Annotated in this window: 219 protein-coding genes, 2 tRNA genes, 6 pseudogenes and 1 other annotated feature (2 of these 228 cut by a window edge); of the genes and pseudogenes, 93 read left to right on the forward strand and 134 right to left on the reverse strand. The window is 62.1% G+C overall.

Going from position 1 to position 224,030, the window contains the following annotated elements; translation table 11 throughout:
* Together QFZ88_RS02080 and QFZ88_RS02085 are read right to left on the reverse strand one after the other, a co-directional pair.
* On the reverse strand, window positions 1-353 hold the beginning of the coding sequence (locus tag QFZ88_RS02080; protein WP_024925119.1) for a L,D-transpeptidase family protein. Its footprint begins 1,570 nt before the window's first position; the window shows 353 of its 1,923 coding nt (coding positions 1-353); it begins with the start codon at window positions 351-353; its stop codon lies beyond the left edge, outside the window.
* Window positions 354-576: 223 nt separating this feature from the next.
* Window positions 577-1,323 (reverse strand): SDR family NAD(P)-dependent oxidoreductase, encoded by a 747-nt coding sequence (locus QFZ88_RS02085; RefSeq protein WP_024925118.1) that lies wholly within the window; start codon window positions 1,321-1,323, stop codon window positions 577-579.
* Between the two features lie 100 nt (window positions 1,324-1,423).
* On the opposite strand from QFZ88_RS02085, the gene QFZ88_RS02090 reads away from it, so the two are divergent.
* Both QFZ88_RS02090 and QFZ88_RS02095 read left to right on the forward strand, forming a co-directional pair.
* The gene (locus QFZ88_RS02090) at window positions 1,424-2,056 is read left to right on the forward strand and encodes a TetR/AcrR family transcriptional regulator (RefSeq protein ID WP_024925117.1); all 633 of its coding nucleotides are present in this window, start codon (window positions 1,424-1,426) and stop codon (window positions 2,054-2,056) included.
* 74 nt (window positions 2,057-2,130) lie between these two features.
* A complete protein-coding gene (locus QFZ88_RS02095) occupies window positions 2,131-2,526 on the forward strand; it encodes a rhodanese-like domain-containing protein (RefSeq protein WP_024925116.1) in 396 nt (131 codons plus the stop codon).
* 17 nt (window positions 2,527-2,543) lie between these two features.
* Here QFZ88_RS02095 and QFZ88_RS02100 read toward each other — a convergent pair whose 3' ends face one another.
* Window positions 2,544-3,455, reverse strand: coding sequence for an alpha/beta hydrolase (locus QFZ88_RS02100; protein WP_024925115.1), 912 nt, complete (start codon window positions 3,453-3,455; stop codon window positions 2,544-2,546).
* A gap of 48 nt (window positions 3,456-3,503) precedes the next feature.
* Here QFZ88_RS02100 and QFZ88_RS02105 point away from each other — a divergent pair, with 48 nt between their 5' ends.
* The gene (locus tag QFZ88_RS02105; protein WP_024925114.1) at window positions 3,504-3,956 is read left to right on the forward strand and encodes a MarR family winged helix-turn-helix transcriptional regulator; all 453 of its coding nucleotides are present in this window, start codon (window positions 3,504-3,506) and stop codon (window positions 3,954-3,956) included.
* Window positions 3,957-3,991: 35 nt separating this feature from the next.
* On the opposite strand, the gene QFZ88_RS02110 is transcribed toward QFZ88_RS02105, so the two are convergent.
* Window positions 3,992-4,603: a pyridoxamine 5'-phosphate oxidase family protein gene (locus QFZ88_RS02110; RefSeq protein ID WP_024925113.1), complete on the reverse strand. Its 612-nt coding sequence runs from the start codon at window positions 4,601-4,603 to the stop codon at window positions 3,992-3,994.
* Window positions 4,604-4,769: 166 nt separating this feature from the next.
* Window positions 4,770-5,123, reverse strand: coding sequence for a gamma-butyrobetaine hydroxylase-like domain-containing protein (locus QFZ88_RS02115; RefSeq protein ID WP_024925112.1), 354 nt, complete (start codon window positions 5,121-5,123; stop codon window positions 4,770-4,772).
* Window positions 5,124-5,322: 199 nt separating this feature from the next.
* Between QFZ88_RS02115 and moaA the strand changes: the two genes are divergently transcribed.
* The 10 genes from moaA (at window position 5,323) to QFZ88_RS02165 (ending at window position 13,438) form a co-directional block, all read left to right on the forward strand.
* The gene (moaA, locus tag QFZ88_RS02120) at window positions 5,323-6,318 is read left to right on the forward strand and encodes a GTP 3',8-cyclase MoaA (protein WP_024925111.1); all 996 of its coding nucleotides are present in this window, start codon (window positions 5,323-5,325) and stop codon (window positions 6,316-6,318) included.
* Window positions 6,319-6,472: 154 nt separating this feature from the next.
* Window positions 6,473-7,393, forward strand: coding sequence for a DMT family transporter (locus tag QFZ88_RS02125; RefSeq protein WP_024925110.1), 921 nt, complete (start codon window positions 6,473-6,475; stop codon window positions 7,391-7,393).
* Between the two features lie 56 nt (window positions 7,394-7,449).
* Window positions 7,450-8,079: a molybdenum cofactor guanylyltransferase MobA gene (gene mobA, locus QFZ88_RS02130; protein WP_024925109.1), complete on the forward strand. Its 630-nt coding sequence runs from the start codon at window positions 7,450-7,452 to the stop codon at window positions 8,077-8,079.
* On the forward strand, window positions 8,076-8,585 hold the full coding sequence (gene mobB, locus QFZ88_RS02135) for a molybdopterin-guanine dinucleotide biosynthesis protein B (RefSeq protein ID WP_024925108.1): 510 nt from the start codon (window positions 8,076-8,078) through the stop codon (window positions 8,583-8,585). The genes mobA and mobB overlap by 4 nt, the downstream gene beginning before the upstream one ends.
* A 198-nt stretch (window positions 8,586-8,783) precedes the next feature.
* On the forward strand, window positions 8,784-9,569 hold the full coding sequence (locus QFZ88_RS02140) for an ABC transporter substrate-binding protein (protein WP_024925107.1): 786 nt from the start codon (window positions 8,784-8,786) through the stop codon (window positions 9,567-9,569).
* Between the two features lie 112 nt (window positions 9,570-9,681).
* Window positions 9,682-10,395, forward strand: a complete 714-nt coding sequence (locus QFZ88_RS02145; protein WP_024925106.1) for an ABC transporter permease — start codon at window positions 9,682-9,684, stop codon at window positions 10,393-10,395.
* Window positions 10,392-11,213 carry an ABC transporter permease gene (locus QFZ88_RS02150; protein ID WP_024925105.1) on the forward strand — a complete coding sequence of 274 codons (822 nt, stop codon included), beginning with the start codon at window positions 10,392-10,394 and terminating at the stop codon, window positions 11,211-11,213. The genes QFZ88_RS02145 and QFZ88_RS02150 overlap by 4 nt, the downstream gene beginning before the upstream one ends.
* Window positions 11,214-11,413: 200 nt before the next feature.
* Window positions 11,414-12,283 carry an NAD(P)-dependent oxidoreductase gene (locus QFZ88_RS02155; RefSeq protein ID WP_024925104.1) on the forward strand — a complete coding sequence of 290 codons (870 nt, stop codon included), beginning with the start codon at window positions 11,414-11,416 and terminating at the stop codon, window positions 12,281-12,283.
* A 1-nt stretch (window position 12,284) separates the two neighbouring features.
* The gene (locus QFZ88_RS02160) at window positions 12,285-12,713 is read left to right on the forward strand and encodes a cell envelope integrity protein TolA (protein ID WP_024925103.1); all 429 of its coding nucleotides are present in this window, start codon (window positions 12,285-12,287) and stop codon (window positions 12,711-12,713) included.
* Window positions 12,714-12,733: 20 nt separating this feature from the next.
* Window positions 12,734-13,438, forward strand: a complete 705-nt coding sequence (locus tag QFZ88_RS02165) for a DNA alkylation repair protein (RefSeq protein ID WP_024925102.1) — start codon at window positions 12,734-12,736, stop codon at window positions 13,436-13,438.
* Window positions 13,439-13,497: 59 nt separating this feature from the next.
* On the opposite strand, the gene QFZ88_RS02170 is transcribed toward QFZ88_RS02165, so the two are convergent.
* From QFZ88_RS02170 to QFZ88_RS02185, 4 genes are all read right to left on the reverse strand, one after another.
* Complete coding sequence (locus QFZ88_RS02170; RefSeq protein ID WP_024925101.1) at window positions 13,498-13,989, reverse strand: Lrp/AsnC family transcriptional regulator; 492 nt, start codon at window positions 13,987-13,989, stop codon at window positions 13,498-13,500.
* Window positions 13,990-14,091: 102 nt separating this feature from the next.
* Entirely contained in the window at window positions 14,092-14,718 is a 627-nt protein-coding gene (locus QFZ88_RS02175) for a uracil-DNA glycosylase family protein (RefSeq protein WP_024925100.1), read from the reverse strand.
* Between the two features lie 10 nt (window positions 14,719-14,728).
* Complete coding sequence (locus QFZ88_RS02180) at window positions 14,729-15,340, reverse strand: glutathione S-transferase (protein ID WP_024925099.1); 612 nt, start codon at window positions 15,338-15,340, stop codon at window positions 14,729-14,731.
* Window positions 15,341-15,390: 50 nt separating this feature from the next.
* Window positions 15,391-16,011 carry a thermonuclease family protein gene (locus tag QFZ88_RS02185; RefSeq protein WP_024925098.1) on the reverse strand — a complete coding sequence of 207 codons (621 nt, stop codon included), beginning with the start codon at window positions 16,009-16,011 and terminating at the stop codon, window positions 15,391-15,393.
* Window positions 16,012-16,084: 73 nt separating this feature from the next.
* On the opposite strand from QFZ88_RS02185, the gene QFZ88_RS02190 reads away from it, so the two are divergent.
* Together QFZ88_RS02190 and QFZ88_RS02195 are read left to right on the forward strand one after the other, a co-directional pair.
* Complete coding sequence (locus tag QFZ88_RS02190; protein ID WP_024925097.1) at window positions 16,085-17,608, forward strand: sensor histidine kinase; 1,524 nt, start codon at window positions 16,085-16,087, stop codon at window positions 17,606-17,608.
* Between the two features lie 156 nt (window positions 17,609-17,764).
* A complete protein-coding gene (locus tag QFZ88_RS02195; protein WP_024925096.1) occupies window positions 17,765-18,658 on the forward strand; it encodes a penicillin-binding transpeptidase domain-containing protein in 894 nt (297 codons plus the stop codon).
* Window positions 18,659-18,714: 56 nt separating this feature from the next.
* Here the strand turns inward: QFZ88_RS02195 and QFZ88_RS02200 are convergent, their stop codons facing one another.
* Window positions 18,715-19,713 carry a nicotinate-nucleotide--dimethylbenzimidazole phosphoribosyltransferase gene (locus QFZ88_RS02200; RefSeq protein ID WP_024925095.1) on the reverse strand — a complete coding sequence of 333 codons (999 nt, stop codon included), beginning with the start codon at window positions 19,711-19,713 and terminating at the stop codon, window positions 18,715-18,717.
* Window positions 19,714-19,865: 152 nt separating this feature from the next.
* Between QFZ88_RS02200 and QFZ88_RS02205 the strand changes: the two genes are divergently transcribed.
* Window positions 19,866-20,099, forward strand: a complete 234-nt coding sequence (locus tag QFZ88_RS02205; RefSeq protein WP_024925094.1) for a DUF1289 domain-containing protein — start codon at window positions 19,866-19,868, stop codon at window positions 20,097-20,099.
* 4 nt (window positions 20,100-20,103) lie between these two features.
* Window positions 20,104-20,808: a TIGR02281 family clan AA aspartic protease gene (locus tag QFZ88_RS02210; protein ID WP_024925093.1), complete on the forward strand. Its 705-nt coding sequence runs from the start codon at window positions 20,104-20,106 to the stop codon at window positions 20,806-20,808.
* 371 nt (window positions 20,809-21,179) lie between these two features.
* Here the strand turns inward: QFZ88_RS02210 and QFZ88_RS02215 are convergent, their stop codons facing one another.
* Together QFZ88_RS02215 and dusA are read right to left on the reverse strand one after the other, a co-directional pair.
* Window positions 21,180-22,742, reverse strand: a complete 1,563-nt coding sequence (locus tag QFZ88_RS02215) for a hypothetical protein (protein ID WP_024925092.1) — start codon at window positions 22,740-22,742, stop codon at window positions 21,180-21,182.
* A gap of 430 nt (window positions 22,743-23,172) precedes the next feature.
* Window positions 23,173-24,168, reverse strand: a complete 996-nt coding sequence (dusA, locus tag QFZ88_RS02220) for a tRNA dihydrouridine(20/20a) synthase DusA (protein ID WP_024925091.1) — start codon at window positions 24,166-24,168, stop codon at window positions 23,173-23,175.
* Window positions 24,169-24,283: 115 nt separating this feature from the next.
* Between dusA and QFZ88_RS02225 the strand changes: the two genes are divergently transcribed.
* Window positions 24,284-25,345, forward strand: a complete 1,062-nt coding sequence (locus tag QFZ88_RS02225) for a tyrosine-type recombinase/integrase (protein ID WP_024925090.1) — start codon at window positions 24,284-24,286, stop codon at window positions 25,343-25,345.
* Between the two features lie 161 nt (window positions 25,346-25,506).
* Window positions 25,507-25,821, forward strand: a pseudogene (locus QFZ88_RS02230) (IS5/IS1182 family transposase); the annotation flags it as partial.
* A gap of 50 nt (window positions 25,822-25,871) precedes the next feature.
* On the opposite strand, the gene QFZ88_RS02235 reads toward QFZ88_RS02230, so the two are convergent.
* Window positions 25,872-26,093: a hypothetical protein gene (locus tag QFZ88_RS02235; RefSeq protein WP_024927182.1), complete on the reverse strand. Its 222-nt coding sequence runs from the start codon at window positions 26,091-26,093 to the stop codon at window positions 25,872-25,874.
* A gap of 364 nt (window positions 26,094-26,457) precedes the next feature.
* Here QFZ88_RS02235 and QFZ88_RS02240 point away from each other — a divergent pair.
* The 4 genes and pseudogenes from QFZ88_RS02240 to QFZ88_RS02255 form a co-directional block, all read left to right on the forward strand.
* Window positions 26,458-26,751, forward strand: a pseudogene (locus tag QFZ88_RS02240) (transposase); the annotation flags it as partial.
* 276 nt (window positions 26,752-27,027) lie between these two features.
* A complete protein-coding gene (locus QFZ88_RS02245) occupies window positions 27,028-27,624 on the forward strand; it encodes a hypothetical protein (RefSeq protein WP_139116395.1) in 597 nt (198 codons plus the stop codon).
* Complete coding sequence (locus QFZ88_RS02250; protein ID WP_036255450.1) at window positions 27,621-27,821, forward strand: hypothetical protein; 201 nt, start codon at window positions 27,621-27,623, stop codon at window positions 27,819-27,821. Before QFZ88_RS02245 ends, QFZ88_RS02250 begins: the two co-directional genes overlap by 4 nt.
* 371 nt (window positions 27,822-28,192) lie before the next feature.
* Complete coding sequence (locus QFZ88_RS02255; protein ID WP_139116396.1) at window positions 28,193-28,531, forward strand: hypothetical protein; 339 nt, start codon at window positions 28,193-28,195, stop codon at window positions 28,529-28,531.
* 260 nt (window positions 28,532-28,791) lie between these two features.
* On the opposite strand, the gene QFZ88_RS02260 is transcribed toward QFZ88_RS02255, so the two are convergent.
* Window positions 28,792-29,088: a hypothetical protein gene (locus tag QFZ88_RS02260; RefSeq protein WP_024925859.1), complete on the reverse strand. Its 297-nt coding sequence runs from the start codon at window positions 29,086-29,088 to the stop codon at window positions 28,792-28,794.
* A gap of 436 nt (window positions 29,089-29,524) precedes the next feature.
* Between QFZ88_RS02260 and QFZ88_RS02265 the strand changes: the two genes are divergently transcribed.
* From QFZ88_RS02265 to QFZ88_RS02285, 5 genes and pseudogenes are all read left to right on the forward strand, one after another.
* On the forward strand, window positions 29,525-29,770 hold the full coding sequence (locus QFZ88_RS02265) for a hypothetical protein (RefSeq protein WP_024925860.1): 246 nt from the start codon (window positions 29,525-29,527) through the stop codon (window positions 29,768-29,770).
* Window positions 29,771-30,589: 819 nt separating this feature from the next.
* Window positions 30,590-30,916 carry a hypothetical protein gene (locus QFZ88_RS02270; protein ID WP_139116397.1) on the forward strand — a complete coding sequence of 109 codons (327 nt, stop codon included), beginning with the start codon at window positions 30,590-30,592 and terminating at the stop codon, window positions 30,914-30,916.
* Complete coding sequence (locus QFZ88_RS02275; RefSeq protein WP_139116398.1) at window positions 30,861-31,376, forward strand: DUF2335 domain-containing protein; 516 nt, start codon at window positions 30,861-30,863, stop codon at window positions 31,374-31,376. The genes QFZ88_RS02270 and QFZ88_RS02275 overlap by 56 nt, the downstream gene beginning before the upstream one ends.
* An 87-nt stretch (window positions 31,377-31,463) precedes the next feature.
* A complete protein-coding gene (locus QFZ88_RS02280) occupies window positions 31,464-31,712 on the forward strand; it encodes a hypothetical protein (RefSeq protein WP_024925864.1) in 249 nt (82 codons plus the stop codon).
* A 454-nt stretch (window positions 31,713-32,166) separates the two neighbouring features.
* A pseudogene (locus QFZ88_RS02285) lies at window positions 32,167-33,315 on the forward strand (IS3 family transposase).
* Window positions 32,449-32,565 (forward strand) — a sequence feature (AL1L pseudoknot). Its footprint overlaps the pseudogene before it by 117 nt.
* Before the next feature lie 926 nt (window positions 33,316-34,241).
* On the opposite strand, the gene QFZ88_RS02290 reads toward QFZ88_RS02285, so the two are convergent.
* The 7 genes from QFZ88_RS02290 to QFZ88_RS02320 all read right to left on the reverse strand — a co-directional run bounded on the left by QFZ88_RS02290 (window position 34,242) and on the right by QFZ88_RS02320 (window position 40,533).
* Window positions 34,242-35,042, reverse strand: coding sequence for a phosphodiesterase (locus tag QFZ88_RS02290; protein ID WP_024925867.1), 801 nt, complete (start codon window positions 35,040-35,042; stop codon window positions 34,242-34,244).
* 63 nt (window positions 35,043-35,105) lie between these two features.
* Window positions 35,106-36,401 (reverse strand): ABC transporter substrate-binding protein, encoded by a 1,296-nt coding sequence (locus tag QFZ88_RS02295; RefSeq protein WP_024925868.1) that lies wholly within the window; start codon window positions 36,399-36,401, stop codon window positions 35,106-35,108.
* 39 nt (window positions 36,402-36,440) lie between these two features.
* Window positions 36,441-37,262, reverse strand: a complete 822-nt coding sequence (locus QFZ88_RS02300) for a carbohydrate ABC transporter permease (protein ID WP_024925869.1) — start codon at window positions 37,260-37,262, stop codon at window positions 36,441-36,443.
* Window positions 37,262-38,185: a carbohydrate ABC transporter permease gene (locus QFZ88_RS02305; protein WP_024925870.1), complete on the reverse strand. Its 924-nt coding sequence runs from the start codon at window positions 38,183-38,185 to the stop codon at window positions 37,262-37,264. Before QFZ88_RS02305 ends, QFZ88_RS02300 begins: the two co-directional genes overlap by 1 nt.
* On the reverse strand, window positions 38,182-39,321 hold the full coding sequence (locus QFZ88_RS02310; RefSeq protein ID WP_024925871.1) for an ABC transporter ATP-binding protein: 1,140 nt from the start codon (window positions 39,319-39,321) through the stop codon (window positions 38,182-38,184). The genes QFZ88_RS02305 and QFZ88_RS02310 overlap by 4 nt, the downstream gene beginning before the upstream one ends.
* Before the next feature lie 220 nt (window positions 39,322-39,541).
* The gene (locus QFZ88_RS02315) at window positions 39,542-39,943 is read right to left on the reverse strand and encodes a methyltransferase (protein ID WP_275040875.1); all 402 of its coding nucleotides are present in this window, start codon (window positions 39,941-39,943) and stop codon (window positions 39,542-39,544) included.
* Window positions 39,829-40,533 carry a methyltransferase family protein gene (locus QFZ88_RS02320; protein ID WP_275040874.1) on the reverse strand — a complete coding sequence of 235 codons (705 nt, stop codon included), beginning with the start codon at window positions 40,531-40,533 and terminating at the stop codon, window positions 39,829-39,831. The genes QFZ88_RS02315 and QFZ88_RS02320 overlap by 115 nt, the downstream gene beginning before the upstream one ends.
* 979 nt (window positions 40,534-41,512) lie before the next feature.
* On the opposite strand from QFZ88_RS02320, the gene QFZ88_RS02325 reads away from it, so the two are divergent.
* Window positions 41,513-41,716 (forward strand): hypothetical protein, encoded by a 204-nt coding sequence (locus QFZ88_RS02325; RefSeq protein ID WP_024925872.1) that lies wholly within the window; start codon window positions 41,513-41,515, stop codon window positions 41,714-41,716.
* Window positions 41,717-41,853: 137 nt separating this feature from the next.
* On the opposite strand, the gene QFZ88_RS02330 is transcribed toward QFZ88_RS02325, so the two are convergent.
* The 8 genes from QFZ88_RS02330 to QFZ88_RS02365 form a co-directional block, all read right to left on the reverse strand.
* Window positions 41,854-42,240: a hypothetical protein gene (locus tag QFZ88_RS02330; RefSeq protein ID WP_137900813.1), complete on the reverse strand. Its 387-nt coding sequence runs from the start codon at window positions 42,238-42,240 to the stop codon at window positions 41,854-41,856.
* Window positions 42,237-43,886 carry an ABC transporter permease gene (locus QFZ88_RS02335; RefSeq protein WP_024925873.1) on the reverse strand — a complete coding sequence of 550 codons (1,650 nt, stop codon included), beginning with the start codon at window positions 43,884-43,886 and terminating at the stop codon, window positions 42,237-42,239. Before QFZ88_RS02335 ends, QFZ88_RS02330 begins: the two co-directional genes overlap by 4 nt.
* Before the next feature lie 132 nt (window positions 43,887-44,018).
* Window positions 44,019-44,972: an extracellular solute-binding protein gene (locus QFZ88_RS02340; RefSeq protein WP_024925874.1), complete on the reverse strand. Its 954-nt coding sequence runs from the start codon at window positions 44,970-44,972 to the stop codon at window positions 44,019-44,021.
* A 20-nt stretch (window positions 44,973-44,992) separates the two neighbouring features.
* Complete coding sequence (locus tag QFZ88_RS02345) at window positions 44,993-46,090, reverse strand: ABC transporter ATP-binding protein (protein ID WP_036255447.1); 1,098 nt, start codon at window positions 46,088-46,090, stop codon at window positions 44,993-44,995.
* 138 nt (window positions 46,091-46,228) lie between these two features.
* Complete coding sequence (locus tag QFZ88_RS02350; protein ID WP_024925876.1) at window positions 46,229-47,662, reverse strand: 4Fe-4S binding protein; 1,434 nt, start codon at window positions 47,660-47,662, stop codon at window positions 46,229-46,231.
* Window positions 47,623-48,459 (reverse strand): FTR1 family iron permease, encoded by an 837-nt coding sequence (locus QFZ88_RS02355; protein WP_024925877.1) that lies wholly within the window; start codon window positions 48,457-48,459, stop codon window positions 47,623-47,625. The genes QFZ88_RS02350 and QFZ88_RS02355 overlap by 40 nt, the downstream gene beginning before the upstream one ends.
* A 7-nt stretch (window positions 48,460-48,466) precedes the next feature.
* Window positions 48,467-48,808 (reverse strand): cupredoxin domain-containing protein, encoded by a 342-nt coding sequence (locus tag QFZ88_RS02360; RefSeq protein ID WP_024925878.1) that lies wholly within the window; start codon window positions 48,806-48,808, stop codon window positions 48,467-48,469.
* 4 nt (window positions 48,809-48,812) lie between these two features.
* Window positions 48,813-49,355: an iron transporter gene (locus QFZ88_RS02365; RefSeq protein WP_024925879.1), complete on the reverse strand. Its 543-nt coding sequence runs from the start codon at window positions 49,353-49,355 to the stop codon at window positions 48,813-48,815.
* Window positions 49,356-49,948: 593 nt separating this feature from the next.
* On the opposite strand from QFZ88_RS02365, the gene QFZ88_RS02370 reads away from it, so the two are divergent.
* On the forward strand, window positions 49,949-50,926 hold the full coding sequence (locus QFZ88_RS02370) for a DUF1402 family protein (protein ID WP_024925880.1): 978 nt from the start codon (window positions 49,949-49,951) through the stop codon (window positions 50,924-50,926).
* A 197-nt stretch (window positions 50,927-51,123) separates the two neighbouring features.
* Here the strand turns inward: QFZ88_RS02370 and QFZ88_RS02375 are convergent, their stop codons facing one another.
* From QFZ88_RS02375 to QFZ88_RS02390, 4 genes and pseudogenes are all read right to left on the reverse strand, one after another.
* Entirely contained in the window at window positions 51,124-51,348 is a 225-nt protein-coding gene (locus QFZ88_RS02375; protein ID WP_024925881.1) for a hypothetical protein, read from the reverse strand.
* 31 nt (window positions 51,349-51,379) lie between these two features.
* Window positions 51,380-51,589, reverse strand: a pseudogene (locus tag QFZ88_RS02380) (type II toxin-antitoxin system RelE/ParE family toxin); the annotation flags it as partial.
* Window positions 51,590-51,869: 280 nt separating this feature from the next.
* Window positions 51,870-52,055, reverse strand: coding sequence for a DUF3363 domain-containing protein (locus QFZ88_RS02385; RefSeq protein WP_024925882.1), 186 nt, complete (start codon window positions 52,053-52,055; stop codon window positions 51,870-51,872).
* Between the two features lie 37 nt (window positions 52,056-52,092).
* Window positions 52,093-52,506, reverse strand: a complete 414-nt coding sequence (locus QFZ88_RS02390; RefSeq protein ID WP_051512229.1) for a DUF3363 domain-containing protein — start codon at window positions 52,504-52,506, stop codon at window positions 52,093-52,095.
* A gap of 347 nt (window positions 52,507-52,853) precedes the next feature.
* Here QFZ88_RS02390 and QFZ88_RS02395 point away from each other — a divergent pair, with 347 nt between their 5' ends.
* Window positions 52,854-53,570 carry a DUF2076 domain-containing protein gene (locus QFZ88_RS02395; protein ID WP_036255442.1) on the forward strand — a complete coding sequence of 239 codons (717 nt, stop codon included), beginning with the start codon at window positions 52,854-52,856 and terminating at the stop codon, window positions 53,568-53,570.
* On the opposite strand, the gene QFZ88_RS02400 is transcribed toward QFZ88_RS02395, so the two are convergent.
* Both QFZ88_RS02400 and QFZ88_RS02405 read right to left on the reverse strand, forming a co-directional pair.
* Window positions 53,532-53,732, reverse strand: coding sequence for a hypothetical protein (locus QFZ88_RS02400; protein ID WP_244431380.1), 201 nt, complete (start codon window positions 53,730-53,732; stop codon window positions 53,532-53,534). The two genes, QFZ88_RS02395 and QFZ88_RS02400, sit on opposite strands and share 39 nt — an antisense overlap.
* Window positions 53,713-54,042, reverse strand: a complete 330-nt coding sequence (locus QFZ88_RS02405) for a recombinase family protein (protein ID WP_024925886.1) — start codon at window positions 54,040-54,042, stop codon at window positions 53,713-53,715. The genes QFZ88_RS02400 and QFZ88_RS02405 overlap by 20 nt, the downstream gene beginning before the upstream one ends.
* Window positions 54,043-54,147: 105 nt before the next feature.
* On the opposite strand from QFZ88_RS02405, the gene QFZ88_RS02410 reads away from it, so the two are divergent.
* Together QFZ88_RS02410 and QFZ88_RS02415 are read left to right on the forward strand one after the other, a co-directional pair.
* Entirely contained in the window at window positions 54,148-55,149 is a 1,002-nt protein-coding gene (locus QFZ88_RS02410) for an amidohydrolase family protein (protein ID WP_024925887.1), read from the forward strand.
* A gap of 1,061 nt (window positions 55,150-56,210) precedes the next feature.
* A complete protein-coding gene (locus tag QFZ88_RS02415) occupies window positions 56,211-56,432 on the forward strand; it encodes a hypothetical protein (RefSeq protein ID WP_024927182.1) in 222 nt (73 codons plus the stop codon).
* A 50-nt stretch (window positions 56,433-56,482) separates the two neighbouring features.
* On the opposite strand, the pseudogene QFZ88_RS02420 reads toward QFZ88_RS02415, so the two are convergent.
* The 5 genes and pseudogenes from QFZ88_RS02420 to QFZ88_RS02440 form a co-directional block, all read right to left on the reverse strand.
* A pseudogene (locus tag QFZ88_RS02420) lies at window positions 56,483-56,809 on the reverse strand (IS5/IS1182 family transposase); the annotation flags it as partial.
* Between the two features lie 589 nt (window positions 56,810-57,398).
* Window positions 57,399-58,997 (reverse strand): hypothetical protein, encoded by a 1,599-nt coding sequence (locus tag QFZ88_RS02425; RefSeq protein WP_139116488.1) that lies wholly within the window; start codon window positions 58,995-58,997, stop codon window positions 57,399-57,401.
* 262 nt (window positions 58,998-59,259) lie between these two features.
* Entirely contained in the window at window positions 59,260-62,079 is a 2,820-nt protein-coding gene (locus QFZ88_RS02430; RefSeq protein WP_024925262.1) for a hypothetical protein, read from the reverse strand.
* The gene (locus QFZ88_RS02435; RefSeq protein WP_024927286.1) at window positions 62,076-62,444 is read right to left on the reverse strand and encodes a hypothetical protein; all 369 of its coding nucleotides are present in this window, start codon (window positions 62,442-62,444) and stop codon (window positions 62,076-62,078) included. Before QFZ88_RS02435 ends, QFZ88_RS02430 begins: the two co-directional genes overlap by 4 nt.
* Window positions 62,445-62,708: 264 nt before the next feature.
* A complete protein-coding gene (locus QFZ88_RS02440; RefSeq protein WP_024925264.1) occupies window positions 62,709-63,107 on the reverse strand; it encodes a DUF2958 domain-containing protein in 399 nt (132 codons plus the stop codon).
* 348 nt (window positions 63,108-63,455) lie between these two features.
* On the opposite strand from QFZ88_RS02440, the gene QFZ88_RS02445 reads away from it, so the two are divergent.
* Together QFZ88_RS02445 and QFZ88_RS02450 are read left to right on the forward strand one after the other, a co-directional pair.
* Window positions 63,456-63,812: an ArsR/SmtB family transcription factor gene (locus QFZ88_RS02445; protein WP_024925265.1), complete on the forward strand. Its 357-nt coding sequence runs from the start codon at window positions 63,456-63,458 to the stop codon at window positions 63,810-63,812.
* On the forward strand, window positions 63,796-64,299 hold the full coding sequence (locus QFZ88_RS02450) for an SRPBCC family protein (RefSeq protein ID WP_024925266.1): 504 nt from the start codon (window positions 63,796-63,798) through the stop codon (window positions 64,297-64,299). Before QFZ88_RS02445 ends, QFZ88_RS02450 begins: the two co-directional genes overlap by 17 nt.
* A 199-nt stretch (window positions 64,300-64,498) precedes the next feature.
* On the opposite strand, the gene QFZ88_RS02455 is transcribed toward QFZ88_RS02450, so the two are convergent.
* Together QFZ88_RS02455 and QFZ88_RS02460 are read right to left on the reverse strand one after the other, a co-directional pair.
* Window positions 64,499-65,884, reverse strand: a complete 1,386-nt coding sequence (locus QFZ88_RS02455) for a hypothetical protein (RefSeq protein ID WP_024925267.1) — start codon at window positions 65,882-65,884, stop codon at window positions 64,499-64,501.
* On the reverse strand, window positions 65,859-66,884 hold the full coding sequence (locus QFZ88_RS02460) for a nucleoid-associated protein (protein ID WP_179654191.1): 1,026 nt from the start codon (window positions 66,882-66,884) through the stop codon (window positions 65,859-65,861). The genes QFZ88_RS02455 and QFZ88_RS02460 overlap by 26 nt, the downstream gene beginning before the upstream one ends.
* A 467-nt stretch (window positions 66,885-67,351) precedes the next feature.
* Here QFZ88_RS02460 and QFZ88_RS02465 point away from each other — a divergent pair, with 467 nt between their 5' ends.
* Window positions 67,352-67,789: a MucR family transcriptional regulator gene (locus QFZ88_RS02465; RefSeq protein WP_024925269.1), complete on the forward strand. Its 438-nt coding sequence runs from the start codon at window positions 67,352-67,354 to the stop codon at window positions 67,787-67,789.
* Window positions 67,790-67,898: 109 nt separating this feature from the next.
* Here QFZ88_RS02465 and QFZ88_RS02470 read toward each other — a convergent pair whose 3' ends face one another.
* From QFZ88_RS02470 to QFZ88_RS02480, 3 genes are all read right to left on the reverse strand, one after another.
* Window positions 67,899-68,351 carry a GNAT family N-acetyltransferase gene (locus tag QFZ88_RS02470; RefSeq protein WP_081766935.1) on the reverse strand — a complete coding sequence of 151 codons (453 nt, stop codon included), beginning with the start codon at window positions 68,349-68,351 and terminating at the stop codon, window positions 67,899-67,901.
* A gap of 963 nt (window positions 68,352-69,314) precedes the next feature.
* Window positions 69,315-71,423, reverse strand: coding sequence for a peptidase domain-containing ABC transporter (locus QFZ88_RS02475; protein ID WP_024925270.1), 2,109 nt, complete (start codon window positions 71,421-71,423; stop codon window positions 69,315-69,317).
* Window positions 71,420-72,715 (reverse strand): HlyD family secretion protein, encoded by a 1,296-nt coding sequence (locus QFZ88_RS02480; RefSeq protein ID WP_137900814.1) that lies wholly within the window; start codon window positions 72,713-72,715, stop codon window positions 71,420-71,422. The genes QFZ88_RS02475 and QFZ88_RS02480 overlap by 4 nt, the downstream gene beginning before the upstream one ends.
* A gap of 612 nt (window positions 72,716-73,327) precedes the next feature.
* Between QFZ88_RS02480 and QFZ88_RS02485 the strand changes: the two genes are divergently transcribed.
* Both QFZ88_RS02485 and QFZ88_RS02490 read left to right on the forward strand, forming a co-directional pair.
* On the forward strand, window positions 73,328-73,693 hold the full coding sequence (locus QFZ88_RS02485; protein ID WP_137900815.1) for a hypothetical protein: 366 nt from the start codon (window positions 73,328-73,330) through the stop codon (window positions 73,691-73,693).
* Between the two features lie 47 nt (window positions 73,694-73,740).
* Window positions 73,741-74,055: a hypothetical protein gene (locus tag QFZ88_RS02490; protein ID WP_024925272.1), complete on the forward strand. Its 315-nt coding sequence runs from the start codon at window positions 73,741-73,743 to the stop codon at window positions 74,053-74,055.
* A gap of 512 nt (window positions 74,056-74,567) precedes the next feature.
* Here the strand turns inward: QFZ88_RS02490 and hxsA are convergent.
* The 7 genes from hxsA to QFZ88_RS02525 form a co-directional block, all read right to left on the reverse strand.
* Window positions 74,568-75,140: a His-Xaa-Ser repeat protein HxsA gene (gene hxsA / locus QFZ88_RS02495; RefSeq protein ID WP_036255203.1), complete on the reverse strand. Its 573-nt coding sequence runs from the start codon at window positions 75,138-75,140 to the stop codon at window positions 74,568-74,570.
* Window positions 75,140-76,246 (reverse strand): His-Xaa-Ser system radical SAM maturase HxsC, encoded by a 1,107-nt coding sequence (gene hxsC / locus QFZ88_RS02500; protein ID WP_024925273.1) that lies wholly within the window; start codon window positions 76,244-76,246, stop codon window positions 75,140-75,142. Before hxsC ends, hxsA begins: the two co-directional genes overlap by 1 nt.
* On the reverse strand, window positions 76,243-77,652 hold the full coding sequence (gene hxsB, locus QFZ88_RS02505) for a His-Xaa-Ser system radical SAM maturase HxsB (RefSeq protein WP_024925274.1): 1,410 nt from the start codon (window positions 77,650-77,652) through the stop codon (window positions 76,243-76,245). The genes hxsC and hxsB overlap by 4 nt, the downstream gene beginning before the upstream one ends.
* Complete coding sequence (locus tag QFZ88_RS02510; RefSeq protein WP_024925275.1) at window positions 77,649-77,924, reverse strand: hypothetical protein; 276 nt, start codon at window positions 77,922-77,924, stop codon at window positions 77,649-77,651. The genes hxsB and QFZ88_RS02510 overlap by 4 nt, the downstream gene beginning before the upstream one ends.
* A 327-nt stretch (window positions 77,925-78,251) precedes the next feature.
* Window positions 78,252-78,563, reverse strand: a complete 312-nt coding sequence (locus tag QFZ88_RS02515) for a tetratricopeptide repeat protein (RefSeq protein WP_081766936.1) — start codon at window positions 78,561-78,563, stop codon at window positions 78,252-78,254.
* A 9-nt stretch (window positions 78,564-78,572) separates the two neighbouring features.
* Entirely contained in the window at window positions 78,573-83,075 is a 4,503-nt protein-coding gene (locus QFZ88_RS02520; protein WP_137901404.1) for an RHS repeat-associated core domain-containing protein, read from the reverse strand.
* Between the two features lie 270 nt (window positions 83,076-83,345).
* Complete coding sequence (locus QFZ88_RS02525) at window positions 83,346-83,675, reverse strand: hypothetical protein (protein ID WP_137901405.1); 330 nt, start codon at window positions 83,673-83,675, stop codon at window positions 83,346-83,348.
* Between the two features lie 354 nt (window positions 83,676-84,029).
* Here QFZ88_RS02525 and QFZ88_RS02530 point away from each other — a divergent pair, with 354 nt between their 5' ends.
* Together QFZ88_RS02530 and QFZ88_RS02535 are read left to right on the forward strand one after the other, a co-directional pair.
* Complete coding sequence (locus QFZ88_RS02530; RefSeq protein ID WP_244431260.1) at window positions 84,030-85,046, forward strand: hypothetical protein; 1,017 nt, start codon at window positions 84,030-84,032, stop codon at window positions 85,044-85,046.
* A gap of 26 nt (window positions 85,047-85,072) precedes the next feature.
* Window positions 85,073-86,071 carry a hypothetical protein gene (locus QFZ88_RS02535; protein ID WP_081766938.1) on the forward strand — a complete coding sequence of 333 codons (999 nt, stop codon included), beginning with the start codon at window positions 85,073-85,075 and terminating at the stop codon, window positions 86,069-86,071.
* Between the two features lie 924 nt (window positions 86,072-86,995).
* On the opposite strand, the gene QFZ88_RS02540 is transcribed toward QFZ88_RS02535, so the two are convergent.
* Complete coding sequence (locus QFZ88_RS02540; RefSeq protein ID WP_024925278.1) at window positions 86,996-89,299, reverse strand: Tex family protein; 2,304 nt, start codon at window positions 89,297-89,299, stop codon at window positions 86,996-86,998.
* A gap of 271 nt (window positions 89,300-89,570) precedes the next feature.
* On the opposite strand from QFZ88_RS02540, the gene QFZ88_RS02545 reads away from it, so the two are divergent.
* Window positions 89,571-90,338: a copper homeostasis protein CutC gene (locus QFZ88_RS02545; RefSeq protein WP_036255218.1), complete on the forward strand. Its 768-nt coding sequence runs from the start codon at window positions 89,571-89,573 to the stop codon at window positions 90,336-90,338.
* Complete coding sequence (locus QFZ88_RS02550) at window positions 90,335-90,829, forward strand: GNAT family N-acetyltransferase (protein WP_024925280.1); 495 nt, start codon at window positions 90,335-90,337, stop codon at window positions 90,827-90,829. Before QFZ88_RS02545 ends, QFZ88_RS02550 begins: the two co-directional genes overlap by 4 nt.
* 72 nt (window positions 90,830-90,901) lie before the next feature.
* On the opposite strand, the gene QFZ88_RS02555 is transcribed toward QFZ88_RS02550, so the two are convergent.
* Window positions 90,902-92,611 carry an amidohydrolase gene (locus tag QFZ88_RS02555; RefSeq protein WP_024925281.1) on the reverse strand — a complete coding sequence of 570 codons (1,710 nt, stop codon included), beginning with the start codon at window positions 92,609-92,611 and terminating at the stop codon, window positions 90,902-90,904.
* Between the two features lie 268 nt (window positions 92,612-92,879).
* On the opposite strand from QFZ88_RS02555, the gene QFZ88_RS02560 reads away from it, so the two are divergent.
* Window positions 92,880-94,778: a potassium transporter Kup gene (locus QFZ88_RS02560; RefSeq protein WP_051504876.1), complete on the forward strand. Its 1,899-nt coding sequence runs from the start codon at window positions 92,880-92,882 to the stop codon at window positions 94,776-94,778.
* On the opposite strand, the gene QFZ88_RS02565 is transcribed toward QFZ88_RS02560, so the two are convergent.
* Window positions 94,775-95,503 (reverse strand): winged helix-turn-helix transcriptional regulator, encoded by a 729-nt coding sequence (locus QFZ88_RS02565; protein ID WP_024925283.1) that lies wholly within the window; start codon window positions 95,501-95,503, stop codon window positions 94,775-94,777. The genes QFZ88_RS02560 and QFZ88_RS02565 overlap by 4 nt on opposite strands.
* 72 nt (window positions 95,504-95,575) lie before the next feature.
* Here QFZ88_RS02565 and QFZ88_RS02570 point away from each other — a divergent pair, with 72 nt between their 5' ends.
* On the forward strand, window positions 95,576-95,797 hold the full coding sequence (locus QFZ88_RS02570; RefSeq protein WP_024925284.1) for a tautomerase family protein: 222 nt from the start codon (window positions 95,576-95,578) through the stop codon (window positions 95,795-95,797).
* Window positions 95,798-95,877: 80 nt separating this feature from the next.
* On the opposite strand, the gene QFZ88_RS02575 is transcribed toward QFZ88_RS02570, so the two are convergent.
* Window positions 95,878-96,096 carry a hypothetical protein gene (locus tag QFZ88_RS02575; protein WP_024925285.1) on the reverse strand — a complete coding sequence of 73 codons (219 nt, stop codon included), beginning with the start codon at window positions 96,094-96,096 and terminating at the stop codon, window positions 95,878-95,880.
* A 240-nt stretch (window positions 96,097-96,336) separates the two neighbouring features.
* Here QFZ88_RS02575 and QFZ88_RS02580 point away from each other — a divergent pair, with 240 nt between their 5' ends.
* Window positions 96,337-96,975: a class I SAM-dependent methyltransferase gene (locus QFZ88_RS02580; protein ID WP_024925286.1), complete on the forward strand. Its 639-nt coding sequence runs from the start codon at window positions 96,337-96,339 to the stop codon at window positions 96,973-96,975.
* A 188-nt stretch (window positions 96,976-97,163) separates the two neighbouring features.
* A complete protein-coding gene (locus tag QFZ88_RS02585) occupies window positions 97,164-98,339 on the forward strand; it encodes a GGDEF domain-containing protein (RefSeq protein WP_024925287.1) in 1,176 nt (391 codons plus the stop codon).
* 121 nt (window positions 98,340-98,460) lie between these two features.
* Here the strand turns inward: QFZ88_RS02585 and QFZ88_RS02590 are convergent, their stop codons facing one another.
* The 3 genes from QFZ88_RS02590 to QFZ88_RS02600 all read right to left on the reverse strand — a co-directional run bounded on the left by QFZ88_RS02590 (window position 98,461) and on the right by QFZ88_RS02600 (window position 102,353).
* Window positions 98,461-99,270 carry an FAD binding domain-containing protein gene (locus tag QFZ88_RS02590; protein WP_024925288.1) on the reverse strand — a complete coding sequence of 270 codons (810 nt, stop codon included), beginning with the start codon at window positions 99,268-99,270 and terminating at the stop codon, window positions 98,461-98,463.
* 104 nt (window positions 99,271-99,374) lie between these two features.
* Window positions 99,375-101,717, reverse strand: a complete 2,343-nt coding sequence (locus tag QFZ88_RS02595; protein ID WP_024925289.1) for a xanthine dehydrogenase family protein molybdopterin-binding subunit — start codon at window positions 101,715-101,717, stop codon at window positions 99,375-99,377.
* 138 nt (window positions 101,718-101,855) lie between these two features.
* Window positions 101,856-102,353: a (2Fe-2S)-binding protein gene (locus tag QFZ88_RS02600; protein WP_024925290.1), complete on the reverse strand. Its 498-nt coding sequence runs from the start codon at window positions 102,351-102,353 to the stop codon at window positions 101,856-101,858.
* Window positions 102,354-102,610: 257 nt separating this feature from the next.
* Here QFZ88_RS02600 and QFZ88_RS02605 point away from each other — a divergent pair, with 257 nt between their 5' ends.
* Together QFZ88_RS02605 and QFZ88_RS02610 are read left to right on the forward strand one after the other, a co-directional pair.
* Window positions 102,611-103,780 (forward strand): FIST signal transduction protein, encoded by a 1,170-nt coding sequence (locus tag QFZ88_RS02605; protein ID WP_244431267.1) that lies wholly within the window; start codon window positions 102,611-102,613, stop codon window positions 103,778-103,780.
* Between the two features lie 7 nt (window positions 103,781-103,787).
* Window positions 103,788-105,122 (forward strand): hybrid sensor histidine kinase/response regulator, encoded by a 1,335-nt coding sequence (locus tag QFZ88_RS02610; RefSeq protein WP_024925292.1) that lies wholly within the window; start codon window positions 103,788-103,790, stop codon window positions 105,120-105,122.
* Between the two features lie 104 nt (window positions 105,123-105,226).
* Here the strand turns inward: QFZ88_RS02610 and QFZ88_RS02615 are convergent, their stop codons facing one another.
* Window positions 105,227-105,910, reverse strand: coding sequence for a response regulator (locus QFZ88_RS02615; RefSeq protein ID WP_024925293.1), 684 nt, complete (start codon window positions 105,908-105,910; stop codon window positions 105,227-105,229).
* A 232-nt stretch (window positions 105,911-106,142) separates the two neighbouring features.
* Between QFZ88_RS02615 and QFZ88_RS02620 the strand changes: the two genes are divergently transcribed.
* Genes QFZ88_RS02620 through QFZ88_RS02630 form a run of 3 tightly spaced genes read left to right on the forward strand, consistent with a single transcriptional unit; the run spans window position 106,143 to window position 108,557 of the window.
* Complete coding sequence (locus QFZ88_RS02620; protein WP_024925294.1) at window positions 106,143-106,838, forward strand: fumarylacetoacetate hydrolase family protein; 696 nt, start codon at window positions 106,143-106,145, stop codon at window positions 106,836-106,838.
* Window positions 106,835-107,485, forward strand: a complete 651-nt coding sequence (maiA, locus tag QFZ88_RS02625; protein WP_024925295.1) for a maleylacetoacetate isomerase — start codon at window positions 106,835-106,837, stop codon at window positions 107,483-107,485. Before QFZ88_RS02620 ends, maiA begins: the two co-directional genes overlap by 4 nt.
* 31 nt (window positions 107,486-107,516) lie before the next feature.
* Window positions 107,517-108,557: a zinc-dependent alcohol dehydrogenase family protein gene (locus tag QFZ88_RS02630; RefSeq protein WP_024925296.1), complete on the forward strand. Its 1,041-nt coding sequence runs from the start codon at window positions 107,517-107,519 to the stop codon at window positions 108,555-108,557.
* A gap of 45 nt (window positions 108,558-108,602) precedes the next feature.
* On the opposite strand, the gene phaZ is transcribed toward QFZ88_RS02630, so the two are convergent.
* The 4 genes from phaZ to QFZ88_RS02650 all read right to left on the reverse strand — a co-directional run bounded on the left by phaZ (window position 108,603) and on the right by QFZ88_RS02650 (window position 113,509).
* Window positions 108,603-109,433: a poly(3-hydroxyalkanoate) depolymerase gene (gene phaZ, locus QFZ88_RS02635; protein ID WP_244431262.1), complete on the reverse strand. Its 831-nt coding sequence runs from the start codon at window positions 109,431-109,433 to the stop codon at window positions 108,603-108,605.
* A 50-nt stretch (window positions 109,434-109,483) separates the two neighbouring features.
* On the reverse strand, window positions 109,484-111,238 hold the full coding sequence (locus QFZ88_RS02640; RefSeq protein WP_024925298.1) for an alpha/beta fold hydrolase: 1,755 nt from the start codon (window positions 111,236-111,238) through the stop codon (window positions 109,484-109,486).
* Window positions 111,239-111,241: 3 nt separating this feature from the next.
* Window positions 111,242-111,727 carry a MaoC family dehydratase gene (locus QFZ88_RS02645; protein ID WP_024925299.1) on the reverse strand — a complete coding sequence of 162 codons (486 nt, stop codon included), beginning with the start codon at window positions 111,725-111,727 and terminating at the stop codon, window positions 111,242-111,244.
* Between the two features lie 84 nt (window positions 111,728-111,811).
* Window positions 111,812-113,509, reverse strand: a complete 1,698-nt coding sequence (locus tag QFZ88_RS02650) for a long-chain-fatty-acid--CoA ligase (protein WP_024925300.1) — start codon at window positions 113,507-113,509, stop codon at window positions 111,812-111,814.
* A gap of 291 nt (window positions 113,510-113,800) precedes the next feature.
* Here QFZ88_RS02650 and QFZ88_RS02655 point away from each other — a divergent pair, with 291 nt between their 5' ends.
* Entirely contained in the window at window positions 113,801-115,249 is a 1,449-nt protein-coding gene (locus tag QFZ88_RS02655) for a WS/DGAT/MGAT family O-acyltransferase (protein WP_024925301.1), read from the forward strand.
* A gap of 102 nt (window positions 115,250-115,351) precedes the next feature.
* On the forward strand, window positions 115,352-116,125 hold the full coding sequence (locus QFZ88_RS02660; protein WP_024925302.1) for an esterase/lipase family protein: 774 nt from the start codon (window positions 115,352-115,354) through the stop codon (window positions 116,123-116,125).
* 30 nt (window positions 116,126-116,155) lie between these two features.
* On the opposite strand, the gene QFZ88_RS02665 is transcribed toward QFZ88_RS02660, so the two are convergent.
* The 5 genes from QFZ88_RS02665 to QFZ88_RS02685 form a co-directional block, all read right to left on the reverse strand.
* Window positions 116,156-117,661, reverse strand: a complete 1,506-nt coding sequence (locus QFZ88_RS02665) for an ATP-binding protein (RefSeq protein ID WP_024925303.1) — start codon at window positions 117,659-117,661, stop codon at window positions 116,156-116,158.
* Between the two features lie 105 nt (window positions 117,662-117,766).
* Entirely contained in the window at window positions 117,767-119,029 is a 1,263-nt protein-coding gene (locus QFZ88_RS02670; protein ID WP_024925304.1) for an alpha-hydroxy-acid oxidizing protein, read from the reverse strand.
* 56 nt (window positions 119,030-119,085) lie between these two features.
* Complete coding sequence (locus QFZ88_RS02675) at window positions 119,086-119,457, reverse strand: VOC family protein (protein ID WP_024925305.1); 372 nt, start codon at window positions 119,455-119,457, stop codon at window positions 119,086-119,088.
* Window positions 119,458-119,886 (reverse strand): phasin family protein, encoded by a 429-nt coding sequence (locus tag QFZ88_RS02680; RefSeq protein WP_024925306.1) that lies wholly within the window; start codon window positions 119,884-119,886, stop codon window positions 119,458-119,460. It lies immediately after the preceding gene.
* Between the two features lie 70 nt (window positions 119,887-119,956).
* Complete coding sequence (locus tag QFZ88_RS02685; RefSeq protein WP_024925307.1) at window positions 119,957-121,258, reverse strand: DUF445 domain-containing protein; 1,302 nt, start codon at window positions 121,256-121,258, stop codon at window positions 119,957-119,959.
* A gap of 326 nt (window positions 121,259-121,584) precedes the next feature.
* Between QFZ88_RS02685 and QFZ88_RS02690 the strand changes: the two genes are divergently transcribed.
* Window positions 121,585-122,070 (forward strand): phasin family protein, encoded by a 486-nt coding sequence (locus QFZ88_RS02690; protein ID WP_024925308.1) that lies wholly within the window; start codon window positions 121,585-121,587, stop codon window positions 122,068-122,070.
* Window positions 122,071-122,307: 237 nt separating this feature from the next.
* Here the strand turns inward: QFZ88_RS02690 and QFZ88_RS02695 are convergent, their stop codons facing one another.
* Window positions 122,308-122,565 carry a DUF1344 domain-containing protein gene (locus QFZ88_RS02695; RefSeq protein ID WP_024925309.1) on the reverse strand — a complete coding sequence of 86 codons (258 nt, stop codon included), beginning with the start codon at window positions 122,563-122,565 and terminating at the stop codon, window positions 122,308-122,310.
* A 95-nt stretch (window positions 122,566-122,660) separates the two neighbouring features.
* Window positions 122,661-123,110, reverse strand: coding sequence for a universal stress protein (locus QFZ88_RS02700; protein ID WP_024925310.1), 450 nt, complete (start codon window positions 123,108-123,110; stop codon window positions 122,661-122,663).
* A 330-nt stretch (window positions 123,111-123,440) separates the two neighbouring features.
* On the opposite strand from QFZ88_RS02700, the gene speB reads away from it, so the two are divergent.
* The 3 genes from speB (at window position 123,441) to QFZ88_RS02715 (ending at window position 126,307) form a co-directional block, all read left to right on the forward strand.
* Window positions 123,441-124,430 (forward strand): agmatinase, encoded by a 990-nt coding sequence (gene speB / locus QFZ88_RS02705; RefSeq protein ID WP_024925311.1) that lies wholly within the window; start codon window positions 123,441-123,443, stop codon window positions 124,428-124,430.
* Between the two features lie 34 nt (window positions 124,431-124,464).
* On the forward strand, window positions 124,465-125,397 hold the full coding sequence (argC, locus tag QFZ88_RS02710) for an N-acetyl-gamma-glutamyl-phosphate reductase (RefSeq protein ID WP_024925312.1): 933 nt from the start codon (window positions 124,465-124,467) through the stop codon (window positions 125,395-125,397).
* Between the two features lie 67 nt (window positions 125,398-125,464).
* Window positions 125,465-126,307 carry an aminoglycoside phosphotransferase family protein gene (locus QFZ88_RS02715; RefSeq protein WP_024925313.1) on the forward strand — a complete coding sequence of 281 codons (843 nt, stop codon included), beginning with the start codon at window positions 125,465-125,467 and terminating at the stop codon, window positions 126,305-126,307.
* 57 nt (window positions 126,308-126,364) lie between these two features.
* Here the strand turns inward: QFZ88_RS02715 and QFZ88_RS02720 are convergent, their stop codons facing one another.
* Entirely contained in the window at window positions 126,365-127,459 is a 1,095-nt protein-coding gene (locus QFZ88_RS02720; RefSeq protein ID WP_024925314.1) for a COX15/CtaA family protein, read from the reverse strand.
* A 252-nt stretch (window positions 127,460-127,711) separates the two neighbouring features.
* Between QFZ88_RS02720 and QFZ88_RS02725 the strand changes: the two genes are divergently transcribed.
* Window positions 127,712-127,927, forward strand: a complete 216-nt coding sequence (locus QFZ88_RS02725) for a DUF2842 domain-containing protein (protein ID WP_024925315.1) — start codon at window positions 127,712-127,714, stop codon at window positions 127,925-127,927.
* Window positions 127,928-128,032: 105 nt separating this feature from the next.
* Complete coding sequence (locus QFZ88_RS02730) at window positions 128,033-129,250, forward strand: GNAT family N-acetyltransferase (protein ID WP_024925316.1); 1,218 nt, start codon at window positions 128,033-128,035, stop codon at window positions 129,248-129,250.
* An 18-nt stretch (window positions 129,251-129,268) separates the two neighbouring features.
* On the opposite strand, the pseudogene QFZ88_RS02735 reads toward QFZ88_RS02730, so the two are convergent.
* Window positions 129,269-131,507: pseudogene (locus tag QFZ88_RS02735) on the reverse strand (GumC family protein).
* 275 nt (window positions 131,508-131,782) lie between these two features.
* Here QFZ88_RS02735 and QFZ88_RS02740 point away from each other — a divergent pair.
* Entirely contained in the window at window positions 131,783-132,346 is a 564-nt protein-coding gene (locus tag QFZ88_RS02740; RefSeq protein ID WP_024925318.1) for a polysaccharide biosynthesis/export family protein, read from the forward strand.
* Window positions 132,324-133,484: a glycosyltransferase family 4 protein gene (locus tag QFZ88_RS02745; RefSeq protein WP_051504878.1), complete on the forward strand. Its 1,161-nt coding sequence runs from the start codon at window positions 132,324-132,326 to the stop codon at window positions 133,482-133,484. The genes QFZ88_RS02740 and QFZ88_RS02745 overlap by 23 nt, the downstream gene beginning before the upstream one ends.
* A gap of 20 nt (window positions 133,485-133,504) precedes the next feature.
* Here QFZ88_RS02745 and QFZ88_RS02750 read toward each other — a convergent pair whose 3' ends face one another.
* Window positions 133,505-133,951, reverse strand: coding sequence for an iron-sulfur cluster assembly scaffold protein (locus tag QFZ88_RS02750; protein WP_024925320.1), 447 nt, complete (start codon window positions 133,949-133,951; stop codon window positions 133,505-133,507).
* A 243-nt stretch (window positions 133,952-134,194) separates the two neighbouring features.
* Between QFZ88_RS02750 and folE the strand changes: the two genes are divergently transcribed.
* From folE to QFZ88_RS02765, 3 genes are all read left to right on the forward strand, one after another.
* On the forward strand, window positions 134,195-134,833 hold the full coding sequence (gene folE, locus QFZ88_RS02755) for a GTP cyclohydrolase I FolE (protein WP_024925321.1): 639 nt from the start codon (window positions 134,195-134,197) through the stop codon (window positions 134,831-134,833).
* 49 nt (window positions 134,834-134,882) lie between these two features.
* Window positions 134,883-135,341, forward strand: coding sequence for a phosphoribosyl-AMP cyclohydrolase (gene hisI / locus QFZ88_RS02760; protein WP_024925322.1), 459 nt, complete (start codon window positions 134,883-134,885; stop codon window positions 135,339-135,341).
* A gap of 84 nt (window positions 135,342-135,425) precedes the next feature.
* Complete coding sequence (locus QFZ88_RS02765; protein WP_024925323.1) at window positions 135,426-136,397, forward strand: patatin family protein; 972 nt, start codon at window positions 135,426-135,428, stop codon at window positions 136,395-136,397.
* Between the two features lie 49 nt (window positions 136,398-136,446).
* Here the strand turns inward: QFZ88_RS02765 and recJ are convergent, their stop codons facing one another.
* Together recJ and glpX are read right to left on the reverse strand one after the other, a co-directional pair.
* Window positions 136,447-138,231 carry a single-stranded-DNA-specific exonuclease RecJ gene (recJ, locus tag QFZ88_RS02770; RefSeq protein ID WP_024925324.1) on the reverse strand — a complete coding sequence of 595 codons (1,785 nt, stop codon included), beginning with the start codon at window positions 138,229-138,231 and terminating at the stop codon, window positions 136,447-136,449.
* Between the two features lie 65 nt (window positions 138,232-138,296).
* Window positions 138,297-139,280 (reverse strand): class II fructose-bisphosphatase, encoded by a 984-nt coding sequence (glpX, locus tag QFZ88_RS02775; protein WP_024925325.1) that lies wholly within the window; start codon window positions 139,278-139,280, stop codon window positions 138,297-138,299.
* On the opposite strand from glpX, the gene QFZ88_RS02780 reads away from it, so the two are divergent.
* Window positions 139,279-139,434: a hypothetical protein gene (locus tag QFZ88_RS02780; protein ID WP_161773089.1), complete on the forward strand. Its 156-nt coding sequence runs from the start codon at window positions 139,279-139,281 to the stop codon at window positions 139,432-139,434. The two genes, glpX and QFZ88_RS02780, sit on opposite strands and share 2 nt — an antisense overlap.
* 54 nt (window positions 139,435-139,488) lie before the next feature.
* On the opposite strand, the gene QFZ88_RS02785 is transcribed toward QFZ88_RS02780, so the two are convergent.
* Window positions 139,489-139,785: a DUF982 domain-containing protein gene (locus tag QFZ88_RS02785; protein WP_024925326.1), complete on the reverse strand. Its 297-nt coding sequence runs from the start codon at window positions 139,783-139,785 to the stop codon at window positions 139,489-139,491.
* A 186-nt stretch (window positions 139,786-139,971) separates the two neighbouring features.
* The gene (locus QFZ88_RS02790) at window positions 139,972-141,486 is read right to left on the reverse strand and encodes an ArnT family glycosyltransferase (protein ID WP_024925327.1); all 1,515 of its coding nucleotides are present in this window, start codon (window positions 141,484-141,486) and stop codon (window positions 139,972-139,974) included.
* Between the two features lie 168 nt (window positions 141,487-141,654).
* Between QFZ88_RS02790 and map the strand changes: the two genes are divergently transcribed.
* Together map and radC are read left to right on the forward strand one after the other, a co-directional pair.
* On the forward strand, window positions 141,655-142,485 hold the full coding sequence (map, locus tag QFZ88_RS02795; RefSeq protein ID WP_024925328.1) for a type I methionyl aminopeptidase: 831 nt from the start codon (window positions 141,655-141,657) through the stop codon (window positions 142,483-142,485).
* 75 nt (window positions 142,486-142,560) lie between these two features.
* The gene (radC, locus tag QFZ88_RS02800) at window positions 142,561-143,313 is read left to right on the forward strand and encodes a RadC family protein (protein WP_024925329.1); all 753 of its coding nucleotides are present in this window, start codon (window positions 142,561-142,563) and stop codon (window positions 143,311-143,313) included.
* Window positions 143,314-143,321: 8 nt separating this feature from the next.
* On the opposite strand, the gene QFZ88_RS02805 is transcribed toward radC, so the two are convergent.
* Both QFZ88_RS02805 and tig read right to left on the reverse strand, forming a co-directional pair.
* Window positions 143,322-143,846 (reverse strand): hypothetical protein, encoded by a 525-nt coding sequence (locus QFZ88_RS02805; RefSeq protein WP_244431263.1) that lies wholly within the window; start codon window positions 143,844-143,846, stop codon window positions 143,322-143,324.
* Window positions 143,847-144,113: 267 nt separating this feature from the next.
* Window positions 144,114-145,580 carry a trigger factor gene (tig, locus tag QFZ88_RS02810; RefSeq protein WP_024925331.1) on the reverse strand — a complete coding sequence of 489 codons (1,467 nt, stop codon included), beginning with the start codon at window positions 145,578-145,580 and terminating at the stop codon, window positions 144,114-144,116.
* 336 nt (window positions 145,581-145,916) lie between these two features.
* Between tig and QFZ88_RS02815 the strand changes: the two genes are divergently transcribed.
* Window positions 145,917-146,001: transfer RNA gene (locus tag QFZ88_RS02815), tRNA-Leu, on the forward strand.
* Window positions 146,002-146,058: 57 nt separating this feature from the next.
* Here the strand turns inward: QFZ88_RS02815 and QFZ88_RS02820 are convergent.
* Both QFZ88_RS02820 and QFZ88_RS02825 read right to left on the reverse strand, forming a co-directional pair.
* Window positions 146,059-146,637 (reverse strand): GDYXXLXY domain-containing protein, encoded by a 579-nt coding sequence (locus QFZ88_RS02820; protein ID WP_024925332.1) that lies wholly within the window; start codon window positions 146,635-146,637, stop codon window positions 146,059-146,061.
* Window positions 146,634-147,749 (reverse strand): DUF2157 domain-containing protein, encoded by a 1,116-nt coding sequence (locus tag QFZ88_RS02825; RefSeq protein WP_024925333.1) that lies wholly within the window; start codon window positions 147,747-147,749, stop codon window positions 146,634-146,636. Before QFZ88_RS02825 ends, QFZ88_RS02820 begins: the two co-directional genes overlap by 4 nt.
* Before the next feature lie 240 nt (window positions 147,750-147,989).
* On the opposite strand from QFZ88_RS02825, the gene QFZ88_RS02830 reads away from it, so the two are divergent.
* A complete protein-coding gene (locus QFZ88_RS02830; protein WP_065998056.1) occupies window positions 147,990-148,130 on the forward strand; it encodes a DUF1127 domain-containing protein in 141 nt (46 codons plus the stop codon).
* Between the two features lie 50 nt (window positions 148,131-148,180).
* Window positions 148,181-148,321 (forward strand): DUF1127 domain-containing protein, encoded by a 141-nt coding sequence (locus QFZ88_RS02835; protein ID WP_065998060.1) that lies wholly within the window; start codon window positions 148,181-148,183, stop codon window positions 148,319-148,321.
* 169 nt (window positions 148,322-148,490) lie between these two features.
* On the opposite strand, the gene QFZ88_RS02840 is transcribed toward QFZ88_RS02835, so the two are convergent.
* Window positions 148,491-148,652: a hypothetical protein gene (locus QFZ88_RS02840; RefSeq protein ID WP_161777456.1), complete on the reverse strand. Its 162-nt coding sequence runs from the start codon at window positions 148,650-148,652 to the stop codon at window positions 148,491-148,493.
* A 186-nt stretch (window positions 148,653-148,838) separates the two neighbouring features.
* On the opposite strand from QFZ88_RS02840, the gene trmFO reads away from it, so the two are divergent.
* Complete coding sequence (gene trmFO, locus QFZ88_RS02845; protein ID WP_024925334.1) at window positions 148,839-150,263, forward strand: methylenetetrahydrofolate--tRNA-(uracil(54)-C(5))-methyltransferase (FADH(2)-oxidizing) TrmFO; 1,425 nt, start codon at window positions 148,839-148,841, stop codon at window positions 150,261-150,263.
* Between the two features lie 164 nt (window positions 150,264-150,427).
* Window positions 150,428-150,976: a hypothetical protein gene (locus tag QFZ88_RS02850; RefSeq protein ID WP_051512215.1), complete on the forward strand. Its 549-nt coding sequence runs from the start codon at window positions 150,428-150,430 to the stop codon at window positions 150,974-150,976.
* Window positions 150,977-150,991: 15 nt separating this feature from the next.
* Here QFZ88_RS02850 and QFZ88_RS02855 read toward each other — a convergent pair whose 3' ends face one another.
* The 6 genes from QFZ88_RS02855 to yajC form a co-directional block, all read right to left on the reverse strand.
* Entirely contained in the window at window positions 150,992-151,942 is a 951-nt protein-coding gene (locus tag QFZ88_RS02855) for a sterol desaturase family protein (protein WP_024925336.1), read from the reverse strand.
* Window positions 151,942-152,379: a hypothetical protein gene (locus tag QFZ88_RS02860; protein WP_307417048.1), complete on the reverse strand. Its 438-nt coding sequence runs from the start codon at window positions 152,377-152,379 to the stop codon at window positions 151,942-151,944. Before QFZ88_RS02860 ends, QFZ88_RS02855 begins: the two co-directional genes overlap by 1 nt.
* Window positions 152,380-152,548: 169 nt before the next feature.
* Window positions 152,549-153,391, reverse strand: coding sequence for a phytoene/squalene synthase family protein (locus QFZ88_RS02865; protein ID WP_024925338.1), 843 nt, complete (start codon window positions 153,389-153,391; stop codon window positions 152,549-152,551).
* Between the two features lies 1 nt (window position 153,392).
* Complete coding sequence (locus tag QFZ88_RS02870) at window positions 153,393-153,785, reverse strand: Mth938-like domain-containing protein (RefSeq protein ID WP_024925339.1); 393 nt, start codon at window positions 153,783-153,785, stop codon at window positions 153,393-153,395.
* A gap of 23 nt (window positions 153,786-153,808) precedes the next feature.
* The gene (secDF, locus tag QFZ88_RS02875) at window positions 153,809-156,355 is read right to left on the reverse strand and encodes a protein translocase subunit SecDF (RefSeq protein ID WP_024925340.1); all 2,547 of its coding nucleotides are present in this window, start codon (window positions 156,353-156,355) and stop codon (window positions 153,809-153,811) included.
* 48 nt (window positions 156,356-156,403) lie between these two features.
* Window positions 156,404-156,742 (reverse strand): preprotein translocase subunit YajC, encoded by a 339-nt coding sequence (gene yajC, locus QFZ88_RS02880; protein WP_024925341.1) that lies wholly within the window; start codon window positions 156,740-156,742, stop codon window positions 156,404-156,406.
* A 231-nt stretch (window positions 156,743-156,973) separates the two neighbouring features.
* Between yajC and QFZ88_RS02885 the strand changes: the two genes are divergently transcribed.
* Window positions 156,974-157,849, forward strand: coding sequence for an ATP-binding protein (locus tag QFZ88_RS02885; protein WP_024925342.1), 876 nt, complete (start codon window positions 156,974-156,976; stop codon window positions 157,847-157,849).
* A gap of 143 nt (window positions 157,850-157,992) precedes the next feature.
* On the opposite strand, the gene QFZ88_RS02890 is transcribed toward QFZ88_RS02885, so the two are convergent.
* The 10 genes from QFZ88_RS02890 to nagZ form a co-directional block, all read right to left on the reverse strand.
* On the reverse strand, window positions 157,993-159,588 hold the full coding sequence (locus QFZ88_RS02890; RefSeq protein WP_024925343.1) for a peptidoglycan DD-metalloendopeptidase family protein: 1,596 nt from the start codon (window positions 159,586-159,588) through the stop codon (window positions 157,993-157,995).
* A 139-nt stretch (window positions 159,589-159,727) separates the two neighbouring features.
* Window positions 159,728-160,381 carry a protein-L-isoaspartate(D-aspartate) O-methyltransferase gene (locus tag QFZ88_RS02895; protein ID WP_024925344.1) on the reverse strand — a complete coding sequence of 218 codons (654 nt, stop codon included), beginning with the start codon at window positions 160,379-160,381 and terminating at the stop codon, window positions 159,728-159,730.
* Window positions 160,378-161,136 (reverse strand): 5'/3'-nucleotidase SurE, encoded by a 759-nt coding sequence (gene surE / locus QFZ88_RS02900; RefSeq protein ID WP_024925345.1) that lies wholly within the window; start codon window positions 161,134-161,136, stop codon window positions 160,378-160,380. Before surE ends, QFZ88_RS02895 begins: the two co-directional genes overlap by 4 nt.
* Complete coding sequence (gene serS / locus QFZ88_RS02905) at window positions 161,136-162,440, reverse strand: serine--tRNA ligase (RefSeq protein ID WP_024925346.1); 1,305 nt, start codon at window positions 162,438-162,440, stop codon at window positions 161,136-161,138. The genes surE and serS overlap by 1 nt, the downstream gene beginning before the upstream one ends.
* A 921-nt stretch (window positions 162,441-163,361) precedes the next feature.
* The gene (gene tatC, locus QFZ88_RS02910) at window positions 163,362-164,213 is read right to left on the reverse strand and encodes a twin-arginine translocase subunit TatC (RefSeq protein ID WP_024926356.1); all 852 of its coding nucleotides are present in this window, start codon (window positions 164,211-164,213) and stop codon (window positions 163,362-163,364) included.
* A complete protein-coding gene (gene tatB / locus QFZ88_RS02915) occupies window positions 164,210-164,962 on the reverse strand; it encodes a Sec-independent protein translocase protein TatB (protein ID WP_024926355.1) in 753 nt (250 codons plus the stop codon). Before tatB ends, tatC begins: the two co-directional genes overlap by 4 nt.
* 50 nt (window positions 164,963-165,012) lie before the next feature.
* Window positions 165,013-165,231 carry a twin-arginine translocase TatA/TatE family subunit gene (locus tag QFZ88_RS02920; protein WP_024926354.1) on the reverse strand — a complete coding sequence of 73 codons (219 nt, stop codon included), beginning with the start codon at window positions 165,229-165,231 and terminating at the stop codon, window positions 165,013-165,015.
* A 168-nt stretch (window positions 165,232-165,399) separates the two neighbouring features.
* Complete coding sequence (gene scpB, locus QFZ88_RS02925) at window positions 165,400-166,152, reverse strand: SMC-Scp complex subunit ScpB (protein ID WP_024926353.1); 753 nt, start codon at window positions 166,150-166,152, stop codon at window positions 165,400-165,402.
* Entirely contained in the window at window positions 166,149-166,946 is a 798-nt protein-coding gene (locus tag QFZ88_RS02930) for a segregation and condensation protein A (RefSeq protein ID WP_024926352.1), read from the reverse strand. Before QFZ88_RS02930 ends, scpB begins: the two co-directional genes overlap by 4 nt.
* A gap of 68 nt (window positions 166,947-167,014) precedes the next feature.
* Window positions 167,015-168,034: a beta-N-acetylhexosaminidase gene (nagZ, locus tag QFZ88_RS02935; protein ID WP_024926351.1), complete on the reverse strand. Its 1,020-nt coding sequence runs from the start codon at window positions 168,032-168,034 to the stop codon at window positions 167,015-167,017.
* 213 nt (window positions 168,035-168,247) lie between these two features.
* Between nagZ and QFZ88_RS02940 the strand changes: the two genes are divergently transcribed.
* Together QFZ88_RS02940 and QFZ88_RS02945 are read left to right on the forward strand one after the other, a co-directional pair.
* Complete coding sequence (locus tag QFZ88_RS02940; protein WP_024926350.1) at window positions 168,248-168,625, forward strand: hypothetical protein; 378 nt, start codon at window positions 168,248-168,250, stop codon at window positions 168,623-168,625.
* Window positions 168,626-168,665: 40 nt separating this feature from the next.
* Entirely contained in the window at window positions 168,666-168,965 is a 300-nt protein-coding gene (locus QFZ88_RS02945; protein ID WP_024926349.1) for a putative quinol monooxygenase, read from the forward strand.
* Between the two features lie 91 nt (window positions 168,966-169,056).
* On the opposite strand, the gene QFZ88_RS02950 is transcribed toward QFZ88_RS02945, so the two are convergent.
* Entirely contained in the window at window positions 169,057-170,265 is a 1,209-nt protein-coding gene (locus QFZ88_RS02950; protein ID WP_024926348.1) for an MFS transporter, read from the reverse strand.
* A gap of 383 nt (window positions 170,266-170,648) precedes the next feature.
* Window positions 170,649-170,969, reverse strand: coding sequence for a DMT family transporter (locus QFZ88_RS02955; protein WP_024926347.1), 321 nt, complete (start codon window positions 170,967-170,969; stop codon window positions 170,649-170,651).
* A 359-nt stretch (window positions 170,970-171,328) separates the two neighbouring features.
* Here QFZ88_RS02955 and cml point away from each other — a divergent pair, with 359 nt between their 5' ends.
* Window positions 171,329-172,531, forward strand: coding sequence for a CmlA/FloR family chloramphenicol efflux MFS transporter (gene cml / locus QFZ88_RS02960; RefSeq protein WP_024926346.1), 1,203 nt, complete (start codon window positions 171,329-171,331; stop codon window positions 172,529-172,531).
* A gap of 55 nt (window positions 172,532-172,586) precedes the next feature.
* Here the strand turns inward: cml and QFZ88_RS02965 are convergent, their stop codons facing one another.
* The 4 genes from QFZ88_RS02965 to QFZ88_RS02980 all read right to left on the reverse strand — a co-directional run bounded on the left by QFZ88_RS02965 (window position 172,587) and on the right by QFZ88_RS02980 (window position 179,634).
* On the reverse strand, window positions 172,587-173,186 hold the full coding sequence (locus tag QFZ88_RS02965; protein ID WP_024926345.1) for a YdeI/OmpD-associated family protein: 600 nt from the start codon (window positions 173,184-173,186) through the stop codon (window positions 172,587-172,589).
* 237 nt (window positions 173,187-173,423) lie between these two features.
* Window positions 173,424-176,498 (reverse strand): SPOR domain-containing protein, encoded by a 3,075-nt coding sequence (locus tag QFZ88_RS02970; RefSeq protein WP_024926344.1) that lies wholly within the window; start codon window positions 176,496-176,498, stop codon window positions 173,424-173,426.
* 102 nt (window positions 176,499-176,600) lie between these two features.
* Window positions 176,601-178,358, reverse strand: coding sequence for an arginine--tRNA ligase (gene argS / locus QFZ88_RS02975; RefSeq protein ID WP_024926343.1), 1,758 nt, complete (start codon window positions 178,356-178,358; stop codon window positions 176,601-176,603).
* Window positions 178,359-178,419: 61 nt separating this feature from the next.
* Window positions 178,420-179,634, reverse strand: coding sequence for a deoxyguanosinetriphosphate triphosphohydrolase (locus QFZ88_RS02980; RefSeq protein ID WP_024926342.1), 1,215 nt, complete (start codon window positions 179,632-179,634; stop codon window positions 178,420-178,422).
* A 73-nt stretch (window positions 179,635-179,707) separates the two neighbouring features.
* On the opposite strand from QFZ88_RS02980, the gene erpA reads away from it, so the two are divergent.
* Both erpA and QFZ88_RS02990 read left to right on the forward strand, forming a co-directional pair.
* Window positions 179,708-180,055 (forward strand): iron-sulfur cluster insertion protein ErpA, encoded by a 348-nt coding sequence (erpA, locus tag QFZ88_RS02985; RefSeq protein WP_024926341.1) that lies wholly within the window; start codon window positions 179,708-179,710, stop codon window positions 180,053-180,055.
* A gap of 1 nt (window position 180,056) precedes the next feature.
* A complete protein-coding gene (locus QFZ88_RS02990; RefSeq protein WP_024926340.1) occupies window positions 180,057-180,440 on the forward strand; it encodes a VOC family protein in 384 nt (127 codons plus the stop codon).
* On the opposite strand, the gene QFZ88_RS02995 is transcribed toward QFZ88_RS02990, so the two are convergent.
* Entirely contained in the window at window positions 180,437-180,739 is a 303-nt protein-coding gene (locus QFZ88_RS02995; protein WP_024926339.1) for a type II toxin-antitoxin system RelE/ParE family toxin, read from the reverse strand. The genes QFZ88_RS02990 and QFZ88_RS02995 overlap by 4 nt on opposite strands.
* Window positions 180,739-181,017, reverse strand: coding sequence for a type II toxin-antitoxin system ParD family antitoxin (locus QFZ88_RS03000; protein WP_024926338.1), 279 nt, complete (start codon window positions 181,015-181,017; stop codon window positions 180,739-180,741). Before QFZ88_RS03000 ends, QFZ88_RS02995 begins: the two co-directional genes overlap by 1 nt.
* A gap of 146 nt (window positions 181,018-181,163) precedes the next feature.
* On the opposite strand from QFZ88_RS03000, the gene QFZ88_RS03005 reads away from it, so the two are divergent.
* Both QFZ88_RS03005 and QFZ88_RS03010 read left to right on the forward strand, forming a co-directional pair.
* Entirely contained in the window at window positions 181,164-182,147 is a 984-nt protein-coding gene (locus QFZ88_RS03005) for a DMT family transporter (protein WP_024926337.1), read from the forward strand.
* 103 nt (window positions 182,148-182,250) lie between these two features.
* On the forward strand, window positions 182,251-183,207 hold the full coding sequence (locus QFZ88_RS03010) for a hypothetical protein (RefSeq protein WP_024926336.1): 957 nt from the start codon (window positions 182,251-182,253) through the stop codon (window positions 183,205-183,207).
* 119 nt (window positions 183,208-183,326) lie between these two features.
* On the opposite strand, the gene QFZ88_RS03015 is transcribed toward QFZ88_RS03010, so the two are convergent.
* The gene (locus QFZ88_RS03015) at window positions 183,327-184,811 is read right to left on the reverse strand and encodes a nucleobase:cation symporter-2 family protein (protein WP_065998062.1); all 1,485 of its coding nucleotides are present in this window, start codon (window positions 184,809-184,811) and stop codon (window positions 183,327-183,329) included.
* A 128-nt stretch (window positions 184,812-184,939) separates the two neighbouring features.
* On the opposite strand from QFZ88_RS03015, the gene xth reads away from it, so the two are divergent.
* A complete protein-coding gene (gene xth, locus QFZ88_RS03020) occupies window positions 184,940-185,734 on the forward strand; it encodes an exodeoxyribonuclease III (RefSeq protein ID WP_024926334.1) in 795 nt (264 codons plus the stop codon).
* 70 nt (window positions 185,735-185,804) lie between these two features.
* On the opposite strand, the gene QFZ88_RS03025 is transcribed toward xth, so the two are convergent.
* From QFZ88_RS03025 to QFZ88_RS03040, 4 genes are all read right to left on the reverse strand, one after another.
* On the reverse strand, window positions 185,805-186,638 hold the full coding sequence (locus tag QFZ88_RS03025) for a tetratricopeptide repeat protein (RefSeq protein ID WP_024926333.1): 834 nt from the start codon (window positions 186,636-186,638) through the stop codon (window positions 185,805-185,807).
* The gene (locus tag QFZ88_RS03030) at window positions 186,625-186,804 is read right to left on the reverse strand and encodes a hypothetical protein (RefSeq protein WP_024926332.1); all 180 of its coding nucleotides are present in this window, start codon (window positions 186,802-186,804) and stop codon (window positions 186,625-186,627) included. Before QFZ88_RS03030 ends, QFZ88_RS03025 begins: the two co-directional genes overlap by 14 nt.
* Before the next feature lie 306 nt (window positions 186,805-187,110).
* Window positions 187,111-188,322 (reverse strand): outer membrane protein transport protein, encoded by a 1,212-nt coding sequence (locus QFZ88_RS03035; RefSeq protein ID WP_024926331.1) that lies wholly within the window; start codon window positions 188,320-188,322, stop codon window positions 187,111-187,113.
* Between the two features lie 419 nt (window positions 188,323-188,741).
* Window positions 188,742-191,525 (reverse strand): valine--tRNA ligase, encoded by a 2,784-nt coding sequence (locus tag QFZ88_RS03040; RefSeq protein WP_024926330.1) that lies wholly within the window; start codon window positions 191,523-191,525, stop codon window positions 188,742-188,744.
* A gap of 238 nt (window positions 191,526-191,763) precedes the next feature.
* Here QFZ88_RS03040 and QFZ88_RS03045 point away from each other — a divergent pair, with 238 nt between their 5' ends.
* Entirely contained in the window at window positions 191,764-192,399 is a 636-nt protein-coding gene (locus tag QFZ88_RS03045; protein ID WP_024926329.1) for a bleomycin resistance protein, read from the forward strand.
* Here the strand turns inward: QFZ88_RS03045 and QFZ88_RS03050 are convergent.
* Window positions 192,353-193,900 carry a bifunctional ADP-dependent NAD(P)H-hydrate dehydratase/NAD(P)H-hydrate epimerase gene (locus QFZ88_RS03050; RefSeq protein ID WP_024926328.1) on the reverse strand — a complete coding sequence of 516 codons (1,548 nt, stop codon included), beginning with the start codon at window positions 193,898-193,900 and terminating at the stop codon, window positions 192,353-192,355. The two genes, QFZ88_RS03045 and QFZ88_RS03050, sit on opposite strands and share 47 nt — an antisense overlap.
* A gap of 356 nt (window positions 193,901-194,256) precedes the next feature.
* On the opposite strand from QFZ88_RS03050, the gene QFZ88_RS03055 reads away from it, so the two are divergent.
* Together QFZ88_RS03055 and glnA are read left to right on the forward strand one after the other, a co-directional pair.
* Window positions 194,257-194,595 carry a P-II family nitrogen regulator gene (locus tag QFZ88_RS03055; protein ID WP_024926327.1) on the forward strand — a complete coding sequence of 113 codons (339 nt, stop codon included), beginning with the start codon at window positions 194,257-194,259 and terminating at the stop codon, window positions 194,593-194,595.
* Window positions 194,596-194,646: 51 nt separating this feature from the next.
* Window positions 194,647-196,056 (forward strand): type I glutamate--ammonia ligase, encoded by a 1,410-nt coding sequence (gene glnA, locus QFZ88_RS03060; RefSeq protein WP_024926326.1) that lies wholly within the window; start codon window positions 194,647-194,649, stop codon window positions 196,054-196,056.
* Window positions 196,057-196,276: 220 nt separating this feature from the next.
* Here the strand turns inward: glnA and QFZ88_RS03065 are convergent, their stop codons facing one another.
* A complete protein-coding gene (locus QFZ88_RS03065; RefSeq protein ID WP_024926325.1) occupies window positions 196,277-197,671 on the reverse strand; it encodes an APC family permease in 1,395 nt (464 codons plus the stop codon).
* 147 nt (window positions 197,672-197,818) lie between these two features.
* On the opposite strand from QFZ88_RS03065, the gene QFZ88_RS03070 reads away from it, so the two are divergent.
* The 4 genes from QFZ88_RS03070 to QFZ88_RS03085 all read left to right on the forward strand — a co-directional run bounded on the left by QFZ88_RS03070 (window position 197,819) and on the right by QFZ88_RS03085 (window position 202,712).
* Entirely contained in the window at window positions 197,819-198,421 is a 603-nt protein-coding gene (locus QFZ88_RS03070; protein WP_024926324.1) for a TetR/AcrR family transcriptional regulator, read from the forward strand.
* A 38-nt stretch (window positions 198,422-198,459) separates the two neighbouring features.
* Entirely contained in the window at window positions 198,460-199,623 is a 1,164-nt protein-coding gene (locus QFZ88_RS03075) for a P1 family peptidase (RefSeq protein WP_024926323.1), read from the forward strand.
* 207 nt (window positions 199,624-199,830) lie between these two features.
* Window positions 199,831-201,369, forward strand: a complete 1,539-nt coding sequence (locus QFZ88_RS03080; RefSeq protein WP_024926322.1) for an undecaprenyl-phosphate glucose phosphotransferase — start codon at window positions 199,831-199,833, stop codon at window positions 201,367-201,369.
* On the forward strand, window positions 201,366-202,712 hold the full coding sequence (locus QFZ88_RS03085; RefSeq protein ID WP_024926321.1) for an O-antigen ligase family protein: 1,347 nt from the start codon (window positions 201,366-201,368) through the stop codon (window positions 202,710-202,712). The genes QFZ88_RS03080 and QFZ88_RS03085 overlap by 4 nt, the downstream gene beginning before the upstream one ends.
* 115 nt (window positions 202,713-202,827) lie before the next feature.
* Here QFZ88_RS03085 and QFZ88_RS03090 read toward each other — a convergent pair.
* Both QFZ88_RS03090 and QFZ88_RS03095 read right to left on the reverse strand, forming a co-directional pair.
* Window positions 202,828-202,904, reverse strand: a tRNA-Pro gene (locus QFZ88_RS03090).
* A gap of 609 nt (window positions 202,905-203,513) precedes the next feature.
* Window positions 203,514-203,999 carry a hypothetical protein gene (locus QFZ88_RS03095; protein ID WP_244431371.1) on the reverse strand — a complete coding sequence of 162 codons (486 nt, stop codon included), beginning with the start codon at window positions 203,997-203,999 and terminating at the stop codon, window positions 203,514-203,516.
* Window positions 204,000-204,167: 168 nt separating this feature from the next.
* Between QFZ88_RS03095 and QFZ88_RS03100 the strand changes: the two genes are divergently transcribed.
* From QFZ88_RS03100 to QFZ88_RS03110, 3 genes are all read left to right on the forward strand, one after another.
* Window positions 204,168-205,184 carry an ABC transporter substrate-binding protein gene (locus tag QFZ88_RS03100; protein WP_024926318.1) on the forward strand — a complete coding sequence of 339 codons (1,017 nt, stop codon included), beginning with the start codon at window positions 204,168-204,170 and terminating at the stop codon, window positions 205,182-205,184.
* A 118-nt stretch (window positions 205,185-205,302) separates the two neighbouring features.
* Window positions 205,303-206,118 carry an ABC transporter ATP-binding protein gene (locus tag QFZ88_RS03105; protein ID WP_024926317.1) on the forward strand — a complete coding sequence of 272 codons (816 nt, stop codon included), beginning with the start codon at window positions 205,303-205,305 and terminating at the stop codon, window positions 206,116-206,118.
* An 11-nt stretch (window positions 206,119-206,129) separates the two neighbouring features.
* On the forward strand, window positions 206,130-207,008 hold the full coding sequence (locus QFZ88_RS03110; protein ID WP_024926316.1) for an ABC transporter permease: 879 nt from the start codon (window positions 206,130-206,132) through the stop codon (window positions 207,006-207,008).
* Window positions 207,009-207,017: 9 nt separating this feature from the next.
* On the opposite strand, the gene QFZ88_RS03115 is transcribed toward QFZ88_RS03110, so the two are convergent.
* From QFZ88_RS03115 to QFZ88_RS03150, 8 genes are all read right to left on the reverse strand, one after another.
* On the reverse strand, window positions 207,018-208,415 hold the full coding sequence (locus tag QFZ88_RS03115) for a sensor histidine kinase (protein ID WP_024926315.1): 1,398 nt from the start codon (window positions 208,413-208,415) through the stop codon (window positions 207,018-207,020).
* Window positions 208,405-209,082, reverse strand: coding sequence for a response regulator (locus QFZ88_RS03120; RefSeq protein ID WP_024926314.1), 678 nt, complete (start codon window positions 209,080-209,082; stop codon window positions 208,405-208,407). Before QFZ88_RS03120 ends, QFZ88_RS03115 begins: the two co-directional genes overlap by 11 nt.
* Before the next feature lie 134 nt (window positions 209,083-209,216).
* Window positions 209,217-209,756, reverse strand: coding sequence for a MerR family transcriptional regulator (locus QFZ88_RS03125; protein WP_024926313.1), 540 nt, complete (start codon window positions 209,754-209,756; stop codon window positions 209,217-209,219).
* A gap of 195 nt (window positions 209,757-209,951) precedes the next feature.
* Window positions 209,952-210,275 (reverse strand): integration host factor subunit alpha, encoded by a 324-nt coding sequence (locus QFZ88_RS03130; RefSeq protein ID WP_024926312.1) that lies wholly within the window; start codon window positions 210,273-210,275, stop codon window positions 209,952-209,954.
* A 99-nt stretch (window positions 210,276-210,374) separates the two neighbouring features.
* Window positions 210,375-211,346: a beta-ketoacyl-ACP synthase III gene (locus QFZ88_RS03135; RefSeq protein WP_024926311.1), complete on the reverse strand. Its 972-nt coding sequence runs from the start codon at window positions 211,344-211,346 to the stop codon at window positions 210,375-210,377.
* A 6-nt stretch (window positions 211,347-211,352) separates the two neighbouring features.
* Window positions 211,353-212,423 (reverse strand): phosphate acyltransferase PlsX, encoded by a 1,071-nt coding sequence (gene plsX / locus QFZ88_RS03140; protein WP_024926310.1) that lies wholly within the window; start codon window positions 212,421-212,423, stop codon window positions 211,353-211,355.
* Between the two features lie 103 nt (window positions 212,424-212,526).
* A complete protein-coding gene (locus tag QFZ88_RS03145; RefSeq protein WP_036253999.1) occupies window positions 212,527-213,078 on the reverse strand; it encodes a YceD family protein in 552 nt (183 codons plus the stop codon).
* A gap of 12 nt (window positions 213,079-213,090) precedes the next feature.
* The gene (locus tag QFZ88_RS03150; protein WP_024926308.1) at window positions 213,091-213,630 is read right to left on the reverse strand and encodes a ubiquinol-cytochrome C chaperone family protein; all 540 of its coding nucleotides are present in this window, start codon (window positions 213,628-213,630) and stop codon (window positions 213,091-213,093) included.
* A gap of 110 nt (window positions 213,631-213,740) precedes the next feature.
* Here QFZ88_RS03150 and QFZ88_RS03155 point away from each other — a divergent pair, with 110 nt between their 5' ends.
* A complete protein-coding gene (locus QFZ88_RS03155; protein ID WP_036253991.1) occupies window positions 213,741-214,262 on the forward strand; it encodes an outer membrane protein assembly factor BamE in 522 nt (173 codons plus the stop codon).
* 120 nt (window positions 214,263-214,382) lie between these two features.
* Here QFZ88_RS03155 and QFZ88_RS03160 read toward each other — a convergent pair whose 3' ends face one another.
* Complete coding sequence (locus QFZ88_RS03160; RefSeq protein ID WP_024926306.1) at window positions 214,383-216,527, reverse strand: sodium-translocating pyrophosphatase; 2,145 nt, start codon at window positions 216,525-216,527, stop codon at window positions 214,383-214,385.
* 273 nt (window positions 216,528-216,800) lie between these two features.
* Window positions 216,801-217,298, reverse strand: coding sequence for a DUF2165 family protein (locus tag QFZ88_RS03165; RefSeq protein WP_024926305.1), 498 nt, complete (start codon window positions 217,296-217,298; stop codon window positions 216,801-216,803).
* A 49-nt stretch (window positions 217,299-217,347) separates the two neighbouring features.
* Between QFZ88_RS03165 and QFZ88_RS03170 the strand changes: the two genes are divergently transcribed.
* The gene (locus QFZ88_RS03170; RefSeq protein WP_245317509.1) at window positions 217,348-217,614 is read left to right on the forward strand and encodes a hypothetical protein; all 267 of its coding nucleotides are present in this window, start codon (window positions 217,348-217,350) and stop codon (window positions 217,612-217,614) included.
* A 33-nt stretch (window positions 217,615-217,647) separates the two neighbouring features.
* Here the strand turns inward: QFZ88_RS03170 and QFZ88_RS03175 are convergent, their stop codons facing one another.
* From QFZ88_RS03175 to QFZ88_RS03210, 8 genes are all read right to left on the reverse strand, one after another.
* Complete coding sequence (locus tag QFZ88_RS03175) at window positions 217,648-218,397, reverse strand: ABC transporter permease (RefSeq protein WP_024926303.1); 750 nt, start codon at window positions 218,395-218,397, stop codon at window positions 217,648-217,650.
* Complete coding sequence (locus tag QFZ88_RS03180) at window positions 218,394-219,332, reverse strand: ABC transporter ATP-binding protein (protein ID WP_024926302.1); 939 nt, start codon at window positions 219,330-219,332, stop codon at window positions 218,394-218,396. The genes QFZ88_RS03175 and QFZ88_RS03180 overlap by 4 nt, the downstream gene beginning before the upstream one ends.
* Window positions 219,329-220,495, reverse strand: coding sequence for an ABC transporter permease (locus QFZ88_RS03185; RefSeq protein ID WP_024926301.1), 1,167 nt, complete (start codon window positions 220,493-220,495; stop codon window positions 219,329-219,331). The genes QFZ88_RS03180 and QFZ88_RS03185 overlap by 4 nt, the downstream gene beginning before the upstream one ends.
* Window positions 220,496-220,554: 59 nt before the next feature.
* Window positions 220,555-221,469, reverse strand: coding sequence for a glycine betaine ABC transporter substrate-binding protein OsmF (locus tag QFZ88_RS03190; RefSeq protein ID WP_024926300.1), 915 nt, complete (start codon window positions 221,467-221,469; stop codon window positions 220,555-220,557).
* A gap of 155 nt (window positions 221,470-221,624) precedes the next feature.
* On the reverse strand, window positions 221,625-222,827 hold the full coding sequence (locus tag QFZ88_RS03195) for an MFS transporter (protein ID WP_024926299.1): 1,203 nt from the start codon (window positions 222,825-222,827) through the stop codon (window positions 221,625-221,627).
* Window positions 222,824-223,321: a transcription antitermination factor NusB gene (nusB, locus tag QFZ88_RS03200; RefSeq protein WP_024926298.1), complete on the reverse strand. Its 498-nt coding sequence runs from the start codon at window positions 223,319-223,321 to the stop codon at window positions 222,824-222,826. Before nusB ends, QFZ88_RS03195 begins: the two co-directional genes overlap by 4 nt.
* Window positions 223,318-223,812, reverse strand: a complete 495-nt coding sequence (ribH, locus tag QFZ88_RS03205; RefSeq protein ID WP_024926297.1) for a 6,7-dimethyl-8-ribityllumazine synthase — start codon at window positions 223,810-223,812, stop codon at window positions 223,318-223,320. The genes nusB and ribH overlap by 4 nt, the downstream gene beginning before the upstream one ends.
* A gap of 94 nt (window positions 223,813-223,906) precedes the next feature.
* Window positions 223,907-224,030 carry the 3' portion of a riboflavin synthase gene (locus tag QFZ88_RS03210; protein WP_024926296.1) on the reverse strand. Its footprint extends 494 nt past the window's final position, so only the last 124 of its 618 coding nucleotides appear in the window; its start codon lies off the right edge, out of view; it ends in the stop codon at window positions 223,907-223,909.

The following is a 224,030-nucleotide window of genomic DNA, read 5'->3' on the forward strand; positions in this document are numbered from 1 at the left end:
ACCTTCTGCGGCGCTGCCGACAGCGACGAAAAATCGACCCGGACCAGCGGATCGGCCTTGTAGGTATTGTAGGTCGGCCCGGTGATCTTGGCGATCGCCGCCTGCTTGCGTGTGCCGGGCGGTGGTGGAAACTCGCCGCGCCGAACCTGTTTGCGCGGCTCGCCACGCCCATAGGTGTCGCCGAAATAATCGTCGCCGCCGCGCATGGAGGGCGACTGGCCCGGCCTGCCGCCACTGCCGCCGAACAACATGTCGAACAGCCCGTCGGCACTGGCCTGTGGGGCCCCGAGCGCCAGCGTCGCGGTCAAAGCCGCGATCGAAAGCAGCACGGTTTTCTTACCCAGCGATTTCATGAACCACCCTCTCCAGCCCGTTCCTGGGCCCCGAATTCCGCCGCGGATGCTCTGGTCACAGGCGTGGCGGTTCTATGGCAGGATGATAACGTTTCACACCCTTTTGGTTAAGCCTCCATGAAACCACTCACACTGTTGCAGAATGGTCCTGTGGGAACTGGCCAGCGGGGCGGGAATCCATCCCTACCCCGCTATCAACGAAATCAGGCCCGGAACGGTTGCCTCAGATGTTGGCGCCGCCGTCTATGGTGAAGGCCGAGCCGGTGACGAAACGGCTTTCCGGACCGGCAAGCCAGGCGACCAGGCTGGCGATTTCCGAGGCATCGCCGAAGCGCGGCGTTGCCATCTTCTGGCGCTGGTGTTCGGCATGTGGCCCGTTGGCAGGGTTCATATCGGTGTTGGTCGATCCGGGATTGACGATGTTGGCGGTGATGCCACGGGACCCGAGATCGCGCGCCAGCGCCTTGGTGAGCCCGACCAGCCCCGCCTTGCTCGCCGAATAGGCGGCAAGCCCCGGGTCCGACACGCGGTCGGCCAGGTTGGATGAAATCGAAATGATCGAGCCACCCTCGCCCATCAGCGCCGCAGCAGCCTTGGAGGCAACGAACGGCGCCCGCAGATTGACCTCGATCGTTTCGTCGAAATCGGCAAGCGAAAGCTCGCCCACCGGAGCCGCGCGCCAGATGCCGGCGCTGTTGACCAGGATATCCAGCCGGCCGAGCGCGCCGGCCGCTTCCTTGACCGAACGTTCGACCGCCTCGGCGTCGCGATTGTCGGCCTTGATCGCGACGGCGCGACGCCCACTCGCCTTGATCTCCTTGACCACGGCTTCGGCCTTGTCGGCGCCGTTGACATAAGTAATCGCCACGTCCGCGCCTTCGGCCGCAAGCCTGCGGGCGATCGCCGCGCCGATGCCCCTGCTGCCGCCGGTCACTAGCGCTGCCTTGCCCTGCAAATTGGTGGAAGTCATCGATATTCCTTTCTGTATCAATCGATACATAAACATCTGGCGATGTTGCGCAGCGCCGTCAAGACATTTATGTATTGATCAACACAGAAAGGAAGACCCCATGGCCGACCGCGGACGTCCACGCAGTTTCGATCGCACCGCCGCCCTCGGGCGGGCGATGGAGGTGTTCTGGACGAAAGGTTACGAAGGCGCGTCGCTGAGCGACCTGACCACGGCGATGGGCATCAATTCGCCCAGCCTCTACGCCGCCTTCGGCAGCAAGGAAGCGCTCTTTCTCGAGGCCACCGACCACTACAACAAGGTGGTCGGCACCGAGATATGGCAAGCGATCGAGAGCGCCCCGACGGCGCGGGCCGCCATGGCCGGCTTCCTTGGCGCGACGGTCGACGCCTATTCGCGCACGGATTGCCCGCAGGGCTGCCTCATCGCGCTGAGCGCGCTGCACCGAGATTCCACCTCCGGCGCGATCTGCACCGACCTGCGCCGCCGGCGCGCCGCCAATGTCGATGCCTTGCGCGGACGCTTCCTGCGCAGCGTCGCCGTAGGCGATCTGCCGGCGGGATTTGACTGCGAAGCGGCGGCGCTGTTCTACGCCACCGCCCAGCACGGCATGTCGATTATCGCGCGCGACGGCGCCTCGCGTGAGGAACTGGCGGCGGTTGCGGATTGCGCCATGGCGGCCTTCCAGCCCCTGGTCGAGAAAGCACGGGCCAAGGGCGATCGCCACGCGTGACAAACGCGCTGCCGTATGCTGGAAATCCCCGCAACGATGTTTCGAAATTGACAGAAGACCTGCGGAGGAATGCCGTGAAGAAGGGCTTTCGCCAGATGCTGGACGAGGCCAATGCCGAGATCGAGGCGGTGTCGCCCGATCAGGCGGCGGCGTTGCTCGAGGACGACGGCACCATCTTCGTCGATCTGCGCGACCCGCGCGAGGTCGAGCAGAACGGCCGCATCCCTGGCGCCAAGCATTGCCCGCGTGGCATGCTGGAATTCTGGATCGATCCGGAAAGCCCCTATCACAAGCCCTATTTCGCCTCGGGCAAGAGCTTCGTCTTCTTCTGTGCCGGCGGCTGGCGCTCGGCGCTCGCCACCAAGACCGCGCAGGATATGGGCCTGGCGCCGGTCAAGCACATATTGGGCGGCTTCACCGCATGGAAAGACGCCGGCCTGCCGGTCGAACTGGCCGAAGCCAAGAAATAGAGCCGGCCTGTTCGAGCTTAGTGCACCAATTCGGGTTTGACGCGCTCAGCCGCGAAAGCGATCGACCTCTGCACCACGCCGGGATCGGCGAGGATGCGGCGGTGGCCGAGCCCTTCCGCCCGGTGCAGCCGGACATGGTCGCCAGCGCTGGCGTAAAGTTCGGCGTGGCGCATCGAAACCTCGCGATCGTCCGGCGCGTGGATAACCAGCGTCGGCAGCGGCGTCGTGGCCAGTTGCCGGTCGCCCTGGAATTCCGAGAGCGGTCGCCCGGAAAGCCTCTCCACCTCGCCGGCCATGACCCGCTGCGAGCGCGGACCGACATTGAGCATGCGGCTGAACTCGGCGAACAGGTCCGGGATCGAGCAAGGAGCCGCGATCAGCACCAGCCTGTCGGTGCCGACCGGCAGGAACCCCTTGACCGAGCCGACGGCCGCGTTGGTCGCCACGGCGCCGCCGAAGGAATGGCCGACGGTGGCGACGAAAGGGCCAAACCAGTCGCCGGCCAACCGTGTCGCCTCGACGGCATTGATCATGTTGAGCCTGCGGCCGCTGGAAGCGCCGTGCCCCGGCAGATCGAGCGAGACCACCCTGTAGCCGTCGCGCAAAAATCCTTCGATGAGCGCGCGCATATATTCGGTGCGCGAGCGCCAGCCATGGATGACGAGAACCGTCCCACGCGCCGCCTTGCCTGGCTCCGGGCGAAATTCGTGCACGGCGACGCAGCCTGCCTTGGTCTTCAGCCGATGATGGCGTGCCTCGGCCATGAAATCGGCCGCGCGTTCGACAGCGCGGCGCTCATTGTCAGTCGGCTTATTGACGTTTGGCGTGCGGCAGAACAATTGGAAGGCGATACGGCCCGCGAAACCGGGCGCGATACGCTCACCAACGCCGAACATGCCCCGGATGACCTTCAAACCAAATGATGCCATAGTGGCGATCCACCATATTAGTTCAATGATGAACATGTTAGTTCAAGAATGAACAAAAAACAAGACTTGCCTTGGGACAATCCGCGATTCCGCAACTGGATCGCTCTGGTGCGCGCCGAAAAGGCCGTGGTGGCGGCGCTGACCAAGGCGCTGCAGCCGCTGGATCTGAAGCTGGCGCAGCTCGACATGCTGATGAACCTCTACCGGCATCCCGGCATGTCGCAGCACGATCTCGCTCGCAAATTGCTGGTGGGACGCTCCAACATCACCATGCTGTTGCCGCAACTGGAAACGCGCGGCCTGGTCCAACGCGAGAACGATGCCAAGGACAAGCGGGTGATGCGGCTCACCCTCACCGACAGCGGCGAGGCGCTGCTGATGGAGGCCCTGGCGATCTACAACGGACTGATCGAACAGGTGATGTCGCAGTCGTCGCCGGCCGAATGCGACCGCATGGGCGCCATGATGCAGCGCATCACCGAAGCCATGAAGGTGGAATAGCAGCGCCTGCTATCGCAGCGCGGCCCGGCAAAGCCTCACCACATCGACTTCTTAGCCCGCTCCGGCCATTCCTTGTCGTAGGTCTCGCCGTCGATGCCCTTGCGGCTGGTCACTTCGAGGATCTGGCCGGGGGTCGGCAGGCTTTTCGGGTCGACGTGTTTTTCCGGGTTCCACAATTCCGAGCGGTGAATGGCGCGGGCGCACTGGAAATAGACCTTTTCGACCGCGACCACCGTCACCGACCGTGCAGGTTTTCCTTCGACCGTGAACGACGCGCACAGTTCGGGATCGATGGATATTTCAGCGCGGCCGTTGACGCGCAGCGTGGTGCCCGAGCCCGGCACCAGGAACAGCAGGGCGACGCGCGGGTCGCGGATGATGTTCTTCAGCGAATCGGCGCGATTGTTGCCGCGCCGGTCAGGCATCATCAGCGTTCTTGCATCATGGATGCGCACGAAGCCGGCGAGGTCACCGCGCGGCGAACAATCCAACCCCTCCGGCCCGACAGTGGCCAGCGCCACGAAGGGCGAGGCTTCGATGAAGGCGGCGTATTCGGGAATGATATGGTCGAGTTCCTTCACCAGCGAAGCCTCGCCGGGAAGCCCGTAAAGCGCTTCGAGTTGTTCGACGGTCTCTATTTTCGACATCGCCCTCATCCTTGCTGCCCGCCGGCTAACGCAACCATGTAACAGTTTGACGACGAAGCCCGGCTAACGCATCGGCCCGAAAATCGGAATCGATTTTCGGTAAGCACGATGCGCAAATTCAAAGTGTTAGAGCGTCCTTTGCGCGTCCGAATGGACGCGCGGCGCTCTAACGATCCCGGCTCAGTCCCTTTTCCGACAATTCGTCCAGATACCCCTGCCACCGGCTGTCCATTTCGTGGCCCAGCGTATGCAGGTAGTTCCAGGTGAAGATGCCGGTGTCGTGGAAATCGTCGAAAGTGATGCGCACCGCATAATTGCCAACCGGCTCGATCTTGAGGATGGCCACGTCGCGCTTGCCGGGCACCGTCACCCGTTGCTCTGGCGAATGGCCCTGCACCTCGGCCGACGGCGACAGCACCCGCAGCAGTTCGGCCGGCAGTTCAAACGGCCGGTGGTCCGGAAAAGTCACCGTCAGCAGCCTGCGGTCCTTCGAGACCCTCAATTCCTTTGGTGCCGACATCGTGACTTCCTTTGCGATAATTCGCCTTCCTACGCCGCATGACCGCTCTTGGGAAAGCTGTTTCGCGCATTCGACACATTGTGTCGTTCCCCGCATCGGACGAAAAGCCAAGATCGGCGATCTTGAACGACAAGCAACTTCGTATCACATAGATGGTTATAGCGGGCCGCGCTTCGGCTCCGAGTAACGGAACTGCCGCATGAACATGATCGACCCGTTCGGTCGCACCATCAGCTATCTGCGCGTGTCGGTCACCGACCGCTGCGATTTCCGTTGCGTCTACTGCATGGCCGAGGACATGGCCTTCCTGCCGAAGAAAGACCTTCTGACGCTGGAAGAACTCGACCGGCTCTGCACCGTCTTCATCGAGAAGGGCGTGCGCAAGCTGCGCCTGACCGGCGGCGAGCCGCTGGTGCGCAAGAACATCATGCACCTGGTGCGCGAACTGTCGCGCCATCTGAAGAGCGGCGCCCTCGAAGAACTGACCCTGACCACCAACGGCTCGCAGCTTGCCCGTTTCGCCGGCGAATTGGCCGATTGCGGCGTGCGGCGCATCAACGTGTCGCTGGACACGCTCGATGCCGACAAGTTCCATTCCATCACGCGCTGGGGTCATCTCGACAAGGTGATGGCCGGCATCGATGCCGCCCAGGCCGCCGGCCTCGAAGTCAAGCTGAACGCGGTCGCGCTGAAGGGCTTCAACGACGTAGAGATACCGCAGATGCTGCGTTGGGCGCATGGCCGCGGCATGGACCTGACGCTGATCGAGACCATGCCGATGGGCGAGATCGAGGCTGACCGCACCGACCAGTATCTGCCATTGTCGCTGGTGCGCGCAGAACTGGAGCGCAGCTTCACGCTCAACGACATTGCCTACAAGACCGGCGGCCCGGCACGTTATGTCGAGGTCGCCGAAACCGGCGGCCGGCTCGGCTTCATCACGCCGATGACGCATAATTTCTGCGAAAGCTGCAACCGCGTCCGGCTGACCTGCACCGGCACGCTTTATATGTGCCTAGGCCAGGAGGATGCCGCCGACCTGCGCGCGCCGCTGCGCGCTTCCGAGGGCAACGAGCTGGTTTCGAATGCCATCGACGAGGCGATCGGCCGCAAGCCGAAGGGCCACGATTTCATCATCGACCGCCGCAGCAGCCGGCCGGCCGTGGCCCGCCACATGAGCGTCACCGGGGGCTGATCGGCCGATCGTGGCCGAACCGCTCCAAGACGACCAATTCCGACACGGAAGCGGAGTTTTCCGAACAACTTCCTGGTGCTGGCCCAGCGCTTGACCGTTGCAGTTTCGCGCGTCGGTGGTACGGCTTTGCTCGAACGCCTGACAGGAAACGCCCTTGCCTCTCTCGCCCAACCTCCGTGGCGCGCTCTACATGGTTGTGGCGATGGTCGGCTTTGCCTTCAACGACGCCATCACCAAACACGCCTCGGCCTCGATGAACATGGCGCAGGTCATGCTGGTGCGCGGCGTCTTCGCTTCCGCACTGATCGCGGTGCTGGCCTGGCGGCGCGGCGCGCTCGCCGCTCCGCATCTGGTGCTGCACCCGCTGGTTGCCCTGCGCGCGCTGGCCGAGGCCGGCGGCACGGTGAGTTTTCTCCTCGCACTCGTCCACCTGCCGCTCGCCAATGTCTCGGCGGTGATGCAGGCGCTGCCGCTCGCCGTCACCATGGGCGCTGCCCTGGTCTTCGGCGAGGGCGTCGGCTGGCGCCGCTGGCTCGCCATCCTGATCGGCTTTCTCGGCGTGCTGGTTGTCGTGCGCCCGGGTTTCGAGGGTTTCAGCGTCTATTCGCTACTGGCGCTGGCCAGCGTCGCCTGCTGCGCCGTGCGCGACCTCGTCACCCGCAAGATCCCGGTCGAGATCCCGACCATGCTGGTCTCCACCTCCACGGCGGTCGTCATCACCCTGCTCGGCGGCGTCCTGCTTGCCCCCATGGGTGGCTGGACGCCGATGACGACGGCAGATCTTGTGTTGCTCGTGCTTGCCGCCGGCCTGTTGCTGATCGGCTATCAGTTCGTCATCCTGTCGATGCGCGCCGGCGACATCTCCTTCATCGCCCCCTATCGCTACACGGCGCTGCTGTGGTCGCTGCTGCTCGGTCTCCTCGTCTTCGGCGATGTTCCCGATGCGACCATGCTGGCCGGTTCGGCCATCGTCGTCGCCTCCGGCCTCTACACGCTCTATCGCGAGCGTGTCGCCGGCAAGCACCGCATTGCCGCCGAAAGCACTGGACCGGCCATGGAGCCGGACGGCATATAGGCTGAAGGCGGGTGGCGGCTGGAATGCAGTCCGCCGCGGCAGGGGAGATCGATACGATGAATGCGGAGATTGCGGGCGTTATCCTGGCCGGAGGCCTGTCGAGCCGCATGGGCGGCGGCGACAAGGGCCTGTTGCCGCTCGCCCGCCACTCCGTGCTCGAGCGCGTCACGGCGCGGCTCAAGCCCCAGGTCGGCCGCTTCGCCCTCAACGCCAATGGCGACCCGGCCCGCTTCGCGGATTTCGACGCTCCCATCCTGCCCGACAGCGTCGCCGGTTTTCCGGGCCCCCTCGCCGGCGTGCTGACCGGCCTGGAATGGGCGGCGGCCGAGACCAACTGCCGCGCGATCGTCACCGTCGCCGCTGACACGCCGTTCTTCCCCGAAACCTTGGTCGTCGGCCTGAGCGAAGCCGCCGCGGAGGCCGGAACCATTGCCATGGCGCGCTCGTCCGGCCGGCCGCACCCGACCTTTGCACTGTGGCCGCTGGCGCTGCGCGAGCCGCTGCGGCATTTCCTGGTCGAGGAAGGCAACCGGCGAGTGCTGTCCTTCATCGAACGCCACCGCTTCGTCGAGGTCGAATTCCCGCTGGCGCCGTTGCGCCACGGCACGCTCGACCCGTTCTTCAACATCAACACACCCGCCGACCTCGTGGAGGCGGAGCGTATCCTGCAAGAGCTTCCGGCATGAACAACCGCGTCTTCGGCATCACCGGCTGGAAGAATTCCGGCAAGACGACCCTGACCGAGAAGCTTGTAGCCGAACTGGTGCGGCGCGGCCGGCGCGTCTCCACCGTCAAGCACGCCCACCACGAATTCGACATCGACAAGGAAGGCGCCGATTCGTTCCGCCATCGCCAGGCCGGCGCCACCGAAGTCGCCATCGTTTCGGGGCGGCGCTGGGCGTTGATGCACGAATTGCGCGGCGAGGACGAGCCGAAGCTTTCCGATATACTGGCGAGGCTGGCGCCGGCCGACATCGTCATCGTCGAAGGCTACAAGCGCGAAAGCCATCTGAAGATCGAGGCGCGCCGGCTGGAGGCCAAGGACTGCGCACCGCTGGCGCCGTCGGACCCCAGCATCGTCGCCGTCGCCGCCGACCATCCGCAAGCCGGCGAGACGCTGCCTGTCTTCGATTTGAACGACGTCGCCGCGATAGCCGACTTCGTCGAACGGCAGACGGGTCTGGCCGCCTGAAAGACGTCCGCCGGCCGGCAAGCTTCCCCTGCGATATGCCTAAAACTCACGTAATTTTGCCGAGGCTGAAAAGCTTTGTCGGCGGTTTTGCAGTTGCTTTCACTTGCGAAAAAGTTCCACTATCCGGCCAGCGGGCGATAAGAAACTCGCCCCAACGAGCCGTTGTCAGAACGGCCGAGACCAACAGAGAGGATCATCATGCGTATTGCAATGCGTATCGCGCTCGCCACGTCGGCCATGGTGCTGGCCCTTGGCGCAGCCCAGGCCCAGGAGAAGGTCGTCAAGATCGGCACCGAAGGCGCCTACCCCCCCTTCAACAACCTCACCTCCGACGGCAAGCTCGTCGGTTTCGACATCGACATCGCCCAGGCGCTCTGCGACGAGATGAAGGTGAAGTGCGAATTCATCGCCCAGGACTGGGATGGCATCATCCCGGCGCTGCAGGCCGGCAAGTTCGACGCCATCGTCGCCTCCATGTCGATCACCCCGGAACGCAAGGAAAAGGTCGACTTCTCCAACAAGTACTACAACACGCCCTCGGCCCTCGCGGTGCCGAAGGACAGCACGGTCAAGGGCGTGGCTAAGGCAGATCTCGCCGGCAAGTCGGTCGGCGTGCAGTCCTCGACCACCCATTTCAACTACGCCTCGAAGACCTATACCGATTCGACGGTGAAGCCTTACCCGACCGCGCAGGAGTATCAGCTCGACCTCGCCAATGGCCGCCTCGACGCGGTCGAGGACGACATTGTGGTGCTCAGCCAGTGGCTGGCGACGCCGGATGGCGCCTGCTGCAAGCTGCTCGGCCAGCCCTCGCCACAGCCCCCCGAAATCTTCGGCGAAGGCGCCGGCATCGCCGTGCGCAAGGGCGACACCGAACTCAAGGACAAGCTGAACGCCGCCATCAAGGCCATCCGCGCCAATGGCAAATACAAGGAAATCAACGCCAAGTACTTCAAGTTCGACGTCTACGGTTCGGAATCCTAAGACTTATTGTTGAAACGGCGAAAGGCGGGAATTTCCCGCCTTTCTTGCCAGATCAAGCCGTGTCATGGGGACGAACACGGCATGTCTAACGAGGATGGGGACAGGCGGGCGCATGGAAAGCGTATGGACGCTTCTTAGCTGGGGACCAGATGGCTGGTCCAAACAAATCGCCTATGGCGTTCTGATCACGATCTCGCTTGCGGCGGCTACCTTGCCCGTCGGTCTCGTCATCGGCTTCCTCATTGCCCTGGCCAAACAATCCAAGGACCCGTCGCTGCGGCTGGCCGGCAATGTCTACACCACCATCTTCCGCGGCCTGCCGGAACTGTTGACCCTGTTCCTGGTCTTCTTCGGCGCCCAGATCGCGCTGCAGAAGCTGGTCCAGTTGTTCGACCCCACCGGCACCGTCGAGGTGAACGCCTTCGTCTCCGGCATGATCGCGCTCGGCGTCGTCTTCTCGTCTTACGCCAGCGAAGTTTTCCTCTCCGCCTTCCGCGCCATTCCCAAGGGGCAGTATGAAGGCGGTTTCGCGGTAGGCCTCACCAGCGGCCAGACCATGCGTCTCGTGGTGCTGCCACAATTGATCCGTATCGCCCTGCCCGGCCTCGCCAATCTGTGGCTGATCCTGCTCAAGGACACCGCGCTGGTGTCCGCCGTCGGCCTCCCCGACATTCTGCGCCAGGCAGGCGTCGCCGCGCGTGTCACCAAGCACGCCTTCCTGTTCTTCGGTTATGCGGCGCTGATCTATCTCGTGCTCGCCATCATCTCCTCCTTCGGCATCAACGCCATTGAGCGCGCCGTCGGTCGCCGGGAGGCAAATCGATGAGCACCGCAACAGCCATCGTCGAAAAACCGGCGGAGCCGGCGCCCGGCTGGACCAAGGCCCGCATCACCGGCCATGTGCTCCTGGCGCTATGGGCGCTGCTTGGCCTCGGTCTCGTCTGGTTCCTTGTCGCGTCATGGAACCCGGAGCTGATCAAGAAATACGGGCCGAGCTATCTGTCGGGCATCGAAGTCACGCTGACCCTGGTCGCGATATCGATCGTCCTTGGCGCGCTGCTGTCCATTCCGATCACCTATGCGCGCATGTCGAAGAACCCGATCCTCTCTGGCTTCGCCTACGCCTATGTCTATTTCTTCCGCGGCACGCCGCTGCTCGCCCAGACCTTCCTTATCTATTACGGTCTCGGCTCCTTCCGTCCGCAGCTTGAGATGGTCGGACTGTGGAGTTTCTTCCGCGATGCTTTCAACTGCGCGATCTTCGCCTTTTCGCTGAACACCGCCGCCTATCAGGCCGAAATCCTGCGCGGCGCCATCGAAAGCGTGCCAAAGGGCCAGTGGGAAGGCGCGTCTTCGCTGGGGCTGCACAAGCTGCAGACGCTGCGCAAGATCATCCTGCCGCAGGCTCTGATCGTGGCGCTGCGCCCCTATGGCAACGAAGTCATCCTGATGATCAAGGGTTCGGCCATCGTCGCCATCATCACCGTCTACGACCTGATGGGCATCACCCGCCTGACCTATTCGCGCACCTTCGACTTCCAGGCCTATATCTGGGCGGCCATCTTCTATCTCATCATGGTCGAGGCGCTGCGGCATTGCATCGAATGGATCGAGCGGCGCATCACCCGCCATCTGCATCGCTGACCCGGCCGCGTTTGCCGGCTGGACCAAGCCATGAATTGCCCAAGCGCGCCGCAATCGGCTAGAGCGCCGCGCGTCCATTCGGACGCGCAAAGGACGCTCCAGCACTTTGAAGCTGCGCATCGTGCTTACCGAAAATCGATTCCGATTTTCGGGCCGATGCGCTAAGACTGCCGCCGCAGCGATTTGAAGGGATTTTCGGCATGGCAGCGGTGGCATATCTGGGTCTCGGCGTGATGGGCTATCCGATGGCCGGGCACCTGAAGAACAAGGGCGGCCACGACGTCACCGTCTATAACCGCACCACCGCCAAGGCCGAGAAGTGGGCCGCCCAGCATGGCGGCAATGTCGCCCTCACCCCGAGACAGGCCGCCGAAGGCAAGGACTTCGTCTTTTCCTGCGTCGGCAACGACGACGACCTGCGTTCCATCACCATCGGGCCCGACGGCGCCTTCCATGCCATGAAGAAGGGCTCCGTCTTCATCGACAATACGACGGCGTCCGCCGAAGTCGCGCGTGAGCTCGCCGCCGAAGCCGAGAAGCGCGGCTTTTCCTTCCTCGACGCGCCGGTTTCGGGCGGCCAGGCCGGTGCCGAAAACGGCGTGCTCACCGTCATGGTCGGCGGCGCCGAGGATGTTTTCGAGCGGGCCAGCCCGGTCATTTCCGCCTTCGCGCGCATGGTCGGGCTGATGGGTCCGGCCGGTGCCGGCCAGCTCACCAAGATGATCAACCAGATCTGTATCGCCGGCCTGGTCCAGGGCCTCGCCGAAGGCATCCACTTCGGCAAGAAGGCCGGGCTCGACATCGAAAAGGTCGTCGAGGTCATCTCCAAGGGGGCGGCCGGTTCCTGGCAGATGGAAAACCGCCACAAGACGATGAATGCCGGCAAATATGATTTCGGCTTCGCCGTGGACTGGATGCGCAAGGATCTGGGCATCTGCCTGGCCGAAGCGGACAACAATGGCGCGCGCCTGCCGGTCACCGCACTGGTCGACCAGTTCTACAAGGATGTGCAGGCGATGGGCGGCAGCCGCTGGGACACCTCCTCGCTGCTTGCCCGCCTGGAGAAATAGCATGCGCCGGGCGCCGTTCCTGCTGTCGGCGCTCCTCATCGCATCCGGTCCCGCCGGCGCTGACCCGCAGAAGACCGCGGCCGACTATGTCCGCGGTCAAATAGTGCGCTGCTGGATTGTTCCCGCCGATGCTTCCGGCATCGGTGCCGTCATCATTCGGCTGAAACTCGACCGCAAGGGACTGGTCCGGGAAACGCCGGAACTGGCCGGCCACGAGGCAACCGTCCGCATCCAACTCGACGACAACGGCACGGTTGTCGGCCCCCCTCGGATCGTCGCGACGCCACAGGACAAGAAACGCGCGGCCCTTGTTCAAAGCGCGATACGGGCCATCCGGAAATGCTCGCCTTTTCCGAAACTGGTTGAATTGGCGCCATACGACAGCTGGAAAGAGATGACGATTACCTTCGACCCATCGAAGCCCCTTTGAAAAGCTTATCCGGGAAAGCCATGACAGATCCTCTTTCTCCCGCCTCGACCGCAGCCGAAATCCTCGCTCATCTGCATACGCTCGCCTCGGAGGAAAAACGCCAGGGCATGCAGCGTTTCGGCATCAGGATCGAGCGGTCGCTCGGTATTCCGCACGGTCCCCAGCGCGACATTGCCAGGAAGATCAAACGCAATCACGAGCGGGCTTTCGAGCTATGGGAAAGCGGTATCGTCGAAGCGCAGTTCATTGCCTGCTCAACTGTCGACCCGAAGCGCTTTTCCATAGATGACGCAAGGGCTTGGGCCGAGACTTTCGATTCCTGGGATGTTGTCGACGGCGTTACCAGCCTGTTCGTCGACACCGACCACTGGCAGCCGCTGATCGCCGAATTCGCGGCCGACGAGCGCGAATTCGTTCGCCGCGCCGCTTTCGCGATGATTGCCTGGGCGTCGGTGCACCGCAAGAAGGAGCCGGACGCCACCTTCGAGGCTTTTCTGCCGTTGATCGAGGCGCATGCGGGAGATCCCCGCAACTTCGTCAAGAAGGCCGTCAACTGGGCCCTGCGCGAGATCGGCAAGCGCCGGATGGCGCTGCATGGCCCGGCACTTGCCACGGCCGAGAAGCTGGCCGCTTCTCCCGACAAGACCGCACGCTGGATCGGCAAGGACGCCGTGCGCGAATTGACCAATCCGAAGACGCTGGAGAGGCTGGCCAGGCGCAGCTAGACCGGCTTGCTCAACGTCGCGCTTTCGCGCGACGCCGAGTCACAGAACGGTTAGACGCCTCAGGCCGCGTTGGATCCGGACTCGCGATCCAGGATCATGTAGTCGAGCGGCATTTCGGTGGTGAACTTGATCTGCTCCATCGCAAACACCGAAGACACGTCGCGGATCTCGATCTTGGCGATCAGCCGCTTGTAGAAGGCGTCGTAGGCGGCGATATCGGGCACCACCACACGCAGAAGATAGTCGACGTCGCCGCTCATGCGGTAGAACTCGACCACCTCCGCAAACTCCTGGATCACTTCCGAAAAACGCCGCAGCCATTCATGGCTGTGCGAATTGGTACGGATCGAGACGAACACCGTCACCCGGGCGTTGATCTTTTCAGGGTCCAGCACCGCGACACGGCGCTGGATGACGCCCTCTTCCTCGAGCTTCTGGATACGGCGCCAGCAGGGCGTCGTCGAGAGCCCGACCTTCTTGGCAACGTCCGCGACCGCCAGCGTTGCGTCCTCCTGCAACAGGCGGAGGATTTTTCTATCGAGACGATCCATTTTCGGCTCCCAGGGAAAATATTTCCCCATATTCCCTCTTATTTCCGTCACAAACAAGAAAGGAATTCTGCCGCATCGCAACAAAACGAGTGATAATTTGCGTCATCCGGGGTTAATTCGAGAGCGTATTTCCGATCTCAGGAAAGGCAGCAACTCTATTTCGAACCAGGGATTCTGCTTCAGCCAGCCAGTGTTGCGCCAGGAAGGATGTGGCAGTGGCAGCACTTTCGGGCCAGAACGACTGTCCCAGACGGCGCGCCAATCCCGTACCGTCTCGGTCAGCGATCCCCGGCGGGCCGTGCCCATGTGCCAGCCCTGCGCATAGATGCCGATGGTCAGCACGATCTCGATCTGCGGCATCAGCGCCATCAGCGGCGCCCGCCAGGCCGGCGCGCATTCCTTGCGCGGCGGCAGGTCGGCGCCCTTGGCATCCTGGCCGGGGAAGCAAAAACCCATCGGCACGATGGCGAATTTGTCGGCGTCGTAGAATTCTTCCGACGTGACGCCCAGCCAGGTACGCAGTCGGTCGCCGGAAGCGTCGGTGAACGGCAATCCGGAAAGATGCACCTTGGTGCCCGGCGCCTGGCCGGCGAGCATGATGCGCGCCGACGACGACGGTATCAACACCGGGCGCGGCTCGTGCGGCAACGGCTTTCCAAGCGGCGCGTCCACGCAGATGCGGCAGGCGCGCACCGCCTCGGTCAGGCGCTCCAGTTCGGTGCTGAGCATAGACCCTGCCTCAGGCGGCGGCGCTTGGCCGGCTGGAAACGGCCTGATGCCAGCGCCGCACATGCGTGCAGTCTTCCGGCATCTGGATACGGGCCGGTTTCATGAAATCCACCGCCACCAGCCCGGTGATGTCGGCGATGGTGTAACTGTCGCCGGCGATGAATTCGCGGCTCGCCAGTTCCTTGTCCAGAATGTGCAGGAACTCGACCGCTTTCGGCTTGTTGGCCTCGCCCCATTCGGGGATTTGCGGCACCTCCCATTCCTTCATGGCCGGGTGGATATGGCGAAAGGCCTGCGCAACCGGCAGGAACAGATTGAACTCCATGCGCCGCTGCCACATCTCGACCAGCGCCTTGCCGAGCGCGCCTGTACCGAACAGTGCCGGCTCCGGATGCAATTCCTCGAAATAGCGGCAGATGGCGACCGTCTCAGTAAGCACGGTGCCGTCGTCCAGTTCCAGCACCGGCAGCCGCCGCAGCGGGTTGCGCGATGTCACCGCCTCGTTCCTATGTTCCATCGCGCCCATGTCGACCGGCGTCAGCGGCACGCTCAGGCCCTTCTCGGCCAGGAAGATGCGCACCCGGCGCGGGTTGGGCGCGCGTCCGCCATCGAACAGTTTCATCGCCGGCTCCCGGGATTGTTTGAATTGCCCGGCCAACCATAGAGGCGGGTTCACCAGAAGCGAAGCATTTCTCTCAGCCAATCGCCAACGCTGGCGAGCGCCCCGTGCTGCGGCTCGCTGGCGCCGTCATGGGCACGGCGCCAGTCACGCGGCTCCTGGAAACTGCCGGCCCACACGCCGGCGCGGGCGCCACGCGCGGCGGCCTCTTCCTGCTCGAAATCGCCAAAGGCGATCGCCCAGCCCGCCTTCACCAGCGCCGCGTTCAGGTCGACGCCGCCGGCCGTGCAATCGCCCAGCATCCGGCCATAGCGATCGCGCTGCCAGCCCTGGCAGGACACCGGTTGCCCGCCAATCAGCTTCACCAGCGCCTGCCGCGCCAGCTTGCCGCAGGCATAGTCGGCGCCGTCCTTGTTGCAGGTCTGCATGTATTCGGGCGCGTCGATGCCACGCAGGCGGATGCGCTCGGCGCCCAGCGTGATCGTGTCGCCGTCATTGACGATGGCAGCGCCGCTTTCCTGCTTGGTCGCCACCCGGTCGAGCCGCGCCGCCACCAATGCCAGCAGACCAAGCAAAATCACGGCCAGCGCGTAATCGAGCAGCTTGCGCCACGGGCCGCGCGGACGCGGCTGAAAATGCCGCCGTCCAGGCCTTTGCGACCATGTTCGACTCATATGGCAAACAGTCTCTTAATGATTTCGCCTTAGCGTCCAGTCTGGAGCCGCTGCCTGCGACGATTGAAGTTTCATGCCATTGTTAAGCTCGACCACGGCGGACAAGAACATTGTGGACCGCAGCAAGCCGCATCGCAACAGCGATGTCGCGCGCGCTGTGCGGCGTACGCGCGACCGCCTTTCCCAGCAGGCCGGCAATCCCGATTTCGACCGCGAACTTTTGAAATTGCACGCGCGCGCGATGGTCAACGGCGCGGCGGTCGTGCCGCTTCTGGTGCTGACCATTGCCATCGCCGGCGTCCTTTCCGGCATGAATTCCGAGGCGCTGGTGTGGGCGCTCGCCACCATGGGCTGCTATGCCGGCCTCGGCATCATCGCGCGCCGCGTCAACCGCACCGAAGCCGCCGACATCCGGCAAACATCGACCCGTAACGCATTCCTGGCCGCGCATTTCCTCAGCGGCCTCGGCTGGGCCTATTTCGCCACGCTGGGCTGCGGCGGCTGCGTGCTCGACCAGTTCCAGGTTATCAAGGCCGTCATCCTTTTGATGGCGATGGCCGCCACCGCCATCATGGCTTCGTCGCTGCGCGGCGCGCTTCTCGCCACCTTTGCAATTCCCGTCGCCGTCTATGCCTATGTCGGCTCGCATGGCTGGATGCCGGCCGAGCCGATCATGGTGACGCTCTTGGTCGCCGCCCTGCCCTTCTTCGCTTATGTGGCGCACCATCTGCACCGGTCCTCGGTGATGCTGCTGTCGTTCCGCACGGAGAAGGATGCGCTGATCGCCGAACTGGAGACCGCCAAGTCGATGTCCGACGAGGCACGCCGCCGCGCCGAGGAGGCCAACCTCGCCAAGTCGCGTTTTCTCGCCTCGATGAGCCACGAATTGCGCACGCCGCTCAACGCCATCCTTGGTTTCTCCGAGGTGATGGCCAATGAGGTGCTGGGTCCGATGGGCAACGACACCTACAAGACCTATGCAGGCGACGTTCACGATTCCGGCCGCCACCTGCTCGATCTCATCAACGAGATCCTCGACCTGTCGCGCATTGAAGCCGGCCGCTATCAGCTCAACGAGGAGCCGGTGACGCTTCTGGCGGTCGTCGAGGACTGCTGCCACATGATGGAGCTGAGGGCCCGCAACAAGGATATCCGCATCATCGAGGAATTCGAGCGCCAGCTGCCGCGGCTGTTCGCCGACGAGCGCGCCGTGCGCCAGATCACGCTCAACCTGCTCTCCAATGCCGTCAAATTCACGCCAACCGGCGGCGAGGTGCGCGTGCGCGTCGGCTGGACGGCGGGCGGCGGCCAATATGTCTCGATCAGGGACAACGGCCCCGGCATCCCGGCCGACGAGATTCCCGTCGTGCTCTCCGCCTTCGGCCAGGGCTCCATTGCCATCAAGAGCGCCGAGCAGGGCACCGGCCTCGGCCTGCCCATCGTGCAGGGCCTGATGGCCATGCATGGCGGCGAGTTTGAGCTACACTCCAAGCTGCGCGAAGGCACCGAGGCGATCGCCATCTTCCCGCCCACCCGGGTGATGGAAAAGCTGCCGGCGCTGCCGACCAAGATCGCCGCCGCCGGACGGCGCCGCTGAGCCAATAATTTTTCTAGGGTCAAAGCTCAGAATTGATCGTTTGTGCGTGCGCGGTCACGCGCCCATAATTCCTTTCAAGAGACGCAGACAGGTCCCCTCCGGCGCGCATGGGCGCGCCGTTCGTCTCTTCACGACCAACCCGCAAGGAAACCACGAATGACCCGATTTTTGTCGCGCCGGCGGCTACTCGCCGCCGGTTTGCTCGCGGCTCCCATCTACGCTGCCGTCAAGATGAACAACTTCTCCCGAGATGCCCGCGCCGCCCACGGCAAGGAGGGTCGACTGCCGGTGGAAAAGCAGCCGCTGGCCGCGGTGGAGATCCGCCCAGACCTCAATGAAATTTTTGGCAAGGCCGGAACCGTCGGCGCTTTCGTTGCCCTGCAGGGCGACCGGCTGGTGGGCAGCGACCTGCATCTGATCCGCGAACCCCGCCTGCCGGCCTCCAGCTTCAAGGTCGCCCATTCGATCATCGCATTCGAGACCGGCGTCGTATCCGACCCCGACAAGGACATCCTCGCATGGGACGGCGTCGAGCGCAGCTTTCCCGACTGGAACAAGGACCAGACCCTGCGTTCGGCCATCGCCGCCTCCGCAGTGCCCGCCTACCAGCAGATCGCGCGGCGCATCGGCACTGAGCGCATGCAGGCCTATATGGACCTTCTCGACTACGGCAATCGCGACATCGGCGGCGGCATCGACCGGTTCTGGTTGAGCGGACAACTGCGCGTCAGCCCGGTAGAGCAAATTGCCTTCCTGGAGCGCCTGCAACGCCGCGCCCTACCGGTTTCCAGGCGCAGCCAGGATCTGGCGGTCGATGTGATGACCGTCACCAAGGCAGGCGAAGGCGCGATCCGGGTCAAGAGCGGCCTGGTCGGCGTCGATGACAGGAACGGTCTCGACAAGGCAACCGCCGGCTGGCTGATCGGCTTTGCCGGGAAAGGCGGTGTCGAGGTGCCATTCGCGCTTTACCTCGAGGTCCGCGAGGCACGCCACATCGGCGACCGCACGAAACTCGCCATCGAATGCCTGTCGAGGATCGAGGCGGTCTGAAATCCGTCGTAGCGAGTTCTGGCCAGCCGCGTCCCAAGTGGCGCGCCGGCCTTTGCTCAGTTGCGGATCGCCGCCGCCATGCCGGAACTGGTCAACGCCGCCGCCTTGACCAGGCCGGCTGCCAGCGCCGCGCCGTAACCTTCGCCGTGACCGACACCGAGGTCGAGAAGCGGCTTCAGCCCCAGCCGTTCTGCCGCCTTCTTGTGCGCTGGTTCCGGCGAAAGACCGGCAAGCAGGCAATGGTCGAGCGCTGCCGGATTGGCCGCGTGCAGAACCGCCGCCGCAGCGATGGCGGCTAAGCCGTCGAGCAGCACGGGCACCTTTTGGACGCGCGCCGCCAGGATGGCGCCGGCCAGCGCCGCGAACTCGCGCCCGCCGACACGCCGCAAAGCCTCCAACGGGTCCTTGAGGTTCGAGCCGTGAAAAGCCAAAGCCGCATCCACGGCGGCCACTTTTCGCGCCTGCATGGCGGCATCCGCGCCGGATCCCGGTCCGACCCAGTCCGCACCATTGCCACCCAGCACTGCGGCCAGAAGGGCGGCGGCCACGGTCGAATTGCCGACGCCGATGTCGCCGAGACAAAGCAGATCGGTGCCGCCGGCCGTCGCTTCCATGCCGAAGGCCATGGTGGCGGCGCAGCCGCGCTCGTCCAGCGCCGCTTCTTCGGTGATGTCGCCGGTCGGAATATGCAGCGCGAGGTCGAACACCTTGAGGCCGAGATCATAGGCGATGCAGGCCTGGTTCACCGCCGCACCGCCGGCGGCGCACAGTTCCACGGCATTCGCCGTTGCCGCCACCGGGCGTGGCGACACACCCCGGCGCATGATGCCGTGATTGCCGGCGAAGACCGCGACCAGCGGCCGGTTGACCGCCGGCGGCGCCTTGCCGCTCCAGGCGGCCAGCCAGGCCGCGACATCCTCGATGCGGCCGAGCGAACCCGCCGGCTTGTCCGCCTTGGCGAACAGGGCGCGCACACGCTCGCCAGCCGCCGCGTCGGCCGGCGGCAGGTTGGCGATCAGCTCGCGGAAATCGTCGAAGGGCAATGCGCTGGTCATGGCAAGTTCCTGCTTGGGCCGGCCGGCAATAGCCGCCCCGCCCGCCCGGCACAACCGCGCGGCCATGAAAACGACCCGGTTTGGCGTAAAGCGAGAGACTTGCATTGCCACATTCGTTGCACCATGTGGGAGCGTGCCCCTAGGATAATCCCATGACGGCCATCGAATCGCCCTGCATCCTTGTCTGCTCGATCGACATGAAGACCGGCTATTGCTTCGGCTGCGGGCGCACGCGCGACGAAATCTCGGCCTGGCTCGATATGACGCCGGACAAGCGCCGCGCCGTCATGGCGGAACTGCCGGCCCGTCTGGAGACGGTCGAGCGGCGGCCGCGGCGCGAAACCCGGCGCACCCGCATGGCGCGCGAGCGTGGTGAGGCGCTTTGACGGCATGAACCGCGGGCTCATCCTGATCCTCGTCGTCATCGCGGCCGCGGCCGGCCTGCTGATCTACAACGACACCGCCGGCACCACCTTCGGCGTCGGCAACTATGATTTCGGCCGGCTGGTTTGGCTGGGCATCCTCGTCGCCGTCATCGGTGCCGGCCTGCTGCAATCAGGCGGGTCGCTCGGCACCACGGGGCGCAATCTCGGCGCCTGGGCGATCATCGCGCTGGTGCTCGTTGCCGGCTACCAGTACCGCTACGAATTGCAGGATATCGCCAGCCGCGTCACCGCCGGCCTGATCCCCGGCAGCCCGCTGGCGCTGGGCGTGGAAGACGGCCGCGCCACGGTGACGCTGGACAAGGGCGACGGCGGCCATTTCCAGGCGCGCATCCTGGTCAACGGCAAACCGGTGAACACCATCGTCGACACCGGCGCCACCACCACGGTGCTGACCGCCGAGGACGCGCGCGCCGCCGGCATCAACCCGGAAGGATTGAATTACACGGTGCGTGTTTCGACCGCCAACGGCACCGCCAGTGCCGCGGCCGTGCGCACCAACGAACTGGCTTTGGGCAGCATCGTGCGACGCGACATGCCGGTTCTGGTCGCGTCCCCCGGCGCGCTGGAACAGAGCCTGCTCGGCATGAACTTCATCGGCTCGCTGTCGGGCTTCGACATGCGCGGCAACCGCATGATCCTGCGCGACTAAGCACCCTGGGACGTAGACCCGTTACGTCGTAGCCAGATGTGGATTGCGACGCGTTTGAGAGCCGCAAGGTAATTTTCTGCCAGCTTGTCGTATCGGGTTGCGATGCGACGGCTGCCGACCGCCGTTCGGACTTTGACAATGAGGCTGCAAGCCCCAAAAGCTGCTGTTACCCGAGCGAAAAGTAAGGGCGGACAGTGGAGCACCTAAAGCCAGGTCTGGCGGAAATGTTGATCGGGGATTTGCGCCGAGTGGGAGGCAGGCACCCACAGGGTTCGCATCGGCGAAATAAAGGAATGCGGCGCGAGGATCGAGGCCGGATGGACGAGCCGGAATCCGGCGGAACGACAATATCCTAGTGTTTGACGCGTCCGCTAGGCGCCGACCATCCATCCCTGAGGCTGGACGTGAACGACAACACCTTGTTGCTCGACGGGTGGATATTTCATGAAGTGCTTGCGGAACGAGGTCACGAGACCATCGTTCCCGGTGTCTTTACAGAGCTGGTGTATTTGCTTTCCGAGGCGCAGTTCGATCGTGTAACGCGACGCTTTGATCGTCTTCTTTGCAGTGTCGAACATCGCGGACGCGTCATCTGACAGCGACGCAGTGGACCAGAATTCAAATTGGACCTTGAGGTTCTTCCACTCGGGGTGCGCCTTTACAGCAGCGTAGATGACCGGGACATTGTGTTGGAGCCAGTGCGTGAATTCCTTGTTCGGCACGTCTGCGTAGGGATTGTAGCCCTTGCATTCGATGAATGTGACGGACTTATCATCCACGAGGGCAACCACATCGGCTTCTGCTTTTTTCCCTTCTGGCGATTTGAATATCTGGTTCATTTTGACCTGGTGCGAGATCGTCTTCCTGGCGATTTCAGCAGCTAGATATTCGAACAGGGTTCCCCGGAGTTGGACGGACGCACCTTCTATTTTGCCCAGCCTTTTGAAAAGCAGGTCTAGCCCCTCAGGGTTCAGGGCCGTGAACGCCGCCTTGGTCAACACCGAGGAAAGTTGGGCAAGCCCTTCGGCAATCTCATCCCCAAACATATTTCCGGGCGTGGCGGGAACGATGCCGTTCTGCTTAAGCAGGGCAAACGCCTCTTCGGAGTATTTATGTGCAACGAATATCTGCATGCATGGCCCGACGTTCCGAAGGCGCCGAAGCGTCAGGCATTTGTTGATGAACGGGCGAATGCCCTGAACGTCAACCTCCCCGCCAAGATAGACGTCGCAGGCTATAAATCCGGGCTTCATCTTCCCATCCTTGCCCGGTTTCACCATGAAGCTCAAATAAGATGGCGCAGTGAGGTCCCATGCGAATGTACCAACCGTTGGCGCACTGTCCGGCCCGCGCATGGCAACCTTGTCGTAGCTGACGAAGCCTAGTTTCCGCGCCCAATCGCGAACAGCATATAGCAGGAACTCTTCGGTTATCAGGCGGGCGCGCATTTCAGCGGCCATAAAGTCGAAATGGTGTTCGGACTGCACCAGGGATATGCAGGCCCCGAGGCCGGGAACATCCCGTCGTTCCAATAGTCCTGCCTGAATGAGGCGTTGGAGCACCGTTTCCGGCGACAGGTGCTTCGCCTGCTTAAGTGGCGATCCGCTCGCAATTGGAAACTGGGACTCGGGAATGACCCCGCCCCTAAGCCTGATCGCGGCAATGGCGTAGCCATAAGCCGAGTTCGTGTCCTGCAGCGCATCGACCAGATTGCTCCAGTATTCAGGCGAGCCGAATTGCTTCTCTAGGTAAACGTACCGCGCTTTGCGGGGAAAGGTGATGTAGGCTAGCCGCTTCACTTCACCGGAAGCGCGAGAAACACGTTTGCGGGCCGCCGCCGGGGTGAGGCCGAGGTTCTGCACCAGATGGTCGGAGACGGCGCTGGTGAGACAGGGGCCCTGATATCTTATGAAGTTCTCGACCGGATCGACCACGAAGCTCCTCCTTGTCACACAGCGCTATTAATAAATTAAATACATGGCCCCGTCTTCTGTTTTTCGAAAACGGACCTATCCAATTGAATTTGTGAAATAAATCCGAATTTCTTGATCGACGTTCGAAGAACCATGTCACAGTGGAGTGTCGCATAGGCGGAGTTTCCGGACGAATTCCGTCGTTTTAACACTCATCTCAATGCTGTGTTGGCTATGAGATGGGCTAGTCCGTGGCATGGAAAAATCGGGATCTTCGCTTACAACTCATTGAATGACGACATCGGTGACGAAGTCGGCGCGGGAACGCTGTAAGGATGCGTCTGTTAGTTCAGCCAATAGCATGTAAACAGCCTGACCGCTTTCCACCCGACACCGGTCATCTCGCGTTTATAAATTCACGGCCTAGCCTACTCGACACGCGCTGTCGGCGTCAGGCAGCTTCCTCGGCGCCCGCGAAATCGATCGCCGCGAACGCCGCGCGCAACACTTCCCCGCCCGCGCCGGGTTTTGTCGCATCGGTGGACAGGATCTGCCGCCAGCGGCGCGCGCCGGGCAGGCCGTGGAACAGACCGACCATGTGGCGGGTGACATGGCCGAGCCGACCGCCCTGTTCGATGTGGCGCGCGGCATAGGCGGCCATCGTCTCGATCAGCGCCGCGAAATCGACCGGCTCCGGCACAGTCCCGTAGAGCGCGGCGTCGGCGCCGGCCAGTATGCCGGGCGTATGATAGGCGGCGCGGCCGAGCATGACGCCGTCGACATGGCCGAGATGGCGCACCGCCTCGTCGATCGACGGAACACCGCCATTAATGCCGATGAAACGCTGCGGCAGCCGTGCCTTCAGGCGGTAGACGCGGTCATAGTCGAGCGGCGGGATGTCGCGGTTTTCCTTCGGGCTGAGCCCCTGCAGCCAGGCCTTGCGCGCATGCACCCACAAGGCGTCGGCGCCGGCCGCGAACACGCCGTCGGCCAGCGCGTCGAGCGCGACCTCCGGGTCCTGGTCGTCGACGCCGATGCGGCATTTCACCGTCACCGGTATCGCCACCGCCGCTTTCATCGCCGCCACGCAGTTGGCGACCAGCGCCGGCGTCTGCATCAGGCAGGCACCGAACGTGCCGGACTGCACCCGGTCCGAAGGACAGCCGACATTGAGGTTGATCTCGCCATAGCCAAAACCTTCGCCGATGCGTGCCGCCTCGGCGAGCTTTCGCGGGTCCGAACCGCCGAGTTGCAAGGCCACCGGATGCTCGACCGCATCGAAGCCCAGCAGCCGCTCACGCTGGCCATGGATGGCCGCATCCGCCACCACCATTTCGGTGTAGAGCAGCGCATGACGCGTCAGCTGGCGATGGAAGAAGCGGCAATGCCGGTCCGTCCAATCCATCATGGGCGCCACGGCTACTCTATAATATTGATTTTTCAGCATTTTTTCTTTAACATCAGATCATTAGAACCTGCTGAGTGCAGACGAATTTACGCCAGAATACGACCCTTTTCGCCACGTTTCGATCTCTCAGTGCACACGGAGCGCACACGAAAAAATGGCCACCTACACAAAGCTCTCGTCCGGTTCCTGGCGTGTCCAAGTCCGTCGCAAAGGTCGCTACGTCAGCGAGACCTTCCTGCGCCGAGACGACGCACGGCGCTGGGCGACCGAAGCCGAGCGCCAAGTCGATCGCGGTGAGACGCCGACCAAGTCCCGTATCGCGCGCCTGAAAACTTTCGGCGAACTCATCGACCTTCATATCGACGACATGTGCGATGTAGGCAAGTCCCCTCGCCGCTCCAAGGCCGCAACCCTCGATATGCTCCAAAGACATCTGGGGAAGTGCAACATCGCGGCTCTCGATCGCGAACGACTCATTCGTTTTGGTCGCGACCGGGCCACCCAAGGCGCCGGGCCAATGACGCTCGGTATCGACATCGGCTTTGTAAAACTTATCCTGTCTCATGCCGCTGCGGTGCACGGACTGCCCGTCAAGGTCGAACCGGTTGATCTCGCGCGTATCGCCCTAAAGAGGCTTGGCCTCGTTGGGAAAGGCCACCAGCGCGACAGGCGACCGACCCAGGATGAACTCGACAGGCTCATTGCTCACTTCGATGCAAACCCTCGTCAATTGGCACCGGTTAGCCAGATCATACGTTTCGCCGTCGCAACCGCGATGCGCCAGGAGGAAATCTGCAAGGCGCGCTGGTCCGATATGAATACTCGCACGCGGATGCTTCTCATCCGTGACCGGAAAGACCCACGCAACAAGAAAGGCAACAATCAGCGCATACCGCTATTCGCGGCAACCGGATACGATGCGTGGGCCATTGTCGAGGAGCAACGGGCACGGCGCAGCAATGACGACGATCGGATTTTCCCGTTCAATCATCGGTCAGTCGGCACCGCCTTCCGTCGAGGATGCGCTGACCTGGATATCCACGATCTTCATTTTCATGATTTACGACACGAAGGCACGAGCCGCCTTTTCGAGGCCGGATTCACAATTGAACAGGTAGCTCTGGTAACCGGACACAAGGACTGGAAAATGCTGAAACGGTACACGCACCTTAAGCCCGAGGCACTTCACGCAGTGCTGGCGAACCGTGCTGCGTAACGCGATGGTCGCCTCCGTGTTCGACTGCAGTATGGGCCAAAACTTCAAACCAGACTACGAATCTGGGGGTCAGGAGTTCGAATCTCTTCGGGCGCGCCATAACAGCGCTCGGATGCCGAAGTGCCTCGTAACGCTTAAATCAAAATGTTGATCGAAGCGTCCAGCTTCTATCCTGCGATCACTTCTCGGTCGACGGCACACTAATCGAGGCCTGGGCGTCGACGAAGAGCATCGAGCCGAATAGCTCGGATGAGCCGCCGGCTGGCGGCGGCGGGCGCAACGCGGAAGCGAACTTTCATGATCAAAAGTGGTCGAAAGAGACGCATTTCGCGATCACCAATCCCGAGCCAAGCTCAACCGCAAAGGCAAGAAAGCCGACCTTTGTTTCATAGGGCATGGGCTGATGGAGAACCGCCCGTGGGCTTCTGGTCGATGCCTGCCTGACGCCGGCTGATGGTCAAATGAAAAAACCTGCTCCGGAGACCGGAGCAGGTTAAGAATTGGGAACCGTGAAGCTCCCGTCAGATCACTTGCAGTCGTTGAGAAGCTTCAGTGCCTTCTCTGCGTCGGCCTTGGTGGCGTAGCTTTTCTTACCGGCATCCGTCAGCTTGGTGCCGTCCGGCTTCTTGTCGACGATTTCGCACTTTTTGGTAGCGGCAGATTTGGCGACGTAGAACTCGGCAGCAGCAAAAGCCGGTATGCTGAATACAGCGACAGCTGCGGTCGCGAGAACAATCTTACGAAACATCTTCCATCTCCATGAGCCATCTAGCTTACAGGGATTTACGTACGCCATCCTCTGTGGAAGGATAGCGGACATTTCGTGCAGATTTAGCACAGAACAAAAATAGCTCGTCGATACAGTGGCAAGATAAAAGCGCGCGCATTGCGCGTCGATCGAGCGGTTGTTTGTTCTGGGGCTGGCATGCATCGCACGTTGCCTTGTTTGAGGGGGCAATGTGCGCGCACACGTCAAGATTTTGAAAAAGCAAATCTTTTCATACGTTTTGAGGCAAGAGGAGAGCCAACGCCTTCAATTGCATCGGACCGAGATCAATCAACTGAACCGCGCCGGGTTGATCGGAGGCTCCAACTCCTGAGAAGGTTGAGCCATGACAAGCAAGACGACCAACAAATTCTCCCCCGAGGTTCGCAACCGCGCGGTTCGGATGGCGCTGGATCACGAAGGCAAGCACACCTTGCGATGGGCGGCGGCCTCATCGATCGCGGCCAAGGTCGGCTGCACGGTGCAAACGCTGCATGAGTGGGTGAAGAAGGCCGAGCGCGAAAGTCGCGTTCGAGTCGGCGTGCTGACGGATGTGGCGACGAAACTCAAGGCTTTGGAGCGCGAGAACCGCGAACTCCGTCAGGCCAACGAGATCCTTCGCAAGGTTTCCGCTTATTTTGCCCAGGCGGAAGTGCCAAGCGAGGGTTATCAATTACTTGCGGAAGGTTAGGGCAACGATTTTTCACGTATTTTGAGCGCAAAATCCCTAACCTTTACGCCCGATTTTCCGTGTCTGACTAGCACTAAGCAGCCGCCCGGATTCAGTATTGATACCCCCGCTATTTTCTCCCCAGGCCACTAATTGCAAGGATTGTGCGGTCTGCTGCTTCGGACCAATCGACATCGCGATTCATTTCGCCATCCTTTTCACGCGGGGGCGAATGGAGGAATTCCAATGTCGCTAGCTCGTGCTTCCAAGTATGCAAATCTCGCCTCTCGAATGCGCGCACAGTGCCACGCCAGAGGTGCAAATTGGTCAGGAGACGCGCTCTGGACCGAAGCGGAAGACGCCATATGTCGAAAATTGCATCCAGACTATGAGGCGCTGCAGATCGCCCTTCCGCGCCGAACGCTGTGCGCAATTCGGTTCCGCTGCCAGGTTTTGCAGCTGACCTCTCCGGCCAAATTCTGGACGGGCGATGAGCAATCTCGCCTTCGCAAGATGTATCGAACATCGACTTCCGATGAACTCAAAGCCGCGTTTCCGGATAGATCACGCGGCAGCCTAGAGCACCGCGCAATGAAGATTGGAATCGTACGCGCGCGGCGGCCATACCGACCCACACGTGACCTACTTCTGGATGAGTTGCGGGCTGAGTGCTTCCGCCAGAACATCACTATGCCAGACCTTGACGTGATCGCGAACGGCAAGGGGTATTTCAAACGAAAGGCCTGGGGTGGACCGCACGGTTGCATCGATATGAACCGGATCGTGAAGGCCATCAGAGAACTTGGTGGCAAAATCTCAGTACGTTGGGAGGACGACCTATGAGAACGGGTCGGGCGGCCATAGAGGCGGAAATAGAGCGACTTCTGACCTTACTCGATAATTTGGACGGCGATGCTGATTTCGAGCCTGAACCCCTTGAAGAGCAGCACGATCCGGAAGCCGAACTGACATGGGCCAATGGTTTAGCACCAGGTTGGTTCGTAGTAGCCGAGCGCGCCCGACGGAAGATCAGGAACTGATTAGAGAAGCCCAGCTTGAAATTTCACAAACACATGATCCGCCGGTGCGGCTATCATTTCGATAGCCGCCCCTTCCGCAACCAACAATGGCGTTGTCTCATGGAGATTTCATGATCCGCCGTAGCACCAAACTCACCATCGCCATGGTCATTGGCGGCCTGATCTGGCTGACGCTGATCGTCGGGCTCGCTGGGTCGATTTGGTCATTGCTCGAATGATCCGCCCCGACGCTCGCTTGATCATCGCCATCGCCTTTGCGATGGGCGCCGCTGTTGGCTTGTGGAAGGCTGTTGCGTGGGTTTTGGAGCTGTTCTAGCAACTTGTTGGGCAGAGGATCGACTAATAGCGCGGCAAGATCTCAGGGGGAATACATGATCCGCGCGATAGCTTTGATTGTCGTTGCTTTGGGCGTAACTGGATGCGGAATGTCACGACATAGCTTCGTGGCAAATCAGGCCAAGATGCAAACTGATCCTGCCTTTTTGAAGCGCACCATTGCAGACTGCCTCATCTATGCGAACTCAGAGCCCTTGGAAAATCAGAAGCGTTTCGCAGCGCGCCATAAGATTCCGTTGCGCGATGTCGCGCCTGTCGCCTGTAAACGCTTCGTGAACGGATTAGTTCAGAACCGCTACACGTATGAGAAGTATCGCGAAGGGATCAACGCGGGAAAAGGTTTTGATTTCTTTCAGGTCGCAGATTCTTTGTGATCGAGCAGGTTGAATGGGCTAGCCGCCCTAGGGCACGCGGAGTGGGAAGATCATGCCACCTTGGAAACGAGGATTGATGTGGCTGGAGTTGCGAAAGCCAGATCTTCCCGGTGTCGCTTTGATCTTGATCGTGGTGGCCGGTCTCGTTGTTGCTGTTGCCTGGTACGGACGCCAAACCGGCGAGCATCTCGCGGACCCCAACTGGCCCTGCTTCTACGGCCCGAAGGGCGTGAACTGCAAATCAGAGCCCCAATAGTCAACTAAACGAGAACATAGTTGTCGTCTCGGTAGTCCAGCGTCTTACCCACGAACCTGACAAAGTCCTCTTCCGCAACGGAGAGAACGTACTCGTATCCATTATCGCTACGTAGGATGTGCGCAATCTCGTTTCGCTGCGCCTCGGTGAACGCTCCCATTAGGACGCCGCTTGGGACAATTCCGTTGTTGAGTTCTGAATCAACCCACATAACCGCGGGAATGCACTCCACGCCTGTTCGCGCTTTAATACGATCGAGGCCCAGCGCTATTTGCGCCCGAGCAGCGGCGGAGATTTTCATTGGTGATTTCAACATCGCGTCAGCCCCAGGCGTTTCCGTCAATCATCAAGAGTGGCCTTTGGCCTCAGCGTAAGCGTTCGACTTCGGCGCCGGCTTCTCCGCTGGCAGATTGGCATAGATTGCATCACACTTGTCGTAGGCCGGTATCGATTCCTTGGGCGTGCAGCCGTTCCGGCGAACGATTGCCTCTATCAGTTTCCCTGGCGGCCGGTCGCCACCTACCTCCAGCATTTTGAGTTTGTCATAACGACGTTCATTTCGCACGTATCGCACGACACCGGATGAGGTTGGTCTTTGGCTTTCCGGAACATGGGATGACGTGAAACACATACAGCGCCGGTTGCCGGCGAATATGCTGGTCATAGTCGATACGCCGAAGAAACCATGATCGAGGGCTGATCTTTGATTGCGCGAGGTTTGGCGCTAGATTGCAACCATGTGGTTCAATCCGCCTACGCGCCAAGAGCCCTACCTCGACCGGCAGATAGACTGCCAGGAAGCACTTGAGCCGGGTTTTCAGATCCTCAGTGAAGAGATGATAGCCGCTGGCCGGAGCCGTGACGAAATCCAGTTAGCCTTCGTGAATCTGTTGGCAGCCCACGACCGCACCCAGGAATCAAATGCAGAGCAGGAGGTCGAACTTGCCTTCATGTGCGCTCAAATGCGGTTACCGAAGCCATGAGGGCTCCACTTCGAAGGCCCTACTTTCCGCCGCTCAGAAAAGGCGATGCCAAAGCGGTACTCATTACTTCAGTCATCGCAGCCGGATTGAGCGCGGCAATGATCTACTACGCCAGTGAACTGCATCGGCTCCAAGCAAGAGTGAACCATGGCTTCGGTCCAGAATGGGACTGCCTCCGGCCTGACAAGGGCGATCCCATTTGCACACGGGCAAAACCTCACGAGCCGGCGCCAGGGACAAACTGAGATACGCGCACTCATTCAGCGAGGCAGGAAATGAAATCCTCGTTCACCAGCGAATACTGGGCACCGCGGCTGTTGAGCGTCCTCAGAATGGTTTGCGGCTACATAGTCCTATTTAACGGATGGGAGCGGATTCGCGAGAACCCTCCCGTTGTATTTACTGGCGCGACGGACTCGATTGAAGCGATTTTGTTCTGGGTCGGACTAGCCTGTGGGGCGCTGCTTCTCGTTGGGCTATTCACGCGATTGGTGGCGACATTCTTGTTTCTGGTGACCGCACTAAAATACGCACTCTTTACGGTCGTCTATGGGCACTATCCGCCCCTCATTTTCGATGATCGCCTACTACTGTTCTGCTTCGTTTTCCTGTTCATATCCGCCGCCGGCCCTGGTCAGTGGGGGCTCGATGCTCTGCGAGGTAGGCAAGGGTAAAGAACCAACACTCTGAAAAAGGACAAGGTCGCTAAGGGCTGCGGCAGGAATCGATACCTTCGCCCAGTTCATAGAAACGATGGACGGAATGATGCCCGAGGGGCTGAAGGCGAAACGGATTCCTCGCTGATAGCGAGATAGGCAGATGACGGAATTGTTGCAAAGTCCTTACAGAACGTTAATTTGTTTTTCACGTTGGGGGGGCATATCTATGGGTATGAGCAAACAGGGACCAGCAAATCCAATGAAAGCGGATGCCTTTAAGAAGGGCTTCCTGCGGGGGTTTTCTGCGCCTTTTGGGTTCTTTGCTCCAGTTGAGATTCGCCGCCCTACGCAGTTCAACGGCAGCGTTGCGAAGGCGTGGGCAGATGTTGGCCGCGCGTTGTCGAACGCGACATCTGATCAGGGCGCCTTAATTGAGCAAAAAACCGGCAAGCAGCCCCCCCGCAGGCAGCGAAGAAAAGCAGCCTAATCTTCCTGCGACAATCAAAGAAGAAATAGATCGCGAGATCGGCTCGCTGGTCCCTCAAGGCCAGCGAACCGAAATAATTATGCGCCTCGCACGCGTGATGACCAGTGAATTATTTGCTGGTCCGATAGCGCATCCGAGACATTTGCGTGAGTATGAAGCGATACTTCCGGGCTCGGCGGAACGTATCGTCTCGATGGCTGAGAAAGCTCAGTCACACAATCAAGCCATGGAATCGGCGATTGTGAAAGGTTCGATCCGGACCAGCCATTATTCCATGTATCTCGGATTCGCGGCGCTAGTGCTTCTTATCTTGACAGCGGTGTATGCGGGCATGCACGGCAACAATGTACTCGCAGGACTTTTGCTGGGGACCGGCGTACTTGGCGGAGCTGCGACATTGATCCGAGGTAGGGCGAACAACGGCAATGGAAATAGCGCCGGAAAACCAGAAAAAGGCTAATCGTCACTGAGCCCGACTTCCACGGGCACACCGTCGTCTAGAGTTATGACGATGCGGCTGAGAGCGTCAGTCTCCTAATTTGTGTTTATGACCCCGGCTCCGGTCAGGGTTTTCGTTTCTGCTGCCGGTGGCTATATTCTCGCTATGTTGAAAGAGGTCTACAGCCGCATTCGCGAAGGACTTGAGGAGGCTCTTGCCTGGAGCCCGGGCGAGATTGCGCTGCCTGTGACTGACTATTCTACCGGATCTCCCATCACGACCGTGCGCGATCGGGGCGCACCGGTGAAGATCGGAGATCAACATGCATCACAAGCGGAAGAAGCCGAAAAGCGCTAGGGCCGGGTGCCTTATGTGCAAGCCGTATAAGGCGAACGGTATTTGCCCGCGCCATCTGAATATGCGGATTGGCAATCTGCGGCGGTATCAGGCCGGTACAGACGCGCTGCGCTGCGAGCGCATTCGATAGCACCCAAACGCAAAAGGCCCGCCCCGGCGAACCGGAGCGGGCTTGTTGCCTGAGAGCGCTTGCCAACGGACAAGCGCGCGGCCGAATAGCTGCAATGTGCGGGTTAGGCAAGCTTTCGACGATCAACCAGATTGGCTCGAAGCCCGATTGGCGAGAGCGATCCGCTTAATAAGCAGTCCAAAATACGCGCCAGCCGCACCCGCGAGCATGATCCTGGTTCTCTCGCTATCGAAAATGCCCACTAGGAACTTGGCAGTTGGGGAAGCCCACGCTTTGAACCGCGCCGGGTTTGCCGGAGGCTTCAACTCCTGAGAAGGTGGAGCCATGACAAGCAAGACGACCAACAAGTTCTCTCCCGAGGTCCGAACCCGCACGGTTCGGCTGGTTCTAGATCACGAAGGCGAGCATGCCTCGCGGTGGGCGGCGGTTTCGTCAATCGCCGCCAAGATCGGCTGCACGGCGCAGACGCTGCATGAGTGGGTGAAGAAGGCCGAGCGCGACCGGTGTGCGTGCCGGTGTGCCTACGGATGTGGCGACGAAGCTGAAGGCTTTGGAGCGCGAGAACCGCGAGCTTCGGCAGGACAACGAGATCCTGCGCAAGGCGAGCGCGCATTTTGCCCAGGCGGAGCTCGACCGCCGGTTCGAGCGATGATCGCGTTCATTGACGATCACCGCGAGGCGCATGGGGTCGAGCCGATCTGCAAGGTGTTGCAAATCGCTCCGTCGACCTACCACGACCATATCGCCAAGCGCGTCGATCCCTCTGGGCTATCGGCTCGGGCGAAGCGGGATGAGGCTTTGAAGGATGAGGTCCGACGCGTGTTCGAGGCGAACTTCCGCGTCTACGGCGTTCGCAAGGTCTGGCGGTAGTTGCGGCGCGAGGGCTTCGATGTCGCCCGCTGTACCGTTGCCCGCCTGATGAGGGTCATGGGCCTTGAGGGCATCATTCGCGGCAAGCCGCTCCGCACGACGGTGAGCGACAAGGCCGCACCTTGCCCTCTCGATCAGGTCAACCGCCAATTCCATGCCCCGGCGCCGCACATGCTCTGGGTCTCCGACTTCACCTACGGCGCGACCTGGACGGGCTTCGTCCTGGACGCTCTGGAACAGGCCCTCCATGATCGGCGGTCGATCCATCGCGGCGGGCTCGTGCATCATAGCGATAGAGGCAGCCAATACATCAGCATTCGATACACCGAGCGCCTGGCGGAGGCTGGCGTCGAGCCCTCTGTGGGCAGCGTCGGCGACAGCTACGACAATGCTCTCGCCGAAACCATCAACGGTCTCTACAAGGCCGAGGTGATCCACCGACGCGGGCCATGGCGCTCATTCGAGGCCGTCGAGTTCGCAACGCTGGAATGGGTAGACTGGTTCAACAATCGCCGGCTGCTGGAGCCCATCCGCAACATCCCGCCGGCCAAAGCCGAGGGACGCCACTATGCCAGGCCGGAAGAGCCAGCCATGGCGGCGTAACTCAAACGAAACAACCTCCGACAAAACCGGGGCGGTTCAGTCGAGGTGTGGAACCTCACGCTGCTATTGGGATTGATATCGTCCAGGCCAGCGTGCTGCAGCCACGTAGCCCAGTCCATGCTGAAGTTGTCGTGGATGAGCGTATGGTATCCGAGGTCGCCGGGGGTATCTATGGCTGAAAAGGTACAATGCCAAGCGCATGGCGAGCGCGAGGCTACATTCGTATGTCGCCATATTGTTGACTCCTTGGACACCCGGCGGGCCGTTGGCTTCTATTGGTCTAGGGATCAGCTCGCATCTCGACCCGACGCATGGTGCACGGAATGCGAGCGCATTCGCGTGGCGGAAGGCGGCGAGTGGAGCGATAAGGCTATCGAGTTTGCCCAAGTCAAGCTCCTGTGCGGGGGATGCTACGACCGGGCCAAAAGCATCTGGCTCGAGGCGCGCCGCGCTGATACGGAACGAGAGTGCTAGGTGTTTGATCCCGAGGTTTTATGGTGCGCTATGGGACAGGTTCTTCACGACTGCGCCACAACGACAGACCGTCGAGCAATACAAAATAGTCAAGAGAGCCTGAGGGCGCTGTCCAAGCGCTAAGGGATCAACCCGAAGACCGTTACAAAATGGGAAAAGCGCGGTTCGGTGCCCCTCGTAGGGACGACACTTGGGAGTTGCCGCGACCGGGAGCAGCAAGTCTCGATTCTCACGAAAGGAGGGCCCTAGAGGACTATGGCGTAGACATAGTTCTCATCTTCGCCCGGTGCGGCGCGCCAAATACCGCCAACCATACTCCACAATACGCTATATCCGCCGAGACTACGCTCATACAAAGAGCGGCAGCGTGTGCGGCTGTGAGTGGCTATTGTACACCCCTGTCGCCGAGCACTGGACCGTCCCGCCGTTTGAGTCGCTACAGACAGGCCGTTTCAAGGTCCGGCGCAGGGTTGTGTTCGTTCGGTAGGCTCTTCGCCGACCTCCACGCTATAGGACCGCAAGCCGTGGTCATCGAGCATGATGATCCGATAGCAGGGATATCCTTTCGTCCACCATGGATTGGGCGTCCCGATATCCGTGATGAAGCGATGCGAGCACGACTGGCCGGAACTGTAGGAAATGCCTGTGGCGGTCGTCCCCATCATCGGCACGTGGATATGCCCGAAGACAATGTGGCGCACACCCGACGCATGTGCGGCGAACCTCTCCATCAGCGCGCCGCCGTCATGCAGCCCGATATGGTTGAAATGGGCGATGCCGCAATCGAACGGCGGATGGTGGATGAAGACCGTCACCGGTTTGTCGCCTGCGCTGCCAAGCGCTCCGTGCAGCCAGGCGAGACGCATCTCGTCATAACGCCCGCCGATCAAGCCGGGCTCATGGCTGTCGAGAAACAGCAGTCGCCCGTGATCGGTGTCGAGCCAGGATTGAACGAAGCCATGGTCGTCGCGCGGATGCTGCGGGAAGGCCTCGATGAAGGCGGCGCGCGCGTCATGATTGCCGAGCAGCAAGCGAACCTCGAAGGGCACCGCGGCAAGAATATCGCGCAGCAGCGCATAGGCTTCCGGGTCGCCGAAATTGCAGAGGTCGCCGGTGATGACCAAGAGGTCGGCATCGGTATGTTTGACGACAATGTCGGCCACCGCTATGCGCAATTGCTGTTCAGGGTCGACGCCATGGACGATGACGCCCGATGGCATCAGATGCGCGTCGGTCAGGTGGATGATTTTCATATGGTTGTCCGGAAGCTGGGCCTGCGGGGACGCTTCTCCCCGCAGGCCATCGATCGAGAATGATCAGTGCATCAGTGCGTTGGTCTGATCGACAATCTGCTTCAGGCCGGCTTCCGGCGTCACCTCGCCGCGCATGACGGCGCCGATGATGTCGCGCTGGGTGCGCCAGATGCGGACCGAGTCCCCGCCTGGATAACCGGCCCAGGGCAGCGAGCGGTCGGCCTGAAGCGAAGCCGTCTTCACATTCGGATGCGCGGCATAATAGGGCTCGAGATAGTCAGACCCGGTAGCGAGCTTGTTGGTCGGCAGATAACCGGTGATGCGCACGATGACGTTCTGCGCCTCTGGGCCGGTGACGAACTTCACATATTCCCAGGCTGCATCCTGCCGCGCCTTGTCCTGCGTCAGGATGACCGCCGAATTGCCTCCGGTCGGCACGCCGCCGTTCTGCGGGTTATCGAGCGGGAAGGTTGTCGTCTTCAGGGGGAAGCGCTCGCCGACAAGACCTTCGATCGTCTGAACGTGGGCCGGCGTCGAGAAGATGAAGCCGGTGAGGCCTGCACCGAATTGCTGGCGTGACTGGTCCCAGTCGAGCAGGTTCTGACCGCCATCAGTCACGAACTGGCGGAACAGCTTGAGCGCGTTGAGGCCGATCTCGTTGTCGAAGGCGACCTTCTTTGTCGTCTCGTCCACCAGCTTGCCGCCCTGCTGGTAAATCGCCGCCTGCCACAACCAGTCATCCGGCCAGCCATTGATGTCGTAACCCATGCCCGAAACCTTGGGGTCGAGTGCGTGGATCTTCTTTGCCAGCTCGATCAGTTCGGGGAAGGTCTTGGGCATGCTGTCAGGGTCGCCACCAGCCTTCTTCACCAGATCGGCATTGATGTACATGATCGGCGAGGAGGCATTGACAGGCAGTCCGTACTGAATGCCATTGACCCGACCGAGCGCTGCCAGCTTCGGGCTGAAATTCCTGTCGAGGAATGCCTGCCCGCCCTCTGCGTCGATATAGGGCTTCAGGTCGGTGATCTGGTTGCGCGGGGCAAGCGTGTTCACCAGTTCGGCGGTCAGGTTGTAGCCGGAAAAATAGACGTCGGGCAGGTTGCCCGTCACCGCCGAGCGCAGCACCTGCTGCTGGCCTTCGTTGTAGCCGGGAGCCGGAGCGAGGAAGTTGATCTTGATGTTCGGGTGGTTCTTCATGAAGGTTTCGGCCAGCGGCTGGTGAAACTTGGTGAAGCCCGGCAGGTTGTAGAGAACGTTCAGCGTCACCTCTTCCGCCGCGAAGGCGATGCCAGGAAGCGAGACGACAGCCAGTCCGAGGGCGAGGCCGCCCAATGCGCTGCGGCGTGTAATCTTCATTGTGGTGTTCCTTTGGGTGGGGAGAAGTCGTCGAAGGGATCATTTGACGCCTGTCATGGTGATCCCGGCGATGAAATGTCGGCGTGCCAGCAGGAAGCACAGAACCATGGGCGCCGTGATGATCGCCGCACCCGCCATCAGCGCGCCATAGTCCGCACCGGATTCGACATCGGCGAAGAACAGCATACCGAGCGGCGGCAGTGCGAGATTGGTCTCGGTGACAACGATCATCGGCCAGTAGAGGTCGTTCCAGTGCGCCACGACGGAGAAGACCGCGAAAGCAGCAAGCGACGGCAGTGAGCCGCGCAGCACCAGCCCCCAGCAGATTTCCATTTCGGAATAGCCGTCGAGCCGGGCCGCCTCGATGATTTCGTCGGGATAACTGCGGAATGACTGGTGAAACAGGAAGATGGCGAAGACCGACAGGAAGAACGGCATCATCATCGCGAAATAGGTGTTGAGCAGCTGCGCCTTGGCGAGCCCGACAAAGAGCGGTAGCGCCAGTGCCTGAATGGGCACGCAAAGCGCGCCGATGACTGCCAGCAGAAGCAGTCGCCGTCCCGGAAACCTCAGCTTGGCGAGTGCGTAGGCGGCCGGCACGGCCGTCAGCACCTGTACGATCAGAATGCCCAGGCACACGATCACGCCATTCAGCATGAAGCGCGCCATCGGCTGCTGCGAGGTCGCGCGCGTGTAATTGGCGACCGCTTCGAACTGTTTCGGAATCGGCCAGAGCGAGACGTCGAAGATCTCGGCCGACGAGCGGATGGACGTCAGGAACATCCAGTAGAAGGGCAAGAGCATCACGAAGGCGCCGAGCGCCAGCACGAGATGTGGCAGGAATTTGCGTAGTCTCGCCATCAGTAATGCACCTTGCGGTCCATATGCACCGTCTGCCAGATCGACATGACGAGCACGATGACGAGGAAGATCAGGGTCAGTGCGGCGGCATAGCCGGTGTTCGAATATTCGAAGCCTTCGAGATAGAGATCGAAGAGCAACGTCTCCGATTGGAACCGCCCCTTGGTCAGCACGGCCACCGTTTCGAACACCTTGAAGGCCGATATCGAGGTGGTGACAACGACGAACATCGTCGTCGGGCCGAGCATCGGCCAGGTCACTGTCAGGAATCGGTCGATCGGGCTTCTGGCGCCATCCAGGCGGGCCGCTTCGTACATATCCTTCGGGATCGCGGTCAGCCCGGCCAAGAACAGCACCATGTTGAAGCCGAGGATCTGCCAGACACCGATAATGGCCATGGTTGGAATAAGCAGCGCTGGATCGGACAGGAAACCGACGGGTGCGAAACCAAACCATTTGATCGCCGCATTGACCGGCCCGAGCGAGGGATGCAGAAGGAACTGCCACACCGTCGCCATCGCCACCAGCGTCGCGGTCACCGGCAGGAAGTAGGCTGCTTCCCAGAAGGTGCGGCTGCGTTTGCGGCCATGGACCAGCAGCGCCGCGCCAAGGGCCAGGAACAGGCCGAAGGGAATGACGATGAGTGCATAGACGACAGTGTTCTTCAGAGAGCGCATGAAGACTTCGTCGCCAAACGCCTTGACAAAATTGTCGATGCCGACAAACCGCGCCGAAAGCGCGCCAAGCCGATAGTCGGTCAACGAAAAGCCGGCGAGGAAGATCATCGGCAGCACATAGGTTGCGAGCAGAAGCAGCGTTGCCGGCGCGACAAACAGCAGGCCGTTGCGCACGATGCGCCGCTCGGCGGTGGACGACTGCCGGGAACTGGTCTGAGGCGATACGTCTGCAACCGCCGCGCTCATGCCGCCACTCGCTCGCGCACGGAGAGATCGCGGCGCTTGCCGTCACGGCCAAACAGATGTGCGCGATTTGCGGTGAAGCCGAGCTGCAGCGCATCGCCGACATTGGCGGCTCCGCTCTCGCCTGCCTTCTGGCGCATGATGATCGTTACGTTCAGATCCAGCTCGAAGTCGCAGGTGACGAAACTATCCGCGCCATGGCGTTCCACGCGCACGACACGCGCCGACAGGCCGTCTTTCGCAGGATGAAAGTCTTCCGCGCGGATCGCCAGCGTTGCCGGACCTGCCTCATCCCTGGTGGTGATGCGGAGCGGCTGTCCGAACAAGGTCAGTGCGCCAGAGGCGGCGACATCGACCGGCAGCAGATTGATCGAGGGCATGCCGATGAAGCGGGCGACGGTCAGTGTCTGCGGCCGCTGGTAGAGCTCGTCGGGCGTCCCAAGCTGCTCGATGCGCCCTTCCGACATCAGCGCGACGCGGTTCGACATGCTCATCGCCTCAACCTGATCGTGCGTCACATAGATGAAGGTCGCGCCAAGGCGGCGATGCAGCGCCGCCAGTTCGTCACGCATATGCGCGCGCAGCTTGGCGTCGAGATTGGAGAGAGGCTCATCCATCAGGAAAGCCACGGGTTCGCGCACCAGAGCGCGTGCAAGTGCCACGCGTTGCCGCTGGCCACCCGAGAGCTGAGAGGGTTTGCGGTCGAGCAGTTCCGTTATCTGTAAGGTCTCGGCGGCTTGCTTGACCGACGCATCGATGTCGGCGAGTGCGGCACGCGGCGCAAACATCCCGGCAAGCGGCAGCCGCGCCCAGAAGGGCAGGCGGCGCATGCGCAGCGGCGTGGCGATGTTCCGCCGCGCCGTCATGTGCGGATAGAGCGCGTAGGATTGAAACACCATGGCCAGATTTCTGGCCGCGGGATCGGTGTCAGTCATATCCTGCCCGCCGATATGCACGCGCCCCTGATCCGGCGTCTCCAGCCCGGCAATGATGCGCAGCAATGTGGATTTGCCGCAGCCGGACATGCCGACCAGCGAGATGAATTCTCCCGGCCGGATCGAAAGGTCTATGCCCTTGAGCACATCCCCTTGCCCGAAATTCTTGCTGATGCGTGACAACTCAAGCGATTGAGGAGCCATACTACGTCCCTTTCCCGAAGGGCGCACAGATCAAGGGTTAGCGTGACAGAGGCGTGACGCTCGGATGATGTCTTGACGACATCTCACACCCAAAGCGCTGGGGTATCGCGTGACGGGCGACTAGCGCCGCATTGACGCAGAAATGGAGGGCGTCCAGACTCATTGCACCGAGCATATCGCCCGCTTCTAGCAGTCCTGGTCCTTCAAGGGCCCGACCCGCTCACGCGGCCCGAGCTTCAAGGATCGAAATTGGCGCCTTGGTCGCGATTACCCGCTCTAGGCGCAGTCCAGCGACCGATAGCAGTTTTGCAAATTGGCCTTCTGTCCGCTCAAGCCCACCTGGAACCGTCAGCATCGTCACATCCAGCACCTTGATGGGATGAGGATCGTTACCAGCGGGAATGATGGTCTCGGCAACGAGAACTTTCCCATTTGCCGTCATGGCCGTTCGGCAGTTTTTCAGGATTATGGCAGCGCGTTCATCGTCCCAATCGTGGATGACCTTTTTTAGGATATAGGTATCCGCCGAAGGCACACTCTCAAAGAAGTCACCCTCGACGAGCTCGCTACGGGGCAATGCGCCTCCGGTTCCCGTTCGTGCGGCAGCGACCCCCGCGGGCAGATCAAAGAGAATTCCAGTGAGGTGGCGTTACGGGCCAGGATGGCCGAAAGGAGCTGCCCGTGCCCTCCCCCGACGTCAACAACGCAGCGGGATGCGCTAAAATCATAGGCGTCAGCCACAGCTTCGTTGGTGCCTTGGCTCATCGCGATCATCGCACGTTGGAAGAGCGCTGCTTGCTCAGGGTGGGACCCGAGCCATTGGAACCTCGGGGCTCCAAAGACCTGTTCGAAGGCAGGCTCACCTGTTTGAACAGAATAGAGAAGCTGCGCGAAGGCCTGATAGGGTTCGCTGTTGATCATCAATACGAAATCGCGCGGGCCAGACGCCAGATCGGAGCAAAGCGTCGCGCTCAGTTCGGTTTGCGCGAAGCAGCGCGGCGATACTTCGCGAAACACGCCTTCGCTGGCCAGCAGACGCATGACGCGATAGAGTGCCTCGGCATTCGTTCGGGTGGCTTGGGATAACTCGTCTGCCGAGCGGTCGCCTCCGACAAGAAGATCAGCGATGCCTAGTTCGGCAACGACGCGCAAAGATTGCGAAAGCGCGAACCCGAAGCCCATGCGCAGGATTTGCTGAGACGGTGTACTCATCTTGCTCTCCACAGCGACAGAATTTGGTCATAAGGCGAGCGCACATCTATCCACCTCAGTCAAAACTCGGCGGTTCAGTAACCGACAGACGTCGTAATGCGTTTAGAAAAATAGTCGACGTTGGCGGCGGCAGCCCTAACTTAGGCTGACGATTTTCCGTCGCCATCATCCCAGTGTCAACGGCGGAGCAAAACCCGGCCATTGGGGTGGAGTAAAAGCAGGCCAGCCCAGGTGTGGCGATCAGCGGACAAATATGGCTCTGACTATCTTCACCTTGTAGCGGCGAAGAGATACCTAAATTTAGAACGCTGACTGCCTGCTGACGGTCTTCAGTCCGGGGTTCGCCTCCTTGAGTGCACGACGGCTTCTGGCGCAAAATGGTCATCCCAGATGACGACGTAACCGAGGAGCACCGGAGCATGCGGTTTCGAGCACGTCGCCTCGAATGTGGTCGTGCTCGCGATTCGTGAAGCGCCAAAATCGCTACTCACTACTGGGCGCATGCACATGGCATCCAATGGACTGGATGCTTCACGGTTAGTGCGGGCCGTTTGCTTGCCTCGCAAGCCGACTCGCTCACCAACACCCAGTTCATTGCGGCTACCGATTCAAAGGCACCGTTACAAAGACAAGGACCCGCTCGCCAACGGAGCGGGTCCCTATTGCCCGAGGCGGAACAGAATACATGGCCGCAGCTCCAATTTCGACGAGGGGCATGAACTTTTAGTTAGCGCCCTCGCCGCAAATCGAATTGAGGACGCACTTGGTTATGCTGTTAATGTCTGAATCAGAAAGACCTGCACTTGTCAGGCTCTTGCTAGCATTCGGGTGAGCATGCGAAAGTTTGCGATATGGACGCCGTCGCGCCGAAGCTGGGGAAGCGCGGCCCTTATAAAAAGCGTGTAGCCGCCTAAGGTTGCTTGAATGTGACACTGGGTTGCGCGATTGTCGAAGTCGCCTCAGTGACGCGAGTAACCTAGTGATCCCGACGAAAAAGGCCCCGCCTTTCGTGCCGACCGAAATCCACATCGGTACGATCGAGGATGAAAGGGGTCCGCTCGGCATTCTCTCTATCAAGACAACAACGGGTCTGTTAGAAATCGCGCTCGACTGCGAAGCTGCCGACGCCATCGTTGATGCCATCGGCGAGATTCGGCCGAAGCTGCCAGAAATTTCAAACTGAGACACTACCCATCTGTCAGGTCGCTTGCGTAGCGCGGGCAGCGCCGTTCATAGGGGCGGCGAGTGGTTTCAGTCCAGGGCATCATGATCTCCGTCGAATCTCAGCAATCCGACAGAACCACAATCCGCTGAAATCACTTACTTCTTTTTAGAACGGACACTGAGGGAAACGGTCACGTGGTTGGGGGCAATGGGGCGAACAAGCAGACCAACAAAACCGTACTGGAACCATCCTAGACTGGTCGGTCGATCGCCCGCTCTGGCAAAAGGGATGCCCTGCGCCGGATTGTGACAGGCGAGACGCCCGACGAAGCGGCTCTCGGCGAACTGCTTGCCCTTTGCAAAAAAAGGAACAGGTTCCGACGCAAAAAAATTGGAGCCTTCTGCGCTTGAAGCCGGACACCTGCCGATAATGCCGGTTGGCGGTGAATCGATAGCGCTGGCCAGCCTCGGCGATACCGCCGGAGGTGAGCCGGTTCGTTTCGCGATCTTGATGACTTCGAGGCGACTCTCGGCCCGGCTCACAGCACATCTTGGCGCATGGCGAAGCGCCGGAGGGCTGAAAGCACCAGGAATGGGATCAGCGCGGTGAGGATGATGGCGACGAAGGCCATTGCCATGCCGAGGCCGACCGAGCCCTGCTCGAACTGTCGCCAGATGAAGCTGGCCACGGTGTGCACGCCGACCGGCGCCACCAGCAGCGAGGCCACCAGTTCGCGTGTGGCAACAGCGAAGACGAACAGCATCGAGGCGACGAGATTGGGCAGGATCAGCGGCAGCAGGATACGCCGGAATGCCACCGCGCTCGAAGCGCCGGCTACCCGCGCCGCAGCTTCGAGATTGTCGGCGATCTGGTGAAAAGCCGCAGTGGTGTAACGCACCGGTTGCGGCAGCAGGATGCAGCAATAGGCGAGCAGCAGTATCAGCGAGGTGTTGTAGGGCGTGATGGGTAGCCACGGCTGGTTCCAGGCAAGGATTAGCCCCACCGCCACGACGACGCCGGGAAGTGCATTGGGGATGACGGTGAGCATATCGAGCACAAAGCGGCCGCGCACCTTCGTCTTGACCACGATATATGAGGCAATCGCACCGAGCAGGCCGGTGACCAACGCCGTGGCAACGCCGAGCGAGAGGGACAGCGAAAGAGCCTTGAGCGCGCCGGCGCCGTCTTCCCAGATGTTAGTGAAATTCTGCAGCGTCAGGTTATCCGGCGCGAGGCCGCCGGAAATGGTGCGTGACAGCGCGGTGGCAAGGATGGCTAGAAGCGGTGCGCCGGCAGCAATGAAGGCGACCAGCGCAAACAGCGCGAGCACCGGCACTGCGAGCAAGCCCAGCGGCCGCTTGACTATGGCTTGCGGCTTGCCGCTCACGGTCTGGAAGTTCCTGGCCGACAATAGGCGCCGCTGCACGAGGAAAGCCGAGAACGACAGCAGGACCAAAACCAGCGCTATAATAGAGGCGCCAGATAGGTCGACCGGCCAATCCGAGACGCGTAGCTCGATCTCCGTCACCAGCACGGTGAAACCGATGCGGTGGCCGAGCGCCGCCGGCGTGCCATATTCCTCGATCGCCATGGCGAAGACCAACAGCAGGCTTGCCGCCAGACCGGGGAGCGAAAGCGGCAATGTGATGCGCCAGAAGGCCTGCCAGGGCGAGGCGCCGAAAACGCGCCCGACATCGGCATATCGCGCGCCAACGGCGGCAAGCGTTCGCGTCATGGCGAAATAGACGACGGGAAAGCAATTTAGCGACATGACGAAGGCCATGCCAGGGACGGAGAACAGGAAGGCAGCGAGATTGAAACCGGTAAGCTGCTGCAGGTAGCCGCGTGGCTGCAACGTCATGATCCAGCCGAGCGTAGCGATATAGGGCGGGATCATGAATGGCACGAGCATCAGCGCGTCCCACACCACCGCGCCCGGCACGAGGAACCAGGCGCGGAACAAGGCAAGCGGCACCGCGATGAGCGACGAGAATACGGCTACGGCGATGCCGAGCCCCACCGTGTTCAGCGCCAGCCGCAGCAAGGCCGGATCGGACAGGGTCGGCGCCAATGCGGAGAACGGCGCTGCGAGCGAGCCGCGCCCCAGTTCCGGAAAAATGGCCTGCAGGATAACGAAGGTGAAGGGCACCACCACGACCAAGACAAGTCCGGCTGCGGCCACCCACATGGCCGGCGAGGTACCGCCCGACCGTAATCCCCTGCGCGCTTTCCTCGACCCGGGGAGGTCGGGGGACGAGAAAGCGATCGCCCCGCCATCCTCGGCAGACCGCGCCACTTCCATCGTCCCCATCGCCTTAACCTAGTTGGCGAAGATGGCGTTGAACTTGGCCAGCGTGTCCTTGCGCTTGGAGTAGACGGCGTCGGTGTCGATCTTCAGCACCTTGAGGTCACCGACGAGCGGTCGGTCGGCTTTAATGTCGGCGCGCGCCGGCATCAGCTCGATGGCGGCAACCTTGGTCTGGCCTTCATCGGACAGAACATAGTCGACGAAGCGCTTGGCGTCGTCTTGCTGCTTCGACCAGTTGAGGATCATCATCGGCCGTGGTGCGATCACCGTGCCGGAAGCCGGGAAGATGACTTCGATCGATTCGCCCTTCTTGCGGCCGGCGAGCGAGATGTAGTCGACGGCGCCGAAGACAGCAGCCTTGGCACCCTGCAGCACGGGATTAAGAGCCTCTGCATTGGCGCCGGCAACGGCAGCCCCATTGCCTTTCAGCGCCTCAAACAGTTTCCAGCCGCTCTCGGCCTCAAGCGCGGCAGTCAGCTCGAAGGACGAGCCGGACTGTGCCGGGTCAGGGATGTTGACCAGATCCTTGTAGTCTGCCTTGGCAAGGTCGCTCCAATCGGCCGGCTTCGGCGTGCCGCTCTTGGGGTTCCAGGCGATAGCGAGCGCTGAGACCCCTTGGGCAACCGCGGTGTCGGACTTCAGGAAATCGGGCACTGAGGTTGCGTTCGGGCTGGTATAGGGCACCAACCAGCCGCGCTTGGCGAAGTCGGTGGCCGTGTCCCAGGAGGCTGAGATCAACACGTCGACGACCGGATTGGCGGCCTCCGATTCGATACGGGCCATGACCTTGCCGGTGGTGGCCTGGAAGATATTGACCTTCACGCCGGTGCTGGCGGTGAAGCCAGCGGCGAGATCTTCGATCAGCTTGGCCGGGCCAGCCGTGTAGACTGTAATGTCGGCCAGCGCTGTCGAAGCAGAAAGCGCCAAGCCCGCCAAGGTCGACATCACAAAAAGGGAAATGCGCATCAGGTTCGTTCCTTTCCTTGTCAATTCGCCGGAAACCAGCGAAGTCCCCCGGGCTCGATGGCGAGCCCGACCTTCTCGCCGACGGTGCGGCGCAATCCGCTGACGGTTTCGACCACGACGCGCGCAGCCCCTTCGCCAAGCGCAACCGACAGTGCATAGGAATCGCCGCGGAACAGCGCGCGTACCACTTGGCCGTTTGCATCTGCCGCCTCCGGGGCAAGCACATCGATCGCCTTGCGGCCCAGCATGATGCGCGCGCGGGCGGCTGCAGCCGGACCTTCCGATCCTGGCGCCAAATGGATGCCGGTGCCGCAAAGTTGCCATGCACCGTCTGCCTGTCGCTCGGCCTCGACCACCGTGCCGAGCTTCAGGAATTCCGCTACCTCGACGCTGGCAGGGGCGGAGACCAGCGTCTGCGGTTCGGCGCACTGGATGATCGCACCGCCCCGCATGACGGCGACCTGGTCTGCGATGGTGAAGGCCTCGCCCTGGTCGTGGGTGACATAGACGGCGCTGACACCAAGATCGGAAAGAAGCGCGGCGAGATCGACCGCAAGTGCCTCACGCAGCTCGCGGTCGAGGTTGGACAGCGGTTCGTCGAACAACAGCAGCCCCGGTTCGCCAACGATAGCGCGAGCTATCGCAACACGTTGTTGCTGGCCGCCGGACAGGTCGCCCGGTCCGCGCGCTGCTAGCGGGGCAAGACCGACACGGTCAAGCACAGCCATGACGCGGTGCTCAATCTCGGCCCGACCAAGGCCCGCCATCTCCAGCGGAAAGGCGACATTGCCAGCCACGCTCATATGCGGCCAGAGCGCATAGTCTTGGAACACCATGCCGAGCCCGCGCCGTTCCGGAGGCACGAACAGCCTGGCGTTTGCATCGGCCATCAACCGCCCGCCGATCGAGATCGTCCCTATAGTCGGGGCGAGTAGCCCGGCGAGTAGACGCAGAAGCGTGGTCTTGCCACAGCCCGAAGGCCCCAACAGCGCCAGGGTGCGGCCGCGCTCGAGGTCGAGGCCGATATTGCGTAGGATCGCTGTTTCGCCATAGGAGAACGCAAGCGCGCGCAGCTCGATGGCTGCCGTCCCGGCAAATTGACCTGTGATGCCCGACATCGCCAGCCCCGTGATGCCGGCAAGCCCTAGCGGCTGCGGATGACAGTTTTGCGAAATCGTGGCGACGGTTCCGCGAGGAAACCGGAGTTGTCAGCGCCTGAGCGACGAATTTTACCTCGTCTCGAAGCTTAAGCAGACTCACCAAACCCAGAACAGCAGCCACCAGTTACCTGCGCCGAACAGCACGGCGGCGGCAATGCCGACCATAGCGACAAGCCTGCGCCCAATGGAGCGGGAATAGCGGGCGGAAACCTTCCATGCCAGCCAAAGGCACCATAGGGCGGAGCCGAGCAGGAGACAGGCTCGCACGGCGTCAACGAAGCCGAGCGACAGGCCTTCGCGGCGCAGCAGCGTCACGGTCGTCATAGACAGACCGAGGAACACCCCACAGCCCGCCATCGGGATCAGGCATTGCGCAAGGTGATGGAGAGGGGCGGCCTGGAACGCCCCGAGCGCGCGCGTTGCAAAGGCTAGCGCCGTGCCGACGGCCATGGTCGTCAGGCAAGCGATCGCCAGCACATAGGCAATCATGAGGGCGCCGTCCAAAGGCGTCATCATGTCGTTCTGGTCAGGATAGTTGGTCAGGATCCACCAAGGCAGGCGGGGTTCGATGAGCGCGGTGCCGGCATGCTCGACCAGCCATTCGGCGATATGCTGCCGAGCCGTCACGTAAAGAGGACTGGAGGCCCACTGGAATGCACCGGCCGCCAGCCCCATCAGACCGAACACGATCAGGAACGTTTCCCATGGCTTTGGCTCGTCGCCGGCGACATTGACGATCTCGTGCGATGGAGAGCGGATTTCCAGTGCGACCGCCTGTTTGAACCCGGCGCAGCGTCCGCACATGTGACAGGCCGATCCGCCCTGCATGGTACGGATCGGCACAAGAGGCGCGCAGTTGACGAAGGGGGTGGGCCCACCAGGCACACGACGCCATGCGACCCAGTTCGCCTTATCGACGCGGTAATGCAGTGGCGCGAGCTTCGACAGCAACGCAAAGACGCCATTGACCGGGCAGAGATAGCGACACCACACTCGCTTGTCGCGACCGTATAGGAAGCCGACGGTCACGGCGGCGAGCGTCGACCCTCCCAGCACAATGATGACTGGTTTCGGATATTGGTAGACGCTAACCATTTGCCCGTAGATGGTCGTGCAAGCGAAGGCGACGAATGGCCAGCCTTTCCACTTCATCCAGCGCGGTATGGCTCGGGCTAGGCTGTGACGGCTGACCGCTTCCGCCAGTGCGCCTTCCGGGCAGAACAGGCCGCACCACGAACGGCCGACCAGGACCATGCTGACCAGCACGAAAGGCCACCAGATGCCCCAGAACGCGAACTGGGCAAACAGCACAGCGTCGGACCATATGTGCGACAACCGTGTCGGCATCGGTGCAAGCACCGGGACTATCAACAGCAGCACATAGGCCACAACGATGATCCATTGAAGCCATCGGATCGCGTTCTGATGGTCACGCAGCCACTCCCCCGCGCGCTTTGTAGCGGCTCTTGCGTGGCTGCCCGACCGAAGGCTCAAGCCGGCTGGGCTGCACGGGGTCGGTTGAGCAACCATATCACCAAAGTCCAGTATGCCGCGAAGGCGAGCAGTTCGATCATCACAGGGCGGGCGCGGTAACCGGTGAGGCCGGAAATGACGCCACCCGCCATGCCGCTGTCCGGTAGCAGCGGCGAGGTATCCCATAGTCGCCCCGACAGCGAGGGCAACAGGCCGAGCGAAATCAGATGGTCGATGCCTGAGAGGAGTAGGGATGCAGCCAGAAACAGAAGCATCACCTCGGTCACCCGGAAGAATGTCCGCCACGACAGGATCTTGCCGCCGATCTGGAGCAGCCAATAGGTGGCAAGCGCGGCGACGATGCCTAGGACGGCCGCGATCGCGGCTCCGAAATTCGAAGCGGAAACGCCAGCCATGGTCCCATAGAGGAACACCGCGGCCTCGCTGCCCTCGCGCAGCACGGCCAGCGTTGCCAGGGCGAACACGCCAAACCAGTTCGACCGGTCCGCGACCTCGCTCAGTGAGGCGTGGAGTTCGGATTTCAGCGTGCGGCCATGCCTGCGCATCCAGAATACCATCTGGACGATAAGGGCGGCGGCGAGCAGAACGATGGCTGTCTGGAAATACTCCTGCGAGTCGTCACCCAATGCGTCGCCTACCGTCAAAAGTAGAAACGCGAGCGCGACGGCTCCCACCAGACCGACGACAACCCCGGACCACAGCCATAACCGTCCCGACCGGCGTTCGGCGACAGGGCGCTTCCCGAGCCAAGCATTGAGAATGCCGATGACGAGCAGCGCCTCGATGCACTCTCGCCAGATAACGAACAGGACATTGAAATCTTGCGTGCCCATGGCAGAGCTACTTCGCAACGAGAACGGCTGGCGCCGCGCCGGGGTGGAAATCGTCGAAAAAGGGGTATTCGCCGGGGTCGAGTGTGCGAATGACCATCACAGCCTCGGAATGCGGCGCAACGACCTTTTCCTTGCGCAGTTCCAGGCTCTCGAACTCAGCCGGCATATCCCCCATGTTTGCCAACTCGATCCGAATGCGCATCCTGGCGGGCACCTCTAGGCGAAGCGGTGAGATGGCGCCGTCCCTGAATTCGATCCTGAAGGTCGGGTCGTCGGCCAGCGCGGCCGATGATGCTGATGCAATCCACAGTCCGGCCAGGGCTGCGATGATCCACCCGCGCGCCGACATCGGATCAGTACGCGCCTTTCTTGCCGGTTCCGGCGTAGACAAAATCGTAGTCGACGGTGAATGGCTTGAACCACTCGCCGACGCCGGTCTCCTTGTCGACGTGACGGCCGAAATGCGCGTGCATATTGGCTGAAGGCGGGGAAATGGTCAGCTTCAGCTTATATTTACCCGGTCCATCGAGCTTCACGTTGTCGCCATAGTGCGGCCCGTCATTGGCCACCATGGGCATGAAATCGCCCTTCTGCGTGTTGCCATTGTCGACGTGGGTCAGCTCGTAGGAGACGACGAGATAGGGCATCCAATCGCCCTCGGCAAAGCCGTTCGTGTTGCCTTTTCCAGCTTTGATGTCGGCCTCGAGGTGCACGTCGGAATCCTTGGCCGGGCGCATCATCCCTTCCGGCTCCATCTCGATGGGCTGAAGATAGACCGCGCCGATCTCCATGCCGGCCTCGGAGTGAGGTGTGCCCACCGGGATTTCTTTCGCCAGAACCGAGCCGGACCCCATGGTCAGGAGAGCGAGTGCAAGCGCCGCTGTAATGGATTGCATGTTCATTAGCGTCCTCGATGCTTGTTTGCGCTGTAAGACAAGACAACCCCTGCCACGCATCGTCTGTCGGCGGCGCGCAAATACCTTACTGGAGAAGTCATGTTTTTCACTTGTCAGCTGCCCCACTCAAAGAGTCAAGCGAAAACAAAAATTTGCGATCCGGCTTTCGCGGCTGGCGTCGTAGACGAGGAATTGTCCAGCTGCGGCCAAATGGCGTTCGTTCATCGGTATTCAGACGGACATCAACTGCGCCCTTGGGCGAGCCGTGGCGACATGCAAACCTGTGACCTTCCGGCGGTGGCCAGCTCCTACGATCCCCTTCGTGGTAGAGTCGATAGGCGCGGTTAATTCGAGAAGCCTCACCCTCGTGCCTGAGCAGAACGAACAGCCGCCCGCATCCAGTTCCCGCGCCTTGGACATCGATGCAGTGCGACCGTACGACGCTGGAACACGCGGCTTCCAATTCTGGCAAAATTCACGCACCAGATGACCGACTGGATATCGTTCGGTTTTCGGCGCCACCTCCGCTTGGCATGGACAGAATGAAGTCGATAAGGTTGGTTGCGGAAGAAGCGGCTGAGGCGAGGACCGATATGCGTGCCTGGAAGATGGTTGGTTTGGCCGCTATTGCGATCTTCATAGCGGCGGATCCGTGGATTGCATCTGCCCGAGCCGACAAGATGGTGGTTGTCCCACCGGGCAACCGCTCTCACGTTCAGCCCACAATTCCCACAGCGTCTGCCCAGAGAACACGGGCCTTCAACACGACTTACGAGGCCAAATACGCTCAGATCATCGCCCTGCTCGGGCGAGAAAAAACCCTGATGGCGCAGATCCATAAGGCAGCAGAAGCCTATGATATCGATCCGATCCATATCGTCGGTGCATTGGTAGGTGAGCACACCTACAATGTGAGCGCGGTCGGCAGCGCGCAGACCTACTATGTGAAGGCGCTGGCCTATGCCAATGCGGACTTCGTCTTCCGCTACAAGGGAGTGTCGTTGCAGACCTTCCTCGACCGTCCGGAATTCGCCCACTGTAAAGCCGAGACAGGCAGCGCCGCGCTGTGGAACTGCCGCGACCAGGTATGGCAAGATGCCTTTCGCGGAAAAACGGTGGACGGCGTAGCCTACGAGCCTGTGACCTTCCAGCGCGCGTTCTTCCAGCCTTTTTACGCGGGACAGACATTCGGCTTCGGTCAGATCAGCCCTCTCACCGCCTTGGAGGTCACCGACCTGGTTCACAAGGTCAGCGGCTTGCCCAAGCTGACAACTGACAAACCCCAGGCGATCTATCGCGACATCATGGATCCCGACCGATCGATCATCTACATCGCCGCGATCGTGCGGGATTCCATCGATGCCTATGCAGAACAAGGCTACGATATCTCACGCAACCCAGGCATCACCGCCACCCTATACAATGTCGGTCAACCCAGGCGCCGCGCAGCGGAATTGCGAGCAACAGCAGGCCGCAAGGCGCAAAAGCTGCCGGTTGAAAACTACTACGGTTGGCTGGTCAACGAGAAGCTTGACGAGTTGGAGACTTTGCTCAACCAGCACACACAATAGGATGTTACATCGATTCATCGACGTATTTGGAGCGTGGCAACAAAATTAGCAGCGTTGTCTTGCCTCGAACCTGGACGACAAAGCTTATCTGGGATTGGGCTCCCAAAGAGAAGAAAATCCGAAACGTGCGGGCGGAGAGATTGAAGAATGCGTCGATCGCGACGGCGGTCGGCAACTTCGGATAAACTACCTTTCGTTCAATGTGTTTTCCGGTTGAGGAACAATCTCAAACTCTCGCGAATTTCTGCTTCATCGAACACGCCCTGCGAAAACAAATCCATTGTGGCCATCGCCAAATCTTCTGCCATTTGGCTTCCGCATGGAATGCCTTCGCAGATGCAAATGTCATCATAGACGCCTTTTAGTAGCTTCAAATCGTCTGGATAGGCGATGCCGCTTAGTGAGAAATAGGGAACCGACATAGCTACCTCTCTGCTGGCGTGGAAGAACGGTATTCGTTCGCAGCTGCCAATTCACAACCAGATTGCCACGCAGCTTTTCGACATGGTTGCTTGGCGGCAAGCACCAGTCCTGATCGGTTACAGCATCGTCGATCATCTGGAGCTTGCAGAACAACCGAACTTCAAAATCAGGCGCAGTGCAGCGGGAGCGGACATCGTCTACGAAGAATGCCTGCAGCCCGTCATCCCGAAAGCCGATGATCCTTCACCTCACTAATAAGATAAATATACCGCTAGCAACTCATTTCACAAAAACCATCCATCGCTGGCCTCATCGTGCGACGCACACTTCTGTTCCCGGATGGGAGCGCAACTGCGCGCACAATCCGTATTGTCTGTTTGAAGAAACTCGACCGGGGCGGTGGCAGACGGTCAAGGCGGACGCATCAGCACCCCTGCGTAGCGGTTTGGCCTTGGCGGCCAGACGCCGTTCTGATCCCATTTCTCACCAGCAGTAAAAGGATACGCCGTTGCGGATCGACTTACAATCCGAGTCCGCGCTGCCTGCCGAGAGTCCATTCGATGCCACCGGCCTTGCACATGACGCCAGAGAAGTGTGTGCCAATCTGTTTTTCGAGAACGGGCTGCCAAGGAACGAACTGAAAGCCGAGCCAACCTCCCATCATCGCGAAGTGCCCGCTAGCGAGCCAGGCAACGGCGGAAGGCATCCAGTGACGTACTCGCCTGGCTTGCTGGGGGAATAGGTCAGCCCACGCTCGGCGGCTCGCGCGCGGCCGACGCAGCGATCTCGGTGACCTCAAATCGGGCGATGGGTCTTTGGGTGCGGATGCTGCCAACGTCAAGCCGCGTGGCTTGGTCCTGATCGACAAGGTTTTGGCGGCGGCGCGCAAACGCTTCCATAACCCCTCGGCTGAAGCGAGCTTCTGCGAGCGGCCTCCAGTTGGGTGACGCCAGCTCCTGGTTGAGCCAGCTCGCACCACCGCTGCCGATCTGCTTGCCTAGGCTTTGAGTGGGGAGGTTGCGGACGGCAAAAACATTGCTCCGGTCAGGGGCGTCACTGGCCATGCGGCGTTCGGTGATGTCGGCGGGGATTTTCCGCTCGTCGACATCAACCTGCTCAACATGCCCCACGCGGCGCCGGGTCAGCCGGTCCCGCACAAGGTAGTCCGTCTGTTACAACGAAAGCCCATGCAACGCCTGAAGCACCAGCATCTTGAACTTCAAGACCACGTCAAAACCGGGGCGTCCGCCTTTCGAAATCGCACTGCGCCGGACTGTCTTCTCCAGCACTATGCCGAACCGATTGTGAACTCGTTCCAGGGAACGAAACTTCGGATGTTCTGGCTGGCAACGTTTTGACGTTTCCGCTGTCCACAGCCATTTATCCGGCTAAATAAATATCCGGTAGAGCAGCTGCAGCTGCAAGATTACATTTTGGTAAAGCCATTTAAATGCCATGAATCTGGATCGAGATCATATTTCGCCTAAAAAGGAGGTGGTTGAAAATGAATGCCGATGAACAGAACCTTCTCAGTAACCTCTTTGATCGTACAAGGCAGGCGGCTGATACTCCACGTGACCCCGAAGCCGAGCGTTTCATTCTGAACCAGATTAAAAGCCAGCCTTCGGCCCCTTATCTCCTGGCTCAGGCTGTCATCGTCCAGGAACATGGCCTGAACGCATGTCACGAGCGCATCCAGGCATTGGAAGCGCAGGTGAAGGATTTGCAGAATGCGCCGCCCACACAACCGCAGTCTGGCGGCTTGCTGGGTTCGATCTTCGGCAGCTCCCAAAGTGCACAGTCGTCCCAGCCGTCTCCCGGTCGTTTCAGCGGACCCTGGGGCAGCGGCACAGCTCCCCAGGACGGATATCCACCACAAGGGCAGCAGCCACAGGCCGGGCGCTGGGCGGCACCGCCGCAACCACAGGCCCAAGGCGGCGGCTTTCTGCAGGGCGCGTTGAGCACGGCAGCCGGCGTGGCGGGAGGCGCACTCATGTTCGAGGGCATCAAGAACATGATGGGCGGTAATTCGTTGTTTGGCGGCCCGGGCGCCGGAACCGGCAGCGCGCCGCAAACTGGTGCCAGCGAGACGGTCATTAACAACTACTACAGCGATGACAAGAACACCGGTACGCAGAACGATTACGCCGAAATGGATCGTCTCGACGACGCATATGACGATTCACAGGACAGCGATACCGATGATGACAATGTAGCTTAAAGCGACGGGCGATAAGCAGGACGTTGTCCAGCTTATCGCCCGTCTTCCGGTGTAGAGCCGATTGTGCAAGATGGAATGCACCGTGCTGACCGGCACCGAGTTGCCGCTCTTCGGGTAGATGAGCCCGTCAGCGTGTGTAGCGTTAGTGAGTCCCTTGAGCAAATACTGTCCAGTCGCATAGCGCTCGAACAGCCTGGTAACCGCCGGTGCTAGTTCTGGATGAGGTTCGATGACCTTCTTGCCACCCTTGGGCGTAGTTGATGTAGCCAAGCGGCGCTTTGGATGGCCAGATTCCCTGCTCCGCCTTTTCCATCCGTCCCTTGCGGGCTTCCTCGGAAAGGTTGTCGATGTAGTTCTTGGCCATCAACACTTTGATGCCATGTATGAACTTTTCCGACGAGCGGGAATCCCGCGATAGCACCATGCCTTCCTTGGCGAGATGGATTTCGATATTCAACTCGTCGAGCGTCACCCAACCTTGAGATTGCGGTAAAGCCGGTCGGTCTACCTGCCCAAGCTGTACGCGAAGATCCCCTCCCCGCCACCGACCGAGAACACGCCGCAAACCATGGGGCCAATGCTCGCTTACCTGCGCGATCATGGCGTCACCGGGTTGTTGGAGGCCATCAGCGACGAGGACACGGTAAGGACCGTGTCCGAGATGGACAAGACTGGAACGCTCAATATGCGTTTCGAAGCGTCCTACAGGATCGGGAAGCCAGGTGATGTCGAAACGGCAATGACGACGCTACGCCGATGGCGGAGCCAATATGGAACCGCACATGTCGGTGCTCATACGGTCAAATTCTTCCTCGACGGCACCAATGAGATAGGAACGAGCTCACTTCTGGCCCCCTTCTCAAACGGAGCGAAGTCTGTCGAGCCTGCTATGACGAAGGAGGAACTTGCCGGTGTTCTGGTCAAGTTGAACCAAGCCGACATGGATATGCACCTTCACATGGTCGGCGATCGTGCGTTTCGCACCGCTCTGGACGCAGTGGAGATTGCCCGCAAGACCGTCGGAGCCGCCTGGAAGCAGCGCGTGACCTTCGCGCATTGCGAACTCATCGACGACGCTGATTTTGCCCGCGTCGTTGATCTCGATGTGACGCTCAACTGGACCCCGCACTGGTCTGGTGGGTATTTCCAGGGCAATGAGCCTTATCTCGGACAGGAACGGCATGACAACGAATATCGGTTTCAGCCGGTCATCGCGTTTGGCGGTCGGATAACCTATGGAAGTGGCACCGTTTCCAAGCAGGAATGGGACCGATCGGACCCGTTCTTCGGAATGCAGATCGCCCACACCCGACGCGATATCGAGAAGGGTCTGGTTTCTGATCTCATTCGCAAGCCCGCATCGGAAATGCTGCAGTTGCAGGATCTCGTCGCTGGATACACTCGAAACTCCGCCTATCAGCTAAGGCTCGACGACAAAGCCGGGACCCTCCAAAAAGGGAAATCCGCCGACTTCATGATCCTCGATCGCAACCTGCTCCACACTCCGGCGCTTGAGGTCAGCAAGGTGACGCCGAAGACGGTTATCTTCGAAGGTCGCGTCGTGAGCGGTCACTTCTGACTGGTGGACACGACCCGGTCATTGTCATAGGCGATCGTTCTGGCGCACTTGCATATAGAGCGGTGGTAGGACCGCTCAATATCAAGTCCGGAATTGAAGCCCATGATCACACCCTCCCGAAGAGGTGCTCGCGCTCCCAGGCGGTGATGACGCCCTGGAAGCTCTCGAGCTAGACCTGCTTCAGGCGCAGGTATGGCCCGCCTGCCCCACGATCTGCCTGATCGGGCCTCTCGTTTCGATAGTGACAGGATGGCGTCGTTGGTCTCCTGGCGACGGAGGTATCCCTCGTATTGCAGCCGTTCGGCATAGATCAGAAGCGTTGGATCAGCGGCACTGCTGCCGATTGCCCTCCTGATCTGTCACATCGATATCCCCACAGCATCGAGAACGGCTCGACTGGAATTCTCCATCGGATGCCAACGGTCAGCGACTTGATCGGCATGCGGTAGAGCCTCAGCGATCGCCTCTCCATAGCCCTGTCGTGCCGAAGGGAGGAACTGGCCATCGCTTGATTGGCAGGAATTCAACGAGCGCCATGGTGAGTTCCGTGTAGATGGCTTTCGTATTCAGCCCGGCTGTGGTTCCGAATAGCGGTTACGCCGTTAGAACACTTCAACCTGACGATGTGCGGGAGGTAAAGGAAACGATGCAAGAATCCTGATCCGTGATGAAACTCGAGGGAAAGCACGAAGTCGACCTGCGCAATAAGCTTACCACCGCAATAGCTTCATCCTGGGATGGTCTCTTGGTCAGGGGTCGTCTCAGCAACCAAATCTTCCCATCTGGAGGTCGTTCCAGCGAATTCACTCGCCAATCCCGCGTCAGTGGGTTCGTTCAATCAGATTTGCGGCCAGAAAGGGACCTCCGCCAATTGATGACGCTCGAGATCCACTCCAATGCGCGGCCGCGCTCCAAACCATTGTTGATGAGAAACGCAGCCGGCCGCCGCGTAAGCAAAATGCAAATCTTACGAATCGGTAAGTTGAGCGCCTTCGTTCCGTCAAAATCGACATAGCAGGAGATGGACGTGGGGGATTGTTCTCAACAATTGGAGATGGAAGATGTTTCGTAAGATTGTTCTCGCGACCGCAGCTGTCGCTGTATTCAGCATACCGGCTTTTGCTGCTGCCGAGTTCTACGTCGCCAAATCTGCCGCTACCAAAAAGTGCGAAATCGTCGACAAGAAGCCGGACGGCACCAAGCTGACGGATGCCGGTAAGAAAAGCTACGCCACCAAGGCCGACGCAGAGAAGGCACTGAAGCTTCTCAACGACTGCAAGTGATCTGACGGGAGCTTCACGGTTCCCAATTCTTAACCTGCTCCGGTCTCCGGAGCAGGTTTTTTCATTTGACCATCAGCCGGCGTCAGGCAGGCATCGACCAGAAGCCCACGGGCGGTTCTCCATCAGCCCATGCCCTATGAAACAAAGGTCGGCTTTCTTGCCTTTGCGGTTGAGCTTGGCTCGGGATTGGTGATCGCGAAATGCGTCTCTTTCGACCACTTTTGATCATGAAAGTTCGCTTCCGCGTTGCGCCCGCCGCCGCCAGCCGGCGGCTCATCCGAGCTATTCGGCTCGATGCTCTTCGTCGACGCCCAGGCCTCGATTAGTGTGCCGTCGACCGAGAAGTGATCGCAGGATAGAAACTTCTTCACCCTAGGACCTAGTGACGATTTAACTGTCTGAGCTGTGAATCGGCATGCAGTGAAAATCAACCCTCTGGCTCTCCCTTGCCGGCAGCGGCATCGTCGACCGCCGTGCCCCGGAGGTCATAACTGCCAGTTCCCTCATCATCGCTCGAACGAGCGGTTCGCCCCTCTTCATCGATCTGCCTCGCAAGGAGACGGCTCGCCCTGTCACCTGACCACGTATCAGGGCCGCAAGACCTTCGCCCGCTTTGTCGGCAAACGCGACCGCCCAGCCTTCATGCCCTCCAGCATCATTTCGGGCACGTGACCCGCATCATGACCGACAGTGCCTATGTCGGCACGGATTTCTGCTTCATCTTCGCTCCTTGCGGCTACGATGAACCAGAACTCCTCCCTTCGTGAAGTCCCTCTATTTGTCTCAAAGGTCCTGACGGCGGACATATATCGCGGTGATGGTGCAGAGATGGTGTCGCGTGGAAATAGAGCCCTTGGTCTTTTGACATTGCGCTCGGGGAGTTGAGCGAAATTAGCTGAAGGCCCGCCCTTGATCCAACGACGATGTCCACAATCCAGGCCTCCATCTCGGTCCATCTCCACGGCTTTATGCGCGTTGTGAAAACAGACGCCGTTTGGCGCGCTTGCACCGTCGCAACAAGCCGAACAGGAATACGATCAGAAGGAAGAGCGCGAGGCACCACCAAAGCCACCTCGGCAGCGTATGCGGCTTTCCCAGGCCCATGCCCGCTGCAAACACCTCGGTCAAATCGCGCTCGATAGCACCGATCGCGCATCGCCCATCACGACCTGCGCGCGTGTGACTGTAGAGGTCAACGCCGCCAACGACCGGGTCGGTGATACAGAGGCGCCAATCGCCGGCGCCACGCGCGGCGCTGAAGAAGCCCGGCGCGTAGCCGCTATCGAGTCCCGGGTCCGCGACTTGGGCTGCCGCGCCGCACGCATTGTCTGGACTCTGCAGGTTGGGACCGATCGCCGTTGGCGTGGCTCCGGGCACACAATTGCCCCCGGTGTTTGAAAATATCGCGACGTTTCCAAGCGCCAGGGCGGCACCGGTGGGCGCGGCAAGGCCGGTGGCGGCGTTGTTGGCAACAACCGAATTGACCAGGCGCAGGCGCGAGCCCGAGATGGCGGCGCCCGCTGCCGTATTGCGCGCGAGAATTGTGTTGCCGACTGCCGAGTCGACCCCGCCCAACGCCAATGCGCCCCCGTCATCTGCGGCGTGATTGTCGACGATGATCGACCGCGTCAACGTCATCTGGTCGTTGGGTATGGGGTTGGTCGTGTCGGCGAGAACCTGAAAGACGTTCTGCCACGGCTCGGGCAATGACGCGGCCTCCAAGGCGGCCATCGCCCCACCGACGCGGCCGGCGACATTGTTGCGTAGCAGCACGCCGTCGGCCATGACCTGCCCCGCGAATGCCAGTGCGCCGCCAGCCTGGTCGGCGGTATTGCCATCGAAAGTTACGCGAGAGATCACAAGCCGCGGCAGATCGATCCACTCGTCGGCGCTCCAGATGTTCTCGCGCGGTGGCCGACCGAATGCGGCAATGGCGCCGCCAATCCGCGCTGTGTTGTGTTCGAAGGTCGATTTCGTCAGCGTGACGCGCGAGCCGAGCGCAAGGATGGCGCCGCCGAGGCCAAACGAGCCATTGTCGACAAAGTCGCTGTCGGTGATCTCGACATCGGACCGTACGATGGTCAGCGCGCCGCCGGTCGCCCCGAAGGCATCGCGCGCCGCCTCCGGGCGGGTGCCATTCTCGACAAATCGGCTGGCACGGATTTTGACCCGCGCATCCGTGAACAGCAGGCTTGCGCGGTTGCCGGCGAAGGTCGACCGATCGATTGTGATCTGCCGCGACAGCGCCACCCGGTCTGGCGTCGGCCACGCGCCGCCGGCGATCGGGTGGTCCCCGTTGCCGATGAATTCGCAGTCCGCCATCTCCACGGTCTCGGCGTTGACCACGGCGCTGCCGGTCGCTTCCGCTTGCGCGTCGCCGTTGCGGCGAAAGCGGCTGTTCTTCGCGCGTAGCGTGCGCACCAGAAAGGCCGATGGGCTGTCCTCGACCATCACATTGTCGAGCGTGACGGTTGCGTGGTCGCCTGCGACGATCGTGCCCGCGGCTGCTGCCTTGTTGGTGAGCGTCAGCCCGGTCAGATACAGCGACCACGTCGTGGTGAACATCGGCCCATTGCCGGGACCGGACAGTGTCACAGGCTGTTCGGAGCGGATCGTGCGCGAGGATGGCACAACATGCGTCGCGGTGACCGCGATGTGGTCTTCTCCGGCCGGGCAGCGGATCATGATCGATCCCGGTTGGCCGAGCGCCGTGGCGAGGTTGAGCCCGCCCGGCGCATCGTCGCGGCCGCACACGGTGACGAACTGTTCCTGCGCTGCCGCGCCGCCCGTGACGAGCATGAAACCCAGTACGAGGGTGGCGAGGCGGCTAGAACAGATCATCGAGCTGTGCCCCGTCCTCGGCCTTGCGGACCGGATTCTCTTCATCATCGAGGTTGATGAAGATGCGCCGGCCGACCGACCGGCAATTCGCCGCCTGCGCCGCTGGCACGGCGCTGATCGTGAAGCGCGCGTCGCTCTCGTGATTGACGATGCCACAGGCGCGCCGGTCTGCGCCGAAATCCTCGTCCTCCGCCTCGAATTCGAGGGTTCGGTCATCCGTCGTCGTGTAGGTGACCTTGTCGCTGGCCGACGCCTTCTCCCAATCGGCGACACGACCGGAATTCCTTGCTTTCACTGCGGCGATGAAAGCGGCCAGCGACCGTCCGAAGCGATCCTGCTCGGCCACCTCGAAGAAGCCCCAACTCGAGCCGTCGACGTCGATGCCGTCGTGGTCATAAAGGGCGATGAACACGTCGCCGCGGTCGTCCGGGTCCTTCAGCGCAGGGCAGACGTGGCCATCGATGGCATAAAAATGCTGGTCGATCGTCGTCCAGCACGACGGACTGAAATCCGCTGGCAATCGTGGCCGCAGCCCGCAGCCGAAGGCGCCTGCGATGCAGTTGTTGTGCGAGTACGTCACCAGCGGTTTGTCTTCTTCCATACCATATTGCTCTGCAGTTCCGTCAAAGCGGAGGAAGTCAGTGACGCGGTTGCGCTCGCGTGTCGTTCCGTCGCTGTTGGTGACGGTTCGCGCTCGTGTCATCAGCGTCGTCGGCACACCGACTCCACGGTCGTTGGCCGGAGACAGCAGATATGTTTTGATGCCGAAGATGAGGCTGGTTCCAGCAGGCTGGCCTTCGTCGTTGCCGCCGGCGGTGAGGAGCCAGCCATTACCGCTGACATAGGCTTCGCGACCGAAGTGGCGGTATTGCTGCACTCGCGGTGTCGTCTTGTCGACGGCTATATCGAGGATCATCGGGTCAGGGCGATAGCGCGAGGTAGAGTAGAAAGAGAGTTGGCCAAACGTCTCCGGCTTCGCGATCCCGGTCGGGGCGAAGCGGTTGTTGCCGGTCCATACCTGAAGGGCACCAATCATTGTGTCGGCGCCCTGGACGAGTTCTGTCAGTGGGCGGCCGTCATAGAATTGCTTGTTCACTTCGGCACGGCGGCGGAACGGGATTAGCCTTCGGCCTTCGAGTGAGCCGACCGCTGCCTTTGCCGCCGACAAGTCGAACACCGCCGCCGCTGCGGTCACGATCGCTTTGTCCTTGTCATCGCACGGAGCGTCGGCGCCCCGCTGCAGGCCGGCAAGGTCATAGTTCCATCGCACGTCGCAGGCATAATCGATGAGGTTGAGCAGCGCGAAGTGGCTGAGCCGCGCATATGGCTTCGCGTTGTATTCAAGGAAGTCTTCTTTCGCGATCCGCTGCATGCGCTTCAGGAGCCATTCGCGCACGTCGTCGTTGAGGTCGGAGATCTTGTCGAACGCCTCGCGGTTTCCGGCGCGGGCGAGTTCAGCCATCATCAGCTTGTTTTTAAGATAACGCGAGGTGTTCTGCATCAGCAGGTGGTTCTCTGTCTCGTCTATGCTCGCCCACAGCACCGAGCCGAAGATGATGATGGTCACAACCGCCGCCACCACCGCTGCCGCTGCCGCTGCGGCGCCTGCTGCCATCGCTCCGGCTGCTATCGCGGCGCCGATACCGAATGACACGGCCGCCGCCGCGATCAGGATGAGAAGCACCGCGAGAAAGCGCCAGAAACTGTCCCAGCCCGACGGGTGGAGTTCCTCCGCGCCGTCGTTGTTGTAACGTCCAACGCCTGGGTCGCTGCCAGTTCCCTCCACGGTGTCGATCGCGCTGCCATACTGGTTGTTTTGGTTGCCGCAGCTGAAGACCAGGTTGAATTGCTCACGCGCCGTTGCGTTGCCGGGCGCGGATCGCAGAGACAGGAAGCGCGTGTTGAGCCGCCCAAGTGCGGCGTCGACGTCAAAGCCGACGCCGTGGCCACGCTCGCCGACGCGGTAGAGCACATGCGCGATGCGGGTATATTCGAGAACTCCCATATCCCAGTCGCCTTTCACGTCGGCGCCGGAGAACTCAGAGAGGCAAGGTACGCCATCGGTACCGGGGACTTCGGGCTTGACGATGCCGCCCTCCTCGGTCCACGGCCCATGGCGGTCGTCGAGCAGCACGGCGCGTATCTGCCGGGCGAGGCAGGCGCGGGTCATATCCACCTGCACGCGGCTGTCACCCGGTGGAACAAATACGTAGGCTACGCTTGAGCAAGGGCCTTGGTCGTCCTCGAAACGAAACCCGAACCAGTCATTGTAGACGCGGTTGACGACATCCTGGGCTGAGGCGTTGCGGGGCAATGCTCGTGCCTCCGGGCAGCGCCCGCGGCTGTCTGGCTGACCCAGATAGGACGGCGGATCGTCTGGTGAACGGCAGCGGGCGAGTGGGCGCCAAGCTGCGATGACCGCCGTGGGTTCGGCGAGCACGCCGTAGCAGACGGGCCGACCGGCCGCAGTCGAGTTTGGGGCGATCGACGCGTCCGCCAGCACCGCCGCCTTGCCGAGAACCAAGGTTAGCGGCCACGCGGCGAGGTCGGATTCATTGAGGTTTGGTGTGTTCGGATCATCTGGAAACCCCTTTTTGCCGAACCGGCTCGCCAGTACGAATCCCTGCACGAACTCGTACTCATTGCCGCACGCCATGACGAGGTGGAGGCGCTGCGTGCGCTCGGCGAAGCCATCATGCGCCGCCTGACCGGTCGTCGCTGCCGGGCCGAGGTCGGCTGCGGTCTGTGCTGCCGCGGGCAGCGCCAATACAAGGAACAGGCAGAACGCGGCGAGGCGGCGCATCATTGTCCGACCGCCAGCATCGGGTTCGCCTGCTCACTTGCGACGAAGCTGCGGATGTCGGGCGTGACGCAGACCAGATCCTGCACCATAGCCTCACGCCAGACATAACCGTTGGCGCAGGTCTTTGGACCGAATGGTCCGGGCACCCACAGAAGCGGGGCGCGCGCGTTTTCGGCTGCGATGCGCTTTCGGCTCGCCAGGTCCACGCAGACGGTGTCGGAGGGCAGCGCCCTTCGCGGCGCAAGTGGCGCCGGGCAAACTGAAACGATCGGTCCGGCGATAGCCTCGGTCGCCGTCATCACGAAGACGACCGCGATGATCATGTGCCATCGCGGAAGCGTCACCGGCAGAGGGACGTAAAATGCCATTCTCTTGTCCGACACGTTTAGCTAAACGACTTGCGAATTGCGTATAGCGGCGCCGGCAAACGCCCATGGTGTAACTCTAGCATGTCACGCGCCGAAAAGGCAGCGTCCCGCCACGCGCAGAAACAGCTTAATTACTTCTGTGGCCCAGATTTGAGGCGCAACCGATCCCTTTCCTCGGCTTGAGCGTCTGGAGAGATTCGGCCAACACCTGCGTCAGACAGTTCGCAAACCGAATATGCTTGATCCTGGAGCCCGTAACGACGTTCACTGGCTTGTCGACCTTCGCCGCCGTCGGCGACCGGACGAAGAGGTTGTCGACCATCTAGGTGGTCGAAGCCCTGCCTGTTTCGCGTACCAGCTCAACGGATATTGGGCCATGAAATACAGGTCGCGCTCGACCGGGAGGCCAAGCCTGCCGTGCAGGGATCGGATCTCGGCCAAGCTAATGTAACCGAGTTCCGGTTGGCCAAGACCAAGATTGCAGAGGTTGAACAAATGATCCGAGTCCGCGGGATCGGCCTCGGTGATGAGCCAGGTGACGGCCGCGTCAGGCGTGAAAAGCTTGACGACGGGCTTCGGATCGATGTTCTCACCAGCAAAATTTCGTGAGTCATTGGCGAGAAGTTGGGCGAGTTGGTCTTCAGTGATGAGCGGTTCGGCCATGATGGCGTCCATTCAATGTCACTCTCCGATCGAGGGCGAGGAGGTGTTAGGCCGGCGCAACCAAAGCGGCGCGGTCAGGCCCTACACGGTTCGGCGCGGGCCGGGCTTGACCGTGCTGCGGCGTCGGCCAGCATTCCGCTGCCTTTTTGTCGAGCGGCGCATGAATGGAGAAAAGATGGCCGATGCTTCGGCGCAGGAACGATTGACTCCTAGATGGCGCATTTGACCTCGCAGCAGGCAATTTTTTGCCGCCGCCGCCGCGGTGAATGATCTGGGATGACCGGTCTACTGCATGGAAAGTTCGGGATACTTGCGCTTCCCGTGTGAGCAGGCTAAATACTGAACTGAATGGTTCAGTATTTAAGTACTCCCCTCGATCTCTCGTTTGCGGCGCTGTCCGATGCGACACGCCGCGGGATCATCGATCAGCTTGGGCGAGAGGACGCGTCGATCACCAGTCTCGCGGATAAGTTCCAGATGACGCTGACCGGCATGAAGAAGCACGTCCAGGTTCTTGAGCGGGCGGGGCTCGTCGTCACGCAGAAGGTCGGACGGGTGAGGACCTGCAGACTTGGGAAACGCGGCCTCACGGCGGAGGCCGAGTGGATCGAGGCGCATCGCAAGCTCTTTGAGGCCCGGTTCGAAGCATTGGACGAAATCATCAGCGAAATGAAACGGGAGGGAAGCGATGAATCAGCAAGTTAACAGTGCAGGTGGTGCGCAGAACCGCACGTCGGTCGAGCGCAGAGGGGATTGCGAACTCGTCGTGACGCGAACATTCGATGCGTCGCCGAACGCGGTTTATAGGGCGTGGAGCCAGCCGGAGCTATTCCAACGCTGGTGGGTGCCAAGATCGGTGTCCGGCGTTTTGCTCGTATCGTGCGATATGGACGTCCGCACCGGCGGCAAATATCGGCTGGAATTCGGCGCCGGCGGTTCGGACACCATGGTCTTTCACGGCAAATATCTCGAGGTGGTGCCGAACGAGCGCATCGTCTGGACCAACGACGAGGGCGAAGAAGGCGCGATCACGACTGTGACCTTCGAGGACCAGGGCGGGAAGACGCTACTGAATTTCCACGAGGTCTATCCGTCCAAGGAGGCGCTTGAGGAAGCACTGCAAGGCTCGGCGGCCGCATTGCCGGAGCAGCTTGAGCAACTCGACGAATTGCTTTCCTGCACAGGCGAGTAGCGCGTGTCGGGAACCTCACCTCGAGGGAGCGCCTGCTCTTGGAAAGTGACTCCACCGGCCCTTCTGGCCGGAGCGAAGGCGCAAAACCGCCGTTGTTCTCCACTTCAAGAGGTGCGTGAACCCGATCGCACAATTAGCTGGTCTGGCGTGCAGATACTGATCAAGGCCCGCGCCGAACGCCAGGTGACCGTTCTGCCAATCAAGGGCCAGGCTCGGGTTGCGCTGCGGGTCCTGGTATGGCGGCGAACAGGTCAGGCCAGAAGTTATAGAGGGCAAATACCGCAAGCGCGAGGATTAGGCCCACGTAGACGAAGCCAACCCAGCGCCGCACTGTTCCATAGTCAGCGATGCTCTTGGCGACCGGCTGCTCGCTGAACTCCTCGATTTCGGCCGGGGTTAGAATTGTATTCAGCGCCTGTTTCCAGACCCGGCGGGCGTTGCCCTGATTCTTGAAGAATTTGTGGTTGATGAACAGCTGGATCCCGTAGGAGAACGAAAGGAGCAAAATAGCGGCGAACGCCATCGCGCCTGCGATGTAGCGGTTCCCGACTTTCGTGGCATCGGGGAGAAGCTTCAGGCCGAATGGGACTGCGGCAAGTGCCGCGTCCTTCCACAGGCTGCTTGCGAGATCCTGCGCCTTCTGGCTCGCCTTTTGTGCTTCGTCGACAACTGTCTTGCGCAGCTCCGCCAATGCCTTCAGAGTCTCGCGGCTGCTCGATTGCACATAAGCGGCGTAGGCACCCTTCGCGGAGTCAAGACTTCCGTCGCCAAATTCAGCAAGCGCACTTTTCCTATGGCTCCGGGCCAGTTCATTGGCGAGGAGCAGATGGCGGGTATCCGTGTCGCGGCCCTCAGCGAACACCCACCCGGCTCCTGCCAACATACGGTCAAAGACCGTGCTTATTTGCGTCGGCGAAGGTGTGATGATGCACGAAGGTGGCCCACTGAAGTGATAGGCGATACCTACATCGGTCTCGGAGACCCGATTGGCGAGCGCGGCGAGCAGACGGGGGCCGGATAGCCCCTTCCAAGCTTCATATGCCGTGCTGGACTTTTTCGGTCCACTGCGCTGCAACCAGGGACGCAGATCTTCCGGCACGAGACGCACCCGCGTGAAATCGGTTGACAGGGTGCGAGGATCAGGCAGCGCCTCAGATGGAGCGTAGAGTTCGGGCGGCTCGTTGGTCCAGACCTGGAACCGGCTCCGGTATGTCGTGAAGGTCCCGTTTCCAGCCATGTCCGCTATCTGTACACAGTTGACGTCTTCGATCGCGTCAACCGCGTTGAGAAGGGAGTTGCCAAGGAACAGCCGGAGCTCACCCTCGACGGAGACCGTTTCCAAGACGACTCGAAATCTCGCATCCGACACCGGCGCGTCATCCTCAAGCTGTTCATCCGACTCGACATCCGTGATGACAATCGAGCCGATGAAAGGAGGTGGCGACCGGCGGAGATCAAGCCAGGCACTGCGGACTTCCGCATCGGACAGGGCGGCATGTAGGATCGCAAGACCCGACCGCTCGTCGATATCGGTCGGCTGCGCGGTCCGGACGATGAGGTCAGAGACGCGTGTCGGTGTCATCATAACTGACATCAAGCGGGTCGTTGATGATGATCCGGTTCGCCTCGACCGTGACGACCTTCTTCAGCTCGGAAGGCACCCGGATTTGAATCCCGTTTTTAGTACGATAGCGCAGCGTTGATGGCGGGCGGACGTTTGAGACGTCAAATTTGATTGGCGTTCCATCCAGTCGCTGCTTACGTAGCGCGCTCTGAAACTTAGCCACCAGCGGATGGTCCGGCGGCAGGGCTTGGCCAACCACGGTGTCGAGAAACGATTTCTGATCGTCTACGCCGACCTGCCCACCCGCGGACGCGGCATCGAATGTGCGTTTCGTCACCTCCTGATAGACCTGCGGTGATACGAGATCCCGGTTTTCGCGGATGACCTGCCGGGTCACATCGACCATCTTGCGCGTTGCCTCCGCGTCATCGAACTGACGCACGGCATCCAGGAAATTCTCGAAATAGCGCGCCACGTTTTGCTGGTTGCGGCGATCGAGGACCGTCAATTCCCCGCCCGCCTCGGTGAGTTTGACCAGCGCGGACTTCTGAAGCGCATCCCGGTTTTGGACAAAGGTCCGCTCAAGTGCGTCCAGGCTCACCTTCTTACGGCCGCCCCTTCCCTCCGCGAGCTCGTAGGTCAGCACCTTTTCGTCATCATATTTGAGGAGGGCGAAAAATTGCGCCCCGGCGGCAGCGAGTTGAAAGAGCAGAAACGCTCCGGCCGCAGCGCTGCCGCCATGGAGACGCTGAAAATCTTCTGCGAGCTTCTCGCTTTCGGTTTGGAAGTGCTTGGAATCCGTTGCGATGCGCCGCAGACGTTCACGCGTGGCGGAGGCGTCCGAGAACACATAGGGCAATCCGTTGTTCACGGAGCGGATGCGGTCGATGAAGAAATCCGAGAACCGACCGGGATTGATCTCCTCCAGCCACACCATGTCTTCTGGCCGTGGCCCTACAAGATGGAAAACCATTCGCTCGATTGAGACGGCGGAAACCTGATCACCTTCGAAAAAAGCCACGTTGATTCTCCCCCTAGTTCCCCGATCAAGTTAGCAGAAAATTCCCGCTCGGATCATCACAGTTGCAGTGAAGATCTGCGGCCAGAGCGATCAGTACGTCCGCGTAGAGTAGGAGCTCGGGTGCGAGTATGCAAAAAGATGCCGGTGTGAGTTGCGGGTCTTGCACGTTCGTGCATGACCGTGAGGAGGGCGATGTTCGGGGGTCTGCTTTGAACGCGCATATCGGCCATCCGCGCACGCATGGTTGAGGTCAACGATGCTCAAAGCTGAGCTTGGATGGGATCGGAGTAGTCAAGACTTGCCCCATCGGTCTTGACTCCGATGACGCATCGTCGGCGCGTGCCGCAAAAGCTGATGCCAAACGTTTTCGGACCGGGCAAATTCTTAGGGCGCAATCGTGTCCCATCTTACGAAACCAAGCTTTATCGGCTTGGCAGATTTCGGCGATCGATAAGGGGAAACAAACAATGGCCGACCAGCATCTCACCGTTGAATTTCTCACCGAACTTACCGCCGAGATAGTTAGCATATATGTCACAAAGAACCCGGTTCCGGTATCTGAACTTCCGAGCGTAATCGCGAGCGTCTTTCAGAGCTTGAGCAATCTTAATGGCCGACAAGAACCAACCGTTGAGCCGCTGAAGCCCAAGGTTCCCATCAAGAAGTCGGTCACGCGCGACTTCATCATCAGCCTGGAAGATGGGAAACAGTACAAGACCTTGAAGCGGCATTTGACCGCGCTGGGCTTGACCCCCGAGGGCTATCGCGCAAAGTGGTTACTCCCGGCAGATTACCCGATGGTGGCCGAAAGTTACGCGGAGCAGCGATCCGCACTGGCCAAGAAGCTCGGCTTGGGCAGGAAACCGGACCAGAAGCGCGGTCGCAAGCGCGGGGGCTCATCGTAGCTTGCAAGCTCGCAAGAGACAGATCGCACGAACGATCCAGCCTGCGTTGCGGCCGGGGTAGATGCTACCGAGCTCGAAGCAGGATTGGTGGCTTAGCCGATTGCCTTGGTCATGAAGTCTGAGAGTGGGGCGGGCTCGTATTGGCCAAAGAGCTTACAATAGACGTAGCTGAAATTCTCATAGAGCTTTCGAGCTGCAAGGCATCTGTGCCGGTTTCCAGAAATAGACACTTGAGGCCGATCCTATGCGCCTCATCTTCAATTGCCGTCAGTAGCCTGCGGGATATTCCGTTTTCTCGCCAAGCCGGCCGTACAAACATACTTTTGATCTCGCCGGTGCCATCGCTGTGACGTTTCAGCGCGCCGCGCCCTGTAAGATCCGCGCCCATCCTTGCCGTCCAGGACGTTATGTCGGGCTTGTCGAGCTGTGACAGGCTGAATGAATGGATACTCTGGGGCGGCAAATTGACCTGAGAATGGGCGATCCGTTCTTCGATCAACGCTGCATTATCAGCGCCGGCAGGTCGCTCGATCGAGATGGAAACAGGAAGCGTTCGTGTCATTTGTCGAGTAATCCGTGGAGCCTAACGGCTCGCATCCGATCCGGCTTAGCTTTGAGTCAGGAAAGGAAGCACCTCACTGTCGCATTTCTGACTTGCATCCCCTGCCCGTCGAAACGTCTTACGGAAACAACAATCGGTATGCAGTATACCAGCCTCTGCAACATCGTGATGTTGGCTTTCGGTTGAAATAAGATACCCCCAGCGTCAGACCCAGCCCTCGCACCGTGTAGAAAGTTTAGTTTTTTCAAAGCACTGACACGAAAGCGCAAGGTGCACGGATACGCTGCACCGTGCAAAACCCGGCAGAAAGCTGAGCAAAAACAACCGCCAGACCGAAGCGCACCGTGCGCGCTTTTATCCTGCCCTCTTATTTGGGGTGGATTTCGCGCCAGTATTCGCCATCGCCATTTCTCCTTCATAGCAGTAAATCGCTTGATATCACACGCCAGGGCGCGAGGTTCTGCGCAGTCGTCGAGATCAGGTACGCCGTGCACTCTTCCGGCTCATCGACGGGATAGCTGCGCTGCTTATTGTCAGCGCTCGAACCGTCGCGGCACATGTCGCTATCGGATTCACGGGGCAACATCACAGGCATTCGTGCGTGATCCGGCAGTGCCGGCCACAGGCAAGATATCGTGCTTCCCGTTTCTATCGGCCGTGTAAGCGTCCGGTCTCTGCACCCAGATTGAGTAGTGCATTTGCGCGGCATGTCGGGCTCCTTCGTAGCATGGAGGATCTCCGGTGAATTTGAGACATTTCGAGAACAAGGCGCGACAATCCTGGTGGGTAGTTCACGTCGAAGCGTGGTAGCGAAGGGAACGCCTCCGAGGTGGCGTTCAAAATCGGCTTCCGGTTCCCGTTTTCCTGCAACTCATAGAGGAACCGTCGCCGGCAAATGGCGCGGCTAGATTGCCCCATTCCCTGATCCGCTCGACCAGGGGATGTGACGGTTGCCCCGAGCCTTCATGGGTTGGAAATCCGGCCGTTGCCGATCGCGATCACCCTGCCGGCCATAGCGATTGTCGATGGCCGGTGAGCCACGATCACCCGGGTGATGCGAAGGTCCGCGAGCGCTCGATTGACGAGATACTCGTTGGTCTCGTCGAGATGGCATGTTGCTTCGTCCAGGAACAGGATACGTGGTTTGCGGTAGAGCGCGCGTGCAAGGAACAAGCGCTGCTTCTGTCCTCCGGAAAGCGCACTGCCCATATCACCGACAAGCGATTCATAGCCCATGGGCATCATCCGGATTTCGCCATCGATTGCCGCCAGGCGCGCGCACTCCTCGATCCACTCTTGATCGGCATGGGGATCGAAAGCAGCTATGTTTTCGATTAGCGTTCCAGTAAACAATTGGTCGTCTTGAAGAACGCAGCCTGTGATTTTTCGATAGTTGGATAGTCCCATATCGCGAATGTCACAGCCATCCAGGCAGACACGCCCTTGCGTGGGCTGAATCAACCCCGCAAGGATTTTTAGCAATGTGCTCTTTCCGCAGCCAGATGGACTGGTGATGGCGACGCTTTCGCCCGCTGCAATCGTAAGATTGATCCCCTCCAACACATCCGGTTCGCCGTCGCCATAGCGGAAACGAAGCCCATGCGCCTCAAGGCGGCCCGCCACGATGCCGATCGAAGTTCCAACCCGTGCGATGCCTTTGTGCGCTTCGGGTTCGGCGAGTGCGATGTCGCCTAGCCGTTCCCCTTGCAGCGACAGCATTTGCAGCTTGAAAATCATGTTGATCAGTTCGGTGACGCGACTGGTAAACTGCTCCTGATAGGAGGAGAACGCCATGAGCATGCCGACGGTCAGGTTGCCGTGGATCACTGCACGACTGCCCAGCCAGAGCATGAGAACCCGCCCAAAGCCGAACAGCAAACCGTTGATCCCATTGAAAACCATATCGAGCTTGTTCGTTTTGAGGCCGGCATTGACGGCGTCGACCAAGGTGTTTAGCCATGTGCTTTGGCGTCGTTCCTCCAAGCCCAGGGCCTTGACGCTGTTTGCGCCCCGAATTGACTCTATGAAATGGGTATTTTCTCGCGCGTGGTGCACGAGCTCCGCTTCGGTGGCTGAACGGTAGGGTCGGTAGAAAACAGCCCTGACCAGCACGTAAAGCCCGGTTGTGATCAAGGAAATGACAGCCAAGGGCGGGCTGTAGAGAAACATCATGGCCAGCATGCCCACAACCATCAGGCTGTCCATGATGGAGCTGACAAGATCCGTTGTCAGCGTATGCTGGATCGTCTGGATCGAACCGAAACGGGATACGATGTCACCGACATGACGCTTCTCGAACCATGACAGAGGCAGGCGCATCAGATGAGAGAACAGGCCTATATCCCATTGGATAGCAAACCTGGTCATCAGCACCATTGTCCCCCATGAGCGGACAAAGCCGATAGCCGTCTGCAAGAGGACCAACAGCGCCAAGCCTACGGTGACCACCGTGACTAGATCGAGGTCGGCACTGACGATGGCCTGATCAATGATCAATTGCAGACCAAGCGGCGAGAGAATGGCAAAGACCTCGAGGCAAAGGGCAAGCAGGAAAATCTGCGCCAAAGCCCGCTTGAGACCGACGACGCCCCGAAACAAGCTCACCAGCTGGAACCGATTCTGCTCCACTTTTGGCGAGAAGGATTGGGCAGGCCAGACTTCGAGGGCAACGCCGGTAAAACTCTGATTGAGTTCCTTGCGTGTGACATGACGGCGGCCCCGGGCCGGATCATGAATGATGGCCCCTTTGCCGATGACCTTGTCCAGGACAACGAAGTGGCTGAAATCCCAATGGAGGACACAAGGGGTCTTTAAATCGCGAAGATCATCGAGCGCGACTTGCACGGCCCGCGTCGAAAGAAAGAGCTCACTGGCGAGATCAGCGATGTTGTAGAGCGTCATGCCCTTCAGCGATGCGCTGAATCTGAGGCGCATGGTGCTGATGTCGATTTGATGCCCGTGGTGGGACGCGATCATTGCCAGGCTAGCAAGACCGCATTCAGCTGCCTCCGTTTGCAGGATCAACGGCAAGCGGGGCCTGAAACCGAAAGCGAGCCTTTCCAGAACCGTCACAGCCTGTCCCCGTGGCTGGAGAGGGCGCCACGCAGGCTGTAGAGCGGTTCAAGCAGCCATTGATAGATGGGCCTGGTGTCAAGGAACACATCAGCCTCAACCGCCATGCCTGGCCGGATAGGCTCTGCCTTTCCATAAGCGATGACATGATCTTGTTCCGGTCTGACGATGACCCGGTAGAGGCCTGCGGATGGATCGCTCGTCGGCGAAGCTCCCCTTTCGGGCAGGAAAATCGTATCGATGTCGCTCGGGCGCAAGCTGACACGGGAGAACCCCGCGACCGTTCCCGGGTGAAGGCCGAACTTCTGATAGGGGAAAGCCGCATAACGCAGCATCACCTTGGCATTTTCGTGCATGAAACCGATCACACTGCTTGATCCATAAAGATGGACTTCGAGCTTGGCTTCGCTCGGCAGGATCGACAACAGCGGCGCTCCAGCGGCAACGAACTGTCCGGATTGGACAAGAATGGCAGTCACATTCCCGGTTCTCGGCGTGGTGACGTCTATCTGCCTGCGCGCTTCACCCTCGACGAGATCGCGCTCGATGACGCTGATCTGTCTGCGCAACTGGCCGATGACAGATGCGGCCTTTGCATCAAAACCCGCCAGCTTCGTGCGCACCTCCGTCAATCTTTGCTCAAGGCGAATGGCTTCACGCCGAAGGTTCTCCCGTTCCTGTTCCTTTTGCATCCGGCTTTCCATCCGGGCAAAAGCCTCGCGCTGCAGGACAACGTGCCGGCGAACCAGTTCCTCGTATTTCTCGGAGATGGTTCGCAACACGGCGGCGTAATCGCCCGTGACCTTTATCTGGATCTGGACTTGATCGATCTCTCGAAGCAGGCCTTGCTCTTCCTTCGCCAGCCCAGCTTTCTCGATACTGTCCAGTTTTTGCTGGCGGATGATCTCGGCTTCCAGTTCGCTCCGCTGTTTGCGCAGCAGCACGGCTGCCGCTGCTTGTGTTTCGCCCAGAGACGTCATGCTGTCGGAGGTGATCGTATAGAGGGATTGTCCTTGGCGAACATCGCTGCCATCAGCAACGTTCAACGAGATCACACGGCCGGCATTGGGTGCAAAAACCCGTACGATCCCGGTGTTAGGCATGACAACCCCACCAAGGCGTACCCGGCGCGTATATTCTCCAAAAATTAGGTAGGTGCTGATTGCAAGAACGACAGCAACCCCTAGCGCGGCCGTGATCGAAACACGAAGCGGGCGCAGCAAAATGGTATGGCCCAACCAACCGTCTTTTTGGGAGGTAACGGCCTCCAATCGAAAAAGGGGCTCATCCAAATTTCACCCCAGATCACATGTAAGTCAGGCGCGCATCAACGGCCGGCTGAATAAACGATTGTGTAATATTATCGAATTCACCCCACGCTCACAATCAAATCTTTAGTCGACATATCGTGGAGATTTCGAGTAGAAATGATGAAGAGATCGATCTCCCACAAGAGATATTGACGAAGTAAATTTAGAAGAGCTAGAATTATCCGCTTGGCGTCTATGAACCAAGCCAATCTCGGAAAAGAAGCGCAGGAAATTGTTCGCATTCAAAGCAAATGAGGATCAATATGCGTGAATTGACAATTGAAGAGATGAACTTGGTCGCCGGCGGCCGGCGCGGCGGCGGGCATGGGGGTGGTCATGGTCATCACGGCCGATCTGGCGGCTCCTACGGATACTCCGGAACGCTCGCCGGCGTAACAAAGGGGTTTGACGGGACCGGAATTAGGACGGACTGTCATTACTCGACACCAGTTGGTGGATTTACCGTATCAATGGCCGGTTCTCACAATTGCGATCCAACATCGCCAGCACCGAAGGGTATCGGTGGAAGTGGTAGGTAACGGGACGCTGAAGAGTGCCTCGGCTACGGCTGGGGCATTTTTTTGAGGCAGACTCATGAAAATTAGACAAAACATAAAAATTTCCGATGGTGCGAGAACGCATATCTTAAGACACTATTTGGAACCCGAGGTCGACGATCCATCTAAACTTCGTTCGATCCCCACACTTCGTTATGTTTTGTGCTACAAAGATTCCTTCGGAAACCCTATAAAAGACGCCATCGTTGGCTATGTTCTTTTTAGAATGCCTGTCGAGAATATAACCAATGAAACAGTATTTTTAATGGATGGTGAGAATAAGTACTTTGCAATCGCTCTCCGCGAGGAAGATGGGTATTTTGAAGACGCGTTCTATACGTTGGAGCGTGAAGAGGGTATTAATTACCTTATAGTCGAAAACCGAAGCGCTGCTAAATCCTGAAACGAATATCTTAAGCGCTCCGCGCCGTTTGCCCTGGCGAACCGAGAATGACCGATAGAGAAAAGATGGTGTCAGCGCTCGACCTTATTGAGGCTGGATTAGCTACTGCGCTCGTGGCTGCTGTTTTCGCTACCGTCGCCGTACTTTTTGCTCGCACTGGGCATGCGACCGGGTTGAAGGACTTGTTTCGCGATCTGCAAGGCGATGTAACCGTCATGGCGGGCGTTGCCGGGCTCGTTTTGATAGGCCTGAGCTTCGGAATTGTATTGTTCGTCTGCATGGCGCTGACTACCAAGTCATGGCTGCATAGAATTGCTGGACGCCACATTGCCCATATTCTCGGGCGACTTCAGCGTTCATAGTTCTGGCGTCGGGAACAGCGCTGACATCCATTTCACGTTACACGATCGCGGTTTCCAGGGCGGTAACTCAAGGGCAACCAATCGACCCGCACAGAGATTTCCGAGCAACCCTCGGACGCGCAGCGTAGGGCGAGCCACCTCATCGACGGAGGCGGATATACGGTCTTACCGTCGATCGGCGCGGCCGCAGGCAGGATAACGTGCGTTCCTGGTCTACATCAGTCTTCATCCGCCGCAGCGGATCTACTTATCTCAGTTGGCGCCTGTCAGCGTGCCTGCGCCATGCATTTCAGCTGCCGACGCGCTGCTCATCGATACGCACTCAAAAGCTTGCGGGCCTTGCTGTACGCGCGCCGCGCGGTGTCGGTTTTGCCTGTAGTCGGATCGCCAACGTAGAATGTGCCGCCGCTTCACATGGCATACGTGATCACTGCCAGCTTGCGTGCCGCCGCGAAACGCGCCTTGGCCTACGCCAGATAGTAGTTCGAGCCCACAGCTCGTCAGAGCTTAAGCTACCGCGCCTCGATCCGCAGCGCAGTTAATGTCTCTGGCGTGATCGTCCCCGTGACCTTCAGACCGTAATCCCCCTGCATCCGCTGCAGCCCAGCCCTCATCTCGGGTCCCATCACACCATTGAGTTCGCCGTTATAGTAACCGAAGGCCAGCATCGCGAACTGCACCTCAAGTACGATCTCCTTGAACCTGTTTGCGTTGCCCGGAAGAGTCTTAAGGGGAGCAGGCGCTGTTGCGGTCGCCGGCGGCTGATAAGTCGGGGTAGTCGACGGCGCCGAATAGAGCGGGCTCGATGGCGCTACGTACGATGGCGACGGGCTATTGTAGACTGACGGTCGGTAGGAGTAGCCACCGGTCGATGAACGATGGCTACTGTGCGAGCTATGACTCCTGTGTGAACTATGGCTGCGGTGACCAGCCAATGTGTACACGTGATCCATCTTGAAGATGTCAAACAAGGACAGCGACTTACCTCCGTCAGTCAACATCGGCTTTGAAGGTAAGGCCTGCCCCTCTGTGGGCATGAAGCCTGCGGCCAACAGTGACGGTATCGCAAACAGGCGTTTTTTCATCAGACCCCACCCAAGCTCGCATAGCCGTGCTCGCGCGGGTGCCATTCAAAGAACCCGCCGCAGTCGCCTCTAAGACTGCAGTTTTTGCAGTCATCCATGTATGCCCGTTTCCAATCAGAAATCGTTGACGGCGCGAGATGCCGATACGGTCCAGGGACCGTGCAAAGCGGAAAATTGAAAAGCTGGACATCGATGCTGCGGCTTCGGGCAATGTCGATTGCCTGCGCCACTGTTTCAAAGCCAGTCGAGCTGTCAAAGAACAGACGGCTCCAGTTTTGCCGCGCGTAGCCGATGTTTTCCAGCTGCATGATCGCCCAAGTCTGGATGAACGGCACCGATGTCGTCAGATACCTGGCAAGCCTGGGCAAACCTTGGGCGTTCGGTTGCATGAGAACCGTACGCAACTCGATTTGAGCGCCAGCCCTACCCAGGAATGCCAAGCCTGATTGAAGCTTCTCAAAAGCCCCGGCCTTGCCTACGATCTCGTCGTGGATGGTGGGATCGGCTGAATAGAGCGGCACGCCCCAAACCACGCGACTTCTGTCCAGAGCAAGCATCACTTCACGGTCAGCACTCTCAAAATGCTGGCCATTCGTAAGCACATGGAACCGCAGATCTTCTCGGGCCAGCATAACGCGAGCCAAAAACCCCAATAATTGGGCCTTGAACAACGTAGGCTCACCTCCCGAAATCCCGATCGTAGCCCCCTCGGGAGCCAGCATTGCCGCGGTTTCAAAATGCTCGAACAGATCGACATGCTGCTTCTTCGGCGGTTGCGAGCACATCACACAGAGCTGATCGCAGCGCTCCGTTACCAAGAACGTGTTGTGGGGAGATGTGCTTCGGATCAGGCGATCCGCGGTTCCACGCCGTGGATTGACGAGTAGCACATCGCCATCGACTTCCGACGGATCGATACCCAAAATTCGAACAGAACCGCCCTCGCCCACATATTCGGCAGCTTCAGCCCCTGCAGTTTCCAGACTGACATCGAAGGCACTTGTATTCGCGCGTACGTCGACGCTGTCCGTGCCTTCGAACGACCGGAGCCGTATCACAAATGGCTGTGTTGCTTGCGTTTCGGCTTTGATGCGGAGCGGTATCATGAATGCACCGTGACCATGCTTGGGTCCCAGCTCCCGATACCCAGCCAGGCGGCAACTGAGGCTCGAGCTGCGTCGTCCTGACGGTAGATCACCTCAAAAACCTTGTCGAAAATCGCGAGGTGTCGGCCACAGAACCAGGTGTCATGACGCGGCATGTCGATACGACCATACCGGGAGATGTCATCGATTACGTCGGAACCGCAGAACGGCTGGTACGCGCAATGAATGCAGTCCGGGTCGAAGTGATTGAAGGCACCGGAATTCAGGACCTCGACCTTCGATCTATCGATGCCCGTGATCACATCCCCGATGCTGAGGTCTATGCGGCCGATCCTTGACAGCATGCGAGCCTCGTCCGTCGGATAGAACCGTCCATCATGATCGATGACGAGATAGTCCGAAGCGAAGAACCCTGGATTGCGGATATCGACATGGTTGTCGGCTCCGAAGCGAAGAACCCGTTTCAGGCACTGGCTGAAATAGTATTCCTCCATAAAGCGCCCGGTACGATGATTGCGGTCGATCAGGCGGTCGATGAACTGTGAGTGGAGCTTGTTCCAGCGCCCCAATGCGTCCGCGCCTTGATCGAGTTTTCGGGCGAATCCTTGATGATTTATCGGCCGCAGGTAGACGGACTTGATCCCATACCGTTCGTAGCTGTCGAGAAGTCCCTCGAGATTCGGCGGCGAAGAGACGTCAATCGTCGGCAGAGCCGAGATTTTTCCCTCAGGATAACGTTCAACGGCAGCTTCGAGATTTGCGAAGAAGGCCTCGGTGCGGTCCTTGTCACGCGTCCGCTGACGCTCGTGGGTTGTCGCATCCCCGTCGAGCGAAGTGCTGATGAAGGTGTCATCCGCGTCGAGGAAAGCCCACGCTCGTTCATCAAGGTTCTGGAGGTTGGTGCAGACCACGAACTGCGCGCGGGCAAACTTGCCGCGGCAAAAGTCGCGTACGATCTCGAGCAGGTCGATGCGCAGCAGCGGCTCGCCACCTTGGAATTCAATTTTGATCTCTGGGCTTTCGATGGAACCCAGGAAAGCAAGGACGGCGGCCAAGGTTTCGTCGGTCCAATCAAAGCCGCGTGCCTTTTCCGGAGCCCGGGACACTTGGCAGTAACCGCACGCGAGGTTGCACCGGAGTGTCGGCACCAAGATCACGTAGTTGAGCTGCTGTGGTTTCGATTGTCGTTGCGACCACCGATAGGCAAACGATATCCAGGATAGATCGAGTTCGTCATTGAACGCATGGCCGCCCTCTCTCAGGAACGTCTGGTCCCCAACGTTTAATGCGTCGCTGGCATAACGGCCGAGGAAGCTGTCGTTCGACATGAAGAAGCCGCCGGCATCGTCAGCAAACAGAATTCTGCCGTCTGTGAGCTCGCGGAACTTAAGTGGCCAGACGTTCATCGCGAGGTCACAGCAGCAATCAAATTTGCCCTGAGGGGCAACGTCTCGGTGTAAATCTTCTCTCGATAGAGGGTATGCAGGAACGCACGCCGAAGATCAGCGACCTTTGAGTGGTCGCCGCATAAGATAGCGACTGCTCCGTGTTCCACCTGGACTTCAAGTTCGGGGAATTGAATTTGGAATTTGACAGCGGCGTTCAAAACAAAGGCTTCGAATTGCGGCGCAACAACAACCGTCAGAATAGAATCCGACTCTGAAACGATAATACCCACAGCCCACTCTCCCCAACAGGGATAGTGCACGTGTTATGTTTGCAATCAAGTGACGGAGATGAGGCCAGAGACAATGAATTGCCAGCTGCCGAGCAGTTTCAACAACAATTACGGAAACTCAGCTTGCACTGCAAAGCGGATACGCTGTCCCTCTAACACTCTAGGGCTTAGGGATTGTAGTTCTCAGCCGAAGTGGTGACAACCCGCTGATCCCAGCCGCAAGATCGTTAGCTACTGCGAGCTCATTCCACCCAGATCCCATCCCGTCGGAGCCGCTGGCTGGTCGTCGGGTATCCGATATTGCGTTGGTGCTAACAGTACCGCGTCTCATTGACCGCCACTTCTTTTTAGAAACGCGTCATCCAAGATTAAGTGGTCCAGCCTTTTGCGGGATTCTTCCGCATGCAATCTTACGCCAGGGTTTTCTTCTATAGCTCTGCCGTACCAATATCGTGCAGCATGTAGATCACCCAGCATTTCGTAGCATTGCCCCAATTTTTCTCCGAGATATCCAGCATCCAACGAAGGATCACCATCGGCCATAAACAGATATATCTTAATTGCATCCTGCGGCCTCCCCACAGAAACCATTTCTGCGGCAGATCTTTCTAGAGAATTTAAATCATATTTCATGATCATACCAATATATCATCGTGGGGCTGTCGGGTTAATAACCTCAATATGCACGTTTATATGAGCCGGCGACCAAGGGGCTTCAAAATTAATATGCGGGCCGTCATTTGGAGGGCGATCTCCATACTGCCCAGGATACAAATCAAATCGCAATTTCATCCCATTTGGAAATAGGAACTGCGCAGCCCCCTTTGGCGTCGGTTGGAACCGAGGAGCACCACCACCCGCAGCTTCAAGCCTAGAAGCCAGATCTTGCACGGCCGGGGGACAAACAGAGCCGGCCAAACCAAGTGGATCGATAAAACTGACAGGATTTCCACCAACATAGGCGTAGAGATTTCCTGCCGGATTAATAAGTTCTCCGATCGGATCCCTTGAAAGCCACTGTCCAACAATCGGATTATATGCCCGAAAGAGGGTAAGATCTAACCCATTATCGGGACTGCTGAACATCTTTGCATAGCCGAACTCAGTGAGTGGTGCAGCGGCCTGCAGCGGAACACCATAGGGATCGTAGCTGTAAGCTGGTGCGTCGGAGGCATTTTTGAACACTCTCCGTATCGAGCCAATTTGATCGATCCCATAATAGAAGGTTTGGGCCGAGGCTCCGGGAACAAATTCACCTTCAGGATAGTGCTGCCGGGTCACTGCATTGGCTGCGTTTCGGGCCTGACAGATGGCGCTGCCACACCAGATATAAGAGGTGACGACAGAAGCGCCACCGCCTGCTGGCGCACTGGTGATTGTCGTACGGCGCCCAAGTGCGTCATAGGCGAATATCGTAGCCTTGCCTGGTTGATCGGGGTAGGCGATCTCGATCAATCGATCTTCCGCATCCCAGCTATAGGTTCGTTGGCCGTCAGACAAAAGGTTGCCGTTAGCGTCCCAGATCAGCGCCTGACCCGAAAGACTGGTGAGCTGATTGAGATTGTTGTAGGCGGCGATTTGTGCGCCTGCCGAAGAGTACGCGGGGGATACGTCACTCGTTTCGGTTACTTTGGTTACGAAATTCTCAGGAGTGGTGACGTAATCGTATGTCGAGTACTGGCCGACCGAGAGACCGACATTGCTGATTTGAGACAACCGTCGATCGCCAGAGTTGGGCAGGTAATTCCAACTCGTTGCCAGTGTACTGCTTGCAAGCCTTCGCGACGTGATCTGGGCTGTTTGACCCAGATAGCCGAGAGTAAACGAACCAAGGTCACTAGCGTGAGAGGTTAGCCTCCCAAGGACATCATACCCGAACGTCTCAGCACCCGCCCCCTGGACGGTGCGCGTGGCTACCCGGTTCAATGCGTCATAGGCATACTCGATCGTGCTATCGGCTAGCGGCCCACCCTCCTGCTTGAGATTCAAAGCGCCCAATGAACCTACTGGGTAGTAATCATAGGATGTCGTGCTGCCGTTACTCGTCGTTGAAGCCAGGCGCAGGAAATACGGATCGTAGGCGAGTACTACATTTGGTGTTGAGTGTATGGCGTTCAGATAGCTGATAGCTGCAATTTGATTGTCGCCGGTGTAGCTGTACTGTTTTGATTGCCCAAGTGCGTCGAGAGTGGACCTGAGGCGGCTCGTTGTATTTTCATACGTATAGGTGAGCGTACCATTATCTGCATAGGTCTTCTGGCTGAGCCGACCCTCCACATCGTAGGACCAACGTGTGATGTTGTTCTTAGGATCGGTGAGGCTCGAGAGATTGCCAATGCGACTATAGCCAAACAGCACGCGTTGGCCGAGCGGATCTGTCACCGATGTCAATCGCCGATTGGCATCATAACGATATGTCCACTGGCGGCCTTCACGGTCACGATAAGATGCGAGATCGAGCTTGTCGTAGGCGTACTGATCGCTTGTGCCATCAGGATAAGCAATCTTTGTTAGGCGATCTGCGGCATCATAATCGTAGGTTGCGATCCACCCTTCTGAGTCCGTGAATGTCCTTATCCGCTCGAAGCTATCGTAGGTGTAGAACGCTGCGGTCGCATTGTTGGCGTTGATAACCTCGATCAGCCGGCTGGACGCGTTGTATCGATAGCTCGTCTTCTCGCCGAGAGGGTTCGTGGCCGAGGTTAGCTGCCCTGCGTTGTTATACGTGTAAGTGGTAATTTGTCCGGAAGCGTCCGTATAGATCACCGGACGATGACGGGTGTTGTAAACGTACTGCGCGATGGTTTGCTGAACGCCGAATTCAGTCGTCTGGCTGATAGAGGTCAGGTCAATCTGGTTGGCGTATGTATAGTTCGTTGTCCGCCCAATTGGATCGATCGCCTGGGTGAGATTGAAAAAGCCACCCGTGTCGTAAGAATAGCGGCTGACCTGGCTGGTTCCGTCATCCAACACCCGCCCGATCGCGATCGGTTTGCCAAAAGTTCCCCCGTAAGCACTGAGGGATTGACCCGGATAGTTATACCAGATCCGATTTTCAGAGGGGTATTTGACACTCTCGATCGCCGTCCCTTTGATCGAGGTGTCCGGCATATGAACGAAGTGCCGGATTCTAGCCTTGGTATAGTCGCAGCCGCCGCCAGAGGTGCATCCTGCCGCGACGTAGGCATCCTTGTCCCAATGGAAGCTGTTTCGATACTTTAGGTATTGATTGAGCGGGGCGAGCGGCATTCCTTGCGGCACGGTCGCCGCCGGATCGCTCTCGGGAATGGGCGCAGGCTCAAGCCACTCTTCACGTTCGTGGTAGCCTAGCGGGTCCGTTACTTCAACGAAACGAGGCGGGCCACTTGATCCCGGGGCAGTGTAGGCGAACTTTGTGGTGCCATAGGGAGTCGTCAGGGCGTTGATGAGGGAGTTGTCATCATAGCTGACACTCGATGTCAGGCCGATCGTGTCAGTGATCGATTTCAGGCGCGCGTTTCCGTCATATGCCAGAACAGCGCTGCGCCCAAAGGGATCCGTGATCTTGGTTATGAGCAAAGGGGATGTCGCCAACTCATAACTAAATGTGGTTAAGCGCCCGACAGCATCGGTCAGTGAAATAAGCCGGAACTGGCCATCGTAATTCAGAGTGGCCGCGTTGCCTTGCGGATCGATCACCCTGCTCAGAAAAATTCGCCGAGGATAGGCAGCGGCCCCGTCAGACTGCGCATAGATTTCAACGCTACCGTCAGGCATGAGATGGCGGTAGGTGATTGGAGAACCAGACGCGCGTACCAAGATGGATCCATCGCCATCCTGCGCAGCAAATCTTCCGTTCCTAGCCTGGTAGCCGAGATAGAAGAACGTGGTCCCATCTCGCAGGTAGGATGAGACGTTGGCGCCTGGATTCGTCGGATCATCCGTTACATAGCTCAGCCAGTTCAACGACCATTTTGGACTGATGTTGAAGAAGTTAAAGTTCGCGGGCTGGCTGTCCTGCCGTTGATTGTAGCTGATCTCGACCATCGCCGACGGGCCAATTGGTGGATTGTAGCCCACTGGCCGATCGGTGATCGTGACCGCGACACTCGCTTCTTTGATGTTATAGAAACACAGGCCACAGCCGCCATTAGGTCCACGTCCGCCAGCACCAGCACCTCCGCCACCACCAGCACCGCCACCACCAGCACCGCCGCCGCCAGCACCGCCACCACCGCCACCGCCAGCACCGCCACCACCGCCGCCGTTGGCATCTGGATCATTGTTGCCACCTGGTCTGTCACCATTGGTCGGCCCCTTCCCCCAAACCGAAGCGGCTTCAAAGGGTTCGACATCCCGCCATTGTTTGGCGGGGTCCAAATCTTGCGGAACAAGGTAATATCCACTTGCCTCGGTATCCAGCGCAGCCTTGGTCACCCAGAGGTCAGTTCCGGAAAACACAGAATCCCTAACGTGGTATCTTCCGTTCGCCTCACCAACGATGGCTGCGAAATGCCCTACTTTCCAATGCACGATTGACGGAACGGGAACTGGCTCACCCGGCCTGCGTATGACCAGCCGATGCGCGAATCCGGCATCGTCGGCGAGACGACCGACTTCGGCCAAGTTGGTTCCGTTGGGCCCGGCTTTATACCACTGCAGAGGATCAGCCTTCTCAAAGCTGACCTTGCGAGCCAACAGCAACTGCTTCAGCGCAAGGGGACCGCAGATGAACAGGTGTCGCGGATCCCGCGTGGTAAGCGCCAGTTGCTCGCTTGCACTTTGAATTGTCTCCGTTGCGGAGCCTGCAATTGGACGATCCCCGATGTCGCGAAACAGCGCTGCGAGCTCGTCTGTCTTGCCCAAGTTTGCGTAGAGCTGTGCAAGCTCTCCAACGGCTCGATCAACCAATGCCCTGGCGCGCGGCTCCCTCGAACTCTTTCCTGCGACCCATGCAGACTGCCAGGCGTGGATCGCCTTCGAAAAGTGGCCATCGTGGAGGTAAGACAGCCCAAGGTTGGCCCAAATCGCGGATGCCCAGCGGGAGTGCGGGTTGGATTCCAGGAACGCGACCAAATCGCCGTAGTTGGCCAGATCTGTCCTCTGATTGTAGGCATTCAAGGCATGCCGCAAGGCTGCATCTTCGGCAGAACTGGTGGCTTCAGTCGCCACGAGCGGTTCCTCGAAACGCGCAACTCGCATCGCCTCGGTCAAAGAACTGGGCTTTGACACAGCGGCTGTCTCAGTGGGTGACACGATCGGCGCCGCCAAAACCGCACTCTGTGCGGCAAATGACGCCAGCAACGCAGCGAGGACGAAGAATTGCCGTATCAATCTCATTCCGACCCTCATGTGCAAATAAGACAGACCCACATTGAACATGTCGCGGCCGCAGCCTACGGAACGTGGGTGGTCGTCAAAGAGTGCGGTTACCGCGCCCCTTTAGTTGCTTGTCCAATTCAAGCACCCCCAGTTGCCCACTCCCCACACAGGGTTGAGCATCCCGGATGTCCAGGAGAAACCGTTCCATTGCGCGACACCCCACACCGGAGGTGCTGCAGCCTTGGTGACCAAAACCTGTGACGTTCGATTTCCGGCGGGGTCATAACCATAAACCAGACACCGCAGTTGATTGTAAAAACCTGTCACCAGGCGCCCGGCCGGATCGTAGCTAAATGAAACGCCAGATTGATCTGCAGCGGCCGACCCCATGGCTGCAGAAATAAATAAAACCGACAATGAGAAGCATTGAACTCTCAAGCGTGCATTCATGCGCCGCCTCCGGTTGAAATGCTACAAGGTTGCCAATCCAACGAATTTAACGAAATGCGCCAGCGAATATCCACCCCAGAAAAGCTTAGCCAATACGGGTTAGCCAGTCAGGATTGAATGCCAATTCATCATTGAAGACGCTCAACGTCTAACAACGGTGAGTAGTTTCGTAAATTGAATTAGTTAATCCAGCATAGAAAATTTATTAGTCCAATTGTTTTGGTTATTTAAATTTTGTATTCAATAAACTTTTATTCTTACCATTGCCATGATCCGACAATCTTCAATTTTGATACTTGACATCTTCAAATTAATTGTAGCTACTCGCGCTATCCATCCGAATTGAGGTGACAGATGCAAGTCATTTTGCGTTTTGTACCTGCGGTCGCGCTATTAGGCGGCTTTGTTATTTCAACATCTTCTGCCTTTGCGGATTGCCCGATGCCGAGCGCGATCATCAATGGCCAGCCCGTAGACGCAACCCCGGTGAACAATAACTTCTCCGCGGTCTCCAACTGTATTGTCAAAAACTCTCCTGCCGGCTCTGCCAATTCTGTTCAGGTACGAGACTCTTCTGGCGGCTTTGGAGGAACCAATACACTGTCCGATGGGCAATTATTGATCGGGTCGACAGGCGCCCTCCCAATGAACTCGACCCTTACAGCCGGAACTGGAATAAACATCCAATCTTCGCCGAGCGGAATCATCATTGCAGCTCCCAGCGGCGGCAACGAAACCGCTGTTGACTGGCTCAATTCAGCTGCCGTCGTCCGGCCGTCAGTCGCCGCTTTTTCCCTCCGCACATCGACAACGCCTCCAAGCGGTGCTGGGATTACGGCCACTGTGCGTGGGTTTGCAATGACTGCGACGGGAGGGGCCGCCAACACAGCGATGATGGCCGAAACTCCCGCCCCGAGCGGAAAGTGGCAGGCAACAATGCTCACCGCCTATACGGGGGCAGCATCAAACTCCAGTGTTCCTGCAATTGCGGTCAGGGACTCCGTCAACAATCGCGCAGTTGAGTTTGGAATTGGAGCGCTGGGACAAAACGACTATCGCTTCAGTTATCTAAGGTCCTCTGGCGGATCAGGACTGGATCGCCTCCTTGGCACGGCAGCCACTTTTCAGGACATCGGATTGCCCGCGCCATCCGAGCCACTTTGGACCCGCCTTACCTACGACGGCACGACCCTGTCGTGGGCTTTCTCTCGCGACGGTCAGTTCTTTGTAACCGCTTACTCGGCGGCAGCGGACGATTATCTCGTAAACGTCGATCGTGTCGGACCAGCGATTCTCTTCTCCGAACCTGTATACCCTACATGGCCCGTATCGCAGCAAGTTCTGTCCTGGACACTTGTCAGCCTAAATTAGTATCCAATTCGAGGAAGTTTGCGACGATGAGGAAGATCAATTTCGCTCTTGCCTTTGGCACGGTCCTCGTTGCTACGAAGGCAGCATTCGGCCAATGCGTTCTACCGAACCAATTGACGAATGGACAAGTTGCTGACGCCACGCAAGTGATGGCGAATTTCAATGCCCTTGGGAACTGCGTGACCAACATTGCACCTGGTGGGCAGCAAAATTCCATCCAATTCAACAACGGGACCGGTGGTTTTGGTGGAGTTACCCCATTGACCGATGGTCAGGTTCTCATTGGCTCCAGTGGTCATCCCCCGCAAGCGGGTGCTATTACCGCGGGGCCAGGAATTGCGATCCTAAATGGCCCAGGAAGCATCACGATTGCAACCACAGGGAGTGGTAGCGGCGGGGATGTCGATTGGTTGAATTATTCTGCAGTGGCAAAGCCAATCGCGGCGAATTTTGCTCTAACAACATCGACCACTGCGCCAGTAGGCGCAGCTATTACCGCAACCTCCAGAGGCATGGCACTCACGGCAAGCACGGTAGCGAACAACCGTGCGATGATGGCAGAAGTCGATGCGCCATCCGGGAATTGGCAAGCCACAATGCTGACAGTGTATTCAGGCCCATTGTCCACATACAATTTACCAGGGATAGCCGTCAGGGACGTTGCGAACAGCCGGACCATCACGTTCGGCATAAGCGCCAACGGAAACAGTGCATATAGATTTGACTATTTGAAAATGTCCGGTGGAACCGGGTTCGATAGCTACTCCAACGATAGTGCTTTTTCAGATACGGGATTGCCAGCGCCTTCATCTCCGATTTGGTCGAGATTGACCTACAACGGCTCAAATTTCGTTTGGTCGTTCTCTAGAGATGGTCAGAATTTCTCGGACGCATATAGCGTCTCCGCCACGGACCACATCACAAATCGAAACAAGGTTGGTCCAGCCATCGTGTTTTTTTCGCAGACAAACCCCGGTTGGTCGGCTGCATATCATGTGCTTTCGTGGAAGGTTGCACCCCTCTAAATAGACCCTTCACTTCGAGTGCGCACCCCTCCATCATCTTTTCGGCGCGACAGCCTTCAGGCAGTGCGCGCCGAAAGGCAAAAATGTGCTTTGCGGCACTACCCGTCAAAACCAACGATCACGCTTTTGGCCTACCTGCAGGTTCCATCGCCGAGTTCAGTTTTGGGCTATTTGCGATCTTGACGAAGTCGATTTGCCCTTAGACGCTTAGATATGGAAAATAGGCGTTGCCCTCGTCTCGCACAAATTGCGCGAAGCCGACTGACTTCGCCTTCCGCTAAGGGTCCAGACACTCGATACTCAGTCTTCCGGCGCCAAGTCGTTGGAAGCGTTATTAGGAAGATAGGGCTCCGCACAATCAGTCAGCGGAAATCATTCTGCCGTCGAGCGGTGCCAAACTTGCTTCTAACATCGCTAGACCGTGTGCAGGTCAATCAAGCCTGATTTCCTCCACTAGCCCGGATAATTCGGCTGGCGGCACCAGCCAGAAAGTTCGAAAAGCTTCCAAGAACCCCAGGCAAACTGGACACCGCAGCGGACAATGAAGTCCACGGATATTCCGGCGAACATTCCGCATAGGAGCGGCAAATATCGTCGGCAGGAGAGCGTCCGAAAAGGCCTGTCGGCGGCTCCTTCGTGGGAACGAAAAAAGAAGAGAAGCAGAACTTTCGTGTGCGCTTTTTGCACACAACATCTCATAACTAGCTGAATTTATTTAAGTATCCATCCAGTCCATCATCGGCGCGATGGACAGGCGATGATCGCCATAGGCGCCCTGCCCGCCCGATTTTGCGTTGGTGTTCACGTATCGACGACTGCCCGTTGATGCCCGCTCACATAGGCCAATCGCCACGCCGGTGCAAACCTGGTGCCGCGATCGCTCTACCCGGCGAACGCCGGAGCCGTCGTAAAAGGCCGGTTTTCTCAGCGCTTGCGCAGCGCCTCCGACAGCGCCGCGCCGAACGAACCCTGTTGCGACTGGCCGCCTCGATTGTCCGGCTTGCTGGCGTGGTTCTTGCCGCCGCCGGGTGCCGGTTTCGCCGCCGGTGTCGAGCGTTCCGGTGCCTGACCGTCGCGTCGCATGGTCAGGCCGATGCGCTTGCGCGCCACGTCGACCTCGACGACCCGCACCTTCACCACGTCGCCGGCCTTCACCACCTCATGCGCGTCCTTCACGAAGCGGTCGGCAAGCTGCGAGACGTGCACCAGCCCATCCTGGTGCACGCCGATATCGACGAAGGCGCCGAAGGCGGCGACATTGGTGACGGTTCCCTCCAGAAGCATGCCGGGCTTCAAATCCTTGATGTCGTCGACGCCGTCGGCGAAGGTCGCCGTCTTGAAATCCGGGCGCGGGTCGCGGCCCGGCTTCTCGAATTCGAGCAGGATGTCCTTCACCGTCGGCAGGCCGAACCGTTCGTCGACGAACAGTTTTGGATCGAGCTTGCGCAGCGAGGTGCTGTCGCCCATCAGCGCGCGAATGTCGCGGCCGCAGCTGGCCACGATCTTGCGCGCCACCGGATAGGCCTCCGGGTGGATCGACGAGGCGTCGAGCGCCTCCGCACCGTCGCGGATGCGCAGGAAGCCGGCGCACTGCTCGAAGGTGCGCGCGCCGAGCCGCGGCACCGAAAGCAGGTCGGCGCGGCTGGCATAGGGACCGTCGGCGTCGCGGCGCGCCACGATCGCCTCGGCGATCGATTGGCCAAGGCCGGAAACGCGCGTCAGCAACGGCACCGAGGCGGTGTTGAGATCGACGCCGACGGCGTTCACCGCGTCCTCCACCACCGCATCCAGCGCCTTGGCCAGCCGGTACTGGTCGACATCGTGCTGGTATTGGCCGACGCCGATCGATTTCGGCTCGACCTTGACCAGCTCCGCCAGCGGATCCTGCAGGCGCCGCCCGATCGAGACGGCGCCGCGCAGCGACACGTCGAGACCGGGGAACTCGGCCGCCGCCGTCTCCGACGCCGAATAGACCGAGGCGCCCGCCTCGGAGACGATCACCTTGGTCGGCGTCGGTGCCGGCATGTCGGCCAGAAGCTCGGCCACCAGCCTCTCGGTCTCGCGGCTGGCCGTGCCGTTGCCGATGGCGATCAGCTCGATCTTGTGCTTGACGATCAGCCTGGCCAGCTCGGCCTGGGCGCCGCGCACGTCGTTCTTCGGCTGGAACGGATAGATGGTCGCCGTCTCCACCAGCTTGCCGGTCTGGTCGATCGCCGCCACCTTGACCCCGGTGCGAATGCCCGGATCGAGGCCGAGCGTCGGGCGCGAGCCGGCGGGAGCGGCGAGCAACAAATCCTTGAGATTGCGCGAGAAGACGCGGATCGCCTCTTCCTCGGAGCGCTCGCGCAATTCGCGCATCAGGTCGAGCGACAGTTGCAGCGAAAGCTTGACCCGCCAGGTCCAGCCGGCAACGTCGCGCAGCCATTGGTCGGCCGCGCCGCTGCCGATCCGCAGCGTCGCCGCCACCTTGTGCTCCACCGGCTTGTTCGGCGAAGCGATATCGGCATCCACTTCGATGGCGATGGACAAAATGTCCTCGTTGCGGCCGCGCAGGATGGCGAGCGCCCGGTGCGACGGCACGGTCGACCATTTTTCGGAATAGGCGAAATAGTCGGAGAACTTGGCGCCGGCCTCTGCCTTGCCGTCCAGCACCGCGGAGGTGACGACGGCATTGAGCTTCATATAGTCGCGCAAAGCGCCGATCAGCGTTGCGTCTTCGGCCAATTGTTCGGCGATGATGTCGCGCGCGCCTTCAAGTGCGGCCTTCACGTCGGCCACTTCGCCCGCCACATAGGCTTCCGCCGTCTTGTGCGGATCGAGCGAACGGTCCGCCAACAATGCCTCGGCGAGCGGCCCGAGCCCCCGCTCGCGCGCGATCTCGGCCTTGGTGCGGCGCTTCGGCCGATACGGCAGATAAAGGTCTTCCAGTTCGGCCTTGGTGACGGCGCCGGCGATCTTGAGCGCCAGCTCGTCGCTCATCTTGCCCTGCCCGGTGATCTCCTGAAAAATGGCGACACGGCGCGCTTCCAATTCGCGCAGATAGCCGAGCCGTTCGGCAAGATTGCGCAGCTGCGTGTCGTCGAGGCCGCCGGTCACCTCCTTGCGGTACCGGGCGATGAACGGCACCGTCGCGCCTTCGTCCAGAAGTGTGACGGCGGCGACGACCTGGGCGGTGGCCGCGCCGATCTCGGTGGCGATTGCGGCTGCGATCTTCTGCTCTGTCTGCATCTTGGTCCCGTGGTGATTTGCAACGGCGACCATAGAAAGATCACCGTGGCGCGGGTACGGCGGCATTCGCTGTCTCCACAATAAATGCTGAACAAAACACCGAACCGGGGACCGGGACGGGAAAACGTCCCCCTCCGAAAGACCCGTGGACGGTCGCTGGCCGCCTTGTTTGGCGGCCCTGCCCGCTTCCGCTTGATCCCATGCGGTGCTAGGGCATCCCCAGCTTCCGCCCGAACGAAAACGCCCGCTTCAACCCGAATTGGAAACGACCTTGGCCAGCCTCGACCCGACGAAAAAACTCCCGGTGATTGAAATCTGCGTGGAAGGCATTGACGGCCTGCTTGCCGCCGAGCGCGCCGGCGCCGACCGCGTCGAGCTCTGCGCCAGCCTTGTCGAGGGCGGCATCACGCCCAGCCTCGGCACCGCAAGGCTGGGCCTGGAACTGGCGAAAATTCCGTTCCACGTCATCGTGCGGCCACGCGGCGGCGATTTTCTCTATAGCGACGACGAATATCGTTCGATGCTGGCCGACGTCGCGGCGCTTCGCGAACTCGGCGTCGCCGGCGTGGTCGTCGGCTGCCTGACCGCCGATGGCGCCATCGACGAGGTCCGCATGGCCGCGCTCGTCGAGGCAGCCGGCCCGCTCGCCGTCACCTGCCACCGCGCCTTCGACATGACGCGCGACGCAGCCGAGGCGCTGGAAGCCCTGGTCCGCTGCAAGGTCGGACGCGTCCTGACCTCGGGCCAGCGCGACACCGCCATCGAGGGCGCCGATCTTCTGGCCGCGCTGGTCAGGCAGGCGGGTGGACGCATCATCATCATGGGCTGCGGCGCGCTCGACGCCGACAATATCGGCGCGGTCAGGGCGAAGACCGGGCTGACCGAAATGCACTTCGCCTCGCTCAGGCACGAGGCCAGCGCCATGCGCTACCGCAACCCGAATGTCGGCATGGGCGGCGACGATCTCGACCGCGAATACCGCAACACCTTCACCGACGAGGCGCTGGTGGCCGCCACCATCGCAGCCGCCCGCGCATGACGGCACCGCTCCCCATCGAGGCCGTCGTTGCCGCCGACGAGCCGGCGGTCCTGGAACTCAACAACGAGCACGCCGCCGAGCTCTCCTGGCTGGAACCGGAACGGCTCACCGCTCTGCTCGACGCGTCTTTCCATGCACGCCGCATCGGCAGGCTCGAGGCGTTCCTGATGACCTTCGACCAGGACGCCACCTATGACAGCCCGAACTTTCTGTGGTTTCGCGACCGCTATCCGCGCTTCGTCTATGTCGACCGCGTCGTCGTCGCCTCCAGCGCGCGCGGGCGCGGCCATGCGCGCCGGCTTTACGAGGATCTGTTCGCGCGCGCCGCGGCCGCCGGCCACGAACTCGTCACCTGCGAGGTGAATGCCGACCCGCCCAATCCCGCCTCCGACGCTTTTCATGCCGCGTTGGGGTTTCGCGAGGTCGGCGACGCCGTCATCCATGGCGGCAAGAAGGCCGTGCGCTACTACGCCAAGACACTCGCCGATTAGAATAGGAACTCGCCTCGGGAGCCGCACCCGGCCTAAGCCGGTCGCGCTCCCGAAGAGTTCAAGCTCCGCTGGTTACGGCATCGTCGGCTTGGGCAAAGCCTCGCCTTTATAGGCCGCGTCTCCCTCGATCAGGGTCAGCATCACTTTCGTCGCCGCGATCTGGGTCGGGGGGATCTTGGTCACGTCATGGCCCAGCACCACGATATCGGCGCGCTTGCCGACCGTCAGCGTGCCGGATTGCGCCTCGTCGAAGGCCGCATAAGCGCCATTCGCCGTATAGGCCTTGATCATGTCCATCACCTCCAGACGGTGCTGCGGCGTCAGCACCCGGCCGTTAGGGTCGGCTATGTCCTGCCGGGTGACGGCGATCTGGATGGCTTCGAGCGGATTCATCGACGATACGCTCCAGTCGCTCGAACCGACCAGCAAAGCGCCTGCCTGCTTCAGCGCGCCGAATGGATAAAGCTGTTGCGACCGCTCCGGCCCGATCTTCGGCTCGGTCAGGTTGACGATATAGGGGTCCGGATAAGCCCAAAGCGCCTGGATATTGGCGAGCACGCCGAGCGCCTTGAAGCGCGGAATGTCGGCGGGATCGATCAGCTCGAGATGGGTGATCTGGTGACGGCTGTCGCGGGTGCCGTTGGCGACCCGCGCCGCCTCGTAGGCATCGAGCGTGGCGCGCACCGCGCGGTCGCCGATGGCGTGCGCGTGCAGTTGCAGCCCGGCCTTGTCGGCGGCGATGGCAATCTCCTTCATCGCCTGCGGCGTGAACAAAAGGTCGCCGGCCTGATTGCTGCCGACATAGGCCTCGATCAACGCCGCGGTACCGGTCTCGATGACGCCATCGACAAAAAGCTTGGCCGCGTTGACTTCGAGATGCGGCGAGGCATAGCGCGCCTTGTAGTCGAGCACCTTGGCGACACCGGCCGCGGCGCCTTCCTTGGCCTCGATCTGCACGGCCGCCTTCACGCGCAGATTGAGCTTGCCGGCCGCGTCGGCGCGCTGATAGCCGCGCAGCATCCATTCCTTGGCGGCGGGATCGATGATGGCGGTTATGCCATAGCTTTCGGCCTCGGCCATCGCCTTGGCGAGGCCCGCATCGACCTGGCTGTCGGGATATTCCGGCAACAGGCTGCTGACCAGCGACATGGCGCTTTCGCGCAGCAGACCGGTCGGCTGGCCTTGCGCATCCACCTCGATGCGACCGCCTTCCGGCGCCTTGGTCTCGGCGGTGATGCCGGCCGCCTTCAGGGCCGCGGTGTTCACCCAGGCCGAATGGCTGTCGGCGGCGGCAACGAAAATCGGACGCGGACCGGTGATGGCATCGAGAACGGCGGCCGACGCGTTGGGCAGCGTCGTCGGGTCCCACAAGCTGGCGCGAATCCAGGCGTTTTCCGGCAATTTGCCCACGCCCTTTTCGATCGCGGCGCGCAAGCCGGCCTCATCGGCAACGCCACTGAGGTCGATGTCCTGCAATTCGGTCGCGCTCCAGATCAGATGGTTGTGCGAATCCTGGAAGCCCGGCAGCACCAGTGCCTCCGCCGGCAGGTCATAGACCGTCGCCCCTTTCAGGAATGGTGCCATGTCGTCGGCCGAACCCACGGCGGCAACGCGGCCGTCAACGATCGCCACGGCCTGCACCTCGGGCTTCTGCTGGTCCATGGTCAGCACGCGCGCGCCGCGCAGGATCAGCGCCTGGCTGTCGGCGTAAGCTGCCGGCGTGCCGGCGACAAGTGCGAATGCGCTGGCGACAAGCCACGCTTTACCCCTGATGGTGGACATCGTGTTTCCTCCCGGTTTCTTGATGCCGGGACGCTAGCGGCCGCCCGCGCCCCGTCAAGCGGCCACGCCGGCGCGACGTGGCGACCAGCCGGCGCGAAAACGCCGGCAAGACCATCCGCTCTTCGCCGAATCTCTGCTCAAGGATCAAAACCGAACATAGCGCGGGCAACGACGGCAATCCGTCGCAATCTGCCCCGCCATCTCCTTGACGAGCCTGCGCAATCTGCCATCCTCCACCCTATCGTGGTGCGCATCAGCGGACGGGCCGATGACGAGGGAAAAACACGGTCGCGCGGCGGTTTTCTCGCCATCCTTGTCGCTGGCCGCGCTGGGCGTCGTCTATGGCGACATCGGCACCAGCCCGCTCTACGCTTTCTCACAAGCCATCAATGCCAGCGGTCCGGGCGGTGCCAGCCAGCCCTGGATCGTAACCGGCGTCGTGTCGCTGATCTTCTGGGCGCTGATCCTGGTCGTTTCGCTGAAATACGCGGTGCTGATCCTGCGCGCCGACAACAAGGGCGAAGGCGGCATCGTAGCGCTGCTCGCCATCCTTGAGGGCAGCGCCCGCCGGCGCGGCCGCCAGCAGATGGTCTTGCTGGTCGTCGGCCTGGTCGGTTCCGCGCTGCTTTATGGCGACGGCGCCATCACGCCTGCCATTTCCGTGCTCAGCGCCATCGAGGGGCTGGAAGTGGCCGCCCCCTCGCTCACCCCTGTCGTGGTGCCGCTGACGGTGGTGATTTTGCTGGCGCTGTTCCTTGCCCAGCGTTTCGGCACGGGCACGATCGGTCGTTTCTTCGGCCCGGTCATGCTCGCCTGGTTCGTCACCATCGGCCTGCTTGGCCTGGTCGAAGTGCTGCGCGCGCCGGCGATCCTGACGGCGCTCAATCCTTTCGTCGCGCTCACTTTCCTGTTGCACGCCAATCCGGTGGTCTCCTTCGCGGTGCTCGGCGCCACCTTCCTCGCCGTCACCGGCGGCGAGGCCATGTATGCCGACATGGGCCATTTCGGCCGCAACGCCATTCGCCTCGCCTGGTTCGCCGTCGCCTTGCCCGCCCTGGTGCTCAACTATTTCGGCCAGGGCGCGCTGTTGCTGAGCGATCCAGCGGCAGCCAACAACCCCTTCTACAATCTGGTTCCGGACTGGGCGCATTTTCCGGCCATCGCGTTCGCCACGATCGCCACCATCATCGCCAGCCAGGCGATCATCTCGGGCGCCTTCTCGCTGGCCCGCCAGTCGATGCAGCTCGGCATCCTGCCGCGCCTCACCGTCAAGCAGACCGCGAATGACGAGTTCGGCCAGATCTATGTGCCGCTGGTCAACTGGCTGCTTTGCGCCGCCACCATCACCGCCGTGCTCGGTTTCCGCTCCTCCGACGCGCTGGCCGGCGCCTATGGCATCGCCGTCTCGCTGCTGATGGCCATCACCACCCTGTTGGCGGCGCTGGTCGCCCGTCACTGGGGTTACAACCTCTTCCTCGTCATCCTGGTCAATGGCGCCTTCTTCATCGTCGACCTGATCTTTGTCGCCGCCAACTCCATCAAGCTGTTCGAGGGCGGCTGGTATCCTCTCTTGCTGGCAATCCTGGTCGCCATGCTGATGCTCACCTGGCGGCGCGGCCAGATGCTTGCCGAACAGGCCCGCCGGCATCTGCGCGCCGAGGAAAGCGCCTTCTTCGCCGCGATGGAAGAACGGAAACCGGTACGCTTGCCAGGAACGGCGGCGTTCCTCTCCTCCGCCGCCAGCGGCATCCCGCTTTCCTTGAGCATCTTCTTGCGCCACACCCGCGCCATCCCCACGCGCGTCATGCTCGTCACCGTGCAAGGTGCCGAGACCCCGCGCATCAAGGATGAAGATCGTGTCACCGTTGTCCCGCTGCGCCCCGATTTCGAGCGTGTCATCCTGCGCTATGGCTTCATGGAAGAGCCGGATGTGCTGCGTGGCCTGCGCCTCGGCCTGTCGCGCGGCCTGATCGCGCCGGTCGACCTTGGCGAAGTCTCCTTCTACATCGGCAGCGAAACGGTCATTCCTTCGCGTAAGGTCGCCGGCATGGCCTTCTGGCGCGAGGTGCTCTACGCCATGCTCCAGCGCAATGCCGAGCGCTCCGCCGCTTATTTCCGCATCCCGGCGCCACAGGTCGTGCAGCTCGGAACCGAAATCGAGATCTAGGCTCGCTCGACGGCGCTGGCCAGACCGCTCTGGCCGATCCAGCGGGTAAAACTCGCGGCAAGCCCGGCGTCGCCGTCCAGCTCGATGCGGCCGGCGCGCAACTCGTCGTCGAAACTGCTCATTCCCATCCATGCCGACGTCATGGCGCGAAGATCGGCGGTTACCAGGAGGTCGATCTGGAAAGCCGGGTCGATCGAGCACAGATCGACCGGCATGCCCGGCGCCACGATCAGCCAATAACGGCCTTCGTCGGCGGGCAGGCTATTGAAGCCGAATTCGACGACGACGCGCCTGCGCGGCATCGGGTCGGGTCGCAGGTTGCGGCGCATGTTCCACATCAGCAGCCGTGGATCGAGATTGGCCAGCGAGCAGTCCGAATCGACCCAGCGCAATGCCCAGCGCCCGATACCCTGGATGATCGGCGCGAGGTCGCGGCCCGACCGGGTGAGCGTGTATTCGCCATCGACATGGTCGAGAACACCGGCATCCACCAATTCGCGCAGCCGCTTGGCGAGCAGCGCCGAGGACATGCGCGGCACGCCGCGCCGGATATCGTTGAACCGGGTCGAGCCCGACAGCATCTCGCCGAGCACCACCAGCGTCCACCGCGTCGCCAGCAGTTCGGCCGCCATGGCGATCGGGCAGAACTGCCCGTAGAGCGAGGCTTCGCCACCGGGAATGTTGATCCGGTCGCGGTTGTCGGAGGCTTCCGCTTGCTTGAGCACCGGTTCAGTTCCTGAACTTGTCGCTGCCGTCGAATGTGCGATTCTCGCAGAAACAACCGAGAGGAGCAACTCATGCCACTGGTGGATATTCATGTGATCAAGGGCGTGTTCACGCCCGAACAGAAGTCGGCGATGATCGCCAAGGTTACCGACGCGATGGTGTCGGTGGAGGGCGAGAAGCTGCGCGGCGTCACCTGGGTGAAGATCAACGAGGTGGAAGGCGGCGACTGGGCGATCGGCGGCCAGCCCTTGCAGGCGGCCGATGTCAGGAAAATGGCCGGGCACGCGACCTAGACGTCGCTTGCCCGTGCATTGAAAAGCGATCCGATCCCGTCGAGGCCATCCACCTCGACGGGATCGGACAGCGGTTCAGCTCACTGGGGGTGACGACGATCCTGCCCCAGAATAGCCAGCAATTCGGACCCGCGGCTGAGGTCGCCACCCCTTTGCATAATGTCGCCTGCTTCGATGATCGCCATTTCCAGAAGATAGGCGAGCATATCAAATCCATCCCTCTCGGCCGCCTGGCGGTGAGAAGTCAGTGCCTGTTTCATCAGTCCCAGCGTCTCGCGCTGCATGTCGGTTAGCTGCATCGGTCCTACTCCGTCCAGCAACGCCAATATTATATGCAGCATTGCGAAAATACGAAAGCCCGCTAACAAGACTGGAACGGGTTCGTTGCCGTCCGGCGGGCGCCCATACTGACTTCTGCTGCCAACAAATGGCCAGCGCCAGCCTCCATTCAAGGGCAGCGGTGACTAACCGTTCCGTGAAGCTTTGACACCGCCGTCTTTCACGCCAGTTCCGCACCGCAATTCATGCACGGGCCCTTCATGAGCACAACGAACGACGCCGATTTCTGGGACCGAACCTCGCGGCGATATGCGGTCGCCGCGATTGCCGATCCGGCCGGCTATGAGCGCACGCTGGACCGCACCCGCGCCCTGCTCGAACCGCATGCCCGGGTGCTGGAACTGGGTTGCGGCACGGGAACGACGGCGCTCAAGCTCGCGGGTGGCGTACAAAGCTATCTCGCGACGGATATTTCCACCGAAATGATCGCCATTGCCAAGGAAAAGCACGCCGCCGACCCCAGGCCGGCGCTGTCCTTTCGCGTCGCCACCGCCGAGATGCTTACGCCCGAGGTCGAACAGTTCGATGCCGTTCTGGGCTTCAACTATCTCCATCTGGTGCGCGACCTGCCCGGCACGCTGCGCCGCATCCACGCCCTGCTCAGGGCCGAAGGGCTGTTCATCACCAAGACGCCTTGCGTCGGCGACATGAACCCGCTCATCCGCCTCGTTTTGTTGCCCGCCATGCGCGCGATCGGCAAGGCGCCTCACGCCAACGTCTTCAAAGAAGCTGAACTCAGCCAGCTTATCTCCGCCGCGGGCTTCGACATTCTCGTCAATGAACGCCATGCGACCAAGGGCAACGAAATCTGCCCCTACATCGTGGCGCGCAGGAGATGATGCGAACGGTCGGGACTGCGGGGAAACCCGTTGCGGGGTTTCGACACACAAAATACGCGGCGTTTCGCGCGCCGCGTTGACCGGGCGGTAACCTGACTTGTCTTCGCTCGTTGCGGGCCATCGGCTTATGTGCGAAGCCTGCGCCGCGATCCAGACCGCCGACGGAAGCCGAAAGCCGCCGTACCGCCATGCGCGTCCCCAACAACCCCCTCGTGCTCATCGGCCCCGCCATCCTGCTGGTTTTCGCGGCGAGTTTCGTGGCGATCTGGCTACGGGACCGACGGCTTGGCCATCTGCTGTTCTTTTGCGCGGCCTGCCTGTTGTTCTGCCTGGGAACCCTGTCCCAGATCCTCGGCGTACCCGACGGTCACGGCCCGAACGCCGTAACCTCGGCCTTTCTCTACACATTGAGCGTCCTTTTGCTCAATGACGGGCTGCTGCGGCGCTCCGGCCAGCGTCTCGGTCCGATTTCGTACCTCGCCATCCTCGGCCTGATTTGCGGCGGCGTCGCCTATTTCTTCTATGTCGATCGTCAGCTGATCGTCCGCATCTACATCATGAATTTCGGCTACGGGCTGGTCTGCCTTGCCACCGCATGGCGCCTGCGCCGGCTCCGGGTCGGAATGTTCGCGGAAAAGATCCTGTTCTGGACCTCGCTCGCCTTTTCGCTCCACTTCTTTCCGCGCACGGTGCTGACCGTTGGCACGGTCGCCCCGTCGGCCACTGCGTTCGGCGCCTCGCCATTCTGGCTGGCCTTGCAGTTTTCGCTGGCTGTGCTGGGAGTGATGCTGGCGCTTGCCCTATTTGCCGTGACCGTCAGCGACATGATGGCGGATCTGCGCCACGAGCGCTCGGTCGATTCCCTCACCGGGGTGCTGAACCGGCGCGGTTTCGAGGAGCGCGCGCAGGAACTGCTGAACAGCGCTCGCGCCTGGCCGACAAGCCTCATCCTGGTCGACATCGACCACTTCAAGAACATCAACGATACGTTCGGGCATCCGGCCGGCGATGCTGTTCTCAAGACATTTGGGCACCTGCTTCAGGGAGCGATGCGGCAGGTGGACATTTGCGGCCGTCTCGGCGGCGAGGAGTTCGCTTTTCTGCTGCCCAATTGCGATGCCGCCGGCGCCGATGCCTTTGCCCAGCGGCTGCGAGGCATCGTTCGCCAAACCCGTTTCGACGGGCTGCCGGCGTCGCGCCAGCTCACCGCGAGTTTCGGCGTTGCCTCGGCGCGTCATGGCGAAGGTTTGGGCGCGTTGATCGCGCGCGCCGACACCGCGCTCTACCGGGCCAAGCGGCAAGGTCGCGACAGGGTGGAAACCCAGGCGGAAAATCCGTTGCTGTCAACAGGCACCGCCGATTGAGCAGAAAGACCGCGCGTCGCATATTCTGGTCGCCGCGACGGAGCGCTTCGTGACCCTATGAATTCCACAATACGAAAGGGGCCTCGCGGCCCCTTCCCTTTTGCCGGCGATGCCGATGTCGTCAGGCGTTGGCGGCGGCTACCGCGCGCTTGGCCAGCACGCCGATCAGATGGGCGCGATAGTCGGCCGAGGCGTGGATGTCGGTCATCAGATTGTCCGACGCCAGCTTGATGCCCGACACCGCTGCCGCGTCGAAGGATTTGGTGAGCGCCGCCTCGATCGCCTTGGCGCGGAAGACACCATTGTCGCCGGCACCGGTCACCGCCACGCGCACCTCGTCCTTGCCGTTCGCCTTGCTCTTGGCCACGAACACACCGACGATGGCGTAGCGCGAGGCCGGGTTGCGGAACTTCTGATAGGCGGCTTTGGCGGGAGCGGTGAAGGAGACGGCGGTGACGATCTCACCATCCTTGAGGATCGTCTCGAACAGGCCCTTGAAGAACTTGTCGGCGGCGATCTCGCGCTTGTTGGTGACGATGGTGGCGCCAAGCGCCAGCAAGGCGGCCGGATAGTCTGCGGCCGGGTCGTTGTTGGCGATCGAGCCGCCGATGGTGCCGCGATGGCGCACGGCCGGGTCGCCGATCATCGCCGCCAGCTCGGCCAGCGCCGGGCATGCCTTCTGCAGCTTGGCGTCTGTGGAAACCTCGAAATGGGTCGTCGCCGCGCCGATGGTGACGGTCTTGCCGGACACCTTGATGCCCTTCAACGTAGCGATCTTCGAGATGTCGACAAGGTCCGACGGCGCCGCCAGCCTGGTCTTCATCGCCGGGATCAGCGTCATGCCGCCGGACACGAGCTTGGCATCGCCGGTCTTCAAAAGCTTGGCCGCATCCGCGATGGAATTGGCCCGATGGTAGGTGACGGAGTACATGGCTCGTTCTCCTCAGAGAGATTTCGACAGGGCAGTCGGCAATCGGCAGTCGGCAGTCGTTTGAAGTCGTTCCGACTGCCGATTGCCCACTCCCTACTGCCTCCTCAATGCTTCTGCGCCGCCGCCCACACCTTCTGGGGCGACGCCGGCATGGTGAAATCCATGATGCCGAGCGCGTCGGTGATGGCGTTGATGACCGCCGGCGGCGAACCGATGGCGCCGGCCTCGCCGCAGCCCTTGATGCCGAGCGGATTGCCCGGGCATGGCGTGTTCGAGGTCGAGACCTTGAACGAAGGCAGGTCGCCGGCGCGCGGCATGGTGTAATCCATGTAGCTTGCCGTCAGCAGCTGGCCGGACGGATCGTAATAGGCGCCCTCCAGAAGCGCCTGGCCGACGCCCTGGGCGATGCCGCCATGCACCTGGCCTTCGACGATCATCGGGTTGATGATGTTGCCGAAATCGTCGGCCGCAACGAACTGGATGATCTGGGTTTCGCCGGTATCGGGATCGATCTCGACCTCGCAGATGTAGCAGCCCGCCGGGAAGGTGAAGTTGGACGGATCGTAGAACGCGCCCTCCTTCAGGCCCGGCTCCATGCCGGCCGGCAGATTGTGGGCCGTGTAGGCGGCAAGCGCCATCTGGAACCAGGGCACCTTCTTGTCGGTGCCGGCCACCTTGAGTTCGCCGTTCTCAACCACGATGTCGCCCTCGTCGGCTTCCAGAAGGTGAGCCGCGATTTTCCTCGCCTTGGCTTCCACCTTGTCCAGGGCCTTGACGATGGCGCTCATGCCGACCGCGCCGGAGCGCGAACCATAGGTGCCCATGCCCATCTGCACCTTGTCGGTGTCGCCATGGACGATGTTGATGCTGTCAATCGGCACGCCGAAACGATCCGAGACCAGTTGCGCGAAGGTCGTCTCATGGCCCTGGCCATGGCTGTGCGAACCGGTCATCACCTCGATGGTGCCGACCGCGTTGACACGCACCTCGGCCGATTCCCACAGGCCGACGCCGGCACCCAGCGAACCGACCGCCGCCGACGGCGCGATGCCGCAGGCCTCGATATAGGCGCTCATGCCGATGCCGCGCAGCTTGCCCGCCTTCTTGGCCTTGTCGCGCCGCTTGGCGAAACCGGTATAGTCGGCCGCCTTCATCGCCGCATCCAGCGAGGCGCTGTAATTGCCGGCGTCGTAACACATGATCACCGGCGTCTGGTGCGGGAACTGGGTGATGAAGTTGCTGCGCCTGAGTTCGGCCGGCGAAACGCCAAGTTCCCGTGCCGCCGTCTCCATGGTGCGTTCCAGAAGATAGGTCGCTTCCGGCCGCCCGGCGCCGCGATAGGCGTCGACCGGCGCGGTGTTGGTGTAGACCGTGCGCACATTGGCGTGGATTGCCGGGATGTTGTACTGGCCCGACAACAGGGTCGCGTAGAGATAGGTCGGCACCGACGACGAGAACAGCGACATGTAGGCGCCGAGATTGGCGATGGTGTCGACCTTGAGCCCGGTGATGCGGTTGTTCTTGTCGAAGGCCATCTCGACCGTCGAATGATGGTCGCGGCCATGCGCGTCGGTCAGGAAGCTTTCGGTGCGGTCGGCAACCCATTTCACCGGCACACCGGTCTTCTTCGACGCCCACAGGCAGACGATCTCCTCGGGATAGATGAAGATCTTCGAGCCGAAGCCGCCGCCCACATCGGGCGCGATGACACGCAGCTTGTTTTCCGGCGCCACATTGTAGAAAGCGCTCATCACCAGCCGCGCCACATGCGGGTTCTGCGACGTCGTCCAGCAGGTGTAGTGGTCCTCGGCCTTGTCATAGAGCCCGAGCGCCGCGCGTGGTTCCATGGCGTTGGGCACGAGGCGGTTGTTGACGATCTTCATGCGGGTGACGTGGTGCGCGGCCTTGATCGCCGCGTCGGTCGCCTTGGCGTCGCCGATCTCCCAGTCGAAGATCAGATTGCCGTCGGCTTCCGGATGCAGTTGCGGCGCGCCCTTCTCCAGCGCCTTCACCGCGTCGACGACAGCTTTCAGTTCCTTGTAGGAAACGTCCACCGCCTCGGCGGCATCGCGCGCCTGGCCCTTTGTGTCGGCAACGACGATCGCCACCGCGTCGCCGACATAACGCACCTTGTCGAACGCCAGCGGCGACCAGGCCCCCATCTTCATCGGCGAGCCGTCCTTGGAATGGATCATCCAGCCGCAGATCAGATTGCCGATGCCGTCGGCCTTCAATTCCCTGCCCGTCAGCACGCCGATGACACCGGGCATGGCCAGCGCCTTCTTGGCATCGATCTTCTTGATCTGCGCATGCGCATATGGGCTTCTGACGAAGACCGCGTGCTTCATCCCGGGCACCACCATGTCATCGACATAGCGGCCTGCGCCGGTGATGAAACGTTTGTCTTCCTTGCGCGCCACGCGGGCGCCGATGCCTTCAATACCCATCAAAATTCTCCTCCGGAACCTTGAAGTGAATTCGTTTCACCCGGTATCGGCGGCCTCTTGCCGCCAAGTGCTTGATCGGCTTCGTCAAAACTTTTTGACTCTGGTCGCGGCCGCCGGGCTGTGTTCACTTTTCGCGGCTCAAGCCGCCTTCTTGGCCTTTGGCTTGGCCTTCGACATCGCTTGAGAAGCGGCCAGTATCGCCTTGACGATGTTGTGATATCCGGTGCAGCGGCAGATGTTGCCCTCGAGCTCTGCCCTCACCGTGGCCTCATCCAGGCCTTCCGGATGGCGGGCGATCATGTCGGTCGCGGTCATGATCATGCCGGGCGTACAGAAGCCGCACTGCAACCCATGGTGTTCCTTGAAGGCCGCCTGCACAGGATGTAGGTCCGCGCCATTGGCGAGACCCTCGATCGTGACGACGGTGGAACCGGAAGCCTGGGCGACCAGCATCGAGCAGGACTTCACCGCCTTGCCGTCGACATGGACGACGCAGGCGCCGCACTGCGAGGTGTCGCAACCGACATGTGTTCCGGTAAGCCCTTGATGTTCCCTTAGAAAATGGACCAGCAGCGTGCGGTCCTCGACTGTTGCGTGAACCTGCCTGCCGTTCACGGTCAACGAAATGTCCGACATGAAGCCTCCCTGGGTATTCAACCTCGGTGTGGCTGCCGGCTCCCTCCGGACACCCCGGCAGACCGATGTTCTTGTCTCGCGAAGTGCCTCAAACGCCCGAAGCACCCCCGCTTTCACGACAATGCAACCGGCCCTGAATCCCGTATATTGTACTTTCGGTCGTTGGGCTTAGCGCGCGGCCATTGCCAAAGATCGCCCCCTGCGGCAACAATGATTGGCGGCGTTGGGGAGCGCCTTGGGCATCGGGAGGAAATGGGCTGGTCTGTTCGCGGACGAGCTATGCATGCGGGCTTTCGGCGCTCACCACGAGCGAACCGGACACGGATGCTTTTGCCATCGCCGTCGAGGCTGAAGCCAGGGCGATCGGCGCGGGCTTTGCGTTGCTGTTCTTCTCGCGCAGCCTGGTTGATGCAACGACGCTTGCCAACTCATTGAAAAAACACGCCCCGAAGCTGCCTTACGCCGGCTGTTCGACGGCAGGCGAAATCACGCCGGACGGCCTCGAGGAAGGCCATATGCTGGCCATGCTCTTTCCCACCAGCGCTTTTACCGTCGCCAGCGCCATGGTCGAGAACCTGTCGTCTTCGGCCATGGATGGCATCACCGGCGAAGTGGAAGTGCTGCGACGTACCCTGCATGCCAAAGCTGGCGACGCCAGCGCCGACAACGTCTTCGCGCTCTGCCTGATCGACGGGCTCTCCTACGCCGAGGAAGCGGTCACCTCCGCAATCCACTGGGCTCTCGACGACATCCCGCTGATCGGCGGTTCGGCCGGCGATGACCTGAAATTCGAAACCACGACGCTGATGCGCGACGGGCGCGTCGCCTCGGACAGCGCCATCGTCATCCTGATCGCCACCACCATCCCCTTCCACGTCTTCAAGACCGACAATTTTGTCCCGACCGACGAGAAGCTGGTTGTGACCGCTTCCGATCCCGATCATCGCATCGTGCGCGAGTTCAATGCCGATGTCGCGGCAACCGAATATGCCGCCTCGGTCGGCATCGTGCAGCATACGCTGACGCCCTTTTCGTTCGCGTCGCATCCCGTGGTCGTGAAAGTGGGTGGCGAATATTATTGCCGGTCGATCCAGAAGATGAACCCCGACGGTTCGCTCTCTTTTTTCTGCGCCATCGACGACGGCATCGTCCTGTCGATCGCCCAGCCCAAGAGCATGGTCGAGACGACGCGCGCCGCGCTGAAGGAGGTCGAGGCCAAGCTTGGCAACATCGACATGATCCTCGGCTTCGATTGCGTGCTGCGTCGGCTCGATGCCCGCAACCGCCAGGTTTTCCGTGATATTTCCGAACTCTACCGCGCCAACAAGGTGATCGGTTTCGGCACCTACGGCGAACAATACCGGTCGATGCATTTGAACCAGACCTTTACCGGCATCGCCTTTGGACAGCGCCAGGCGGCGGAGTAGAACTCGAATGCCGCTGAACGACATCCAGGACATCGAGCGACTGAAGAAGATCAACGCCGCGCTGGTCAGCCGCGTCGAACGATCGATGGACCAGCAGGGCAATGCGTTCTCGCTGTTTCAGACCGCGATCTCGCTGGAAAACCGGGTGCGCATGCGCACCGAGGAACTACATGCCGCGCTGCGCCGGCTGGAACAGTCGAACCTGGCCCTCTCCGCCGCCAAGGAGAATGCCGAATACGCCAATCTTTCCAAGACGCGCTTCCTCGCCGCCGCCAGTCATGACGTATTGCAGCCTTTGAACGCCGCCCATCTGTCGATTTCGGCACTCGCGGAACTGCAGACTTCCACCGAAGGCAAGAAGCTGGTCCGGCAAGTGGAACGTTCGCTGCAGACCATGGAAGATCTGCTGCATACGCTGCTCGACATTTCGAAACTCGATGCAGGCGTGGTCGAGCCGGAGATAACCGACGTCAGCCTTGAAACGCTGTTTTCCGCCCTGCGCTCCGACTTCCAACAAGTCGCCGAGATGAAGGGACTGACGTTGCGTTTCCGCCCCGTCGCGATCGCAGTACGCTCCGACAGGACGCTTCTGCGCCGCATCCTGCAGAACATCCTCTCCAACGCTTTGCGTTACACCCATAAGGGTGGCGTGCTGGTCGGCACCCGGCAGCGCGGTAAGACACTCCGCATCGATGTGGCTGACACGGGCTACGGCATTCCCGAAGACCAGCGCGAGGCCGTGTTCGAGGAGTTCCATCGCGGCACGGTCGGCGGCGGCACCGAGCCGACCGGCGGCGGGCTGGGCCTAGGCCTTGCAATCGTGCGGCGCATGGCCGGCGCGCTCGGCCATCCCGTCACCTTCTCTTCCAGGGTCGGGCGCGGCACGATCTTTCATATCGATGTACCGGTCTCAGCCAACCCGCAGCCGGAACCCGGTGCCGGCGAAAGCGAAACGCCAAAGGGTTATGGCCTGTTCGGCACCAAGGTGTTGCTGGTAGAAAACGACGCCGACGTGCTGGCGGCAATGACGTCGCTGCTGGAGCGCTGGCAATGCATCGTGCGCCCGGCCGCCTCGACCGACGAAGCGCTCGACGCTCTGGGCGACACCGACTGGGTGCCCGACATCGTTATCGCCGACCAGCATCTGGACGGTGGTGACCTGGGCACGGAGACGGTCGCCGAGGTGCGCGACTATCTCGGCCGCACAGTACCGGCATTGATCGTCACCGCCGACCCGTCGGAAAGCGTGGTCAAGGCCGCCCGGGCAGCGGGCATCGACCTGATGCGCAAGCCGCTGAAGCCGGCACAACTTCGGGCGCTGCTGGCGCATTTGCTGGCTTAGGCAGTCGGCAGTCGGCAGTCGGATCATATAGTTTGCGAGCCATATGCAAGCGGGCAACGAGCCGTTTTTCTACGACTGCCTATTCCCGACTGCCGATTGCCTTTTCAGAACCCCTGCTGATCCCTGAACAACTCGGCATTGTCGAGTTTCGAAACCTCGATAACCGCCTGTGTGCGGCTGTAGACGTTGAGCTTGCGCAGGATCTCCGACACGTGAGCCTTCACCGTCGTTTCACCGACTTGCAGCTCATAGGCAATCTGCTTGTTGAGCATGCCCTGGCGCAGCATCTGCAGCACGCGCAACTGCTGCGGCGTCAGCCGCGAAAGCCGCTGCACCATGTCGGCCCTGTCGGTGCTTTCCGGATCGGGCTGATGCACCGAATAGGTCTCCGGCACATAAATCGCACCTTCCATCACGGCGCGGATCGCTCCCGCAAGATCGTCCTTGCGCGCGGATTTCGGAACAAATCCAGCCGCGCCATAAGACAGCGCCTCCGAAATGATGCGGGCATCCTCGTGGCCGGAAACGATCATCACCGGCAGATGCGGATAACGCGTCCGCAATTGCAGAAGTCCGTCGAAGCCGTGGACGTCGGGCATGGACAGATCGAGCAGCGCAAGGTCGAACTGCCCGGCGCCCGCCAGCAATTCCAGTGCTTCACCGATGGATCGGGCCTCGACGGTGTCGACTTCCGGATAGGCCATCTGCACGGCGCTGTGCAGTGCTTCGCGAAACAGCGGATGATCGTCGATGATCAGGAATCTTGCGACTTCATTCACTGCATTCATGGTGGCACTGCCTCGATGTCGATCGTCATCGCGCCTTTCAGCATACGCCCGGCGGCACGATCCGTTCATTGGCCAATAGTACATCGGCCGCCCCTTGGCGCTAGCCCATCGAGCAGTGGCCTATCAGGTCAAGAACGGTTCGCCCGCGCAACCTGTCGGCAATGCCTTGCCCCTCCGTTCAAAACGACCGAAGGTGCGCGGCATCCGACATTGGCAAAGGAGCGGAATCAGCATGAATGCATTGGCCCTGGCGGCGCCACCGATCCCATCCGTCGCCATTGCAGGATCCGCGGAACGTTTTCCGGTTCGACGCATTTTCTGCGTCGGCCGCAACTACGCCGCGCATGCCCGCGAACTGGGCAATGACGAACGCGACCCGCCCTTCTTCTTCACCAAGCCGGCCGATGCCGTGGTCGATTCGGGCAGCACCATTCCCTACCCGCCGCTGACCGCGAATCTGCATCACGAAATCGAGCTTGTCGTCGCGATAGGCGAAGCAGGCTTTCGGATCCCGGTGAACAAAGCGCTTTCCCATGTCTGGGGCTATGGCGTCGGCATCGACCTGACCCGGCGCGACCTGCAGGACGAAGCCAAGAAGGCAGCGCGCCCCTGGGACTGGGCGAAAGCCTTCGATCAATCCGCGCCTTGCGGGCCTCTGGTGCCGGCTAAGCAATCCGGGCATCCGGCAAGCGGCCGCATCTGGTTGTCCGTCAACGGAACCGTGAGACAGGATGGCGACCTCGCCGAACTGATCTGGCCGGTCGCCGACATCATTGCCATTTGCAGCGAAGCAGTGGAACTTCGGCCCGGCGACCTCATTTTCACCGGTACGCCAGCGGGCGTCGGACAGATTGTTTCCGGTGACCGCCTGAGCGGTGGCGTCGAGGGCATCGGCACCATCGAACTTACGATAGGACAAGCGCGATGAGCGACATCATCCTGCACAATTATTACCGCTCCTCGACCTCGTACCGGGTGCGGATCGCGCTGGAAATGAAAGGCATTCACTACCGCTACGTGCCGCATCACCTGCGCCACGGCGAACACCTCGAACCGGCCTACCTGGCGGTCAACCCGCAGGGATTGGTCCCCGCCTTGATCTGGAGCGACGGCGCCCTCATCACGCAATCGCTGGCGATCATCGAATATCTCGACGAGATCAGCCCCGAGCCGCCGCTGCTGCCGCGGGAAGCGGCAGATCGCGCTCACGTGCGCATGCTCGCGCAGATGATCGCCTGCGACATCCATCCCGTAAACAATCTGCGCGTGCTGACCAGCCTTCGCAGCGTCTTCGGCGCCAGTGACGAAGATATCGCCAACTGGTTCCGGCATTGGGTGAATGAGGGCTTCCAACCCCTTGAAAAGATTCTGGCGACGTCGCCGCAGACGGGCACCTTCTGCCATGGCGAAACGCCAGGGCTGGCCGACATCTGCCTGGCTGCGCAGGTGACGAACAACGCCCGTTTCGGCGTCGATATGGAACCCTATCCGATCATTTCCCGCATCAACGCCGCCTGCATGGCGTTGCCCGCCTTCCAGAAGGCAGCGCCACAGAACCAGCCCGACGCCGAATAACCCCTCCAGGTCGCAGATACAGGACCAGCCGATGAAAGCCGTTGTCTTCGAAAAATTCGGTGAAGCGCCAACGGTGCGGACCGTACCGGACCCTGTTCCCTCGCCCGATGGCGTTGTCATCAAGGTGGAGGCAACCGGGCTCTGCCGCAGCGACTGGCATGGCTGGATGGGGCATGATCCCGATATCCGCCTGCCACATGTGCCCGGTCACGAACTTGCCGGCATCGTGGTAGCCGTCGGTCGTCAAGTGCGGAACTGGAAGGCCGGCGCGCGTGTCACCGTGCCGTTCGTGGCGGCTTGCGGCCGCTGCTTCGAATGCGCCTCCGGCAATCACCAGGTCTGCGAACACCAGTTCCAGCCGGGTTTCACCGCCTGGGGCTCTTACGCCGAATATGTCGCCATCGACCGCGCCGACACCAATCTCGTGACGTTGCCTGAGGAGATGGATTTCGCCACCGCCGCCAGCCTCGGCTGCCGCTTCGTCACCTCGTTTCGCGCCGTGGTCGACCAGGGCCGCGTGACGCCCGGCGAATGGGTTGCCGTGCATGGTTGCGGCGGCGTCGGCCTTTCGGCGATCATGATCGCCAGCGCCATGGGCGCCAATGTGGTGGCCATCGACCTGACCGACGAAAAGCTGGATTTCGCCCGAAAGCTCGGTGCGGCCGCTACCGTCAACGCAGCGCAGACGCCAAACGTGGTCAAGGCCGTCAAGGAGATCACCAATGGCGGCGCGCATATGTCGATGGACGCGCTCGGCCATCCGACCACTTCCTACAACTCGATTTCCAACCTGCGTCGCCGCGGCCGGCACGTGCAGGTCGGGCTGATGCTGGGCGACCATGCCAAGGCGGCGATACCAATGGCCAAGGTGATCGCCTACGAACTGGAAATTCGCGGCAGCCACGGCATGCAGGCGTTTCGTTACGGCGCGATGATGGAGATGATCAGGGCCGGCAAACTGAAGCCGGACCTTCTGATCGGCAAGACCCTGAGCCTCGACGAAGCCCCGGCAGCGCTGATGGCGATGGGCAATTTCGAAGGTATCGGCATCGGCGTGGTGACGCGCTTCTGAACCCACGCGTGAGCAGAGCGTGGCAAGCCCTCGCTCAGGCCACGCTTATTCCCGCAGGAAAGCCTCGATCATCTGCGCCGACGGCTTCGGCTTGGTCACCAGGAACAGATGGCCATCGTCGAGCAGTTCCAGGCGTGAGCGGGCGATCATGGTGTGCAGCACCCTGGCGTTGATCACCGGCACCAGCGGATCGTCGGTACCAGCCATGATCAGCGTCGGCTGGCGCAGCATCCAGAGCCATGGCAGGCTGGTCCAGCCGCTCATGGCGAAGAGCTGGAGAAAGTAGCCATATTGCGAGGCGCCCTTCATGGCTCCGGCATGGCGGTTGATCAGCGTTGGGTCCTTGCGGAAATCCCCGCCATAGATTTCGGCCGCGATGGACCGCATATAGCCGGGGTCGGTGTAGCGGCGCGGGCTTGCCATCTTGGAAAGCACGGTGGGCGCGCCGGGAACCATGGTGATGCCAGGCGCGGTTGCGGCAAGGATGAGCTTGCGGCACACCGACGGGTACTGGAAGGCGAATTGCTGGGCGAGCCCGCCGCCCCATGACACACCGGAAATGTCGAGACGATCATGGCCGAGGATTTCGCCAAGCCGCTTGGCGAGCCTGGCCAGCGTCGACGGTCTATAGGGAAAGATCGGGTTGGGCGAACCGCCGACACCCGGCACGTCGAAGATGATGCCCGTGGTGTCTTCCAGCGCGGCCATGAAGGGAGCCGCCAGTTCCAGATTGGCGCCGATGCCGTTGAACATCAGGAGCGGCGGCCGCTCGGACGCACCATGCCGGATGCCGACGCGCAACAATTGCCCGTCGACATCGAACATCTTGATGTCCATCGCGCCATCCGCCTTGGCCTTGTTCGCCGCCATCGCCATTCAGTCAAACCCCGTTTATTTCGATGCTTCCTTGCGATGGCGTCCGGCCGTCACAGCTCGAACACATAGGTTCCCGGTGCTGCGCCGAGCGGTTTGTATTTGGCATTGCCGGGCCTGGCCGGCGCATCGATTTCGGCGTCGGAGCGTTCCTTCAGATAGGTCGCCCAATCCAGCCACCAGCTGCCTTCGTGCTTGGCCGCCGTGGCAGTCCAGGCATCGGCATCCTTCTCCTTGGTCTTGCCCTTCACATACCAGGCCTTCGGATTGCCGGGCGGGTTGAGCAGGCTCTGCAGATGCCCGGAATTGGACAGGATGAAGGTGGTGTCCTCGCCATAGAGACGCGCCGTCTGGTAGACCGCTTTCCAGGGCGTGATGTGGTCGGTGGTGCCGCCGATCACATAGGTCTCGTGTTTGGCTTTGCCCATGTCGATAGGGACGCCGTGGATCGACATCTTGCCGGGGTTCATGAACGGGTTGGTGAAGATCAGGTCGAGGAAATCGCCGTGCAGCCGGGCCGGCAGGCGTGTCGTATCGGCGTTCCAGTAGAGCACGTCGAAGGCCGGCGGCGCGTTTCCGAGCAGGTAGTTGTTGACCCAGTAGTTCCAGATCAGGTCGTTGGGTCGCATCCAGGCGAACATCTTGGCCATCTCGTGGCCGTCGAGGATGCCCCTCGCCTTCGACATCTGCTTGGCCGCCATGATCGTTTCCGGCGTCACCAGCGCGGCAAAGTCGGAATCCGTCTCGGCCTGGGTGTTGAGCACGCAGACGGCGAGAATGACGGCGTTGATCTTCTGCTTTTTCTGCGCAGCCAGCCAGGCGACATAGGTCGACAGCGTGATACCGCCCGAACACGAGCCCATGATGTTGACGGTGTCGGAACCGGTGATGTCGCGCGCCGCGTCGCAGGCTTCGTCCAGTGCCGCAATATAGGTATCGAGGCCCCAGTCGCGCTGTTCCGGCGTCGGATTGCGCCACGACACGCAATAGGGCTGGATGCCGTGACTGAGCAGAAACTTGATCATGCTCTTGTCGGGTGAAAGATCGACCGAATAATATTTGTTGATCTGCGGCGGCACGACGAGCAGCGGCCGCCGGTAGACCTTGTCGGTCGTCGCCGTGTAGTGGACCAGTTCCAGCACGTCGTTGCGGAACACCACCGTGCCGGGGCTGTTGGCGAGGTTCTCGCCCACCTTGAACTTCGAGGCATCGACCGAGGACGGCAACCCGCCATTCCTGGTCATGTCGTCGAGGAAGTTCTTCAGTCCGTTCAGCGCGCTTTTGCCGCCGCTGTCGACCAGCGCCTTGACCGCGGTGGGATTGAGCGCCGGATTGTTGGACGGCGCCATGGTGTCGACGAATATGGAGGTGATCAGCCGCGCCCGCGCCGCATCCTTCTCCGGCAGTTCGGTCTTGGCAACCAGTTCAGTGACCGATTTGCTCCAGGCCACATAGGATTGCATGACCGCCTTGTGCAGTCCGCTCGTCTTCCAAGCGGGATCGGCGAAACGGCGGTCCTTGGGGTCGGCTGCGATTTCCGATTGACCGGTGACGATCTTGCCGAACTCGCTGGCAAAGGCGAGCCACTGCTCGGCGAGTGCCTGGGGATGGCTGGCCAGCGCCTTCATGACCGAGCCGGCGGCGGCAGCGATGTCCTGCGTACGCAGGCCGACAAGCGGATTGAGTGCCAGCGTATTCTCGGCCGCCTCATCGGCGATCTGCTCGGCAAGCGGCCGCGCGTCCCTCGCCCTGTCGTCGCCGTCGCGTTTGTCGCCGTCCCTGCTGTCCTTCGCCGGCGCCTTCGCCATGAATTATCCTCCCGCTTTTCTCCGCCGCTCGTAGAACATGGCCAAAGTCTCGGCCATCAGCGCCGGCTTCTCCTCGCCCTCGATCTCGATCGTGTTGGCGAACTTCATCAGATATTGGCCAGGCCCCCTATCCTCCACGGAGATCAGCGACGCGCGCAGCCTGACCCGCGTACCCGCCCGGATCGGCGCAAGAAAGCGCACCTTGTCCAGCCCATAGTTGAAGACGGCCTGGGTGTTTTCGGGAACGACATTCATCTGCTGGCTAAGGCCGCCGATCAGCGACAGGCTGAGATAGCCATGCGCGATCGTGGTGCGGAACGGGCTTTCCTTCTTGGCTCGCTCCGGGTCGGTATGGATCCACTGCTGATCCTCGGTGCACCGTGCAAACTGGTCAATGCGCGCCTGGTCGACCACCACCCAATCGGAAAAGCCCAGGTCCTGCCCGGTCATTGCCCGCAATTGTTCGTAGGTCGGAGGTGACTTGCTCATCCCATCATCCCTGATTGTTTCGGCTACGCCGTCCGACCATGAACGCAACGCCCTGTCAATTCACGCAAGCCCCGTCCCTTGTCGTCATCGCGACACCGCCATTTCCTTGACAGCCTGATCACGCAATTCGCGGCGCAGGATCTTGCCGACATTGGTGCGTGGCAGGTCATCGCGGAATTCGATGTATTTCGGTTTCTTGTAGCCGGTGAGGTTCTTGACACAGAACGCCGCCAGTTCCTCCCTGGTTAACGCCTGATCCTTCTTGACCACGAACATCATCACCGCCTCGCCGGAATTCTTGTCCGGCACGCCCACGACAGCAGCCTCCAGCACGCCTGGATGCTGCACGGCGACGGCTTCGACCTCGTTCGGATAGACGTTGAAGCCGGAAACCAGGATCATGTCCTTCTTGCGGTCTACGATGGTAACAAAACCCTTGTCGTCCATGACGCCGACATCGCCCGATTTGAAGAAACCGTCCGGCGTCATCACCTTGTCGGTCTCGTCGGGCCGCTGCCAATAGCCCGCCATGACCTGTGGCCCCTTGATGGCGATCTCGCCGGGCTGGCCATGCGGCACATCATTGCCGTCATCATCGAGGAGCCGTATCTCGACATTGGGCAATGGCAGGCCGATCGTTCCGGTGAAGGCGTCGCTGTCGGTCGGGTTGCAGGCAATGCCCGAGGATGTTTCCGACAGACCGTAGCCTTCGATGATCGGACAACCGGTGATGGCGAGCCATTTCCTGGCGACCGGCTCCTGCACCGACATGGCGCCACCGTTGGCGATCCTGAATTGCGAGAAATCGACCTTGGCGAAATCGGGATTGTTGGCCAAGGCGTTGAACAGCGTATTCACGCCCGGCATGACATGGAATTTGTATTTGGCGAGCTCCTTCACCGTCGCCGGAATGTCGCGCGGATTGGGGATCAGAACATTGACGCCGCCCGTGCGCATGGCGAGCAGCCCGCAGGTGATGAAGGCAAACACGTGATAGAGCGGCAGCGCACAGATGAAGGTGAGCTGGCCCGAGATCGGCTTGCGTTTCAGGCCAGGCAGCGTCCAGGCCTCCGACGCCAGGAGATTGGCGATGATGGTGCCATGCAGCAGGACCGCGCCTTTGGAAACGCCGGTCGTGCCGCCTGTATATTGCAGCACCGCCACGTCGTCGGGCTTGATCGACGGTTTTTCGAAAGCCTTGCTCTTGCCGGCAGCCAGCGCCGCGTTGAAGCGCACGGCACCCGGCAGCGAGAAGGACGGCACCGCCTTCTTCACCTTGCGCAACACCAGATTGGCGATGGCGCCTTTGGGAAAGCCCAGCATATCGCCGACGCTGGCGAGGATGACATGCCGGATCGAGGTGTTCTTGATGACCTGCTGCAGCGTGGCAGCGAAATTTTCGAGGAGGATGATTGCCTTGGCACCTGAATCGTTGAGCTGGTGTTCAAGCTCGCGTGGCGTGTAGAGCGGATTGACGTTCACCACGATGAAGCCGGCACGCATGATCGCCGCAACCGTGACCGGATATTGCAAAACGTTCGGCATCATGGCCGCGACACGGTCGCCACGCTTCAGGCCAAGGCCCTGCAAATAAGCGGCGAAGTCGCGCGAGAGCCGGTCGATGTCGCCAAAAGTGATCGCCTTGTCCATGAAGACATAGGCTTTGTCGTTCCGGTATTTCGCGAAGCTCTCTTCGAAGAGCGCGACAACCGACGGATATTGATTGACGTCTACATCGGCCGGCACGCCGGCTGGGTAGCTCTTGAGCCAAATGCGGTCCATGCGCTCCTCCCCTCGATCGCGTTTTTCTTTCAATCTAGACGGGCAAAAAGGGCTTGGGAAGCGGCGTGCCGCGGCTTAGACGGCTCACGACGATTACCCTGCGGAATGCAAGTTCCCGCCATGCCTAGTAGATGACAGGCTGTGGAGCGTGGGTTATTGCGCTGGGGGTGTCGGAGACTTGCCTCCGTACCTTGCGTCACCTTGCCTTTGCCTGCGATCCGGCAAATGATCGCGGAAAAGGGGCCGCGCGGCCGGGCGGTTCTTGACCAATACCTGGCCGGGAGGGAACGCATGAAGCAGCTCGGCGGCATCGATGCCACCTTTCTCTACATGGAGACGCCGGAAACGCCGATGCATGTCGCCGGCCTGACGCTCTACGAGCCGCCGGCCGATCTGTCCGGGACGTTCTACGACCACTTCAAGGAATTCTTCCTGACCCGCATGCATCTGGCGCCGATCTTCGAGAAGAGGCTCGCCCGCACGGTGCTGGAACTCGATCATCCGGCATGGGTCGATGCCGGCGACATCGACATTGCCTACCATTTGCGCCGCGCCACCTTGCCCGCGCCGGGCAGCTGGAAGCAGCTTGAGGATCTCGTCGGCGAGTTGCATTCGACGCTGCTCGACCGCTCGCGGCCGCTGTGGCAATTCACTGTCATCGACGGGCTCGAAGGCGGCAATGTCGCCATCTATTCCAAGATACACCACGCCGCCGTTGATGGCGGTGCCGGCATGGCGATCGCCGCCGCCCTTTACGACCTTTCGCCCCAGCCGCGGAAGGTGAAGCCGCCGGAATCGAAACCGGCGATGCGCAAGCCGACGATCGAGGAACGCGCGATCCTCGGCATCAACGACGTCGTGCAGAACGTGATGCGCCAGCACCTGAAGGCGATGGAGGCAGTGCCGCAGATGCTCGGCACCATGACCGATCTGCTCATAGCCAAGAGTGGCGAAGGCAAAGGCGGTGGCTTGCCCGGCATTCCCGACATTCTGGCGCCGAAGACACCGTTCAACGTGACCGTCACCGCCCAGCGCGCCTTTGCCGCGAGGGCCTTGTCGCTCGGTGACGCCAAATTCATCGCCAAGGCGACCGGCACCAAGATCAACGATGTGGTGATGGCGGTGAGTGCCGGCGCGCTTCGCGCCTATCTCCAGGATCACGAGGCGCTGCCGACGAAACCGCTGGTCGCCTTCGTGCCGATCTCCTTGCGCCAGCCCGGCGACATGGAAGCCTCTAACCGGGTCTTCGGCATGTTCTGTCCGATCGCCACCGAGCTTGCCGAGCCGCTGGAGCGACTGAAGGCAATCGCCAAGAACAGCGGCGATTCCAAGACCTTGGCCGGCACGGTGAAGGACGTTTCGCCCAAGGACTATACGCTGCTTGGCGCGCCGATCCTGTTTCCCGGCCTCGCCCAGCTCTACGGCCGCACCGGCCTTGCCGACATCATGCCGTCGACCACCAATCTGACGATCTCCAACGTGCCCGGTCCGCCCATTCCGGTATTCTGCGCCGGCGCCAAGGTGCTCGCGATGTTCCCGGTCTCGATCCCCGTCCACGGCATCGCTCTCAACATCACCGTGCAGAGCTATCAGGACCGGCTCGATTTCGGCATCACAGCCGACCGCCGTGCCGTGCCCGACGCAGACCACCTCGGCGACCTGCTGGTCACCGCCATGGCCGAATTGAAGGAAGGGGTCGAAAAGCTGCCGCCTCCACCGCCGAAACCGATCAAACACTGACCCTGCTACCGTTGCGGAAACCGGGAGCAATGTTGCAGTTTTGTGAACAAAGGGCCCATATTCTGCGTTGAGTGCAGCTGGAATCAATCGACAGGAGCCGTCATGGCCCACGCTGATACGCTGAAACCGCCTTCGCGACTGCTGTTCGCGCTGGAACTCAGGGCGCTGCCGGAGCTCGGCGGTTTCGTCGCCTCGCTGCCCCTGCTCACTGCGCTTGCGCCGCGCGGCGACGGCCATCCGGTCCTAGTCCTGCCCGGGCTGGTGACCAGCGACCGCTCGACGGTGGCGCTGCGCAGCTTCCTCAAATCGAAGGCCTACGCCGCCTATGGCTGGGACCTCGGCCGCAACTACGGCCCGCTGCCTGGTGTCGAGCGAAAGATGGTCGACCGCCTCAAGGCGCTGGCCGACAAGCATGGCCGCAAGGTCAGCCTCGTCGGCTGGAGCCTCGGCGGCATCTATGCGCGCCAGCTCGCCAAGATGCTGCCCGACGAGGTGCGGCTGGTGATCACGCTCGGCAGCCCGTTCAACGGCGACCCGCGTGCCACCAATGCCTGGAAGCTCTACGAGTTCACCTCCGGCCACAAGGTCGACGATCGCGAAGGCCATATGGGTGGCGCCATTTCGGAATCGCCCCCGGTGCCGACAACGGCGATCTACAGCCGCACCGATGGTATCTGCGCCTGGCAAGCCTGCATGGAAAACGACCTCCCGCACACCGAGAGCATCGAGGTGGAAGCGAGCCATTGCGGCCTCGGCCATCACCCCGCGGCGGTCTACGCAATTGCCGATCGCCTGGCGCAGCCCCAGGGAGAATGGAAACCATTCGACCGAAGCGGCTTCAAGAGCCTGTTCTTCCCCGATCCGAAGCGGAACTAGAGCGTTTCATATACCGCTCTGCGTGACGGCTCACTCGGCCGCCTGTTGTTCCGGCACGTCGTCCACGCGATTGGGATCGCCGGGCGCGGTTTCACAACCGAGATCCGGGAAAGCGACGACACGCCGGCCGTGGAAATCGGTGCGCAGCACGGCAAGGCCGCGCTCCTCGAAGAAGGACAACAGCCGCCGCGCCCGCCGTGCCGATTGCGTGCCATAGGCACGTGCCAACGCAGCGTCCGACGGACAGGGCGAACCGGTCACCGCCGCCTGGGCGACGATCAGGAACACGGCCTGCAAATCTTCCGGGACATCCGAGGACAATGCCAGTGCCTGCTGCCAGGCATCGCTTGCCGCGGTCGTTTCGTCGATGCCGGTCTTGGCAATAGCCAGCCGGCGCCGGAATGCGGGCAGGCCAAGTGGTTCGCCGGGCACTCGGCGAATACGGCACCGCACGAGAAAATCCTGATAGAGCAATGAATCGGCACGAAAAGCCGCGTCTGGATCCTCGACGATCTCCGCCAGGACTGCAGCGATGAGCACCTCGCGCTCAGCCTGATCGAACAGGGTCGGCGCCGGTTCCAGGGCTGCCGACTGTTCCGGCAGCGACCGCGACAACTGCTCCAGAATGTCGGCGGTCGGCGTCGGCGCCACGGGACGTGGCCGGCGCGCCGGCGGCTGCCGCAATTCTTCCGGGCTGGGGGTCAGGATCAGGCTCTGCACATCCTCGATCGCTTCCGGCAGCGGCGTCAGTTTCGGGCTGACGGAGCGCGCCGAGGTTTCGACCGCGCCGATGGCGACCGGCAGCGGCCGACGCGACATCGCCGGCCCCAGAGCCACGAAATGTCCACGCGCCAGGTCGCGGAACATCTCGGCCTGCCGCCGTTCCATGCCGAGAAGGTCGGCGGCACGCGCCATGTCGATGTCGAGGAAGGTGCGGCCCATCAGGAAATTGGAAGCCTCGGCCGCCACGTTCTTGGCGAGCTTGGCCAGGCGCTGCGTGGCAATAACCCCGGCGAGGCCGCGCTTTCGGCCGCGGCACATCAGGTTGGTCATCGCGCCGAGCGAGATTTTGCGCGCCTCGTCCGAGACCTCGCCGGCCACCGCCGGGGCGAAAAGCTGCGCCTCGTCCACCACCACCAGCACTGGATACCAGTAGTCGCGCTCGGCATCGAACATGCCGTTCAGGAAGGCGGCGGCGCCGCGCATCTGCTGTTCGACGTCGAGCCCTTCCAGATTGAGCACGACCGAGGCGCGATGCTGGCGGATACGGCCGGCAATGCCGGTCAGTTCGGCCTCGGTGCGCTGCGCATCGACCACGACATGGCCGAACCGATCGGCAAGTGTGACGAAATCGCCTTCGGGATCGATGACGACCTGCTGCACCCAAGGCGCGCTCTGTTCGAGCAGCCGACGCAACAGATGCGATTTTCCGGACCCGGAATTGCCTTGCACCAAAAGGCGCGTGGCCAGCAATTCCTCAAGATCGAGCGTGGCGGCCGCGCCCGACGCCGTCCCCATCTCGATGCCAACCTTCATTCAAAACCCCGGCGAAATTCCAGACATATGGAGCCGAGGTCTAGCACCATGATGGCTGCGATGCAGGGGCCGATTGGCGAAACCCACAGGAGAGGTGATCGTGCCCTATCCGGCAAACAGCGATGTATCGAGGTCGCTAGCCCTAGTCAGCCCGGCCAATGCAAGTGTCAGGTCGAACTCGGCGACGATGTTGCGGATAACCTCGCGCACGCCCGTCTCGCCGGCAAGCGCCAGGCCATAGACATAAGGCCGGCCGACCAGCACCGCCGCAGCGCCAAGCGCCAGCGCCTTGGCGACATCGCTGCCCGAACGAATGCCCGAATCGAGCAGGACCGGCAGCCCGCCCGCCGCGGCGACAACCGCCGGCAGCGCGTCCAATGTCGCAATCTCGCCGTCCACCTGCCGGCCGCCATGGTTGGAAACGACGATGCCGTCAACACCATGCTCCCGCGCCAGCCGCGCATCGTCGGCATGGCGAATGCCCTTGAGCAGGATCGGCAGTTTCGTCATGCCGCGCAGCCGGGCGATGTCGGACCAATTGAGGTCGGGACGCGAATAGGTGGCGGTGAAATGCGCGACGGCGGCGCGCATCTGCTGCATCGACAGGCCAAATTCCTTGCCTTTCCGACGCAGGCTGAGCGCCGTCGAGACGATGTCCAGGCCAGCGGGCTTCACGCCCGTATCAGGTGGACTGGCCGGGATCTTGGTGCGAAAAACCGGATCGCTGAGATATTGAGCAAGACCGAGCCCGCGCAGGAATGGCAGATAGGCCATGTCGAGATCACGCGGACGCCAGCCAAGCAAGGTCGTGTCGAGTGTGACCACGATCGCCTCGCAGCCGCAACGCTCGGCCCGGCCGACAACCGAACGCACGAAATCATCATCGCTCGACCAATAGAGCTGGAACCAGCGCGACGCATTGCCGATCGCCCCGGCCGCCCGCTCCATCGGCATCGAAGCCTGGTTGGAGAAGACGTAGCCGACGCCCTCAGCTGCCGCAGCGCGCGCCACCGCAAGATCAGCCTCCGGATGCACCATCTCCAAAACGCCGACGGGTGCCAGCAGGATGGGCGCGGAATGCCAGCGTCCGAACAAGGTGACGGAGAGGTCACGACTTGAAACGTCGCGCAGCACGCGCGGCGCGATCTGGCGCCGTTCAAAGGCGGCGCGATTGGCCCGCATCGTCGCCTCGCCACCGGCGCCGCCGATGATGTAGGCGGCGGCTTGCGGCGTCATCTTGCGGGCGGCAGCCTGTTCCAGCAGGTCGTGAGCCACCGGCACAGCCGGCCGCTTGCCGCCAGCGCCGGTGACGTAGATCTGCATCTGGCGCAGGCGGCCGGGTGCGACCGTGGCTCGCATGTCGTTCATGTTCTCCCCCACCAAGAGCGGCTGACAGTCCCGAGAAATAACCGATTTCAGCCAGATCAGCCCTGCGTTGCTTCGAACAGCTCGATCACATTGCCGGACGGGTCCATGCACAAAACCTGTCGTCCGCCAGGACCTTCGATCATCGTGTTCCGGAACTGCACGCCATCGCCTTCCAAAACCTTCACCAAGGCCGGCAGGTTCTCCACCTCGATGACGAACCTGTTCCAGCCGCCCGGTTCCGGCACTGTGCCATCCGGCATCGGCCGGGATGCGGAAGCATGGCGCCCCGCAAGCCAGAGCGTCAGATCACTCCGGTCGAGGATCGCCATGTTGGGGCCGAATTGCTGCCGCAACACGAAGCCCAGTCGCTTCGTGTAAAAATCGATGGAAGCATCGACGTCAGCGGCAAAGTAGCGGACGGTAGCCACCTACTTCTTCTCGTAGCCCTCGCGGATCTCGTCCATCGCATCCTTGATGCGGGCACGCAGGATGTCGACCGATTCCGTTCCGGACTTTTTGACGATCTCGGCCACTTCGCCGGCATTTTTCACCGCTGTCTCGAACGACTTGCGGGCGAAGTCCGCCTGCTTGGCTATGAATTCCTGCGGATTGCCGGGAGCACGGTAGTTTTGCGCCAGTTCGGTGATTTCGCGCAGCGAATCCTGCAACACCTCGCGCTGCTTGGCCATGACGGACGACGCGCCCGATGCGGTTGCCCTGGCCGATTTCTCCAGCGCCTCAAGGTTTTTGCGGTGATGACTGAGAATGGTCTCGACATCGACCTTCGGCATTTTCAGGTCGCGGCCGAGCTTGCTGAACATGTCCATGAAGGATTCGGTTTCGGGCTGCTTGGCCATGATCGTCTTCTCCTCCCTTGTTGCCGGCTCGATCGCCGCAGGGGTCAGAATAGACAACAGGGCACAACCGTCAATTGATCAGAAACAGTCGCTCGACCGTATAGAGCGCAAGACCGGCCAGGCCGCCGATGATCATGCCGTTGAAGCGGATATATTGCAGGTCGCGGCCGATGTTCATCTCGATGAGCCGCGTAAGCTGGCCGAGATCCCAGCGTTTGACCTGATCGGCGATGAACTTGGAGACGCTGCTCTTCTGGGTTTCGACGAAGGAGGCGAGCGCCACCACAAAGCCCTGGTTCATATCGGCCCTGATCTGCGGGTCGCTGGCGAGATGCCGCCCGACCTCGACGAACATATTGGCGAGATGGGCGCGGATCATGGAATTTTCCGACGCCGCGTCCTGCTCGATGAAACGACGCAGGCTTTCCCACATGTCGTGCGCCAGATCGCGGATTTCCGGCCTGGCGAGGAACCCCTGCTTCATCTGCTCGGCGCGCCGGGCATATTCCTTTGACGTGCGCAGCCGCTCGATGAATTTCCTGACGAAACGATCGAACTCCTCGCGCATCGGGTGGTCGGGATCCGCCCTCACCTCCTCGAGCAGCGAGCCCGCCGAAGCGACGATCTTCTTCAACAGATAGGCATCCGCGCGGAACAGGTTGAACAGCGACGGCAATTCCTCGCGGATCTTCTCGCGCATCACCGCCAGCGCCTGTTCGTCGGCGAGAAAACGACCGACCACCTTGGTGAACTCGTCGAACAGCTTCTGATGGCGGCGATCGTCGGTGAACGCCGAGAGCAGTTCAGCCGCCAGTGGCGCCACCTGCACCTTTTCCACCTGTTCCAGCATGCGCTGGGCAACGAAGTCGCGCAGGCTGGATTGTTCGATTGCACCCAGCGTCTGCGGCACCAATCGCATGACGAAGCGCGACAGGCCCGCCGCACGCTCCTCATGTGCGAGCCAGTCGGCCACCAAGGCTGCGAAATCCACCTCGTTGAGTTTCTCGCGCACCGGCCCCGGTGCCAGGAAATTGACCTCGATGAAGCGACCGAGATTGTCGGCGATGCGGGTCTGGTTCTCCGGGATAATCGCCGTGTGTGGGATGGGCAGGCCTAGCGGCCGCTTGAACAGCGCCACCACCGCATACCAGTCGGCGAGACCGCCAATGGTGGCGGCCTCGGCAAAGGCAGCAACGAAGGCGAGCCAGGGATGGCTGCCCTCCAGCGATTTCGTGACAAAGAACACGACCACGCACAGGCCGAGGGCGGCGGCCGCGACAAACTTCGTACGCTTCAGCGCCGCGAGTTTCACCTCGGCATCCTTGTCGCCTACCACGAAGCCCGTGCTCGCGACTGCATCCTGCTGCGACATTGACGGTCTATCCTGCATCCAACCTGCCCAAGCTTAGCATTCCCCTGCCCGAGCTTGGCAGCCCCACGCATACGATACGCAGTGTTTGCATAAACACATCACCGCATGTCGGTCGCCAACCGACCGAGTGCAAGGTCTCGAAAGGCGACGAAACCGTTTAGCCGCGCTCAAAATTACGCGTTCCACAACAACAGGTTGCCCGAAATTTTGCACCGCACCAAAGTTTTATGTTGCAGTGCACAATATTTGCTCCTATATGCTCGCCATGCTCCGGGTCGATCCTGACCGGAGCGCAACCCATAGCTCCTTAAGAGGATGGAATCGCCATGACCAAGACCGCCAAGACCACCGCCCCTTCGTCCACCTATTTTTCCTCGATCAAGTCCGCCTTCGAAACCGCCCAGTCGAAGCTTGAAGTTCCGGCTGCTGCCCGCGATTTCGTCAAGCGCGGCGCTTCGACCGCCAAGGAGCGCGCCGAGAGCGTGCACGGCGGTGTCGCCAAGCTGAACGACGGCGCCGAGAAGATCGCCACCTCCTTCGTCGTTGGTTACGCCAACTTCACCCGCGGCCTGCTCGACGCGACGCTGGCCAATGTCCAGCATGCGCTGACCACGGTCGAGAAGGTTGCCGGTGCGCAGTCCTTCAACGAAGCCGTCCAGATCCAGGCCGACTTTGTGCGTGAGAACGCTTCCGCCAACATCGAGCGCATTCGCGGCGCTGCCGAGACCGCCAAGACCACCGTTGTCGATGGCGCCAAGACCGTCCAGGCTGAAATCGGCAAGCTCTACACCTTCGACAAGAAGGCCGCCTGATCGACGCAGGCTTGCATTGAAGCCATCCGTGCGAAGCGAACGCTCCGCGTAAACCGGTTCTGATTTCTGTACGAGTGCAAGTCGCGTAACCAAGGCCCGCCCACAAGCGGGCCTTTTTCTTTGAGCGTCGCGAACACATGCCCATCAGCAAAAAGGCCGGGCTTGTGGCCCGGCCGATCGGTGGCGAACTACCACCGCAGTCTCATTCGAAGGCGCAAGGAATGCGCGCCCTCTCGGTTATTTCGAAGGCTTGATGCTCTGCACCGTCGCCTTGCCGGCGGCGTCCGTCGAATAGGTGATCAGCACCTTGTCGCCAGCTTTCAGCGAGGCGGCCTTGACGCCGGCCGGCAACGTCACCGACTGGCCGTTGTCGAGCGTGATCGAGCTGGTTGCGGCATCGACCTTCTTGATCGTGGCCTTCAGATCCTTGGCCATAGCGCCATTCACACCAGCAAGCGCGAACACAACGGCGGCAGCGGCAATGTACTTCCTCATGGGGGCAACTCCTTTTGTTGAGGCGTCGCGATCCTGAGGGGCCGACATCACAGGAACATTGCCGCTACTATACCGATTGGTAAGGTGGCCGGGGCCTACTTCACCACCAGCACGGGGATGGAGGAATGCGCCAGCACCTCGGCGGTCTGGCTGCCGAGCAGCACGCGCTCGACACCGCGCCGACCATGCGAGGCGATGACGATCAGATCGACTTTGCGCGTTGTCGCAGCGTCGAGAATAGCTTCGGCGGCGCGCTCGCCGGGCGCGTGGACGAGGTCGACTTCCACACCGACCTTCGCGGCCTCGGCCTTCACCGCCGCCAGGATCTTGTCGGCACCTTCCTTCTGGGCGGCGTTGAAGTCCTGCATGTCGGCTTCGGAGGGAACCCAGCCGGCGCCGATGGCAAGACCGGAGATCGGGAACGGCTCTGTCGCCGTAACCGCGGTCACCTTCGCGCCAAGCGCCTTGGCCAGCGCAAGCCCCTGCTTCACGCCCTTGCCGGCCAGGTCCGAACCGTCGGTGGGGATCAGAATATGCTTGTACATTGCAGTCTCCATTTGTCGCCTCAGCGTCACCCTTTCCACGTGGGGATGTGTTGACCGAGATCAAGCAGACACGCGGCGGATTAGAATGAGGCCAGCCCGCGGCAGTTGGTACTCACGACTGAAGGCTGTCGTGTTTGTGCAATGAAACCATGATGGAAAGTCCAGGGAACCGCCAGTCTTTCGACGAACCGGGCGGAGAGGTTCGCGCGATTTGGGTGCGCCCGGGAATGGCTTGGGGTGCCATGGACCACGCCCATTCCGGTCTCGTGACTGGCATGTTGCGATCCGGTCCGTTATGTGTCGCTGCCCGATCAACCGTAGGAGCACGTGATGTCGAACAAGAACATCGACCACGCTTTCACCGCACGCGGCAAAACCGGTCCCTCTTATGAGCCGACCTACGCTGGCGCTTTGTCGTTCATGCGCCGCAAATACACCAAGGACGTGAAGGGGGCCGATGCCGTCGTTTGGGGTATTCCGTTCGATGCCGCCGTCACCAACCGCCCCGGTGCGCGATTCGGGCCGCAGGCGATTCGCCGCGCCTCCGCCATCTTCGACAACGATCCGCAATATCCGTTTGCGCGCGAGTTCTTCGATCATCTCGCGGTTGTCGACTACGGCGATTGCCTGCTGGATTCGGGTAATCACCAGAAGACGCCCGGCATCATCGAGCGCGAGGCCGCCAAGATCCTGAAAAGCGGCGCGTTCCTTTTGTCGCTCGGCGGCGACCACTTCGTCACCTATCCGATCCTGAAGGCGCATGCAGCCATACATGGCCCACTGGCGCTGGTGCAGTTCGACGCGCATCAGGACACCTGGCCGGATGACGGCAAGCGCATCGACCACGGCTCCTTCGTCGGCCGCGCGGTGAAGGAAGGCCTGATCGACCCCGACCGGTCGATCCAGATCGGCATCCGCACGCATGCACCGGACACGTTCGGCATCAAGATCCTGCACGGCTACGAAGTCGAGGAGATGCGCGCCGCCGACATCGCCTACGCCATCGTCGAACGCACCGGCGGCCGCAAGACCTACGTCACCTTCGACATCGATTGCCTCGACCCGGCCTTCGCTCCGGGGACCGGCACGCCGGTAGCCGGCGGCCCGACATCCTCCAAGATCCTGTCGACCCTGCGGCTGCTTGGCCAGATCGACATGGTCGGCGCCGACGTGGTGGAGGTTGCACCAGCCTACGACCATGCCGATATAACGGCGATCGCCGGCTCGACCATCGCCATGCATTATCTCGGCCTGCTTGCTGAGAAGAAGGCGAGAGCCGAAGACAACAACAACCAAGCGCATACCGGCCAGGACATCTGACGTCCCGGCCACAAAACATCGGACCAGACAGGCAATGAAACCGAAAATCTTCATCGACGGCGAACACGGCACCACCGGCCTGCAGATCAGGACCCGGCTGGCAGGTCGCGGCGATCTCGAGATCATCTCCATTCCGGCTGAGCGCCGCAAGGAGACCGCGGCCCGCGCCGAGTTCCTCAACGCCGCCGATGTCGCCATCCTTTGCCTGCCCGATGACGCCGCCAGGGAAAGCGTGTCGTTGATCTCCAACGACACGACCCGGGTCATTGACGCCTCGACCGCCTACCGCGTGGCGGCCGGCTGGGAATATGGTTTCCCGGAAATGGACAGGGAACAAGCGCAGCGCATCGCCTCGGCGAAGCGTGTCGCCAACCCCGGCTGCTGGCCGCAGGGCCCGATCGCTACGCTGCGCCCACTCGTCGAGGCCGGCCTGCTGCCGGCCGACTATCCGGTGACCTTCAACGGTATCTCGGGCTATTCGGGCGGCGGCCGCACGATGATCGAAGATTATGAAGCCAAGGGCGAGAACGCCTCGGAGTTCACACCTTACGCACTGGCCCTGAAGCACAAGCATCTGCCGGAACTGAAGGCCTATGCGAAGCTCAAGCACGACGCATTGATGCAGCCGGCCGTCGGCAATTTCGCGCAGGGCATGATCACGGTGGTGCCGCTGCAACTTGGACAGTTGCATCACATCCCGACCGGCGCGGAACTGCACGCGGCCATCGCCGACCATTTCGCCGCCATCAAGGGCGGCGTGGTCGAGGTGGCACCCTATGAAGCGGTCGACCGCGTGCCGGAACTGAACCCGGAAGAGTACAACGACACCAATCGCATGAAGCTCTACGTCTTCGCCAACGATGCCCGCGCCCAGGCGCTGCTCGTCGCCGTCTACGACAACCTCGGCAAGGGAGCCTCGGGCGCGGCTGTGCAGAACCTCGATCTGATGCTCGGCCTCAACGGCTGATCTTTACTTCGGTACAAGAGCCTGGCCGCGCCATTGGCGCGGCCTCGATCCATCAGGAAAAATCCTCATGCAACCGCCTGCCTTGCCGGCGCGCTGGAATGTCAGCGAGCCCACCCTGATTGCCGAAACATTCTCAAGCCGTATCTGGAAGGTTAGCCAGACCAATGGCATGCCGGCCATCGTCAAGGCGCTGAAGGATTTCGACGACGTCGAGGACGAGTTGCGCGGCGCCCATCTTCTGGCATGGCGGCGTGGCGAAGGGCTCATCCGGCTGTTCGACAGCGAAGACAAGATGATGCTGATCGAATATGCCGGCGAGCGCCATCTCACCGCCGTATTGGACGACGTGGGTGATACAGCAGCCACTGAAATCGCCGCCGACGTGATGGCAAGGCTGCACGCTCCATCATCTCATGCCCTGCCCGGTGACCTGCAGCCGCTGCGGGATCGCTTTGTCAGCCTTTTTGCCAAGGCCGAGGCAGATCGGGCCGCTGGACAGAAAACTATCTATGTCGAGGGAGCCGAAATCGCCGAGCGCCTGTTGTCCGACCCGCTGGACGTGCGCCCGCTTCACGGCGACATCCACCACGACAACATCATCCAGTCGCCGCGCGGCTGGCTGGCGATCGATCCCAAGGGCATATTGGGCGATCCCGGCTTCGATGCCGCCAACATGTTCTTCAACCCGCTCGAGCGGGAAGCGCTGTGCGTCGACCCGGACCGGATCTCCACCATGGTGACGATCTTCTCGCGCACGATGCGGCAGGATCCCCGCCGTCTGCTCGACCACGCGATCGCATATGGTTGCCTGTCGTCGTCCTGGCATGCCGAAGACGGCAGCGATGAGGACGAGCGCCGCGAACTGGCAGTCGTTTCAGTCGTCCGCACTGTTCGCGATCATAATTTCTGAGGCCGGGCGTAGCGGTTCCGGCTCGCTCGCGCCGTGGTCTGGCTACCGGCGCCAAGCCTAGGACCGGACCACCACCTGGGTTTCCAGCGGATAAGCGCCCTTGGTGCCACGCCAATGCGCGGTTGCGAAGATCAGCACGATCATCGCGAAAGCCTGGTGTGTCAGCGCCACATCCAGCGGCACCATCATCAACAGCGTCGCGACGCCGATGGCCGCCTGCCCCAGCACCAGAACGAACAACAGCCAGGCGCGGCGCGCGTGGGTGCTGCCGGGTGCCGACCTGGTGGTCGCCAGCGCGTGCCATAGGGCTATCGCCAGTACCGTATAGGCGAACATGCGGTGCACGAACTGCACCGTCTTTGGATTTTCGAACAGATTGCGCCAGGCGGGATCCATGACGAACAGGTCACCCGGGATGATGGCGCCGTCCATCAGCGGCCAGGTGTTGTAGGTCAGGCCCGCATGCAGGCCGGCGACCAGCGCGCCGAGATAGATCTGGATCAACACGAGCAGCACCATGAGACCGGCGAAACGTTGCGCGCCGCGCCCGGCCGGCCGCTCCGAATAGCGAGCGACGCCGCGCGCAATATAGGTCACCGCCACGATGATGATGCAGGCGAGCGTCAAATGTGTCGCCAACCGATATTGGCTGACCGACACGCGCTCCGCCAACCCTGACGCAACCATCCACCAGCCGATGGCCCCTTGCAGTCCACCCAGGGCCAGGAGGCCGATCAGGCGCGGTTTCAGCCTACTTTCCAGCCGCCGCGTCACCCAGAACAGGACAAGCGGAACAGCAACCAGGAAGCCGACGCCACGGGCCAGAAGCCGGTGCGCCCACTCCCACCAGAAGATGCCTTTGAACTCGTCCAGCGACATGCCCTTGTTGACCTGCTGATACTGCGGAATCTGCTGATATTTCTCGAACTCTTCCTGCCATTCGGCCTGGTTGAGTGGCGGGATGACGCCATGGATGGGCTTCCATTCGGTGATCGACAGACCCGAGCCGGTCATGCGGGTGGCGCCACCCACCATCACCAACGCAAAGAGCGCCAGGAGCACGACATAAAGCCAGCCGCGAACCCATGCGCGGTTGCGCAACTCGCGATCCTGTTCGGCAGCCGGGGCTGCAATGTCGGCGGCGGAAGTCATGGCTTCTCCGAAGGCTAACGCATCGGCAGTGAAACCGGAATCGGTTTTCGGCAGGCACGATGCGCGGATTCAAAGCGCTGAAGCACCCTTTGCGCGTTCAAATGGACATGCTGCGCTCCAACGAGCGGTTAGGTGAACCATAGCGGCGAAACTGGCAAGACGAAGCAGCGCGGCACGCCGTCGCGCCGCTTAGCCTTGCCGGTTGCGCGCGGCCGACATTCGGCATAATCGAAACCACAAAGGATCTGCGCCATGCCCCTGCGTCTCAAGAAGCTGATCGGAACCGTGCTTTTGGTGGCGCTGGTCATCATCTACGCCATCGTCGCGACGATCGTCGCCGTGGCACAGCTCTCGGAATCCGGCCCCTTGGTCCACCTCGCTTTTTTTATCTTCAGCGGTCTGCTTTGGGTGCTGCCCGCCATGGGCATCATCAAATGGCTGATCCTGGAGCCGCGCCCGAAGAACTAACGGTCAAATCCAAGATTCATTTATCTTTTTGGCCTAATATTCAGGCTTCATAGCGCGCCCGCGTGATGCAGGCTCACTGCACGGCGCCAATGGGACGATGCAGGTATGGCGGACGCGACGGCGTCGGGGGACGGCAAGACTTTCGCGGCAACCGCGGCACCACATCAGGCGCCGGCGGTAGTGGCCACCGTTCAATCTGCCTCCGCCGAAGCGATCGCGTCCTACGGAGACTTCAGCCGGACCGCCCCCCATGCGCCGCCGCAAAGCGCGCTGTGGATACGACACTGGATCGACAATCTGCGCCCGGACGCCTTGATCGCCTGGCTGAAAACGGGCGAGCAGCCGCTGCTTGCCATGGCTCTGGAAGTCGAGCGCTCCGGGCCATTCAAGGTCGCCCGCTTTATGGGTGGACGTCACGCCAACGGCAACTTCCCTCCCTTTGCGCAGACATCCGACAGCCCCCTGGCCGCAGCTGACCTGAGCAGGCTCTTCGACGCCATCAAGAGAGCCCGTCCGGATATCGACCTGATCGCCCTGCAGCGACTGCAGCCTGACCTCGACGGGCTGGTCAATCCGCTGTCGGCGCTCCCCTCTTTTCAAAGCCCCAATCTGTCGCTGGCGGTGGATCTGAGCGGCGGCTTCGAGGAAGTGCTCGAGCGCACCAGCGGCAAACGCAAACGCAAGAAACACCGCTCGCAGGCCCGCAAATTCGAGACGGCGGGCGGTTTTTCCAGAATCGAAGCCCGGTCAGCGGACGAAACCCGTCGCCTGTTGGAAGCCTTCCTGGCCATGAAGGAACAGCGTTTCCGCAAGATGGGCATCGCCAATGTCTTCGGCGACCCGCGCGTGCGCGCTTTCTTCCATGCCCTGTTTGCGGAGGCACTCGACGAAGAGAAACCTTCCTTCGTGCTTCATGGGCTTGAAGTGGCCGGCAAGTTGCGCGCGGTGACCGGATCGAGCCACGCGCCGCGCCGGCTCGTATGCGAATTCGGTGCGATTCTCGAAGACGAGCTTTCGTCGGCAAGCCCCGGCGATTTCCTGTTCTTCGACAACATCCAGGAAGCCTGCGAACAAGGCAACGCCGTCTACGATTTCTCTGTTGGCGACGAGCCGTACAAACGACAATGGTGCGATATCGAAATCCTGCACCGGGACGCGATGGTGCCGCTGACGTTGAAAGGACGCGCCCTGGCTTCGAGCCTGCATCAGGGCGCGCGGGTCAAGGCCTTCATCAAGAACAGCCCGACCATCTGGAAATTCACCAAAGCTTTGCGCCGCAGGGCCGCGGGCCACGAACAGCCGGCGGCAACCTCGGAAGACTGAGACGCCCCTGCCCGTCCGCTACGCGGCCGAACGGCCGGAGACCGGCGCGCCTGGCGTGCCATGCCCGGCAGGCGTGACCAGGATCAGGTCCGGATAACCGCTCTCGATCAGTTTGACAGCGGCTTCGGTGATCGCCTCGCTCGGCTCCAGCACACTGACGAAAACCTCCGTCGCCTCGCCCACCAGCCGGCGGATGCCGTCCGCATCGGCCGGTCCGCATTCCACCACGACAAGGTCGTAGGCGGTGGTGAGCGACTGCATAATGATCGGCAACCGGTCGGCTGCCCGCATGGCGCGCATCGGGTCGGCGGTTCCGGCGGGAATCACATGGCAATCGGAATAGTGATCGGCATGGATGACGTCGCTGAATTGCGCTTCCGAAGCCAACAGGTTCGTGATGCCGGCATAGGCGCTGCTGTCGAGCAAGGGGCGCGAGGCGGCACCCGATGCGGTCAGATCCATCAGGAGCACACGCAAGCCGGCATCCGCGACCTCGCGGGCCACCAGGATGGAACTGGCCGCCGCTTCGTCACCCTCGGGCGAAACGAAGATCGCGCGTGCCGCGCCGCTGGTGATCAGCCTTTCGGCGGCCTTCTCGATGTCGATTTCTCCGAGCCCCGCATCGCTGGGTTCCGGTGCCTTTTCCTTCACAGCCGGCCTGCCGACCGCGGCATTCTCGATCAGGGCTGCCGCCTTGCGGACGGCGGCGGCGCGCTCGTCGTCGGAGGCCTGCAGGCGAGCAGCCGGCGCAGTCGTTTCCATCAGATCGCGTTTCGCCACCGGCGGCACGGGCCGATCATCGTCCCGAACGGCTGGCATGGGCACCTCTCTCACCGGTTCCGGCCGCGGACCGCTGGCCGGGCGCATCGCGCGGCCGGAGAACAATTCGCGAAGCAAGGTGATGATGGCCATGACCAGCAGCGACGCGGCAAAGGCGGCACCGACGATCGGCAGCATCTTGGGGAAATAGGGCTCGGTCGGAACGATCGCGCGCGAGAAAATGCGGGCGTCGACCGGCAGATAGTTGCGGTCCTGGCGTGACGATGCCTCGCGGTAGCGGGTCAGATAGGATTCCAGCAATTGGCGCTGGGCGGTCGCCTCGCGCTCCAGCGCGTTGAGTTCGACCTGTTCCTCGCCGGCACGGGCCGATTCGGCCTTCAACCGGTTGAGATCCGCCACGAGCTGGCTCTCACGCTCCTTGGCGGTATCGGCCTCGGTGACGAGACCGGCCAGCACTTTTTGCGCCTCGGTGCGAATCTGGCCATCGATATCGGCAAGCTGCGACTTCAGCGAGCGGATACGGGGATGGTTGTCGAGCAGCGTCGTCGGAAAGGTCTGCGATATCGCTCTTGATCTGCCCCTGCCGATCGCGCAGCCTCTGGATGGCGGCGGACGACATCACTTCCGGCAGCGAATCCAGGGAACCTCCGCTCTGGAGAGCCTTGCGCACGCCTTGCGCCGTCGCTTCGGCCGACGCACGGTTGGCGCGCACGCGCGACAGTTCGCTGGACATTTCCGAAAGCTGCTGGGTAGCCAGCACCGAATTGTTCTGGCCGATCAGCAGATCGGACTGCGCACGATATTCGGCTACTTTCGCTTCGGCGTCTTTCACGCGCTTCGACAGGTCAGCAATTTCCGGTGCCAGCCAGTCGGTCGCTTCCGTGTTCGATTGCAGCTTGGCACCGCGTTGCAAGGCGAGGTAGGCATCGGCGATGGCATTAGGCACATCGGCCGCCAGCTTGGGATCGCGCGACGAGAATTCGATGACGATAACGCGAGATCTTTCAACACGATAAACGTTGAGCTTCTCGTGCATCTTCTTGAGCACGCGCTCTTCCGGCGGAATCTCGTTTGGATCGCTCTTCAGCCCGGCCAGGATCAGCAACCTGCTGATCGACGACATCTTCACCGTCTCGTCGAATTCGGGCAGCGTGGACAGATTCAGCTGCTTCGCCACTTGCTTGAGAATGTCGGTCGATGAGACCACCTCGACCTGGCTGGTCACGCCTTCCTCGTCGAAAAGCGGCCGGTCGGCATCGTTGGTCGTGTTCGGACGGGTGAATACCGATTCACGCGCTTCGATCAAAAGCCGCGTTTCGGATTTGTAAAGCGGCGTCGTCAGCCATGCGAGCGCGAAGGCGAGACCCGCCACGATCAACGCAACCACGAGGATTCGAAGCCAGTTCCGCGCAAGACTTGCGAAGAGCTGCCTCAAATCGACATCAAGATCTGCTGCGCTGGACTGTACGCCTGACATGTATCCCGCTCCCATACTGGGTCGCATGCAAGGTAAACAACTATGGTAACTCACTGGTTAAGAGAACCGCCCGGCAATTGGGCCGGCGGAAGAGCGAAAGCAGACACCGCCGAGCCACCAATGCCGGATCGCCACCTTTTTCGCGCGCGGACCTTATTTCGGACCGCAGAACCGGCACTCCCTTTACCGGCCATTAACCCTAACAGACCGATAACAAGACTCGATCCTGAACGTCGCCGCACATCTGGCGACCACTCAAAGGTACGTGCCCAGCCATGAGATGTCCCGCCCCGCTCACTTGCGCATTGCTTGCGGTGTCGCTGCTGGCTGGCTGTTCCAGTTATCGCCCGACCCCAGCAGCTTTTCATGACGTGCTGACGCAACCCTACCGGCTTGGTGCCGGCGACCGGGTCCGCATCACCGTATTCGAGCAGGATGGGCTGACCAACACCTACAGCGTCGACCAGTCCGGCTACATCTCCTTCCCGCTTGTCGGCTCGGTGCCGGCCCGCGGCAGCACGGCGCAGCAGCTGGAAAAGGCGATCGCCGGCAAATTGCGCCAGGGCTACCTGCGCGATCCCGACGTCTCGGTCGAGATCGACCGCTACCGGCCGATCTTCGTGATGGGCGAGGTTGGCGCCGCCGGCCAGTATTCCTATGTACCGGGCCTGACCGTTCAGAAGGCGATCGCCATCGCCGGCGGCTTCTCCGCCAGGGCCAATCAATCAATGGTCGACGTCACACGCGACATCAACGGAGAGGTCATGACCGGCCGGGTGGTGACATCCGACCCGCTGCTGCCCGGCGACACGGTCTATGTCCGCGAACGTCTGTTCTGACAACGTGGCGCCTTCCTCCCTCCGCATCGTGCATTGCTTCCGTTCGCCCGTCGGCGGTATTTTCCGCCATGTGCGCGATCTGGCCGATGCGCAGGCGGCGGCAGGCCACATGGTCGGCATCGTCTGCGATTCGACGACGGGCGGTGCGCTCGAAGAAGCGCTCTTCGAAGACATGAAAGGGGTTCTGGCGCTCGGTGTGCATCGTACGCCGATGCAGCGCCACATCGGTCCCGGGGACGCGGCTTCGGCCTGGCGTACCTTCAAGATCATCAAGGAATTGAAGCCGGACGTGCTCCATGGCCATGGCGCCAAGGGTGGCGCCTATGCGCGTCTGTTCGGCTCACTGTTGCGGGTTTCAAGGTCTCGCGTGGCCCGCCTTTATTCGCCGCATGGCGGCAGTCTCCACTACGACGAACGCACAGCCACCGGAAAGCTGTTCTTCGCGCTTGAGTGGACGATGGCGTATTTCACAGACTATCTGCTGTTCGTGTCCGACTATGAAAGGCAGGCCTATCGCCGCAAGGTTGGCGAACCGCGTGTGCCCAACACGCTGGTCTATAACGGCCTGCGCGCCGCGGAATTCGAACCGGTGGTCTCGAAGGCCGATGCTGCGGATCTCCTCTACATCGGCATGATGCGCGACCTGAAAGGCCCAGACATCTTCATCGACGCGGTTGCCCAGGCCGAGATTCGCCTCGGGCGTACCATCAATGCGGTGATGGTCGGCGACGGCGAAGACCTGCCCCGCTACCGGTCCCAGGTGCTGCGCCTCGGTCTCGACGACCGTATCCAGTTCCTCGAACCGATGCCCGCCCGCGCGGCCTTCGCGTTGGCGCAGCTTGTCGTCGTGCCGTCGCGAGCGGAGGCGATGCCTTACATCGTGCTTGAAACGCTCGCGGCCGAAAAACCGATGATCGCCACCGCCGTGGGCGGCATTCCGGAAATCTTCGGGATCGGTTCCCCTGCCCTGACACAGCCCGACGCGGGCGTGGTTGGCGAGAAGATGAGTGAAGCCTTGGCCGACCTCGACGCCTATCGGGAAACCATGCCGCAACAGGCCGACTTGACCGCAAAATTCGGTGCCGACGTGATGGCTGCGCAGATCGAAAAAGCTTATTTCGCGGCGTTGGCCGGCTAATCACCCGGCGGAACGACTGCTCACGCGGCGGCTTCGGCGCGCTTCTGCTCGATCTGGCCGATCGCATCGACCACGGCATCGAAGGTCAGCATCGTCGAGGCATGACGTGCCTTATAGTCGCGCACCGGCTCCAGATATTTCAGATCGGCAAAACGCCCATTTGGCGGCGCGCCATTTTCCTTCAGCATCTTCAACATGGTGTCGCGCACGGCGCGCAACTCCTCGGCGGTAGCACCAACGACATTGGCGGCCATGATCGAGGACGAAGCCTGTCCGAGCGCGCATGCTTTCACATCATGCGCGAAATCGGTGACAATGCCGTCCTGCATCCGCAGATCGACGGTAACGGTCGAACCGCAGAGCTTCGAATGCGCCTTGGCAGTCGCATCGGGATGGTCGAGCCTACCGATGCGGGCGATATTTCCGGCAAAACCGAGAATTTTCGCATTATAGACGTCGTCGATCATAATCTTTCAATCCGCCGTGCTGGCACGATCATCGAATGCTGCTGGCGCATCTTTCATTCGCTCGGCACGACCATATATAATGCCTTGGGTCCGGTATCGACAAGGCGATGGGCTGTCGCGTCGTTCGGTCTCTTCTTCACGCCGCTTTCGGGCGGGAAGCCGGGTGGGGTTTCCGCTACCGCAAAAGGCAGTGGTCCGTTCAACTCGTTCCCTCTATGAAGGGAACTACGGGAGATGCCTTTCATGGATGCCGTCATCAAGAAGATCATGCCGACCTCGTCCTATATGGAGAAGCCGGTCACTGACCGTCCGAGCCAGGAAGAGGTCGAGGCAGCGGTGCGCACGCTTTTGCGCTGGACCGGTGACAATCCGGACCGCGAAGGCCTGGTCGACACGCCGAAGCGCGTTGCCAAGGCCTATCGCGAGATGTTCGGCGGCTACGACATGTGCCCGGCCGAGGAACTTGGCCGCACTTTCGAGGAGGTTGCCGGTTATGACGACCTCGTCATCGTCCGCGACATCAAGTTCCACTCGCATTGCGAGCACCACATGGTGCCGATCATCGGCAAGGCGCATGTCGGCTACCTGCCGGACGGCAAGGTCGTCGGCCTGTCGAAGATCGCCCGCGTCGTCGACATCTTTGCGCACCGCCTGCAGACGCAGGAGGCGATGACCGCCCAGATTGCCGGCGTCATCCAGGACGTGCTAAATCCGCGCGGCGTTGCCGTGATGGTCGAGGCCGAGCATATGTGCATGGCCATGCGCGGTATCCGCAAGCAGGGGTCGACGACCCTGACCTCCACCTTCACCGGCTCTTTCCGGGACAATCCCGAGGAACAGGTCCGGTTCGTTACCATGGTGCGCGCCGGCAGCGGAGCTTGATTCGCTTCGCCGGCTCCAGAATTTTCAGGATCCGGCCCAGGATTAGGCGATGACCGCTCTGCAGTTTTCCGAACCCTCCAAGGACAAGAGCCTGCTCGAGGAAGGCAGTGTGTTCACGCCGCGCTTCGATGCGGCAGGGCTTGTGACGGCTGTCGTCACCGACGCCGAAGACAGCACGCTGCTGATGGTGGCGCACATGAACGCGCAGGCGCTCGCCCTGACAATGGAAACCGGCATCGCCCACTACTGGTCGCGTTCGCGCAACGCCTTGTGGAAGAAGGGCGAGACATCGGGCAATTTCCAGCACGTTGTCGAGATCAAGACCGACTGCGATCAGGACGCCGTCTGGCTTCGCGTAAAAGTCTCCGGCCACGATGCAACCTGTCACACCGGTCGGCGTTCTTGCTTTTATCGGACGGTGGCGCTTGTCGAAGGCAAGGCAATACTTGCCAGAGATGGCTCCGAGCCGCTGTTCGATGCGCAGGAAACCTATCGGACGCCACGTTGACCATCCCGCCGGGACCAACTTCGCCCCGATTCACGATTTCGATACGGCCAATCTCTATATTGGTCGCGGGTTAGGGAGATTGTGATGCTCGAATGGGCGTCATTGCGTGGCAGGGGAATCGCTCGCGACGCGAATGATCCGTCGTCGTCCGACGGGGCGCCCGAATTCAAACATCCCAAGAAATGCGGAATTGCCCTCGCCCTCGGCGGCGGCGTGGCACGCGGCTGGGCCCATATCGGCGTGCTGCGGGCACTGGACGAAGTCGGCCTCGAAGTCTCGATGATCGCCGGCACCTCGATCGGCGCGCTGGTGGGCGGCTGCTACCTCGCCGGCAAATTGGACGAACTGGAAGAATTCGCGCGCGGCCTGACCCGGCGACGCATCTTCGGCCTGCTCGACATCAATCTCGGCGGCAGCGGCCTGTTCGGAGGCATGAAGCTGGATGCCCGTCTGCGCGAACATCTTGACGGTCTTCGTATCGAGGATCTCCCGAAACCGTTCGTGGCGGTCGCCACCGAAGTCAGGACCGGTCACGAAATCTGGATCACCCAGGGTTCGCTGGTCACTGCCATGCGGGCATCCTATGCCTTGCCTGGCGTCTTCGAACCGGTCAACTGCAACGGCCGCGTGCTGGCCGATGGCGCGCTGGTGAACCCGGTGCCGGTGTCGGTCTGCCGTGCCTACGAACAGCCGATGGTGGTGGCGGTAAACCTCCATTACGACCTGTTCGGCCGCGCCGCGGTGATCAAGCATAGCGCTGGCGAGTTGATGATACAGAAGGATGCGGCAAGGCCTACTCGGCACGACCCCAACGCCACCGCGCAGGGCACGAGGCTCGGCATCACCGGCATGATGGTCGAGGCGTTCAACATCATTCAGGATCGCATCTCGCGCGCCAGGCTGGCCGGTGATCCGCCCGATCTGTCGCTACAGCCCAAGCTCGGCCATGTCGGGCTCACCGAATTCCACCGCGCCGACGAGGCGATCCGGCTGGGTTATGAGGCAACCATGGCGCATGTCGATGAGTTGCGGCGGCTCCAGGCCGTCTTGGCCTGACCGGCTATCAATCTTGTCGGCCTGTTCCGGGATACTGGTCGCGTAGCTTTCAGGCCATTGCCACATCGGTGATGCGGAATTGGACACTGCGATTGCCGTTCCAGTAGTTGCCGCCAATCGAGCCGGCGACATGCAGGGTGCGGCCCCGGTTCTTGAACAAGAAGTCGCCCAGCACCGTGTCCACGGCCCTGAATGCCATCGCCTGGATGCGCCCGCCGCTGTCCGAAACCAGATCGACACGGATGTGATTGGTGCCGACGGCGCGCGCATCGGCAAGCTTGTGGCGCGGCAGCACGAAAAGCGGCGGCACATGGCCGGTGCCGAACGGACCGGCCTTCTCGAGATTGTCGAGCAGGGTCAGTGTTGCGCCCTCGGCGGCAAGCGCGCCATCCACCAGGAGGCTCTCCTCGTCACGCAGGCGGAACACGTCGGCCGCCGCGCGTTCCTCGAAGAAAGCGCGCAAGGCGCCCAGCTTCTGACGGTCCACGGTGATCCCCGCCGCCATCGCATGGCCACCGCCCTTGACGATCAAGCCGGCTTCCGCCGCCTCGCGCACCAATCGTCCGAGATCGAAACCCGGAACCGAACGGCCCGAGCCGGTGCCAGTGCCATTGGCGTTGAAGGCGATGGCAAAGGCCGGCCGACGCGCATGGTCCTTGAGCCGGGAAGCAATCAGCCCGACGATGCCGGGATGCCATTGTTCAGACGCCGTCACGATTACCGCCGGCCCCTCGCCGCCAGCCAGTTCGGCGTCCGCTTCGGCGCGCGCCTGGGCCAGCATCTCCTGTTCCATCACCTGGCGCTCCTGGTTCAGCCGGTCGAGCGTCTCGGCAATCCCCCGCGCCTCGGCCGGATCGTCCGTAGCAAGGAGCCGGCTGCCGAGCGCGGCATCGCCGATGCGTCCGCCCGCATTGATGCGTGGGCCTATCAGGAAGGCGAGATGGAAGGTGTTGACCGGCTCGCCGACGCGCGCAACCCGCGTCAATTCGGCCAGTCCGACATTCCTTTGCTGGCGCACGACCTGCAGCCCCTTCACCACGAAGGCGCGGTTGACACCAACCAGGGGCACGACATCGCACACCGTTGCCAGCGCGACGAGATCGAGCATGGCAAGCAGGTCCGGCTTCGGCGCATCCGGCACCCGTTCGCGCAGCAGCTTGGCCGTCTGCACCAGCGTCAGGAACACCACGCCCGCCGCGCACAAATGCCCCTGCCCCGAAAGGTCGTCCTCGCGGTTCGGATTGACGACCGCGGTCGCCGCCGGCAGCGCGCCGCCCAGTTGGTGGTGATCGAGCACCACGACATCGGCGCCGGCTTCCTTGGCAGCATCGATGGAAGCGGCGCTGTTGGTGCCGCAATCGACGGTGACGATCAGGCTCGCGCCACGCCCGACCAATTCGCGCATCGCGTCGGGATTGGGGCCGTAGCCCTCGAAGATGCGGTCGGGAATGTAGATTTCCGAAGGGATCGAAAAGACGTCGAGGAACCGCTTGAGCAGCGCCGAGGACGCCGCGCCGTCGACATCATAATCGCCGAAGATGGCGATCCGTTCGCCCCGTATGATCGCTTCAGCGAGCCGCACGGCGGCCTTGTTCATGTCGGTCAGCGAGGCCGGATCCGGCAAAAGGTCGCGAATGGTTGGGTCGAGGAACCGTTCGGTGCCGACGGCGGTAACGCCGCGCCCCGCCAGAACGCGGGCAACGATATCCGGAACGCCATGCCCCTGGGCGATGGCCAGCGCCGTCATATCCTGCCGTTCGGATAGTCGGTGCACCCAGGCGAGGCCGGTGGCCGAGCGCCTGACATCAAGAAAGAACCGCTTTTCGCCCGTCATTCAGGGCCTACCCATCGCCGTATCGAGCCACATGGAATGGCTCAATACGGCGAAACCGGCGAAAATCAAAACTTATCCAAGTCCTGATGGCGGGCCTTGATCTCGCGAACGGTGCGCGAGGACGAGCGCAGCACGATGGTATCGGTGGTGATGTAGTTACGGCCGAATTTCACGCCGGCCAGCATGTTGCCGTCGGTGACGCCGGTCGCCGCGAACAGCACGTCGCCGCGCGCCATTTCATCGACCCGGTAGACCTTGTTCGGATCGGCGATGCCCATCTTCGCTGCACGCTCGACCTTTTCAGGCGTGTCGAGGATGAGACGGCCCTGCATCTGGCCGCCGGTGCAACGCAACGCAGCCGCCGCCAGCACGCCCTCCGGCGCGCCGCCCGATCCGATGTAGATGTCGATGCCGGTCTCCTCGGGGTCGGTGGTGTGGATGACGCCTGCGACGTCGCCGTCGCCGATCAGCCGAATAGCAGCGCCCGTGGCCCGCACGGCCTCGATCAGCTTGGCGTGGCGCGGCCGGTCGAGAATGCAGGCGGTGACTTCATTAACCGGCACGCCCTTGGCCTTGGCAAGGCTTGCAATGTTGTCGGCCGGCGATGCGTCGAGATCGATCGTGCCTTCCGGATAGCCTGGGCCAATGGCAATCTTGTCCATATAGACGTCCGGCGCGAACAGCAGGCTGCCCTTCTCGGCAATGGCGATGACGGCCAGCGCGTTCGGCAGATTCTTGGCGCAGATCGTGGTGCCTTCCAGCGGATCCAGTGCGATGTCCACCGCCGGCCCCTTACCGGTGCCGACCTCTTCGCCGATGTAAAGCATCGGCGCTTCGTCACGCTCGCCCTCGCCGATCACCACCGTGCCCTTGATGTTCAGGCGGTTCAGTTCCGAACGCATCGCGTCGACCGCGACCTGGTCGGCCGCCTTCTCGTCGCCGCGTCCGCGCAGCCTGGCGGCGGCGACGGCGGCGCGTTCGGTGACGCGCACCACTTCCATGGTGAGTATCCGGTCAAGGCCGGCGATGGTGTTCGCGGAAGCATTCATGAAGCAGCAATCCTCGTTCGAAACGCATGCCCGTGACGCGGGCGCGCCTCTTGTGTCAAAGGCATATGACAACGGCAAGACCCGAAACGGCCATTTCTCGAAAGAGAAACAATATCAATCGATTGAAAGAGATTTCAGTATTTCTGGGAAATGAAGTCGCGAAGAATCTCGAGCCTCATAAAGAAGGGGATTTATGCTTGCGATGACCTCAGAGCGGAACGCCCTGAACCTTGTCGCCGCCCTTGCGCGGCGGCATCATGTCCCTGGCCAGTATGCCGCTGACCCGGCAGAATATCGCGAAGGCGCGGCAGGCTTCTTCCGCCGACGCGACGCCGACACTGGCGCCGAAACAGGCATTGAACGCCGCCTGATAGAGCTTGCCCTGCTTGCCCGTTGACCATTCAGCAAGAAAATCCATCGCCTGGTCGACGCCGTAGATCTCCTCGACCGGCAGGCCGAGAACAGGAACGATACGAACAGGTATGGCGAATTGGAGTTCGCGCATGTCGAAGCCTCTCGAACAGGCCCTCCGCCGTCGTTCAAAATCTTCTTGATGCGGAGGTTCCTTTCACACGCTTCTCACGAATGAATGTGGCAGGAGCACGACCAATAGTTGCATATTTGCAACAGAACCCGTCAGGCGGGTCCTACGGTTAATTCAGTCTCGGCCCAGCGAACGGCTGTGCCGAAATCAAGCCGGCGCGTTGCGAGGCCGACAGTCCCTGACCGGAGCCTGCGGAACCCGCTGGTAGAGGATGCCCCAATCAGCCAGCGGCTGCACCTGCTTCCAGTTGGGAGAGGCATCCAGCACTTTCCGGTCCGGAACGCCTGCGACCAGATAGTCGCCACCGGTGCGGCAATCGAGCTCGTCGTGCTCCAGCTCGAACATCTTGCGATGCGCATAGAACAGGATGTTCTCGTTCATAAACCGGCGCTCCCACACGACCGGCACCGGCCCTGGCGGAAGCGCCTTCATGACGCTGGAAAAGGCTTCGACATCGACGCGCAGTTGCTTCTGGCCGCCCGTGCGGCCGTCCATGATGCCGATCTGCACGATCTGCACGATGACGGCGATGGAAAGACCGGCACCGATGATGAAATGCGCGAAATACAGCCTGCGCCAGGCAATCGAAATCCAGATGCCGGCCATCACCGCCAGCGGCCAGCTTGCCGGCATCGAATAGCGCGTACGACCGACCGGCAGGACGGTGGTCAGCACGGCCATCGGTACGGCCGCAAGCAGCAGCGCGTCGACGACCCAGCGCCTGTCCTTGGCCAACTGCGATCGGGCGAAAACCAAGGCGATCGCCGCCGGCAGGAACGGCAGTTGATAGACGATCGATGCCGGCAGGTCGCTCAGATGAAGCAACCGGATCAGGCGGTCGTTATCGTCGCGCTCCGGCCCGATCCGCATTTCGGACGCCCAGTGGGCGATGCCGGCATCCGCAAAATTGCTCCAGGCCCAGGCCAGCATCGGAATATGCGCCGCAAGGACAACCACGCCAGCGACCACGGCCTCGCGCGGCTTTCTTTCGATTAGCGGCATGATGATCATCGGCAATGCCGAGAAGGCGATCGGAATTGGCCCCTTTGTGAGGGCAGCACAGGCGAAAACCGCCATGATGACCAGCCACAACCCAACGCCAAAACGGCCCCGAGCCCTGCCCCAGAGCCAAAGCGCCAGCGCAATGCCGCACAACACCGTCGCGGTCACGTCGGTTTCGCCGATGCGCGCCTTGAGCAGAATCTGGACCGAACACTGGAACGCCAGCCCGGCGCACAGGCCGGCAACGCGGCGATCGCCCATCGTCAGCGTCGATGCACTGAAACCGGCCGCCAGCGCGCCGGCGAGCGTGGCGAGCACCCCGGGGAGCCGCACTGCCACCTCGTCGAGCGAGCCGCGCAGCGTCGCCATCGAAGCCATCAGCCAGGGGGTGAAAGGCGGTTTGTTGACATAGGGCGTGCCGATGAATTTGAGATGCCACCAGGCGCCGCCGTCCAGCATTTCCAGCACTTGCAGCGCGCGACGGCCTTCCTCGAAACGCAGAGGTCTCACGGCGAGCAATGGCAAATAGAGCGCGATGCCAACCGCCAGCACGAAAAGCGGCCAGTAGCGGGCCCAGCTTTGCAGCATATTGACTTGCCATGGGGCGGGAGGCGCGCGCCAACCCTGCCAGTCGCGCAACTGCTTGACGAAATCCGACACGGAACCCTGCCTCGTATGGACGCCTGCTTTCCCCAGTCGCGGCGCCGTCTATCACGGATGAGTGACGCCTGTCTTGCATCCGATGCAATCCAGAGGTTGAAGATCGGCGCCATCGGTGTCACATGATAGCCTGCTCAAGACATTCAATTCGAAGCCTTTCCGAAAACCATGGTTACCTATCTCGACGCTGAAACAGCCCCGCTGCGCAACACCGGCCAGATCAGGCTCTACAACGAGGAGAGCTTTGCCGGCATGCGCAAGGCTTGCCAGCTTACCGCACGTTGCCTGGATGAACTTGCCGGCATGGTACAGCCCGGCGTGACCACCAACACCATCGACCGCTTCGTTTTCGAATTCGGCATGGATAACGGCGCCCTGCCCGCCACGCTCAACTATCGCGGCTACACCAAATCCAGCTGCACCTCGATCAACCATGTCGTTTGTCATGGTATTCCCGACGACAAGCCGCTGCGCGATGGCGACATCGTCAACATCGACGTCACCTATATCCTCGACGGCTGGCATGGCGATTCCAGCCGCATGTATCCCGTCGGCGCGGTCAAGCGCGCAGCGGAGCGCCTGATGGAAGTGACGCATGAGTGCCTGATGCTTGGCATCGCCGCGATCCGTCCCGGCGCCCGCACCGGCGCCATTGGTCAGGCCATCCAGGTATACGCGGAAGGCGAGCGCTGCTCGGTGGTGCGGGATTTCTGCGGTCACGGCGTCGGCCTGCTGTTCCATGACGCGCCGAACATCCTGCACTACGGCCACGCCAACGAAGGTGTCGAGATGCGGCCGGGCATGATCTTCACGGTCGAGCCCATGATCAATCTCGGCCGCCCGCATGTGAAGGTTCTCTCCGACGGCTGGACCGCCGTCACCCGCGACCGTTCGTTGTCGGCGCAATACGAGCACACGATCGGCGTTACCTCGACGGGCTGCGAGATCTTCACCCTGTCGCCGAAGGGGCTCGATCGGCCCGGCCTGCCCGCGCGCTAACCTCTATCCGAGGCAAAAAACTCCCACTACACTTGGAGCCGCCGGAGAAACCGGCGTGCTCGAAGCGGGGGGCTGATGAGCAAGAGCGACGACGAGCGCGGATTTCTTGCCGAACGGTCCGTACTTCCTCTCGACAGGCGCAAGCCGGAGAACGAGAAGCCCCATTATCTCGGCCATCGCGAACGCCTGCGCGAGCGCTTCGGCGCCGCCGGCCACAGTGCCCTGCCCGACTACGAACTCCTGGAACTGCTGCTCTTTCGCCTCATTCCGCGCGCCGACACCAAGCCGGTGGCCAAGGCGCTGCTCGCCAGGTTCGGCACACTGGCCGAGGTTCTGGGGGCGCCCGAAGCGCTGCTCAAAGAGGTCAAGGGTGTCGGGCCGGCGGCGGCGCTTGATCTCAAGGTGATCGCGGCGGCCGCGCACCGCATGTTGCGCAGCGACCTGACCGGGCGCGAGACGCTCTCGTCCTGGCAACAGGTGCTAGACTATTGCCGCGCCGCCATGGCCTATGAAACCAGGGAACAGTTCCGCATCCTTTTCCTCGACAAGAAGAACGTGCTGATCGCCGACGAGGTGCAGCAGACCGGCACGGTCGACCACACGCCCGTCTATCCCCGCGAGGTGGTTAAGCGGGCGCTCGAACTCTCCGCCACCGCGATCGTTCTGGTGCACAACCATCCCTCCGGCGATCCGACCCCGTCCCGCGCCGACATCGAAATGACCAAGGAGATCGTCGAGACCGGCAAGCGCTTGGGCATCACGGTCCACGACCACATCATCATCGGCAAGAAGGGCCATGCATCGATGAAGGGGCTGATGCTGATCTAGCCGCGTGCTCAGGGCGTGGCGATCTTGCACTCCGCCGCGAGCCGATCGATCGCCTCGGCGGCTCCAGCCAGGAAGAAATCAGCGTCGACACGCCCGGTGATGAGACCGAACCGCCAGGACAACCGCAACCGTTTTGCCGAGGCAAGCCGCGAGACCGCGTCCGCGCCGTCGTGCATCAAGGTCATGCTGTTGCTGGCAACCAACCAGTTTTCTCGAACGCTGCTGCCGTGGTCGACCGTGACCGCAACGGTGATCGTATCGCTGGCCGCCACGCCATCGCTGAGTTGCAGCCATTCGCTCCAATGCGGATCACCCACCGGTCGGCAGGCGATGGTCAGCACTGGACTATAGCCAAGCGCGCCATTGCCGGTGACCAGCATGCTGTCAGCGTAGATCGAAGCGGTAATGACGCCGTCGGCCGCGGAGCCGAAGCGCCAGCGGTCGGCCGCGTCGCTGGCGAGGGCAGCCGAGCAGCCGAGCGCAAGCAGCACCACGCCCATCAATGGACGAAGCACGACGATCGACCTTGCCAACTTGCCCTCCGCGAAACCACTGCGCGTTAATGCGGCCGCAAGCTACGCTGCGGCAGCTTACCAACTCATTAGTGCCCGATTTAGTATCAGCGGCGACCGATCGCCAGTAGTCCGCACAAGCAGACCGGCCAAGGCCGATCCAATTTCGCGCACGCGGGCTAGTAGATTTGAACGCCAGGAGCCGACCAAACAGCATTCAACCGACAAGGCTTCGGCACAAAGAAAAAGGCCGCCTCGCGGCGGCCCTCTTTCATTTGCCGGAAACGCTTATTCGGCGTCCTTGGCGGCTTTCTTCTTCGGCGCGGCCTTCTTCTTCGGCTCTTCGGCACCGGCCTCGTCAGCCTTTTCGGCCTTCTTGGCGGCAGCCTTCTTCGCCGGCTTGGCCTTGGTCTCGGCTTCCTCGTCGTCGGCCATCAGTTCTTCCTTGCTCACCTTGTTGTCGGTGACGGAAATCAGGCCGAGCAGATGATCGACGACCTTCTCCTCGAACATCGGCGCGCGCAGCGTGTTGAGCGCTTCCGGATTGGAACGGTAGAACTCGTAGACTTCCTGCTGCTGGTTGCCCGGGAAGCGGCGAACCTGCTCGAACAGACCGCGCTGCAGTTCATCGTCCGAAACCGTCACGCCAGCCTTCTCGCCGATCTCGGCAAGCACAAGGCCCAGACGCACGCGACGCTCGGCAAGGCGGGTGTATTCGGCGCGGGCCTCTTCCTCGGTCGTCTCTTCGTCGGCGAAGGTGCGGCCGGCAGCCTGCAGGTCGCGGTTGACCTGGTTCCAGATGTTGTTGAACTCGGCGTCGACCAGCTTGGACGGCGCTTCGAACGAGTAGGATGCGTCGAGCTGGTCGAGCAGCTGGCGCTTGACCTTCTGGCGCGTCATCGAGCCGAACTGGCTTTCGATCTGGCCCTTGACGATCTCACGCAGGCGCTCAAGCGATTCCAGGCCGAGGTTCTTGGCGGTCTCGTCGTTGAGCTCGAGCTTGCCCGGTGCTGCAACTTCCTTGACGGTGACGTCGAAGGTCGCTTCCTTGCCGGCCAGATGCGGGGCCTGGTAGTTTTCCGGGAAGGTCACGGTGACCAGCTTCTCGTCGCCAGCCTTGGCGCCGACGAGCTGATCCTCGAAACCCGGGATGAACTCCTTCGAGCCCAGGACCAGCGGTTGGTCGGTACCGGCGCCGCCAGCGAAGGCCTCGCCGTCGATCTTGCCGAGATAGTCGATGGTGACGCGGTCGCCTTCAGCGGCCTTGCCCGACTTGGTCTCGTAGGAACGCGACGATTCGGCCACGCGCTGGACCTGCTCGTCGATTTCCGATTCCGGCACGTCGTAGACCGGACGGGTCACCTTGATGTCGGAGAAGTCCTTGATCTCGATCGCCGGGATGACTTCGTAGTTCAGACGGAATTCGAAGTCGCTGCCGCCGGCCAGGATCTTTTCAGCTTCCTTCTCGTCCTCGGTCATGATGACCTCGGGCTGCATGGCGGCCTTTTCACCGCGACCGGTGATGATCGTGCGGGATTCGTTCAGAATCTCGTTGACCACTTCGGCCATGAACGACTTACCGTAGACCTTGCGCAGGTGCTGTACCGGCACCTTGCCGGGACGGAAGCCGTTGATGCGGACTTTGTCCTTGGCGTCCGACAGGCGGGCCAACAGCTTGGCCTCCATGTCGCCGGCCGGCACGACGACCTTGATCTCGCGCTTGAGACCGGAATTGAGCGTTTCGGTGACCTGCATCATCAAACCTTTATCTTCACCAATGGGGCTGGCAAACGGTCCCGCCGTTCGCAGCCTGCCGGAATAGTCTTGCCGGGAGTGGCTTTTGGCGCGGAAGCTGGAGTCCTGACCGCTTCGGCGGCTCAATTCTCCCAACGACGCTCCAAAATGTGAGTAAGTCTTTGTTTTTCCGACTTCATATCACATTTAGAAGAAGCGGATCGTCGCATCCCGTCACATTCGACACGCCTTTTGTCACAGGCGAGGCCGATTTTCAACCATCTTCGCGCCCGGCGAATGGCTGTCCTTGACCGGTGACATTGACAGAATGATGGCTACGTGGGATTGCCGGGCCATGCGGATGTGGCGGAACTGGTAGACGCCCCGGATTTAGGTTCCGGTGCCGAAAGGCGTGGAGGTTCGAGTCCTCTCATCCGTACCAGCCTCCGGATGGCGCCGTCACGCCATCCATCCTTGCAGCCACTATTCCCCGTCGACCTTAGTAAAGCGGCTCCTCGAACAGCGTCTCGCTGCCGTCCATCAGCGCCTTGATCTGGGCCGTGCCGTCCCTGGCCAGTACTACGCGCACGCCGAAGGGCCGAACGCGCATGTCTTTTTCGATCGCCCGCCCCTCGCCTTCCGGCAGATAGAAGCGGTCGATGCCGTAATCCGGCGACAAGGTTGCGTCCGGCTCTAGCGACGAGCCGCCGAGGAGCCGGCCCGCAATATCGGCCTCGTCCGTTCCCGGCGCCGTCGTCGGCTTACCAAGGAAAGCGGCAACCGCGCGCCAGTAGCCGTCCTGGTCCTTGTGCAGCCTGACGAGGATACGCTCGTCGGTCGCTGCCGTGCGGTCGGTCGGGATGTCGGCGACCAGCTTCACCGGTATGCGCGAAATCTCGTAGCCAAGGCTGACATAGTCGCCGCGCAGCAGGTCGCGCGGATCGATCGGCTCGACCTTCAGCAGAACTTCCGTGCCATTGCGCAGGATCGCGGCACGGCCAGCGATGATCCAGCTCAGGAAGCCGATCTGCACCAGCGCCAGCACCACTGCGGAAATGAGCAGCTTCTTGCCCGTCATGACGCTGCTCCCTGGCCGGTTGGGCCTTTCATGCGTTTCTCAATGCGGATGATGGCAAAGGCGAGGATGCCCAGGATGACCGCGGCGGCCAGGAAGAAGCCGGCCGTGCCCAGCATCGTCTCCATCATCACCACATAGATGACAATGAGCTCGAACGCGAAGCCGACATAGGCGATCCAGCGCAGTCCACGGCTCTCGCGACCGGCCAGCACGATGGCAGCGGCGATGCCCGCCAATGTGATCGCGGCAACCGGAGCGAACCCGCCCGAGCCCTCGATCTGGAATTGCAGGATGAACATGCCGACGAGAAAACCGACAAAGGCATGCAGCGACAGGCGCCCGCCCAATTGAACGATCCGGTCGACCGGCTCCGCGGCGAAGACGGCGACGCCGAAAACAGCCGCCGAAACGGCTGCCAGTTCGGCCAACATGAAGGCACGATCGCCATCCAGTGTCAGGAATGCTGCATAGCCAATGAGCGAAATGAGCACGAGATGGCGGGACGGCCGGCTCCGGGTCCAGTAGGACACGGCAAACAGCACGACCAGCATGACCAGATAGGCATGAGGAAAGTCAAAGCCGCGCCAGATGCTGAAGGAACCGAGCAGCTTCATCGTCACCCAGCCGCCAGAGATAAGCACGCCCATGATGGTGAGCGGATTGGAGCGAAGCGCCACCGCCGCTAGCGTGGTTCCCGCCCACCAGGTGAGTATCGCGCCGGATTCGTCACCGGAGAAATGGTACATCTGGCCGATCAGCGCGATCGATCCGCCAAACGCGGCCGCGGCCACCACCCACGCCGCTTCCGCGAAGGCCGGATGGTCGCGCAGCTTGAGCCATGCGCCGCCGACATAGCCGGCCGCGATCACCGCAAACAGCGATAGGACGCGAGCGACGCGTGGAATCGCTTCCCAGTTGGCCGCGACGAAGATCATGATCGCGGCCGCCAGCAGCACTGCGGCCAGCATGGCCAGGATGGAGCCGAAGCTCAGCGAGCGCCGTGCATTCGCCTCGATGTCGCTGGTCAATTTTTCGGCGGTACCGGCGTCGATGAGGCCGCTTTCCACCCAGCGCGCGATGTCTTGCCTGACTCTGCCCACATAGCCTGCCAAAGGCGTCACTCCACTATTTTAGTCGGATTACCAGCCGACCGGAGCAAATCTTTGACGTCGCGTCATTTTCCGATTCTGGCTTCTTTATGACATCGGTGTGAAACGGCCGCCATGTTGCATTGCACAAAACGCATTGCTGCCATGCGCCATTCGCACTTTTAAATCGATATGGGTCCACCTATCTTAGCGTCGTACAGAAAAGATGAACGACCGAAACAAAGACGTAAACGAGCAAGTATCATGAACCTGATCCGCAACTACCGCAACTGGCGCCGCTACCGGGAAACCGTTTCCGAGCTGAGCCGCCTGAGCAATCGGGAGTTGTCTGACCTCGGCATCAGCCGCAGCGACATTCCCTACGTGGCCCGCAAGTCGGCCTAAGGCTTTACGGGTCGCCTACGACCCGAACGACGAACTGAAGAGACACGAAAATGAACCTGATCCGCAACTACCGTAACTGGCGCGCTTATCGCGACACGGTCGAGCAGCTCGGTCGCCTGTCGAACCGCCAGCTGGAAGATATCGGCCTGTTCCGTATGGACATCAAGAAGGTCGCTCGCAAGGCGAGCTAAGCAATTTCGGCAGGGCCTACCTCCTCCCAGGCCCTGACGGATACGGTCAATCTTTACCTCCTCCCAAAGATTGACCATCAAAACGGCGCCCGCCGCATCCTCCTCCCAGCGGCGGGCGTTGTTTCCCAAAGAGAGTTTCGCCCTCTCCAGATTGGCGAAAGGAATTTCGTCAAAGCCGACCTCCTCCCCGGCGATGACGAATATGGTCGACCTCCTCCTCCTCCCTGAGGTCGACCGCCGAAACGGTGCCCGCCGCATCCTCCTCCCAGCGGCGGGCATTGTTCCGAAAGAGAGTTTTGCCCTCTCCGATTGGCAAAAGGAATTTCGTCAAAGCCGACCTCCTCCCCGGCGATGACGAATAAGACCGGACCTCTCCTCCTCCCTGAGGCCGGTCACCAAAACGACACCCGCCGGACATCCTCCCCCGGCGGGTGTTGTGTTTTTGGACCCTGCCAAAACCCCAGCCGATGCAGTGCGAGAATTGCATTCGTAGAGCCGAGGGACTATTGCGGGCTGCATGAGCAAAGACCCCATTCACATCGTCGGCGGCGGCCTCGCCGGTTCGGAAGCAGCCTGGCAGGCGGCGCAAGCCGGCGTACCTGTGATCTTGCACGAAATGCGCCCCGTGCGCGGCACCGACGCGCACAAGACTGACGGGCTGGCCGAGCTGGTCTGTTCCAACTCCTTCCGCTCCGACGACGCCGAAAGCAACGCGGTCGGGCTCCTGCATGCCGAAATGCGGCTGGCCGGTTCATTGATCATGGCCTCTGGCGACGCCAGCCAGGTTCCGGCCGGCGGGGCGCTGGCCGTCGACCGCGACGGCTTTTCGGCGGCCGTTACCGCCAAGATAGAGGCGCACCCGCTCATCACCATCCAGCGCGAGGAAATGGTCGGCCTGCCACCCATCGAATGGGGACAGACCATTATTGCCACCGGCCCGCTGACCGCGCCGTCGCTGGCGCAGGCGATCGCCACCGAGACCGGCGCCGATGCGCTCGCCTTCTTCGACGCCATCGCCCCAATCGCGCATTTCGACACGATCGACATGAATGTCGCCTGGTTCCAGTCGCGCTACGACAAGGTCGGCCCCGGCGGCACCGGCAAGGACTACATCAACTGTCCGATGGACAAGCCGCAATACGAGGCCTTCGTGCAGGCGTTGCTCGATGGCGGCAAGACCGAGTTCAAGCAATGGGAAGGCACGCCCTATTTCGACGGCTGCCTGCCGATCGAGGTGATGGCCGAGCGCGGTGTCGAAACGCTGCGCCATGGCCCGATGAAGCCGATGGGGCTCACCAATGCGCACAATCCGACGGTCAAGGCCTATGCAGTGGTGCAACTGCGGCAGGACAATGCGCTGGGCACGCTCTACAACATGGTCGGCTTCCAGACCAAGCTGAAGCATGCCGAGCAGGTGCGTATCTTCAAGACCATTCCGGGCCTCGAGAACGCCGAGTTCGCCCGGCTGGGCGGCTTGCACCGCAACACCTATATCAATTCGCCAACCTTGCTCGACGGCTCGTTGCAGTTGAAGAGCCGGCCGGGCCTGCGCTTTGCCGGCCAGATCACCGGCTGCGAGGGCTATGTCGAAAGCGCCGCCATCGGCCTCCTGGCCGGTCGTTTCGCAGCCGCGGAACGGTTGGGAATGTCCATATCGCTGCCACCGGCCACTACCGCCTTCGGAGCGCTGCTCAACCACATCACCGGCGGCCACATCACCTCCGACGAAGAGCCCGGCAAGCGTTCGTTCCAGCCGATGAACGTCAATTTCGGCTTGTTCCCGCCACTGGAGCCGGGAACGAAATTGCGTCCCGACGGATTCGAGGGCCGTTTCCGCGGCAAGGACAAGTCGGTCGCCAGGAAGAAGGCGACGACCGGGCGCGCGCTTGCCGACTGCCGTGCCTGGCTTGGCCTGCCGACACAGGCGCAAGCCGCCGAATAGACGGGATTTACGGCAGCCCACCGGCAGATTAGAGCGCCGCGCGTCCGTTCGGACGCGCAAAGGACGCTCTAACACTTTGAAGCTGCGCATCGTGCTTACCGAAAATCGATTCCGATTTTCGGGCCGATGCGCTAGTCTGCGCACCTCTTGGTCGGGGGGCCATCATGTTTCGGAAAAGAATAATCCTTGCCGCCGTGATTCTGGCGGTCGGCGCCGGCTGCACGACGGCACCGGAAGCGCTGCAATCGCTCGGCGACCGCAATTACATGCGCTATGCGACGGGCAAGCCTTATGCGCAGATTGCGTCGCAGAGCCAGATGTCCACGCAGGGCCTGGCAGGCGCGACCATCTACGGACCGATGATCGGCGAATATCGCCTGGCCGACGGCGACACCGTCTACCGTCACATCGACAATGTCGAATCGAGCAGAACCAATGTCGATGCCGGGATCGTCATGCAGCGCGAGAGCGTGGCCACACGCTATCGGCTCGCCTATTTCCGTGTCGGTGCCGACGGTATCGTCAAGGATTGGGCGACAGGCGCCCTGCCTGGCGAGCGGCTGGGCTGCACATGGTATGCCGGCGGCGTCATCCAGCAATGCAGCAGCGATAATCAACGCCTGCAGAGCCTGGCCGTTTACGACTCGCTGGTGCGCACGGCGAGTGAAAAACCTCTGTCGTCGTGGGGTACCCCCGTCGCCAGCCCACAGTAACGGCAGCTACCAAGGTTATTCGGCCGGTTCGATCTTGCTGTCAGGCAGCCCCGGCCTGCCGGCCTCGGTCGGATTGCGCCGCACATAGGCGGCCTTCAGCGTTTCGGACGTGTCGCGCGAACCGTCATGGCTCCAGCCTGGCGGCATGAACAGATACCGGAGGCGCTGGCCAAGCGTCAGGCCCGGTGAGAAGGCGTCCTTGAACATGCCGATCCATTCATGGAATGCCACCTTGAGCGGGTTGAAGGTGCCGATGTTCTTGACGATGCCGTAGCGCGGCAGATCCTCTTCCAGCTCCTCGACAAAGGTACCGAACATGCGATCCCAGATGATCAGCGTTCCAGCATAGTTGGCATCGAGATAGCGTGGATTGGTGGCGTGGTGGACGCGGTGATGCGAGGGCGTGTTGAAGATGAATTCGAACCAGCCCCACATCCTGCCGATCGTCTCGGTGTGGATCCAGAACTGATAAACGAGGTTGAAGCCGTAGACGAAGGCGATCAGCGCCGGATGGAAGCCGAGCAGCACCATCGGCACCTGCAGCACGAACATGCCGGTGAACAGGCCGGTCCAGCTTTGCCGGAGCGCCGTCGAGAGATTGTAGTGCTGGCTGGAATGGTGGTTGACGTGCTCCGCCCACACCCAGCGGCAGCGATGGGCGATGCGATGGTACATGTAATAGCGCAGGTCATCGATCAGGAAGGCCGCGATACAGGTCCATACCGACACCCCGAGGTCAAGGAAGCGGAACTGCCAAACCCACAACAGCGCCGAGTAGGAGACGATGCCGAGCAGAATGCCGGCGGCGACGTTACCGGTGCCCATCATCAGGCTGGTCAGCGTATCGCGTGTCTCGAACGCCCCCTTGGTGCGGCCGGTGCGCACCAGCCATAGTTCGATCAGGATGGCGATGACGAAAAACGGAATGGCGAGTTTCGTGACATCGGGAAACTGATAAGTCTCCATCAGGCGGCCTCCTGCCTTGCCGGCTGGCTTTTGGGATCGAGTGAGGCGAGCACGGCCTGCACCGCCGCCGCGTCGGCAAAGGCGAAACGCCCGCCCCGCCAGGTGAAATCCTTGAAGCGCAGCGACAGCACCTTGCTTTCCACAAGGCTGGCGAGGTCGACATCCGCCGGCGTCACGATGCGCGTCAGAAAGCGATCGCCGATGACCTGGACCACGCCGGTCCGGCCCTGGCCAAGATCGAGGAAAGCAGCCCCGCCATCCTCAGTCAGATAGACCGTGGCCGGCCGCAAATCGGGAAAGTCGACGGTGAAGCGCTCAAGGGCTGCCCGCGCATCGACGAGACGCGCGGTCCGGCTGCCGCCCGTAAAATGCACGGCAGCGACCGCGAGCGAAATGCCGGAGACGACCATCACCACAAGAATTGGCAAGCTGATCAAGGATGCTCCTCCGGGCAAACGCCTCCTCTGCGTTCGAACCCGCCGGAAACCTAGCATGGTTGACGTTTACGTCAAAGACAGAATTAGGAGCACGTGCGACGCGGTCGACATGCCCAGGCAAATTCCGCACTGTTCCAGATGATCGCTCTGCTCTGAGGAGCAGGCCGGTTCAACCCCAGCCGCGCCCGGCTTTCCGCAGTAGCAGCCAATGCCGGCGCAAAGCCGAAAGCCGTGCCGTTCCAGCAAGCGGCGACGCCTTGCCGCTCATCGCGGCCAGATAGGCTTTCGTCAGCACCAGCGGCAAAAATGCCGGGCGCAGCGATATCGGCAGAGAGGCCGCTCCACGCTCGAAGGCAACAAGGTGCTCCTGTGCCAGTGCAATCATCGCAGCGACCGCGCGTTGGGCGCCCGGTCCGCCATCGCCGCTCAGGAACTCCTGCGGTGATGTGCCGACCGCCACCAGGATATCGACCGGCACATAGCACTGCCCCCGCGCTCGGTGCAGCGGCAGAAGAAGCAGCAAGCCGGTGATGGCTTGCGCGCAGCCGGCATGGCCGGCGAGTTCCGCGAAGCGAGGCGCTTCGGCCTTGTCGAGCACCAGCGCCGCAAGCTGGATCAGCGCCGACGCCGTCTCGCCGCAATAACCTTCGAGATCGGTGCGCGATGGCATCGGGTCGTCGTAGAGGTCGAAGACGCGCGCTTCCAGATAATTGTCGAATGCTTGCCTGGGCAGGTCGTGCCGTCTGATCGCGGCAACCAGTACTTCGGCCAAGGGATGACCGGCGCCGGCATCGGCCGCGTCGGAGGCGATGATGTCGCGCCACCATTGCAGCCGCACTTCGCCCGGCAATGCCTCGCGAATGCGGTCGCGCACGCCGGCAATCTCGGCATTAAAGGCATAAAGGGCCAGAAGTGCGTCGCGCTTTTCGGCCGGTGCATAGAGCGCCGACAGATAACGGTCATGGTCGGCACCGCGCACCATGTCGATCACGGTCTTGGCGGGATCAGTCACCTCAGTCGACTGCGACAAGCGCGGCGGCCACGGCGCGGTCTTCGGCGAGCAGCACATTGTAGGTGCGCACCGCAGCGCCCGTCGACATCGGATCGGCCGAGATACCCGCCTGCTTCAAGGCGGCGCGCAACGCCGCCGGCAAGGGCCGCAACTCCTTGCCCATGCCGACCAGCAGGATCTCGATCTTGCCGGCCTCGGCCAGAACCTTGTCGAAATCCGCCACGCTCAAGGCAGTCGCATCGGCCGGCTGCCAGCCATGGATGCCCGAGGGCAGGCAAAGCAGCGAGCCGCGATGCGACATGTCGGCGAAGCGGAAGCCGCCATTGCCGTAAGCCTCGATCGCCGCGCGGCCCGGAAAATGCGCCTCGCGGATGATGATGCCCTTGCCGAACAAACCCTTCGCCACGGCAGCGGCCGTCAGGTCGCGACGGCCTTGCCGTTCACCGGCTTCTCCCCTTCAGCCGCGTCCGACGAACGCAGCTTGAACAGGATCAGCAGCGGAGCCGCGATGAAGATCGACGAATAGGTGCCGAACACCACGCCGAACAGCATCGCCAGCGTGAAGGAACGAATCACCTCGCCGCCGAACAACACCAGCGCCAGCAAGGCCAGAATGGTGGTCACCGATGTCAGGGTCGTTCTGGACAACGTCTCGTTGATGGCGTTGTTCAGAAGCTGCGGCATCGGCATCTTCTTGTATTTTCGTAAGTCTTCGCGAACGCGGTCATAGACGACGATCGTATCGTTCAGCGAGTAGCCGATGATCGTCAGGATGGCGGCAATGGACGATTGGTTGAATTCTATGCCTGTCAGACAGAAGAACCCGATCGTCATGACGATATCGTGCACGGTGGCGACGATGGCGCCGACAGCGAACTGCCATTCGAACCGGAACCAGACATAGATCAGGATGCCAACCAGCGCGACCAGCATGCCGATCGTGCCTTGCTTGGCCAGTTCGCTCGACACGGTCGGGCCGACCACTTCGACGCGGCGGAAGTCGTAGCTGTCCTGCAGTTCGCCGCGCACCTTGTCGATGACGCTCTGCTCGGCATTGTCGCCTTCGGACTGGGCCGCAACGCGGATCAGCACGTCATTGTCGTTGCCGAACTGCTGCACCTGCACTTCGCCGATGTTGAGCTGCGAAAGCTTGCCGCGAATATCGGCGATGTTGGCCGGTCCGCTCTTCGACTGGACCTCGATCAGCGAACCGCCCTTGAAGTCGACGCCGTAGTTGATGTTGACGGTCATGAACAGCACGACCGACAGGATCGACAGCGCGGACGACAGCGCGAAGGTCCAGCGGCGGATGCCCATGAACGGGATCTTGGTGCCCGGTGGCACGAAGGTCACCGGCGCGCGCGGGATTTCCTTCGGCTTGGCGCGGCGCAGCCACATGGAGACCAGCAGACGCGTGAAGGTGAAGGCGGTGAAGACGGTGGTCAGGATGCCGATGGCGAACGTCACCGCGAAGCCCTTCACCGGGCCGGTGCCGAGATAGAACAGCACGACGGTGGCGATAAGGGAGGTGACATTGGAATCGACAATCGTCGCCAGCGCCTTCGAGAAGCCGGTGTCTATCGCCTGGATGACCGAGCGTCCGTTGCGTCGCTCCTCGCGAATACGCTCGTAGATCAGCACGTTGGAATCGACCGCCATGCCGATGGTCAAAACGATACCGGCGATACCGGGTAGCGTCAGCGTGGCACCCAGCAGCGACAGCAGCGCGACGATCATCGCCACATGCACGGCCAGCGCGATGTTGGCGAGGAAGCCGAGGAAGCCGTAAGCCACGAACATGAAGGCAACGACAAGGATCGAGCCGATGATACCGGCGATCTTGCCGGCCTGGATCGAATCCTGACCGAGGCCCGGACCGACGGTACGTTCTTCGATCACCGTCAGCGTGGCCGGCAGCGCGCCGGCGCGCAGCAGCACCGCGAGGTCGTTGGCGCTCTGGGCGGTGAAGTTGCCGGAAATCTGGCCGGTGCCGCCGAGGATCGGCTCGCGGATCTGCGGCGCCGAGATCACCTGGTTGTCGAGGATGATGGCGAACAGCTTGCCGACATTCTGCTGGGTAGCCTGGCCGAAGCGCGTGGCACCCTTGGAATCGAAGCGGAACGAGACGACTGGCTCGTTGTTCTGCGAATTGAACGTCGCCTGCGCATCGACGAGATTTTCACCCGAAACGATGACACGGTTCTCGATCAGATAGGGAACCGGCGGATCGTCCTTCGAATAGAGCACGCTCGACCCTGCCGGCGGACGGCCGTTGAGGGCTTCCTGCACCGGCATCGACTGATCCACCATCTGGAAGGTCAGCTTGGCGGTCTGGCCGAGAATTTCCTTGAGGCGCTGCGGGTCCTGCAGGCCCGGCACCTGCACCAGGATGCGGTCATCGCCCTGACGCTGCACGATCGGTTCGGTGGTGCCGAGTTCGTTGACGCGGCGGTCGACCACCTCGATCGACTGCGCCAGCGCCGTCGTCGAGCGGTACTTGATGCCCGCGTCCGTCATGGTGAAGCGCAGGAGCCCAGGCTCCGGCTCGTCCATGGCCCATTCGGTGATGGAACCGCCGGTGAACAGGCCGGAGGTAACCGGCGCGATCAGGGCTTTCAGCGCTTCCTTGGCCGCATCCACCTGGGCGGTGTCGCGAACGCGCACCTGCACCATGCGCCCGGTGCCGGACAGGCCGGTGTAGCCGACCTTGGCATCGCGCAGCAGCGTTCTGATCTCATCGCGCGTGGCTTCCAGACGATCCTTGATCAGGTCGTTCTGGTCGATTTTGAGAAGGATGTGAGAACCGCCCTGCAAGTCGAGGCCGAGCGTCATCTGCTTTTTCGGCACCCAACTCGGCAACTTGGCCAAGGTATCCGCCGGAATGAGATTAGGGGCGGCAAGGATGAACGTAGCGGCAACGGCCAGCCAGATCAGGATTGCCTTCCAGCGCGAAAAATAGAGCATGTTCTACGATCCAGTGGGCCGATCGGCGCGCCAGGCGCGCCAAGGCACTCAGTTCTTGGCGTTCTGGTTGGCGACCGGCTCGCCCTTGACCCGCACGTCGGCGATGGTGCTGCGCACAGCTGTCACCTTGAGGCCATTGCCGAGGTCGACCTCGAGTTCATTGTCGTCGACCACCTTGGTGACCTTGCCGACGAAGCCGCCGCCGGTGACGACCGTATCGCCGCGACGGATCGCGGCCAGCATCTCGCCGCGCTTCTTCATCTGCGTGCGCTGCGGACGGATGATCAGAAAATACATGATCACGAAAATGAGGACAAACGGCAAAATGCTGATGAAAACATCGGGCGTGGCGCCAACGCCCTGGGCGTATGCCGGTGTTACGAACATCGAAAACTCCTGAGACGTAAAGGAAAGCCGTTATCTGGCCCATGAAATTTGGCCGGAATATAGTCGGTAAAGCTACTATTGCAACCATCCCCCGCCCTGCTCCCGTCGCACTTCCCCCGCCGTGTCGTATTGGTCGCACATCCGCTTGCAAAAGCCGAAGGCTCGTGAGAGAACCGTACGGTACGGTACGCAACCGAAACGCAGGCTTCGCAATCACGCCGAGGACATATCTTGCCCCAGGAAACCATCGCAGCACTGTCCGAGAAACTCGACCGCCTGATCGACGCCGTCAGCCGGCTGGCACCGCCGCAGGCACCAAAAACGGACCTCACCGCCGTCGATTGTTTTGTCTGGCAGGCCGATCCCGGTTATCTGGAGCCGATCGCCAGGGTGAACAGGGTCGATATCGGCTTGATCCGCGGCGTCGACCGCGTGCGCGACATCCTGTTCGACAACACTGAACGTTTCGCCTCCGGCTTTGCGGCCAACAACGTGCTTCTGTGGGGCGCGCGCGGCATGGGCAAGTCGTCGCTGGTCAAGGCCGTGCATGCCGCGATCAATGCCGCCGGCAAGCCGGGCGGTCCGCTCAAGCTGATCGAGATCCATCGCGAGGACATCGACACGCTGCCGAAGCTGATGGCGATGCTCAAGGCTGCCCCCTACCGCTTCATCCTGTTCTGCGACGACCTCTCCTTCGATCATGACGACACGTCCTACAAGTCGCTGAAGGCAGCGCTGGAGGGCGGCGTCGAAGGACGTCCAGGCAACGTCATCTTCTACGCCACGTCCAACCGGCGGCATCTGCTGCCGCGCGACATGATCGACAATGAACGCTCCACCGCGATCAACCCGTCAGAGGCGGTCGAGGAAAAAGTGTCATTGTCGGACCGCTTCGGCCTGTGGCTCGGTTTCCACAAATGCTCGCAGGACGACTATCTCGACATGGTCAACGGCTATGCCAACCACTTCGGCCTCGACATCGACACCGACACGCTGCGCGCCGAGGCACTGGAATGGGCGACCACGCGCGGCAGCCGCTCTGGCCGCGTGGCGTGGCAATTCACGCAGGACCTTGCCGGCCGCCTCGGCAGGCCGCTGGCCGACTGATCGGGCAACGCATTTTTCGTTCCCATTGAACCGAAAAAGCCCGCTTCTTGCGAAGCGGGCCAAGCTGCCGGGCCGGACTGGAGGTCGACAGCCCGAAATCGTTCTTGCTCTTCTATTCGAGGCCTATCCTGTTCGGGAAAGCCTTACTCCAGGAACGTCTGCGGATCGACCGGCGACGAATTCTTGCGCACCTCGAAATGCAACTTCGGCGCGTCGGTGGTGCCGCTCATACCGGAGCGCGCGATCTCCTGGCCGCGCTTGACCTTCTGGCCGCGCTGCACTTCCAGCGAGGAAGCATGGCCGTAGACGGTGACCAGTCCATCCTCGTGGCGCACCAGCACGGTGTTGCCGAATTCCTTGAGACCGTCGCCGGCATAGATGACGACGCCGTTCTCCGCGGCCTTGACCGGCGTGCCTTCCGGCACGGCGATGTCGATACCGCCCTGCCCGGCCTTGAAGCCCGTGATGACGCGGCCGCGCACCGGCCAGCGCATCTTGCCGATGCCGGTTGAGTCAGGCGCTTCGGCGGCATCGCTCTCGGCCTGCTGGATGACCTTCTGGTCCTTCTTCGGCGGCGTATAGGTGGCGAGCGTCGCGGCAGGCTTTTCCTGCGGCGGGATCGAGGCCGTCTTGACCGCGTCCACCGGTGCCGCCGCAGCCGGAGCGGCTGGTTTGGCGGCCGCAACGGTCGCGGCTCCGGCAGCCGGCGCCTTCAGCGTCTGGCCGATGCGCAGCAACCCGTCCTGCATGCCGTTGGCCTGCTTCAGCGCGGTTGTGGTGACGCCCATCTTCTTGGCAACCGACGACAGCGTATCGCCCTTCTGGACGACATAACCGCCGGCACTTGCCTTCGGCTGCACGGCTGCAACCTGTGCTTCCTTGCCGGGTTTGGTCTTCGGATCGCTGGCTGCGGCGGAAGAATCGACCTGCGCGACGCCCTTGCCTTCCTTGACCTTCGGCTGCTGCGGCAAAACGGCGACCTTGTCGCCCGGTGCGTTGGCCGGCAGCGGGATCTTGTTGGCCGGCACGTCGTATTTGGTGCCTCGCGACGACTTGGCGTCGGCGACATTGGGATCGTTGTCGGGCGCCGAAACCGGCGCCTTGTTGGTGTAGACATAGGTCGGGATGACCAGCTTCTGGCCGCTACGCAGCCCGTTGGCGTCGGCCAGACCATTGGTCTTCAAGATGACGTCGGCCGGCACACCATAGCGACGCGACAGATTGTACACCGTCTCGCCTTCACGTGCGGTGATCTGCGTACCACCGGCACGTGACCAGCCCTTCACGTCCTCGGCTGCAGTCTGGGCGCTGGCGATTGCGGAATTGACCGGCGCCTGCACCTGGTTGATGCCGCCGGTGAGGGTCTGATCGACCTTGGCCACCTTGGCGGCACCCTTTGCCAGCACCGGCGCCGCAGCCGTCGTGGCGGCGGCCGAAACCGAATTGGCGACGGGCGGCAATGGCTGGGCGGAAACCGGCTGCAGGCTCGAACGCGAGACCGAAGCGCGCGAATAGGTGTTGTTGGAAGCCGGAGCCTGGACATCGCCCGGATAGGGCTGCGAAACCGGCTGCTTTTCGATGATGGAGCGCTGGTTGTCGGTCGAGGCCGTCGCCATCGTGTCGACACCGCCGAAGCGGGCGACCTGGGAACTGCACCCTGACACCGCGCCGATGATCAGCAACATGGCGCAGCCACGCGTCAAATTGCGCTTGTTTGCCTTCAAGGATTTGAACTGCATCGCAATAACCCGCACTTACCCGGTACTCACTGGACTGGATTAAAGCGCGTTAATGTTACTGGTCAGTTAAACCGTTAGAATCCGTCGAAATTTTTCTTAAAATATTTGTCCGGATAAGGGCGCCGCAGTTGGCCTGCCGTCAGATGATGGCGGCGACGCCTGGCAGGATCGGCTGGAAACGCACGGTGCCGATGTCCTCGCGCTCGAAGCGGCTGCCGACCTTGATCAGCTTGGCCAGCACCTGCTCGCCCTCTTCCGGCCCGATCGGCGCGATCACCGAACCGCCGCTCGACAACTGGTCGAGCAGGAAGCGCGGCAAGGCATCGAAAGCAGCCCAGACGATGATCCGGTCGAACGGCCCCTCATTGACGAGGCCGTTGGAGCCGTCGGCGTGACGGGCGAACGCATTGGTGATGCCAAGCGCCTCGAACCGCTGCTTGGCGAGTTCGATCAGCGTCTTGTAGCGGTCGACGGTGACAACGCGCGCCGCGAGCCTTGCCATGACGGCGGCGGTGAAGCCCGAACCGGTGCCGATCTCCAGCACCCGGTGACCGGGTTCGATGTTGAGCGCGGTGATGACGGCCGCCTGCAGGTCGGCGCCCTCCATGGCCTCGCCGCACTCGATCGGCAGCATACGGTCGGTCCAGGCGATGGAGTGGAACTGGCCCGAGATGAAGGCGGGACGCGGCGTCGCCTCGAAGGCGGCGATCAGCGGTTTCGGCACGGCACCCTTGCCACGCAGGCGAAGCAGGAAGGCGGCGAAACCCTCGCGTTCGTCGAAACCAGCAATCATGCAAGCGCCTTCGTCAATTGGTCGCGGATCTCGTAGGCGGTCAGGTCGAGGTGCAGCGGCGTCACCGAAACCAGCCGGTTGCGCATGGCGTGCAGGTCGGTTCCGGCCTTGCCTTCCGCCGGCTCGCGGCCGAAACGCAGCCAGTAATAAGGCAGGCCGCGCCCGTCGCGGCGCTCGTCGACCCACAGCGAATGCACCAGTTTGCCCTGCGAGGTCACCACGGTGCCGGCAACTTCGTCCGGCGTGCAGTTCGGGAAATTGACGTTGAGCAGCACGCCTTCCGGCAGCGGCATGGCCACCAGCTTCTTCAGCAGCGCCGGCGCCAGCGCTTCGGTGGTCTCGTAAGGCACCACGCGGTCCTCGCCGACATAAGAATAGGCCTGGCTGACGGCAATGGAACGCACGCCGAGCAGCGTGCCTTCCATGGCGCCGGCAACGGTGCCCGAATAGGTGACGTCGTCGGCGATGTTGGCGCCCGAATTGACGCCCGACAGGATCAGGTCCGGCATGCCGGGCAGGATCTTGCGTACGCCCATGATGACACAGTCGGTCGGCGTGCCGCGCACCGCATAGTGCTTCTCGCTGATCTTGCGCAGGCGCAAAGGTTCGGAGATCGACAGCGAATGCGCGTAGCCGGACTGGTCGGTCTCCGGCGCCACCACCCAGACATCGTCGGAAAGCGTGCGGGCGATGCGCTCCAGAGAGGCCAGGCCCTCGGCGTGAATGCCGTCGTCATTGGTCAGAAGAATGCGCATTATTTCGATTCGATTCTTTCCAGGCCGCCCATGTAAGGCTTCAGCGCTTCAGGAATCGTTACGCTGCCATCCTCGTTCTGATAATTTTCCATGACCCCGATCAGCGCGCGGCCGACCGCCACGCCCGAACCGTTCAGCGTGTGCACGAACAGATTGCCCTTGCCCTCGCGGTCCTTGTAGCGGGCGTTCATGCGCCGCGCCTGGAAGTCGCCGCAGACCGAGCAGGACGAGATTTCGCGATAGGCGTTCTGGCCGGGCAGCCAGACCTCGATGTCGTAAGTCTTGCGGGCGCCAAAACCCATGTCGCCCGTGCACAACGCCACGGTGCGGTATGGCAGGCCGAGCCGCTTCAGCACTTCCTCTGCGCATTGCGTCATGCGCTCGTGTTCGGCGATCGAGCCTTCCTGGTCGGTGATGGAGACCAGCTCGACCTTGTAGAACTGGTGCTGGCGCAGCATGCCGCGGGTGTCGCGGCCGGACGAGCCCGCTTCCGACCGGAAGCACGGGGTGAGCGCGGTGAGCCGCAGCGGCAACCTGTCATGCGCGACGATCTCCTCGCGCACCAGATTGGTCAGCGACACCTCCGCCGTCGGGATGAGGCCGAGCCGGCTCTCGCCATGCGGCGTGAAGAACAGGTCTTCCTCGAATTTCGGCAACTGCCCGGTGCCGAACAGCACCTCGTCGCGCACCAGAAGCGGCGGCTGCACTTCGGTGTAGCCATGCTCGGTCGTGTGCAGGTCGAGCATGAACTGGCCAAGCGCCCGCTCGAGCCTGGCCAACTGGCCTTGCAGAATGGTGAAGCGCGAACCCGACAGCTTGGCGGCGCGCTCGAAATCCATCAGGCCGAGCGCCTCGCCGATCTCGAAATGCTCCTTCACCCAGTTGGGCCGCGTGGCGATGGTGCCGACCTTGCGCACCTCGACATTGTCGTGCTCGTCCTTGCCGACCGGCACGTCGGGCAGCGGAATGTTGGGCATCACCGCCAGCGTGCCTTCCAGCGCCTCGTCCAGCCGGCGTTCCTCGGCCTCGCCGCCCTGGATGAAGCTCTTGATCTCGGCGACCTCGGCCTTCAGCTTTTCAGCCAGTTCGGCGTCCTTCATGCCGAGCGCCTTGCCGATCTCCTTGGAGGCGGTGTTGCGGCGCTCCTGCGCTTCCTGCAGGCGGCCGAGATGGGCGCGGCGCGCCTCGTCCTTGGCAACGATGTCCTCGACAGTGGACTGCGCGTCGGCCGACGACCACGAGCGCTTCACCAGCGCGTCGATGAGGGCCTGCGGGTTTTCGCGAATCCATCTGATATCAAGCATTGTCCGTCCATCCTGAAGGGAGAGCCGTGGGGTAACGCTCCTCGGCGCCGGATGCAAGGGCGAGACCGTGTCACCTTGACGGCAGCGGAGTGTCCTTTCCACGCGATTACATCGCCACGCTGCCTTTCGGCCCTGGCCATTGGCAAAGGGGTGGGAAGCGGGGCGCCGGGTCGGTGCCTCTTAGCAAACAGTACGTGGCGCCTTCCGGGCGCCCCGCCAGTGTTCTTGCCCCGGACCGACCTCGCCGTCATTCGCGACGGCAGACTTCGGGCCTCGAGCCGCCATTTTCGGCGGCCGGGTTTTTCCAGGGCCCGGACTTAGGGCTCGTCACCAGACACCGCCACCGTTAGCGCTGCCAGTCCGGCACCGGCGCCCTCCCTGATACCCGGTGCGCACCAGGTTCCCGTGAGGGCGATGGGCCGATTGTGGCGTGTGCCGCGAGGACGTGGACAAATCCGCGAACGATTTTCGCGTGGTTTTCGGCAAGGGATTGGAGGGAAACGGTTCTTTCTTTGGGTTCGCGCCTACCACCACCCCTTCTATCCACATCCTGCACCGCGCCGACGCGTCAGCGTTCCGGCATGGATTCCCAACACGCCCCGCTCGTTCCTCGCTCACGCGGTCGGGAATGACGAGATGCATGGACGGTCTCGCCAATTGTCCATGCCCGGCGTTGCATCGGTGTCGCTGCGACAGCAGCCAGTGCTCCATGCCAACGAAACGACGCCCTTCTGAAACCGCTGCGATTGGCGAAAGCGCTCACGGACATCCGTCATTCCCGGCCGCGTGAGCGACCGCAGGGAGCGGAGCGTGTCGGGAATCCATGCCGGAACATTCGTGGCGGCAGCGGCGGTTCAGAACCGCCGGAGAAGCGGAACGCTACGGCTCGGAATCACACCCAAGCCGCAGGGTCAACAATTCCTAGGAACCCGCCTCGCCGGACTTTTCCGTTTCCGTCGTCGCCTCGGCCTTCTCGCGCTCAAGCTTCTCGCGGGCCTGGTTCTTCTCGATCATGCGCGAGGTCCAGATCGCCACCTCGTAGAGGATGATGGTGGGCAGCGCGAGGCCGATCTGGCTCATCGGGTCGGGCGGCGTCAGGATGGCAGCAACGACGAAGGCGATGACGATCGCCCAGCGGCGTTTGTCGACCAGCCCCTGCGACGACAACATGCCGACGCGGGTCATCAGGCTGGTCACCACCGGAAGCTGGAAGACCAGGCCGAAGGAGAAGATCAGCGTCATGATGAGGCTGAGATATTCCGAAACCTTGGGCAGCAGCGAAATCTGCACCTGGTTGTCGGTTCCCGTCTGCTGCATGGCCAGGAAGAACCACATCACCATGGGCGTGAAGAAGAAATAGACCAGCGCCGCGCCCATCAGGAACAGGATCGGCGAGGCGATGAGGAACGGCAGGAAAGCGGCGCGCTCGTTCTTGTAGAGACCGGGCGCGATGAATTTGTAGATCTGCGTGGCGATCAGCGGAAAGGCGATGACCATGCCGCCGAACATGGCGAGCTTCACCTGCGTGAAGAAGAACTCCTGCGGCGCGGTGTAGATCAGCTCGACCTTGTGCGGATCGAGGCCGGCCCATTGCGTCGCCCATTTGAACGGGACGACGAGCAGGTTGAACAGCTTCTTGGCGAAGAAGAAACAGACCAGGAAGGCCACGAAGAAGCCGGCGATCGACCAGATCAGCCGGCGGCGCAGTTCGACCAGATGTTCGATCAACGGCGCGCTGGATTTCTCGATTTCTTCCCGTTCCGAAACGCTCACTTGGCGGTCCTCGCCGTCTTCTTCGCTGGCGCCGAAGCTTCGGGCTTGGCAGGTTTGACCGCCTTGGCAGCCGATTTCGCAGTTGTCTTGGCAGGCTTGGTGGCGGCCGGCTTCGTTGCAGGCGCCTTTGCAGCAGCCGGCTTCGTCGCCGGGGCAGCGGCCTTGGCGGCTACGGGTTTCGCCGACGCGGCTTTCGTCGCCGTCGCCTTGGCGGCCGGCTTCGCCGCGGCCTTGGCTGGAGCCTTGGCAACCGCCTCAACAGCTTCTGTCTTGCGGCGCGTCGTCTTGGCCCGGGCGGTGCCCGCTTCAGCGGCGGCAATGACGGGCTGAGCCGGCATCGCCTGCGGACCGTCGACGCCGGGCAGAACCGTGGCGCCGTTCTTCAGCGGATCGGCGGGTTGCGGCTCGCTCGACGCCGGTGTCTGCGGGTCCGGCGCCGGCTTCGGCTTCATCATATCGTCGACGCCGGCACGCACATCCGCCGCCGCCTGCTCGAAAGGATTGAGCTGCTTGCGGATCTCGGCGGCCGGGTTGAGGCTGCGCAACTCGTCGACCGACTTCTTGACCTCGTCAAGCTCGGCTTCCTTCAGCGCCTCGTTGAACTGCTTCTGGAAATCGGCAGCCATGGCGCGCAGCTTGGCTGTGGTGCGGCCAAAGGTGCGCAACATGGCAGGCAAATCCTTGGGGCCGACGACCACGATCATCACGATCGCGATCACCAGCATCTCGCTCCAGCCGACCTCGAACATGGCTATGGCTTCCGACTAACGCTGCTAAAGGCTTCGACGAACGGAAAGGCTCAGCTCTTGCCGGCCTTTTCCTTCATGGTCGAAACGGTCTCGTCGGAGCGGTGCTCCACCGTGCGGGCATCGTCCGTCTCATCGTCGGCCATGCCCTTCTTGAAGCTCTTGATGCCCTTGGCCATGTCGCCCATCAGCTCCGGAATCTTGCCGCGGCCAAACACCAGCAGCACGATGACCAGAACGATCAGCCAGTGCCAAATCGAAAACGAACCCATTGTTTATCTCTCTTGATTTGATTTCCCTGCCGCTGATCTATGCGTTTTCGCAGCCGGTTTCAAACGGAACCACGACAGGTTTTATCATGTCCTGCTTATTGTCAGGCTCTTTTCGGCAATATTGCCGCTACCAATCAGCGCATGGACCGGTTTCGACGACCGCGCCAATCACTCTTCCGTGACGCGCGGCGTCAAAAGACCGAGCTCCTCGAGGTCGATATCGGTCAGCGGATCCTCGTCCTCGGTCAGCTCGTCGGGATCGGCCGGCGGCAGCGGTATCGAGAAATTGGCGGGCATGCGGGTCGACAACAGGCCGGCGCCCTTCAGCTCCTCCATGCCCGGCAGGTCGCGGATTTCCTCCAGCGCGAAATGGTCGAGGAAACGGTCCGTGGTGCCGTAGGTCACCGGGCGGCCCGGCGTCTTGCGGCGGCCGCGCATCCTCACCCATTCCGTCTCCAGAAGCGTGTCCAGCGTGCCCTTCGAGGTCTCGACGCCGCGGATATCCTCGATCTCGGCGCGGGTGACCGGCTGGTGGTAGGCGATGATCGCCAGAACTTCGAGCGCGGCGCGCGACAGCTTCTTCTGCTGCACCGTGTCGCGGCTCATCAGGAAGGCGAGATCGCCGGCGGTGCGGAAGGCCCAGCAATCGCCGATGCGCACCAGATTGACGCCGCGCCGCGAATAGATGTCCTGCAGTTCGGCCATGGCGGCGGCGATGTTGACGCCGTCCGGCAGGCGCTGGGCGAGCTGCTTCTCGCTGACCGGCTCGGCGCTGGCGAAGACGATGGCCTCGGCCATGCGCGCGGCTTCGGCCAGATGCAGCCGCTCGGCCGGGTTCTGAGCCAGGGCGTCGTCCTCGTCATCCGCCTTGAAGGGCCCATCTTTGAAGGGAATGACCGAAGCGTTGCGGCTTTCGCTCATTGCGCGACCTCGACTGCTTTGGCGCGCTGGCGTCCGCGCAGGTAGAGCGGCGCGAACACCTCGTCCTGGCGCATTTCCATGCTGCCTTCGCGCACCAGTTCCAGCGTCGCCGCGAAGGACGACGCCATCGCCGTGCGCTTTTCGGCCGGGCTCGCCAGATATTCGATCAGGAAACAGTCGAGCGCGGTCCAGTCCGCCGACGTGCCGAGCAACCGGGCAAGGATCGTGCGCGCTTCCTTCAGCGACCACACGCCACGCTTGGCGATGCGCACGGTGGAGATCGCCTCGCGCTGGCGCTGCTGGGCATAGGCGGTAAGCAGATCGTAGAGCGTCGCCGAATATTCGTTGCGCTTCTCGACGATGACCATTTCCGGCAGGCCGCGCTGGAAGACGTCGCGGCCGAGCCGGTTGCGGTTGACGAGGCGCGCGGCGGCATCGCGCATCGCTTCCAGCCGGCGCAGACGGAACTGCAGCACCGCCGCCAGTTCCTCGCCGCTCTCGCCCTCTTCGCCGGGCTGCTTGGGGATGAGGAGCTTGGATTTCAGGAAGGCGAGCCACGCCGCCATCACCAGATAGTCGGCGGCGAGTTCGAGCCGCAGCGCCCTCACCTTCTCGACGAAGGCCAGATATTGCTCGGCCAGCGCCAGGATCGAGATGCGGGCGAGATCGACCTTCTGGTTGCGGGCGAGATGGAGAAGCAGATCGAGCGGGCCTTCGAAACCGTCCACATCGACGACCAGTTCGGGGTCGCCGGTGACGCGCTCGTCGTCACCCTCGGCCCAGAGGCGGTCCATCGGCGCGGCCTTGCCGGGCTTTTTCTCCGCTAACTCAGCCACCTTGCCTCTTTTCTCACTCCATGCGGTTACGCGACCGCCTCGAAATATTCCGCGAATTCGGCGCGCAGTGCCGCCTCGTCCTTGCCGTCATGGCCCTTGACCGAGGCAAGTGCCCGGTTGGCCCGTTCCAGCGCCTTGCCTACGAGCGGTTTGGCCCGCGAGGCGACGGCGGCCATTTCTTCCATGACGCCGTTGCAGTGAAGGACCAGATCGACGCCCGCCGCAAGGATCGAGGCCGCCTTTGTCTGGAAATCCCCAGAAAGTGCCTTCATCGAGGTGTCGTCCGACACCAGGAGCCCGTCGAAACCGATCTCGCCGCGGATGATCTCCTCGACCACCTTGCCGGACGTGGTCGCGGGATTGTTCGGATCGACCGCGCTGAAGATGACATGCGCGGTCATTGCCATCGGCAGGTCGTTCAGCGCCTGGAATGGGGCGAAATCATGCTTGCGCAACTCCTTCAGCGACGTCGTCACCGTCGGCAATTCGAAATGCGTGTCGGCGGAGGCGCGGCCGTGGCCGGGAATGTGCTTCATCACCGGAATGACGCCGCCGGCCATCAGCCCCTCGGCGGAAGCGCGGCCGAGGGCTGCGACGATGGACGGTTCCTTGTCATAGGCGCGCGCACCGATGACGTCGCTGGCGCCCTCCACCGGCACGTCGAGCACGGGCAGGCAGTCGGCGGTGATGCCGTAGCGCAGAAGGTCGAAGGCGTGCAGCCGGGCGTGCAGCCACGCCGCGCGCAGGCCGGCGTCCTCATTGTCGCGGTAGAGCGCGCCGAGCGCGCCGCCGGCGGGATAATTCGGCGCCAGCGGCGGCCTCAGCCGCTGCACGCGCCCGCCCTCCTGGTCGATGAAGACCGGCGCGCCCGGACGACCGACGCAGTCGCGCATCTCGGCGACGAGGTCGCGGATCTGCTCCGGCTCGGCGATGTTGCGGGCAAAGAGAATGAACCCCCACGGGCTTTCGCCCCGATAGAAGGTCTTTTCCTCACGGGTGAGGGATTTTCCGGCGCAGCCGAGGATGAGGGTCTGTGATTCGGTCATGCGCCAAGTCTAGAGATTTCGGCGGCCTAAGGGAATCTGGGGTATCGGAGGTTTCAACATCCGGTTTCCCGCCGCGACGCGCAGTTTCTCCAACGCGCCGGCGTCGATTTCGTCTACGCTGCAATCAGGCCGCGACAATGGACGCAACCGGTGACGCTGTATGTCCTGACGCCGGGTGTCGCTACACGACGGGATTTCTTTGGGGGACGATCGATGAACGTGTATTTTCTCGCGGCAGCAGCAGCAGCCGTTCTTCTCGGACTTGCGCATAGCGTGTTGGGCGAAATGTTGATCTTCCGCAGTCTCGCTGTTCAGGCAACACAGAGCGACGGCTCGAAACTGCTCGGGCGGCGCCATCTTGCCGCCCTGCGCAGCACCTGGCATCTGGCGACGCTTTTCGGCTGGGGGCTGGCAGCACTGTTTTTCTGGATGGCAAGGCCCGATCGCAGCCTTGCCGGCCTCGCGGTCGCCATCGCGACTTTCCTCACCCTGTGCGCGGTCTTCTGGCTGATCGGCACGAGGGGCCGACACCCGGCCTGGATCGTCTTCCTCGTCACCGCCACCCTCTCCTATCTCGGCGCACCCGCATAAAACGCGCGCCGTTACCCGCCCTCTTTGTTGGAGTGAAACGATGCTTCTGATTGTCGGCACCGTCCGCCTGCCGCCCGAAAAACTGGCCGAAGCGAGGCCCGTCATGGAGCGCATGATCATGGGGAGCCGCGCGGAATTCGGCTGCGTGGAATATTCCTACGCCGAGGACGTGCTGATCCCCGGACGCATCCATGTGAAGGAGATCTGGCGCGACCAGGCATCGCTCGACGCGCATTTTTCCTCCGATCACATCAAGGCCTGGCGCGCCGCCTGGCCGACGCTCGGCATCACCGACCGCAATCTCGTCGTCTACGAGATCGGAACGCCCCGGGCGACGTGACGCAAGATCGGTGGCGCGCCCCCGACCGCCACAAAGCACCACGCAGCCGAGGCCGCGCAGCGCGCATTTGCTCGACCCCGATATGCGGCAGTCAAGCCGGCTGCAGTTGCTGGCGCTGCACCGGCGGAAAGGCCAGCGCGATGGCCACCGCACCCAGCCCGACGATCGCCGAGCCGATGAACAGCCAGGAATAGCTGGCATAGGCATCGTAGACCCAACCGCCGGCCAGCGGACCGAAGGCCATGCCGAGACTGGAGAGCATGGTGGCCGCACCGAAGACGGTGCCTAGAATGCGCGGGCCGAAATAGTCGCGCGCCAGCACCGCATAGAGCGGCATGACGCCGCCATAGGTGCCGCCGAAGATCACCGCGAGGGCGTAGAACTCGCCGAGCTTGCTGACCATCAGATAGGCCGCGATCACCGCCGCCTGGATGAGCAGGCCGGCGACCAGCACGGGCTTGACGCCCAGCCGGTCGCCCAGCACGCCGAACACCAGCCGGCCGCCGAGACCGGCGAGGCCTTCGACGCTGTAGATCGACACCGCCGCCATCGGTGCCACGCCGCAGGCCATGGCGTAGCTGACCATGTGGAAGATCGGGCCGGAATGCGCCATGCAGCAGGCAAAGAAGGTCATGCCCAGCACCAGGAACTGCATCGACCGCAGCGCCTGGCCGACGGTCATGCCGCCGCCCTCGCTGGCCAGTTCGGAGCCCGCTTCGTCATTGGCCAGATTCTGCGGCGCGCGGCGCACCAGAAGCGCCGCCGGGATGAGCAGTACCCAGGACATCACGCCGATGGCGAACATGGCGGTGCGCCAGTCATAGGCGGTGATCAGCCAGCGCGCGAAGGGCGAAATCGTCATCGGCGCGACACCCATGCCGGCCGAGACCAGCGAGACCGCGAGGCTGCGGTGCTTGTCGAACCAGGCCGTGGTGGTGACCATCATCGGCGCGAAGAAGGCGCTGGCCGCCAGCCCGACCAGCACGCCATAGGTCATCTGGAAGATGAGCAGTGTGTGCACCTGGCTGGCCAGAACGAGCGCCAGGCCCAGAAGGACCGCGCCGATCAGCACGACGATGCGCGGGCCGTAGCGGTCGGTGGCCGCGCCCCACATGAAGCCGCCGACCCCCATGACGAGGAAATTCAGCGTCATCGCGCTGGAAATGCCGGCGCGCGACCAGTTGGTGTCGACCGAGATCGGTTCGAGGAAGATTGCCAGCGAAAACATCGCGCCGAGCGCGACGCAGGTCATCAGCGCGCCGGCGCCGACGATCACCCAACGATAGGAAGAAGCACCCATGTCCGTCTGCCTCCCGAATAAGCAGGAAACTGCCGAAGGCGCCGACCACCGGCCGCCGTCATCAGGATGACGTTTCGGCCGGACAGGTCCCGACAGAATAAAGGACGGTTTTTTTCGCGATGTCGATGCTTGCTGCCATGACCTGACAGTGAGGTGCCTGGGCGCCTTACCTTCTCCCCTTGTGGGAGAAGGTGGCCGAGCCGAAGGCGAGGTCGGATGAGGGGTGTTGGACGGCGTGTTACTTTTCCGGACTGAGGTGCTGTTGAAACGGGCGATCGCTTTGCGCCGTCTCGCTTCTTCCAGCACCCCTCATCTGTCTCGGCGCTGCGCGCCGATCCACCTTCTCCCACAGGGGGAGAAGGTAAGGCGTCAGCGGCCGAACCCTAATGGCTGCTCGACAGCTTCATCATCACCAGCCCGGCAACGATGAGGGCGGCGGCAAGCACGCGCATCGGCGTTACCGCTTCGCCGAGCACGGCGACACCGACGGCGAAAGCGCCGACCGCGCCAATGCCGGTCCAGATCGTGTAGGCGGTTCCGAGCGGCAGCGTCTTCATCGACACCGACAACAGGCCGAAACTGGCGGTCATCATGACGATGGTGACGATGGTGGGGGTGAGAAGCGTAAAACCTTCCGACTTCTTCATCGAGAAAGCCCAGACGACTTCCAGCAATCCGGCGATAATGAGATAGACCCAGGCCATGGCGACCCTCCTTGGGGGCGCCGGGCCGTCCCGGACATTCTTTCCCGATATTGGGCCCGCTATGGGAGAGGTCGTCCTCTGTCGGGCAATTTAGCGATTCCCCCGGCCCGGGCAAGACCTGCCGGCGCATGGCAGCCATGCTCCCCGGGCCAAGCCGCGTTGCGCCCGTGTCGATGCAATGCTAAACGGCCGGCCTTCGCGATCCTTTTATGGAGCATCGGCATGGGAGCCTTACCGCAGTCAGACAGATAGGCCGCAACGACGCTTTCGTTGTTGCGGCGCGCTGTCCACTCCCATCCAACCGACCGGACCGACAGGCAGTCGCCGCCCAAATTCCCTTTTTGAGCGGACCCTTTGTCATGTCTAAAAAGAACCCTGTCTGGGCCCATGGCCTGCCCGCGGCACTGCTGCTGATGGCCCCTTTCGACCTCCTCGCCTCGCTGGCGATGGATATTTACCTCCCCGTCGTGCCGGCCATGCCGGAAAGGCTGGGCACCAGCCCGACCGTCATCCAGCTGACGCTGAGCCTCTACATGATCCTGCTCGGCGCCGGACAGATGGTGTTCGGGCCGTTGTCCGACCGCATCGGCCGCCGGCCGGTGCTGCTTGGCGGTGCCGCGTTGTTCGCAGCCGCTTCCCTCGCGCTGGCCGCCGCCGGCAGCGGCCCGGTCTTCCTGTTTCTGCGGGTAGCGCAGGCGGCGGGCGCGGCAGCGGCGTTGGTCGCCACCTTCGCGACCGTGCGCGACGTCTATGCCGAACGCCCCGAGGGCGCCGTCATCTACAGCCTGTTCGGCTCGATGCTGGCCTTCGTGCCGGCGCTCGGCCCGGTCGCCGGCGCGCTGATCGCCGAGCGGTTCGGCTGGCGGGCAATCTTCGTAACGCTCGCCTTGCTCACCCTGCCGGCGCTGATCAACGCGACGCTGCGCTGGCACGAGACGCGGCCGACACCGGTCACCCGGCACCGGGCTTCGATGAAACCTATCCTGCGCAGCCCGTCCTTCTGGGCCTACACATTGGCCTTCAGCGCGGCGATGGGAAGTTTCTTCGTCTTTTTCTCGACCGCGCCGCGCGTCCTGATCGACAGGGCCGGCTATTCGGAACTGGGCTTCAGCCTGGCCTTCGCCACCGTGGCGGTGGTCATGATCGCGACCACGCGTTTTGCCAAACATTTCGTCACGCGCTGGGGCGTGGCCGGCAGCGCCGCGCGCGGCATCGTTTTGCTGCTGGCGGCTGCGATCCTGCTCGCCGGCGGGCAAATGTCGGAAGCACCCTCCTTCGCCACCTTCATCCTGCCGATGTGGGTGGCGGCGATCGGCATGGTGTTCACCGTCTCGGTGGCGGCCAACGGCGCGCTGGCCGAGTTCGGCGACCGGGCCGGCACGGCGGTCGCGCTCTATTTCTGCATCGAGAGCCTGTTCGTCGGCATTGCCGGCACGCTGGCGGTCATGGGGTTCGGCGGCGATACGGCCTGGCCGCTCGTCGGCTACATGGCCGCGATGGCGCTGATCGTGCTTTCGGCACTCGGCCTGGTACGCCGCCAAAGCCCAGCCATGCGGAGTTGATCCGCCGCCGGCCCCGCGCGAAAAAAATGCCGCGCGGGGCCGAGGCGGTCCGGTATCACTTCTTCTTCTGCGGGTAGATCGTTTCGCCGCGTTTCAGCATCGCCACCAGGCTCTCGATCTTCTTCTTGCGGCCGGCTTCGGTTTTCATGTTGTGGGTGCGGAAAACCAGCGCGAAGCGGTTTTGCGAGCTGAGCTTGGCCAACATTTCCCGCGCCGCCGGCTCAGCGTCGATTGCCGCCTGGAGGTCGTCGGGAATGGTCATGGTCTTGACGCCGTCATAGGCGCGGTCCCAGCGCCCGTCCGCCTTGGCGGCCTCAACCTCGCGCAAACCATGCTCGGTCATGCGGCCTTCCTCGACCAGCCGCGCGACATTGTCGACATTGATGCGGCTCCAGATGCTCTTTCTGGTGCGCGGCGTGTAGCGCTGCAGATAACTGCGGTCGTCGAACCCCTTGCGGATGCCGTCGATCCAGCCCCAGCACAAAATGACATCGATGGCCTGGAGCGGCGTGATCGAGGCGAGGCCCGAACTCACCTTGTGGATCTTGATCCAGACTTCGTCCTGGCTGGCATGGTTCCGCGACAGCCATTGGTAGAAGCTCTCGGCGTCCGCGAATTCACGGACCTTGGTGTGATCGACGATAAAAGGCGCCATCAGCCTGCCTCGCCCTGCGAAAGCGTCGTCGCGAAAATTGCCCGCAACGCATTGATCCTCAACCCGGAAATCCATGTTGAACAAGACACGCGTCAGCCCTCACCTTTCGCGGCATCGATTTTCCAGACCTATTGCCATGGCAGCTCCGCAGCAACCGGATATTTCGCTGTCGGGTCGTCCACAAAGAAAAACGGCGCGGACCAGGCCGCGCCGTTCGGGATCGATGGAAACCAGAGATTACTTCGAGACGAAGCAGTTGCCGCCGGCGGCCTTGTAGCTGGTGCACAGCTTGACGGCGTCGTCGCGCGACTGCGCCATCACGCGCACCCGGTAGAAGGTGCCCTTGCCGGCCACTTCGGCCTTGACGATGTTGGCGCTGCGGCCTGCCAGCACGCTGGAGTAGCGACGCGCCAGGTCCTGATAAGTCGACTGGGCGCCTTCGACGGTCGGCTGCGAGGCGATCTGCATCGACCAGCCACCGGCGGCGGGCGCCGGAGCCTGCGGCTGCGCCGAGGCAACCTGCTGATCGGCCTTCGGCTTGACTTCGCCGGCGATGTTGACCGGCTGGTCGGACGGACGCTGCGGCGCCACCGGAGCTGCGGCCGGGGTCTTGGCGACAGCCTGCGGCTTGGCGGCGGGTTTCAGCGCGGCCTGTGGCGCATCGCCGTCGGTCGCCTGCGGCACGGTGCCGGTCTGGTCCTGCTGGGCAACGCGCTGCGGCGTCGGGTCGGTCGGTTCGCTGGCGGCAACCGGAGCGGCCACCGGCTCTTCACGCGGCGCCAGGCTGCCGTCGGGCTTCACCACCATGGTGCGCACCTTGCGCGGCGTCACCAGTGCGCCTTCCTGCGTACCGGCATTTTCCTGGGCGACCTGGGCGACACGATCTTCGCCCTTGGCAGCCGGCTGGGCGTTGGCGTCCTGAGCAGGGGCCAGAGCGCCGTTTTCGCTGTCGTCGGGACCGGAGAGGGAGGCGGCGCGGTCGGCCTGTTCCTTGGCCACCACATCGACCGGCACCTCGGCATTGGCGACCAGCTTCGGCTGCGTCGGCACCGCCGGGCGAGCGCCCTTGGCGACGGCGTCGTAGACCTTGTTGTCCTGGTTCGGGATCACCGCTCCGCCGGGATTCTCCGGCTTCACCTTCATCGGCTGGTTGTCGGCCTTGACGATGGCCGGCGCTTCCGAGCTGGAACCGCCGAAAGAGAGCGCGAAGGCGCCGACACCGCCAACCACGGCGACCGCACCGACCACGGCGGCGATCAGCAGCCCGCGACGACGCGGCTCCTGAGCGGCACCGGCGGCGGCGGCTTCCGGAATGGACATCGCCTCTTCGAGATCAGGATCGTAGTCGAAACCGTCATCGGCGACAGCACCAGCGGCCGGTTTGCCGCGCGCCGGGCTTTGCGGATCGTAACCCTGGTAGCCAAGATCGGCATAGGCCGCCGCGGCAGCTGCCGCCTGCGGCGTGTCCGCATAGGCCGGCATCTCGACACGGTCGCGACGGTGACCGTCCGCTTCGTCGTCGTAATGCGCCACCTTGGCGGATGCCTGAGTATTGGGGACCATCTCGTTGAGCAGCGTCGAGAATTCGGCGTCGAGCTCATCGTAGGCAGCGCTCTCCGGCTTATCCTGCTCGAACGGCACTTCCGGAATGTCGAGATCGTCGGCCAGCGCCACGACGCGCTCCGGCACATCCATCGTCTCGATGTCCGGCACGTCCTCGCGGATGGTGGCCGGCTGGGCGGGCTTGTGCCAGGACGGCGTCGACGCGACCGCCTGCATGGCCGGCTGCAACGGCATCGATGGCAAGGTCTCCATCACCGGCTCGACCGGGGCCCCGTACCGCTGGGTCGGCGCGGCGTACTGCTGGGTCGGCGCCGCGTACTGCTGCACGGGAGCGGCGTATTGCTGTACGGGGGCGGAATATTGCTGACCCGGCGCCACCGGATTGCCGCGGCCCCATGCCTTGATCGGCTGCACGAACGAGGCCGTGGCGGCAGCGGCGGCCACCGCCGGAGCGGCCCAGCGAAGCGCCTCGACAGGATCTTCCTCTTCAGCCTTCTGGACAGGTTCGTCATCGAGCGTGTCGAGGCCCTTGGCCATGGCAGCGTCGAAGGCATCAACGTCGAAATCGATCTCGTCGTCGGCCAGGAGCGGTTCTTCAGCGGCCTGTTCGTAGGTGTTGTGGGCGTCGTCGACCTCGGCGGCCGACAGTTCCTCGATCAGCGAAGCGTCAAGATCGGCGTCAAGAGCAGGCTCTTCCACGACCGGCGCAGCCGCGAGCTGCGGCCGCCAGGTCTCGGCGGCCGGCTCGGCAACGGCCGGACGTGCCGTCATGCGGCCGAGCAGCGCGTTGAGTTCGTCTTCCAGGCTGCGGTCCTGCGCGGCGGCGGCCGAGGCCTCATTGGCAGCCGCCGGGGCCACTTCCGGCTGCGCCGCGGCAGCGGCAAACGCCACCGGTTCGGCATGCGCCTCGTCGGTGAAGACGTCGTCCATGTCGATATCGAAATCGGCACCGGTCGCGACGTTGTCCGCCGGCTGCGTGTGATGGCCGAATGTCGGCAGGAAGGACTGCTCGGCCTGCGCCGGCGCATGGTCTTCCTCGGCAACCGCGACATCCGCGTTCGCCGCTTCGTGGACCGGCGAAAGCCGCGCGTTGAAATCCATGTCGACATCGGCCATCGCCGTATCAAAATGCGCGTCGAAGTCTTCCGGAGCGGCGGCGACAGGCTCGGCGGCGACAGCCATCGGCTCTGCCACTGGCTCGTGATCCAGTTCCATGTCGCCGAAATCGATATCGCGCATGGCCAGATCGAAATCCTCGGCCTCGTCGACGACGGGCGCGAAGCCTGCCTGCGGCTGGAATTCCTGTTCCAGCGAATGCGTCACGGCCGCGTCGAAGACCGGCTCTTCCATCTCGTCGGCGGCAGCGAACTCAAAGTCGGACGCTTCCGCTTCGGCCGGTGCGGCGGCCAGCGGAGCATGCGCCTCGGCGCGGAATTCCTCTTCCATCGAGGCAACCATGTCGTTGTCGATCGCCTCGTCGGCGAAAGCGGCAACCGGCGCGATGGCTGGCAGCGGCTGCGGTGCGGCGGCCATGGCCGGCTCTGCCTCGTGACCGGAGAATTCGCCCATCAACTCCTTTTCGAGGTCGATGTCGAAATCGTCGGACAGCTCGGCGGACGCCTGCTGGGCGGGTTGCCGCTGCACGGGCTCGCGTGGATCGAAGCCCATGATACGGGTCAATTCCGCAAAAGGATCGTCGCTTGCGATGTCGTTATGGTTGGCTACACGCGCCTGGGTTCTATCTGCCATTGTCGTTCCCGAACTCGCACTCATCGGACGCCATGGACGTCGCGGAAGGTTGGCCCCTACCAGCGCAATGTGGGCAAAAGGTGACAGGCTGATTAGTCGAACCTAACGCATTTCGGTCGGGGCTTCCGCTCCGATCAACGCCAGGCCAGACGACAAAACGTCCAAAACAGCCTGCACCAGCCCGAGTCTGGCACGTGTCAATTCTGGGTCGTTAACCTTAACAAAACGTAAGTCTACATGATCATTGCCGCGGTTCCACTGTGCGTGGAAGCTGGAAGCCAGGTCGTAGAGGTAAAAAGCCAGCCTGTGCGGCTCCTGCGACTGCGCCGCCTGCTCGATCAGACGCGGATATTCTGCAAGCTTCTTGACCAGCGAAAGCTCGCCCTCGTCCTTCAAGAGGTCGAGCCTGGCCGACAGCTCCTTGCGCGAAGGATCCGTGATGCCGAGCTGTTCCTTGGCCTGCCGGAACACCGAATGGCAGCGCGCCGAGGCATACTGCACGTAGAAGACCGGGTTGTCCTTCGACTGTTCCGTCACCTTGGCGAAATCGAAATCGAGCGGCGCGTCGCTCTTGCGATAGAGCATCATGAAGCGGACCGGGTCGCGGCCGACCTCTTCCACCACTTCGCGCAGCGTGACGAAATCGCCCGACCGCTTCGACATGCGGACCGGCTCGCCATCGCGGAACAGCTTGACCAGCTGGCACAAAAGCACGGTAAGCTTGACCCGACCGTCGGTGACGGCCTTGGCCAGCGCTTCCAGCCGCTTGACGTAGCCGCCGTGGTCGGCGCCCAGCACATAGATCAGCTCGTCGAAACCACGTTCAACCTTGTCTTTCAGGTAGGCGACGTCGGCGGCGAAATAGGTGAAGGCGCCGTCCGACTTGACCAGCGCGCGATCCATATCGTCGCCCACTGCCGTCGAGCGGAACAGCGTCTGCTCGCGGTCTTCCCAATCGTCCGGCTTCTCGCCCTTCGGCGGCGGCAGCTTGCCCTTGTAGATGTGGCCCTTCAGCGTCAGGTCGGCGATCGCCGCCCGGATCGCCTTGGCGTTGTCGGCATGCAGCGTGCGCTCGGAAAAGAAGACATCGTGGTGCACGTTGAGCAGCGCCAGGTCTTCCTTGATCAACACCATCATGGCGTCGATGGTGCGGTCCTTGACGATGGCCAGCGCCTCGTCTTCCGGCATCTGCAGCAGCGAACGGCCGAATTCCTTGGCCAGCGCCTGGCCGACCGGCACCAGATAGTCGCCGGGATAGAGGCCGGAGGGGATCTCGCCGATATCGTCGCCCAGCGCTTCGCGATAGCGCAGCATGGCGGAGCGGCCGAGCACGTCGATCTGCACGCCGGCGTCGTTGATCACATATTCCTTGGTCACCTTGTAGCCAGCGAAGCCAAGCAGGTTGGCCAGCGTGTCGCCGACCACGGCGCCGCGCGTATGGCCGACATGCATCGGCCCGGTCGGGTTGGCCGAGACATATTCGACATTGACCGCGATGCCCTGCCCGACCTTGGAACGGCCGTAATCCTGTCCCTCAGCGATCAGGCCGGCCAGATGCCGGTGCCAGAAGGCGTCGGTCAGCCTCAGATTGACGAAGCCCGGGCCGGCCACTTCGGCGCCGGAAACATCCGCATCGGCGCGCAACGCCTCGACAAGCCGATCCGCCAAGGCGCGCGGGTTCTGTCCGGCCGGCTTGGCCAGCACCATCGCGGCATTGGTGGCGAGATCGCCATGGCTGGCGTCTCGCGGCGGTTCGACAGCGATGCGGCCGAGATCGAGCGTGCCGCCATCTTTGTCTTTCAGATCAAGGCTTTCGACGGCCTTGATGACCCGCGCGGTGAAGTCGGCGAAGATGTTCATGAAAACTACTCTGCATCCATGCAAGAAAACCGGTCGTTGGCCGGCGAAAATCGCGCCCGGCCTAGCTCAAATCCGGCGTATGGTCAAACAAGCGTCGGTGCTCCTTCAACGCATAGGTATCGGTCATGCCGGCGATGAAATCGGCGACATCGCGCGCCTTGATGCGATCCTCGGCGCGGTCGAGCCCCTCGCGCCAGCCGTCCGGCATGGCGCGCGGATCGGCGAAATAGGCGTCGAACAGGTTCTTGACGATCTGCTCGGCGTCGGCGCGCACCCGCATCACCTCGGGGTGGCGGTAGAGGCGCGCATAGAGAAAGGTCTTCAGTTCCTTCTCCTGCGCCGCCATCTGGCCGGAGAAGCGGACGATGGTTTCGCCGGCGGCGCGCACGGCGTCGGCGCTGCCGGGCGCCAGCCGGTCGAGATTGGCCTTGGCGGTGACGATGACATCCTCGACCATCATGGTGATCTGCCGCCGCATCAGTTCGTGGCCGGTGCGCACCGGGTCGAGCGCGGGATAACGCTCGCGCACGCCCCGCAGGATCGAGCCCGGAAGCCCGACCTCCTCCAGCATGTCGAGGCGAAGCAGGCCGGAGCGGATGCCGTCGTCGATGTCATGGGTGTTGTAGGCGATGTCGTCGGCGAGCGCCGCGCACTGCGCCTCCACGCTGGCATAACGCGACAATTCCAGATCGTGCAGCTCCGAATAGTCGCGGATCGCCTGCGGCACCGGCCCTTTCAGCCCCTTGCCCGCCGCGTCGGTCAGCGGGCCGTTGTGCTTGACCAGCCCTTCCAGCGTTTCCCAGGTCAGGTTCAGCCCATCGAATTCGGCGTAACGCCGTTCCAGCCGTGTCACCACGCGCAGCGACTGGGCGTTGTGGTCGAAGCCGCCCCAGGGCGCCATTTTCTCGTTCAGCGCATCCTCGCCGGTATGGCCGAACGGCGTGTGGCCGAAATCGTGGACCAGCGCCACCGCCTCGGCCAGATCCTCGTCGACGCACAGCGCCCGCGCCAGCGCCCGGGCAATCTGTGCCACCTCGATCGTATGCGTCAGCCGGGTGCGGAAATGGTCGCCTTCATGCGCCACGAAGACCTGGGTCTTGTGCTTCAGCCGGCGAAAGGCGGTGGAATGGATGATGCGGTCGCGGTCGCGCTGGAACGGCGTGCGGGTCGGGCTTTCCACTTCGTCGAACAGGCGGCCACGCGAGCGGGCGGGGTCGCAGGCATAGGCCGCGCGGGGCCGGTAACCGAAACCGATATCGCCAAGCTCGCTGCTCATGACCCCTGTCGCTGTTGACTTGCCCCGCCCTGCTTCATACCTATCATGCAGAACCGAACGCAAGGTGACGCCCATGGGTGCCGACGCCAAGACCGCCATGAAGGTCGAAATGACAGAATCCGCCGCCAAGCGGATTTCGAAGATCGTCGGCAACGAACCCGGCAAGACGGCTTTGCGCGTTTCGGTGGAAGGCGGCGGCTGCTCCGGCTTCTCCTACAAATTCGACCTTGTCGACGCCCGCAACGATGACGACGTCGCCATCGAGCGCGACGGCGCCACGGTTTTGATCGACGACATCTCGCTGATCTACATGGGCGGTTCGGTGATCGATTTCGTCGACGATCTGATGGGCCAGTCCTTCCAGATCAGGAACCCCAACGCCGTCGCCTCCTGCGGCTGCGGAACCAGCTTCTCCGTCTAACATGCCCTCAGTCGGCGCGGTCCGTCAGGTCGCGCTGTCGGCCGGGCGCAATCTCGATGCCACATTGGCCTTCTGGCACGACGTGCTCGGTCTGCCGCTGCATTCGCGCTTCGATCCGCCGGGCATGGCCTTCATCATGGCAGGCGAGGTGCGGCTTTATTTCGCCGACGGCGTGCCGGCCGGCACCGTCTATCTCGACATCACCGACATCGACACCTTCCATGCCGAGGCCAAGGCCGCCGGCGTGCCGTTCACCGCGGCGCCGGCAATGGTGCATCACGACGTCAACGGCCTGTTCGGCCCAGCCGGCCAAAGCGAGTGGATGGCGTTCCTGAAAGACCCGGCCGGCAACACGATCGGCCTGGTCGAGCGGAAAGTGAGCTAACCGCCAATCGCCGCGTCCAGATCGCGCCCACCGTACAGAAACCGGTAGAAGATCACCGTATCGCCACTGATGCCGAAGGCGATTGAAATGCGCCGCTCAAAACCGACGATCCGCAAGCCTGGAAAAAGATCGTCCCGTTTTGCGCCCCGCTCCGGGAAATCCATAAACGTCAGGCAGAATTTTTCGATCCGATCAAGATATGCGATGGCGCGAGACGCACCATTTTGCCCGGAAATATAGAAATATAGCGCTTCGAGATCGTCTCGTGCCTCGGGCGCGAAGACGATCCGGTAGGGCATCAATTACCCTTGCGGGATGCGGTGTGCAAAGCCCGGAGGCCGCCAAAAACGTCTTCCGCCGAAAGACCGCGGTCGGGATTCGCCTGCATCGCCGCAGCGACCGGCACGACTTCTTCCAGCAGCCAACGTTCCACGGCGGCGTCGCGCTCCCGCAAGGCTCGCAAGCCCGCCCGCATCACTTCACTCGCCGAGGCGTATGCTCCAGACTGAACCAGTTCATCAATGTAATCCGCCTGCTCTCGCGGGAGACTGAAGGTCCGTTTCTCGGTGGCCGCCATCAAATACGCTCTCCATTGCCTTGCGGTATGATACCTTCATACCGGCGATGCGCAAGTGTGGACCAACACTTCGACCGGCATCGAAACATTGCATCGCGATGGCGCGCTAGAGAACGGTAACACGCCATCAGGACCGCGCGACCGTCATGCCCGCAAAAACTCTTCCCGTCACCGAACTCGCCCTGCTCGTCCTCCTGTCGACGCTGTGGGGGGCCTCCTACACCTTCATCAAGATCGGCGTGGAGACCATCCCGCCGGTGACGTTCATTGCCGCGCGCACATTGATCGCCGGGCTGATCCTGCTTGTCGTGTTGCGCTGGCGCGGCGTGAGGCTGCCGACGGATGCCGCGATGTGGGGCAGATTCGTGGCCCAGGCGGTGCTGAGCAGCGCGATCCCGTTCACGCTGATCGCCTGGGCCGAGCGCTCCATCGACGCGGGCCTTGCCGTCATCCTCAATTCGATGACGCCGATCTTCGCCTTCCTGCTGACGGCACTCATCACCAGGCATGAACAGGTGACGATGCGCAAGCTGTTCGGCGTCGTCGCCGGGCTTGCCGGCACCTGCCTGATCATCGGCATGGAGGCGCTGAACGGGCTCGGCGCGCAGTTGTGGGCCCAGCTTGCCGTGGTCGCGGCGACCATCTGCTATGGCGCGGCCGCCATTACCGGCAAAGGCTTCAAGGGCGTGGACCCGATGGTGCCGGCGGCCGGCTCCCTCATCGCCGGCACGGTGCTGCTGATTCCGGTCAGCCTTGCGGTCGACCATCCCTGGGCGCTGGCGCCATCGACACATTCCATGCTGGCGCTGCTCGGCCTGTCCGTGTTCTCGACCGCGCTCGCCTTCGCCATCTATTTCCGACTGCTGCAGACGCTGGGTTCGGTCGGCGCCACGGCGCAAGCCTACCTCAGGGTGCCGATCGGCATCGCCATCGGCGTCGTCTTCCTGGGCGAGACGGTGACGAGCACGGCCGGCATCGGGCTGGTCGCGGTCATCGCCGGCGTGGTCGCGATGACGCTGCCAGCGCGCAAGAAGGCAGTGGCCGACGCGACAATGGCGATCGTCCCATCGCCAGCCACACCGCGTTCCATTCCCGAATTCGATGGCGCGGAACGCGGCAAAGACGGTTGACCGTAGATAAGCACCTTCATATGTTGCACCGCACAAGGGTCGGGGACAACAACTCGTAGGGTGAGGCGGGCCGCAGGGTCGCCTTTCACCGGGAGACGTCCCTATGAACACGGCATCGACCGACCTGGAAATCGCCGCGCGCAGCGGCAGCACGCTCAAGCGGATCAGGGCGCGCATCCCGACCTACCTTGCCGATGTCCGCGAAAACCCCGCATGGCTGCCGATGTTCATGCTGGCCCGCACCATGCCCGGACGCCGTTTGCATTGGCTGGGCGCCCGCCCCTTCTCCGCCAACAACCGGCCGGCATCCTCGATCTTCGCAGGCGTGGACGCACAGGAGGCAACGGCACGGCTGCGGGCCGACGGCATCCAGACCGGCATCGACCTTCCGGCCGATATCCACGAGGGGATTGCCGCCTTCGCCCGCAAGACGCCGTGTTTCGGCAATTTCGACCGTCGCTTGTCGTTCCAACCGCTCGAGCACGACCAGGCCGAACAGCACTTCAAGCGACCGCTGCTCAGCGGCCACTATTTCGAGACGATTCTCGAATGCCCGGAAGTGCGCACGGTGCAGGCCGATCCGCTGCTGCACGAAATCGCCGCGCGCTACCTCGGCAACCAGGCGAAGCTGATCACGACACGCGTCTGGTGGAGCTTTCCGACCCGCTCGGCTTCCGAGCGCGACAAGAGCCTGGCCTCGCTCGACAAGTTCCATTTCGACCTGGACGACTGGCGGATGCTGAAGTTCTTCTTCCACCTGCAGCCTGTCGACGCCGACACCGGCCCGCATGTCTATGTGCGCGGCAGCCACAAGCGCCGGGTGTTGCGCCACCAGCTGACGCTTCTCGTCGGCCATTCTGCGGAGGACGTGCTCGATATCTACGGGCGCGAAAGCCCGCTGACGCTTACCGGCCCGGCCGGCAGCGGTTTCGTGGAAGACCCGTTCGGTTTTCACATGGGAACGGTGCCGAAAACCACGCCGCGATTGATGATGGAAGTCGGCTTCGGCGTGTCCAAGCCGTCAAGCCGGCGCTTCCACGGCGAGCCGATCGTGCGGTGACAAGGGTTTCGATAACCGCTTTTATCCAGACCGCCATCGGCGGCAGACATCGCGCAAACCCGTCGTCCGAAAAAGGCCGCCCTGATCGGGCGGCCTTCGCATCGAGATGACGGGATAAATCACGCCTCCGATGTCATCGCAGCTTCGCGGATCTCGTTTTCATCCACCTGCGCGCCGTTGAAGAAGGCGTTGAGCATGACCGCCGAGACGGTGGCCAGCAGGATGCCGGACTCGACCAGCGGGTGGATGACATGCGGCAGCCACATCTTGAAGTCCGGCGCCACCAGCGGGATCATGCCCAGCCCCACCGAGACCGCGACGACGAACATGTTGTTGCGCTGGCCCTTGAAGTCGACATTGGACAGGATGCGGATGCCGGTGGCCGCCACCATGCCGAACATGACCAGGCCGGCACCGCCGAGCACGACGGTCGGCAGCGCCTCGACCAGCGCGCCCATCTTGGGGATCAGGCCGAAGACGATGAGGATGATGCCGCCGGCGACGCAGACGAAGCGGCTCTTGATGCCCGTCACCCCGACCAGTCCGACATTTTGCGAGAAGGATGTGTAGGGGAAGGTGTTGAAGATGCCGCCAATGACGGTGCCCAGCCCGTCCGTGCGCAGGCCCGCGGAGAGCCCCGCCGGCGTCATGCGGCGGCCGGTGAGATCGCTCAGCGCCAGGAACATGCCCGTCGATTCGATCAGTGTCACGATCATGACCAATGTCATGGTGATGATCAGGATCGGATCGAAGATCGGCGTGCCGAAATGGAACGGCGTGATGATGGCGAACCATTCGGCGTTGGCGACCTTGTCGAAATGCATCATGCCGAGCGCCGCGGTCAGCACGCCGCCGATGATGATGCCGAGCAGCACGGCGATGTTGGCGAGGAAGCCCTTGCCAAACTTGGCGATCAACAGGATGGAAGCCAGCACCACCACGGAAACGGCGATGTTGGTGAGCGGCGCGTAGGCGGCGTTGTCCAGCGTCGGCGCCAGCGCCAGATTGGCGGGAATGGCCGGAACGGTGGAGCCGGCCGTTTGCGCCATTTCCGTTACCGCCTTGAGCCAAGCCGCATGTTCGGGCGCCACCAGGCGCGGCGCGGTCGGCCCCACCGGAACGCCGAAAATCCAGTTGATGCCGACGCGCATCAGCGAGGCGCCGATCACCACGATGATGGTGCCTGTCACCACCGGCGGAAAGAAACGCAGCATGCGGCTGGCAAAAGGCGCAAGCACCATGCCGATGATGCCGGAACCGATGATGGCGCCGAACAGAAGCCGCGCGCCATCCGGACCCGGATTGGCGCTGGCGATCGCCGTCATCGGCCCGACGGCGGCGAAGGTCACCCCCATCATCACCGGCATCTTGATGCCGAACCACTGCGTGGCGCCGAGCGACTGGATGATGGTGGCGATGCCGCAGACGAAGAGATCGGCCGAGATCAGAAAGGCGACCTGATGCGGGTCGAGCTTCAGCGCCCGCCCGACGATGAGCGGGACGGCGATGGCGCCGGCATACATGACAAGGACGTGCTGGATGCCGAGCGCGGCAAGACGTGGCGCCGGCAGCACCTCGTCCACGGGATGCGTGGTTGATGACATGACGGTGTTCCCATTATTGTGCCGGCCGTTCCCTGACCGGGTTCCCTTCCTGCGAAGGATGTTGCAGGATCGAATCGGAATGCGGATTGCGCCATCCTTGATTTGCTTGAAATAGTCGCGAGATTTTCATGAAAATCGTTACCTGGAACATCAACGGCGTCCGCGCCCGTATTGATAATCTCGTGCACTGGCTGGGCGAGAGCCAGCCCGACATTGTGTGCCTGCAGGAAATCAAGACGGTCGACGAGCAGTTCCCGCGCGCCGAGGTCGAGGCGCTCGGCTACCATGTCGAGACGCACGGCCAGAAAGGCTTTAACGGCGTCGCCATCCTGTCGAAGCTGCGCTTCGACGAGGTCAATCGCGGCCTGCCTGGCGACGATGCCGACGAGCAATCGCGTTTCATCGAAGGCGTGTTCTCGACCGACAAAGGCGTGTTGCGCGTCGTCTCGCTCTACCTGCCGAACGGTAACCCGATCAGCGACCCGGTCAAATTCCCCTACAAGCTGTCCTGGATGGCGCGGCTTGAACGCTGGGCGACGGAGCGACTGGTGCTGGAGGAAGCGCTGGTACTGGCCGGTGACTACAACGTCATTCCCGAGCCGGTCGACGCGAGAACTCCGGAAGCATGGCTCGGCGACGCGCTGTTCCAGCCACAAACCCGCCAGTCATTCCGGCGCCTGAAAAACCTCGGCTTCACCGAGGCGGTGCGCTCCGTCACCGACGCATCGGAAACTTATACCTTCTGGGATTACCAGGCCGGCGCCTGGCAGAAAAACAACGGCATCCGCATCGATCATCTATTGTTGTCGCCGGAGGCGGCGAACCGCTTCGCCTCGGCCTCGATCGAAAAACACGTGCGGGCCTGGGAAAAGCCGTCCGATCACGTGCCGGTGGCGGTGGAATTGACGCTGGCGGCTGCATGAAGGCCGTCGACGCCTGCGGAATTTTCGACTGAGATTGAGCAAAGCGGCCCGAAGAGGCAGCTGTGTGCGCCTATTGCTGCTCGGCGCCGGTAACGCCTTTGGCCAGCATATCGTCGGCCAATGAGATGGCGGTGCGGCGGTCGGCCTCGCCGGACACCGCGAAAGCCTCTTCCTGCATGGAGCGGATCCAAGGCTGATCGGCCGGCGTCGCGCGCGCCAGTGCCGCCGTCATCATGGCCAGCCCGCGCACCGCCTTTCCGCTCTGGAACAAGAGGTTGCCGAGTGTTGCTTGCGCGCCCGCATGGCCCTTTTCGGCGGCAAGCTGCAACCAGCGTCCGGCCTGCTTGACACTCACCTTGACGCCGCCATCGCCCTTCAGGAACATCTTGCCCATCTCGTACTGGGCGTTCGGATTGCGATAATTGGCGGCGGCGCGCATGAAATATTCCTGCGCGACGACCGGATCGGCCCCCACCGGACTGCCGGGGATGCCCTGCTTCAGATAATCGCCAAGCGCCACCAGCGCGTCGGAGACGTAGCTTTCCTCGGGCGAACCCGGCTCGACATCCTGTTCGGCGATTTCCGAAAAGAACTTGAAGGCGGCGTAGTCGTCCTGCGCCACGCCGTCGCCTTCGGCATACATGCGCGCCAGCTTCCAGGTCGCGCCGATCTGGCCGTTCTCGGCGGCGTATTTATAGGCTTCGACCGCCTGCTCCTTGTGACCGTTCTTGTAGGCGGAAAAGCCGAACTGGAAGACTTCCCAAGGGCTGGATTTCGGCTTTACGCCGCTCTTGTCGTCGAAAACCTTGTCGTCGAAGGCAAAAGCCGAGCCGGCGGCGCTGAGGGTCGCAACCGCGACCATCACCGTGAACACCGACGACCTTGCCAACTCAACAACCCGCATGGCAGTGCATTTCTTCGACATCGCCGACGCGGACGATGGAAACTTTGCTAGAATTCAGCACATGATGGCACGCATTTCCGGCCAAACTGCGGTCGGTCTCGGGCGACGACATGGCGTTCGCACCGCGCTCCGGCAGACTGGCAATGGAAAACTCGTCAGCGTGCATTTCTGTTCCTGCCGCGGATCTGCGGCCCATTCCCTCGCCTGACCGTCATCGGTCTTGCCGGGTACCCCATCGAGGTGCTCCGGGTTTATGGCGGGAAATGGGCATCGCCGCGTCCCGGTCTTCTTAGCCGATGGCTTGTTTCGAAACTGTTGCCGAAACGTCACAATAATGGATGCCGCAGCTAATGTTGCATTTACGGCACGCATCGGAGGGCGGTCAGCCGACCTCGAGAATTCGACTGTAACGAACCCCGGACAACAAAAAAGCCGGGCATAGAGCCCGGCTTTGTTGATTAGAATGAAGGGCTTACCACTTCAGGCTATAACCTGCATTGAAGGCAATCGCATAGCCGGCCTTGACACCCTGGTTGGTGCCTGGGGCGTAGTTGGTTTCCTCGCCGGCGCCGAGATAGCTGAAGCCGACACCGCCGCGGAACTCGCCACCGATGCCGTCCTTGGCGGAACCGCCCACAGCCACCGTATAGGTGTCGCCGGTGATGTCCCAGCCGGTGCCGACGCCCTGATCCCAGGTCAGGCTGGCGAAACCGGAAACCTTGTCGTTAAAGGCATGGCCGACACCGCCGGTTACGGTCCAGCCATCCTTCCAGAAATACTTGTCCTGGCTGATGGTGAAGCCCGCCGACTTCGAGCGAACGTCGAGGGTCGTCAGCTGGCTCCAGTCGGTCCACTTGACGCTGCCGAAAGCCAGCCAGCCGGGCGCAATACCGCTCTGCAACTTGAACTCGACGCTTTGCGGCAGGGCGCCAACGCCGATCGCGGGGACATCAACGGGCGTATTCTTGCCCAGCGGCGAAGCTGCAATGATCCTTGCGAACTGAGCCTGCAGCGGTGTTCCTGCGGTCGCAGCGAACAAAACGCCGGCAGGCGCATTCAGATTGCCGTCGGCACCGTATTTCGTGCCCGAGCGATACATCAGCTGCGCGCGCAGGGCGATGTCCGGGATTTCGTAGGCAGCGCCGATCCGGAAGCCATATTTCTGACCGTCGAGATTAAGGGTAGCGTTGCCCATGCCGAGCGCCGCGTAGGAATTCACGCGGTTGTATTCAAACTTTTCCATGAAGCCGCCGCCGAGCAGCCAGAACTTGCCCTGGCCGGCATCGAAGCCGAGGCCGCAGGTCAGCGCGGATTCATAGGTTGTGAATTCTTCGGAAATCTTGCCGCTCAGCGTCGGCGACGCGTATCTCGCATTGCCGCCATTGTTGTTCACCAGCGTGCCGGCGCAGCGCAGATTGTCGGTCAGGTTGAACTTCGCCGCGAAGGACGGGATAATATAATCTTCGGCGTAGTTGGTGCCAATCAGCCTCGGATTGCCGTTCTTGTTGAACTTACGCGTCGGGCTCACATAGGTGACGCTCGAGCGCATGTTGAAATTGCCCGGCTCGAAGATGATGTCGGTATCGGCCGAGCCGCGCGAGAAGCCGCCGGCCTGAGCCCCGCCCATCATCGCCACCGAAATGCACCCTGCCCCCAGGAGCGCCTTGAAACGCAAATTGATCATGAAATCCTCTCCCCGGAAATTCGTACACCAAGCTAGAACCAATTCGCATTAATGGCGCAATAACGATTTTTCCGGCCGTACTAGTACAATCGAGCTGGTGGCGCGCGAATACAGTCGGCTGCATTGGCGAGGACACCGAAAAGCCACCATTTTTAGAGGCAGGCGAAGCAAAACCGCGCGGAAATTGGCAGGAAACGCCCGAAAAAGCCTCATTTTGGCAGGTCAAACGCCCCATTGTTACATTATGGCAACAATGGGGCCCAAAACATTCCGTTTACGTCAATTGTGACGTTGCGGAATGCCGAAACCGTACCTACTCACGCAGTTTCCGCGGCACTTCCGCAACGTCAGAATCAACGATCCCGGCGCTCTTGCGAAGCACCGGGATCGAGGTTGTTTTGGCTCGATTGTTGTTCGGGTCAGCCGGCGTCGCGCACGCGCTCCAGCGCCACCGACAGCCGTGTCTGCTGCTCGTTGTATTCGGCGAGTTTCTCGCGCTCGGCCTCGACCACGTCTTCCGGCGCGTTGGCGACGAACTTCTCGTTCGACAGCTTCTTGTGCAGGCGCGCGATTTCCTCGGTCACCTTGGCCAGTTCCTTCTGCAGGCGCGCGGCCTCGGCCTTGAGGTCGATGAGGCTGCCGAGCGGCAGGCATACGGTCGCTTCGCCGAGCACGATCTGCGCCGAGCCCTTGGGTGCGGTCTCGCCATGGGAGATGTCGCCGACACGCGCCAGGCGCTTGATCGCCGCCTCGTGGCGAACCAGGCGTTCGCGCGTCGTCGCGTTGGCGCCGATCACCACCAGCGGCGCGATCGCGGCCGGCGGCACGTTCATTTCCGAGCGCACGGAGCGAATGCCGGAAACGAGATCGACCAGCCAGTTGATATCGGCGGCGGCCTCGACATCCTCGAAATCAGGCGCCGGCCAGGCGGCATGGCACAGCAACGATTGCCGCTCCTGCCCTTCGCCCACGGTCTGCGCCCAAAGCTCCTCGGTCATGAACGGCATCATCGGATGCAGGAGCTTGTAGATTTCGTCCAGCACAAAGGCGACGCAGGCGCGGCTTTCGGCTTTGGCGGCCTCGTCCTCGCCCATGAAGACCGGCTTCAACAGTTCGAGATACCAATCGCAGAACAGGTTCCAGACGAAGCGGTAGGCCGCGCCCGCCGCCTCGTTGAAGCGATAGGAGGCGATGGCGTCGGTGATCTCGCGCGCCGCGCGGGTCAATTCCGTCAATATCCAGCGGTTGACCGCGAGCTTGGCGTCGTTGAGCCAGAACGTATCGTCGCGGGCGACGCCGTTCATCTCGGCGAAGCGCGTGGCGTTCCACAGCTTGGTACCGAAATTGCGGTAGCCGGCGATGCGGGCGGGGTCGAGCTTCACGTCGCGCCCTTGCGCGGCCATGATCGCCAGCGTGAAGCGCAGCGCGTCGGCGCCATATTCGTCGATCAGTTCGAGCGGGTCGATGACGTTGCCCTTCGACTTCGACATCTTCTGCCCGTTTTTGTCGCGGACAAGCGCATGGACATAGACCGTGTGGAACGGCTCCTCGTCCATGAAATGCAGGCCCATCATCATCATGCGGGCGACCCAGAAGAAGATGATGTCGAAGCCGGTGACCAGAACGTCGGTCTGGTAATAGGTCTTCAGTTCCGGCGTCTTGTCCGGCCAGCCGAGCGTCGAGAACGGCCACAGCGCCGACGAGAACCAGGTGTCCAGCACGTCCTCGTCGCGGGTCAGGATCTCGCCGGGCTGGAAGTTTTCCAGCTTCTCCTCGACCCAGGCCTTCCACGGCCCTTCAAGGGCGAGATAGTGCTGGATCGCCGATTCAAGCGCTTCTTCTTCGGTCTTTTCGACGAAGACCTGCCCATCCGGGCCATACCAGGCCGGAATCTGGTGGCCCCACCACAGCTGGCGCGAAATACACCAGGGCTGGATGTTCTCCATCCAGTCGAAATAGGTCTTTTCCCAGTTCTTCGGCACGAAATTGGTGCGGCCCTCGCGCACCGAAGCCATTGCCGGCTTGGCCATTTCGTGTGCGTTGACGTACCACTGGTCGGTCAGGAACGGCTCGATCGGCACGCCGCCACGGTCGCCGTGCGGCACGGTGTGGCGGTGCGGCTCGATCTTGTCGAGGAAACCGCCCTCTTCCATCAATTCGACGATGCGCTTGCGGGCCGCGAAACGGTCCTGCCCGTGCAACTCGCTCCACACGGCCTGGCGCTCCGGCGTCGCCTCGAGCCCGGCCAGGAAATCCTCGTTGTCGTTGAGGTTTATCGCCGCCTCGACGGTGAGGATGTTGATCGCCGGCAGCTTGTGGCGCTTGCCGACCTCGAAGTCGTTGAAGTCGTGCGCGGGCGTGATCTTGACCGCGCCGGTGCCCTTCTCCGGATCGGAATATTCGTCGGCGACAATCGGAATGCGGCGGCCGACCAGCGGCAGGATGACGTTCTTGCCGATGAGGTCCCTGTAGCGCTCGTCTTCCGGGTGCACGGCGACGCCGGTGTCGCCCAGCATCGTCTCGGGGCGGGTCGTGGCCACGGTGATGAAGGTCTTGGGGTTCTCCGGATCGTAGGTCTCGCCTTCGACCGGATAGCGGAAATGCCAGAGATTGCCGTTGACCTCGTGCTGCTCGACCTCAAGGTCGGAGATCGCGGTCAGCAGCTTCGGGTCCCAGTTCACAAGGCGCTTGTCCTTGTAGATCAGGCCCTGCTTGTAGAGCGTGACAAAGACTTCGAGCACGGCCTTGGACAGGCCCTCGTCCATGGTGAAGCGCTCGCGCGACCAGTCGGCCGAGGCGCCGAGCCGCTTCAGCTGGTTGAAGATGGCGCCGCCGGATTCGGCCTTCCACTCCCAGATCTTGTCGACGAACTGTTCGCGGGTGAGATCGCGGCGATGCACCTGCTTTTCCATCAGCCGGCGCTCGACCACCATCTGCGTGGCGATGCCGGCATGGTCCATGCCCGGCTGCCACAAGACGTTCTTGCCGCGCATGCGCTCGAAGCGGATGAGAATATCCTGCAGCGTGTTGTTGAGCGCGTGGCCCATGTGCAGCGAGCCGGTGACATTGGGCGGCGGGATGACGATGGTGAAGGGTTCCGCACCTTCCTCCGCGCCGGCTCCGGCGCGGAAAGCGTCCGCCTCCTCCCAAATCCTGGCGATCTTCGGCTCGACGCTTTGGGCGTCATAGGTTTTTTCAAGCATGGGAAAGGCGTCCGGGCTGTCGGGATTTGCTGGTGACGGTAAATCGGAAGGTTTTGGCCAAGTCAACCGTGGCGAAAGGCCATCACCCGACAGATAGGCGCGGCAACCGGGTGGACAATACCCGCAAGCCTTGCCTCCTCCCACGGCGTCGCCTACCATCCCTTCGCTGCTGTAGGGCGCACCGGCCTTGGCCGAAGGGGCATTGCCCGCCTACGCCACATCAACCCACGATGCGCCCATGTCCCGGCTCGATCATTTCCGCAAGCAAGCCAAGCTGCACCTCAAATGGCATCGCGAACGGTACTATCCGGTCGCGGCGACGATCGCGTGGGTTCTGCCACGCTTCCGGCATCTCGATGACCGGCAGGTTCTCGATGCCGAGTTCAAGCTTGCCGATGCCCAGGAACTGGTGGCCCGCAAGGCCGGCTTCGACAGCTGGCAGGCGCTGACGAAAGGTCTCGACACCATGACAGAAGCAGATGAAAGCCGCGCTGCGGCACCCGTTCTCGCCCACGCCGAACCGCAGCTTTTCGTGACCAATATGGCAGCGGCGCTCGCCTTCTATGCTGAGAAGCTCGGCTTTCCCGATAACTTCGCCTATGGCGAACCGCCCTTCTACGCGCAGGTACAACGCGACGGCGCGCGCCTCAATCTGCGCCATGTCGATGCGTTGCCCCTCGACCGGATCGCGCGCGAACGGGAGGAGCTCCTGTCGGCGACAATTGCGGTGACCGCGATCAAGCCGCTGTTTCTCGAATATCAGGCAGCTGGCGTCGACTTCCACCAGCCACTGAGAACCGAGCCATGGGGTGCACGCACGTTCATCGTCAGGGACCCGGACGGCAATCTGATCTGCTTTGCGGCGGAAGGCTGAACAGGTCTCGCAGCATCGGCGGCAGTGCGCCGGGAAGGTCCTCCGCGATCAGCCCCGGCCCGAAGCGGCTGCCCGCCTCGGCGTGCAGCCAGACGCCGGCACAGGCCGCCTCGAAAGCCGGCATGCCTTGCGCGATCAAGCCGGCGACGATGCCGGCCAGGACATCGCCCGAACCGGCGGTCGCCAGCCAGGGCGCGCCATTGGCGTTGATGGCGGCGCGGCCATCGAATGACGCAATCACCGTATCCGCGCCCTTATAGATGACCACGGCATGCGCGGCAGCGGCGGCCGCACGTGCCTTGCCGAGCTTCGACAAGCTGTCGTCCTCGGCAATCGCCGGGAAAAGCCGGGCGAATTCGCCTTCATGCGGCGTCAGCACCAGCGCCGGCGCGCCCGGCCGCGCGGCAGCCGCAAACAGCTGTCCAGGTTCGTCGCGGAAGGAGGTGATGCCATCGGCGTCCAGCACCAGCCCTTCCACGCCGGAGCCCGCGCCGCTGCCTGACGCCAGCACCGCCAGCGTAAACGCCCGCGCCCTGTCGCCGACCCCGAAGCCGGGACCAAGCACGAAGGCAGACGGCCTTCGGTCGGCGAGAAACCCGTGAAGGTCGGCAAGCTCGTCCACCTGCCGCAGCATGATGGCGGTGAGATGAGCGGCATTCGCCTGCATGGCATCGCCCGGTGACAGCACCGTCACCGCCCCTGCCCCGCTGCGCGCCGCAGCCAGCGCCGACAGCCGCGCCGCGCCCGTTGAACTCGCACCGCCGGAAAAGACACCGACATGGCCGCGCCTGTATTTGTGCGTATCGACCGCTGGCGACGGAAACGATCGCCGCCACAAGGCTGGCCGGTTCTCGAAGGTCTTGACCGCGAGCGCCTCGACGACCGCCGGCGCGATGCCGATGTCGGCGACGATCAGTTCGCCGCACAGGTCGCGGCCGGGCAAAAGCAGATGACCCGGCTTGCGCCGCGCGAAGGTGATGGTGACGGTCGCCGCAAACGCACAGCCCAGCACCGCGCCGCTGTCGCCCGATATGCCGGACGGCAGGTCGACCGCTACGACCGGCAGGCCTTTGGCCGCGACGAGCGCGACCGCGCGCGCCGCATCGCTCGCAAGCGGCTTCGACAGGCCGGCGCCATAAAGCGTGTCGACCACCACATCCCCCGGCCCGGCCTCAAACTCCGCGAGTGGCTTCGTCGGCACCGGACAGTCATCGGCCGCAAGCGCGGCATCGCTGCCGGTACGAGGAGGACCGGACGCCCACAGCGAAACGGCGACACCGCTTTCTTGCAGGATCTTCGCCACGACATAGCCGTCGCCGCCATTGTTGCCGGGTCCGGCCAGGACATGAACGCGCCGGGCACCCGGGAAACGCGCCAGCACGACTGTCGCAACCGCCCAGCCGGCATTGCGCATCAGTCCGATGCCGTCGAAAGGCCCGGCGGCGATGGCCAGGCGATCGGCCTCGGCCATTTCGGCGGGCGTGAGCAATTCAAGCGTCATAGGCGGCATCCCGGCAGGCGTGTGGGCGGACATTCGAACAGTTTGCCGTGCGAGGCAAATGGGCGTTTGCGTCGAACACCTCCTCGCCCGGGAAGGACGAGCAGTGTGGCGAGCCCGCGAAATGCGCATGTTGCACAAAATTCAGGCACATCTCGAAAACCCTGCGCGCACATCTCCTGGGCAACGGGCTTCCGACCGCTGCCGCGCCGGCACCGCAAAACCGTGCCTGTCACGAAGCTGGCATGAAAATTCGCGACAAAACCGTCACGCGGTTCAAACTGGCACGCTTCATGCTTGAAGGATGCGCGAGCGGGACTGACAACCCGTTTTTCCGGCAGTGGAGGCCCATATCCGAAATGAAAAAGATCGAAGCGATCATCAAGCCGTTCAAACTGGATGAAGTGAAAGAAGCACTTCAGGAAGCCGGCTTGCAGGGCATCACCGTCACCGAGGCCAAGGGTTTCGGCCGTCAGAAGGGCCATACCGAGCTCTATCGCGGCGCCGAATATGTCGTCGACTTCCTGCCCAAGGTGAAGATCGAGGTTGTGCTCGGCGACGAGTCCGTCGAGGCGGCCATCGAGGCGATCCGCAAGGCCGCCCAGACCGGCCGCATCGGCGACGGCAAGATCTTCGTCTCCAACATCGAGGAAGTCGTACGCATCCGCACCGGCGAGACCGGTCCGGACGCGATCTGACGACCAGCCCGCCTTTTCAAGTTTCAACGTCATCACATAGGAAAGCATGACATGACGACAGCCAAGGACATTCTCAAGCAGATCAAGGACAACGACGTGAAGTTCGTCGATCTGCGCTTCACCGACCCCAAGGGCAAGCTGCAGCACGTGACCATGGACATCGCCGAGGTCGACGAGGACATGTTCGCCGACGGCGTCATGTTCGACGGCTCCTCGATCGCCGGCTGGAAGGCGATCAATGAGTCCGACATGGTGCTGATGCCCGACATGGACACGGTTCACATGGACCCGTTCTTCGCGCAGTCGACCATGGTCATCCTGTGCGACATCCTCGATCCGGTCTCCGGCGAAGCCTATAACCGCGACCCGCGCGGCACCGCCAAGAAGGCCGAGGCCTACATGAAGGCCGAAGGTATCGGCGACACCATCTTCGTCGGCCCGGAAGCCGAATTCTTCGTCTTCGACGACGTCAAGTACAAGGCCGATCCCTACAACACCGGCTTCAAGCTGGACTCCTCGGAACTGCCGTCCAACGACGACACCGACTACGAGACCGGCAACCTCGGCCACCGTCCGCGCGTCAAGGGCGGCTACTTCCCGGTTCCGCCGATCGATTCCGCGCAGGACATGCGCTCGGAAATGCTGACCGTGCTCACCGACATGGGCGTGCGCGTCGAGAAGCATCACCATGAGGTGGCCGCAGCCCAGCACGAACTCGGCATCAAGTTCGACACGCTGGTCCGCAACGCCGACAAGATGCTGATCTACAAGTATGTCGTGCATCAGGTCGCCAACGCCTATGGCAAGACCTCGACCTTCATGCCGAAGCCGATCTTCGGCGACAACGGCTCGGGCATGCACGTCCACATGTCGATCTGGAAGAACGGCAAGCCGACCTTCGCTGGCAACGAATATGCCGGCCTGTCGGAAAACTGCCTGTACTTCATCGGCGGCGTCATCAAGCACGCCAAGGCCGTCAACGCCTTCACCAACCCGCTCACCAACTCCTACAAGCGTCTGGTGCCGGGCTACGAGGCGCCGGTGCTGCTCGCCTACTCGGCGCGCAACCGTTCGGCTTCCTGCCGCATCCCGTTCGGCAACTCGCCGAAGGCCAAGCGCGTCGAGGTCCGCTTCCCCGATCCGGGCGCGAACCCCTATCTCGGCTTCGCGGCGCTGCTGATGGCCGGCCTCGACGGCATCAAGAACAAGATCCACCCCGGCCAGCCGATGGACAAGGATCTGTACGACCTGCCGCCGAAGGAACTGAAGAAGATCCCGACCGTCTGCGGCTCGCTGCGCGAAGCCCTGCAGAGCCTCGACAAGGATCGCGGCTTCCTGAAGGCCGGCGGCGTGTTCGACGACGACCAGATCGACTCGTTCATCGAGCTGAAGATGGCTGAGGTGATGCGCTTTGAAATGACCCCGCATCCGGTCGAATACGACATGTACTATTCGATCTAAGCGGTTCGCATCGCTGGATAAAAGAAACCCCGGTCGCAAGACCGGGGTTTTTCTTTGCCTGTGATGAGCCTTCGGGTTCCTTCCGGCCAAGCAGGAAAGTGCCCAAGCCTCGCGAGGCTCGGCGACAGCCCCGGTTGGGCGGACCCGCCTTGCGCAAGCGTCAAAAAAACCCCGGCCTCGCGGCCGGGGTCTCTGTCGGGTCGGTCGAAGGAGGGAGGACCTACCCGGCAATCTCCTCGGGCGCATGCATGGTCCAGTCGGCGCGCCGTGCCAGAAACAGCACGTAGTAGACCGCCGCCACCGCCATGATCGCCAGTGTAGCCATCAGGCTCGGCCGCCCGAAGGAAGCGTCGAGCAGGTTCTGGTAGGCGACATAGACCAGCGCCAGGAAGGCCAGGACGGCCGGCACCGGGAAGAACGGCATGCGATAATGGCCATTGGCGGTGGCGCCGTTGCGCCGCCCCGCGATCGCGCCGAGGCAGAGTAGCGCATAGATCACGACAAGCGAAGTGCCGGAGACCACCAGAAGCAGGTTGATGTCGATGAAGCAGGCCGCGGCGGCCAGCACCGCGACGACGATGGTGGCGATCCACGGCGACGCGTAGGTGCCGTGCACGGAAGCAACCGCATTGTTGATCGGCCCGAACCAGGTCTTGTCGCGGCCCGACGAGAACAGCAGCCGCGCCGCCTGCAGCACGATGGCGATGACCGCGTTGAAGATGGCAACCGCGATCGCCAGGCTGACCAGCACGGTGAGTGTGTGGCCGCCGCGCGCCTCGAGGAAATATTCGATCTTCTGCGGCGCGGCCAGGAGGCCGACCAGGTCCGGCGAACCGAGCAGGACGGCGGTCAGCGGAATCAGTTCCGCCGCCACGGTGATGAGCAGCGCCCACACCACCACCTTGCCGATGCTGCGCTTGGCGTCCTGCGTCTCCTCGCCGAAATAGGCGGCGGCGCCATAGCCGTTGTAGGCGAAGATGGCGACGGCGGTGGCCGCCATGATGAGGCCCGCCGAGGCCGGCACCAGCGCGTTGGTGGTGTCGAGGATTTGCGGCGCCGTGAACAGGCTGGAAAGCGGCCGCTCGACATGGATGAAGCCCAGCACCGTCAGGATGACCAGCGCCAGCATTTCGATGCCGAGGAAAATGCCGGTGACGAAGGCGTTGAGCTTGATGCGCAACGCCGCCACCACGCCGGCCAGGATGATGGTGGCCACGCCGACCCATTGCGCGTTGAGATTGGGCATGAGCACGCCGAGATAGGTGCCGACGCCGAGCGCCACCACGGCGATGATCAGCACGATGGAGACGAAGACGAGGACGAGTGTGACAAAGCCCCAGAAGCGGCCGAGCGTGCGGCCGATCATGGTGTATTCGCCGCCGGCCGTCGGATAGGCTGACGACAATTCCGCATAGACGAAGGCCATGAACAGCCCGATGACGCCGGCCAGCACGAAGGACAGGAACGATCCCGTACCGGCCAGAGCGATGACGCCCGGCACGATGATGAAGACCGAGGATGCCGGCGTCACCGCCGACAGCACGATCATCAGCGTGCCCAGTGCATTGAGCGCGCGATCAAGACCGCCGCTCGAGTTTGGTACTTCCGATGGCATCAAGCCCTCCCATTGTTTTTATGCAATTAAAATTCTGTTCCCATCAAAATGCTACGATGGAGTCGGCATTTCGTCAACAAACCATCGTAAAATCGCTTGCAAGATTCACAGAGCCCATTTTAATTTGAATGGCATTCAGGAGATATGATGAGCAGACCCGCCGCCCAGGCCGAACGCCGACTGACCCTCATCAGCGCCGCCGAGACGATGATCGCCAGGCATGGCCTGGCCGGCGTGACGCTGCGCGCCGTCGCCAATGAGGCAGGCATGAGCTCCAGCGCCGCGCTCTATTATTATCCGGGCCTGAAGGAGCTTCTGGACGACGTGCAGAAACAGGCTGTCGAGCGCTTCTGCACGCTGCGCGCGGCCGCCATTGCCCAGATCGCCGATCCGCGCGCGCGGCTGAAGGCGATGATCCTGACCGGCATCCCCGACGATCCTTCCGATCGCCTCTGCCGGCTCTTGATGGAACTCGGCGCCTATGCCCGCTCCGATGCCGCCTATGCCGCGCGCCACATCACATTGTTCGAGCGGCAGGTGGCGATCTATGTCGGCATTCTGGAGGCCGGCGCCATCACCGGCGCGTTCAAACTGGCCGATGCCAGCGACACGCTGGCGCGCAGCCTCGTCGTGCTCGAGGACGGGCTCGGCCTGCATCTTCTCAATGTCGTGCCGGCGGTGGACTACCCGACCGCGCTCGGCATCCTCACCGCCTATGCCGAAACGGCGACCGGCTGCCATCTCGGCTGATCGTCGCCAAGCCCATTTCCAACCACAGGACAGATCGAATGACGCAGACCTCGCACGTCACGCCCGCCGGAAAACCACGCGCCCGGGCGCTGGGCATTCCCTTCACCGGCACGCCCGGCCGCCTCAACGCGATCACCGACGTGACGGGCGTCGAAGTCGGCTACACCACGCTGATTTCCGGCGACGGCCAGATGGAAATCGGCAAGGGCCCGGTGCGCACCGGCGTCACCGCCATCCTGCCGCTCGGCCGCGAGGGTGCTGGCCAGGCGATCGCCGCCGGCTACCATTCCTTCAACGGCAATGGCGAAATGACCGGCGTGTCGTGGCTGGAAGAGGCCGGCGCCCTCAACATGCCGATCCTCATCACCAACACCCATGCCATCGGCCCTTGCCACCGCGGCACGATCGACTGGATGGTGCGAAACAAGCCCGACATCGCCAGCCAGTGGATGCTGCCCGTCACGGCGGAGACCTGGGACGGCTATCTGAACGACATCAACGGCCCGCACGTGACCTCCGAGCACGCCGTCGCGGCGCTCGATGCGGCCAGGGGCGGCGCCATCGAGGAAGGCTCGGTCGGCGGCGGCACCGGCATGAACTGCTACGCTTTCAAGGGTGGCAACGGTACGGCCTCGCGCATCGTCAACTACGGTCATCGCGACTACACGGTCGCCGTTTTCCTGCAGACCAATTTCGGCTCGCGCCATGAGCTGACCGTTGCCGGCGTGCCGCTGGGCGCCACCCTTGCCGACGACAACCCGATGGAGGCCTTCGCCGCCAGCCTGCAGCCGGCCGGCGCCGGCTCCTGCATCGGCATCGTCGCCACCGATGCCCCTCTCCTGCCCGGCCAGTGCAAGGCGCTGGCCCGTCGCGTGCCGCTGGGGCTGGCGCGCACCGGCACCGCCGGCTCGCATTTCTCGGGCGACATCTTCCTGGCCTTCTCGACCGCCAATCGCGATGCGCTGAACGGTCGCTTTCCAAGGGGCGAGCCTGACGCCGGCACCTACAGTCACATGGATTTCATCCCGTGGGGCCGCATGGACGATTTCTACGCCGCCACCGTGCAGGCAGCGGAGGAAGCGGTGGTGAATGCGCTGGTGGCCAACGCCGACATGGTCGGCCGTGACGGCCACCGCAGCCCCGCTTTGCCGCATGACAGGCTGATACATGCCCTGAAGGCGCGCAACGTCATCACCGGCTAAGTACTTTTTGCAACGGCTTGAGGCTCGGTGTCCACGCCGGTTCCCGGCATGCGACGTTGCCACGGCTACGCCTTTTCGCGATCTCCCCCGCGCATTCTCGAACGATGCGCGGGGTGGTCCCTGGCTGAAAGGTCTAACGCAAAAGGTTCTTGGAAGGGATTCTTAGCTCTCCTATGCTAGAACATACGGGAGCTTGGGAACCACTCCATGAACAGACGCGATCCCGCGAGCCGCTTCTCAGCCGACGCGGTACGCAAGTTCGAAGACCAGTCGGCGGGTAACGGACCTTCCGGCGGCCTCAGCGATCTCGCGCGCCAGGTCGCGGCGCAGTATGGCCGGGACACCATGTCGCCGGTGATGGTCACCGGCGTGCTGCGGCTGATCGAATTCGCGCTGCTGTTTCTGTCCGGCCTTGCGCTCTATGTGTATTTCGAGGGCTTCTTCCACAATCTCGGCTGGCAATACGCGCTGACCTTCGGCTCGGCTTCGCTGCTGGCGATCGTCTTGCTCGACATCGCCGATTGCTACCAGATCTCGGCCCTGTTCCGCCCCGTCGCCAATTTCGGCCGCATCCTGGCGATGTGGTCTGGCACTTTCGCGGCGCTGGCGCTGACCGCCTTCTTCATGAAGATCTCGGAAAATTATTCGCGCCTTTTGTTCGCCAGCTGGTTCCTGCTCGGCTTCGCGTTGATTTTCCTGATGCGCCTGATCACCGCCCGACTGCTGCGCCGCTGGGCGCGCGACGGACGCATGGAACGCCGTGCCGTCATCGTCGGCGGCGGCAAGGCCGCCGAGACGCTGATCCGCTCGGTGGAGAAGCAGCCCTATAACGACATCCGCATCTGCGGCATCTTCGACGACCGCGACGACAGCCGCTCGCCGCCCGTCGTGGCCGGCTATCCCAAGCTCGGCACCATCTCCGAACTGATCGAATTCGCCCGCATCGCCCGCATCGACATGTTGATCGTGTCGCTGCCGATTTCGGCCGAGGCGCGCGTGCTGCAGCTGTTGAAGAAGCTGTGGGTGCTGCCGGTCGATATCCGCCTGTCGGCGCATTCCAACCACCTGCAGTTCAGGCCGCGATCCTATTCCTATATCGGCTCGGTGCCGCTGCTCGACATTTTCGACAAGCCGATCAACGACTGGGATTCGGTGGCCAAGCGCGCCTTCGACATCGTCTTTTCGATCATCGGCATCATCGTGTTTTCGCCGGTCATGCTGGCCACCGCCATCGCCATCAAGCTCGACAGCAAGGGCCCGGTTCTGTTCAAGCAGAAGCGGCACGGCTTCAACAACGAAGAGGTCGAGGTCTACAAGTTCCGCTCCATGTACACCGACAAGTCAGATCCGTCGGCCAAGAAGACGGTGACCAAGAACGACCCGCGCGTCACCCGCGTCGGCCGCTTCATCCGCAAGACCTCGATCGACGAACTGCCGCAATTCTTCAATTCGCTGTTCGGCACGCTGTCGCTGGTCGGCCCGCGCCCGCATGCCATCGCCGCCCAATCGCACAACCTGCTCTACAACGAAGTGGTCGACGGCTATTTCGCCCGCCACCGCGTCAAGCCGGGCGTCACCGGCTGGGCCCAGATCAATGGCTGGCGCGGCGAGATGGACACCAATGAAAAAATCCGCATGCGCACCGAATACGATCTCTATTACATCGAGAACTGGTCGCTGCTGTTCGATCTGAAGATCCTGCTCCTGACCCCGGTGCGTCTGCTCAACACGGAAAACGCCTATTGAGCGCGCTGACGCATGAACTGCCCCCGCAGGCGGTCAACGCCAAGCTGATCGGCTTGCTGTCGTCGGGCGCGATCATCCTCGGCATCCTTTTGTCCGGCTTCGTCATCGGGGAACCGGCGCCTTATGAAGTCTACATGACCGGGCTGATCGGCATGTGGGCGCTGTTCGGCCTGCGCATCTCGCGTCCGATCGTGCCGCTGCTCATTCTGCTGGTCTCCATGAACATCGGCGGCATGATCGCCATGACGCAGATGGCCGAGCTGTCGTGGACGCCGCTCTACCTCGCCGTCTCGCTGTTCCTGGCCTTCACGGCGGTGTTCTTTGCCTCCGTCGTCGAGCAAAAGCCCGACCTCTACCGATTGATCTTCACGGCCTATGTGACGGCGGCCGTCGTCACCTCGACGCTCGGCATCGCCGGCTATTTCAAGCTGTTCCACGCCGCCGAAATCTTCACCAAATACGAGCGCGCCGCCGGTGCCTTCCAGGACCCCAACGTCTTCGGCCCCTTCCTGGCGTTGCCCGGCACCTATCTGCTCTACCGGTTGCTGACCGGCCCGGTGCAGCGCATGCCGCTCGTCGCCGTGCCGCTGCTGATCGTTGTCGGCGGCATCTTCCTGTCGTTTTCGCGCGGCGCCTGGGGCCTGTTCGGCGTCGCCGTCATCCTGCTCACCGGCATCCTTTTCCTGCAGAGCACCAGCGGCAGGTTCCGGCTGCGCGTCGTGGTGATGACGATCGCCGCACTGGCGCTGCTGGTGCTGGCCATGATCGTCGTCCTCCAGATCCCGGGCGTCTCCGAGATGCTGACCACCCGCGCCAAGCTGGCGCAGGACTATGATTCCGCCCGTCTCGGCCGCTTCGCCCGCTACGCCATCGGCTTCATGCTGGCGCTGGAACGGCCGTTCGGCATCGGCGCGCTGGTGTTCGGCACCATCTATGGCGAAGACACCCACAACATCTGGCTGAAGACGCTGATGGATTATGGCTGGCTGGGTTTCATCTCCTATCTCGGCCTGACCTTGTGGACGCTGGCGGCCGGCTTCCGGCTTTTGCTGCGCAACCGCCCCTGGCAGCCCTACGTGTTGTGCGCCTATGTCGTCTATGTCGGCCATGTTGGGCTCGGCAGCGTCATCGACACCGACCACTGGCGCCATTTCTATCTGCTGCTTGGCCTGGTCTGGGGCGGCATCGCGCTGGAATACCGCTACCAGCGCGGCCTGATCGCCCTGCCGGGAACCACGCCCGCCAACGCGGATCGCCCGCGTCCTGCGTCGATCGCGGCGCCCTTGCCCGCGTCCGGGACCCGGTCGCGCTCGCTGCTTTCCATGGTCCCCGCCGGACAATAGTCGCGGAAAATCACCCGCGACGATCGTGCGGGGCTCCATCCGGACATGATTTCTGCAAATCGGGACGGTCGCGCCGTCGGCGCGGCGAGTGGGGTCAAGTCAAGCTTTGGAAAAATGGTCGGAGTGGCCGGATTCGAACCGACGACCCCTTGACCCCCAGTCAAGTGCGCTACCGGGCTGCGCTACACTCCGGACCGCGCAAAGCCTTATGGGAACAAGGATTAAGTCGCAAGCCCTGATTTGGGGAAAAAGAACAGAAGCCGATCGTTGCGGGCGAATGTGGATAACACGGGATACAATGTCCCACGGATATTCCGCCTTGGTTCCCGGGCCGACTGCGCCCGACGCTCGCCTGATTATCGCCCTCGACTTTGCATAGGGCTCTGCGGTTGGGCTGTGGAAAGCTGGCGAGTGGGTGCTAAGCTTGTTCTAACTGCCAGCGGCACCGCGGGCATGAGGGGCTCACAATATGAACGTTTGGCTGCCATGGCGATATAGGGCGTTTTGCGCCACCATCTACGCGATTGGCGTGGCAGGCTTTCTGTTGCGAGCCCAATATCCCAAAAGCATCTTCGTCGCGTTGTTTGTGATGTCCCTACTGACTGCGGGTTTCGCATGTTGGTCAGCGTTTCAGTCGCGATTGGAGAAGAGCGCCGCCTTCTGGATCTTCACTGGAGTGGCGGGCTTGATGGCATATTCGATGTATCTGACCATACGTTCGATACTGATATAGGCAGCACGCCGCTGCTAGGCACTTGGAAGGCTGGCGAGCGGGTACTGGCACTGCTCCAGGAGAGGCTGTCACGCCTTCCACATCGCCGAACGCAGAATTGCCTGCATGTGCTGCGGTAGGTCGAGTTCGCCCCGCGCTTCGGTTTGCAAAAGGTAGGTGGATTTGGCCAGGCGATCGCCTTCCGTGGCCGCAGGATAGGCGCAGATTGCTATAAGGGCCTCTTCTTCAGTTCGGCAGGCATTGTCGAAAGCGTTGCCGCGACTGCCGATTCCCTCGACTGTTTTGCGGAGCGCCATGTATGCCGATTTGTGGGCTTCTATCAGAGCCACCAATTGGGCGCGCGGTTCTGTGCTCGAAGCATCGAAAGCCGGGGCTTCAACAGTTGTGGCGACGACGGCGGCACCTGATTGAAGAAGCAAAGCGCGACGATTGATCCTGGACGTGATGAATTCTCCTTTGGCCAGAAGATGCCTTAAGACACACCCTAGCACCTCAGCTCGCGCAATCCTGTCAGGAGTGATCGGCTTGGATAGTGAACGGCAATCGGGGCCCATCGTTTCAATGCTCCCTTGCCCGCCCGCCTGACGTTCTCCGCCTTCTATTCGCCACCACAGATTGAAAGGTTCATGAAAGGTTGGGTGCCCATCCTCCCTTCAAGCGTTCATGAACCGGGCGGCAAACAGCGCGGACGGGACGTCAGGAAACCAACAAGGAACCGGCTCATGTCCATTTCGCGTGCATTTCTCCAGCAGACCGCCCTTGGCGCCCTCGTCGCGGCTGGCGCCCTTTTCTCCGGCCATCAGGCCTTCGCCGCCGACAAGGTCACGCTCATGGTCGGCGGTTATGAAAAGCAGATCTACCTGCCCGCCAAGCTCGCCGAGGCGCTGGGCTATTTCAAGGACGAGGGTCTCGACGTCGAACTGCTGAACGAACCGGCTGGCGTCGACGCCGAAAACGAGATGCTCGCCGGCGCCGTGCAGGGCGTGGTCGGCTTCTACGACCACTGCATCGACCTGCAGGCCAAGGGCAAGTTCGTCGAATCCGTCGTCCAGTTCAGCCAGGCGCCGGGCGAGGTCGAGCTGGTTTCCACCAAACACCCCGAAATCAAGTCGGCCGCCGACTTCAAGGGCAAGAGCCTCGGCGTCACCGGGCTCGGTTCCTCGACCAATTTCCTGACCCAGTTCCTGGCGGTCAAGGCCGGCCTGAAGCTCGGTGACTTCACGTCCGTGCCCGTCGGCGCCGGCAACACCTTCATCGCCGCCATGCAGCAGGACAAGATCCAGGCCGGCATGACCACCGAGCCGACCATCTCGCGCCTGCTCAAGACCGGCGAGGCCAAGGTGCTGATCGACATGCGCACCATCGAAGGCACCAAGGCGGCGCTCGGCGGCACCTATCCCGCCGCCTCGCTCTACATGCAGACGGATTGGGTCGAAGCGCACAAGGAAGACACCCAAAAGCTCGCCAACGCCTTCGTCAAGACGCTGAAGTTCATCAACACCCACAGCGCCGCCGAAATTGCCGAGAAGATGCCCAAGGATTATTATGTCGGCGACAAGGACGGCTATGTGAAGGCGCTGGGCGACGGCAAGGCGATGTTCACGGCCGATGGCGTCATGCCCGAAGGTGGCCCGGAGACGGTGCTGAAGGTTCTGTCGACCTTCTCCAAGGACCTGCAGGGCAAGCAGATCGACCTGTCGAAGACCTACACCACCGCCTTCGTCAAGAACGCGAAATAAAGAAGCCGTGACGGGAGCCTGAGCGCGGCCGGCCTCGACGAGGCCCGGCCCGCTTAGTGCATGTGCAGCGTGGGCCGATGTCCGCGCCCTTCCCGCTTGGCATGAGGAAACAACCACGATGAACAGTCTCAACGGCGCCAGCGCGCCCGCCATCGAACTCATCAATGTCAGCCGTCGCTTCCTTTCGCCGACCGGAAAGTCGCTGACGGCGCTGCGCAATTTCACCATGACAGTCGGCCGCGGCGAATTCGTCGCCGTGGTCGGCCCGACCGGCTGCGGCAAGTCGACCACGCTGAACCTCGTCACCGGCCTCGCCAAACCCAGCGCCGGCGAGGTCCGCGTCATGGGCGCGCCGGTCAACGGCATCGATCCGCGCGTCGGCTTCGTCTTCCAGACAGACGCGCTGTTTCCCTGGCGCTCCGTCGTCGACAATGTCGTCGCCGGGCCGCTGTTTCGCGGCAAGGGCAAGACCGAGGCCTATGCGTCGGCCCGCGACTGGCTGGCGCGTGTCGGCCTCTCGCGTTTCGAACACCACTACCCGCACCAGCTCTCCGGCGGCATGCGCAAGCGCGTCGCGCTGGCGCAGACTTTCATCAACGGTCCGGAAATCCTGTTGATGGACGAACCCTTCTCCGCGCTCGACGTGCAGACCCGCGTGCTCATGCACGAGGAACTGCTGAAACTGTGGTCGCAGGCCAAGGCATCGGTCGTCTTCGTCACCCACGATCTCGAGGAAGCAATCGCACTGGCCGACAAGGTTTATGTGCTGACCGCCGGCCCGGCGACGGTGAAGTCGGTCTACGAGATCGACCTGCCACGGCCGCGCGTCGTTGCGGACATCCGCTACGACCAGCGCTTCATCGACTATTCCCGCACGATCTGGTCCGACCTCAAGGAGGAAGTCCAGACAAGCTACGCCCGCGCGGCGGCTTGAAGGAGGACGACATGGCAAATGCGGCATTGCAACCGGCAGAGACCGGCTTTCGCCCAGGTACTTCCGACGCCGAAATCGAGGCGGCTGCCCGCCAGGCGGCACGCCAGCGCCAGAACACGGTGCTGTTCTGGCGCGTCGGCATCCTGGTCGCCTTCCTCGGACTTTGGGAAGTCGCGGGACGGCTGAACTGGATCGACCCGTTCTTCTACGCCATGCCCTCGACCATCGTCGGGCGCCTGTATGAATGGATCACCGAAGGCACCTCCGAGGGGCCGCTCTGGTATCATCTATGGGTGACGATGGAGGAAGCGATGCTCGGCTTCCTCACCGGCTCGGTCGCCGGCATCCTGGCCGGCATCGCGCTCGGCCGCAATCGCATGGCCTCCGACATCTTCTCCATCTACATCAAGGTCATCAACTCCATTCCGCGCGTCGTGCTGGCGCCGATCTTCATCATGCTGTTCGGCCTCGGCCTGGCATCCAAGGTGGCACTGGCCTTCGTCATGGTGTTTTTCGTGGTCTTCCACAACGCCTTCCAGGGCGTGCGCGAGGCCGACCGCGCCATGATCGCCAATGCCCGCATCCTCGGCGCGTCGGACTGGCAGGTGACCCGCTCGGTCATCGTGCCGTCGGCCATGAGCTGGATCTTCGCCAGCCTGCACGTGTCGTTCGGCTTCGCCATCATCGGCGCCATCGTCGGCGAGTTCGTCGGCTCGCGCTACGGTATCGGCCTGTTGATCAACGTCGCCAAGGGCTCGTTCGACGCCGCCGGCATGTATGCCGCCATCGTCATCGTCATGGTGGTGGCGCTGGTCGCTGAATATCTGATGACGATGATCGAGGATCGCCTGGCGAAATGGCGTCCGCAGCCTCTGCAGGAAACCGAGTGAGGCGACACATCAGCCTTCGGCCGCACCTTCTTCATGGGCGGCCAGCCTGACTTCGACGACGAGACCGGGCCCTTGCGCCCGGTCTTTCAGTTCGATCGTCGCCTCGTGCGAGGCCGCGATCTCCTTGACGATGGCAAGGCCGAGGCCGGTGCCCTCGCCGCCTGTGTCGAGACGGCGGTAGAAGCGTTCGAACACGTTTTCGCGCTCGGTTGCCGGAATGCCCGGACCATTGTCCTCTACCAGAAGAACGACCTCGCCCGCCTGGTGCTCCAGGCGCACCGTCACCGCGCCACCGCGCGGTGTGTAGCGCAGCGCGTTGTCGGCGAGGTTGAAGACCAGTTCGCGCAACAGGTTGGAGTGCCCCCAGACAAGGAACGGGCCGCCGACCGGATCGAAGCCGAGATCGATGTCGCGGTCGACCGCCGCCAGCGCCAGCGTGTCCAGCGCGTTGCGCGCCGCCATCTCCATGTCTACCGCTTCCTTGCGCAGCGACGAGACGCCCTGCTCGGCGCGCGCCAGCGACAGAAGCTGGTTCGACAGCCGCGCCATGCGGTCGACGGAACGGTCGATCGCGGCCAGCGCCTCTTCCTTGGCCTCCGTGCCCTGCTCGCGGCGCCCGACCACGATCTGCGTCTTGAGCAGCGCCAACGGCGTGCGCAATTGGTGCGCCGCATTGGCGACGAAACGGCGCTGCGTCGCAATCAGCCGCTGCACACGGTCGAACGCTTCGTTGAGGGCCTCGACCAGCGGCCTGACCTCGGTCTGCACGGCACCCGCGTCGAATGGCTGTAGTTCCGCCGGATCGCGGCTGACCACCTCGTCGCGAAGCCGCATCAGGGGCGCGATGCCGCGCCGCAGCCCGAACACCGCGAGCATGCCAGCCGCCGCCACCAGCAGCACCTGGTCGCGCAGCGCCTTGAGCCACAGATCGGTCACCAGCCTGTTGCGGTTCTTCAGCGTTTCGCCCACCGCGATGATCGCGGTCTGCTGGTTGCCGGTGTCGATGATCGGCCGCGACAGCACCACCGCCCGAACGGGCGTGCCGCGAAACAGCGTGTCGAAATAGAGTGGCTCCAGCCCGACCGGCAATTGCGGCGGCGCGACGATGTCGGGATAACCGGCCAGCAACAGTCCGTCCGATGTCGCCACCCGGTAGAGCACGAGGTCCTGGTCGCTGGAAGCGAACATCTCGAGCGCCGAGGGCGGGATCGGCGCCTCGACCAGCCCGTCGCTCTTGCGGACCCGCTCGGCGATGACCCTGGCGGAGGCAAGCAGCGTGCGGTCGGTGATAAGGTTCGCGGTATCCAGCGCACCCTTGTAGGTGGTCCACACGTTGAAGACGACGACCGCGGCCATCGGCACGATCAGCCAGGCCAAGAGTTCGCGCTGGAGGCTCCTACCCGCCACCCGACACCCTCAGCACATAACCCAAGCCCCGCAGCGTGACGATGCCGACATCGCTGCCCTCCAGCTTGCGCCGCACGCGATGCACGCAGATCTCGATGGCGTTGGCGTTGCTCTCCTCGTTGAAACCGAAGACGTTTTCCGTCAGCGCATCCTTCAACACCGGGCGGCCGGCACGCAGCATCAGCGTTTCCAGCACCGCGTGCTCGCGGCCGGTCAGATGCAGCGGCTGGTCGCCAAGGCTGAACGCGCGGCCGCGCGTGTCGAAAGACAGCTGGCCGAGCTTGATCGCGGGTTCGAAATTGCCGCGCCCGCGCCTCAACTGTGCACGGATACGCGCCTCGAATTCACCGACCTCGAATGGCTTGACCAGATAGTCGTCGGCGCCGCTGTCGAGACCGCGGATACGGCTGGAAACGGCGTCATTGGCGGTCAGGATGATAACCGGCGTGGTGTTGCCGCGCCCCCGCAGCCGTTTCAAAACCTCGATGCCGTCGAGATGCGGCAGCGCGAGGTCGAGGATGACCAGCGCATAGTCCTGGCAGGCGGCGAGTGCCGCGTCGGCATCGTCGCCGCGATGGACGCAATCGATGACATAGTGCTCGCGCCGCAGCAGCCTGGTGATCCACTGCGAAAGGTCGCGGTCGTCTTCGGCCAACAAGATGCGCAATGAGGTTGGTCGCCTTGCTCCTGCCTCGGGCACCTGCCCGCGAGGCACAGTGTTTCATGCCGAACGGCACTGTCAACAATACCGAGGCGGCGGCACCGCATGTCGCCCGAAAGGCGCGCCGAGGGCTCGGGCGGTCAGCGCACCTGGTCGAGCAGGCGCTTGCACTCCAGAAGGTCGAACAGCGCTTCCTGCAGCAGCGCGCGGTTGTCGCGCGACAGCTTGCCGGAACCCGATTGCACCGGGCCCTCGTCGTCCGCTTTGCCGAGGCCGAAGAAACGGCGGTTCGGCTTGGCGGTCGGCTGGCCGACCAGCATCTCGTCGTCGCCGCGCGGCTGGGCGGCGGGCGTCAGCGGCACTTCCTCGGCCTGCCGGCGCTGCGCGATCGCCTCGACGGCGGCAACGTCGCCATGACCGACAGCGATCAAGAACTGGTTGCCGTTCTCGCGCAGGAGTTTCTGCACGCCTTTAATGGTGTAACCCTGGTCGTAGAGCATATGCCGGATGCCCTTGATCAGTTCCACGTCCTGCGGCCGGTAATAGCGGCGGCCACCGCCGCGCTTCATCGGCTTGATCTGGGTGAAACGCGTTTCCCAGAAGCGCAGCACGTGCTGCGGCAAGTCAAGGTCTTCGGCAACCTCGGAAATGGTGCGGAAGGCGTCGGGGCTCTTGTCCATGGGCGAATCCTCGCGCTGGGCATCGGATCGTAAAGGTCGGCGCCCGTGCTGGCCAACCCGATGCGCAAACAACAGACAACCGAAGATTCGACGCCGATTGCGCCGAATCGAAGCTCATTTCAGCGGTTTATCGCCAAATATTCAAGCCCGGCATCAAGCCGGGCCGGGTTTTCAACCGTTGAATGAGGCCACCGACTATTTGCCGGCCTTGGACTTGTTGGTCTGGTGCGAGCGCAGGATACGGCTTTTCAGCACGTTGGACGCCTTGAAGGTCATCACCCGGCGCGGCAGAATCGGCACTTCCTCGCCGGTTTTGGGATTGCGGCCGATCCGTTCGTTCTTGGAACGAACATGGAAAGTGGCGAAGGATGACAGCTTCACCGTCTCCCCGCGCACGATCGCCTCGCAGATCTCGTCGAGCACCGCTTCGACCAGTTCGGCAGACTCCGTGCGCGACAGGCCGACCTTCCGATAAACGGCCTCCGCAAGGTCGGCACGTGTCAGTGTCTTTCCTCCCATCGGACCGCCCTATCAGTTATCTCAAATGTATCGATCAAACGCCGCCGGAGCCTAAGTAATTGACTCGACAAGGTCAAGGACCGAACCGACCGGTTCGCCTCACCATCTGACGAGCACGGCACCCCAGGTAAAACCGCCGCCCATCGCCTCCAGAAGCACGAGGTCGCCGCGCTTGATCCGCCCGTCCGCCGCTGCGATGGCCAGCGCCAGCGGCACCGATGCGGCCGAAGTGTTGCCATGCAGATTGACGGTGATCACCACCTTCTCCTCGGCAATGCCGAGCTTCTTGGCGGAAGCGTCGATGATGCGCTTGTTGGCCTGATGCGGCACGAACCAGTCGAGGTCGTCGGCGGTGATGCCGGCTTGCGAGAACGTCGCCTCGATGACGTCCGTGATCATGCCCACGGCATGCTTGAAAACCTCGCGCCCTTCCATCCTGAGATGGCCGACCGTGCCGGTGGTCGACGGACCGCCGTCGACATAGAGTTTTTCCTTGTGCGTGCCGTCGGAACGCAGGGAGGCAGCCAGAACGCCGCGATCGGCGATGGTGCCCGCCCCTTCCGTCGCTTCCAGCACCATTGCGCCGGCGCCATCGCCGAACAGGACGCAGGTCGAGCGGTCGCTCCAGTCGAGAATGCGCGAGAACGTCTCGGAGCCGATCACCAGGACACGCTTGGCCAGTCCCGCGCGGATATACGCATCGGCCGTGGTGACGGCATAGACGAAGCCGGAACACACCGCCTGCATGTCGAAGGCGTAGCCGTGGCGCATGCCGAGCCGCTGCTGGATCTCGACCGCCGTGGCGGGGAACGTGTTGTTGGGCGTCGACGTCGCCAGTACGATCAGGTCGATGTCGTCCGGGGTCAGCCCGGCATCGGCAAGTGCGGCGCGCGCCGCCCCCTCGCCGAGCGAAGCCGTCGTCTCGTCGTCGGAGGCGATGTGACGCTGCCGGATGCCGGTTCGCTGGGCGATCCACTCGTCCGACGTCTCGACCATGCCTTCGAAATCGGCATTCTTCATGATGCGGCGGGGCAGTGACTGGCCCGTGCCGCGCACGACTGATCTAATCAAGTCTTTTTATCCTTCTTCGTCGGCTGCGACGTCGGACCGTCTGATTGCCGGTGACTGCGGATTGCGGGCATGGAACAGATCGAGATCCGCTTCGATCCGGTCAAGCAGCCGGTTGCGCACCATGTCGTAGGCCAGTTCCACGGCCGCCGCAAACCCCGCCGAATCGGCACCGCCGTGGCTTTTTACCACGACCCCGTTCAGTCCGAGGAAGACACCGCCATTGGAGCGGCTGACATCCATTTTTTCGCGCAAGAGGTCGAAAGCGCCCTTGGCGAACAGATAGCCGATGCGGGCCATCAGGGTACGGCTCATCGCGGCGCGCAGATAACCGCCGATCTGGCGGGCGGTGCCTTCGGCGGTCTTCAGCGCGATGTTGCCGGCGAAACCTTCGGTCACCACCACGTCGACCGTGCCCTTGCCGATATCGTCGCCCTCGACGAAACCGTGATAGCTCATCGAGGCCATGTTGGCCTCGCGCAGCATGCGCCCGGCTTCCTTGACCTCTTCCTGGCCCTTGACCTCCTCGACGCCGACATTGAGCAGGCCGACGGTCGGCCGCTCGATGCCGAACACGGCGCGCGCCATGCCGGTGCCGAGAATGGCGAAATCGATAAGCTGGTGCGCGTCGGCACCGATGGTGGCGCCGACATCCAGCACCACGCTTTCGCCGCGCATGTTCGGCCAGATCGCGGCGATCGCCGGCCGGTCGATGGTGGCCATGGTGCGCAGGCAGAATTTCGACATCGCCATCAGCGCGCCGGTGTTGCCGGCGGAAACGCAGGCGTCGGCCGAACCGGCCTTCACCGCCTCGATCGCCTTCCACATCGACGACTTCCAGCGGCCATGGCGCAAGGCCTGGCTTGGCTTGTCGTCCATGCGCACGGCGACATCGCAATGGATCAGTTCGCTTTTCTCGGCCAGACCGGGAAATTTCGCCAGTTCCGGCCGCACCACTTCTTCGCGGCCATAAATGGCGAAACGGATGTCCGGGCGGCGGGTGGCGACTATCTGGAGCGCCGGGATGACCACGTTGGGTCCGTGGTCACCGCCCATGGCATCGATGGAAATTTTAATCACGCGTTGTTCATCTCGTGTGTTGGCTTCGGGCCATCATGACTTTTGGCGAAAATAGCGGTTTTGGGTCTCCACACAACCGGCTTTTGTCGCCTTCCCGCTGCTTTCAGGATTTTCCGAGCAGCGATTTGAGCTTCCGCTGGAATTCGCTTTCGGGCTCGGCCTCGTCCGGGGCGAGTTCCAATTCCACGCCGGGCTTGCGGGGATAAGGGTCGATTCCCAGTCCGAAAAACTGCTCGGCCAGCGCGCCGACATCGATGGTGTCGCCCGAGAACGTCTCCGGACTGTCCGGCCCGTCGGCATCGATCAGGATCTCGCCGCCGCCCTCGAAGCCCTGCCGGCCAAGCTTTGATTCTTCCGGCAGGAACAAACCCTCGACCGCTTCGTCGATATGCGTCGTCACCGGTTCAAGCGTCACCACGCAGGCCTGGGTGATGTCGGCCTCGACGCTGCCGCTGACCTTCACGCCATGCCGTTTCCAGGGCGTCACCAGGAGATCGGCGACATAACGTTCGACCGACTGGAGCTCGTGGTCCTTGGCCAGCGCCTCGCGTTGCGCGGCAGTGGCTTCGATGCGCACGGGCATGCCCTTTTGCGGCAAACGCGAGACATGCGCCTCGAACGATACCGAACTTCTGGAACCGGGTTCGTTTTGCATGATCATCATCCTTCAACCGGCCGCCGCCGGAAAGACGACCGTGCCGGCGCAGATCGTCGCGGTCGGCTGGGCGGCCAATTCATCCCTCGCCCGCATCACATAAGTGGCCAGCGCCGCGGCCTCCGGCCATTCCGCGACATCGGGGCGGACATTGCGGCCGAGTGCTGCACCGAGATCGCCTGCATCGTTGCGCTCCAGCGCATCCGCATAGGCGGCGGTACGGCCATAATACATCTTGGCGAGCTTCTTCATGCGCTTCGGCACGCCGACATCGCTGATGCCGAGCTCGCGCAGCGAATGATCGACATCGGTGAAGAACTCGTCGATCAGCACCTGGGCGACGTCGGCGGCGACGCCGCTTTCGCCATGCAGGCGATGCTGGAACAGGAACATGTGCAGCGACAGCATCTCGAAACGACCGAGTGGCATATCCGGCACATTCCAGTCCGAATAAAAGAAAGTTTGCCGCGCCGCCGCCACGATTTGTCCGTACAGCGCCTCGGTGATGGCGCGGTTGGCGTGGCGTTCGCGGCCGAACAGGCGCTGAAACATTGGGGACGGTCTCCCAGGGACCTGTTTGTTAAGGCACGATTGTTGCATCGGCGGCTAAGCTGGTTTACCGGTTTTGCCGCCTCGCGCAAGCCGGTGCCCGAGAGCGGACTATGGAGTTGTTGTTGCGCGCGCTGAAATTCAAGTCGACCGCCTTGGCAGGTCCCGCTTCCGTCGCCTCGATGCTGATCGTCGTATCGGCGCTCTCTGGCTGCAATTCGTCCAAGATGTTCGGGGACCTGACCCCCGGCGAGACGCTCACCCAGGGCTACGTCGTCGACCAGCAAACGCTGGATTCGGTGCCGGTCGGCTCCAGCCGCGAACAGGTGCTCCTGTCGCTGGGCACGCCGTCCACCACCGCGACCTTCGACAACGAGGTCTTCTATTACATTTCCCAGACGCGCCGCCGCCCGGTCGCCTTCGCCAATCCCGGCGTGGTCGACCAGAAGGTGCTGGCCGTCTATTTCGGCGCCGACAACCGCGTCGCCCGCATCGCCAATTATGGCCTCAAGGACGGCAGGGTGTTCGACTTCATCTCGCGCACGACGCCGACCGGCGGCAAGGACCAGAACTTCCTCGGCCAGATCATTTCCGGCGCCGGCAAGCTCAAGCCGAGCGCTGGCTCGCTGCTCTAGGCGCGCGGGCTACGCCCACAGCACCATCGTCCATGAAAAAACCCGCAGGATCGCTCCCGCGGGTTTTTTTGATTTGTCGCCGCCGCCCGGCCAATGCGACCGGGCGGAGGTTCTTGCGCGTCAGCCGTGGGCGAGCACTGCCAGAAGCAGCAGCGCCACGATATTGGTGATCTTGATCGCCGGGTTGACGGCCGGACCGGCGGTATCCTTGTAAGGATCGCCGACGGTATCGCCCGTCACCGAGGCCTTGTGGGCCTCTGAGCCCTTCAGATGCTTGACGCCGTCCTTATCGACGAAACCGTCCTCGAACGACTTCTTGGCGTTATCCCAGGCGCCGCCGCCCGATGTCATCGAGATGGCCACGAACAGGCCGTTGACGATGACGCCGAGCAACGAGGCGCCCAAAGCCGCGAAAGCCGAGGCCTTGGAGCCCGAGATCAAAAGCACGCCGAAATAGACGACCAGCGGCGCCAGCACCGGCAGCAGTGACGGAATGATCATCTCCTTGATCGCCGCCCTGGTCAAAAGGTCGACGGCGCGGGCGTAGTTGGGCTTGGACGTGCCCTTCATGATGCCCGGATCCTCGCGGAATTGACGCCGCACCTCTTCCACGATCGAGCCCGCCGCACGGCCGACGGCGGTCATGGCAATGCCACCGAACAGATACGGGATGAGACCGCCGAAGATCAGGCCGGCAACCACATAGGGGTTTGACAGGTCGAAGGAGATCGTGCCGACATTGGCGAAATAGGGATATTGCGCGGCATTGGCCGCGAAATATTGCAGGTCGTTCGAATAGGCGGCGAACAGCACCAGCGCGCCGAGGCCGGCCGAACCGATGGCATAACCCTTGGTGACCGCCTTGGTGGTGTTGCCGACCGCGTCGAGCGCGTCGGTGGAATGACGCACTTCCTTCGGCATGCCCGACATTTCTGCGATACCGCCGGCATTGTCGGTGACCGGGCCGAACGCGTCGAGTGCCACGATCATGCCGGCAAGGCCGAGCATGGTGGTGACCGCGATGGCGGTGCCGAACAGACCGGCCAGCTGATAGGTGCCGATGATGCCGCCGACGATGACGATGGCCGGCAGCGCCGTCGATTCCAGCGAGACCGCGAGGCCCTGGATGACGTTGGTGCCGTGACCGGTGACCGAGGCCTGGGCGATCGAATTGACCGGGCGCTTGTTGGTGCCGGTGTAGTATTCGGTGATCACCACGATCAGCGCCGTTACCAGCAGGCCGACCAGCCCGCAGATAAACAGCTTGGTGCCGTTGACCGGGTGCTGCCCGGCTGCCGCCTGGATGTCGCCCCAGCCGATGGTCATCGAGGTGGCGGCACCAAGGCCGACGATGGAGAGCAGGCCGGTGACGATCAGGCCTTTGTAGAGCGCGCCCATGATGGAGCCGTTCGACCCCAGCTTGACGAAGAAGGTGCCGATGATCGAAGTGACGATGCAGGCGCCGCAGATGACGAGCGGGTAGAGCATCATGCTCGACAGAACGGGCGTGCCGGCAAAGAAGATCGCCGCAAGCACCATGGTGGCGACCACGGTCACCGCATAGGTCTCGAACAGGTCGGCCGCCATGCCGGCGCAGTCGCCGACATTGTCGCCCACATTGTCGGCGATCGTGGCCGGGTTGCGCGGATCATCTTCCGGAATTCCGGCTTCGACCTTGCCGACCAGATCGCCGCCGACATCGGCACCCTTGGTGAAGATGCCGCCGCCGAGACGGGCGAAGATCGAGATGAGCGAAGCGCCGAAGCCGAGCGCCACCAGCGAATCGATGACCTTGCGGTCGCCGGGGGCCAGGCCGAGCGGGCCGGTCAGCACCCAGTAGTAGACGGAGACGCCGAGCAGCGCGAGGCCGGCCACCAGAAGGCCGGTGATGGCGCCCGACTTGAAGGCGATGTCGAGACCCGCCGCCAGGCTGTTCGATGCAGCCTGCGCGGTGCGCACATTGGCGCGCACCGAAACGTGCATGCCTATGAAGCCAGCGGCGCCCGAAAGCACGGCGCCGACCAGGAAACCGATCGCTGCGGTACCCGAAAGCAGCCACCAGGCCAGCAGGAACACGACGACCCCGACGATGGCGATGGTGGTGTACTGGCGCGCCAGATAGGCTTGCGCGCCCTCGCGGATGGCCGCGGCGATTTCCTGCATGCGGGCGTTGCCCTGATCGGATGCCAGTACGGACTGCGTAGCCCATATGGCGTAGACGATCGAAAGCACGCCGCAGAGGATGACGACAAAAAGCATACTCATGTGCGGATTTTTCCTCGATCTGTGGCCCGGCAGACCTCCTCCCCCGGGCCGTGGAACCGAACCGGGGCTCTGAGCAGAGTCCCGACCCCTCGCAGCGATTTATGCAGAGCCGCGGTCTCGACCGTCAAGCCGGCGTGCGACATTTGCCCGCATTTCCTTGCGACACTTTAGCGCGGTCTTGTTGGGCCAGTCGGCCTGTCCGCACCAAGGTGGTGAACGCCGGCGCCGTCGTTTCGCGGCGCCGGCGACGAGCCCTGATAAGACGACCCCTTGTTAATCGGCCAGATCGTGATCCGGCTGCATGACGTAAATCAGCACGACAAGCATGGTCATGTAGAACTTGAAAGCCGCTTCCTGGCCGTTCCAGGTCTTCGACTGCCACATTGCAAACCACTCGCCGCCGATCGCCATGAAACCGAAATACCAGACGAGAAAGCCCATGGTGGTGGCGACGATCGCGAAATTCTTGGCCTTGTTGAACGCCGCCCCGCTACCGTTGCGGGCGCTCCACAGGTTCCATGCCGCGATCAGGAAGAGCACGCAGGTCAGCGCCTCGCCGGCGATGATCAACCAGTAGCCGGCTGTCCAAAGCGCCGGATTGGTAATGGAGCGGTACATCAATGCGTTGCCCGGAAAGGTCGTGTCCATGGACAGCACATGTTGGACAAAGGCGAAGTTCGAGCCATAGTCGGTGATGTTGCCAAAGGCGACAAGGAACGCGAAAATCGCCAGACACAGGCACATGATGATCTTGGAAAGACGTGACGTCATGGCAAAAGCCCCTTCTGCTTTCGATGGTGCAAGTCACGGTGACGGAAGATTGCCGAGTCCCGCCCGGCACGCAATCCATCCCGTCGTCATCGCCTTGACCGCGACCGCGAGCCGCCACGCTGCCGACTACGGGCTTTCGACGGCGCTTGCGGCCTTGCAACTGCCGGAAACCTGCGCGGTGGATGATCTCGTTTCACTCGAGAACACCGCCGATCGTCACGCGTTTTCCATCATCCGGCGCCGCTGGATCGCGGACGGCAACGGGACAAGATTGGAAATCACGCTCGACCATCCCGCGGCGGCATCCCGACGCTGAAGGACCACAGCCGTTCGGCCCAACCTGAGGCGGTTAAAGGCCCGACAGACCCATGCGGCGCGCCGCCACGCGTTCCAACGCGACCAGGCCGTCATAGATGAAGACGGCGAGCCCGGCGACGATCAGGCCGCCTTGCACGACGAAGGCGAGATTGTTGGAGATGAGGCCAGCGATGATGACCTCACCCAAAGTCTTGGCCGCCACCGTGGAACCGATCGTCGCGGTAGCCAGGCTGATGACGACCGAAAGCCGGATGCCGGCCAGGATGACCGGCAGGCTGAGCGGCAGCTCCACCTTGAGCAGTCGCTGACGGCTGGTCATGCCCGCCCCCCTCGCCGCCTCCACCACATTGCCCGGCAGCGTGGTGAGGCCGGTCAGCGCGTTCTCGAAAATCGGCAGCAGGCCGTAAAGGAAAAGCGCGATCAGCGTCGGCTTCTCGCCGAAGCCAACCGCCGGCACGGCTAGCGCCAGCACAGCAACCGGCGGGAAGGTCTGGCCGATATTGACCAGGCTGCGCGACAGCGGCAGGAATTCGGCGCCGAAGGGCCGCGTCACCAGGATCGCCAGCCCGATGGCAACAACGATCGCGCCCAGCGTGGCGACCGCCACGGTGCCCAGATGCTGCAGGGTGAGCGTCAGCAGGCTGCCCTGATTGTAGATCGCCGGCGCGTTGTTTTCCGTCAGCGGCTTGAGCAACGGCTCGAACCAGCCCGGACTGACGATGAACGTCACCAGGAGCACGAACAGCACCAGCCGCAGCGCCGCGGGCAGGAACCGTCTCATGCCGGTCGTGCCGCCAGTTTGATCAGCCCGTCCACGGTGACGCGGCCGAGCGGCTTGCCGTCGGCGCCCTTGACCGGCAATGCGGGGCGACCCGACCACAAAAGCTCGGCCAGCGCGTCGCGCTGGCTGGCCTCGGCGGGGATGGCCTCGCCTTCCGCCGTACCCTTCTCGACTGCATCGGCGACGCGGCCGAGCGACAGGAGCCGGAACGGCCGCTCGGACGAGCCGACCAGTGTCTCGACGAAGGAACTGGCCGGTTTCGCCAGGATCTCGGCGGGCTTGGCATATTGCACCAGCTTGCCGCCATCCATGACGGCGATCTTGTGGCCGAGATGCACCGCCTCCTCCATGTCGTGCGTGACCAGGATGATGGTGGTGCCGAAATGCTTCTGGATGGCCAGCAGGTCTTCCTGCGCCTTGGTGCGGATGATCGGGTCGAGCGCGCCGAACGGCTCGTCCATCAAAAGCACGTTGGGCTTGGCGGCCAGCGCGCGCGCCACGCCGACGCGTTGCTGCTGACCGCCGGAGAGTTCGTGCGGATAGCGCGGGCCGAAGGCGGCGGGATCGAGCTGGAACAGGCGCAGCAATTCGTCGACGCGCTCGTCGATACGCTCCTTGTCCCAGCCGAGCAGCAAAGGCACGGTGGCGATGTTCTGGGCCACCGTGCGGTGCGGGAACAGGCCATGGCCCTGGATGGCGTAGCCGATCGAGCGGCGCAGTTCGTAGTCGGGCAGCGAATGGTTGTCGACGCCGTCCAGCTTGATCGTGCCCGAGGTCGGTTCGACCAGTCGGTTGATCATGCGCAACAGCGTCGTCTTGCCCGACCCGGACGTGCCGACGATGGCGGCGATGGTGCGCGGCTCGATCACCAACGACACGTCGTCGACCACGGTCTGGTCGTCATAACGCTTGGTGATGTTTTCGATCTCGATCATGCTACCGCTTCCCTGCGCCGTCTCGTTGCGGTCAGTTCGATGATGGCGTCGAGCACGATGCCCGCCGCGAAGGCCAGCGCCACGGTTGGCACGGCGCCGAGCAGAACAAGGTCCATCGCCGTCTGGCCGACGCCCTGGAACACAAAAACCCCGAAGCCGCCGCCGCCGATCAATGCCGCGATGGTGGCGAGCCCGATGTTCTGGACCAGCACGATGCGGATGCCGGTCAAAATCACCGGAAAGGCCAGCGGGAACTCGACGTCGAACAGGCGCTGCCGGCTGGTCATGCCCATGCCGCGCGCCGCCTCGTTGGCGGCCTGCGGCACGCCGGCCAGTCCCACCACCGTGTTGGCGACGACCGGCAACAGCGAATAGAGGAACAGCGCCACGAAGGCGGGCGCGGTGCCGATGCCGCGAATGCCGAGCGCCGCAGCCCCCGGCACATGCAGCGCCACCCAGCCGAGCGGCGCGATCAGCATGCCGAACAGCGCGATCGACGGGATCGTCTGGATGATGTTGAGCACGTTGAGCACGGCCGCCTTCATCGGCTCGACCCGGTGGCAAAGGATGCCCAGCGGCAGGCCGACGACAACCGCGGCAGCCAGCGAACCCAGCGCCAGCGTCACATGCTTGCGCGCTTCGGCCCAGAAGCTGCCGGCGCGATTGGCATATTCCTTGAGGATGGAAAGGCTGTCCCAACTGCCCGAGGCGAGCAGGATGCCGATCGCGACCGCAGCGATCACAAGAATGCCGATACGCGCCAGCGGCGACAGTTCGAGCCGGGTCAGAACATCGGCCAAGAGCAGCGTGAAGGCGAAGACCAGCAGCCAGAAGCCGGAAGCCGGCGAGATGCGGGCGAAGGTATTGCCGGCCGGCGTCAGGAAGCTGCCGGCGACGCCGATCGCCAGCGCCAGCACGCCAAGCACGGCCACGCTTGCCACCAGACGCCAGATCAATGGCGTCTTCACGAGCGCCACGACGACGGCGACAACCACCAGCGCCAAAAGCAGCGCCCCACTGCCCGACGGAAGTGCTTCGAGGATGGATCGCCCTTGCCCCGGCACGATGCGATTGGCACGGAACGTGGCAAACGGCGCCAGGAACGCCGCATAGGCGGCAATCGCGGCGATCACAACGCCCAGCTTGTCGAAGCGAATGCCCACAATGCCTGTCCCCGGCGAACCGGCGCCCGTTCAGCGGGCGCCGGCAAGCTCTTCATGCCTTACTTCAGGAAGCCGTTTTTCTTCAGGAAGTCCTCGGCAACCGCCTTGGCCGGCTCGCCACCGACCTGGACGCGGCCGTTCAGCTCCTGCAGCGTCACCAGATCGAGCTTCTCGAAGACCGGCTTCAGGAGGTCGGCGATCTTCGGATTTTCCTTCAGCACCGCCTCGCGGATGATCGGCGTCGGCTGATAGACCGGCTGCACGTTCTTGTCGTCGGCGAGCACCACCAGCCCGGACGGCGCGATGCCGCCGTCGGTGCCGTAGACCATCGCCGCATTGGCGCCATTGGTCTGGTTGGCAGCGGCGCCAATGGTGGCCGCCGTGTCGCCGCCCGAAAGCGTGATCAGCTGGTCCGACTTCAGCTTGAAGCCGTAGGTGGTCTGGAAAGCCGGCAAGGCCGCAGCCGAGTTGACGAACTCGGCCGAGGCGGCCAGCACCACCTTGCCGCCACCGGAGACGTATTTGCCGAAGTCGCTGAGCGAGGCCAGCTTGTTGGCATCGGCGACATCCTTGCGCAACGCGATCGCCCAGGTGTTGTTGGCCGGCGACGGTGTCAGCCAGACGATCTTGTTGGCGTCGTATTCAAGCTTCTTGGCCGCTTCGTAACCCTTGGCCGCATCCTTCCAGATCGGATCGTCGGCCTTCTCGAAGAAGAAGGCGGCGTTGCCCGTATATTCGGGATAAATGTCGATCTCGCCGGCGATGATCGCCTTGCGCACCACCGGCGTGGCGCCGAGCTGGATGCGGTCGACGGTCTTGATGCCGTTGGCGTTCAGCACCGACTGGATGATGTTGCCCAGCACCCCGCCCTCGGTGTCGATCTTGGAGGAAACGACGACGTCGGCGGCATTGGCCGAGGCGACGGAAAGGCCGAACGCCACGAGCGCGCCGGCGAAAAACCTGGTTGAAGACATGGTGGCAAATCCCTCTGATGGAACCGGAAACGATTATTGCATATCGCACGACCCAGACGGCCAGTCGGGGCATACGGTTTCATAAGATGGAGGGTAAGCGCAATATTTTTATCTGGGCCGCGCGCGTTCGCGGCACCTATCCCGACAGCGTCGTGTCAGTTGGCTGCGCGCAAAGCCGTCATGCGAAGCCCGCCGAGCGCGACAAGGCACAGAAGCGATATCGGAAACACCACCCAGGCCAGCATGTTCCAGCCCCAGGCATTGTAGACCGCTCCTGACATCAGCGAGGCGAACGCCACCGCACCGAACAGCACGAGGTCGTGGAAACCCTGGATGGTTCCCTTCTCTTCCGGCCGGTAGCTTTCCGTCACCATGGCGGTCGAACCGATGAAGCCGAAATTCCAGCCGAGCCCAAGCAGGATCAGCGTGGTCCAGAACTGCCACAGCTGGATTCCCGAGAGCGCCACCACTGCGCAGGCGATCAACAAAACGAAGCCGATCGCCACGATGGCCGGAGCGCCGAAACGGTGAATGAGCCGCCCGGTAAAGAAGCTCGGCCCGAACATGGCCATTACGTGCCAGGAGATGCCGAGCGTCGCCTCGTCCGACGAGAGGCCGCAGCCGACCATGGCCAACGGCGCGCCGGTCATGACGAAGGTCATCAGCGTATAGGAGCCGACCGCGCACAAAAGCGCGATGAAGAAGCGCGGCTGGCTGATGATTTCGGCAAGCGGGCGACCACCGTCAGCGGCGACCTCGACGGTCTTGGTCGCATGGTTGGGGCGCAGGAAGAACAGGATCGCCGCGCCCAAGGCCACCAGGCCGAGGATCGAGGCAAAGGCGCCGGCAAAAGGCACCGGCGCCAGAAGGTCCTTGGTGAAGATCACCACCTGGGGGCCGAGGATGGCGGTTATGATGCCGCCGGCCAGGACGAAGGAAATGGCGCGCGCCTTGAATTCAGGCGGGGCGTTGTCGGCGGCGGCGAAGCGGAATTGCTGCACGAAGGCAGCACCCGCGCCGATGACCAGCAGGCCGAAGACGAACAGCCAGAAGCTCGACTGGAACAGGGCGATGGTGGCGACGAGCCCGGTCACGCCCGTGCCGACCAGAAATCCGTCGCGATGGCCGAGCTTGCGGATCAGCGCCGCCGAAGGCAGCGCGCCCACGGCCAGGCCGACCGAGTAACCGGTGAGCGGAGCGGTGGCCAGCGACTTGTCCGGCCCCAGCATATATTCGCCGGCCAGCGCGCCGAGCGCGAAACAGATCGGCCCGGCCGAGCCCAACACCGCCTGCGCGGCGGACAGGATGTAGGTCGTGCGGCGCGCCTCGTTTTGTGCGGCCGCCGTCACCACGCTCATCGTGCGTCCTTGCCTCTTCCCTCGCCGCGCATGCGGCGCGCCACACGGTCGAGCACGGCGTTGACCAGCTTCGGCTCGTCCTCGGAATAGAAGGCCTTGGCGATGTCGACATATTCGGAGACGATGACCGCCACCGGCACGTCCTCGCGCTTCATCAACTCGTAGACGCCTGCGCGCAGGATGGCGCGCAGCGTCGAATCGAGCCGCGACAGCGGCCAGTCGTCGGTCAGCGCCTGGCGGATCACCGGATCGACCGTCTTCTGGTTCTCCACCACGCCGGCCAGGATGGCGCGGAACCACTGCGCATCAGCCTCGCGGTAAAGCGCGCCGTCGACTTCCTTGCCGAGCCGGAAGGCCTCGTATTCGGCGGTGATCTCTAGCAGGCCGGAGCCGGCGACGTCCATCTGGTAGAGCGCCTGCACGGCGGCAAGCCGAGCGGCACCGCGCTTGTTGGCCTGGCGCGGAACGGAGCCGGGCTCGGACGGTTCGGTCACGATTGCGCTCCCAGTCTGTCTTTCAGCGCGATCATGGTGAGCGCGGCGCGCGCGGCGAAACCGCCCTTGTCGCCTTCGCTCTTCCTGGCGCGCACCCAGGCCTGTTCGTCGTTCTCGGTGGTCAGGATGCCGTTGCCGATGCAAAGCGATTCCTGCACCGAAAGGTCCATCAGCGCGCGGCTCGATTCGTTGGCCACGATGTCGAAATGATAGGTGTCGCCGCGAATGATCGAACCCAGCGCGACGAAACCGTCATACACCTTGCCGCCCTCGGCCATGCCGTCGAGCGCGAAGGCGATGACCGCTGGAATTTCCAGGGAACCCGGAACAGTGACGATGTCGCAGGTTGCGCCGGCTTCCTTGAGCGCGCTGGTGGCGCCGTCGAGCAATGCGTCGGCGAGGTCGTCGTGGAAACGCGCCTCGATGATGAGTAGATGGGCGTTCCGCTCGGGACGGATGAACGCCTTGCCGTGTTGGGATATGCCAGCCATGAAGGTCTCCGGGATTGCCGGTGACTTAGGCCGAAGCGGCGGCGGGCGCAAGCGACGTTTCAGTGTCTTGGCCGACCGGCGGCGTTCCGCTCCGTCAGAGCCCCTCTTTCGCGGCCTCCACCAGCCGCGCCGCATAGCGCGCCATGGTGTCGATCTCGAGATTGACGCGGTCGCCTGCCTGCCGGTCCGCCCAGGTGGTCACTTGCAGCGAATGGTGG

It is taken from the genome of Mesorhizobium sp. YL-MeA3-2017 (genome assembly GCF_030814575.1).
GTDB classification, from domain to species: Bacteria; Pseudomonadota; Alphaproteobacteria; order Rhizobiales; family Rhizobiaceae; genus Mesorhizobium; species Mesorhizobium terrae.

Excerpts from the sequence above, each read along its gene's own strand:
- QFZ88_RS02560 (WP_051504876.1), top strand. The coding sequence starts at position 92,880 with ATGACGAGGGAAAAACACGGTCGCGCGGCGGTTTTCTCGCCATCCTTG.
- QFZ88_RS02655 (WP_024925301.1), top strand. The coding sequence starts at position 113,801 with ATGAAGCAGCTCGGCGGCATCGATGCCACCTTTCTCTACATGGAGACG.
- argS (WP_024926343.1), bottom strand. The coding sequence starts at position 178,358 with ATGAACATCTTCGCCGACTTCACCGCGCGGGTCATCAAGGCCGTCGAA.
- QFZ88_RS02335 (WP_024925873.1), bottom strand. The coding sequence starts at position 43,886 with ATGTGGGTGGCCGCAGCCGGACTTGTCTTGGTCGTGGTGGTGCCCTTC.
- QFZ88_RS02945 (WP_024926349.1), top strand. The coding sequence starts at position 168,666 with ATGCTTCTGATTGTCGGCACCGTCCGCCTGCCGCCCGAAAAACTGGCC.
- QFZ88_RS03165 (WP_024926305.1), bottom strand. The coding sequence starts at position 217,298 with ATGACGTCACGTCTTTCCAAGATCATCATGTGCCTGTGTCTGGCGATT.
- QFZ88_RS02250 (WP_036255450.1), top strand. The coding sequence starts at position 27,621 with ATGAGAACGGGTCGGGCGGCCATAGAGGCGGAAATAGAGCGACTTCTG.
- QFZ88_RS02595 (WP_024925289.1), bottom strand. The coding sequence starts at position 101,717 with ATGGGTATTGAAGGCATCGGCGCCCGCGTGGCGCGCAAGGAAGACAAA.
- QFZ88_RS02350 (WP_024925876.1), bottom strand. The coding sequence starts at position 47,662 with ATGGTTGCTCAACCGACCCCGTGCAGCCCAGCCGGCTTGAGCCTTCGG.
- QFZ88_RS02180 (WP_024925099.1), bottom strand. The coding sequence starts at position 15,340 with ATGAAACTGTTCGATGGCGGACGCGCGCCCAACCCGCGCCGGGTGCGC.
- xth (WP_024926334.1), top strand. The coding sequence starts at position 184,940 with ATGAAAATCGTTACCTGGAACATCAACGGCGTCCGCGCCCGTATTGAT.
- QFZ88_RS02820 (WP_024925332.1), bottom strand. The coding sequence starts at position 146,637 with ATGACGGGCAAGAAGCTGCTCATTTCCGCAGTGGTGCTGGCGCTGGTG.
- QFZ88_RS02320 (WP_275040874.1), bottom strand. The coding sequence starts at position 40,533 with ATGAGTACACCGTCTCAGCAAATCCTGCGCATGGGCTTCGGGTTCGCG.
- QFZ88_RS02360 (WP_024925878.1), bottom strand. The coding sequence starts at position 48,808 with ATGTCGGCGCGCGGGTGGATCATCGCAGCCCTGGCCGGACTGTGGATT.
- serS (WP_024925346.1), bottom strand. The coding sequence starts at position 162,440 with ATGCTTGATATCAGATGGATTCGCGAAAACCCGCAGGCCCTCATCGAC.
- QFZ88_RS02610 (WP_024925292.1), top strand. The coding sequence starts at position 103,788 with ATGCCGCTGAACGACATCCAGGACATCGAGCGACTGAAGAAGATCAAC.
- QFZ88_RS02105 (WP_024925114.1), top strand. The coding sequence starts at position 3,504 with ATGAACAAAAAACAAGACTTGCCTTGGGACAATCCGCGATTCCGCAAC.
- QFZ88_RS03195 (WP_024926299.1), bottom strand. The coding sequence starts at position 222,827 with ATGAGCGTGGTGACGGCGGCCGCACAAAACGAGGCGCGCCGCACGACC.
- QFZ88_RS02455 (WP_024925267.1), bottom strand. The coding sequence starts at position 65,884 with ATGATGACACCGACACGCGTCTCTGACCTCATCGTCCGGACCGCGCAG.
- QFZ88_RS02410 (WP_024925887.1), top strand. The coding sequence starts at position 54,148 with ATGCTCGCTTACCTGCGCGATCATGGCGTCACCGGGTTGTTGGAGGCC.
- QFZ88_RS02970 (WP_024926344.1), bottom strand. The coding sequence starts at position 176,498 with ATGGCAGATAGAACCCAGGCGCGTGTAGCCAACCATAACGACATCGCA.
- QFZ88_RS03050 (WP_024926328.1), bottom strand. The coding sequence starts at position 193,900 with ATGACGCTTGAATTGCTCACGCCCGCCGAAATGGCCGAGGCCGATCGC.
- mobB (WP_024925108.1), top strand. The coding sequence starts at position 8,076 with ATGAACAACCGCGTCTTCGGCATCACCGGCTGGAAGAATTCCGGCAAG.
- surE (WP_024925345.1), bottom strand. The coding sequence starts at position 161,136 with ATGCGCATTCTTCTGACCAATGACGACGGCATTCACGCCGAGGGCCTG.
- QFZ88_RS03095 (WP_244431371.1), bottom strand. The coding sequence starts at position 203,999 with ATGGGCCCCGATTGCCGTTCACTATCCAAGCCGATCACTCCTGACAGG.
- QFZ88_RS02740 (WP_024925318.1), top strand. The coding sequence starts at position 131,783 with ATGAGATGTCCCGCCCCGCTCACTTGCGCATTGCTTGCGGTGTCGCTG.
- QFZ88_RS03075 (WP_024926323.1), top strand. The coding sequence starts at position 198,460 with ATGACGCAGACCTCGCACGTCACGCCCGCCGGAAAACCACGCGCCCGG.
- QFZ88_RS02955 (WP_024926347.1), bottom strand. The coding sequence starts at position 170,969 with ATGGCCTGGGTCTATCTCATTATCGCCGGATTGCTGGAAGTCGTCTGG.
- hxsA (WP_036255203.1), bottom strand. The coding sequence starts at position 75,140 with ATGAAAAAACGCCTGTTTGCGATACCGTCACTGTTGGCCGCAGGCTTC.
- glpX (WP_024925325.1), bottom strand. The coding sequence starts at position 139,280 with ATGAATGCTTCCGCGAACACCATCGCCGGCCTTGACCGGATACTCACC.
- yajC (WP_024925341.1), bottom strand. The coding sequence starts at position 156,742 with ATGTTCGTAACACCGGCATACGCCCAGGGCGTTGGCGCCACGCCCGAT.
- folE (WP_024925321.1), top strand. The coding sequence starts at position 134,195 with ATGGATGCCGTCATCAAGAAGATCATGCCGACCTCGTCCTATATGGAG.
- QFZ88_RS02355 (WP_024925877.1), bottom strand. The coding sequence starts at position 48,459 with ATGGGCACGCAAGATTTCAATGTCCTGTTCGTTATCTGGCGAGAGTGC.
- QFZ88_RS02190 (WP_024925097.1), top strand. The coding sequence starts at position 16,085 with ATGCCATTGTTAAGCTCGACCACGGCGGACAAGAACATTGTGGACCGC.
- QFZ88_RS03080 (WP_024926322.1), top strand. The coding sequence starts at position 199,831 with ATGAACAGACGCGATCCCGCGAGCCGCTTCTCAGCCGACGCGGTACGC.
- QFZ88_RS03000 (WP_024926338.1), bottom strand. The coding sequence starts at position 181,017 with ATGGCGGCCACCGAGAAACGGACCTTCAGTCTCCCGCGAGAGCAGGCG.
- QFZ88_RS03145 (WP_036253999.1), bottom strand. The coding sequence starts at position 213,078 with ATGCAAAACGAACCCGGTTCCAGAAGTTCGGTATCGTTCGAGGCGCAT.
- map (WP_024925328.1), top strand. The coding sequence starts at position 141,655 with ATGGTTACCTATCTCGACGCTGAAACAGCCCCGCTGCGCAACACCGGC.
- QFZ88_RS02395 (WP_036255442.1), top strand. The coding sequence starts at position 52,854 with ATGAATGCCGATGAACAGAACCTTCTCAGTAACCTCTTTGATCGTACA.
- QFZ88_RS02195 (WP_024925096.1), top strand. The coding sequence starts at position 17,765 with ATGACCCGATTTTTGTCGCGCCGGCGGCTACTCGCCGCCGGTTTGCTC.
- QFZ88_RS02150 (WP_024925105.1), top strand. The coding sequence starts at position 10,392 with ATGAGCACCGCAACAGCCATCGTCGAAAAACCGGCGGAGCCGGCGCCC.
- QFZ88_RS02345 (WP_036255447.1), bottom strand. The coding sequence starts at position 46,090 with ATGTCGGGCATCACAGGTCAATTTGCCGGGACGGCAGCCATCGAGCTG.
- QFZ88_RS02290 (WP_024925867.1), bottom strand. The coding sequence starts at position 35,042 with ATGAAAATCATCCACCTGACCGACGCGCATCTGATGCCATCGGGCGTC.
- QFZ88_RS02980 (WP_024926342.1), bottom strand. The coding sequence starts at position 179,634 with ATGAGCAGCGAGCTTGGCGATATCGGTTTCGGTTACCGGCCCCGCGCG.
- QFZ88_RS02615 (WP_024925293.1), bottom strand. The coding sequence starts at position 105,910 with ATGAATGCAGTGAATGAAGTCGCAAGATTCCTGATCATCGACGATCAT.
- QFZ88_RS02085 (WP_024925118.1), bottom strand. The coding sequence starts at position 1,323 with ATGACTTCCACCAATTTGCAGGGCAAGGCAGCGCTAGTGACCGGCGGC.
- QFZ88_RS02425 (WP_139116488.1), bottom strand. The coding sequence starts at position 58,997 with ATGTTCACCACGACGTGGTCGCTGTATCTGACCGGGCTGACGCTCACC.
- QFZ88_RS02170 (WP_024925101.1), bottom strand. The coding sequence starts at position 13,989 with ATGGATCGTCTCGATAGAAAAATCCTCCGCCTGTTGCAGGAGGACGCA.
- QFZ88_RS02525 (WP_137901405.1), bottom strand. The coding sequence starts at position 83,675 with ATGAATGCACGCTTGAGAGTTCAATGCTTCTCATTGTCGGTTTTATTT.
- QFZ88_RS02665 (WP_024925303.1), bottom strand. The coding sequence starts at position 117,661 with ATGAAGGTTGGCATCGAGATGGGGACGGCGTCGGGCGCGGCCGCCACG.
- QFZ88_RS02990 (WP_024926340.1), top strand. The coding sequence starts at position 180,057 with ATGCCCTCAGTCGGCGCGGTCCGTCAGGTCGCGCTGTCGGCCGGGCGC.
- QFZ88_RS03055 (WP_024926327.1), top strand. The coding sequence starts at position 194,257 with ATGAAAAAGATCGAAGCGATCATCAAGCCGTTCAAACTGGATGAAGTG.
- mobA (WP_024925109.1), top strand. The coding sequence starts at position 7,450 with ATGAATGCGGAGATTGCGGGCGTTATCCTGGCCGGAGGCCTGTCGAGC.
- QFZ88_RS03025 (WP_024926333.1), bottom strand. The coding sequence starts at position 186,638 with ATGCGGGTTGTTGAGTTGGCAAGGTCGTCGGTGTTCACGGTGATGGTC.
- QFZ88_RS02100 (WP_024925115.1), bottom strand. The coding sequence starts at position 3,455 with ATGGCATCATTTGGTTTGAAGGTCATCCGGGGCATGTTCGGCGTTGGT.
- QFZ88_RS02210 (WP_024925093.1), top strand. The coding sequence starts at position 20,104 with ATGAACCGCGGGCTCATCCTGATCCTCGTCGTCATCGCGGCCGCGGCC.
- QFZ88_RS02650 (WP_024925300.1), bottom strand. The coding sequence starts at position 113,509 with ATGGACCGCATTTGGCTCAAGAGCTACCCAGCCGGCGTGCCGGCCGAT.
- QFZ88_RS02730 (WP_024925316.1), top strand. The coding sequence starts at position 128,033 with ATGGCGGACGCGACGGCGTCGGGGGACGGCAAGACTTTCGCGGCAACC.
- QFZ88_RS02470 (WP_081766935.1), bottom strand. The coding sequence starts at position 68,351 with ATGACACGAACGCTTCCTGTTTCCATCTCGATCGAGCGACCTGCCGGC.
- QFZ88_RS02570 (WP_024925284.1), top strand. The coding sequence starts at position 95,576 with ATGCCACTGGTGGATATTCATGTGATCAAGGGCGTGTTCACGCCCGAA.
- QFZ88_RS02745 (WP_051504878.1), top strand. The coding sequence starts at position 132,324 with ATGTCCGCGAACGTCTGTTCTGACAACGTGGCGCCTTCCTCCCTCCGC.
- QFZ88_RS02165 (WP_024925102.1), top strand. The coding sequence starts at position 12,734 with ATGACAGATCCTCTTTCTCCCGCCTCGACCGCAGCCGAAATCCTCGCT.
- QFZ88_RS03070 (WP_024926324.1), top strand. The coding sequence starts at position 197,819 with ATGAGCAGACCCGCCGCCCAGGCCGAACGCCGACTGACCCTCATCAGC.
- QFZ88_RS02155 (WP_024925104.1), top strand. The coding sequence starts at position 11,414 with ATGGCAGCGGTGGCATATCTGGGTCTCGGCGTGATGGGCTATCCGATG.
- QFZ88_RS02245 (WP_139116395.1), top strand. The coding sequence starts at position 27,028 with ATGTCGCTAGCTCGTGCTTCCAAGTATGCAAATCTCGCCTCTCGAATG.
- QFZ88_RS02750 (WP_024925320.1), bottom strand. The coding sequence starts at position 133,951 with ATGATCGACGACGTCTATAATGCGAAAATTCTCGGTTTTGCCGGAAAT.
- QFZ88_RS02940 (WP_024926350.1), top strand. The coding sequence starts at position 168,248 with ATGAACGTGTATTTTCTCGCGGCAGCAGCAGCAGCCGTTCTTCTCGGA.
- QFZ88_RS02785 (WP_024925326.1), bottom strand. The coding sequence starts at position 139,785 with ATGCGCGAACTCCAATTCGCCATACCTGTTCGTATCGTTCCTGTTCTC.
- nagZ (WP_024926351.1), bottom strand. The coding sequence starts at position 168,034 with ATGACCGAATCACAGACCCTCATCCTCGGCTGCGCCGGAAAATCCCTC.
- argC (WP_024925312.1), top strand. The coding sequence starts at position 124,465 with ATGAAACCGAAAATCTTCATCGACGGCGAACACGGCACCACCGGCCTG.
- QFZ88_RS02145 (WP_024925106.1), top strand. The coding sequence starts at position 9,682 with ATGGAAAGCGTATGGACGCTTCTTAGCTGGGGACCAGATGGCTGGTCC.
- QFZ88_RS02995 (WP_024926339.1), bottom strand. The coding sequence starts at position 180,739 with ATGCCCTACCGGATCGTCTTCGCGCCCGAGGCACGAGACGATCTCGAA.
- QFZ88_RS02175 (WP_024925100.1), bottom strand. The coding sequence starts at position 14,718 with ATGCTCAGCACCGAACTGGAGCGCCTGACCGAGGCGGTGCGCGCCTGC.
- QFZ88_RS02600 (WP_024925290.1), bottom strand. The coding sequence starts at position 102,353 with ATGTCGGACATTTCGTTGACCGTGAACGGCAGGCAGGTTCACGCAACA.
- QFZ88_RS02385 (WP_024925882.1), bottom strand. The coding sequence starts at position 52,055 with ATGCCTTCCGCCGTTGCCTGGCTCGCTAGCGGGCACTTCGCGATGATG.
- speB (WP_024925311.1), top strand. The coding sequence starts at position 123,441 with ATGTCGAACAAGAACATCGACCACGCTTTCACCGCACGCGGCAAAACC.
- QFZ88_RS02895 (WP_024925344.1), bottom strand. The coding sequence starts at position 160,381 with ATGATTGCTGGTTTCGACGAACGCGAGGGTTTCGCCGCCTTCCTGCTT.
- QFZ88_RS02620 (WP_024925294.1), top strand. The coding sequence starts at position 106,143 with ATGAATGCATTGGCCCTGGCGGCGCCACCGATCCCATCCGTCGCCATT.
- QFZ88_RS02855 (WP_024925336.1), bottom strand. The coding sequence starts at position 151,942 with ATGGAGACTTATCAGTTTCCCGATGTCACGAAACTCGCCATTCCGTTT.
- QFZ88_RS03180 (WP_024926302.1), bottom strand. The coding sequence starts at position 219,332 with ATGATCGAGATCGAAAACATCACCAAGCGTTATGACGACCAGACCGTG.
- QFZ88_RS02695 (WP_024925309.1), bottom strand. The coding sequence starts at position 122,565 with ATGAGGAAGTACATTGCCGCTGCCGCCGTTGTGTTCGCGCTTGCTGGT.
- QFZ88_RS02365 (WP_024925879.1), bottom strand. The coding sequence starts at position 49,355 with ATGCAATCCATTACAGCGGCGCTTGCACTCGCTCTCCTGACCATGGGG.
- QFZ88_RS02340 (WP_024925874.1), bottom strand. The coding sequence starts at position 44,972 with ATGCGCATTTCCCTTTTTGTGATGTCGACCTTGGCGGGCTTGGCGCTT.
- QFZ88_RS02550 (WP_024925280.1), top strand. The coding sequence starts at position 90,335 with ATGACGGCACCGCTCCCCATCGAGGCCGTCGTTGCCGCCGACGAGCCG.
- QFZ88_RS02700 (WP_024925310.1), bottom strand. The coding sequence starts at position 123,110 with ATGTACAAGCATATTCTGATCCCCACCGACGGTTCGGACCTGGCCGGC.
- QFZ88_RS02670 (WP_024925304.1), bottom strand. The coding sequence starts at position 119,029 with ATGAACGACATGCGAGCCACGGTCGCACCCGGCCGCCTGCGCCAGATG.
- QFZ88_RS02140 (WP_024925107.1), top strand. The coding sequence starts at position 8,784 with ATGCGTATTGCAATGCGTATCGCGCTCGCCACGTCGGCCATGGTGCTG.
- QFZ88_RS02630 (WP_024925296.1), top strand. The coding sequence starts at position 107,517 with ATGAAAGCCGTTGTCTTCGAAAAATTCGGTGAAGCGCCAACGGTGCGG.
- QFZ88_RS03160 (WP_024926306.1), bottom strand. The coding sequence starts at position 216,527 with ATGAGTATGCTTTTTGTCGTCATCCTCTGCGGCGTGCTTTCGATCGTC.
- QFZ88_RS02260 (WP_024925859.1), bottom strand. The coding sequence starts at position 29,088 with ATGAAAATCTCCGCCGCTGCTCGGGCGCAAATAGCGCTGGGCCTCGAT.
- QFZ88_RS02270 (WP_139116397.1), top strand. The coding sequence starts at position 30,590 with ATGACGGAATTGTTGCAAAGTCCTTACAGAACGTTAATTTGTTTTTCA.
- QFZ88_RS02160 (WP_024925103.1), top strand. The coding sequence starts at position 12,285 with ATGCGCCGGGCGCCGTTCCTGCTGTCGGCGCTCCTCATCGCATCCGGT.
- QFZ88_RS02720 (WP_024925314.1), bottom strand. The coding sequence starts at position 127,459 with ATGACTTCCGCCGCCGACATTGCAGCCCCGGCTGCCGAACAGGATCGC.
- QFZ88_RS02235 (WP_024927182.1), bottom strand. The coding sequence starts at position 26,093 with ATGTTTCGTAAGATTGTTCTCGCGACCGCAGCTGTCGCTGTATTCAGC.
- QFZ88_RS02590 (WP_024925288.1), bottom strand. The coding sequence starts at position 99,270 with ATGTACTCCGTCACCTACCATCGGGCCAATTCCATCGCGGATGCGGCC.
- QFZ88_RS03125 (WP_024926313.1), bottom strand. The coding sequence starts at position 209,756 with ATGGACAAGAGCCCCGACGCCTTCCGCACCATTTCCGAGGTTGCCGAA.
- tatB (WP_024926355.1), bottom strand. The coding sequence starts at position 164,962 with ATGTTCGAGGTCGGCTGGAGCGAGATGCTGGTGATCGCGATCGTGATG.
- QFZ88_RS03015 (WP_065998062.1), bottom strand. The coding sequence starts at position 184,811 with ATGTCATCAACCACGCATCCCGTGGACGAGGTGCTGCCGGCGCCACGT.
- QFZ88_RS03010 (WP_024926336.1), top strand. The coding sequence starts at position 182,251 with ATGAACACGGCATCGACCGACCTGGAAATCGCCGCGCGCAGCGGCAGC.
- QFZ88_RS02950 (WP_024926348.1), bottom strand. The coding sequence starts at position 170,265 with ATGGGTGCTTCTTCCTATCGTTGGGTGATCGTCGGCGCCGGCGCGCTG.
- hisI (WP_024925322.1), top strand. The coding sequence starts at position 134,883 with ATGACCGCTCTGCAGTTTTCCGAACCCTCCAAGGACAAGAGCCTGCTC.
- QFZ88_RS02370 (WP_024925880.1), top strand. The coding sequence starts at position 49,949 with ATGCGTGCCTGGAAGATGGTTGGTTTGGCCGCTATTGCGATCTTCATA.
- QFZ88_RS02110 (WP_024925113.1), bottom strand. The coding sequence starts at position 4,603 with ATGTCGAAAATAGAGACCGTCGAACAACTCGAAGCGCTTTACGGGCTT.
- ribH (WP_024926297.1), bottom strand. The coding sequence starts at position 223,812 with ATGGCTGGCATATCCCAACACGGCAAGGCGTTCATCCGTCCCGAGCGG.
- QFZ88_RS02535 (WP_081766938.1), top strand. The coding sequence starts at position 85,073 with ATGAGGAAGATCAATTTCGCTCTTGCCTTTGGCACGGTCCTCGTTGCT.
- QFZ88_RS02310 (WP_024925871.1), bottom strand. The coding sequence starts at position 39,321 with ATGGCTCCTCAATCGCTTGAGTTGTCACGCATCAGCAAGAATTTCGGG.
- QFZ88_RS02690 (WP_024925308.1), top strand. The coding sequence starts at position 121,585 with ATGACCAAGACCGCCAAGACCACCGCCCCTTCGTCCACCTATTTTTCC.
- QFZ88_RS02200 (WP_024925095.1), bottom strand. The coding sequence starts at position 19,713 with ATGACCAGCGCATTGCCCTTCGACGATTTCCGCGAGCTGATCGCCAAC.
- QFZ88_RS03030 (WP_024926332.1), bottom strand. The coding sequence starts at position 186,804 with ATGCACGCTGACGAGTTTTCCATTGCCAGTCTGCCGGAGCGCGGTGCG.
- QFZ88_RS02680 (WP_024925306.1), bottom strand. The coding sequence starts at position 119,886 with ATGGCCAAGCAGCCCGAAACCGAATCCTTCATGGACATGTTCAGCAAG.
- QFZ88_RS02830 (WP_065998056.1), top strand. The coding sequence starts at position 147,990 with ATGAACCTGATCCGCAACTACCGCAACTGGCGCCGCTACCGGGAAACC.
- QFZ88_RS02280 (WP_024925864.1), top strand. The coding sequence starts at position 31,464 with ATGACCCCGGCTCCGGTCAGGGTTTTCGTTTCTGCTGCCGGTGGCTAT.
- QFZ88_RS02660 (WP_024925302.1), top strand. The coding sequence starts at position 115,352 with ATGGCCCACGCTGATACGCTGAAACCGCCTTCGCGACTGCTGTTCGCG.
- QFZ88_RS03035 (WP_024926331.1), bottom strand. The coding sequence starts at position 188,322 with ATGATCAATTTGCGTTTCAAGGCGCTCCTGGGGGCAGGGTGCATTTCG.
- QFZ88_RS02225 (WP_024925090.1), top strand. The coding sequence starts at position 24,284 with ATGGCCACCTACACAAAGCTCTCGTCCGGTTCCTGGCGTGTCCAAGTC.
- QFZ88_RS02305 (WP_024925870.1), bottom strand. The coding sequence starts at position 38,185 with ATGAGCGCGGCGGTTGCAGACGTATCGCCTCAGACCAGTTCCCGGCAG.
- QFZ88_RS02685 (WP_024925307.1), bottom strand. The coding sequence starts at position 121,258 with ATGTCGCAGCAGGATGCAGTCGCGAGCACGGGCTTCGTGGTAGGCGAC.
- QFZ88_RS02640 (WP_024925298.1), bottom strand. The coding sequence starts at position 111,238 with ATGGCGAAGGCGCCGGCGAAGGACAGCAGGGACGGCGACAAACGCGAC.
- maiA (WP_024925295.1), top strand. The coding sequence starts at position 106,835 with ATGAGCGACATCATCCTGCACAATTATTACCGCTCCTCGACCTCGTAC.
- glnA (WP_024926326.1), top strand. The coding sequence starts at position 194,647 with ATGACGACAGCCAAGGACATTCTCAAGCAGATCAAGGACAACGACGTG.
- QFZ88_RS02920 (WP_024926354.1), bottom strand. The coding sequence starts at position 165,231 with ATGGGTTCGTTTTCGATTTGGCACTGGCTGATCGTTCTGGTCATCGTG.
- QFZ88_RS02445 (WP_024925265.1), top strand. The coding sequence starts at position 63,456 with ATGGTTCAGTATTTAAGTACTCCCCTCGATCTCTCGTTTGCGGCGCTG.
- cml (WP_024926346.1), top strand. The coding sequence starts at position 171,329 with ATGTCTAAAAAGAACCCTGTCTGGGCCCATGGCCTGCCCGCGGCACTG.
- QFZ88_RS02580 (WP_024925286.1), top strand. The coding sequence starts at position 96,337 with ATGAGCACAACGAACGACGCCGATTTCTGGGACCGAACCTCGCGGCGA.
- QFZ88_RS02490 (WP_024925272.1), top strand. The coding sequence starts at position 73,741 with ATGACCGATAGAGAAAAGATGGTGTCAGCGCTCGACCTTATTGAGGCT.
- QFZ88_RS02115 (WP_024925112.1), bottom strand. The coding sequence starts at position 5,123 with ATGTCGGCACCAAAGGAATTGAGGGTCTCGAAGGACCGCAGGCTGCTG.
- QFZ88_RS03105 (WP_024926317.1), top strand. The coding sequence starts at position 205,303 with ATGAACAGTCTCAACGGCGCCAGCGCGCCCGCCATCGAACTCATCAAT.
- radC (WP_024925329.1), top strand. The coding sequence starts at position 142,561 with ATGAGCAAGAGCGACGACGAGCGCGGATTTCTTGCCGAACGGTCCGTA.
- QFZ88_RS02375 (WP_024925881.1), bottom strand. The coding sequence starts at position 51,348 with ATGTCGGTTCCCTATTTCTCACTAAGCGGCATCGCCTATCCAGACGAT.
- QFZ88_RS02780 (WP_161773089.1), top strand. The coding sequence starts at position 139,279 with ATGAAGCAGCAATCCTCGTTCGAAACGCATGCCCGTGACGCGGGCGCG.
- QFZ88_RS02255 (WP_139116396.1), top strand. The coding sequence starts at position 28,193 with ATGATCCGCGCGATAGCTTTGATTGTCGTTGCTTTGGGCGTAACTGGA.
- QFZ88_RS03130 (WP_024926312.1), bottom strand. The coding sequence starts at position 210,275 with ATGGGAGGAAAGACACTGACACGTGCCGACCTTGCGGAGGCCGTTTAT.
- hxsC (WP_024925273.1), bottom strand. The coding sequence starts at position 76,246 with ATGATACCGCTCCGCATCAAAGCCGAAACGCAAGCAACACAGCCATTT.
- QFZ88_RS02430 (WP_024925262.1), bottom strand. The coding sequence starts at position 62,079 with ATGATGCGCCGCCTCGCCGCGTTCTGCCTGTTCCTTGTATTGGCGCTG.
- QFZ88_RS03175 (WP_024926303.1), bottom strand. The coding sequence starts at position 218,397 with ATGAGACGGTTCCTGCCCGCGGCGCTGCGGCTGGTGCTGTTCGTGCTC.
- QFZ88_RS03110 (WP_024926316.1), top strand. The coding sequence starts at position 206,130 with ATGGCAAATGCGGCATTGCAACCGGCAGAGACCGGCTTTCGCCCAGGT.
- phaZ (WP_244431262.1), bottom strand. The coding sequence starts at position 109,433 with ATGGCGATGGCGGCGAACAAGGCCAAGGCGGATGGCGCGATGGACATC.
- recJ (WP_024925324.1), bottom strand. The coding sequence starts at position 138,231 with ATGACGGGCGAAAAGCGGTTCTTTCTTGATGTCAGGCGCTCGGCCACC.
- QFZ88_RS02295 (WP_024925868.1), bottom strand. The coding sequence starts at position 36,401 with ATGAAGATTACACGCCGCAGCGCATTGGGCGGCCTCGCCCTCGGACTG.
- QFZ88_RS02465 (WP_024925269.1), top strand. The coding sequence starts at position 67,352 with ATGGCCGACCAGCATCTCACCGTTGAATTTCTCACCGAACTTACCGCC.
- hxsB (WP_024925274.1), bottom strand. The coding sequence starts at position 77,652 with ATGAACGTCTGGCCACTTAAGTTCCGCGAGCTCACAGACGGCAGAATT.
- QFZ88_RS02930 (WP_024926352.1), bottom strand. The coding sequence starts at position 166,946 with ATGGACCGCCTCTGGGCCGAGGGTGACGACGAGCGCGTCACCGGCGAC.
- QFZ88_RS02435 (WP_024927286.1), bottom strand. The coding sequence starts at position 62,444 with ATGGCATTTTACGTCCCTCTGCCGGTGACGCTTCCGCGATGGCACATG.
- QFZ88_RS02440 (WP_024925264.1), bottom strand. The coding sequence starts at position 63,107 with ATGGCCGAACCGCTCATCACTGAAGACCAACTCGCCCAACTTCTCGCC.
- QFZ88_RS02530 (WP_244431260.1), top strand. The coding sequence starts at position 84,030 with ATGCAAGTCATTTTGCGTTTTGTACCTGCGGTCGCGCTATTAGGCGGC.
- QFZ88_RS03065 (WP_024926325.1), bottom strand. The coding sequence starts at position 197,671 with ATGCCATCGGAAGTACCAAACTCGAGCGGCGGTCTTGATCGCGCGCTC.
- QFZ88_RS03155 (WP_036253991.1), top strand. The coding sequence starts at position 213,741 with ATGGAGTTGTTGTTGCGCGCGCTGAAATTCAAGTCGACCGCCTTGGCA.
- secDF (WP_024925340.1), bottom strand. The coding sequence starts at position 156,355 with ATGCTCTATTTTTCGCGCTGGAAGGCAATCCTGATCTGGCTGGCCGTT.
- QFZ88_RS02850 (WP_051512215.1), top strand. The coding sequence starts at position 150,428 with ATGTTTCGGAAAAGAATAATCCTTGCCGCCGTGATTCTGGCGGTCGGC.
- dusA (WP_024925091.1), bottom strand. The coding sequence starts at position 24,168 with ATGCTGAAAAATCAATATTATAGAGTAGCCGTGGCGCCCATGATGGAT.
- QFZ88_RS02300 (WP_024925869.1), bottom strand. The coding sequence starts at position 37,262 with ATGGCGAGACTACGCAAATTCCTGCCACATCTCGTGCTGGCGCTCGGC.
- QFZ88_RS02835 (WP_065998060.1), top strand. The coding sequence starts at position 148,181 with ATGAACCTGATCCGCAACTACCGTAACTGGCGCGCTTATCGCGACACG.
- QFZ88_RS02485 (WP_137900815.1), top strand. The coding sequence starts at position 73,328 with ATGAAAATTAGACAAAACATAAAAATTTCCGATGGTGCGAGAACGCAT.
- moaA (WP_024925111.1), top strand. The coding sequence starts at position 5,323 with ATGAACATGATCGACCCGTTCGGTCGCACCATCAGCTATCTGCGCGTG.
- QFZ88_RS02555 (WP_024925281.1), bottom strand. The coding sequence starts at position 92,611 with ATGTCCACCATCAGGGGTAAAGCGTGGCTTGTCGCCAGCGCATTCGCA.
- QFZ88_RS03040 (WP_024926330.1), bottom strand. The coding sequence starts at position 191,525 with ATGCTTGAAAAAACCTATGACGCCCAAAGCGTCGAGCCGAAGATCGCC.
- QFZ88_RS02415 (WP_024927182.1), top strand. The coding sequence starts at position 56,211 with ATGTTTCGTAAGATTGTTCTCGCGACCGCAGCTGTCGCTGTATTCAGC.
- QFZ88_RS02575 (WP_024925285.1), bottom strand. The coding sequence starts at position 96,096 with ATGCAGCTAACCGACATGCAGCGCGAGACGCTGGGACTGATGAAACAG.
- QFZ88_RS02450 (WP_024925266.1), top strand. The coding sequence starts at position 63,796 with ATGAATCAGCAAGTTAACAGTGCAGGTGGTGCGCAGAACCGCACGTCG.
- QFZ88_RS02725 (WP_024925315.1), top strand. The coding sequence starts at position 127,712 with ATGCCCCTGCGTCTCAAGAAGCTGATCGGAACCGTGCTTTTGGTGGCG.
- scpB (WP_024926353.1), bottom strand. The coding sequence starts at position 166,152 with ATGAGCGAAAGCCGCAACGCTTCGGTCATTCCCTTCAAAGATGGGCCC.
- QFZ88_RS03190 (WP_024926300.1), bottom strand. The coding sequence starts at position 221,469 with ATGTCTTCAACCAGGTTTTTCGCCGGCGCGCTCGTGGCGTTCGGCCTT.
- QFZ88_RS02515 (WP_081766936.1), bottom strand. The coding sequence starts at position 78,563 with ATGATCATGAAATATGATTTAAATTCTCTAGAAAGATCTGCCGCAGAA.
- QFZ88_RS03150 (WP_024926308.1), bottom strand. The coding sequence starts at position 213,630 with ATGTTTCAGCGCCTGTTCGGCCGCGAACGCCACGCCAACCGCGCCATC.
- QFZ88_RS03005 (WP_024926337.1), top strand. The coding sequence starts at position 181,164 with ATGCCCGCAAAAACTCTTCCCGTCACCGAACTCGCCCTGCTCGTCCTC.
- erpA (WP_024926341.1), top strand. The coding sequence starts at position 179,708 with ATGGGTGCCGACGCCAAGACCGCCATGAAGGTCGAAATGACAGAATCC.
- QFZ88_RS02890 (WP_024925343.1), bottom strand. The coding sequence starts at position 159,588 with ATGCAGTTCAAATCCTTGAAGGCAAACAAGCGCAATTTGACGCGTGGC.
- QFZ88_RS02765 (WP_024925323.1), top strand. The coding sequence starts at position 135,426 with ATGCTCGAATGGGCGTCATTGCGTGGCAGGGGAATCGCTCGCGACGCG.
- QFZ88_RS02265 (WP_024925860.1), top strand. The coding sequence starts at position 29,525 with ATGTGGTTCAATCCGCCTACGCGCCAAGAGCCCTACCTCGACCGGCAG.
- trmFO (WP_024925334.1), top strand. The coding sequence starts at position 148,839 with ATGAGCAAAGACCCCATTCACATCGTCGGCGGCGGCCTCGCCGGTTCG.
- QFZ88_RS02585 (WP_024925287.1), top strand. The coding sequence starts at position 97,164 with ATGCGCGTCCCCAACAACCCCCTCGTGCTCATCGGCCCCGCCATCCTG.
- QFZ88_RS02205 (WP_024925094.1), top strand. The coding sequence starts at position 19,866 with ATGACGGCCATCGAATCGCCCTGCATCCTTGTCTGCTCGATCGACATG.
- QFZ88_RS02540 (WP_024925278.1), bottom strand. The coding sequence starts at position 89,299 with ATGCAGACAGAGCAGAAGATCGCAGCCGCAATCGCCACCGAGATCGGC.
- QFZ88_RS02965 (WP_024926345.1), bottom strand. The coding sequence starts at position 173,186 with ATGGCGCCTTTTATCGTCGATCACACCAAGGTCCGTGAATTCGCGGAC.
- QFZ88_RS03045 (WP_024926329.1), top strand. The coding sequence starts at position 191,764 with ATGTCCCGGCTCGATCATTTCCGCAAGCAAGCCAAGCTGCACCTCAAA.
- tig (WP_024925331.1), bottom strand. The coding sequence starts at position 145,580 with ATGCAGGTCACCGAAACGCTCAATTCCGGTCTCAAGCGCGAGATCAAG.
- QFZ88_RS03100 (WP_024926318.1), top strand. The coding sequence starts at position 204,168 with ATGTCCATTTCGCGTGCATTTCTCCAGCAGACCGCCCTTGGCGCCCTC.
- QFZ88_RS02645 (WP_024925299.1), bottom strand. The coding sequence starts at position 111,727 with ATGAGCAAGTCACCTCCGACCTACGAACAATTGCGGGCAATGACCGGG.
- QFZ88_RS02090 (WP_024925117.1), top strand. The coding sequence starts at position 1,424 with ATGGCCGACCGCGGACGTCCACGCAGTTTCGATCGCACCGCCGCCCTC.
- QFZ88_RS02715 (WP_024925313.1), top strand. The coding sequence starts at position 125,465 with ATGCAACCGCCTGCCTTGCCGGCGCGCTGGAATGTCAGCGAGCCCACC.
- QFZ88_RS02185 (WP_024925098.1), bottom strand. The coding sequence starts at position 16,011 with ATGAGTCGAACATGGTCGCAAAGGCCTGGACGGCGGCATTTTCAGCCG.